The sequence below is a fragment of the Sorangium sp. So ce426 genome, from assembly GCF_051475585.1.
Classification (GTDB): domain Bacteria; phylum Myxococcota_A; class Polyangia; order Polyangiales; family Polyangiaceae; genus Sorangium; species Sorangium cellulosum_B.
The window spans coordinates 4,809,160-5,039,845 of the sequence record NZ_CP150341.1 but is presented as its reverse complement, the minus strand read 5'-3'; the positions used below and the strand labels follow the sequence as shown (position 1 = coordinate 5,039,845).

At 70.7% G+C, this 230,686-nt stretch carries 186 protein-coding genes and 4 pseudogenes (2 of these 190 running past the window's edge); 104 read left to right on the top strand and 86 right to left on the bottom strand.

What is annotated here, in order from left to right; genetic code table 11:
* Nucleotides 1–1,631, bottom strand: partial view of a DNA topoisomerase 3 gene (locus WMF44_RS18670; protein WP_437300472.1) — the 5' end (the start) only. It extends 2,722 nt beyond the left edge of the window; 1,631 of the gene's 4,353 nt are visible here — the first part of the coding sequence; its start codon is at nt 1,629–1,631; the stop codon falls past the left edge of the window.
* Between the two features lie 221 nt (nt 1,632–1,852).
* Here WMF44_RS18670 and WMF44_RS18665 point away from each other — a divergent pair, with 221 nt between their 5' ends.
* The gene (locus tag WMF44_RS18665) at nt 1,853–2,647 is read left to right on the top strand and encodes a hypothetical protein (protein ID WP_437300471.1); all 795 of its coding nucleotides are present in this window, start codon (nt 1,853–1,855) and stop codon (nt 2,645–2,647) included.
* 284 nt (nt 2,648–2,931) lie between these two features.
* Here WMF44_RS18665 and WMF44_RS18660 read toward each other — a convergent pair whose 3' ends face one another.
* Nucleotides 2,932–3,327 carry a hypothetical protein gene (locus WMF44_RS18660; protein ID WP_437300470.1) on the bottom strand — a complete coding sequence of 132 codons (396 nt, stop codon included), beginning with the start codon at nt 3,325–3,327 and terminating at the stop codon, nt 2,932–2,934.
* On the opposite strand from WMF44_RS18660, the gene WMF44_RS18655 reads away from it, so the two are divergent.
* A complete protein-coding gene (locus WMF44_RS18655; protein WP_437300469.1) occupies nt 3,308–4,051 on the top strand; it encodes a pectate lyase in 744 nt (247 codons plus the stop codon). The genes WMF44_RS18660 and WMF44_RS18655 overlap by 20 nt on opposite strands.
* 30 nt (nt 4,052–4,081) lie before the next feature.
* On the opposite strand, the gene WMF44_RS18650 is transcribed toward WMF44_RS18655, so the two are convergent.
* Complete coding sequence (locus tag WMF44_RS18650; protein WP_437300468.1) at nt 4,082–4,747, bottom strand: HD domain-containing protein; 666 nt, start codon at nt 4,745–4,747, stop codon at nt 4,082–4,084.
* Nucleotides 4,744–5,733 (bottom strand): diguanylate cyclase, encoded by a 990-nt coding sequence (locus tag WMF44_RS18645; RefSeq protein ID WP_437300467.1) that lies wholly within the window; start codon nt 5,731–5,733, stop codon nt 4,744–4,746. Before WMF44_RS18645 ends, WMF44_RS18650 begins: the two co-directional genes overlap by 4 nt.
* Before the next feature lie 107 nt (nt 5,734–5,840).
* On the opposite strand from WMF44_RS18645, the gene WMF44_RS18640 reads away from it, so the two are divergent.
* Nucleotides 5,841–7,166 (top strand): sigma 54-interacting transcriptional regulator, encoded by a 1,326-nt coding sequence (locus WMF44_RS18640; RefSeq protein ID WP_437300466.1) that lies wholly within the window; start codon nt 5,841–5,843, stop codon nt 7,164–7,166.
* 65 nt (nt 7,167–7,231) lie between these two features.
* Here the strand turns inward: WMF44_RS18640 and WMF44_RS18635 are convergent, their stop codons facing one another.
* The 6 genes from WMF44_RS18635 to WMF44_RS18610 form a co-directional block, all read right to left on the bottom strand.
* Entirely contained in the window at nt 7,232–8,113 is an 882-nt protein-coding gene (locus tag WMF44_RS18635; protein WP_437300465.1) for a hypothetical protein, read from the bottom strand.
* Complete coding sequence (locus WMF44_RS18630) at nt 8,103–8,855, bottom strand: hypothetical protein (protein WP_437300464.1); 753 nt, start codon at nt 8,853–8,855, stop codon at nt 8,103–8,105. Before WMF44_RS18630 ends, WMF44_RS18635 begins: the two co-directional genes overlap by 11 nt.
* Nucleotides 8,856–9,419: 564 nt before the next feature.
* Nucleotides 9,420–10,244 carry a hypothetical protein gene (locus WMF44_RS18625; RefSeq protein ID WP_437300463.1) on the bottom strand — a complete coding sequence of 275 codons (825 nt, stop codon included), beginning with the start codon at nt 10,242–10,244 and terminating at the stop codon, nt 9,420–9,422.
* A gap of 28 nt (nt 10,245–10,272) precedes the next feature.
* Nucleotides 10,273–11,895: a serine/threonine-protein kinase gene (locus WMF44_RS18620; RefSeq protein WP_437300462.1), complete on the bottom strand. Its 1,623-nt coding sequence runs from the start codon at nt 11,893–11,895 to the stop codon at nt 10,273–10,275.
* Between the two features lie 254 nt (nt 11,896–12,149).
* The gene (locus tag WMF44_RS18615; protein WP_437300461.1) at nt 12,150–13,340 is read right to left on the bottom strand and encodes a vWA domain-containing protein; all 1,191 of its coding nucleotides are present in this window, start codon (nt 13,338–13,340) and stop codon (nt 12,150–12,152) included.
* 270 nt (nt 13,341–13,610) lie between these two features.
* On the bottom strand, nt 13,611–14,273 hold the full coding sequence (locus tag WMF44_RS18610) for a hypothetical protein (RefSeq protein ID WP_437300460.1): 663 nt from the start codon (nt 14,271–14,273) through the stop codon (nt 13,611–13,613).
* A gap of 783 nt (nt 14,274–15,056) precedes the next feature.
* On the opposite strand from WMF44_RS18610, the gene pheS reads away from it, so the two are divergent.
* Both pheS and pheT read left to right on the top strand, forming a co-directional pair.
* The gene (gene pheS, locus WMF44_RS18605; RefSeq protein WP_012236022.1) at nt 15,057–16,106 is read left to right on the top strand and encodes a phenylalanine--tRNA ligase subunit alpha; all 1,050 of its coding nucleotides are present in this window, start codon (nt 15,057–15,059) and stop codon (nt 16,104–16,106) included.
* A 33-nt stretch (nt 16,107–16,139) separates the two neighbouring features.
* Entirely contained in the window at nt 16,140–18,602 is a 2,463-nt protein-coding gene (pheT, locus tag WMF44_RS18600; protein ID WP_437300459.1) for a phenylalanine--tRNA ligase subunit beta, read from the top strand.
* A gap of 1,242 nt (nt 18,603–19,844) precedes the next feature.
* Here the strand turns inward: pheT and WMF44_RS18595 are convergent.
* Nucleotides 19,845–21,062 carry an MFS transporter gene (locus tag WMF44_RS18595; protein WP_437300458.1) on the bottom strand — a complete coding sequence of 406 codons (1,218 nt, stop codon included), beginning with the start codon at nt 21,060–21,062 and terminating at the stop codon, nt 19,845–19,847.
* A 219-nt stretch (nt 21,063–21,281) separates the two neighbouring features.
* On the opposite strand from WMF44_RS18595, the gene WMF44_RS18590 reads away from it, so the two are divergent.
* Nucleotides 21,282–22,412 carry a pirin family protein gene (locus tag WMF44_RS18590; protein ID WP_437300457.1) on the top strand — a complete coding sequence of 377 codons (1,131 nt, stop codon included), beginning with the start codon at nt 21,282–21,284 and terminating at the stop codon, nt 22,410–22,412.
* A gap of 34 nt (nt 22,413–22,446) precedes the next feature.
* Here the strand turns inward: WMF44_RS18590 and WMF44_RS18585 are convergent, their stop codons facing one another.
* Both WMF44_RS18585 and WMF44_RS18580 read right to left on the bottom strand, forming a co-directional pair.
* Nucleotides 22,447–23,436 (bottom strand): helix-turn-helix transcriptional regulator, encoded by a 990-nt coding sequence (locus WMF44_RS18585; protein ID WP_437300456.1) that lies wholly within the window; start codon nt 23,434–23,436, stop codon nt 22,447–22,449.
* Between the two features lie 115 nt (nt 23,437–23,551).
* Nucleotides 23,552–24,469 carry an SMP-30/gluconolactonase/LRE family protein gene (locus WMF44_RS18580; RefSeq protein ID WP_437300455.1) on the bottom strand — a complete coding sequence of 306 codons (918 nt, stop codon included), beginning with the start codon at nt 24,467–24,469 and terminating at the stop codon, nt 23,552–23,554.
* Nucleotides 24,470–25,112: 643 nt separating this feature from the next.
* On the opposite strand from WMF44_RS18580, the gene WMF44_RS18575 reads away from it, so the two are divergent.
* The 8 genes from WMF44_RS18575 to WMF44_RS18540 all read left to right on the top strand — a co-directional run bounded on the left by WMF44_RS18575 (nt 25,113) and on the right by WMF44_RS18540 (nt 35,862).
* Entirely contained in the window at nt 25,113–26,087 is a 975-nt protein-coding gene (locus WMF44_RS18575; protein ID WP_437300454.1) for a PAS domain-containing protein, read from the top strand.
* Nucleotides 26,088–26,387: 300 nt separating this feature from the next.
* The gene (locus WMF44_RS18570) at nt 26,388–26,990 is read left to right on the top strand and encodes a cysteine hydrolase family protein (RefSeq protein ID WP_437300453.1); all 603 of its coding nucleotides are present in this window, start codon (nt 26,388–26,390) and stop codon (nt 26,988–26,990) included.
* 3 nt (nt 26,991–26,993) lie between these two features.
* A complete protein-coding gene (locus WMF44_RS18565; protein ID WP_437300452.1) occupies nt 26,994–27,839 on the top strand; it encodes an ABC transporter permease in 846 nt (281 codons plus the stop codon).
* On the top strand, nt 27,836–28,681 hold the full coding sequence (locus WMF44_RS18560; RefSeq protein WP_437300451.1) for an ABC transporter ATP-binding protein: 846 nt from the start codon (nt 27,836–27,838) through the stop codon (nt 28,679–28,681). Before WMF44_RS18565 ends, WMF44_RS18560 begins: the two co-directional genes overlap by 4 nt.
* Nucleotides 28,678–29,718 carry an aliphatic sulfonate ABC transporter substrate-binding protein gene (locus WMF44_RS18555; protein ID WP_437300450.1) on the top strand — a complete coding sequence of 347 codons (1,041 nt, stop codon included), beginning with the start codon at nt 28,678–28,680 and terminating at the stop codon, nt 29,716–29,718. The genes WMF44_RS18560 and WMF44_RS18555 overlap by 4 nt, the downstream gene beginning before the upstream one ends.
* Nucleotides 29,715–30,170 carry a nucleoside deaminase gene (locus WMF44_RS18550; protein WP_437300449.1) on the top strand — a complete coding sequence of 152 codons (456 nt, stop codon included), beginning with the start codon at nt 29,715–29,717 and terminating at the stop codon, nt 30,168–30,170. The genes WMF44_RS18555 and WMF44_RS18550 overlap by 4 nt, the downstream gene beginning before the upstream one ends.
* A gap of 476 nt (nt 30,171–30,646) precedes the next feature.
* Nucleotides 30,647–32,179, top strand: coding sequence for a protein kinase domain-containing protein (locus WMF44_RS18545; RefSeq protein WP_437300448.1), 1,533 nt, complete (start codon nt 30,647–30,649; stop codon nt 32,177–32,179).
* An 11-nt stretch (nt 32,180–32,190) separates the two neighbouring features.
* Nucleotides 32,191–35,862, top strand: coding sequence for a serine/threonine-protein kinase (locus WMF44_RS18540; protein WP_437300447.1), 3,672 nt, complete (start codon nt 32,191–32,193; stop codon nt 35,860–35,862).
* 18 nt (nt 35,863–35,880) lie between these two features.
* On the opposite strand, the gene WMF44_RS18535 is transcribed toward WMF44_RS18540, so the two are convergent.
* Genes WMF44_RS18535 through WMF44_RS18525 form a run of 3 tightly spaced genes read right to left on the bottom strand, consistent with a single transcriptional unit; the run spans nt 35,881 to nt 39,131 of the window.
* A complete protein-coding gene (locus tag WMF44_RS18535; RefSeq protein ID WP_437300446.1) occupies nt 35,881–36,906 on the bottom strand; it encodes a hypothetical protein in 1,026 nt (341 codons plus the stop codon).
* A 23-nt stretch (nt 36,907–36,929) separates the two neighbouring features.
* Nucleotides 36,930–37,475, bottom strand: a complete 546-nt coding sequence (locus WMF44_RS18530; RefSeq protein WP_437300445.1) for a hypothetical protein — start codon at nt 37,473–37,475, stop codon at nt 36,930–36,932.
* Nucleotides 37,476–37,505: 30 nt separating this feature from the next.
* Entirely contained in the window at nt 37,506–39,131 is a 1,626-nt protein-coding gene (locus WMF44_RS18525; RefSeq protein ID WP_437300444.1) for an FG-GAP repeat domain-containing protein, read from the bottom strand.
* Between the two features lie 816 nt (nt 39,132–39,947).
* Between WMF44_RS18525 and WMF44_RS18520 the strand changes: the two genes are divergently transcribed.
* Nucleotides 39,948–41,168 carry a hypothetical protein gene (locus tag WMF44_RS18520; protein WP_437300443.1) on the top strand — a complete coding sequence of 407 codons (1,221 nt, stop codon included), beginning with the start codon at nt 39,948–39,950 and terminating at the stop codon, nt 41,166–41,168.
* A gap of 279 nt (nt 41,169–41,447) precedes the next feature.
* The gene (locus tag WMF44_RS18515) at nt 41,448–43,055 is read left to right on the top strand and encodes an amidohydrolase family protein (RefSeq protein WP_437300442.1); all 1,608 of its coding nucleotides are present in this window, start codon (nt 41,448–41,450) and stop codon (nt 43,053–43,055) included.
* Here the strand turns inward: WMF44_RS18515 and WMF44_RS18510 are convergent.
* The 3 genes from WMF44_RS18510 to WMF44_RS18500 all read right to left on the bottom strand — a co-directional run bounded on the left by WMF44_RS18510 (nt 43,023) and on the right by WMF44_RS18500 (nt 46,744).
* A complete protein-coding gene (locus WMF44_RS18510; RefSeq protein WP_437300441.1) occupies nt 43,023–44,006 on the bottom strand; it encodes an asparaginase in 984 nt (327 codons plus the stop codon). The two genes, WMF44_RS18515 and WMF44_RS18510, sit on opposite strands and share 33 nt — an antisense overlap.
* A gap of 24 nt (nt 44,007–44,030) precedes the next feature.
* A complete protein-coding gene (locus tag WMF44_RS18505) occupies nt 44,031–44,993 on the bottom strand; it encodes an SMP-30/gluconolactonase/LRE family protein (protein WP_437300440.1) in 963 nt (320 codons plus the stop codon).
* A gap of 128 nt (nt 44,994–45,121) precedes the next feature.
* On the bottom strand, nt 45,122–46,744 hold the full coding sequence (locus tag WMF44_RS18500) for a DUF1552 domain-containing protein (RefSeq protein ID WP_437300439.1): 1,623 nt from the start codon (nt 46,742–46,744) through the stop codon (nt 45,122–45,124).
* A 714-nt stretch (nt 46,745–47,458) separates the two neighbouring features.
* On the opposite strand from WMF44_RS18500, the gene WMF44_RS18495 reads away from it, so the two are divergent.
* A complete protein-coding gene (locus tag WMF44_RS18495) occupies nt 47,459–50,494 on the top strand; it encodes an SNF2-related protein (protein WP_437300438.1) in 3,036 nt (1,011 codons plus the stop codon).
* Nucleotides 50,491–51,420 carry an SWIM zinc finger family protein gene (locus WMF44_RS18490; protein ID WP_437300437.1) on the top strand — a complete coding sequence of 310 codons (930 nt, stop codon included), beginning with the start codon at nt 50,491–50,493 and terminating at the stop codon, nt 51,418–51,420. The genes WMF44_RS18495 and WMF44_RS18490 overlap by 4 nt, the downstream gene beginning before the upstream one ends.
* An 8-nt stretch (nt 51,421–51,428) precedes the next feature.
* Here WMF44_RS18490 and minE read toward each other — a convergent pair whose 3' ends face one another.
* Both minE and minD read right to left on the bottom strand, forming a co-directional pair.
* Complete coding sequence (minE, locus tag WMF44_RS18485) at nt 51,429–51,743, bottom strand: cell division topological specificity factor MinE (protein ID WP_437300436.1); 315 nt, start codon at nt 51,741–51,743, stop codon at nt 51,429–51,431.
* Nucleotides 51,744–51,755: 12 nt separating this feature from the next.
* Complete coding sequence (minD, locus tag WMF44_RS18480; RefSeq protein WP_437300435.1) at nt 51,756–52,583, bottom strand: septum site-determining protein MinD; 828 nt, start codon at nt 52,581–52,583, stop codon at nt 51,756–51,758.
* Nucleotides 52,584–53,306: 723 nt separating this feature from the next.
* Here minD and WMF44_RS18475 point away from each other — a divergent pair.
* From WMF44_RS18475 to WMF44_RS18465, 3 genes are all read left to right on the top strand, one after another.
* Nucleotides 53,307–54,497: a sugar ABC transporter substrate-binding protein gene (locus tag WMF44_RS18475; protein ID WP_437300434.1), complete on the top strand. Its 1,191-nt coding sequence runs from the start codon at nt 53,307–53,309 to the stop codon at nt 54,495–54,497.
* Nucleotides 54,498–54,573: 76 nt separating this feature from the next.
* Nucleotides 54,574–55,011, top strand: a complete 438-nt coding sequence (locus tag WMF44_RS18470) for an NADAR family protein (protein ID WP_437300433.1) — start codon at nt 54,574–54,576, stop codon at nt 55,009–55,011.
* A 169-nt stretch (nt 55,012–55,180) separates the two neighbouring features.
* Nucleotides 55,181–56,860, top strand: coding sequence for a hypothetical protein (locus tag WMF44_RS18465; protein WP_437300432.1), 1,680 nt, complete (start codon nt 55,181–55,183; stop codon nt 56,858–56,860).
* An 84-nt stretch (nt 56,861–56,944) separates the two neighbouring features.
* On the opposite strand, the gene WMF44_RS18460 is transcribed toward WMF44_RS18465, so the two are convergent.
* On the bottom strand, nt 56,945–57,574 hold the full coding sequence (locus tag WMF44_RS18460; protein WP_437300431.1) for a hypothetical protein: 630 nt from the start codon (nt 57,572–57,574) through the stop codon (nt 56,945–56,947).
* 142 nt (nt 57,575–57,716) lie between these two features.
* Between WMF44_RS18460 and WMF44_RS18455 the strand changes: the two genes are divergently transcribed.
* Nucleotides 57,717–58,691: a DUF4423 domain-containing protein gene (locus WMF44_RS18455; RefSeq protein WP_437300430.1), complete on the top strand. Its 975-nt coding sequence runs from the start codon at nt 57,717–57,719 to the stop codon at nt 58,689–58,691.
* Nucleotides 58,692–58,761: 70 nt separating this feature from the next.
* Here WMF44_RS18455 and WMF44_RS18450 read toward each other — a convergent pair whose 3' ends face one another.
* Complete coding sequence (locus tag WMF44_RS18450; RefSeq protein ID WP_437300429.1) at nt 58,762–59,433, bottom strand: cyclase family protein; 672 nt, start codon at nt 59,431–59,433, stop codon at nt 58,762–58,764.
* A 321-nt stretch (nt 59,434–59,754) separates the two neighbouring features.
* Between WMF44_RS18450 and WMF44_RS18445 the strand changes: the two genes are divergently transcribed.
* A complete protein-coding gene (locus tag WMF44_RS18445) occupies nt 59,755–61,497 on the top strand; it encodes an ABC transporter substrate-binding protein (RefSeq protein WP_437301579.1) in 1,743 nt (580 codons plus the stop codon).
* A 47-nt stretch (nt 61,498–61,544) separates the two neighbouring features.
* On the opposite strand, the gene WMF44_RS18440 is transcribed toward WMF44_RS18445, so the two are convergent.
* Nucleotides 61,545–65,669, bottom strand: coding sequence for an SUMF1/EgtB/PvdO family nonheme iron enzyme (locus tag WMF44_RS18440; protein ID WP_437300428.1), 4,125 nt, complete (start codon nt 65,667–65,669; stop codon nt 61,545–61,547).
* Between the two features lie 128 nt (nt 65,670–65,797).
* Nucleotides 65,798–66,628: a septum site-determining protein MinC gene (gene minC / locus WMF44_RS18435; RefSeq protein WP_437300427.1), complete on the bottom strand. Its 831-nt coding sequence runs from the start codon at nt 66,626–66,628 to the stop codon at nt 65,798–65,800.
* Between the two features lie 179 nt (nt 66,629–66,807).
* On the opposite strand from minC, the gene WMF44_RS18430 reads away from it, so the two are divergent.
* Nucleotides 66,808–67,596 carry a hypothetical protein gene (locus WMF44_RS18430; RefSeq protein WP_437300426.1) on the top strand — a complete coding sequence of 263 codons (789 nt, stop codon included), beginning with the start codon at nt 66,808–66,810 and terminating at the stop codon, nt 67,594–67,596.
* Nucleotides 67,597–67,759: 163 nt separating this feature from the next.
* Here WMF44_RS18430 and WMF44_RS18425 read toward each other — a convergent pair whose 3' ends face one another.
* Both WMF44_RS18425 and WMF44_RS18420 read right to left on the bottom strand, forming a co-directional pair.
* Nucleotides 67,760–68,791 (bottom strand): SDR family NAD(P)-dependent oxidoreductase, encoded by a 1,032-nt coding sequence (locus tag WMF44_RS18425; protein ID WP_437300425.1) that lies wholly within the window; start codon nt 68,789–68,791, stop codon nt 67,760–67,762.
* Nucleotides 68,788–69,321, bottom strand: a complete 534-nt coding sequence (locus WMF44_RS18420) for a TetR/AcrR family transcriptional regulator (RefSeq protein ID WP_437300424.1) — start codon at nt 69,319–69,321, stop codon at nt 68,788–68,790. Before WMF44_RS18420 ends, WMF44_RS18425 begins: the two co-directional genes overlap by 4 nt.
* A 741-nt stretch (nt 69,322–70,062) precedes the next feature.
* Between WMF44_RS18420 and WMF44_RS18415 the strand changes: the two genes are divergently transcribed.
* The 4 genes from WMF44_RS18415 to WMF44_RS18400 all read left to right on the top strand — a co-directional run bounded on the left by WMF44_RS18415 (nt 70,063) and on the right by WMF44_RS18400 (nt 72,013).
* Nucleotides 70,063–70,323, top strand: coding sequence for a four-helix bundle copper-binding protein (locus tag WMF44_RS18415; RefSeq protein ID WP_437300423.1), 261 nt, complete (start codon nt 70,063–70,065; stop codon nt 70,321–70,323).
* A complete protein-coding gene (locus tag WMF44_RS18410) occupies nt 70,236–70,643 on the top strand; it encodes a prolipoprotein diacylglyceryl transferase family protein (RefSeq protein WP_437300422.1) in 408 nt (135 codons plus the stop codon). The genes WMF44_RS18415 and WMF44_RS18410 overlap by 88 nt, the downstream gene beginning before the upstream one ends.
* Nucleotides 70,595–70,909, top strand: coding sequence for a prolipoprotein diacylglyceryl transferase family protein (locus WMF44_RS18405; protein WP_437300421.1), 315 nt, complete (start codon nt 70,595–70,597; stop codon nt 70,907–70,909). The genes WMF44_RS18410 and WMF44_RS18405 overlap by 49 nt, the downstream gene beginning before the upstream one ends.
* Before the next feature lie 258 nt (nt 70,910–71,167).
* Nucleotides 71,168–72,013, top strand: coding sequence for a hypothetical protein (locus WMF44_RS18400; RefSeq protein WP_437300420.1), 846 nt, complete (start codon nt 71,168–71,170; stop codon nt 72,011–72,013).
* Between the two features lie 254 nt (nt 72,014–72,267).
* Here the strand turns inward: WMF44_RS18400 and WMF44_RS18395 are convergent, their stop codons facing one another.
* Nucleotides 72,268–72,420: a hypothetical protein gene (locus WMF44_RS18395; protein WP_437300419.1), complete on the bottom strand. Its 153-nt coding sequence runs from the start codon at nt 72,418–72,420 to the stop codon at nt 72,268–72,270.
* 7 nt (nt 72,421–72,427) lie between these two features.
* Nucleotides 72,428–72,805 carry a LysR family transcriptional regulator gene (locus tag WMF44_RS18390; protein ID WP_437300418.1) on the bottom strand — a complete coding sequence of 126 codons (378 nt, stop codon included), beginning with the start codon at nt 72,803–72,805 and terminating at the stop codon, nt 72,428–72,430.
* A gap of 188 nt (nt 72,806–72,993) precedes the next feature.
* Here WMF44_RS18390 and WMF44_RS18385 point away from each other — a divergent pair, with 188 nt between their 5' ends.
* Nucleotides 72,994–73,476: a hypothetical protein gene (locus tag WMF44_RS18385; protein WP_437300417.1), complete on the top strand. Its 483-nt coding sequence runs from the start codon at nt 72,994–72,996 to the stop codon at nt 73,474–73,476.
* Nucleotides 73,477–73,484: 8 nt separating this feature from the next.
* Here the strand turns inward: WMF44_RS18385 and WMF44_RS18380 are convergent, their stop codons facing one another.
* Together WMF44_RS18380 and WMF44_RS18375 are read right to left on the bottom strand one after the other, a co-directional pair.
* Nucleotides 73,485–73,805, bottom strand: a complete 321-nt coding sequence (locus WMF44_RS18380) for a multicopper oxidase domain-containing protein (RefSeq protein WP_437300416.1) — start codon at nt 73,803–73,805, stop codon at nt 73,485–73,487.
* A gap of 148 nt (nt 73,806–73,953) precedes the next feature.
* Nucleotides 73,954–74,634, bottom strand: coding sequence for a TetR/AcrR family transcriptional regulator (locus WMF44_RS18375; RefSeq protein ID WP_437300415.1), 681 nt, complete (start codon nt 74,632–74,634; stop codon nt 73,954–73,956).
* A gap of 30 nt (nt 74,635–74,664) precedes the next feature.
* On the opposite strand from WMF44_RS18375, the gene WMF44_RS18370 reads away from it, so the two are divergent.
* Nucleotides 74,665–75,567, top strand: a complete 903-nt coding sequence (locus WMF44_RS18370) for a sterol desaturase family protein (protein WP_437300414.1) — start codon at nt 74,665–74,667, stop codon at nt 75,565–75,567.
* A 17-nt stretch (nt 75,568–75,584) separates the two neighbouring features.
* On the opposite strand, the gene WMF44_RS18365 is transcribed toward WMF44_RS18370, so the two are convergent.
* The 3 genes from WMF44_RS18365 to WMF44_RS18355 all read right to left on the bottom strand — a co-directional run bounded on the left by WMF44_RS18365 (nt 75,585) and on the right by WMF44_RS18355 (nt 80,946).
* Nucleotides 75,585–77,834 carry a copper-transporting P-type ATPase gene (locus WMF44_RS18365; RefSeq protein WP_437300413.1) on the bottom strand — a complete coding sequence of 750 codons (2,250 nt, stop codon included), beginning with the start codon at nt 77,832–77,834 and terminating at the stop codon, nt 75,585–75,587.
* Nucleotides 77,835–78,037: 203 nt separating this feature from the next.
* On the bottom strand, nt 78,038–79,453 hold the full coding sequence (locus WMF44_RS18360) for a sigma-54-dependent transcriptional regulator (RefSeq protein WP_437300412.1): 1,416 nt from the start codon (nt 79,451–79,453) through the stop codon (nt 78,038–78,040).
* Nucleotides 79,450–80,946 carry a sensor histidine kinase gene (locus WMF44_RS18355; RefSeq protein ID WP_437300411.1) on the bottom strand — a complete coding sequence of 499 codons (1,497 nt, stop codon included), beginning with the start codon at nt 80,944–80,946 and terminating at the stop codon, nt 79,450–79,452. The genes WMF44_RS18360 and WMF44_RS18355 overlap by 4 nt, the downstream gene beginning before the upstream one ends.
* Nucleotides 80,947–81,227: 281 nt before the next feature.
* On the opposite strand from WMF44_RS18355, the gene WMF44_RS18350 reads away from it, so the two are divergent.
* The 5 genes from WMF44_RS18350 to WMF44_RS18330 are packed head-to-tail and all read left to right on the top strand — an operon-like array spanning nt 81,228 to nt 88,452.
* Entirely contained in the window at nt 81,228–82,133 is a 906-nt protein-coding gene (locus WMF44_RS18350; protein ID WP_437300410.1) for a hypothetical protein, read from the top strand.
* Nucleotides 82,134–82,170: 37 nt separating this feature from the next.
* Nucleotides 82,171–83,439: a TolC family protein gene (locus WMF44_RS18345; RefSeq protein WP_437300409.1), complete on the top strand. Its 1,269-nt coding sequence runs from the start codon at nt 82,171–82,173 to the stop codon at nt 83,437–83,439.
* Nucleotides 83,436–84,080: a hypothetical protein gene (locus WMF44_RS18340; protein WP_437300408.1), complete on the top strand. Its 645-nt coding sequence runs from the start codon at nt 83,436–83,438 to the stop codon at nt 84,078–84,080. The genes WMF44_RS18345 and WMF44_RS18340 overlap by 4 nt, the downstream gene beginning before the upstream one ends.
* Nucleotides 84,077–85,255, top strand: a complete 1,179-nt coding sequence (locus WMF44_RS18335) for an efflux RND transporter periplasmic adaptor subunit (protein WP_437300407.1) — start codon at nt 84,077–84,079, stop codon at nt 85,253–85,255. Before WMF44_RS18340 ends, WMF44_RS18335 begins: the two co-directional genes overlap by 4 nt.
* Before the next feature lie 8 nt (nt 85,256–85,263).
* A complete protein-coding gene (locus WMF44_RS18330) occupies nt 85,264–88,452 on the top strand; it encodes an efflux RND transporter permease subunit (protein WP_437300406.1) in 3,189 nt (1,062 codons plus the stop codon).
* A gap of 102 nt (nt 88,453–88,554) precedes the next feature.
* Here the strand turns inward: WMF44_RS18330 and WMF44_RS18325 are convergent, their stop codons facing one another.
* Nucleotides 88,555–89,676, bottom strand: a complete 1,122-nt coding sequence (locus WMF44_RS18325) for a hypothetical protein (RefSeq protein ID WP_437300405.1) — start codon at nt 89,674–89,676, stop codon at nt 88,555–88,557.
* A 564-nt stretch (nt 89,677–90,240) separates the two neighbouring features.
* Here WMF44_RS18325 and WMF44_RS18320 point away from each other — a divergent pair.
* Nucleotides 90,241–90,603 carry a hypothetical protein gene (locus WMF44_RS18320; RefSeq protein WP_437300404.1) on the top strand — a complete coding sequence of 121 codons (363 nt, stop codon included), beginning with the start codon at nt 90,241–90,243 and terminating at the stop codon, nt 90,601–90,603.
* A gap of 289 nt (nt 90,604–90,892) precedes the next feature.
* On the opposite strand, the gene WMF44_RS18315 is transcribed toward WMF44_RS18320, so the two are convergent.
* The gene (locus WMF44_RS18315; RefSeq protein WP_437300403.1) at nt 90,893–91,066 is read right to left on the bottom strand and encodes an encapsulin; all 174 of its coding nucleotides are present in this window, start codon (nt 91,064–91,066) and stop codon (nt 90,893–90,895) included.
* Nucleotides 91,067–91,358: 292 nt separating this feature from the next.
* On the opposite strand from WMF44_RS18315, the gene WMF44_RS18310 reads away from it, so the two are divergent.
* A complete protein-coding gene (locus WMF44_RS18310; RefSeq protein WP_437300402.1) occupies nt 91,359–93,035 on the top strand; it encodes a cytochrome P450 in 1,677 nt (558 codons plus the stop codon).
* Nucleotides 93,036–93,310: 275 nt separating this feature from the next.
* Here the strand turns inward: WMF44_RS18310 and WMF44_RS18305 are convergent, their stop codons facing one another.
* Nucleotides 93,311–93,523 carry a hypothetical protein gene (locus WMF44_RS18305; RefSeq protein ID WP_437300401.1) on the bottom strand — a complete coding sequence of 71 codons (213 nt, stop codon included), beginning with the start codon at nt 93,521–93,523 and terminating at the stop codon, nt 93,311–93,313.
* 165 nt (nt 93,524–93,688) lie between these two features.
* Between WMF44_RS18305 and WMF44_RS18300 the strand changes: the two genes are divergently transcribed.
* The gene (locus tag WMF44_RS18300; RefSeq protein WP_437300400.1) at nt 93,689–94,183 is read left to right on the top strand and encodes a DUF2267 domain-containing protein; all 495 of its coding nucleotides are present in this window, start codon (nt 93,689–93,691) and stop codon (nt 94,181–94,183) included.
* A 103-nt stretch (nt 94,184–94,286) separates the two neighbouring features.
* Here WMF44_RS18300 and WMF44_RS18295 read toward each other — a convergent pair whose 3' ends face one another.
* Nucleotides 94,287–94,553, bottom strand: coding sequence for a BON domain-containing protein (locus WMF44_RS18295; RefSeq protein ID WP_437300399.1), 267 nt, complete (start codon nt 94,551–94,553; stop codon nt 94,287–94,289).
* 230 nt (nt 94,554–94,783) lie between these two features.
* Entirely contained in the window at nt 94,784–95,584 is an 801-nt protein-coding gene (locus WMF44_RS18290) for a sodium:calcium antiporter (protein ID WP_437300398.1), read from the bottom strand.
* A 517-nt stretch (nt 95,585–96,101) separates the two neighbouring features.
* On the opposite strand from WMF44_RS18290, the gene WMF44_RS18285 reads away from it, so the two are divergent.
* On the top strand, nt 96,102–96,752 hold the full coding sequence (locus tag WMF44_RS18285) for a DUF6184 family natural product biosynthesis lipoprotein (protein WP_437300397.1): 651 nt from the start codon (nt 96,102–96,104) through the stop codon (nt 96,750–96,752).
* A 42-nt stretch (nt 96,753–96,794) separates the two neighbouring features.
* Here WMF44_RS18285 and WMF44_RS18280 read toward each other — a convergent pair whose 3' ends face one another.
* Together WMF44_RS18280 and WMF44_RS18275 are read right to left on the bottom strand one after the other, a co-directional pair.
* Nucleotides 96,795–97,130 carry a hypothetical protein gene (locus tag WMF44_RS18280; protein ID WP_437300396.1) on the bottom strand — a complete coding sequence of 112 codons (336 nt, stop codon included), beginning with the start codon at nt 97,128–97,130 and terminating at the stop codon, nt 96,795–96,797.
* Between the two features lie 21 nt (nt 97,131–97,151).
* Nucleotides 97,152–97,844: a hypothetical protein gene (locus tag WMF44_RS18275; RefSeq protein ID WP_437300395.1), complete on the bottom strand. Its 693-nt coding sequence runs from the start codon at nt 97,842–97,844 to the stop codon at nt 97,152–97,154.
* A gap of 106 nt (nt 97,845–97,950) precedes the next feature.
* On the opposite strand from WMF44_RS18275, the gene WMF44_RS18270 reads away from it, so the two are divergent.
* From WMF44_RS18270 to WMF44_RS18260, 3 genes are read left to right on the top strand one after another with little or no spacing between them, the layout of a single operon-like run.
* The gene (locus tag WMF44_RS18270; RefSeq protein ID WP_437300394.1) at nt 97,951–98,925 is read left to right on the top strand and encodes an NAD-dependent epimerase/dehydratase family protein; all 975 of its coding nucleotides are present in this window, start codon (nt 97,951–97,953) and stop codon (nt 98,923–98,925) included.
* Complete coding sequence (locus WMF44_RS18265) at nt 98,922–99,554, top strand: vitamin K epoxide reductase family protein (RefSeq protein WP_437300393.1); 633 nt, start codon at nt 98,922–98,924, stop codon at nt 99,552–99,554. The genes WMF44_RS18270 and WMF44_RS18265 overlap by 4 nt, the downstream gene beginning before the upstream one ends.
* Nucleotides 99,551–99,955, top strand: a complete 405-nt coding sequence (locus WMF44_RS18260; protein ID WP_437300392.1) for an SPW repeat domain-containing protein — start codon at nt 99,551–99,553, stop codon at nt 99,953–99,955. The genes WMF44_RS18265 and WMF44_RS18260 overlap by 4 nt, the downstream gene beginning before the upstream one ends.
* A gap of 183 nt (nt 99,956–100,138) precedes the next feature.
* On the opposite strand, the gene WMF44_RS18255 is transcribed toward WMF44_RS18260, so the two are convergent.
* On the bottom strand, nt 100,139–100,546 hold the full coding sequence (locus WMF44_RS18255) for a hypothetical protein (protein ID WP_437300391.1): 408 nt from the start codon (nt 100,544–100,546) through the stop codon (nt 100,139–100,141).
* A 137-nt stretch (nt 100,547–100,683) separates the two neighbouring features.
* Entirely contained in the window at nt 100,684–101,352 is a 669-nt protein-coding gene (locus tag WMF44_RS18250; RefSeq protein WP_437300390.1) for a phosphoribosyltransferase, read from the bottom strand.
* A 298-nt stretch (nt 101,353–101,650) separates the two neighbouring features.
* Between WMF44_RS18250 and WMF44_RS18245 the strand changes: the two genes are divergently transcribed.
* Complete coding sequence (locus WMF44_RS18245; RefSeq protein WP_437300389.1) at nt 101,651–102,922, top strand: hemolysin family protein; 1,272 nt, start codon at nt 101,651–101,653, stop codon at nt 102,920–102,922.
* Nucleotides 102,923–103,105: 183 nt separating this feature from the next.
* Nucleotides 103,106–103,954, top strand: a complete 849-nt coding sequence (locus tag WMF44_RS18240; RefSeq protein ID WP_437300388.1) for a DUF2267 domain-containing protein — start codon at nt 103,106–103,108, stop codon at nt 103,952–103,954.
* A 47-nt stretch (nt 103,955–104,001) separates the two neighbouring features.
* Here WMF44_RS18240 and WMF44_RS18235 read toward each other — a convergent pair whose 3' ends face one another.
* A complete protein-coding gene (locus WMF44_RS18235) occupies nt 104,002–105,279 on the bottom strand; it encodes a PAS domain-containing sensor histidine kinase (RefSeq protein WP_437300387.1) in 1,278 nt (425 codons plus the stop codon).
* 432 nt (nt 105,280–105,711) lie between these two features.
* Here WMF44_RS18235 and WMF44_RS18230 point away from each other — a divergent pair, with 432 nt between their 5' ends.
* Both WMF44_RS18230 and WMF44_RS18225 read left to right on the top strand, forming a co-directional pair.
* Nucleotides 105,712–105,912: a hypothetical protein gene (locus tag WMF44_RS18230; protein WP_437300386.1), complete on the top strand. Its 201-nt coding sequence runs from the start codon at nt 105,712–105,714 to the stop codon at nt 105,910–105,912.
* A gap of 254 nt (nt 105,913–106,166) precedes the next feature.
* The gene (locus WMF44_RS18225) at nt 106,167–106,517 is read left to right on the top strand and encodes a hypothetical protein (protein WP_437300385.1); all 351 of its coding nucleotides are present in this window, start codon (nt 106,167–106,169) and stop codon (nt 106,515–106,517) included.
* A gap of 64 nt (nt 106,518–106,581) precedes the next feature.
* Here the strand turns inward: WMF44_RS18225 and WMF44_RS18220 are convergent.
* Nucleotides 106,582–107,200, bottom strand: a pseudogene (locus WMF44_RS18220) (sulfatase-like hydrolase/transferase); the annotation flags it as partial.
* A gap of 326 nt (nt 107,201–107,526) precedes the next feature.
* The gene (locus WMF44_RS18215; RefSeq protein WP_437300384.1) at nt 107,527–107,994 is read right to left on the bottom strand and encodes a hypothetical protein; all 468 of its coding nucleotides are present in this window, start codon (nt 107,992–107,994) and stop codon (nt 107,527–107,529) included.
* A gap of 332 nt (nt 107,995–108,326) precedes the next feature.
* Here WMF44_RS18215 and WMF44_RS18210 point away from each other — a divergent pair, with 332 nt between their 5' ends.
* Nucleotides 108,327–108,602 carry a hypothetical protein gene (locus WMF44_RS18210; protein ID WP_437300383.1) on the top strand — a complete coding sequence of 92 codons (276 nt, stop codon included), beginning with the start codon at nt 108,327–108,329 and terminating at the stop codon, nt 108,600–108,602.
* Between the two features lie 458 nt (nt 108,603–109,060).
* On the opposite strand, the gene WMF44_RS18205 is transcribed toward WMF44_RS18210, so the two are convergent.
* The 3 genes and pseudogenes from WMF44_RS18205 to WMF44_RS18195 all read right to left on the bottom strand — a co-directional run bounded on the left by WMF44_RS18205 (nt 109,061) and on the right by WMF44_RS18195 (nt 118,244).
* Nucleotides 109,061–114,328 (bottom strand): AAA family ATPase, encoded by a 5,268-nt coding sequence (locus WMF44_RS18205; protein ID WP_437300382.1) that lies wholly within the window; start codon nt 114,326–114,328, stop codon nt 109,061–109,063.
* An 863-nt stretch (nt 114,329–115,191) separates the two neighbouring features.
* Complete coding sequence (locus WMF44_RS18200) at nt 115,192–115,599, bottom strand: hypothetical protein (protein WP_437300381.1); 408 nt, start codon at nt 115,597–115,599, stop codon at nt 115,192–115,194.
* A gap of 1,087 nt (nt 115,600–116,686) precedes the next feature.
* Nucleotides 116,687–118,244, bottom strand: a pseudogene (locus WMF44_RS18195) (IS3 family transposase).
* Nucleotides 118,245–118,829: 585 nt separating this feature from the next.
* Between WMF44_RS18195 and WMF44_RS18190 the strand changes: the two are divergent.
* The 6 genes from WMF44_RS18190 (at nt 118,830) to WMF44_RS18165 (ending at nt 125,402) form a co-directional block, all read left to right on the top strand.
* Nucleotides 118,830–119,180, top strand: coding sequence for a hypothetical protein (locus tag WMF44_RS18190; RefSeq protein WP_437300380.1), 351 nt, complete (start codon nt 118,830–118,832; stop codon nt 119,178–119,180).
* A complete protein-coding gene (locus WMF44_RS18185) occupies nt 119,167–120,354 on the top strand; it encodes an ATP-binding protein (RefSeq protein WP_437300379.1) in 1,188 nt (395 codons plus the stop codon). Before WMF44_RS18190 ends, WMF44_RS18185 begins: the two co-directional genes overlap by 14 nt.
* Nucleotides 120,355–120,731: 377 nt before the next feature.
* Nucleotides 120,732–121,133, top strand: coding sequence for a response regulator (locus tag WMF44_RS18180; protein ID WP_437300378.1), 402 nt, complete (start codon nt 120,732–120,734; stop codon nt 121,131–121,133).
* A 568-nt stretch (nt 121,134–121,701) separates the two neighbouring features.
* Nucleotides 121,702–123,033 (top strand): ATP-binding protein, encoded by a 1,332-nt coding sequence (locus WMF44_RS18175; RefSeq protein ID WP_437300377.1) that lies wholly within the window; start codon nt 121,702–121,704, stop codon nt 123,031–123,033.
* 537 nt (nt 123,034–123,570) lie between these two features.
* Nucleotides 123,571–124,785, top strand: a complete 1,215-nt coding sequence (locus WMF44_RS18170; RefSeq protein WP_437300376.1) for a TPM domain-containing protein — start codon at nt 123,571–123,573, stop codon at nt 124,783–124,785.
* A gap of 11 nt (nt 124,786–124,796) precedes the next feature.
* On the top strand, nt 124,797–125,402 hold the full coding sequence (locus WMF44_RS18165) for a hypothetical protein (protein WP_437300375.1): 606 nt from the start codon (nt 124,797–124,799) through the stop codon (nt 125,400–125,402).
* A 297-nt stretch (nt 125,403–125,699) separates the two neighbouring features.
* Here WMF44_RS18165 and WMF44_RS18160 read toward each other — a convergent pair whose 3' ends face one another.
* From WMF44_RS18160 to WMF44_RS18145, 4 genes are all read right to left on the bottom strand, one after another.
* Entirely contained in the window at nt 125,700–126,647 is a 948-nt protein-coding gene (locus WMF44_RS18160; RefSeq protein ID WP_437301578.1) for an STAS domain-containing protein, read from the bottom strand.
* 222 nt (nt 126,648–126,869) lie between these two features.
* A complete protein-coding gene (locus WMF44_RS18155) occupies nt 126,870–127,442 on the bottom strand; it encodes a hypothetical protein (RefSeq protein WP_437300374.1) in 573 nt (190 codons plus the stop codon).
* Nucleotides 127,443–127,444: 2 nt separating this feature from the next.
* Complete coding sequence (locus WMF44_RS18150; RefSeq protein ID WP_437301577.1) at nt 127,445–128,794, bottom strand: hypothetical protein; 1,350 nt, start codon at nt 128,792–128,794, stop codon at nt 127,445–127,447.
* A 5-nt stretch (nt 128,795–128,799) separates the two neighbouring features.
* Entirely contained in the window at nt 128,800–129,705 is a 906-nt protein-coding gene (locus tag WMF44_RS18145; RefSeq protein WP_437300373.1) for a hypothetical protein, read from the bottom strand.
* Between the two features lie 159 nt (nt 129,706–129,864).
* Between WMF44_RS18145 and WMF44_RS18140 the strand changes: the two genes are divergently transcribed.
* Both WMF44_RS18140 and WMF44_RS18135 read left to right on the top strand, forming a co-directional pair.
* The gene (locus WMF44_RS18140; protein WP_012235974.1) at nt 129,865–130,716 is read left to right on the top strand and encodes a DUF350 domain-containing protein; all 852 of its coding nucleotides are present in this window, start codon (nt 129,865–129,867) and stop codon (nt 130,714–130,716) included.
* Nucleotides 130,713–131,957: a glutathionylspermidine synthase family protein gene (locus tag WMF44_RS18135; RefSeq protein ID WP_437300372.1), complete on the top strand. Its 1,245-nt coding sequence runs from the start codon at nt 130,713–130,715 to the stop codon at nt 131,955–131,957. Before WMF44_RS18140 ends, WMF44_RS18135 begins: the two co-directional genes overlap by 4 nt.
* Nucleotides 131,958–131,990: 33 nt before the next feature.
* Here WMF44_RS18135 and WMF44_RS18130 read toward each other — a convergent pair whose 3' ends face one another.
* The gene (locus tag WMF44_RS18130; RefSeq protein WP_437300371.1) at nt 131,991–132,560 is read right to left on the bottom strand and encodes an SgcJ/EcaC family oxidoreductase; all 570 of its coding nucleotides are present in this window, start codon (nt 132,558–132,560) and stop codon (nt 131,991–131,993) included.
* A 326-nt stretch (nt 132,561–132,886) separates the two neighbouring features.
* Here WMF44_RS18130 and WMF44_RS18125 point away from each other — a divergent pair, with 326 nt between their 5' ends.
* Nucleotides 132,887–133,666: a hypothetical protein gene (locus WMF44_RS18125; RefSeq protein ID WP_437300370.1), complete on the top strand. Its 780-nt coding sequence runs from the start codon at nt 132,887–132,889 to the stop codon at nt 133,664–133,666.
* On the opposite strand, the gene WMF44_RS18120 is transcribed toward WMF44_RS18125, so the two are convergent.
* Nucleotides 133,667–135,331 carry an NTP transferase domain-containing protein gene (locus WMF44_RS18120; protein ID WP_437300369.1) on the bottom strand — a complete coding sequence of 555 codons (1,665 nt, stop codon included), beginning with the start codon at nt 135,329–135,331 and terminating at the stop codon, nt 133,667–133,669.
* Nucleotides 135,332–135,559: 228 nt separating this feature from the next.
* Here WMF44_RS18120 and WMF44_RS18115 point away from each other — a divergent pair, with 228 nt between their 5' ends.
* The 3 genes from WMF44_RS18115 to WMF44_RS18105 are packed head-to-tail and all read left to right on the top strand — an operon-like array spanning nt 135,560 to nt 138,756.
* Complete coding sequence (locus WMF44_RS18115) at nt 135,560–136,021, top strand: (2Fe-2S)-binding protein (RefSeq protein WP_437300368.1); 462 nt, start codon at nt 135,560–135,562, stop codon at nt 136,019–136,021.
* Nucleotides 136,018–138,153 (top strand): molybdopterin cofactor-binding domain-containing protein, encoded by a 2,136-nt coding sequence (locus WMF44_RS18110; RefSeq protein WP_437300367.1) that lies wholly within the window; start codon nt 136,018–136,020, stop codon nt 138,151–138,153. Before WMF44_RS18115 ends, WMF44_RS18110 begins: the two co-directional genes overlap by 4 nt.
* 9 nt (nt 138,154–138,162) lie before the next feature.
* Nucleotides 138,163–138,756, top strand: a complete 594-nt coding sequence (locus WMF44_RS18105) for a hypothetical protein (protein ID WP_437300366.1) — start codon at nt 138,163–138,165, stop codon at nt 138,754–138,756.
* Between the two features lie 149 nt (nt 138,757–138,905).
* Here the strand turns inward: WMF44_RS18105 and WMF44_RS18100 are convergent, their stop codons facing one another.
* The 3 genes from WMF44_RS18100 to WMF44_RS18090 all read right to left on the bottom strand — a co-directional run bounded on the left by WMF44_RS18100 (nt 138,906) and on the right by WMF44_RS18090 (nt 141,076).
* Nucleotides 138,906–139,646 carry a hypothetical protein gene (locus WMF44_RS18100; protein ID WP_437300365.1) on the bottom strand — a complete coding sequence of 247 codons (741 nt, stop codon included), beginning with the start codon at nt 139,644–139,646 and terminating at the stop codon, nt 138,906–138,908.
* A 76-nt stretch (nt 139,647–139,722) separates the two neighbouring features.
* Nucleotides 139,723–140,487, bottom strand: coding sequence for a zinc-dependent peptidase (locus WMF44_RS18095; RefSeq protein ID WP_437300364.1), 765 nt, complete (start codon nt 140,485–140,487; stop codon nt 139,723–139,725).
* Nucleotides 140,488–140,671: 184 nt separating this feature from the next.
* Nucleotides 140,672–141,076: a hypothetical protein gene (locus WMF44_RS18090; protein WP_437300363.1), complete on the bottom strand. Its 405-nt coding sequence runs from the start codon at nt 141,074–141,076 to the stop codon at nt 140,672–140,674.
* Between the two features lie 105 nt (nt 141,077–141,181).
* On the opposite strand from WMF44_RS18090, the gene WMF44_RS18085 reads away from it, so the two are divergent.
* From WMF44_RS18085 to WMF44_RS18070, 4 genes are all read left to right on the top strand, one after another.
* Nucleotides 141,182–142,222 carry an AraC family transcriptional regulator gene (locus WMF44_RS18085; RefSeq protein ID WP_437300362.1) on the top strand — a complete coding sequence of 347 codons (1,041 nt, stop codon included), beginning with the start codon at nt 141,182–141,184 and terminating at the stop codon, nt 142,220–142,222.
* Between the two features lie 244 nt (nt 142,223–142,466).
* The gene (locus tag WMF44_RS18080) at nt 142,467–143,117 is read left to right on the top strand and encodes a DUF47 domain-containing protein (RefSeq protein ID WP_437300361.1); all 651 of its coding nucleotides are present in this window, start codon (nt 142,467–142,469) and stop codon (nt 143,115–143,117) included.
* Nucleotides 143,118–143,127: 10 nt separating this feature from the next.
* Nucleotides 143,128–144,138, top strand: coding sequence for an anion permease (locus WMF44_RS18075; protein ID WP_437300360.1), 1,011 nt, complete (start codon nt 143,128–143,130; stop codon nt 144,136–144,138).
* A gap of 143 nt (nt 144,139–144,281) precedes the next feature.
* On the top strand, nt 144,282–144,866 hold the full coding sequence (locus WMF44_RS18070; protein WP_437300359.1) for a hypothetical protein: 585 nt from the start codon (nt 144,282–144,284) through the stop codon (nt 144,864–144,866).
* Between the two features lie 16 nt (nt 144,867–144,882).
* Here the strand turns inward: WMF44_RS18070 and WMF44_RS18065 are convergent, their stop codons facing one another.
* A complete protein-coding gene (locus WMF44_RS18065) occupies nt 144,883–145,836 on the bottom strand; it encodes a hypothetical protein (RefSeq protein WP_437300358.1) in 954 nt (317 codons plus the stop codon).
* Nucleotides 145,837–145,879: 43 nt separating this feature from the next.
* Nucleotides 145,880–146,869, bottom strand: a complete 990-nt coding sequence (locus WMF44_RS18060; protein ID WP_437300357.1) for a cupin domain-containing protein — start codon at nt 146,867–146,869, stop codon at nt 145,880–145,882.
* 133 nt (nt 146,870–147,002) lie between these two features.
* Between WMF44_RS18060 and WMF44_RS18055 the strand changes: the two genes are divergently transcribed.
* Nucleotides 147,003–147,539, top strand: coding sequence for a DUF4345 domain-containing protein (locus WMF44_RS18055; protein WP_437300356.1), 537 nt, complete (start codon nt 147,003–147,005; stop codon nt 147,537–147,539).
* A gap of 138 nt (nt 147,540–147,677) precedes the next feature.
* Here WMF44_RS18055 and WMF44_RS18050 read toward each other — a convergent pair whose 3' ends face one another.
* The 3 genes and pseudogenes from WMF44_RS18050 to WMF44_RS18040 all read right to left on the bottom strand — a co-directional run bounded on the left by WMF44_RS18050 (nt 147,678) and on the right by WMF44_RS18040 (nt 150,161).
* Complete coding sequence (locus tag WMF44_RS18050) at nt 147,678–148,301, bottom strand: tetratricopeptide repeat protein (RefSeq protein ID WP_437300355.1); 624 nt, start codon at nt 148,299–148,301, stop codon at nt 147,678–147,680.
* Between the two features lie 22 nt (nt 148,302–148,323).
* Nucleotides 148,324–148,749, bottom strand: a pseudogene (locus WMF44_RS18045) (TIR domain-containing protein); the annotation flags it as partial.
* 224 nt (nt 148,750–148,973) lie between these two features.
* Complete coding sequence (locus WMF44_RS18040; protein WP_437300354.1) at nt 148,974–150,161, bottom strand: hypothetical protein; 1,188 nt, start codon at nt 150,159–150,161, stop codon at nt 148,974–148,976.
* Between the two features lie 259 nt (nt 150,162–150,420).
* Between WMF44_RS18040 and WMF44_RS18035 the strand changes: the two genes are divergently transcribed.
* On the top strand, nt 150,421–150,873 hold the full coding sequence (locus WMF44_RS18035; RefSeq protein WP_437300353.1) for a hypothetical protein: 453 nt from the start codon (nt 150,421–150,423) through the stop codon (nt 150,871–150,873).
* A gap of 206 nt (nt 150,874–151,079) precedes the next feature.
* On the opposite strand, the gene WMF44_RS18030 is transcribed toward WMF44_RS18035, so the two are convergent.
* From WMF44_RS18030 to WMF44_RS18010, 5 genes are all read right to left on the bottom strand, one after another.
* The gene (locus tag WMF44_RS18030; protein WP_437300352.1) at nt 151,080–152,021 is read right to left on the bottom strand and encodes an ABC transporter permease; all 942 of its coding nucleotides are present in this window, start codon (nt 152,019–152,021) and stop codon (nt 151,080–151,082) included.
* A complete protein-coding gene (locus WMF44_RS18025; RefSeq protein WP_437300351.1) occupies nt 152,018–153,616 on the bottom strand; it encodes a sugar ABC transporter ATP-binding protein in 1,599 nt (532 codons plus the stop codon). The genes WMF44_RS18030 and WMF44_RS18025 overlap by 4 nt, the downstream gene beginning before the upstream one ends.
* Before the next feature lie 7 nt (nt 153,617–153,623).
* Complete coding sequence (locus WMF44_RS18020; protein ID WP_437300350.1) at nt 153,624–154,646, bottom strand: ABC transporter substrate-binding protein; 1,023 nt, start codon at nt 154,644–154,646, stop codon at nt 153,624–153,626.
* 237 nt (nt 154,647–154,883) lie between these two features.
* Nucleotides 154,884–155,435: an SRPBCC family protein gene (locus tag WMF44_RS18015; RefSeq protein ID WP_437300349.1), complete on the bottom strand. Its 552-nt coding sequence runs from the start codon at nt 155,433–155,435 to the stop codon at nt 154,884–154,886.
* Between the two features lie 51 nt (nt 155,436–155,486).
* Nucleotides 155,487–158,258 (bottom strand): DUF2961 domain-containing protein, encoded by a 2,772-nt coding sequence (locus WMF44_RS18010; RefSeq protein ID WP_437300348.1) that lies wholly within the window; start codon nt 158,256–158,258, stop codon nt 155,487–155,489.
* A 120-nt stretch (nt 158,259–158,378) separates the two neighbouring features.
* On the opposite strand from WMF44_RS18010, the gene WMF44_RS18005 reads away from it, so the two are divergent.
* Nucleotides 158,379–159,800 (top strand): ADP-ribosylglycohydrolase family protein, encoded by a 1,422-nt coding sequence (locus tag WMF44_RS18005; RefSeq protein ID WP_437300347.1) that lies wholly within the window; start codon nt 158,379–158,381, stop codon nt 159,798–159,800.
* Nucleotides 159,801–159,808: 8 nt separating this feature from the next.
* On the opposite strand, the gene WMF44_RS18000 is transcribed toward WMF44_RS18005, so the two are convergent.
* On the bottom strand, nt 159,809–160,030 hold the full coding sequence (locus WMF44_RS18000; protein WP_437300346.1) for a hypothetical protein: 222 nt from the start codon (nt 160,028–160,030) through the stop codon (nt 159,809–159,811).
* Nucleotides 160,031–160,197: 167 nt separating this feature from the next.
* Between WMF44_RS18000 and WMF44_RS17995 the strand changes: the two genes are divergently transcribed.
* On the top strand, nt 160,198–161,418 hold the full coding sequence (locus tag WMF44_RS17995) for a vWA domain-containing protein (RefSeq protein ID WP_437300345.1): 1,221 nt from the start codon (nt 160,198–160,200) through the stop codon (nt 161,416–161,418).
* A 102-nt stretch (nt 161,419–161,520) separates the two neighbouring features.
* Here the strand turns inward: WMF44_RS17995 and WMF44_RS17990 are convergent, their stop codons facing one another.
* The gene (locus WMF44_RS17990; protein WP_437300344.1) at nt 161,521–162,348 is read right to left on the bottom strand and encodes an endo-1,4-beta-xylanase; all 828 of its coding nucleotides are present in this window, start codon (nt 162,346–162,348) and stop codon (nt 161,521–161,523) included.
* Between WMF44_RS17990 and WMF44_RS17985 the strand changes: the two genes are divergently transcribed.
* Nucleotides 162,311–162,871 (top strand): hypothetical protein, encoded by a 561-nt coding sequence (locus WMF44_RS17985; RefSeq protein WP_437300343.1) that lies wholly within the window; start codon nt 162,311–162,313, stop codon nt 162,869–162,871. The two genes, WMF44_RS17990 and WMF44_RS17985, sit on opposite strands and share 38 nt — an antisense overlap.
* Nucleotides 162,872–163,066: 195 nt before the next feature.
* Here the strand turns inward: WMF44_RS17985 and WMF44_RS17980 are convergent, their stop codons facing one another.
* The gene (locus WMF44_RS17980) at nt 163,067–164,056 is read right to left on the bottom strand and encodes a LacI family DNA-binding transcriptional regulator (RefSeq protein ID WP_437301576.1); all 990 of its coding nucleotides are present in this window, start codon (nt 164,054–164,056) and stop codon (nt 163,067–163,069) included.
* 907 nt (nt 164,057–164,963) lie between these two features.
* Here WMF44_RS17980 and WMF44_RS17975 point away from each other — a divergent pair.
* From WMF44_RS17975 to WMF44_RS17900, 16 genes are all read left to right on the top strand, one after another.
* On the top strand, nt 164,964–166,655 hold the full coding sequence (locus tag WMF44_RS17975; protein ID WP_437300342.1) for a DUF1592 domain-containing protein: 1,692 nt from the start codon (nt 164,964–164,966) through the stop codon (nt 166,653–166,655).
* Nucleotides 166,652–168,088 (top strand): DUF1552 domain-containing protein, encoded by a 1,437-nt coding sequence (locus WMF44_RS17970; protein ID WP_437300341.1) that lies wholly within the window; start codon nt 166,652–166,654, stop codon nt 168,086–168,088. Before WMF44_RS17975 ends, WMF44_RS17970 begins: the two co-directional genes overlap by 4 nt.
* 242 nt (nt 168,089–168,330) lie before the next feature.
* Nucleotides 168,331–169,764, top strand: coding sequence for a M64 family metallopeptidase (locus WMF44_RS17965; protein ID WP_437300340.1), 1,434 nt, complete (start codon nt 168,331–168,333; stop codon nt 169,762–169,764).
* A complete protein-coding gene (locus tag WMF44_RS17960) occupies nt 169,761–170,327 on the top strand; it encodes a hypothetical protein (protein WP_437300339.1) in 567 nt (188 codons plus the stop codon). The genes WMF44_RS17965 and WMF44_RS17960 overlap by 4 nt, the downstream gene beginning before the upstream one ends.
* Nucleotides 170,328–170,614: 287 nt before the next feature.
* A complete protein-coding gene (locus tag WMF44_RS17955) occupies nt 170,615–172,309 on the top strand; it encodes a ribulokinase (RefSeq protein ID WP_437300338.1) in 1,695 nt (564 codons plus the stop codon).
* An 11-nt stretch (nt 172,310–172,320) separates the two neighbouring features.
* Entirely contained in the window at nt 172,321–173,826 is a 1,506-nt protein-coding gene (gene araA / locus WMF44_RS17950) for an L-arabinose isomerase (protein ID WP_012235941.1), read from the top strand.
* Nucleotides 173,827–173,836: 10 nt separating this feature from the next.
* A complete protein-coding gene (locus tag WMF44_RS17945; protein WP_437300337.1) occupies nt 173,837–174,535 on the top strand; it encodes an L-ribulose-5-phosphate 4-epimerase in 699 nt (232 codons plus the stop codon).
* A gap of 83 nt (nt 174,536–174,618) precedes the next feature.
* Complete coding sequence (locus WMF44_RS17940) at nt 174,619–175,590, top strand: ABC transporter substrate-binding protein (protein ID WP_437300336.1); 972 nt, start codon at nt 174,619–174,621, stop codon at nt 175,588–175,590.
* A 48-nt stretch (nt 175,591–175,638) separates the two neighbouring features.
* Nucleotides 175,639–177,162 (top strand): sugar ABC transporter ATP-binding protein, encoded by a 1,524-nt coding sequence (locus WMF44_RS17935; RefSeq protein ID WP_437300335.1) that lies wholly within the window; start codon nt 175,639–175,641, stop codon nt 177,160–177,162.
* Nucleotides 177,159–178,217, top strand: coding sequence for an ABC transporter permease (locus tag WMF44_RS17930; RefSeq protein WP_437300334.1), 1,059 nt, complete (start codon nt 177,159–177,161; stop codon nt 178,215–178,217). The genes WMF44_RS17935 and WMF44_RS17930 overlap by 4 nt, the downstream gene beginning before the upstream one ends.
* On the top strand, nt 178,214–179,263 hold the full coding sequence (yjfF, locus tag WMF44_RS17925; protein ID WP_437300333.1) for a galactofuranose ABC transporter, permease protein YjfF: 1,050 nt from the start codon (nt 178,214–178,216) through the stop codon (nt 179,261–179,263). The genes WMF44_RS17930 and yjfF overlap by 4 nt, the downstream gene beginning before the upstream one ends.
* A 177-nt stretch (nt 179,264–179,440) precedes the next feature.
* On the top strand, nt 179,441–181,819 hold the full coding sequence (locus WMF44_RS17920; RefSeq protein WP_437300332.1) for a family 43 glycosylhydrolase: 2,379 nt from the start codon (nt 179,441–179,443) through the stop codon (nt 181,817–181,819).
* A 57-nt stretch (nt 181,820–181,876) separates the two neighbouring features.
* Nucleotides 181,877–182,011, top strand: a complete 135-nt coding sequence (locus tag WMF44_RS17915; protein WP_437300331.1) for a hypothetical protein — start codon at nt 181,877–181,879, stop codon at nt 182,009–182,011.
* 270 nt (nt 182,012–182,281) lie between these two features.
* Nucleotides 182,282–183,478 carry a zinc-binding metallopeptidase family protein gene (locus tag WMF44_RS17910; RefSeq protein WP_437300330.1) on the top strand — a complete coding sequence of 399 codons (1,197 nt, stop codon included), beginning with the start codon at nt 182,282–182,284 and terminating at the stop codon, nt 183,476–183,478.
* 87 nt (nt 183,479–183,565) lie between these two features.
* The gene (locus WMF44_RS17905) at nt 183,566–183,808 is read left to right on the top strand and encodes an addiction module protein (RefSeq protein WP_437300329.1); all 243 of its coding nucleotides are present in this window, start codon (nt 183,566–183,568) and stop codon (nt 183,806–183,808) included.
* Nucleotides 183,805–184,128 carry a type II toxin-antitoxin system RelE/ParE family toxin gene (locus tag WMF44_RS17900; RefSeq protein ID WP_437300328.1) on the top strand — a complete coding sequence of 108 codons (324 nt, stop codon included), beginning with the start codon at nt 183,805–183,807 and terminating at the stop codon, nt 184,126–184,128. The genes WMF44_RS17905 and WMF44_RS17900 overlap by 4 nt, the downstream gene beginning before the upstream one ends.
* Before the next feature lie 102 nt (nt 184,129–184,230).
* On the opposite strand, the gene WMF44_RS17895 is transcribed toward WMF44_RS17900, so the two are convergent.
* Nucleotides 184,231–185,049, bottom strand: coding sequence for a hypothetical protein (locus tag WMF44_RS17895; protein ID WP_437300327.1), 819 nt, complete (start codon nt 185,047–185,049; stop codon nt 184,231–184,233).
* Nucleotides 185,050–185,575: 526 nt separating this feature from the next.
* Here WMF44_RS17895 and WMF44_RS17890 point away from each other — a divergent pair.
* Nucleotides 185,576–186,493 carry an SGNH/GDSL hydrolase family protein gene (locus WMF44_RS17890; protein ID WP_437300326.1) on the top strand — a complete coding sequence of 306 codons (918 nt, stop codon included), beginning with the start codon at nt 185,576–185,578 and terminating at the stop codon, nt 186,491–186,493.
* Nucleotides 186,494–186,535: 42 nt separating this feature from the next.
* On the opposite strand, the gene WMF44_RS17885 is transcribed toward WMF44_RS17890, so the two are convergent.
* A complete protein-coding gene (locus tag WMF44_RS17885) occupies nt 186,536–187,795 on the bottom strand; it encodes an aromatic ring-hydroxylating oxygenase subunit alpha (protein WP_437300325.1) in 1,260 nt (419 codons plus the stop codon).
* A gap of 3 nt (nt 187,796–187,798) precedes the next feature.
* Nucleotides 187,799–188,791: a latent transforming growth factor beta-binding protein gene (locus WMF44_RS17880; RefSeq protein WP_437300324.1), complete on the bottom strand. Its 993-nt coding sequence runs from the start codon at nt 188,789–188,791 to the stop codon at nt 187,799–187,801.
* A 789-nt stretch (nt 188,792–189,580) separates the two neighbouring features.
* Between WMF44_RS17880 and WMF44_RS17875 the strand changes: the two genes are divergently transcribed.
* Nucleotides 189,581–191,203, top strand: coding sequence for a hypothetical protein (locus WMF44_RS17875; RefSeq protein ID WP_437300323.1), 1,623 nt, complete (start codon nt 189,581–189,583; stop codon nt 191,201–191,203).
* A 209-nt stretch (nt 191,204–191,412) separates the two neighbouring features.
* Here WMF44_RS17875 and WMF44_RS17870 read toward each other — a convergent pair whose 3' ends face one another.
* Both WMF44_RS17870 and WMF44_RS17865 read right to left on the bottom strand, forming a co-directional pair.
* A complete protein-coding gene (locus WMF44_RS17870) occupies nt 191,413–192,774 on the bottom strand; it encodes a sialate O-acetylesterase (protein ID WP_437300322.1) in 1,362 nt (453 codons plus the stop codon).
* 228 nt (nt 192,775–193,002) lie between these two features.
* Nucleotides 193,003–193,677 (bottom strand): universal stress protein, encoded by a 675-nt coding sequence (locus WMF44_RS17865; RefSeq protein WP_437300321.1) that lies wholly within the window; start codon nt 193,675–193,677, stop codon nt 193,003–193,005.
* A gap of 424 nt (nt 193,678–194,101) precedes the next feature.
* Here WMF44_RS17865 and WMF44_RS17860 point away from each other — a divergent pair, with 424 nt between their 5' ends.
* The 7 genes from WMF44_RS17860 to WMF44_RS17830 all read left to right on the top strand — a co-directional run bounded on the left by WMF44_RS17860 (nt 194,102) and on the right by WMF44_RS17830 (nt 203,614).
* On the top strand, nt 194,102–194,893 hold the full coding sequence (locus tag WMF44_RS17860) for a CBS domain-containing protein (RefSeq protein WP_437300320.1): 792 nt from the start codon (nt 194,102–194,104) through the stop codon (nt 194,891–194,893).
* A 191-nt stretch (nt 194,894–195,084) separates the two neighbouring features.
* A complete protein-coding gene (locus WMF44_RS17855; RefSeq protein ID WP_437300319.1) occupies nt 195,085–195,495 on the top strand; it encodes a CBS domain-containing protein in 411 nt (136 codons plus the stop codon).
* Between the two features lie 99 nt (nt 195,496–195,594).
* Nucleotides 195,595–196,941, top strand: a complete 1,347-nt coding sequence (locus tag WMF44_RS17850) for an acetyl-CoA hydrolase/transferase family protein (protein ID WP_437300318.1) — start codon at nt 195,595–195,597, stop codon at nt 196,939–196,941.
* Between the two features lie 211 nt (nt 196,942–197,152).
* A complete protein-coding gene (locus tag WMF44_RS17845; protein WP_437300317.1) occupies nt 197,153–198,886 on the top strand; it encodes an acyl-CoA carboxylase subunit beta in 1,734 nt (577 codons plus the stop codon).
* Between the two features lie 2 nt (nt 198,887–198,888).
* Nucleotides 198,889–201,807, top strand: a complete 2,919-nt coding sequence (locus WMF44_RS17840) for a biotin carboxylase N-terminal domain-containing protein (RefSeq protein ID WP_437300316.1) — start codon at nt 198,889–198,891, stop codon at nt 201,805–201,807.
* Between the two features lie 203 nt (nt 201,808–202,010).
* On the top strand, nt 202,011–202,577 hold the full coding sequence (locus WMF44_RS17835) for a hypothetical protein (RefSeq protein WP_437300315.1): 567 nt from the start codon (nt 202,011–202,013) through the stop codon (nt 202,575–202,577).
* A gap of 113 nt (nt 202,578–202,690) precedes the next feature.
* Nucleotides 202,691–203,614 (top strand): fibro-slime domain-containing protein, encoded by a 924-nt coding sequence (locus tag WMF44_RS17830; protein WP_437300314.1) that lies wholly within the window; start codon nt 202,691–202,693, stop codon nt 203,612–203,614.
* A 29-nt stretch (nt 203,615–203,643) separates the two neighbouring features.
* On the opposite strand, the gene WMF44_RS17825 is transcribed toward WMF44_RS17830, so the two are convergent.
* Nucleotides 203,644–205,944, bottom strand: coding sequence for a nitric-oxide reductase large subunit (locus WMF44_RS17825; RefSeq protein ID WP_437300313.1), 2,301 nt, complete (start codon nt 205,942–205,944; stop codon nt 203,644–203,646).
* Nucleotides 205,945–206,225: 281 nt separating this feature from the next.
* Here WMF44_RS17825 and WMF44_RS17820 point away from each other — a divergent pair, with 281 nt between their 5' ends.
* Together WMF44_RS17820 and WMF44_RS17815 are read left to right on the top strand one after the other, a co-directional pair.
* Nucleotides 206,226–206,636, top strand: coding sequence for a VOC family protein (locus WMF44_RS17820; RefSeq protein WP_437300312.1), 411 nt, complete (start codon nt 206,226–206,228; stop codon nt 206,634–206,636).
* Between the two features lie 175 nt (nt 206,637–206,811).
* The gene (locus tag WMF44_RS17815) at nt 206,812–208,173 is read left to right on the top strand and encodes a PQQ-dependent sugar dehydrogenase (RefSeq protein ID WP_437300311.1); all 1,362 of its coding nucleotides are present in this window, start codon (nt 206,812–206,814) and stop codon (nt 208,171–208,173) included.
* A gap of 39 nt (nt 208,174–208,212) precedes the next feature.
* Here WMF44_RS17815 and WMF44_RS17810 read toward each other — a convergent pair whose 3' ends face one another.
* The 3 genes and pseudogenes from WMF44_RS17810 to WMF44_RS17800 all read right to left on the bottom strand — a co-directional run.
* Complete coding sequence (locus WMF44_RS17810; protein WP_437300310.1) at nt 208,213–209,604, bottom strand: extracellular catalytic domain type 1 short-chain-length polyhydroxyalkanoate depolymerase; 1,392 nt, start codon at nt 209,602–209,604, stop codon at nt 208,213–208,215.
* A gap of 228 nt (nt 209,605–209,832) precedes the next feature.
* Entirely contained in the window at nt 209,833–210,903 is a 1,071-nt protein-coding gene (locus WMF44_RS17805) for an alpha/beta hydrolase family esterase (RefSeq protein WP_437300309.1), read from the bottom strand.
* 443 nt (nt 210,904–211,346) lie between these two features.
* A pseudogene (locus WMF44_RS17800) lies at nt 211,347–212,114 on the bottom strand (glycoside hydrolase family protein); the annotation flags it as partial.
* A 16-nt stretch (nt 212,115–212,130) separates the two neighbouring features.
* Here WMF44_RS17800 and WMF44_RS17795 point away from each other — a divergent pair.
* Nucleotides 212,131–212,475 carry a hypothetical protein gene (locus tag WMF44_RS17795; protein ID WP_437301714.1) on the top strand — a complete coding sequence of 115 codons (345 nt, stop codon included), beginning with the start codon at nt 212,131–212,133 and terminating at the stop codon, nt 212,473–212,475.
* Between the two features lie 37 nt (nt 212,476–212,512).
* On the opposite strand, the gene WMF44_RS17790 is transcribed toward WMF44_RS17795, so the two are convergent.
* Nucleotides 212,513–213,841: a DUF2403 domain-containing lipoprotein gene (locus tag WMF44_RS17790; RefSeq protein WP_437300308.1), complete on the bottom strand. Its 1,329-nt coding sequence runs from the start codon at nt 213,839–213,841 to the stop codon at nt 212,513–212,515.
* Between the two features lie 626 nt (nt 213,842–214,467).
* Between WMF44_RS17790 and WMF44_RS17785 the strand changes: the two genes are divergently transcribed.
* On the top strand, nt 214,468–215,883 hold the full coding sequence (locus WMF44_RS17785) for a hypothetical protein (protein ID WP_437300307.1): 1,416 nt from the start codon (nt 214,468–214,470) through the stop codon (nt 215,881–215,883).
* Nucleotides 215,884–215,898: 15 nt separating this feature from the next.
* Here the strand turns inward: WMF44_RS17785 and WMF44_RS17780 are convergent, their stop codons facing one another.
* Complete coding sequence (locus WMF44_RS17780; protein ID WP_437300306.1) at nt 215,899–216,750, bottom strand: SDR family oxidoreductase; 852 nt, start codon at nt 216,748–216,750, stop codon at nt 215,899–215,901.
* A 152-nt stretch (nt 216,751–216,902) separates the two neighbouring features.
* Here WMF44_RS17780 and WMF44_RS17775 point away from each other — a divergent pair, with 152 nt between their 5' ends.
* Nucleotides 216,903–217,835: an AraC family transcriptional regulator gene (locus WMF44_RS17775; protein ID WP_437300305.1), complete on the top strand. Its 933-nt coding sequence runs from the start codon at nt 216,903–216,905 to the stop codon at nt 217,833–217,835.
* Between the two features lie 569 nt (nt 217,836–218,404).
* The gene (locus WMF44_RS17770) at nt 218,405–219,052 is read left to right on the top strand and encodes a histidine phosphatase family protein (protein ID WP_437300304.1); all 648 of its coding nucleotides are present in this window, start codon (nt 218,405–218,407) and stop codon (nt 219,050–219,052) included.
* Here WMF44_RS17770 and WMF44_RS17765 read toward each other — a convergent pair.
* Nucleotides 219,021–220,031: a phosphotransferase family protein gene (locus tag WMF44_RS17765; RefSeq protein WP_437300303.1), complete on the bottom strand. Its 1,011-nt coding sequence runs from the start codon at nt 220,029–220,031 to the stop codon at nt 219,021–219,023. The genes WMF44_RS17770 and WMF44_RS17765 overlap by 32 nt on opposite strands.
* A 275-nt stretch (nt 220,032–220,306) precedes the next feature.
* Here WMF44_RS17765 and nhaA point away from each other — a divergent pair, with 275 nt between their 5' ends.
* Entirely contained in the window at nt 220,307–221,716 is a 1,410-nt protein-coding gene (gene nhaA / locus WMF44_RS17760; protein WP_437300302.1) for a Na+/H+ antiporter NhaA, read from the top strand.
* A 31-nt stretch (nt 221,717–221,747) separates the two neighbouring features.
* On the opposite strand, the gene WMF44_RS17755 is transcribed toward nhaA, so the two are convergent.
* Both WMF44_RS17755 and WMF44_RS17750 read right to left on the bottom strand, forming a co-directional pair.
* Nucleotides 221,748–223,541, bottom strand: coding sequence for a DUF389 domain-containing protein (locus tag WMF44_RS17755; protein WP_437300301.1), 1,794 nt, complete (start codon nt 223,539–223,541; stop codon nt 221,748–221,750).
* Between the two features lie 137 nt (nt 223,542–223,678).
* Nucleotides 223,679–225,901 carry a bifunctional alpha,alpha-trehalose-phosphate synthase (UDP-forming)/trehalose-phosphatase gene (locus WMF44_RS17750; protein WP_437300300.1) on the bottom strand — a complete coding sequence of 741 codons (2,223 nt, stop codon included), beginning with the start codon at nt 225,899–225,901 and terminating at the stop codon, nt 223,679–223,681.
* Nucleotides 225,902–226,361: 460 nt separating this feature from the next.
* Between WMF44_RS17750 and WMF44_RS17745 the strand changes: the two genes are divergently transcribed.
* Genes WMF44_RS17745 through WMF44_RS17735 form a run of 3 tightly spaced genes read left to right on the top strand, consistent with a single transcriptional unit; the run spans nt 226,362 to nt 229,098 of the window.
* Complete coding sequence (locus WMF44_RS17745; RefSeq protein WP_437300299.1) at nt 226,362–227,747, top strand: NfeD family protein; 1,386 nt, start codon at nt 226,362–226,364, stop codon at nt 227,745–227,747.
* Nucleotides 227,747–228,739 (top strand): flotillin-like protein FloA, encoded by a 993-nt coding sequence (floA, locus tag WMF44_RS17740; protein WP_437301575.1) that lies wholly within the window; start codon nt 227,747–227,749, stop codon nt 228,737–228,739. The genes WMF44_RS17745 and floA overlap by 1 nt, the downstream gene beginning before the upstream one ends.
* Nucleotides 228,736–229,098, top strand: a complete 363-nt coding sequence (locus WMF44_RS17735; protein WP_437300298.1) for a hypothetical protein — start codon at nt 228,736–228,738, stop codon at nt 229,096–229,098. The genes floA and WMF44_RS17735 overlap by 4 nt, the downstream gene beginning before the upstream one ends.
* Before the next feature lie 3 nt (nt 229,099–229,101).
* Here WMF44_RS17735 and WMF44_RS17730 read toward each other — a convergent pair whose 3' ends face one another.
* On the bottom strand, nt 229,102–229,284 hold the full coding sequence (locus tag WMF44_RS17730) for a hypothetical protein (protein WP_437300297.1): 183 nt from the start codon (nt 229,282–229,284) through the stop codon (nt 229,102–229,104).
* A 159-nt stretch (nt 229,285–229,443) separates the two neighbouring features.
* Between WMF44_RS17730 and WMF44_RS17725 the strand changes: the two genes are divergently transcribed.
* A protein-coding gene (locus tag WMF44_RS17725) for an ATP-binding protein (RefSeq protein ID WP_437300296.1) crosses the window boundary here: on the top strand, nt 229,444–230,686 show its 5' portion. Its footprint extends 314 nt past the window's final position; 1,243 of the gene's 1,557 nt are visible here — the first part of the coding sequence; its start codon is at nt 229,444–229,446; its stop codon lies beyond the right edge, outside the window.

Below are 230,686 nucleotides of genomic sequence, written 5' to 3'. Positions count from 1 at the left end.
AGCACGAGCTGCACCTGCCCCCTCGCGAGGCCCGGCGGGAGCCGCTGATCCGCGGTCTCGCGCTCGCCCTCCCCGTCGCGCGCATCGCGCGCATCGGGCCCATCGCCGTCCGATTCGCCCTTCCTGCGCGGCCTCGCAGGCGGCTTGCCGAAGCCGATGTCGAGCACCTTCCACCCGACCTTCTCCACGACGCTGCCCGCGCTGTGGTAGCGGTCCACGATCGGCTCGCCGCCGCGCGCGCCCGCGCCGCCGCGCGTGGTGATCGCGGTGATGACGGTGGTGATCGAGGTGACGTGATCCTCGTGCCACGCCGAGAGGAGGCGCCGGCAGATGAGATCGAAGATCTTCTGCTCGTCGGCCGAGAGCTCCGCGCGCGAGGACCGAGCCCCCGTGGGGATGATGGCGTGGTGATCCCCGACCTTGCCGTCGTCGACGAAGCGCTTGCCGAGCGGCCGGGCCCCCGTCCCCGGCGCGAGCATCCCACGGTACGAGCCCTCGATCGCCTGCACCGCGGCGGCGAGCGTGGCCGCGACCTCCGTCGAGAGGTGCCGGCTGTCGGTGCGCGGATAGCTGATGAGCTTCCTGCGCTCGTACAGCGCCTGGGCCACCTCCAGCGTCTTCTGCGCAGAGAAGCCGTAAAGGCGGTTGGCGTGCCGCTGGAGCTCGGTCAGGTCGTAGAGCAGCGGCGGTGGGAGGCGGCGAGACTCCGACCGGACCGCCTCGATGCGCGCCTCGCCGCGCCGGGCCCGCTCGATGATGCGCCGCGCCTCCTCGCCGTCCGGCGGCAGGCGCCTCCGCGACGGCGCGGTCTCGGGCCGCTCGCCGGCGTTCGGCCGCTCGCCGGCGAGGGGCCGCTCGCCGGCATGCGGCCCCTCGCCGGCGCCCGGCGGCTGGCCCGGGAGCGGTTTGTCGTTGAAATACGTGCCCTTGTAGGACTCGTCGGCCGCGCCCGAGCCGTCCTCCCGGAGCGGGCAGAAGGTCGCGACGACCTCGAGGTACGGCTCGGGGACGAACCGCCGGATCGCGAGCTCGCGCTCGACGACCATGGAGAGCGTCGGCGTCTGCACGCGGCCGACCGAGAGATCCTGGTCGAAGACCAGGCTGTAGGCGCGCGAGAGGTTCATGCCGACGAGCCAGTCCGCCCGGCTGCGCCCGCGCGCCGCGTCGGCGAGGCCGTCGTAGCCGCGCGCGTCCCGCAGCCGGCGGAGCCCGTCACGGATGGCGTCGGGCGTGAGGGATGAGATCCAGAGCCGCTCGACCGGCTTCTTGCACCCGGCCGCCTCGTAGATGTACCGGAAGATGAGCTCGCCCTCGCGGCCGGCGTCCGTGGCGCAGACGACGCGCTCGACGTCGCGCCGGCCCAGGACCTTCCGGACGATCTCGAACTGGGCCCGCGTCCCGGGGAGGACGACGAGCGGAAACTGCCCGGGCAGCATCGGGAGGAGGTCGAGGCGCCAGCGCTTCCAGGCGGGGTCGATCTGGTGCGGCTCGGCGATGGCGACGAGGTGCCCGATCGCCCACGTGACGACGTAGCCGCCGCCCTCGAGAAAGCCCTCGGCGCGCTTCGAGGCCCCGAGCACCGCGGCGATGTCACGGGCGACGGCGGGCTTCTCTGCGACCACGGCGATCATGCGGCGACCATGCGAAAACGGCGGGAGGTGGGCGTCGCCCGCGCCTCACGCCGGTGCGTTGATAGCGCGAGCCGCGGGCGGGCGGTATGGGGAAGCGAGCGGGCAGCGAAGCCCGCGCCCGGCCGGCGTCTTGACACGCCGGCGCCGAGCGGGTTCACGTAGTGTCTGGACGCTCGCCGCCGCGCGAGGGCGCGCGACGGCTCAGGGAGAGGGGCATCGAGATGCGAGACCTGAAGGGGATCGTCGAGGTGGAGCTGCTCGTCGAGGAGGGCGGCGCGCTCACGCCGACGCGGGAGTACGTCCACCGAGAGTCGACCTATGTCGAGGGGCGGTCTGGCCAGCGTTATGCGCTGCGCGTGCGGAACCTGACGGGCGCGCGCGTCGAGGTGGTGCCCACGGTCGACGGCCTCGACGTGCAGAGCGGCGAGGACGCGTCGTTCGACGCCCGCGGCATGGTGATCAGGGCGCACGAGTCGTTCGATTTCACCGGGTTCCGCATCAGCCACACCGAGGTCGCGACGTTCCGGTTCGGGAGCATCGAGCAGTCGTACGCCGCGCAGATCGGCAAGCCCCGCAACGTGGGTGTCATCGGCCTGGCGGTGTTCGAGGAGCTCGCGCCGCCGCCGCCGCCGCCCCCGCCTCCCTTCGCGCCGCCCCCGCCGGCGTTCGGCGGGCCGCAGGGCGGCGGATTGCCCCCGCCGGCTCCGGGGTATGGACCGCCCGCGCCCGCGCCCGCTGTGCCGCCGCCAGCCCCCGCGCCGGGCGCCGCGCCGGCCCCCGCGGCGCCGAAGGGGCTGGGCACGACCTTCGGCGAGCGGCGCGAGTCCCGCATCACGTCGACGCAGTTCACCCGGGCGACCCCCAAGCCCGCCGCCGTGCTGGTGATCCGCTACGAGCAGCGCGACGGGCTGAGGGCGCTCGGCATCGACGTGGACGGGCTGCACCAGCGCGAGACCGCCAGCCCCTTCCCCGCCGAGACCGGCTTCGCCAAGCCGCCGCCCGGCTGGAAGGGCTGAGCGCCGGAGCCCCCGCGCCTCCCTGTGAATCTTCTCGAAAAATCGAGGGGAGATACTGCAGACGGGAGTCATCCTTGCCGTCAAGCATGTCAACCCGTGGTTGACATCGCGGCGCTACGGCGCGCCGCCATGAGGATGCCCACGCCACGAGCGCTGCGCGGGCTCCCGGGCACACCGTGAACCACCGGTAGGCGATTCCAGGCAAGTGGCATTGTCGTTGCCTAGCTCGCGGCGGAGGCGCAGCGCCGGCCCGGTTCGGCGGCCGCCCACCGCCGGGCCGCCCATCATGATTCCAGAACGAGAGGTAGCGACATGAGATTTGGAATGCAGTCAGCTTTCACTTTGCTGCTCGTGATCGGCGCCGCCGGAGCCATCCAGCTCGGCTGTTCAGACGACGCGGCGACCCCGGACGACGGCCAGGGAGGCAGCAGCTCGAGCAGCAGCACCGCCGCGACCGGCGGGAGCACCAGCACCACAGGCGGCGCCGGCGGCGGCAGCACCGCCGCGAGCACCACGAGCGGCGCGACCACGAGCAGCTCCAGCACCACGAGCAGCTCCAGCACCACGGCCGCGAGCACCACGAGCAGCTCCAGCACCACGGCCGCGAGCACCACGAGCAGCGGCACGGGCGGAGAGGAGCCGCTCGGCGACGAGATCCCGATGGCGATCCCGACGCCCACGAACGGCAACGGCGAGATCAGGACCCAGACGACGGTGCTCAAGAACGCCGCCCACGGCGGGCAGGACGTCTACGACTTCAACAACCAGAAGATCGGCGTGAACAACACGGCGGACTGCGACGACGGCGAGGGCCAGAAGACCGTGTTCGAGGTCGAGGACGGCGTCACCGTGAAGAACCTCATCATCGCCGGCGGCCTCCCCGGCGGCAACGGCATCGTGTGCAAGGGCGACTGCACGCTCGATCACGTCTACTGGGAGGACGTCTGCGAGGACGCGGCGACCAACAGCGCCGACGGGGCGACGATGCACATCAACAGCTCCATCGCCCTCCGCTCGGCCGACAAGATCTTCCAGCACAACGCCAAGGGCGGCTCCACGACGATCGTCACGAACTCGTACATCGCCGACTTCGGGAAGCTCTGGCGCTCGTGCGGCGACTGCACCGCGAACGGCGGCCCGCGGCACCTGATCATCGACAACGTCAGGGTGGACCGGGTGAAGACGACGGTCGCCGGCGCGAACCAGAACTACGGGGACACGGTCACGATCACGAACCTGTACGTCAAAGGGGGCTACGACGCGGGCGACGACAAGCCGAAGATCTGCCAGGAGTACAGGGCCGTCACCGATCACATGGGCGAGTCCGAGAAGCTTCACGGCGGCGCGAGCCAGTGGGACACCGCCACGTGCCGCGTGAGCAAGAGCGACGTGAAGAGCTGGTGATCGCGCGAGGGGCAGCGCGCGCCGGCGTCGCTACGCGCCCGCGTCGAGCTTCCGGCGCAGGTTGTCGCGCGCGCGCGCCTCGAGGCGCGCGTGGAAGTACGGCGAGAGGAAGATCCGCTCCGCCGCGAGCAGCTTCTCGAAGAAGCGCCGCCGGCCTGCGGCGTAGAGCTCGGGCGGCACGGCGCTGTACTCCGCGGCGATCGCCCGGTCGTACGCGTCGAACGCCGCCGCGTCGCTGCCCAGGATGGCCATGTCGCAATCGAGGAAGAGGGCCTCCTCCTCGCCGACGTCCGCCGGCTCGAGGGCCCCGTGGCGCGCCGTGAGCAGGATGAGCCGCTCGATGAGGCCCTCGTCGAGCCCCTCGCCGGGCAGCCAGCGCGCCACCGCCTCGCGCGCGAGCTCCGCGCTGCGCGCCTCGTTGTCGTGGCGGCCGGGCACGTACACGGCGTCGTGGAAGAGCGCGGCCAGGAACACCTCCCGCGGCCTCCGCCAGCCGACGTCGCGGGCGACCTCGCCCACCCGGCGGAGCACCTCGCCCACGTGCGCCAGGTCGTGGTACGCGCGCCCGGGCTCACCGTAGGCCGCGCGCAGCGCGCCCCACAGCGGCTCGGGCAGGACCAGGCCGTCCGGGGCCTCCGGCGGCGCGTCGCCGCCGGCGCGCGCCTCGCCCGCCGCGATCCCGCCGTCCGGCCTCACGCGAGCACCAGATCCTCGGGGCGGAACAGCTCCCCGTCGTACGTGGCGACGCGGCCCTTCTCCGTCGCCTTCGCGTGGTTCTTCGCGAGGTTGGCGCGCCCCTGGATCTCGCGATCGGTCAGGAAGCAATCGACGTCGGCGACGCACAGCCCGGCCGAGATCGTCGGCGACCGCTCGACGCGGCGGTAGCGGCGGCGGGCGAGCCGCTCCTGGAGCGCGCGCAGGAAGTCCACCGCCCACGCGCGCGTCGCGTTGGGCAGCGTGATCATGTACTCGTCGCCGCCGAACCGGTACGCGTGCCCGTGCGCGAAGACGTGCGCCTCGATGCTCTCCATGAGCGGCGGGAGCACGTGGAGATCGACCGCTGTCTCGGTGTGCTGGACGTTGAACGCCTTGAAGTCGTCGATGTCGATGAACGCCACGGCGATCGAGGCGCCGCGCAGCGCGCAGCGCGCCCGGTAGTGCGCCAGATCGGGCAGGAAGAGCCCGGGCGCCTCGAGGATGTGGAACTTCTCGTCGTACTCGCGCGGGCGCAGCGGCGGCGCCTCCGGCATCACGGCCTCGGCGTGCCGGATCGACATGTAGTCGGTGAGCTGCGGCACCTTGAGCGCGCGCGTGGCCGCGAACCAGGGCGCGGCCATCAGCTGCTCCAGCCCGTGGACCTCGCGCCGGAGGTGCCGGATCGTCTCGGCGTTCACGGCCTTCTGCAGCGGCTCCTCGATCGCCGTGGCGCTGTCGCGCCGGAGATCGATCAGGATGCGCTTGAGCAGCGGGCCCTGCGTGTCGTGGATCTGCGCGTGCGGCGGGCGCAGCTCGAGCTGCCGCCCGAGGAGGCTCAGCTGTCCGATCAGCTCCGTCACCTCCGGCGGCTCGTAGCCGCGGAACTCCTGCCGGATCACGTCCGCCACGTCGCGGCGGAACGCATCGGTGAATCGGGTGACGCACTGGGACAGGATCTTGGCCTCGGACTGCGTGAACTCGAGCACCTCGTGAGGATATCCTGGCGGCGTGCGCCCAGCGCCCCGGACGCACCGCGGGCTGGAAATCCACCGGAAATTCGGAGATGCTGCCCCGTCCCCCTCCCGCGCGATCGATGCACGACCCCACCCGGACGATCACGACCCTCCGAAGCGACGCGGTCGAGCTCCCGGACCTGCGCATCCTCGTCACCCCGCAGAAGAGCCCGCCGATCGAGGCCGCCCTCGGCGTCGCGCCGCTCGTGCTCGGGACGAGCGGCGAGTGCGACGTCATCATCCCCGACTCCCGCGTCTCACGCCGCCACTGCCAGCTCCGGTTCTCGCCGCGCGGGGTCGTCCTCACCGACCTCGGCAGCAAGAACGGCACGTTCATCAACGACGTCCTGATCGTCGAGGGCTTCCTCACCCCGGGCGCCATCGCGTCCCTGGGCGGCGTTCCCCTCACCGTGCGCGTCGGCGGCGCCCCTGTCGTGGTCCCGCTCTCCACCACGGCCAGCTTCGGCGAGGCCCTCGGCGGCAGCGTCCCCATGCGCGCGCTCTTCGCGCGCCTCGAGCGCGCAGCGGCCACCTCGGAGACGATCCTCCTGCTCGGCGAGTCCGGCACCGGCAAGGAGGTCCTCGCCCGGGCCATCCACGCGGCGAGCCCGCGCAGCGGCGGCCCCTTCGTCGTGTTCGACTGCAGCGCCGTCGCCCCGAACCTCATCGAGGCCGAGCTCTTCGGCTACACGAAGGGCGCGTTCACGGGCGCCCAGAGCGCGCGCGCCGGCCTGCTCGAGGAGGCGAGCGGCGGCACGCTCTTCCTCGACGAGATCGGCGAGCTCCCGCTCGATCTCCAGCCGAAGCTCCTGCGCGCGCTCGAGGCCCGCCAGGTGCGCCGCATCGGCGCCGCCGCGTACACGTCGTTCGACGCCCGCGTCGTCGCCGCCACGCACCGCGATCTCCAGGGCCGCGTCGCGTCGGGCGCGTTCCGCGAGGATCTCTACTACCGGCTCGCCGTCGTCGAGACCGTCGTGCCCCCGCTGCGCGAGCGCAAGGAGGACATCCCGCTGCTCGTCGAGCGCTTCCTCGCGGCGCAGGCGCCGCCGCGCTCGCTCGCCGATCTGCCGCCGAACGCGCTGGAGCTGCTCCGCGGGCACCACTGGCCGGGCAACGTGCGCGAGCTCCGCAACACCGTCGCGCGGCTCATGCTGTTCCCGCACCTCGCCGAGGAGGCGATCGTCAAGGTGGCGCCGCGGCCCGCCGACATGGGCGTCGGCCAGTTCGTCGCGCTGCCGCTCCGCGAGGCGCGCGACATGGTCGTCGAGCAGTTCGAGCGCACGTACATCGCGATGAAGCTCCGGGAGAGCGGCGGCAACGTGGCGCGGGCCGCCGCGTCGATGGGCGTCTCCCGGCAGCTCGTCCACCGGCTGATGGAGCGCTACGGCATCCGCAGCAAGGGCTGACGGGGCGCGCGGCGCTCAAGGCGCGTGGCGCGGCGTTCGCGGCATCGGGAACCGAGAGCGGAAGCCTACGACTTGGTTGATGCTCTGGGATTCACCACCAGAGCGAGCCCCTTCCGGTCGAGCAGCAAGCCGTCTCTCGTCGGAAAAGGCTTGCGCTTCCGCTCCCGCCACGTGCGGAGCGCCGCAGTGCGTTGGTGCTGCGCCCAGGTCACGGGAACGGACTCCATGCAGCGCAGAAAGCGGGCGCGCCCGTCGGGGCCCATGGCGTCACGCAACATGTAACGCCGGATGGGCTGGGAGATGAGCAGGTAAGGCCCGAGGTGATACAGCGCCAGGAGGAGCAGGCAGGCCTCGCCGAGTCGCCGGAGGGAGACATCGAGGTCCCGGGCACGCTCCGCATCGAGGTCGATCGAACGGATGTCCCGGTAGAGGCTCCGATAACGCGCGGTGGAGCCGTGTACGAAGCGGCTCGACCGCTGGTAGGCGTGCACGATCTCGGAGAACAGAAAGCACTTTTCGCCGGTGTCGCCGAGCGCAGGCTGGAAGTGTGGAAGGCGCTGGATCTCCTTGAGCAGGTCGGTCCAGACGTCTCTCACGTCCTCCTCGGGGAGGACGGTACGCGCGACGAACAGGGAGGGGCGCGAGTCGAAGTAGCAGTGCCGGACGAGGTTCTCCAGGAGGCTCCGGGCGTGGACATGGGCGGTGCGCTCCACCCCGAGCGCCCCTGCATGCAAGATGGCGACGATGTCCGCGCGCGCCGCGTTCAAGAACGCCGGGACCGTCGCAAAGGCGCTGCAGTGCCACGCGAGCCAGTTCATGTAGGCGAGCGTCTGCTGGGAGGCCGCGAGCTCCGATCCGGAGCCTCCGAGCCGGCGCTCGACCTGCCGGCCGACCTCCGCGAGCAGCCTCTCGCGGGGCGAGTCGCGGCGCTGTCGCCTACTCGCCATGGGCCTTCTTTGTGTTGATACGGCGTGTCTCCGCGATCGCACGGTCGGCAGGACTGCGCAGCCCTTCGGCCAGCAAGCGGGTCGTGATGTCCTCGATCGTGTCCGGCGTCAGGCGCTCTGCATCCTTGAAGAGTCTCTCTGCGAGGTGCCGGCGCGATTCTTGAGCCTTGTAGGGCAGCGGATTTGGCGACCACACGGTCCGGAGCTGCGCGATGGAGTGCAGCGTCGGCAGTACGATCACATTCTCGTCGATTGCCGAGATCGCGAGGTTGCGGAGAAGCGACTCGATCCTTGCTCGATGTGCCTGTCCCGCATGTTCGGACGCGAACCTGAGCATCTTCAGAAACCTCGATACTTTTTCGGCAGGAGCAACAAGTTGTTTATCTATCCGACGAGTGGCGCGCGCCATGGCATCTTCAAGCGTCGAGCTCGGCGACGCCGTTGTATATTGGTCGAACCGTTCACGGAGCGCCCGCTCGACATCGACATTGTCGCGGGCCAGCGCGACAAGCTCGTCCTTGACGATCTCACGCAGCCGCTCCATCGAAATGGGCTCCTGGTCCTCGGGGCTCTGCTGCCGCTTGAAATTCCGGAGTAGCTGGAGGACTTGCGCCAGCTCCTGCTGTCCACCGAGGATCGCTTCGGCGGCCTGAAAATCGTCCGCGGAGTGCTCTTCGACCAGGCTGAGCAGCGCTCGCGCTGCCCGTACTCCATCACTGCCCGAACGCTCGGGGCTCGTCACGGCGCACCTCCAAGAAGACCCACCTCGCGCGCGACGGCGTCGAGCTCGGCGACGAGCGGCTCGTGCTCGGGATTGTTGGAGAATGGCAACGGTTCGTTCGCCTCGAAGGAGTTTCGGTAAGCTTCATCCTCGGAGATGCTCGCGGAGAGGCAGCGAACCGCGGGCTTCTGCGCCGCGCGATCTCCGCCGCGATCTCCTGCACTCGAACATCCTGGCGTGAGAGCCGCCACTTGACGCACAGGATGGGGGAAAGTGTTGCAAAGCACACCAACATGGGCGCGCAGGAGGGCGCCTAGGCTGCTCAGGAGGGCCGCTGGCGCTGCACGGGAGGGCGCCGAGGCGGCTCAGGAGGACCGCTGGCGCTGCGCAGGACGGTCGCCGGCGCTGCGCAGGAGCCGCGCGATTGTAATTCAGGACACTCCACGGAGCGCTCAGGAGGGGGCCGAGGCTGCGCAGGAGGGTCGCCGGCGCTGCGCAGGAGGAGGCCGAGGTTGCGCAGGAGGGTCGCCGGCGCTGCGCAGGAGGAGACCGCAAGCAGCAGGGTGACAGGCTTCGTGCGTGCGCTCAGAACACGCCGCGGAGCGAGAGCCCGGGGCCGCCCGGCGAGAACGAGAAGCTCGCGACCGGCGCGGCGGGCGCGACGGGATCGAGCTGGAAATAGAGCACCGCGCCCAGGCCGGCCGCGAGGAACCCCACGCCCGCGGAGATCGCGCCTGCCTTCCACGTGAGATCGATCGCCTCGACGTCCTCCGCCGGGCAGCCGGGCGCGCACCGCCTGCGGAGCTCGCTCCGGTCGAGGTGCCCCTTGATGCCGAGGAACGCGCCCACACCGAGCCCCACCACGCCGGCGCCGGCGAGCACGAGCGGCCAGCGCTGCCGCACGGGCGGCGCGTCGGCGCCGCCCGCGGGGCGCGACGGCGCCGGCGCAGGGAAGCGCACCGCGATCGGCAGCGCCTTGTCGCCCGGCGGCACCGTGACCACCGTGACGACCCGCGTCCCCGCCGCGTCCTCGAACGTCAGCGTGTGGCGCCCGGGATCGAGCTCGATCGGATCCTTCGGGAGCGCGTCGACCAGCGGCGCGCCGTCGAGGAGCACCCTGACCCGGCCCGGCGCGCCGCCGTCCGCGGACGTGGCCGACAGCGCGACGCTGGGCACGTCGCGCTCGACCTGCTCACTCCAGCGTTGGCAATCGCGGGCGAGCGTCGCCGGGCATGAGCTCACGCAGACGTGGAGCTCGGCCCGCGCGCGCAGCAACGCCCGGTCACGGACGAGCTGCTGCGCTTGCTCGTACGAGGCCGCGCACGTCTCGCCCACGCCCTGAGCACGGGCGTGAGAGCTGGCGACGAGCGTGACGGCCGCGCCCAGGGCGGCGAGGAGGCCTCGTTTCATCGCGGCGTAGGCTACACGCTTCCACCGTTCACAGGCACTCGCGCTTGATCCGCCGGATGCCGCTGGCATCGACGTAGTACGGGGGCACGCAGCGGGATCGCGGCCGCGCGGTGCGCGCGGGGGGCACGGCGCGCTGCGCGGTGGCGGGCGCGACCGGCTCCGGCGCAGCCGCGGTGCTCACAGGCGCCACAGCGGCGCTCGCAGAGGCCGCAGGCGCGCTCGTGGCGGGCGCCACAGGCGCGGCCCCGGACGCCGCCGGAGCGGCCGCGCTCGAGGCGAGCGCCGCAACCCCCGGCGCCGGGGCGACGGCCAGCGGAGGCGGCTCGCCGGCTCCGGCGCGCTCGGCCTGCGGCGCGTCCGGCTCTGGACGCACGCTACAGCTCCTGCCGAGGGCCACGGCGAGCACCAGCGCGCTGGCCCCGAGCGCGAGCGTGGACGCGCGGACGAGCTGCGCGCTCGCCAGCCGCGGCGGCGCCGCCGCGGCGACCGGCGTCGCGAGCGCCGACGCCACGGGCCGCGCCATGTCCTCGACCGTCCTCGTCATCGTCGGGACCGTCACCGAGGTCCGCAGCGCGCGCCCGCGGCCGCCGGACGGCTGCGCGAGGCGCGCCTCGTCGTCCCGCGGCGGCGCGTCGTCCACGCCGGCGGGTCTCGGCGGCGGCGGCGCTGGGGCCGCGCTCCGCTGCGACGTCTCGATCGCGGCGAGGCTCTTCGCCCGCGCCTCGAGGAGCGTCCCCGCCGTCGCCTCGACCCACGCGCCGACCGCGCGCGGGCTCGCCGGCGGCAGCGCCTCCTCCAGCGCGGCCGCCATCTCCAGCGCGGTCGCGTAACGCCGGGAGGGATCCCTGTCGAGGCCGCGCAGCACCACGTCGTCGAGCGCCTTCGGCACGTCGCCGTACACGCTCGGCGGCTGGACGACGCCCTCGAGGATCCGCCCGAAGATCTCCGCGTCGCACTCCCCCGTGAACAGCCGCCGCCCGGCGAGCACCTCCCAGAGGACCACGGAAGCGGCGTAGATGTCGGCGCGGCGGGTCAGGGGGGCTCCGCGCAGCTGCTCCGGTGCCATGTAGCTGAGCTTGCCCTTGAGCTGCCCGACGCGGCTCACCTGGCTCCGCACCGCCGCCCGCGCGATGCCGAAATCGAGCACGCGCGCGATGCCGTCCTCGCCGACGAGGATGTTCTGCGGCGACACGTCGCGGTGGACGATCTGGAGCGCGGCGCCCTCCTCGTCGGTCGCCTCGTGCGCCGCGTGCAGGCCCGCGAGGGCGCCGGCGATGATGGCCGAGCCGACCGGCTGCGGCACCCGTGCCCCTCGCCGGCCGGCCTCGCGCAGCAGGCTCGAGAGCGATTCCCCCGCGATGTACTCCATGACCACGAAGAGCTCGTCGTCGGCCTGCACGCTGTCGAGCGTCGTGACGACGTTCGGGTGACGGATGCGCACCGCGAGCCGCGCCTCGTCGAGGAGCATCGACGAGAACTCGGGGTCCCTGGCGAACTGCGGGTGCAGGCGCTTGATCGCGACCGTGCGCGCAAAGCCATGGGCGCCCACGAGCCGCCCGAAATGGACGGAGGCCATCCCCCCGGAGGCGATCACGCCATGGAGCGTGTACCGATCGAGGGTCCGCCGCTCGCGCTCCTGAGCAGGTGCCATGGTGGCCCTGTTCTACAACATCTCGGCAGCGTTGCCGGACGGTACCTGCGCGCCGCGCTCGCGTCAGTCGGCCCATGGCGCCGGGCAGCGGCAAGGGCGCTCGACCCGGCGGATGGGTGACTGACCGCCCCTGCCGAGGTGGACCGGTGGAGAAGCAACTGGGTGTGTCCACAGCGTCAACTCACCGTTGACATGGGTCGGGCTGGCGGCGCGCGCCGTCGGATCGAGCGCCCCGCAGGCGCGGCGGCCTGCGGCTACAGGGGAACCTCGATCACGCTCTCGCAGGTGAAATCGACGCTCAGCTTCGCCACCATGTCCGCCTGGACCGTGGTGCACGCGTCGGCACACAGCACGATCTGCGTCGGACTCGCGGGCTCGTCGTAGCGCCAGGCGCCCTCGGTCGCGCAGCTCTGGTCGTACACGAGCTCCGTGGTCGCGCTCGATCCGCTCGTGTAGAGCACGCGGACCTTCTCCTTGTCGAACGCGCTCCCGTTCGGCGGGAGCGGGATCGCCATCGTGCACGAGACCGAGGCGCCGCGGATCCGGTCGACCGCCGCCTTGAAAGCGGCCGTGGTCTGCGACGGATCGCCGGTGTCGATGAGCACGGCGCCCTCGGTGCCGCCGGCTGCCGCGATCTCGTGCAGGTCGTCGAGGGTGTCCGGCGCGCCCTCGATCGGCGGGTTCTCGACCCCGATGACGTAGGTCGGGACGCCCTCCGCCAGCGCCGCCTGGGCGTCGGCCACGACGGCATCGATGGTGTCGGACGCCTCGTCGCAGCCCTGCGGGTAGCCGTCCGTCACGAGCACGATCGCGTATTTCCCGGGGTTCTGCCGCCGCTGCGCCTCGATGAACTTGCTCGTGCCCCGCATCACCCACGCGGTCGGCGTGCCGCCGCGCCAGTCGTCCGAGCGCGCCGGCTCGATCGCGTCGATCGCCTCGGTGAAGGCCGCCGAGGGGAGCGGCGTCAGCGGCACGTCCGGCGTCGCGTAGATCTCGACAGAACACTTGTCGTCGTCGGCGGGAAAGAACGAGAGCGAGGCCGTCAGCCCTTCGGACCCGGGATCCGAGAAGAACTGCTTGGTCGCGGCGACGACGGGATCCCACTTGAGCGACTTGTCGTGCCAGTCCTCGTCGCCCTTGCCCATGCTCCCCGACACGTCGAACGCGAACGCCAGGTACACGGGCTGGATGGACGCCGCCGCCGTCTGGGTGGCGCACGCTCCGCCTCCGCCCGTGGGGCTGGCGCCGCCCACGCCGCTCGATCCAGGCCCGATCCCGCCGCCGATGTCCAGCGAGCCCCCCTCGCCACCGAAGGTCCCACCGGAGCTCGCTCCTTCACCCTCTGCGCCGTCGCTCGCGCCGCTCGCGCTGCTCGCGCCGCTACCGCACCCGAGCCCGACCACCGCCGCGCTCAGAACCGAAAAGAAACTAGTAAGCAATTTCACAAATCGACTCCTTGCACGACCGCGTGCCGACGCCGTCCGCCCGGCATCGCGACCTCGGGATCGCGCGTGGTCCTGGGCTTCCAAGCACGCGGGGTGCCACAGCGCGCGCCCAGGACCCGCGCGTCCTCGCGGCGCGACGCGACGGCATCCTCGGTCGTGTCATAGGAACACAGGCCGCATCGCGGCGACGCTGCCGGCGCGCGGCGACGTCGAGCGCGTGCGATTTCAATCGTTGTCGCGGTTCGACGGGCTGTCAGCGGCCCGCGCCGGTTACTTCAGATAGGAGCCGCAGCGCCCGTCGCCGGCCTCGACGTCCTTCGCTGTCGCCTTTCCTGGAGGGAACGCCCCGCGATCGCAGAGGGCCGCCAGGATATCGAGGAGCTCCTGCGCCATCTCCTTGCCCGTGCTCCCGCGGACCTGACGGCCCATGGGCGAGCCCGGCTGCCCGTTCAGGATCTTGTGCCAGTCCTCGTACGCCTTCTGCCGCGCGTGGGAGCCGAGAGAGTAGGCGCCATCGTCGAAGAGCACCTTCGTCCCATCGTCCCCATGGCACGACGAACAGCGCTCCTTGATGTGCGCCTTCCCGCGGGCGGCGTCGCCGCCTGGGAGGAGCGCGTAATGTCCCTGAGCCGGCGGCTTGATCGTGAAGATCTGGTCAGGATGCGGGAGCGCGCCGTCACGGACGCCGATCACGAACGCGGCCACGGCCTCGATCTGAGGGGGCGTGAGCACGTCGCCGTACGCTGGGATCTCGCGATCCCCCTTCGTGAGCAGAAGGACGAGATCCTCTTGCGTCTCGCGTCCCCCGAGGAGGCTCCGCGAGACGGCGTACGCCTTCGCCATGGCGCCTGGTCCATAGATGCCCTCGCGCCCCTTGAGATCCCAGCCGAAGAAATTCTTGAGCCGATAATCATGGCCGGCGTCGTTGCTCATCGCCTCCCCGGATCCGAGCCTGAGCGTCCCATTGCCCGAGGGACCGCCTTGACCATCCAGGGCCCCTTTGGTCTTCGAGCTGTCGGGGACAAAGGCCGAGAACGGGGGCTCTTTCCCATAAAATTTGTCGAAGAGCCGGCCGCCGAGCGCTGTGTCGATAACGGGCGTTTCCGGCGCGGGCAGCGCAGGGGCAGAGGCGGGTGCGGGATTCGCGGGATTTGCGGATGGCGTGGGCGGCACCTCTGCCGGCGTGGCAGGGCCGCAGGCCGCCGCGACGGCGAGGAGCGCAGGGAACGCGGCCGAGAGGGGAGCGCGACCTACAGCGAGCGAGCGGGATCGGGCACGGTGGAGCAAGAAAGCCTCCTGGCGAAGGGGGTCACGCGGCCACTGTATTCAACTCTGACCCGGCTCCGCAACCATGACCGGCTCCGTCGATTTCGGGGCGAGCGGGCGGCTGGTACCGATCCTTCCCTGTGTCGGTCGCGATTCATGATCTAGGGAGTCCTGCGAGCTCCGGCTGGACGTCGACCGCGCCGAACACCCGATCTTCGCGCTCGCGGTGCGCGGCCATGAGCCAGACAAGGTTGAGCTGTCGCGCGCGCCGCGCGCAGGGCGGGGCCGCGCAGCGGGAGCGGCGAGGCACACCCGCCGCGGTCGCGGTCGCGGTCGCCGAGCCTCCGGATCACGCGTGCGGGCCGCGCGCTGGCTGGCGCGAACACCTGGGGGGCGGCGCGGGAGGCCAACGTCTTGCGTTGCCATGGCCTTCGCGGTAAGGGGGCGGCAATGAGTGGTCCCGAACTCGGCCGCCTCATCGACGAGGTCGATCGCACGGTGGACGTCCAGTTCGCCGCAGCCGGCGATCTCGATGAGCTGAACCGCCTGTATGCCAGCCTGCTCGGGCGCCGCGGGTCGCTCAATGCGCTGATGAAGCAGCTGCCCGGCGCGGCGCCCGAGGAGCGCAAGGCGCTCGGCCAGCGCCTCAACGCCGTCAAGGGCCGCGTGGAGCGCGCCCGCGAGGAGGCGACGGCGAGGATCAAGCGCGCTGCGCGCGATCGCGAGCTCTCCGCCCCGCCCCTCGATATCACCCTGCCCGGCCGCTGGCGCGCGCCCGGGCGGCCGCACCCGATCATGCGGACCCTCGACGAGATCGTCGATATCTTCGTCGGGCTCGGGTTCGACGTGGCCGAAGGGCCGCAGATCGAGCTCGCGCGCTACAACTTCGATCTCCTCGGGTTCCCGGCGGATCACCCGGCCATGGACATGCACGACACGTTCTACATGGCCGGCGATCCTGGCCAGAACGTGCTCCTCCGGACGCACACGAGCCCGGTCCAGGTGCGCGAGATGCTCTCCCACCCTCCGCCGGTGATGATCGTCGCGCCCGGGGTCGTATATCGGCGCGACGACGACGCGAGCCACAGCCCCATGTTCGTGCAGATCGAGGGGCTCGTCGTCGACCGCGACGTGTCGCTCGCCGATCTGAAGGGCCTGCTCGAGGTCTACAGCCGCCGGATGTTCGGCGAGGCCACGAGGACGCGCTTCCGGCCGAGCTACTTCCCCTTCACCGAGCCCAGCGCGGAGCTCGACGTGTCCTGCCTCGTCTGTTTCGGCGAGAACCGCGCCTGCCCGCAGTGCAAGGGGACGGGCTGGCTGGAGGTGCTCGGGTGCGGCATGGTCCACCCGACGGTGCTCCGGAACGTCGGGATCGACCCGGAGGAATACACGGGGCTGGCGTTCGGCATCGGCGTGGATCGCACGGCCAACATGAAGTTCGCCGTCGACGATATCCGCGCCTTCTACGAGAACGACGTCCGCTTCCTCGGAAGCCTCTAGGCCGCTGCCCCTCGCCCGCAGCCCCGATTCCCCATGTTGATATCCTACAAGTGGCTTCAAGAGATCCTCGGCGCCGATCCCGGCGTCGACGCGGTGACCTCGGCGCTCGGCCGCGGCGGGCTCGAGGTCGACCGCGTGACGCACGTCGGCGCCGCGCTGCGCTCCGTGGTCCTCGCGAGCGTGGTCGCGACGCGGCCGCACCCGGCGGGCAAGAAGGGCCTGACGGTGGTCCGCGTGGACGCGGGCGAGGCGGGCGGAGAAGGCGTCGAGGTCGCGTGCGGCGCGCCGGTCATCCCGGCGGCTCCGGCGCTCGTCTGTTATGCGCCCGTGGGGGCGCAGGTGCTCGACCGCACCGGCGCGCTCGTGACGTTGACCGAGAAGGCGGTCGCCGGCTTCACGTCGCCCGGCATGCTCTGCGCCGAGGACGAGCTCGGGCTCGGGTCGAGCCACGAGGGTCTCCTGACCGTGGAGGGCGGGCGCCCGGGGCAATCGCTGCTCGACTGGGAGCCCCGCCTCGAGGACTGGATCATCGAGCTGAGCGTCACCCCGAACCGGCCCGACGCGCTGGGGCACCTGGGCGTGGCGCGGGACGTGGCCGCTGTGCTCGGCCTGCCGTTCCGTCCGCCCGCCGTCGCCGCGCCGCGGGAGAACGGCGCCGGAGCGCCCGCGGCCGTGCAGCCACGCGCCGTCGTGGAGGTCCGCGACGGGGACCGCTGCCCCCGGTATGACGGGCAGGTGATCGAGGGCGTCGGCGTGGGCCCCTCGCCGCTCTGGGCGCGGGTGCGGCTCGGCCGCCTCGGCGTCCGGCCGATCAGCAACATCGTCGACGCGACCAACCTGGTGATGCTCGAGCGGGGGCAGCCGCTCCACGCCTTCGATCTCGACACGCTGCGGCTCCCGATCGAGATCCGGAGGGCGAAGCCGGGCGAGGCGTTCGTCGCGCTCGACGGGCAGAAGCTGTCCCTGGACGAGGACGACCTGGTCATCGCCGACGCGGACCGCGTCGTGGCCCTGGCGGGCGTCATCGGCGGCGCGGACAGCGGCGTCACCGCGACGACCCGGCGGGTGTTCCTCGAGTCGGCGTACTTCGAGCCGCGCGGGATCCGCAGGTCGGCGCGCCGGTACGGCTTCCACACGGAGGCGTCGCACCGCTTCGAGCGGGAGGTGGACCTCTCGGGGGTCCCCCTGTCGCGCGACCGCGGGAGCGCGCTCATCTGCGAGCTCGCGGGCGGCGAGGCGGCGGGCGAGCCGATCGACGCGTACGTGGCGCCGCGCGCGCCGCGCCGCCTGACGCTGCGGCTCCCGCGGTACCAGCGCATCATCGGAGCCGAGGCGCCGGCGCGGACGCGCGAGATCCTGGAGACGCTGGGGCTCTCGGTGCTGGAGCAGAAGGCGGACCGGCTCCTCGTCGAGGTGCCGGAGCACCGGCCCGACATCGTGGAGGAGATCGACCTCATCGAGGAGGTCGCGCGCATCGCCGGCTACGACCAGATCCCGAGCCGGCTGCCGCGCGTGGGAGCCGCGCCGGCGGGCGCCCGCGGCGATTACCGGCTGCGGCGCAGGGTGCGGCAGATCTGCACGGGGATCGGGCTGCACGAGGCGGTGACGTACTCGTTCCTCTCGCCCCAGGAGCTGAAGGCGGCGCGCTACGACGACGGGTCGCTCCTGCGGCTGCTCAACCCGCTCTCCGAGGAGAAGTCGGTGATGCGGCCGTCGCTGGTCCCCGGGCTGCTCACGGTGGTGCAGCGCTCGCAGCGGTACAACGTGCCGCGCGTGCGGCTGTTCGAGGTGAGCCAGGTGTTCCTGCCGTGGCAGGGCGAGGCGAGCGGCGCGGGCCAGCTGGCGCGGGTCGAGCGGCCGCCGGTGAACGAGCCGACGCGGCTCACGATCTTCCTCGCGGGGCCGCGGGACAGCTACCTGACGCGGCCCGAGGACGTCGATTTCTACGACGGCAAGGGCGCGGTCGAGGCGGTGATTGCGGAGCTCGCGGGCAGCGTGACGCCGGCGTTCGACCTCGCGGGCGAGGCGCCGCCGTGGGCGCACCCGAAGAAGGGCGCCCGCGTCCTGCTCGACGGCCGCGAGGTCGGGTACGTGGCGGAGCTGCACCCGGACGTGCGCGAGGCGCTGGAGATCACGAGCGGGGCCGTCGTGGCGGAGCTGGATCTCGCGGCGGTGGCTGCGGCGTACAAGGCGCCGGTGGCCGCGAAGCCGAGCCGGTTCCCGGCGATGCGGCACGACGTGGCGCTGCTCTTGCCGCTCGACGTGCCGGCGGGAGAGGTGCTCGAGGTGCTGCGGACCACCGCGGGGGAGCGCTGCGAGAAGGTCGAGATGTTCGATCGGTACCGCGGCGAAGAGCTCCCGGCGGGGACGCACTCGCTGGGATTCGCGCTGTGGTTCCGGTCGGCCGAGCGGACGTTGACGGACGACGAGGTCGACAAGTGGACGAAGGCCGCGGTGGACGCGGCGAAGGCGCGGTTCGGGGCGCAGCAGCGCTGAGGGCCGGCGGCGAGCCGCGGCGGATCGCGGCTCCGGGCTGACCGGCCCCCGGCGAGGGGAACGCTGACGGTTCAGGGAGCTCATCCTATGGGGAAGCAGGCCGGATAGCATCTTGCACGCTGAGCCGAGCCGTCGCCCTCGGGGACGTGGAGGCAGCGCGTGTCGTGCACGAGGCGATCGGTCAGCTGCTCGGGCCTGGCGGCGGTACCGGAGGGGCGAGTGCGCTCACGCCCGTAAGGCTCGGCTGGCTAGACCTGGGCCTTCACCTTCTCCATCGTGGCGATCTACCTCATCGCCGCGCGCGCTTGGGGCGAAACCTCTGGAGGCGCTGGGGGTGCCATGGCCAACTTCGGCACAAGTCGACACGAGCCTCGCGCGCCAGATGGAGAAACAACGGAGATCGCGGCATAACGTATCTGGCGCGGGCTTTGCTCGGGGCGAACGTATGCCACACCAATCATCGACGCGAAGATCATGGGCTGCTGTCACCGTCGCGCTGCTGACGGCCGGACTGCATGCGGCGTGCGACGCTGTCACCGTTGCGGATACCCCGAGCTCCACGTCGACCGCCGGCGCCAGCGGGAGCTCCGGTGCGGATACCTCGAGCTCCACGTCGACCGCCGGCGCCAGCGGGAGCTCCGGCTCGGAGGCAGCTGGCGAGGCGTGCGGGATGAATGGGCCTTGCGAGCCAGGGTCGCATTGCCTGTTCGGCGACCATGCGTGCGGGACGAGCCCGCCCGACGAACACTGCCCGACGGAATACTGTGCTGTGCCCGGTTCATGCAGCGGCCTGGGCGGTCCACCTGTCTGCGGGTGCGACGGCAAGATCTACGACAACGCGTGTCTCGCGGACTCCGCCGGCGTGGGCACTTCGAGCCTCGGAAACTGTGGGCCCGCGCCTCAAGGGCGCTTCGCGTGCGGCGAGCTGTTCTGCGAGAAGGCGACTCAAATATGTATTGTGAACCATCCCGACGGCTGCGGGTCCACCCAGCACGAGTGTCGCGACCTGCCCCAGGGCTGCGGTAGTGCCAGCTGCAATGGGTGCGTCGACGCGTCGAATGAGTGCCTCGATGTCCTCCATTGCAGCGCGGACGCCAACGGCGACATCACCGTCACGTGCACCACCTTCTGACCTCGACGACGAAAGATCCGGCAGCAGCTCCGTCGAACCAGGAAATCGTCCTGCGCGCATGGGCCACACGGCCAGGACGCGGAAGAAGATCGGGCGCTGCGGCGCGACGGCTACGGGCGCCCTGCAGCCGCGAGCGCGACGCGCCGCTCGATCCCGAGGAACATGAGCGGCAGCGCCACGGTGAACACGATCGACAGCCCCGCGACGACCGGCATGCCATCGAGACGGTGGTCCGGCAGCTCGTGGAGCATCCTGGCCGCGGCGAACGCCGCGATCGCGGACGACATGTGCTGCACGGCCGACTGCATCGAGGTGAAGCGCGCCCGCTCGGCGGGGCGCGGCACCTTCGACGTCAGCGTGTTGTGCGAGACGTTGCGGAACGTCATGCCCAGCATGAAGGCGATGAAGATCGCGAGCACCGGAAGCCCCGGTGTATACGAGACGAACCCGGCGTAAAGGACGCTCACGAGCACCACCGCCCCCACCGAGCCCGTCTGGAACGCGCCGAAGCGGTCCACCAACGGTCCCACGGCCCGCATCGCGGCGAAGCTCACCAGGCCTCCCACGAAGTAGAGCAGCCCGAGCCGCTCGCGCGGATACCCGAGGTTGTACTGCACGTAAGCCGAGATGTTGGGGATCACCAGGAACGACGCCACCGTCAGGATCGCCGTCGTCGCGTACGAGAGCAGGACGATGGGCCGGCCGAGGAGCGCGCCGAGCTCGCCGAGCGCGCTGCCCGACGGCCGCGCGCCGGTCAGGTGATCTCGCATCGACGGCAGGAGGAAGATCGCGAGCCCGGCGACGAGCAGCCCGAGCGCCGCGACCGCGAAGAACGGCAGCGGAAAGCCGCCGCGGCGGGCGAGCTCCAGCCCGGCGGGGACGCCGAGCACCGAGGCGACCGAGAACGAGCCCATCACGACGCCCATCGCCTTGCCGCGCCGCTCGGGCGGGATCACGTCGGCGACGATCGAGAACGCGACCGAGGTCGCGGGCCCGCCGAACGCCCCGGCGAGCACGCGCGCCGCCATGAGGCTCGGGAGCCCCGTGGCGAAGCCCCCGGCCGCCGTGCCGGCGACGAGGCCGAGCATCGCCACGGCGAGCGCGCTGCGGCGGTCGAAGCGGTCGAGGAAGAACGCGCCCGCGAGGCCCGAGACCGCGGCCGCCGCCGTGTAGCTGCCGCCGATGAGGCCGATGCTGGACATCGGGATCCCGAGCGCGACCGCGAAATCGGGCCCGAGCGGCATCACCATCACGAAGTCGAGGACGTTGATGAACTGGACCGCAGCGACAAGGAAGATGATGCTCGATTCGGAGCGCCGTCTGGACACGAGGGTCGACTCTAGTCCACTCCAGGCGCGCCCGCCCCGCCTCCGCACGAAAAAGCGCCGCGACGCGCCGCGCTCACGCCCGGACGCGCACCCGCACCTCTCCCCTGCTCTGCTCGGCCCGCGCGGCGGCGCGCACGTTGCGCGCGTTGCTGTCGGCGCAACGCCGCGTTGCGCGCTCGCACCGTTGTCCCCCCATGAGGTCCACCTTACGATGACAGGATGAGCCCCATGGATCGCCGCACAGCCCTCGGCGCCCTCGCCGCAACGCCCGTCGTCGCCGCGTGCGACCCCTCCGCGCCCCCGCCCGGTCGCGCCGACGAGGCCGCGCTCGCCGCGGAGGACGTCGTCCGCGACGTCGCGCCGCTCGGGTTCCCCTGGGAGACGCTCGATCCCTTCCTGTTCTGCGTCCACCACGACGACGCGTACCCGGCCGGCAACGAGCGGATGGGGCCGGCCGCCTCGCTCTCGGGCCGCGCCATCGGGCGCGACTTCGCCGGCAAGGACGGCTGGCGCATGTACCACGGCGACGTGGTCCCCGGCTTTCCGCAGCACCCGCACCGCGGCTTCGAGACCGTGACGGTCGTGCGGCGCGGGCTCGTCGATCACGCGGACTCGCTCGGCGCGGCCGCGCGCTACGGCCGCGGCGACGTCCAGTGGCTCACGGCGGGGGGCGGCATCGTCCACGCGGAGATGTTCCCGCTCGTCGAGAAGGACGGGCCCAACCCGCTCGAGCTCTTCCAGATCTGGCTCAACCTGCCGCGCGCCGACAAGCTCGCCGAGCCGCGCTTCGTGATGATGTGGGGCGACACGATCCCCAGGCAGATCGCGCGCGACGCCGCGGGCAGGGCGACCGAGATCACGATCGTCGCCGGCCGCCTCGGCGAGCTCCGCCCGCCGGCCCCGCCGCCGAGGTCGTGGGCGGCGCGCGCCGCGTCCGACGTGGCGATCTGGACGCTCAAGATGGCCCCGGGCGCGCGGTTCACGCTGCCGGCCGCCTCCCCCGGCACGAACCGCGCGCTCTACTTCTTCCGCGGCGCCGAGCTCCGAATCGGCCCCCGGCGCGTCCCCGCGGCCCACAGGATCACGCTCCGCGACGGCGCGGCCGCGCTGCTGGAGAACGGCCCCGACGAGGCCGAGATCCTGCTCCTCCAGGGCAAGCCCATCGGCGAGCCCGTCGCGCAGCAAGGCCCCTTCGTGATGACCTCGATGGCGGAGGTCCAGCAGGCCTTCCTCGACTACCGGCGGACGGGCTTCGGCGGATGGCCGTGGCCGAGCGACGGCCCGGTCCACGGGCGCGCGGAAGGCCGCTTCGCGCGCTACCCCGACGGCCGCATCGACAAGGCGGGCTGAGCCCCCCGCCACCGCGCCCCGGCGCGCCGATCCCTCACCTCGCGTCGAGCTCGGGCTCCTCGCTCCAGCAGTCGTTCGCGCTCGCCCGGTGCCGCGCGCGGTACTCCGAGGGGCTGACGCCCTCGGAGCGCCGGAACTGCTCGGCGAAGCGCGACGCCGAGTCGTAGCCGCAGGCCGTCGCGACCTCCAGCACGCCGTGGCGCCCCGAGCGCAGGAGCCCCTTGGCGAGATCGAGGCGCTCCTTCCACAGGAGGGCCCTGAACGAGACCCCCTTCGCGCCGAGCCGGCGGCGCAGCGTCGCGTCGCTCACCCCGAGCGCGCGCGCGACCTCCGGGGCCGCCCACGGGCGCGCCGGATCGCGGCGCACGAGCGCCCGCACCGCGAGCGTCGGATCGAGCGCCAGCGTCGAGGAGGCGGCGCGCGCCTCGTCGAGCTGCTCCCGGTGCTGCAGGAGCAGGGTCAGGATGAGATCCTCCAGCCGGTGCTCGATGAGCAGCGCGTGCGCGCCGGGCAGGAGGAGCGTGTTCACGAGGTGGATCAGCGCCTGGATCGACGGCATCGCGGAGCGCAGGAGGTGCGGCCGGTCCGCCTCGAAGCCGCCGAGCCCCCGCTGGACACAGAGCGTGGGATACCGGCGCTGGAGCCGCTCGTCGACCTCGCTCAAGAGCTCGATCGTGAAGGAGCGGTAGGCGCCGCGCTCGGGATCGGGCTCGTTCACGAGCTCGAGGGGGATGCCCTGCGGCACGAGCAGGATCTGCCCCTCCCGGGCGACGAGGCGCGTGTTGCCGTCCGGGCCGTCGAGGAAGATCCGCTTCGCGCCGTCGAGGATGAGCACGACGAGCGGCCGGGAGAGCCGCTGTATCGTGATCCGATCGCGCGTGCGGGTGAAGACGCCGACCCACCGGGCCAGGCCGGCGCCGCTCGCCGAGGACGTGCGCTCCAGGCGGGAGATGGCCTCTCTGAGCGCGCCCCAGGCCTGGGCTTGATCGGTGGGCTCGAGCAGTCGGGTGAGCTGGGTCTTCATCGTCGCTCCTGATGGAAAAGGGCGCTTCTCTCGCCGCGCGGACGCAGCGCGGGGCCGGCCGGGGCGGCGCAGCGTAACCGCGCCGCCCCTGGGCCCAAAGCGCTGTTCCGCGGGCTCACTCCACGTCGAGCAGGACGATCTCGCCGTCGTTGAAGAGCGGGACGAGCAGGCGATTTCTCGCGCGGTCCCAGCCGAGATCGGCGGGGCTCGGGAGATCCGCCGCGAGCGTGGAGACGCGCGGCGCCGCGTCCCCGGCGGGGTCGATCTCGAAGACGGCGCCCGCGTCCCAGCTCGACACGAGGAGCCGGCCGTCGTCGAGGCGCACGAGGCCGTCCAGCGTGCCAGCGGGCAGGGAGATCTCGCGCCGGAGCTGCGCCGAGGCATCGAGCGCGTCGACCCGCGCCGCGCCGAGGTAAGCCACCCAGATCTCGCCCTCCGCGCACGCCACGCCGTTCGGGTGCGGCAGCGCGGGATCCGCGATCAGCCGGGAGACCTCCCCGCCCGGATCGACCGCGACGAGCGCGTCGGTGCCGATCGAGGTGAGCCCGCCCTCCCCGATGGCCACGCCGGTGTCCGAGACAACGATCGACCCGTCGGGCATGGCCGCGACGTCGTTGAGCAGACCGGCGCCGGCGACCTCGATGTCCTCGATGAGCGCGCCGTCGCTCGCGTCGAAGACGCGGATCGCGTCGATATCGGCCACATAGAGCCTGCCGCCCGCGATGGCCATGCCCTTCGGGGCGCTCAGCGTCACGCCCTCCGACGCGCCGTCGATCCATGTCAGGTCGAGGATCTCGCCGTCCGGCGAGACGCGCGAGATGAACGCGCGGCCGTCCTTCTCGACGGGTGAGCCGACGATGTTCGAGACGAGGTAAACGTCGCGCTCCTCGTCGTGGAGCACCGACTCGGGCGTGCTGAAGCCGCCGACGCGGCGGAGCTCCGGCGCGGCCGGGGCCTCGCTCTCGGCGCACGCCGGGAGGACGGCGGCGAGGCAGGCGAGGACCGAGGCGAGGCGTTTCGGTTGCGTTGTCATGGTGCGCTCTCTCGTGTGAACGGGCCGGCGACGCGCCGGCTGGTGCGCCTACCCTGCGCCCGCTCGCCGCGCGGCGCGCGCCCGCGGCGCTCATTGGTACGCCCGAAACGCTCACGCACCGCGCCTTGCGACGATGCCGGCCAAGACACAAGGCCTCGCGCGGGCGCCGGGGCCACACCCGGCCATGGCGCGCCTCGACCAGGGAAGAGCCGAACGTTCAAGGCGCCTCCGTCGTTCCACCCGACAGAGAATCGACGGGAATCGACGGGGATCGACAGGGAATCGACAACCGCGAGACAACGAATCTCACGTCCACGCCGCTTCATCGGCCACGCGCAACGCACAACCATCGTCCGCGTTGTACGAGGTAGATTCCCGCCCTCCGCAGATCCTGTCCTGACAAATGAGCACAGGTCCAGCTTGAACGGCGCGTACCGCCGTGTGAACGGCGGGTAAACGCCGCGTAACGCCACGCGCTCGCCCTCCGCACGGGCGAGGAACGTCTTGGTCGACATCCACCGGACCTGCCGGCCCACACCGAGGGCACGCGGTGAGTCGACAACGGACATCGAGCGCTTGACAAGTGTTGCGCCCCCGACAATCATGCGGTCACCGTGGCCCGGCTGGCACGTGGTACCCTGTAATGCAGTGTCTTTCAGACCCAGATAGCGAGACGTCGCTGCACGAGCAGATCGCGGCGCTCCGCAGGCGCGTCGCGGACCTGGAGCAGGCCCTGGCCGAGGCGCAGCGGCCGAGCTCGACCGTACGCGACGCGCGGCCCGCCGCGCGGGAGCACGAGCTCCTGGCCAGCTTCTTCGCGGCGGAGGCCTCGGGGTACGCCGCGCTGCTCGACGCGATCCCGGCGATGGTGTTCTTCAAGGCTCGGGACCACCGGTACCTCGCCGTCAACAAGGCCTATGCGGAGCACTATCGCCTCTCGAGCGACAGGATCGTCGGGAAGCGCGACGAGGAGATCTTCGTCGACGAGGTCGCGCGCAGCTACCGCGAGAACGACGAGATCATCATGTCCGAGGGGATCCCGCGGATCAACGTGGAGCTCCGGTGGAAGCTCGAGGACGGGAGCGACGGCTGGACGCTGGAGAACAACGTCCCGTTCCGCGACGCGAGCGGGCGCGTGATCGGGATGGTCGGGGTCGTCGTCGACATGACCGCACGAAAGAGGACGGAAGAGGCGCTGCGGAGCACCGAGGCCGATCTCCTCGGCATCCAGTCGCGCCTCCTCGAGACGATAGCCGCGCTCTCGACGCCGGTCCTGCCCATCGACCACGGGGTCATCGTCGTGCCGCTCATCGGCCATCTCGACACGATGCGGGGCGCCCAGCTCATGGCGGCGCTCCTGCAAGGCGTGGAGCGCCACGACGCCGAGCTCGTGATCGTCGATCTCACCGGCGTCCCGATGATCGACAGCGCCGTCGCGCTCCACCTCCTGCGCGCGGTGCAGGCCGTGGGCCTGCTCGGCGCCGAGAGCGTCCTCGTGGGGATGTCGGCCAGCACCGCCGCGGCGCTCGCGAGCCTCGGCGAGACGCTGGAGGGGATCGTCCTCCTGAGAGATCTCCGGGCCGGCGTGCGTTACGCGATGGCGCGGCGAAGGAGATGACCGGCGTGCGGCAGATGGCGCCACTGTAGACGTCAGGAGACGTCAGCGACGCCGAGCGGCGCCGAGAGACCTCTCCCTCCCTCGCACCTTGTTCCACGCAGCAGGCGACCTCACGCCCTCTCGAAGTGCTCCCGCACCGAGGTCTCGCTTGACCCTCCGGCGAAGCGCCGGCTAAATTCCGTTCAGCCTTTTAGCGCTGCATTCCCGGCTGATGTAGAGACGGTCGGTTCACCACTTCACCACACCTCAGCGAGCTCGACGCGCCCGGTGTCCCCTGCGCGTCGAACGTCCAGGCCAGCGATGACGCCGCGTATCCGCCCGTTGCCCCTCGACCAGATCCGCCCCGCCACCACCGCCCTCCTCGTCATCGACATGCAGCGGGACTTCGTCGAGGAGGGCGCGCCCTGCGAGGCGCGCGGGGCGCTCGATATCGTACAGCGCGTCAACGCGCTCGCCGCGTGGGCGAGAGGGCACGGCCTGCCGGTCGTCTTCACCCAGGAGATGCACAGGGCCGATCGGTGCGACTTCGGCATCGAGCTGGAGTTCGAGCCGCCGCACTGCCTCGAGGGATCCCGCGGCGCCGAGATGGTCGATGGGCTGCGGATCGAGCCGCAGGATCATCGGATCTTCACCAAGCGGCGCTACGACTGTTTTCTGGGCACCGACCTCGACCTGCTGCTCCGGTGCAAGCGGGTGGAGAACCTCATCTGCTGCGGCGTGTGCACCAACATCTGCGTGCTCAGCACCGTGCTCACCGCGAGGAACCTGGATTACCGCGTGCTGCTCCCGGTCGACGCCGTGGCCGGGACCTCACGGGAGCTCCACGACGCCGCGATCCTCTGCATGAGCAACGCGTTCGCCTACGTCACCGAGAGCGCCGCGGTGATGCAGCTCTTCGGCTGACGGATGCCCGGCGACCGAGCGCCGCGGGCCCCGTCGCGACAGTGCGAGCGACCACCGCCGCGCTGGCTCGCGCTCGGCCGCCCCGTTTCCGCCCGGGTCCGTCTCGCGCTCGGCGCGGCGAGCTTCCTCGCCACCCTAGCGGCGTACGCCTGGCTCACGGGCCGCGACGGGGTGAACAACGCCCTCGCCCCCACGCTCGCGAGCATCGGGCGGGCGACGGCCGAGGCGCTCGGCTCGGCGGAGCTCTGGCTCGACGTCCGCTATAGCTTCCTCCGGGTCACGGCCGGGTTCGTGGCCGCCGCGCTCCTCGCGGTGCCGCTCGGCGTGCTCGCCGGCGCGTTCCGATCGATCGCCGCGCTGATCGAGCCGCCGACCGAGTTCCTCCGCTATGTCCCCGTGCCGGCGCTGATCCCGCTCGTCATGATCGCGGCGGGCATCGGCGAGGGCGCGAAGGTCCTCCTCGTCTTCCTGGGGACCTTCTTCCAGCTGTTGCTCATGACCGCGGACGAGGTGCGGCGGGTCCCGGCGCCGCTGCTCCAGGTCAGCCAGAGCCTCGGGGCCACCCGGCGGGAGATCGTCTGGCGCGTGCTGGCCCCGGCCGCCCTCCCCGGCATCTGGAGCGCGCTGCGCATGTGCAACGGGTGGGCGTGGAGCTACGTCGTCGTCGCGGAGCTCGTGGCCGCCACCGAGGGCCTCGGCTTCCGCGTCCTCAGGTTCTATCGCTTCATCCAGACGCCCAGCATCTACGCGTACCTGGCGGTGCTGGGCGCGATCGGCCTGGGGCTCGACTGGGCGTTCGGCGCAGCGCACCGCCGGCTCTTCCGCTGGGCCAGGGGGCGCGGCGCGTGACGCTCTCCGTGCGCGGCGTCAGCAAGGCGTTCGCCGGCCGCCGCGGCGAGACGAGCGCCCTCTGCCCGCTCGACCTCGACGTCGGCGAGGGCGAGTTCGTGAGCCTCGTGGGCCCCTCCGGGTGCGGGAAATCGACGCTGCTGCACATCGTCGCGGGGCTCGAGCCGGCGACCACCGGGACCGTCACGCTCGGCGGCGAACGCGTCCTCGGCCCCGGCGCCGAGCTCGGCGTCGTGTTCCAGCAACAGACGCTCTTCCCGTGGCTCAGCGTGCGGGAGAACGTCCGCTTCCCGCTGACGCTGGCCCGCCACCGCGGCCGGGCGCGGCAGGCCGGCGCCGAGCGAGAGGCGGACCGCGTCGAGCGCCTGCTGCGCCTCGTCGATCTGTGGGACTTCCGCGACAGCGCGCCCGCGGAGCTGAGCGGCGGCATGCAGCAGCGCGCCGCGCTGGCGCGGGCGCTCGCCGCGCGGCCGGAGGTGCTGCTGATGGATGAGCCGTTCGGCGCCCTCGACGCCCAGACACGTGAGGAGATGCAGGGGCTCCTGCTCCATGTGATCCGACATCACCGGATCACGACGCTCTTCGTCACCCACGACGTGGACGAGGCCCTGATCCTGTCCGATCGCGTGGTGGTCTTCTCCGAGCGCCCCGGCCGCGTCGTGGCCACGTTCGACGTGCCGGTACCCCGGGCGGATCGCTCGCCCGACCTCGATCTCGATGAGGCGTTGCTGCGCCTCAAACGGGATATTCTCTCGCTCCTGCGGGGGAAGGCCCGCCCCGAGGAGCAGCGCCGCCGCTTGCTCCTCGGGCTCACGCATACGCCGAGGGGAGAGGATCCATGAACCGAAGGACCGTCGTGCTAGAGCTCGGGGCAGCGCTCGCCTGCCTCCTCCTGTCGCCAGGCTGCTCGAAGAAGGACGAGCCAGCGCGCGAGGCGCTCGCCGCCGCCGCGCCGGGCGAGAAGCCCGGGGCCGCGGCGAACGCGCCGGTGAAGCTGACCGTGGGACACGACCTGTGGATCGGCTATGCGGGCGTGTTCATCGCGAACGAGCTCGGGCTGTTCAAGCAGGCTGGCCTCGACGTCGAGCTCAAGCCGTTCTCGAACCCCGGGGACACGCTGCCGGCGCTGGCCGCGGGGAAGCTCGATATCGGCCTGACGACCCTGCAGAACCTGGCCGTGCTGAGCGGCAACGGCGACACGGACGTCGTGGCCATCGCGCTCATCGACAGCTCGAACGGCGCGGACGCGGTGGTGGCGAAGGAGGGGGTCGCGTCCATGGCCGATCTCAAGGGCAAGACGGTCGCGCTCACCCTCGGCGAGGTCAATCACATGCTGTTCCTCGCCGGCCTGAAGAAGTCCGGGCTCTCCGCGGACGACGTGAAGGTCACGAGCATGAGCGCAGACGACGCCGGGGCCGCGTTCGTGGCGGGGAAGGTCGACGCCGCGGTCACCTGGGAGCCGTGGATCACCAAGGCGACCAAGGGCGGCGGTCGCGTGATCTTCTCGAGCGCCAGCGTCCCCGACACCATCATGGACGCGGTGGCCGTGCGGAGGTCGCGGCTCGCCGAGTCCGGTGACGCCTGCTCGAGGTTCATCGGCGCCATCGATCAGGGGGTGCGCGTCCTGCGCGGCGAGCCCGACAAGGCGATTCCCATCGTCGGCAAGTACTTGAACGCTCCGCCCGAGGACGTGAAGGGCATGCTGGCCGGCGACAAGATCTACGACCTGGCCGACAACAAGCAGCTCTTCGGCACGGCGGAGAAGGCCGGCCCCGTGTACGCCTCGATGAAGGCGGTTGTCGACTTCGCTGTCGAGTCCAAGCTCGTCAAGAAGGCGCCGGCGCCGGAGTCGCTGCTCGACCCGAGGCTCGTCCGATGAGCCGCGACGAGGCGCTCATGGCGCGCGCGCTGGAGCTCGCGCGCGGCGCGCAGCGCGCGGGTGAGCCGCCGTTCGGCGCCCTGGTGGCCGCCCCCGACGGCACGGTCGTGGCGGAGGCGACCGACGAGGTGAACGGCCAGCGCGACTTCACGTACCACGCCGAGGTCGGCGCCGTGCGCCGCGCCTGCGCGGCCGCCGGGCCGGACTTGCAGGGATACACGCTGTACACGACCGTGGAGCCCTGCCCGATGTGCTTCACCGCGGCCTGGCTCGCCCGGGTGAGCCGCGTCGTCTTCGGCTGCACGATGCAGGAGGTCACGGCGGCGACCGGGGGCGCACAGCGCGAGCTGGCCGTCCCGGCGAAGTGGATGAACGAGAGCTCTGGCGCGCCGCTCGATCTCGTCGGCGGCGTCCTCGACGCGCAGTGCCTCGCGCTGTTCGGCCCGGCGTGACGCGCTCGCCGGCGCTCCGCTGGGAGCGCTGGTTCGGTGTGTCATCATCGCGCCAGGATTTCTGCGACACCGAGGATGGGCCGGGTGAAAGCTCAGCAGCCTCAGTTGTTTCCGTCTGACTTCCCGTCGAGCGGGGCTTGGCCGTGGCCCAACGCGGGCCCAGCGAATGGGCGTTTGCGAGACTGCGCCTGCGATGGACCGCGGCGCGGTGGGGGTCCGCGGGGGACGACGACCGCCCGGGACGTCACCGGGTTCCCGCATGGGCTGCCCGATCCCGAGCGCCAGGGGACGTCTGGAGGAGCTCACCCGCGAACGTGTCTACAATGGACGATTTCAATGTGAATGCATTGCTCCGTGAGGTACGCCGCGAGCTCGGCGCGGGCCGCGCCCCTTGACAGCTCTCGGGTTTAACCGTCCAATGGGCTCGCTTCTGCGCTTTTATTGAGGCACGGCGTGCGGACGTCGCTGAGGTGCAGATGGAAATACGTCACGATATAGAGAACCTCGAGCCGGGCACAGTGCTCGAGGGGCGGTACGAGCTGCTCGAAGAGCTCGGAAAGGGCGGCTTCGGCATCGTCTACCGCGCCCGCCAGCTCGCGACCACGCAGACGGTCGCCATCAAGGTGCTGGACGTCCAGACCTGGGACGCGCATCCCGCTGAAAAGCGCCTTGCCCGCTTCCGTCGCGAGATGCAGCTCTGCGGCCAGCTCCATCACCCGAACATCGTGCGCCTCATCGATTTCGGGCAGACCGTGTCCGGGTTCCCCTACGCGGTCTTCGACTTCGCTCCTGGCAAGAATCTCAGCGAGGTGCTGGCCGAAGAGGGGGCGCTCGCCCCGCGGGAGACGCGGCACCTGATGCTCCAGGTCCTCGACGCGCTCGCGTGCGCCCACGCTCAAGGCGTCGTCCACCGTGACCTCAAGCCGAGCAACATCATGGTGATCCCGACAGGCGCGCGGCGAAACGCGCTGGTGCTGGACTTCGGGATCGGCGCGTTCATCGACGGTACCTACGCCAGGATCACCGCGACCAACGAGGTGCTCGGGACGCCGAGCTACGCCGCGCCCGAGCAGCTCCGAGCCTTTCCGCCGACGCCTCGGTCGGATCTCTTCGCGTGGGGGCTGGTGTTCATCGAGTGTCTCACAGGCCGTCAGGTGCTGTCGGGTGATTCGTTGCTGGCGGCGATCGCCCAGCAGCTGGGCCCCGAGCCGATCCCGATCCCCGCGCCGATCCGAGCAGAACCGATAGGCGCGATCCTCAGGCGCGTACTTGAAAAAGACGTGCACGCGCGCGACGTCGCGGCGTCGGCGCTGTTCCGGGAGATAGAGGAGTGCGTCCTCGAGCCCAGCGCGCCGTGGCGGAGCCGGGTCGAGCCCATCCGCATAGGGGCGGACCAGCCCACGGTTTCCATGGCGGGGTTGTCCCAGGACTGCCTGCCTTCCACCACGGCCCTGTGCTACGCGCTCTCGGCGAAGAGCGCAACGCGCGATCTCGGCGAGCTCGATGCGCTCCTGCGCCGGGGGCTGCAGCGCTGCGCAGAGCTCTCGAGCGTCCACGGCGGACACCTCTCCGCCGTGATCGGCGACATGGCGCTGTTCCTCTTCGGCCATCCGGCGAGCGCGGCGCGCGCCGCGCTCGCCGTCGCCACTGCGGCGTCGAGACAGGGAGACGAGCCGCTCGCCGCGCTCACGGCCCGTATGGGCATCGAATCAGGGCCGGTCACGATGGACCCGCTGGCCGCCGAGCGGAGCGGCACGAGGCCGGTCACCGGGACGACGCCCTGGCTCGCAGCGCGCCTGGCCACTGCAGCGCTCTCCGGTCACATCGCCGTCGGGCCGAGCGCGCAGAAGCTCCTCCGGGATACCTTCACGCTGAAGGCGGCGGGGCTCCTTCAGCTCCAGGGCCTCACCGATACCGTGGAGGCTTTCGAGCTCGACGCCCCTGACAGCACGGCAGGACCACAGGAGCAATCCTCGGCGGCGAGAATGGCAGACAGCGCGCTTCTGTGAAAGGACCGGATATGGAGAACGCTGGTGCTGCTCGGCCATCGGAGGACGCTGGCGATCGACTCGGCCCCTACCGCCTGCTGCGGCGGCTGGGCGCAGGCGGCATGGGTGTGGTCTACGAGGCGGTCGACGCGGCGAGAGGCCGCCGTTTCGCCCTCAAGACGCTCCGGCGGCTGGACCCAAAGACCCTCTACCGCTTCAAGAACGAGTTCCGCAGGGCCGCCGATCTGTCCCATCCAAACCTCATTCAGCTGTACGAGCTCACCGCCGAGAAGGACAGATGGTTCTTCACGATGGAGCTCATCGACGGATCCGACTTCCGGACCTACTTCGAGCAGATCAGAGCCAGCCGCTCGGCGGACGGCGCTCCGCTCTGGAACAGCGACGGGATTTACGCGATCTTGCGGCAGCTCGCCGGGGGCATCGCAGCCCTGCACGCGTCCGGCTTGCTCCACCTCGATCTCAAGCCCGAGAACGTGCTCATCGAGCGCGGCGGGCGCGTCGTGATCCTCGACTTCGGGCTCTCCCTTCCTTCGTCGCCGTCGCCTGACGCCGCCCCGGGGGAGGGACGCGAGCTCGCCGCTACGCCGCTCTACCTCTCGCCCGAGCAAGTCGGCGGCCGGGAGCCGAGCCGGGCCAGCGATTGGTACGCGGTGGGGCTGATGCTGTTCGAGGCCCTGACCGGGGAGCTCCCCTTCCCCGGCTCCATGTGGGAGAGCCTCCTCGCGCGGACGCAGCTCGCCGCGCCGCTCCCCTCGTCGCGCCGCGCCGACGTTCCGGCCGATCTCGACGAGCTCTGCGTTCGGCTCCTCGCCACCGCCCCGGGCGATCGTCCCTCCGGCGCCGAGGTGCTCGAGCGGCTCGGCGTCGCGCCGCCGCGCGAGGCGCCGAGGCAGCCGCTGATCGGCCGGAAGCAAGAGCTCGAGGTCGTACAGGAGATTTACCGGCGCAGCGGGGCGAACGCGCCCGCCTACGTCCATCTGAAAGGCCCCTCGGGGATCGGGAAATCGGCTCTCGCGCGGCGCTTTCTCGAGTTGCTGCGCGATCTCGATCAGCCGCTGGTCTTCTCGGGGCGGTGTTATGAGTGGGAGTCGGTCCCGTACAAGGGCTTCGATCCCATCGTCGACGCGCTCGCGAAGTACATCGCCGGCCTGCCCGAGATCGTGGAGCGGGCGCTGCTCGCCGGCGACGTGCACCTCGCCGCACGGATCTTCCCGGTGCTGCGCACCTGCCCGTCGCTCCGACAGCTGCCCGCGGCGCCGGCCGACGCGCGTGATCCGCTGGAGCTGCGGCGCCGGGCGTTCATCGGTCTCAAGCAGATCTTCGTCCGGCTGTGTGCGAGGCAGCGCGTCGTCTTGTTCCTCGACGATCTCCAGTGGGCGGACCCGGACGGCGCGGCGCTCCTCGTGGAGCTGCTCTCGCCGAGCGACCCGGCGCCGCTCTTCGTGCTCGCCGCCTACCGCAGCGATGACGCCGCCCAGAGCCCCTTCTTCAGGGAGATCCAGGCGCTCCGCGACGCCCAGATCCCGGTGATCGAGCCCACCGTCGTCGAGCTCGCCCCGCTCCCGCCGGACGAGGCGGTCGAGCTCGCAGGGCAGATACGCGGCGGCGAGCTCTCCGCGGAGGAGGGGCAGCGGATCGCACGGGAGTCGGGCGGCAACCCGTTGTTCGTCGAGGAGCTGGCCCGGGAGGCCGCGACCGCACCTGCGCCCGGCGACGATCGCCGCCTCTCGCTGGAGCGCGTCGTGCAGGCGCGCGTCGCGCAGCTCCCCGACGACGCGCGCAAGGTGCTCCGCGCGGTCGCCGTCGCCGCGCGGCCGCTCACGCAGGAGGCGGTCGCCGCCGCCGCGCGGATTCCGGGCGAAGATCCGCTGAGCGCCCTCGCCCATCTCCGGGCGGCGCGCCTCGTCCGGACGCGCGGGCCGAAGGGCACGGATCTCGTCGAGCCCTACCACGATCGGATCCGAGAGAGCGTCGTGGCCGAGCTGCCGAGCGACGAGCTCCGCGCCCTTCATGGCGCGCTGGCGCAGGCTATCCTCGCGACGCCCGACGCGGAGCCCGAGCTCCTGGCCCACCACTTCCACGGGGCCGGGGACATGGCGCGCGCCGCGGAGTACACGGTGCTGGCCGCGGAGCAGGCCGACGCCGCCCTGGCCTTCGATCGCGCCGCCGAGCTCTACGGCCAGGCGATCGCCTGGGGTCCTCTGGAGCCACAGCAGCTCCGTGTCCTCGGGGTCCGGAGGGGCCGCGCGCTCATCAACGCGGGGCGCTGCGTCGAGGCCGCGCCGGTCCTGCTCGACGCCGCACGGGGCGCGCCGCGGGACGAGCGGCGGGATCTCGTGCGGCAGGCCGTCGAGGCATACCTCGTCGCCGGGCACGTGGACCAGAGCCTCTCGGTGGCCAGGCCGCTCCTCGAGGAGCTCGGCGTCGCCTACCCGGCGTCGGCGGGGCGAGCGACGCTGGTCATCCTGGACAAGCTGATCCGGCTACAGCTCCGAGGAATCGCCTTCGCTTCCAGGGCCGAAGCCTCGATTGCCGCCGAAGCCCTGGCCCGCATCGACCTGTGCTGGGCGCTCGGCAAGGGGCTCACTCCCATCCTGCCCACCCACGGGCTCGCGTTCAGCTTCCACACGCTCTTGCTCGCCCTCGACGCCGGGGAGCCGACGCGGGTCGGCCGCAGCCTGGCGCAGGTCGGCGGCACGATGCGCTTCATGGGGGCCTGGCTCTCGCGGCGTGGAGAGGCCTACCTCACCCGCGCCAGCGAGCTCGCGCGGCAGAGCGGCTCGCCCTACCTCGAAGGCGTCATCTTGATCTGGGGAGCCTTCGAGCACATGTACGTCGGCCGCTGGCGAGCGCTCGAGCAGGCCGATCGCGGCGCCCGGCTCCTGCGCGACCGGTGCAGCGGCGTGCACTGGGAGTGCGCGGTGGGCGACGGCCTCGTGCACGTCGGGCTGGATGCGCGCGGAGAGATCGAGGAGCTCGAGCGGCGCGCGACCGAGGCCCAGCTCGAGGCGAGCGAGCGGGGCGATCTCTACGGGCAGGTGCGCTTCGCGCAGGACGCAGCGTACTGCCGCATCGCGCGGGGCGACACCGACGGAGCGCGAAGGCTCGCGCGGTGGGTGCTCGAGCGCTGGACGCAGGAGGGGTACACAGTCCAGCACTTTTACTCGACGCGGGTGGAGACCTACTGCGACCTCTACGAGGGCCGGCCCGACGCCGCGCGGGCGCGCCTCGAGCGGGACTGGCCGCGCATCCAGCGCGCCCAGATGCTCCGCCTGCCGATGTCGCGCATCGACGCGTGGCTCATGAAGGCGCGCGTCCAGCTCTCGCTCGCGAGGACGAGCGGCGAGGCCCTCCGTTCGTGCGAGGCGATCGCGAGGACCCTCGACGAGGAGCCGATTCGCAAGGACGGCAAGGCGCACGCCGCGCTGATCCGCGCGGCCTCGACCTCTTTCAAGGGGGATCGCCGCCGCGCGCGCGAGCTCCTGGGGTCGGCGATCGAACAGTACACCGCGCTCGACATGGGCCTCTCCGCCGCCTGCGCGAAGCGCCTCCTCGGCCAGCTCACCTCCCGGGCCGACCAGGTGCGTGAGGCCGAAGACTGGATGCGCGCGCGCGGCATCGCCGACCCGGAGCGCTGGACGCGGGTCTTCGCGCCGTTCGACGCCCGCCTGCTCGAGGTGTGACGCGCCCGCGCGGCCCGCTCAGAGCAGGGTGAAGGAGGGGTGAAACCCGAGGTATGCCTTGGCCTCGGGCGGGGCGTCGGGGCGCGGGATCAGCTTGAGGTAAAACTGCCGGTCGACGCGGACGAGCCATCCAGCGCCGGGCAGGTCGACCTTCGTGGCGCCCGACCAGCGCGCGATCGCCTCGCCCTTCTCGGGAGCGCACGCGCCGCTCCGGACGAGCCGCTCGAGCAGGCGAAGGCCTTCGGCCGTGGCCGCGGGGGTAGGTCCCGCATACCGCTCTACGGCGAAGTACGGTCCCACGGTCTCCGCGACGTCGATGTGGACGCCGAACAGCTCTTCGCCCGGGCCAAGGAGCTCGAGGCCGCTGTCGATGAGCCGTTCGGAGCCTGACCAGCCGATGGCCCGGAGCCAGGCCGGGATCTCTGCGAGGCGCAAGGCGACATAAACCCGCACGTCACGAAGGCCGCGCCGCGGCATCGCCGCGATGCTCAGGACACGCCTGTTCGCGGGTAGAAGCGCGGCGCAGCGCTCGAGCATGTCGAGGACCTCTTCATGCGCCGGGCGGCCGAGCGCGAGGCCGAGGACGCTCGCGCAGACCGCCCGCAGCTCAGGGATCGCGAGCGGCAGCACGGGGTCCGGGGACAAATAGCTCGGGTCCACGCAGGGAAACACGATCGGCGCCGCGCTGCGATCGGGCAGGATATCGTATTCGAGCCAGATGAGCGGGACGCTGCGGTGAATCGGCGAGCCCTCCCGGCTCCATTCTTCCGCGAATCGCCCCGCCGCGCCCAGCGTCCCTTCTGCCGCGTGGCCCGGCGGCAGCGACGCGAGCCGCTCGCGGCCACCGTCGCGGGCCGACGCACACACGATGAAATCGACGCGCGGGTCGCCCTGTCCGAGGCGACACTCGAGGAGCCCCCAGTCAAAGGCGGGGGGAAGCTGCTCGGCGAGGTCCCGGATCCGGGCGCGCCATGGCTCGGCGAGCAGCGACGTTGGGAGCCATGGGGCCACGACGTCGAGGAGCCCGCCCATCGGGTGGAGCATCGCGGCCTCGTTCCGCAGGAGGATCAGCTGCTGGTCACGGTGAAGCCCATCGACAAGGTGCCGCTGAGGCCGCCCGTATTGGTCACGACGACATTGTAACTCCCCTGCGTTCCCAGGGCGAACGTGACATCGGCGATGAGGCTCGATGAGGGGCCCGGGGTCACGCTGACCGTCGTGGCATTCACGGTGCGAGACGGGTGCTGGAAGCTGAGATTCGCCCGAGCTTCGAAGCCAGTGCCGGTGACCTTGACCCTGACGGACTTCGGCAGCGCGCCGGGGGGGGTGCTCGCCGGAGTGATCTCCGTCACCGTGATCGATGACGGCGGCCAGGGGATGCAGATGTGTGCCTCCCCGAGCGTCTTCAGGAGATCGAGCAGGCGTTCGAACACCTCGGCGGGGAGATGCTTCGCCAGCGCGCCGAGATCTCTCTGCCGCAGGAGCGCGATGTCCGGGTCGGAGAGCCCGTACTCCTTGAAGACGGACTCCGGATCGCTGCGGATGCGCGTTCTGACCTCGTGGTCTCGGGCAGCTTCGGTGATCAGACGAGAGAGCTTTGTTGTGTCGTGCATGTTCGGCGTGTGCCGCAGGTCCGGGCGGCGTCAAGGGGGGCAGGTTGGGGGCTCGAGGAAGCTAAAAAAGACGTAATTGCCTATGCTAGGGCTGTAGTTCTGGAAGTTGGCGACGGCCATGTCCTGGACAGGGGAGTACTCGTACTCCACCTCGATCCGGTCGCCGGCGTCGAGCGGCTTGCGGAGCGAGATCCAGTTGCCCGCCGGCGTCCAGGTGTACTGCGACCGCCGGAGCTCGGCGCCGTTCCGGAGGACCTTGCGGTACGCCGCGATCCGGCGATCGGGCAGCGTGATCACGGCGCGCTTCGATGTGGACGAGAGCTCGTATCGCCTGGTGCGCAGACACCGCCGCTTGACGTCGGCCGAGGCGAGCCCCTCGAGCACCGAGCTGGTCTCGGTCACGAAATCCGGCGATGCGGCGAACGGCGGGCTCTTCGCCGATCCATCGAATCCCCACAGCGCGCCGCCCTGCTTGTTGGGCCCCCACTGGCCGGCCATGAGATCGAGGTTGCCGTCCCCGGTGAGATCGGCGAGGTAGACCTTCGAGGCATACTGCACCGGAGCCGAGCGCCAGACGGACTCGTTCCCCGACGCGGGCGTGAACATGACGAACCGGCTGTCGCAATCGCTGAACAGGCAGCTGTCGGACACGACCAGCGACAGGGCGGGGTCCTGGCCGAAGCGCCCGACATCCACCGAGTAGGAAAACGGGAACGTGTCCTTCGACTCCCAGCTCGGGCGGACGGCGAGGGGCACCTTTTCGCCGGGCTTCGGCGCGTGCCCATAGAAGACCTGCGCGTGCTCGCCGGAGACCACCAGGTCCATCCAGCCGTCCTGGTTCACGTCGGCGAAGGTGACGTCGCCGGCGATCATCTCCACCTCGGATCGCCACGCCGGCTTGCTCGCGATCGAGCCGCCTTCGTTGAGGTAAATCCGCGCGCGGCCCGGCGTCGGAGGCGGCGTGCCGGGGGTCGGTGGGATGGTCCCGGTGCCCTCGAGCATCACCGCCACCGCGAGGTCGAGATCCCCGTCGGCGTCGATATCGCCGAGCGCGCAGCCAGCGGTCAGGTAGTGATCGGAGGTCCTGTACGACGGCGCCTGCTCGAGCTTGCCTCCGAGGTTCCGGTAGATGCGGACGCCTCCGCCCGAGATGTCGCGATCGCGGCCGAAAGCCACGGCGACAGCGACATCGAGCCAGCCGTCGTTGTCGACATCGCCGACCGCGAGGCCGCCGTGATATTCGTTGACGTCGGCGAGCCAGGTAGGCCAGGAAGCGAATCGGTTGCCGTTGCGGGGATCGTTGGTGAAGACCACCAGCGGCTGCGGGCTCATGTCGTTCCCGTTCGACACGATCATGTCTGGCAGATGGTCGCCGTTGATGTCCGCGAGGGCGAGGCCCGTGGCGAAGTGGCCCATCGTGGCCGTCGTATAAGGGGCCGTGCGGACGTAGACGTCACGGAGGCTGACGCCGCTCGGCGTCGTGTCGGCGGCCGCGGCGCTCGCGCTTGGCTCCGCGGACGGCGCGCCAGCATCGGGAGCGCCGCCGCCCGCGGGCGGGCCGTGGCAAGCCGAAAGACCGATGCTCGCGAGCGCCGCCGCGAATCGCCGCCGCGACGCCGGTACGACCTGCTTGTGGAGGAACTCGAGGCTATGCATGCGGAGCAGATGGGTCGAGCAATGCGACCGGGCGTAGCTGGTCCGAAGAGGGCGAGATGTGCGATGCTTTCATGAAAACTTGTCATCGTCTAGGCGATTGTGATCCCCGTCCGGCCCACGATACGTCCGCCCGGGCCGGTAGCGAGCCTTCGACGGTCGCGTGATCATTGAGGTATCAGCCGCCAATCCGGCGCGGAATGATCGTCATGCGCGCTGAACGGCCGTGCAGATTGGCGCGCACGTGCCGTTACAGCGCCTTGTCCTCCTGCCGCACGGAGACACGTTCAGGCGGCCACCGCGGATCGAGGTCGTCCGGGGGCCTTTCGGCTCCGCGTCCTGGAAACGGCTGATTCGAGCGTTTCAGAACACGGTGGGTCGACGTTCGGCCCAAGCTTGCTCACCCCTCCGGTGCCACCGGCAGCCCGATCGGCCCCGCCAGAAAGAATCGTCGATGGCCGGAGCGGCCCGACCTTCCGGTGGCGGTCGGGGCGCCAGCAAGGTTTGCTTACCTGAGCAAGCCCTGCGTTCTCCACTCGCCCCTTCCACGCAGCCGTTGCGTACCCGAGGTCGAGGCGCCGCTCGCGCGGCCCGAGGGGCGCTGCGGATGTCTGGCATGCGGGGTGCTCATGGCACGTGACGGGACGCGGACCGCGCAGCGGGGCTTGAAGGAAGACGGCCCTTCCCCGCTCCGGGGCGAAGCTGCCCCCGGCGAGACGCTCGGCGCCTTCCCTGGCCGCACGTGGCGGCTCGTCGGGTGAGCTCTGCGCACCGAGCGCGGTCCTCTCTGCGCTGCATTCCGAGAAGGAGACGCTTGCAATGAAACGATTCTTTTATCCGTTGGTCCTCGTGGCGATCCCGGCAGCTCTCTCCGCCTGTGGCGCCGGCCATTCGTCGGAGTCGGACGAGCGCGCCGAGCCAGACGAGCTCACCGGGACGGCCGAGGGCGCCCTCGCGTGCGGCGGGCTCGCCCCGGGGGAGTCTCTCGATCGAAGCCAGTCGATCCGGTCGTGCAACGGCCGGGTGAGGCTCGTGCATCAGACGGACGGCAACGTCGTCGCCTACGACGAGACCGATGCGTCCTGGGCCACGCACACGGCGCCCCGGTCAGACACGACGAGGTTCATCATGCAGACCGACGGGAACCTGGTCCTCTACGCCGGCACCCGCGCGCTCTGGAGCTCCAGGACCGCGGGAAACCCCGGCGCACGTTTCGCCCTCCAGGACGACTGCAACCTCGTCATCTACAACACCGCCGGCAGGCCCATCTGGACGACCTCGACGTCGTGCCGGACCTCCAGCGTCGTCGACCTCTTCGACTACATGACGCCGGGATGCAGCGCGAGCGGCCCCCAGTACACAACGCAGGTGACCGGAGCTCGATGGTACGTCCCGCAGGGCAAGGACGACTCGGGGCGCAGGCAGTTCGTCTACGTGAAGGGCAGGAACGGCGCCGACTACGAGTCCTACACGGCTGACGAGCAGTGGATCCGGCTGTGGAAGGACACCTCGTGGGCGTACTTCGACACCGGCATCCAGACGTACTGCGATGAGCAGTGCGGCGCGCTGAACTGCCCGACCGACTGCAGGCACCAGTGGCGCGGAGACCCTGTTTCGGGCGGCTACGCCTACCAGGCCCCGAAGGACACCACCGACTGGGGAGGTGCGAAGGTGCTGCCGCGCTATTTCGACAAGTCACGCGGCGTCCAGACCTACACGTTCGACATCTACGTCGACGCGCAGAGCGAGACCACCTGCGGCGCCTGCGACTCGTGGCACGAGGGCTGGACGTGGCAGCGGTACACGGTCGAGCACCTGTCCTCCGTCACCGCTCCGAACGGTCAAGTCTACACGGACGTGATCAAGAAGGTCATCATCGACGGCGCCGGGAAAGACGAGGTGTACTACTTCGCCAAGGGGAGCGGCTGGATCGGCTACGAGGTGCAGCACTCGACCTACAAGGACTGGATCAACGGGACCACCACCGGCGTCAGCCTCCCGACCATCTGCCCCGGCGGCGGCCCGGCGAGCAGCTGCTAGCTGCGCTTCACGGCCGCCGAGAGGACCGCTGCGCGACCGGGGCCGCGCGCGACGAGGCGTCCGGGTGTTGCTGAGGAAGCAGCCGCGCTGAACCGCTGCTCGGATCCGAGCAGCGCGCGCGGCGAGCGCGCCGGAGGGGCGCCGAGATCCGCGGTCGAGAGCGCGAGACCCCCCGGCACCGGCGCCGGGGCACGCGTGTTGCAGCGAGCGGCGCGCCAGCACGGCCATCGACCATCCACCGGCGGCCTCGGTGCGCCCCTACCCTTCTCCGGAGTCTTCATGACCGACCGTATCGCTCGTCTCAAGGCCTCGCCCTCCGTGGCGGTCAAGGAAAAGCTCGATTACCCCGTCATCGACACGGACATCCACACCAACGATTACTCGCCGGCGCTCGAGGATTTCGTCGCCACGTACGGCGGCGCCAAGCTCGTCGACGATCTGCGCAAGGCGCTGAGCTCCCGCCGCCGCAACGCCGAGAACAGCAGCGGCAAGGACTGGTACAGCCAGACGCCCGAGGAGCGGCAGCACTACCGCACCGTCAGGTCGCCGTGGTGGGCGCGGGTGACGCGCAACACGCTGGACGTGGCCACGTACCACCTGCCGGAGCTGCTCGCCGAGCGCCTGGAGGAGCAAGGGTCCGACTACTCGGTCCTGTTCCCGAACAACACCCTCGCGCCGCTCGCCGTGAAGGACCCGGGCGCGCGGCAGGCGCTCCAGCGCGCGATCAACCACTACCACGCGGAGCTGTTTCGCAAGTACAGCGACCGCCTCACCCCGGTCGCCGGCATCCCGCTGAACACGCCCGAGGAGGGCATCGAAGAGCTGGAGTTCGCCGTCAAGAAGCTCGGGCTCAAGGCGATCAACATCGCGGGCGGCGTGCGCCGCCCCATCAAGGCCATCGCGGAGAAGTACCCTCCGGCGCACCACCCGGAGATCGCGAAGTACGCGACGTACATCGACTTCTACGGCATCGACAGCGAGTACGACTACGATCCTTTCTGGGCGAAGGTGGTCGAGCTTGGCGTGCCTGTCCTCACCCATTATGGGAGCCAGGGCTGGACGGGGCGCTCGTCGATCAGCAACTACATGAACAACCACGTCGGCCACTTCGCCGACGGCTCGGAGGCGTTCGCCAAGGCGCTGTTCTTCGGCGGCGTCACCCGCCGCTTCCCCGGGCTCCGCATCGGCATGCTCGAGGGCGGGGCGGACTGGGGCGCGCGGGTCTACATCCACCTGGTCGACCGGTTCCAGAAGCGCGGCCCGGAGGGCCTCAAGCACTACGACCCCGCGGCGACCGATCGCGCGCTCTTCACCGAGCTCTTCCGGCGGTACGGCGCGGATCTCGCAAAGCTTTCAAACGGGCGCTCCATCGAGGGTGAGCAGCTGATCGCCGACACGCTGGGCGCCGGGTACACGAGCGACGCCCGCCAGCCGGCGCCGGAGTACCGCAACGACTTCGAGGCCGCGGGCATCGAGAAGATCGAGGACATCCGCGATCGCTGGGTGAACAACTTCTTCTTCGGATCCGAGTCGGACGACCGCACCATCGCGGCCGCGTTCAACAACAAGGCGAACCCGCTCGGCGTGAAGATCAACGCCATCTACTCCTCCGACGTCGGCCACTGGGACGTCCCCGACCTGACCGAGGCGCTCGCGGAGAGCTGGAGTCTCGTGGAGGAGGGCGTCATCAGCGCCGAGGACTTCAAGGCGTACGTGTTCGAGAACCCGTACAAGCTCTACACCGAGGCCAACGCGAGCTTCTTCAAGGGCACGCGGGTCGAGGAGAAGCTGAAGCGCAAGGCATCGAGCAGCGCCGGCGACGAGCGGCGCGGCCCGGGCGCAAGGGGCGAGGGTCTACCCGGCAAGCCGGTCGAAATACGCGCGTAGCGCCGCCCCGTCGAGCCCCGCCCCGAGCGCGAACATCAGCGCGAGCCTCGCCTTGGGCCCCGAGAGCGCGCCCGCGGCGATCACCCCGAGGTCCCGGAGCCGCCGCCCGCCGCCGGGCGCGCCGTACGTCGGCGTGACCCGCCCGCCGGGGCAGCGCGAGCTCAGCACCACCGGCGTGCCGGCCTGCACCAGCGCGCCGATCGCCCCCTCCCAGCTCCCGCAGACGTTCCCCGCGCCCGAGCCCTCGATCACCACCCCGCGCGCCCCGGCATCCAGGATCGCGCGCAGCAGGAGATCGTCCATCCCGGACGCCATCTTGACGAGGTAGACCCGCGGCTCGGGCGGCGCGAGCGGCAGGGTCGGCGTCCTCGCGGGGCGCGCGTGGACGCGGACGCCCTCGCCGTCGACCCAGCCGAGCGGCCCCACGCCCGGCGAGGCGAACGTGCCGAGCGCGGTCGTGTGGGTCTTCATCACGCACCGGGCCGCGTGGAGCTCGTCGTTCAGCGCGACGAGCACGCCGAGCCCCCGCGCTGACGGCTCGACGGCGATCCGCGCGGCCGAGACGAGGTTGCGCGGGCCGTCGGTCCCCGCGGTGCTCGCGTCCCGCATCGCGCCGGTGAGCACCACCGGGGTGTCCCCGTCGAGCAGCAGATCCAGCGCGAACGCCGTCTCCTCGAGCGTGTCCGTGCCGTGGGTGACGACGGCGCCGGTCACCTCGGGATCGACCTGGAGATCGCGCACGGCGCGCGCGAGCGCCGCGATCCTGTCCGGGCCGAAGTTCCAGCTGCTCTCGAGGCAGAGCTCGGTGACCGCGATCTCGGCGATACGGCCGAGCGCGGGCACGTCGGCGACGAGCTCCTCCGCGCGGACGGCGGGCACGGCGGCGCCCGTCTTCGGATCGACGCGGCTCGCGATGGTGCCGCCGGTGGTGACGAGGTGAACGCGAGGCATGGATGGTTGTCTGCGTGAAGCCGATCACCGCATGTGCGAGAGCGGGAGCCCCGCGACGGGCGCGCGGAACGTGAGGAGGTGGGGCATCGCCAGCGACCCCATGTAACACGTGCGGAGATCGGGGCCGCCGAACGCGATGCTCGTGGGCAGCTGCAGCGTGTTTCCCGCGCAGGCGCCGAGGTCGGCCGGCTCGATGGTGCCGTTCCTCTGCTTCACGGTCATCGCCTCGAGGACGGCAGGGCGCGGATCCTCGAAGACGGTCTGGTAGCTGCCGTCGGGGAAGATGACCGCGAGGCCGTTGCGACAGACGGCCACCACCCAGATGTTGCCCTCGGCGTCGAAGGCGAAGCCATCCATGTACCCGCCGATGCCGAGGCTGTCGGGCCCGAACGGCTCGGGATCGCCGAGGCTGCCGTCGTCGCGCACCGGGAACCGGAGGAGGCGGCCGGGGACGGTCTCGACGGCGTACAGGAACCGCTCGTCGGCGTCGAGGCGCACCTCGTTCGTCAAGCTGAGGCCGTCGGCCACGATGCGGGCGCCCTTCTCGTCGACGAGCGCGATGTACCCGTCGCGGACGCCGCCCACGACCGCGGGCCACCACGGGAGATGCCGTGTCGTGACCGAGATCCAGAGGCGATCCCGCGAGTCGATGAAGCAGAAGTTCACCGCGCCGAGCGGCTTGCCGTCGATGGAGTCGAGGAGGACCTCGGACCGGCCGTCGCGGTGGAGCTTGTGGATCTTGCCGCCGGACATGCTGGCGACGATGAGGTTGCCCTGCCGATCCATCGCCATCCCGTTCGGCTCGGGCACCTCCGGGCCGAGGGTCGCCTGCCTGCCATCGGGCTCGATGCGCGTCGCGATGCCGCGAGCGTCCGAGGTCCAGAGCGTGCCGCCGGGCTCGACGATCACGCACTCCGGCCGGACAAGGCCTTGCCCGACGTACTCGATCCGAGACAGCTCGAGGGTGAAACCCCTGACAGATGACATCCAACGACCTCCCGGCACGGCGCCGCGCCGCGCCCGCTCGACGCGCGCGAGCATAACACCCCCTCGCCGACGGGGGCATCTCGTTCAGGCGCGCCGCCCCGGGCCGACAGGCTCGGGAACGCGACAGCTCAGGAGTTCGCCTTGAGCGCGGTGAACTCGCCTGGATCGTGGATGGTGGGGGGATTGACCCCGCCGCCGATGAAGTCCTCCGTCCGGTCGTACATGCCGTAGTGGGTCACCGGCGCCGAACCGCCCCGCGCCGGGAAGCCATCCGGGCCTGCCTTGACCCCGAGGGCGTTCATCAAGCTGCAGAAGTACTTGTTGATCGGCGCGTTGGCGAGCGACGGATCGGTCCCCGTCTCCTGGGACATCGCGTCGACCTTGTTCGACGTGCCCTCGGTACACGTGCCCTCGCTGTTGCCGGTCGTGAGATCGGGCGAGCCGTCATCGACGTTCACGGCCCAGCCGGTCTTGAAATAGCCGCCGGCGCTGCCGGCCTGGACGATCGGCAGGTTGTTGAGGTTGCGGGCGCAGCCGTCCGACACGTCCTGGAACCAGACGGCCGCGCAGCTGTCGAGCAGCGTCCCGTCGCCCTCCTCGATCCGGTCCAGCTGCTCGACGAGGTGGGCGAATTTCCTCGCATAGTAGTCGTCGATCGCGAGGAGCATGTCGATCGCACCGGGGACACAGGTGCCCGTCATGCCCGCATTGTCCAGGCGACGCGAGAGGCTGGCGCTCTCGTACGTCACGCCGAGCCCCTTGAAGACGTAGTTCCCGGGGTATTTCAGGAAGATGACGGGGTTCGCGTTGCACGCCGCCGCCAGCACGGCGAGGTTCGAACAGAGGTCCGCTCCGTCCAGCGTGTCCGAGATTCGCCGCGTCAGCTTGTCGTCGGCGCTCGGGGCCGTGCCCCACAGGCTGATGTTCTCTTGCGTCGCGCCGAGCGCCGTGGCGAGGGCCGTGTCGCACTGCGCAGAACCCACCACGTTTCCTGTCGCGTGGATGAGCTCCTTCCAGGCCGAGAGCTTCTGCTTGTCGGCACGGCTCATGTCGAACCGCTCGAGCCTCTGCAGATCATCCTTCACGATGTCGAGCACGCTCTTGCCGCGCATCGCCGCGTAGGTGTCCGGAGACGGCGGCTTCCCCGGCTCGAAGAGGCCCGTGAGGCTGCTGAAGAGCTGCGACGGGTTGAGGCCCCTGAAGAGGGTCTCGGCGGCGGAGTAGGAGATCGCCATCTGAGGGCTTTCATTCTGACCAGCCGTGGTCAAGAGCAACGGAGTGCCTTGCGGGCTGAGCTGTCGTGCGATGACGTGGTCCAGCGAGGGACCGGTCGGCATCGCGTTGAACTTCGTCGCGGCGTCGAAGCTGAACGGGTCGTCGCTGTTGGGAGTGACCGGGTGGCAAGTGAAGTACGACCCGACCACCTGCGTGTGCGGATCGTTCCCCTGCCCCCGCTCCATCGTCGCCGTCCACTCGTTCATCGCGCGGATGCCTCGAGGCATGAGGAGCTTGTCGACGTGAGGCGCCAGGTGCTTGAGCGTCGTCGACTGGAGGTCCGCGGCGGTGAGCGGGCCGTGCGACTTCTTCGGGAACCACCGCGTCGTGATGCAGCCATAGGGCGTGAACATCACGATCAGCCGCTTCGGCGGCGTGGCCGGCTGCGCCATCACGGAGCGGTCGAGGATCGAGCCGAGGAACGGCGCCGCGACGCAAGCTCCGCCCAGCCCCCGGAGGAAAATTCTTCGGTTCATGCGCTTTGACATGGTCGTATTTTTCCCGCCTCAATGAAGGCAAAACGCCCGGCTGCCACTCGGAACGCCCTCGGATGCCCGAGTTTGGCACGGATCCATCCCCCATAATCCCCGCGGGCCCGTGAACGTATTTGGAATTCGCTCGGCGGGGCGCGTTGGGCGAGCGGAAAGATGCCCCGCCGCTCGCCGCGCGACGCGGCAGCCCGACACGTCGCGGCAGTCCTCAGAGAGCGATCTTGGATCAGGGCGTCGGGGTGCCCTCGCAGTACTGCGCGGGTAAACAATTGCGCTTACCGCAGATGTCGGCATCTCGGTCACGCTCAGGGCACGAAGCCCGCCCCCTCCACCCCACCGGGCACGGCGAGCGGGCCGCCGAAGCGGACAACGTGACGGCCCGCCTCTCGCGCGGCGCGCGGGCGGCCCAGGCGCCCCTGCGCGCGCTCGGCGTCAACCGGCCGCTCGAGCTCGCCATGCTCCCGGCGCAGCACGCCGCAAGGGCCATTCCCTCGAGTCCCGATCTTTTTCCATGAGATGTTCTCCAACCCTCCCGATCAGAGGTTTCAAACAAATTCTGGCAATTCTCAGCCATGACACGCAATGGGCTAAACCCGTGATTCAGCGGGAGCGCTCCCGTCCGGCCCATCGCTTTTTTGGCTCACGACGCGTGAAGCCCCCTTTTCGCCGTCGCCGGCTGTGCAATGGATCTGCGCGTCGATGCCGCTCGTCTTTCTGCCAGGCGATCTCCGCTTCTTCCTCTGGGACGACACGGCCGTGGATCAGCTCGCGGCCCGGTCGCTCGGCGCGACGGCCCCGGCGGAGGCGGTCGTGGTCTCCGAGGCGGGCCGCGCCGGGAGGAGGGCTGGGCAGGCCGCGCCGCTCCTCGACGGCTTGGCCGCGCTCGCCAGCATGGCCCAGGACGACCTCGAGCGAGCGCCGCCGTCCGTCGCCACATGGAGCCTTGCGAGCAAGCTCGCGCTCGATCTCGTGGTGCGGGAGCGGGTCGTGCCCCGCGTGGTGCCGGCCGGCGCCACGCAGGGGCGCACGGAGGCCCGCTGGGCGGTGTCGCTCGCCGCCCCGGAGGACGCCGCGCGCGTCGCGGCGCTCGCCCGCGCCATGCCGCCGGCCGCGCACGCGGTGCCGGCGGGCGCGCACACCGCGCACGAGGGCCGCGGGCGCTCCCGGGCGCCCGCCGCCGCGGAGGTCTGGTCCGCCGAGGCCCTGCTGCGCGCCTTCCTGGACGCCGCGGCCGACGCGCTCGCGCGCGGCGCCGCCGCGGATCGTCCGGCGCGCGCGCCGCGTCCCGCGCGCGCCCCGTGGGAGCGCCGGCTGGTGCTCGCCCTGACGGGCCCGCGGCCCGCCTTCGCCGCGGAAGGGCTCGCCGAGCGCGCGCTCGTGGCCGATCTCGACGCGTGGGTCCGGCCCGCGCTCGGCGCGTGCGACGCGCTGCGCGCCTGCTTCCGGCTGGAGCTGCCCCAGGGCGACCGCGGCTTCGTGCTCCGCTTCCTGCTGCAGGCGACCGACGATCCCAGCCTGCTCGTGCCCGCCGCCGACGTGTGGAAGACCCAGGGGCGCACGCTGAAGGCGCTCGGGCGCGCGTTCTCCGGCGCCGAGGAGGTCCTCCTCGGCGCGCTCGGCGCCGCCGCGCGGCGCTTCGCGCCGATCGCCCGGGCCCTCGGCGAGGCGCGGCCGGAGCACGTGGACCTCGATCCCGCGGAGGCGTGGGACTTCCTCGCGCAGGCCGCGCCGGCGCTGGGCGAGGCCGGGTTCGGCGTGGTCGTGCCGGGCGAGCTCCTCGCCTCGGGGCAGCGCCGCCTGCGCCTCCGCATGCGCGTCGGCGCGGCGCGCCGCACCGCGGGCGTCGTCGCGGGCAGCGCCGGGCTCGGCCTCGACGAGGCGCTCGATTTCGCGTGGGAAGCGGCGCTCGGCGACGAGGCGCTCTCCGCGCGCGAGCTCGCCGCCCTCGCGCGGCAGAAATCGCCGCTCGTCCGGCACCGCGGGGCCTGGGTGGTCGTGGTCCCCGAGGAGCTCGCCGAGATAGCGCGGCGCCTCGAGGCCGGCGGCGGCCGCATTCCGGCGCGCGAGGCGCTGGAGGGCGCGCTCGCGGGCGAGACCCGCGTCGACGGCCTTGTCGTCCCCGTGGTCGCCGAGGGCGCGCTCGCGCGCGCGATGGAGCGGCTCCGCTCGGGCGCCGAGCGCGCCGCCGCGCCGCCCGCGGGGTTCGCGGGGACGCTGCGCCCGTACCAGGCGCGCGGCGTCGCCTGGCTGCAGACGATGGCGAGCCTCGGCCTGGGCGCCTGCCTGGCCGACGACATGGGCCTCGGCAAGACCGTCCAGCTGCTGGCGTTCCTCGTCGGCCGGCGCGCGGCGGCGCCCGAGGACGCGCGCCCGACGCTGCTCGTCGCCCCGACGTCGGTCTTCGGCAACTGGGAGCGGGAAGCGGCGCGCTTCGCCCCTGCCCTGCCCCTCGTGCGGCACTACGGCGAGGGGCGCGCCCGCTCGGCCGAGGAGCTCGCGTCGCGGGCGTCCGGCGCGAGCGAGCGGCCCGCCGAGGGCGGCGACGGCGGCGCGCGCCGCGCGGGAGGCGGGCTCGTCCTGACCACGTACGGCCTGCTCCGCCGCGACGCCGCGGCGCTCGCCGGCGTGGACTGGGCCGCTGTCGTGCTGGACGAGGCGCAGAACATCAAGAACACCTCGTCGCGCACCGCCCGCGCCGCGCGCGCGCTCCGCGCCCCGCACCGCGTCGCGCTGACCGGAACGCCCGTCGAGAACCGCCTCGCCGAGCTCTGGTCGATCCTCGAGTTCGCGAACCCCGGTCTGCTCGGCCCGCTCGAGGCGTTCCGGCGCGCCTACGCGGTGCCCATCGAGCGCTACGGCGACCGCAAGGCCGCAGAGCGGCTCCGGCGCGTCGCCGGGTCGTTCTTGCTGCGACGCGTCAAGAGCGATCCCGCCGTGCTCCAGGACCTTCCGCCGAAGGACGAGGCCAGGGTCTTCTGCACGCTCACGCGCGAGCAGGTGACGCTCTACCAGGCGGCGCTCGACGAGGCGATGCGCCGCATCGAGGAGGCCGAGGGCATCGAGCGGCGCGGGCTCGTGCTCTCGCTGCTGACGGTGCTCAAGCAGATCTGCAACCATCCGGCGCAGTGCCTCGGGGAGGCGGGGCCGCTCGCGGGCCGGTCCGGCAAGCTCGCGCGGCTCACCGAGATGCTCGAGGAGGCGCTCGCGGCGGGCGATCGCGCGCTCGTGTTCACGCAGTTCCGCGAGATGGGCGACCGGCTGGTCCGGCACCTCGCGCCGTCGCTCGACGCGGAGGTCCTCTTCCTGCACGGCGGCACGCCGAGGCTCGCGCGCGACGAGATGGTGGGGCGGTTCCAGGACGATCCGCGGGGGCCGCGCGTGTTCGTGCTCTCGCTGAAGGCCGGCGGCGCGGGGCTCAACCTGACGGCGGCGAGCCACGTGTTCCACTTCGATCGCTGGTGGAACCCCGCGGTCGAGGACCAGGCGACGGACCGCGCGCACCGGATCGGGCAGCGGCGCGCGGTGCAGGTCCACAAGCTCGTCTGCGCGGGCACCGTGGAGGAGAAGATCGACCGGATGCTGGAGCAGAAGCGCGATCTGGCGGCGCAGGTGGTGGGCCAGGGCGAGGCGTGGATCACCGAGCTCGACGACGCGGCGCTGCGCGAGCTGTTCGCGCTGTCGAGGGACGCCGTGACCGGCGCGGGCGAGCTGGACGACCGCGAGGAGCCGGAATGAGCCCGCCGGCGCGATGGGCGCCGTTCCCCCGGGAGGCCGGGCCGAAGCCGCCGCCGCCGGCGCGAGGCATCCGGATGAAGCGGGCCGGCGCGACCTGGTGGGGCAAGCGCTGGGTGGAGGCGCTGGAGCGGATGGCGCCCGACGACGCGGGCCGCCTCGCGCGCGGGCGCACGTACGCGCGCACGGGGAGGACGCACGATCTCACGGTGAAGCCCGGCCTCGTGACCGCGCGCGTGACCGGCTCGCAGCCGAGGCCGTACAAGGTGATCCTCACGATCGCGCGGCTCGACGACGCCACCTGGGCGAAGGTGATCGCCGCCATGGCGCAGCGGGCGAGCTTCGCGGCGGAGCTCCTCGCGGGCCAGATGCCGGAGGACATCGAGTCCGCGTTCCAGAGCGCCGGGACGAGCCTGTTCCCGGAGCGGCCGGAGGACCTCACCACGGCCTGCTCGTGCCCCGACATGGCGAACCCCTGCAAGCACGTCGCGGCGACGCACTACGTGCTCGGGGAGGCGTTCGACAAGGACCCCTTCCTGCTGTTCGAGCTGCGCGGGCGCACGCGCGAGCAGGTGATCGAGGCGATCCGCGCCGCGCGGGGCGCCCCCCCGCGCGCGCGGGCCAAGCGGGCGGGCGCCGGCAAAGGCGCCCCCTGCGCCGGAGGCGCGCCGGCGATCGCGACGGTGACGCCCGGCAAGATGGCGGCGAAGGACTACGACGCCTGGCGCGAGGCGCCGCCGGCGCTCGACGTGACGCTGGAGCCGCCCGCGGCGCACGCGGCGCTCCTGTCCCAGCTCGGCGCGCCGCCGGGCTGGACCGAGGAGCGCTCTCCGGCGGATCTCTTCGGACCGCTCCTCCGGGCGGCGTCGGAGCGGGCGCGGGAGATCGCGATGGCGGAGGGCGCGCCGCGGGGGCGAGGGCGCGGCTGAGCCGCGCGTCAGCAGTTCCGCGCGGCGGCGGCCCCCGCCCGGGACGCGGCGGCGCGCACGGCCGCCCGCTCCGACTCGGAGAGCACGACGTTCAGCTCGAGCACGTCGCAATCGCCGCTCCGCTCCACGTTCACGCTCACCTGGTCCAGGTCGATCCGCTCGTACTTCGAGATGACCTGGAGCAGCTCCTGCTTGAGCCGCGGAAGATAGTCCGGCTCGCCCGTCTGGCGCACGCGCTCGCGCGCCACGATGATCTGCAGGCGCTCCTTCGCCACGGTCGCCGACTTCGGCTGCGACCTACGGAAATAGTCCATGATCGACATGGCAGAACTCCCTCAGACGGTCGCCGCCTGGCCGCCAAAAATCCGGCTGAAGAACCCCTTCTTGGCCGGCTCCAGGAAGCGGTGGGGGCGGTCCGCGCCAAGGAAGCGCTGGACCACGTCGAGGTAGGCCTGCGCCGCGTCGCTCGTCGGATCGAGCACCACGGGCGTCCCGGCGTTCGACGCCTGGAGCACCGCCTGCGACTCCGGGATCACGCCGAGCAGCGGGATGCCGAGGAGCTCGAGCACGTCCTGGTGCGCCAGCATCTCGCCCTTGGCGACGCGCGCGGGCGCGTACCGCGTGAGCAAGAGGTGCGTCTTCACCGGCGCCTCGCCGAGCTCCGCCCTGCGGGTCTTCGCGTCCAGGAGGCCGAGCACGCGATCCGAGTCCCGCACCGAGGAGACCTCGGGGTTCGTCACCACGATCGCCTCGTCGGCGAAATACATCGCCATCTGCGCGCCCCACTCGATGCCCGCCGGCGAGTCGCAGAAGATGTACTCGAAGCCCGCGCCCCGCAGCTCGTCGAGGATGCGCCCGACGCCGTCGAGCGTGAGGGCGTCCTTGTCCCGCGTCTGCGACGCGGGGAGCACGTAGAGCGAATCGAGCCTCTTGTCGCGGATCACCGCCTGACGGAGCGTCGCCTCTCCGCGAATCACGTTGACGAGATCGTAGACCACGCGCCGCTCGCACCCCATCACGAGATCGAGGTTGCGGAGCCCCACGTCGAAGTCGATGGCGATCGTCTTGCAACCGACGGCCGCGATGCCGGACGCGAGGTTTGCGGTCGTGGTGGTCTTGCCGACTCCGCCTTTGCCCGAGGTGACGACGACTACCTTTGACACCAGAAACCTCCTTACGATGGTTCGAGAGACGTGGCCTGTCCTACGGCCGAGCCCACGCGGATGCCCGCCTCCCGGCGTTGAGGGGGCGGCGTCGACGTGATGGGAGCTCGGCGCCCACCCGATTCCATTGAGGCCGGGGACGCGCTCGACTGGGTACGTCATCGCGAACCGAACGAACAACTTTTTCGCGACGAAACTTGCAGCGTAACCCGGCCGTCGGTCTGGATCCAAGTTACCTACATGTAGGTGCTCCCTGCCGGCGGGCCGTCGTGCGTCGTGCCGCCGCTGCCCGACGCGTCGAAGCTCCCGTCGGTGAAGCAGTCGGCAACAACGGTCGCCCCGGCGCTGGCAAGCATTCTCCACCTCCTTCCGCGACGGACGGCGACCTGGCAGACACGCGCCGTCGGCGCGAGGCGAGGTGTGTAATCATGCTTCCAAGGCGCCCCTGCGCGTGGCGCCTTCAGCCGAGAGCTCCCACCTAGCCCTCACGCCACTCCTCATCGCCGCTTCTCCGCGCCTATTGACAGTCACTTCGTCGACGTCGTATCTCAAAATTGCAAACATGGGTTTCAGGACGCCCACGACGTTGCAATGCGCCCGTCGAACCGACATGGTGTTCGTTCATCGCAGATGTCGGCTCCACTGTATGGAGACCAGGATGCTGGTGGGACTCGCGTCCCAGATCTCGGCATCGTGCTCGCCGGCCGCCGAGGAGGGAATGTCATGAAGATGACAGGACGATGCTGGATGACGGCCCTCGGGCTCACGCTGATGACGGCGGCGTGCGCGGCAGAGGACGCCGCCCAGTCGGACAAGCCGACCGCGGAGATCACACAGATCAGGCGAGACCGGACTCCGGTCACCGAGTTCACGCCAACGGAGCTCGAGGCGAGGATCGACGACCTCGTGAAGGCGATCAACCAGAGTGGGCTCAAGCCGATCGAGATGGTGGTCCTGCTGAAGCACCTCTCCACCTTCTTCGAGCCGATCGCCACCGGCGCGAACCGAGCCATGGGGGAGCTCGAGGCCGTGGGGAACGTGCTCGGCCCCAGCACGCAGATGACCACGGACGACGGTACGGCGTCGCAGAACCTCCAGAATCAACAGATCGCGAACGCGATAGAGGATGGCGTCCAGGGCCTCGGCATATCGCCCTACGACGTCCTCAACGAGCCCTCCGTCAAGGAAGCCGTGAAGCAGAAGCTGCACGTGGTGACGTTCGACACCGATCTGAAGGACTCGGGGCGCACGCTCTACGTCGGGGCCATCCAGAAGGAAGCCGGCGCCAAGGCGGCGCAGGCCCTCCTCGATTCCAAGATCAAAGATGACGAAATCCCAGCCTTGCCCCCCCCGCCAGGGACAATCTTGGTCCACGGCGACGCGTCAACGCAGTGGTACGACGGGTCCCAGCGAACGTTCGGCGTCCTGGATGTGCTCGGGCAGACCGGTTACACGGCGCAGGTGGTCCAGGCCGTCTTCATCAACGGTCAGGAAGGCTATGACGTCGATCAGCTGAAGACCCAGATCCTGAACGCGAACCCGCCCGTCGTGGGCATGATCGGCGTGTTCAACATCTCGTATCGGTGCGTGATGGCCGCAGAAGACACCGGCAGGCTGGACATCCCCATCGTCACGTTCGACTTCGATCCGAAGACCGTCGAGTACATGCAGAAGAAGCGCATCAAGGCGACGGTCGTCCAGCGGCAGTACTACGAGGGGTACCTCGTGCCCTACATTCTCTATGGCATCCAGCACATCGGCCTCGAAGCGACGAAGCAGATCCTCGGTCCGCTCATGGTCGACGAGAAAGGGATGCCCGACGAGCACCGGGTGAACATCGGCGTCGACGTGGTTCCCGCGAACAAGTTCCAGGCCTACAACGACTTCCTCGACCAGATCGGCTCGATCCAGTAGCGGCGCCGTGGATGGCGGCGGGCTCGCGTCGAGGTTCCACCCCGGCGCCGCGGGGGCCGTGAGGTAGACTGAGCTCATGACCGTCATCCGCTTCTATCGCTCCGGCGACGCTCACGGGTTCTTCTCCAACTTCTCGCGCCACCCGGTCACGCTCAAAGGCAAGGTGTGGCCCACGAGCGAGCACTACTTCCAGGCCCAGAAGTTCCCCGGCACCGAGCACGAGGAGGTGATCCGCAACGCCTCCGGCCCCGGCGAGGCGGCCCGCATGGGCCGGCAGCGGAGCCGCCCGCTGCGCCCCGACTGGGAGCAGGTCAAAGACGATGTCATGCGCGAGGTGGTGCTGGCGAAGTTCACCCAGCACGAGGATCTCCGGCGCGCCCTGCTCGACACGGGGGACGCGGAGCTGGTCGAGCACACAGCGAACGACGCCTACTGGGCCGACGGCGGCGACGGGAGCGGGCGGAACATGCTGGGCATCATCCTGATGGAGGTCCGCGCGCAGCTGCGCCGCTGACGCGTGAGGGCGGCCCTCTCTCCCCGGACGGCCCTGGATCGCTGGCGATGAGCAGGGCGCGCGGGACGACCGGGGCACGCGCTTGCCGGCCGCTCAGGCGCTTTGGCGGAGACGCCTGCGCCGGTCGGGTGTACCACAGCGCACGTCCACGAGGAGAACCCCCCTGTCCATGCGCCTGGCGTTTCCCCGACTTGTCACCGTGGCCGGGCTGGTCGCGCTCGCGTCGTGCGGAGGGCCCCCCGCGGCGACGCCGCCGCGCTCGGCCGCGGCCCCGGCGCTCGCGGGGACCGCGCCGCCAGCGGGCCCCGAGATGCCGCGAAGCGTGGAGTCGCTCGTCGACGTCATCCCCGGCGACGCGGTGCTGGTCGCGAGCGTCCCGCAGGCCGGCGCGCTCCTCGCCGGCGCTGCGCCGGTCCTCCGGGAGGATCTCCTCGCGGAGGTCACGGCGGTCCTGGCGCGCCAGCCCGGCCTGAGCCCTGACCTCGCCCGAGATCTGATGGCATCGTTCGACGGCGCCACGGTGTTCGTCGGGGGCGAGGCGGCTCCGCGCGACTCCCTGGGGGCGCTCGTCGAGCGTGGCTGCGTGGCGGCGCGGTTCCGCGACGGCGCCCCGGTCGAGCGGCTGCTGAAGGAGCTGCCGCGCGAGGCCGGCGAGGGCCGGTTCGCGCTCCGAGGCGACGAGGACGACGTGATCGCCCACGGCGCGTGGCTCGCCGAGGCGCGGGTCGCCCTCGTCTGCGCCCGGCCGGAGCCGCTGTCGAGGGCCCTGCGCGTCGCGGGCCAGCGCGAGCCGTCGTTCAAGACGTCCGCGCTCTTCCAGGCCGAGCGCGCGAAGGATCCCTGGCTCGCGATCGACCTCCACCGGGTACAAGGCGGCGGCGCGGCCGGCCCCGAGCCCGGCTCGCGGCTCTTCATCGCCCTTCCCATCAGCCAGGACGCGCCCGGGCTCCGCGTGGAGCTCGAGCTTTACGGGCCGGAAGTTCCCGCGCTCGGCACGGTGCTCGCGGCGACGGACCATGCCGCCGTGGCGAAGCTGCCCCAGGGAGCGCTCGTGACGTTCGGGCTGTCCCTTCAGCGGTCGCCGGGAAAGACGGTGAGCGACGTCCTCGGCGCCTTCGACCGGTTCGCCGGCGAGCCTGCCGCGGCGTCGGCTGCGGCCGCGCTCGCCGAGGTGGGGCTCGAGCTCGGCGATGTGGACAGGGCGCTCGGCGGCGAGGCCGCTGTCGGGATCTACCGCGATCCGAAGCACAAGCTCGGCCTCGCAGGCGCCGGGCGCGCCGAGGTGCTCAGGCACGGCGCCGTGCTGATCGCGCTGGCGACAGCGGATGAGGCAGCGCAAAAGAAGGTGTTCGGCGCGGTCGCCGCGCACATGAAGCGGACATCGAAGAAGCTCAAGGCCAAGCCCGGGTCGCTCGCGCAAGATCTCGATGACGGCAACGAGCTGAGGGCCGAGACCCGGCCTGGGTTCGTCCTGATCGGCGCGGGCGACCGCAGGTACCTCGCCCAGGTCGCCGCGCGCTTCGGGAAGGACAAGGAATCGCTGGCCGCGACCCCGTCGTTCGCCGAGGCCCGGGCGCTCGCGAAGGGCGCCTCGCATCTGCAGGTGTACATCGACCGTCAGGCGTTCGCGGGCCTGCTCGAGGGCCCTGTGGCGGCGAGCTTCGGCGCGCTCGGCGCATCACCGACGCTGGTCTCGCTCGCGCTCGCGCCGAGCGACCGCGGGCTGGATCTCACGCTGAGCGGCCATGGCGGGGTCGAGATCCTCGGCGCGAGCGCCGCGCTCGCCGTCGCCGGCGTCAGGCGTTACATCAACGCCGCGAAGGCAGCGGCGGCGGACCAGCCGGAGTAACGCGCCGGCGCCGCGCCTGATGCTCATCCTCAGGGACAGCCATGCTCCACCGCAGATGGCTGTCGTGCGACCGAGGCTTCGCGCTCAGAACTCCGCCACGTGGAACGATTGCACGCCGACCGCCCCGAGCGGTCCGCTCCCTCTGACGAACTCGCCGAGCCCCTCGATCTGGCCTTCGGCGGCGCTGCTGCTCAGCGTGCCGCTCAGGTAGAGGAAGACCTCCCTGAACTCCGCGGTATCGACCTCGGTGACCTCGTAGGAGCCTTGCAGCGCGGAAGAGGAGAGCTCGATCGCGTGCTCGAACCAGGCGGCGTCGGCCTGCGTGGCCCGGAGCGTGACCTCGAACGACTCGTCGAACGCGCCGTCTTCCGTCGAGAAGGCCATCGGGACATCGATCTGCAGGTGCTCGACGCAGCCGATGTCCGGCCCCACTCCGCTCCCGTCCATTGATCCCACGAAGCGCGCGGCGACGATCTCGCCCACGGAGAGCGTCGCTGTTGTGCTGCCGCCCTTCGCCCAGGTGAGCGGGGCGGAGCGCTCTCCGGAGGCGACGGAGAGCACCTCTCGCGCAGAGAAGCCCAGCGGGGAGACGTCGTCGGCGCCGATGTCCTCCCCACCCTTCCCCTCACACCCTTCGTCGTAGACTCCGCCGATCTGGCCGCTCTTCGGGCTGCCGCCGACGCCATCGACGCACCCGAAGAGCCCAACGCTCATCACTGCCCCACCAAACCAAGAAAGCCAGCGCCGCTCGCTCATGTTCAAGACCTCCTGCGGCCTACCTTGCGTTCGTCGCCGGCGCGACGCCAGGTCAGTTTCGCACATTCCATAGGGCAAAAAGGCCTCCCCATGTGCGAATATGCGATACGTGGACCATGAATCCCTTGCAAAAGAGCTGATCCGCGCCCTCCGCGGCCGGCGCTCGCAGCTGGCCTTCAGCCGCCGGCTCGGCTTCCGCACCAACGTCGTCTACACGTGGGAGTCCGGAAGGCGCTGGCCGACCGCGGCCACGTTCCTCGTCGCCGCGCGGCGCGCGGGGGTCGACGTCGTGGCGGCGGTGAGGCGCTTTTTTCCGTCGCTGCCCGCGTGGCTCGCGCGCGCCGATCCAGCGTCGGCCGAGGGCGTAGCGGCGCTCCTCTCGGAGATGCGCTCCATGTCGCCCATCGTCGACGTGGCGCGGCGCGCGGGCAGGAGCCGCTACGCTGTCGCGCGCTGGCTCTCGGGCGAGGCCGAGCCACGGCTGCCCGACTTCCTGCGGATGGTCGAGGCCTGCTCGCTGCGCCTGCTCGATTTCGTGGCGCTCTTCGCCGACCCGGCCGTGCTCCCGGCGGCGAGCGCGGCGTGGCGCACGCTCGAGGCCCAGCGCCGCGCCGTCTACGAGGAGCCGCTGCTACCCGCCGTCCTGCTCGCGCTGGAGCTGCCCGCTTACCGGGCGCTAGCGCGCCACGAGCCGGGGTGGATCGCGCGGCGGCTCGGGTTCCCCGTCGAGGACGAGGCGCGCTGCCTGGATCGGCTCGCGGAGGCCGGCCAGATCCGGAGGAGCCGCGGGCGGTGGAGCGTCGCGCCGATCCGGACGGTGGACACGCGCCCGGATCCGGACGCGGAGCACCGGCTCAAGTGCTTCTGGGCCGGCGTCGGGCTGGCGCGGCTCACGCGCAAGGCCGAGGGGCGCTTCTCGTTCAACGTCTTCACGGTCTCCGCGGCCGATCTCGAGAAGCTCTCCGAGCTCCACGTGAGCTATTTCCAGAACATGCGCGCGGTGATCGCAGAATCGCGGCCGCCCGAGCGCGTCGTCGCCGTGAACCTGCAGCTCTTCCCGCTCGACGGAGGCTGAGCCGGCTGCGGACACCGCGGCGCCGCGACGCCGCGCGCTCACCGAGCTTCCACCGAGCCGCCCGCGCGGCTCATACGATGGCGAACGCCCGGACCGGGAACGTGCCGAAGGCGCGGACCTTCACCGGGACGGCGAAGAGGCGGGCTCCGGCGGCGGGGAGCTTGTCGAGCCCGGTCATGTGCTCGCAGATCGGGATGTCCGCTCCGAGCAGGAGGGAGTGGACTGGCCGCGCGGGATCGTCCGTGTCGTCGATATTGTAGGTGTCGACGCCCACGAACACGGCGCCTGCGCCGGCCAGGAGCCGCGCCGCGTCCCGCGTGAGGTACGGGTGTCCTTCGAAATAGCGGTCTGTGCGCCAGTGTTCGCTCCAGCCCGTGCGCACGAGGACGGCCTTCCCGGCGAGATCGAGCCCGTCGAAGGCGTCGGCGTCAATCGCTCTGCCGGACCGGCCCCGCGCCTCGACCACCACGCTCTCCAGATCGGCCAGCGATTCGAGCGGCAAGCCGGCGAGATCCTTGCCGTTCGCATAGCGATGAAACGGGCTGTCCACGTAGGTGCCCGTGTTGGCGACCATGTCGATTCGGCCGATGTGGAATTCGACGCCTTCCGCGTAAACGCCGCGGGACTGCTCGCGCGAGAGGAAATCGCAGACGACGGGCGCCGGCACGCCCTTGTACGTCGTCATGCCGTGCTCGACGGTGTGGCTCAGGTCGACGAAGGTGCGTGAGACGGGGGTGGTCACGGTCGGCTCCTCGGAAGGGGCTCCGCGCGGCGGAGCGTCCTGTGCGCCCGGTCGGGGCCCCGAGCCGCCGCCAGTTTCGCGAGAGGGCGCGAGGAGATCCAGAAATCGGGCGCGAGCCGGTCGAGTTGACATGTGCTCACATGCGCCGATAGAGTGCGAGCGCGGCGATACCTGGCCCGATGCTTCACGGGGACGAGCGTCGAGCATGCGTGCCTCGGCGGGGGGCCGGGCGTCGTCGCTGGAGTGGTCACGGGAACGGAGCGTCGCGGGGGGGTCGAGATCGCCCGCGTGGAGAGGTGGATGTCTGCGATGAGTCGAACCATGCCGCGCCGCGCGTTCGTCCTGTCGGCGCTGCTGCTGTCCACCTGCGCCGCGGCGGGCTGTCGTTCGAAGAATGGCAGCGAGAACCCGTCCGCCGCTCCGGAGCGGGCGGCGGCGCCGGGGGGGTCGGCGCAGCAGGCGGCGGCCGCCTCCGCGCAGCAGCCTCCGCCGAAGCGGGCCGCGGTGGTCACGATCGCGAGGGAGCAGCAGGCCACCTGGGTGCGCAACTTCAACCCCCTGCTCCCCGAGGGGAGCGCGCGCTTCCCGACGGTCGCCGGCATCTACGAGCCGATGCTCGTCTACAACACGATGCGGAGCGATTACACGCCGTGGCTCGCGACGAGCTACGCGTGGAGCGACGCGAACAAGAAGCTCACCTTCACGACCCGCTCCGGCGTCACGTGGTCGGACGGACAGGCGTTCACGGCGAGGGACGTCGCGTTCACGTTCGCGCTCATCAAGAAGCACACGGCGCTCGATCTCGCCGGGGTGTGGCGGTTCCTCGGCGCCGTGACGGCGATCGACGACGCCACCGTCGAGTTCACGCTGCGGCGGCCCTATGTCCCCGGGCTCAGCTACATCGGCCACCAGCCGATCGTGCCGGAGCACGTGTGGAAGGGCATCGTCGATCCGGTCACGTTCGCGAACGAGAACCCCGTGGCGACAGGGCCCTTCACCGAGGTGAGGGTCTTCCAGAACCAGGTGTACGAGCTCGGCAAGAACCCGCGCTACTGGCAGGAGGGCAAGCCGGCGGTCGACGGGCTGCGCTTCCCGGCGTATCCGAGCAACGACCAGGTCACCCTGGCGCTCGTCAACGGCGAGATCGACTGGGCGGGCGCGTTCGTGCCGGACATCGAGCGGGTCTTCGTCGCCAAGGATCCGGCCCATCATCATTACTGGTTCCCGCTCGTCGGGGGCACCGCCACGCTGTACCCGAACGCCACGAAGAAGCCGTTCGACGACGTGCGCGTGCGCAAGGCCATCAGCATGGCGATCGACCGCGAGCAGATCGTCAAGCTCGCCGCGGACAACTACACCCATGGCGCGGACGCGACGGGGCTGGACGACTCCTACGAGCGGTTTCGCAACGAGAAGGCGGTGGAGGCGGGGGACTGGGTGAAGTTCGATCCGCAGCGGGCGAACCAGATCCTCGACGAGGCGGGCTATCCGAGGGGCGCGGACGGGATCCGGACGAGGCTCGGCAAGCCGATGCACTTCGAGATCAACGTCGTCAGCGGCTGGTCCGACTGGGTCCGCGCGGTCCAGATCATCACGCAGAACCTGGAGAGCGTGGGTATCGCCGCGTCGATGAAGACCTACGACTTCAGCGCGTTCTACGCGGCGCTGCAGAAGGGCCTGTTCGATCTGTCGATGGGCTGGACGAGCGTCGAGCCCACGCCGTACAATTTCTACCGCGATCTGATGAGCGCGGATCTCGTGAAGCCGCTCGGCGAGATGGCGCCGCGCAACTGGCACCGTTTCGGCGCCAGGGAGGCCGACGTGCTGTTCCATGCGTTCGAGTCCGCGACGGCCCCTGCCGATCAGAAGCGCATCCTGGACGGGCTGCAGATGATCTTCGTGCAGGCCGCGCCGGTGATCCCGCTCTTCAACAACCCGTCGTGGGGCGAATACAGCACGAAGCGGTTCACCGGCTTCCCGACGATGGAGAACCCGTACGCGAAGCTGACGCCGAACAACCCGCCGGAGTACCTGCTCGTCCTGACCGAGCTCCGCCCCAGGTGAGAGCGGATTGCCCGGGGGGCGCCACGGGGGTTCCTTCCGGGTAAGCGTCAGGGCGGGGGATCGAGCACCAGGCGGAAGCCGCTCGCAAATGGCGACTCTTCGGCGCTCGCGCCTGTCCGGAATGCACATTGAAGGGCCATGCTCGCCGGGACGTGCCCAATGCCACCTCGCAAGACCGCCCTCCAGCTCGGCGGAATCACGCCTCCATGGTTCTTCGCCTTGTCGGTCAGACGCTCACCGTATGGATCCGAGAAGAGCGAGTCGCACCACTGTGCCGCGCTTCCCACCAGATCGACCACCCCTGCGATGGGTGGGAAAAGTCCGATGCAGTCGTGGAGTATCGGCTTTTCGATACCGGACCAACCACGACCCGTCCTGTCATGACTCGCTGCCGGCATCAATGCGCCCCAGGGATAGAGGTTGCCGCCATCTGCCCGGACCACGTACTCCCACTCGGACTCCGTCGGCAGGCGAACGACGCGACCGTCCGTCCGATGTGCAGTGCGCCAGGCGCAATAAGCAAGCGCTTCATAGATCGAGACCCCGAAGATCGGCCCCTTCCAGGTGTTCCCAGCGCTCCGCAAGAGCTTTGTAAGATTCTGAGAAGACTGACCACGGATCTTGCGCGGGGCGTGGGGCCAGAAGCGCTTATCGACAAATTCTTTGGAGTCCAGGAACTCGAGGTACTCGCGGCTGCTCACCGGCGCCCAGGCCATGGCGAACGGCGCGACCGTCGTCTTTCGCAGCGGGCTCCCGATCTTCTTCGCGATGAGATCCCCCAACCCGTCGCCGAGAATCACCTCTCCACCCGGGAAGCTGATCCACCGCTCCGCCCGCAACCTGGGGTCACCGTGACGCAGATCGAGCCGAGCGAGGCCCGACAGGACCAACCGTCGGTCTCGCAACGACCACGTCGTGCTGTCTCGCTCGTAGGTCTGAGCAGTCTGCGCGACCAGGTGCTCAAAGTCGATGCCAGGGAACATCTCCCGGCTCTCGATCATTCCTGCGGCGACCAGGCCGAGCAGGCGTCCGCGCGCCTCGGCGTGCTCCTGCGCAAGCTCAGCCATTCGACCCGCGAGTAACTGAGCCTTCTCCGGCGTGCCCAGCGCCCTGGGCAGGAGGCGGATCACATCTTCCCAAAAGGGATCGCTCAGCCGTTGCCTCGCCCAGAGTTCGTCGACCATGTCGCGCACCGTGCGATCCCGCTGGGCCAGCTCGCTCGCGGACAGGTACTCGCGGAAGAGACGATGCCAGAAGCGGATCTGCTCTTCATCTCCGCTGGGCTCGAACCGGAGGAGACCCGTGTGCTCAGCGATCCACTGGAGGTGGCGGCTCGCTCGCAGATCCGGCTGGGCCTCCCCCACGGGCAACGTCTGACGCAGCTCGACGAGCGCTCGAGCCTCCGGCCAGCTCTGCGCGCCTTCCTCCTGCATCGCGAGCGCGATCCGTTGGAGCAGCCGCTTCTTCGCAGCTTCGTCCAGTTGCCAGCCGTGGTCCGGATCCTCCGAGCGACGCGAACGGCAGAGATCGTCTACCAGGAGCTGGCAGAGCCGGCCGCGATCGTCGGGCAGGGTTCGGTGCTTCTCGTAGATCAGACATACCGCCGTGAGCATGAGCGGGTTGGACGTGAGCGACGGCTCGTCGAGGCGCTCGCCGCTCAGGCTTTCCACGGCGGTCTGAAGCCCGGTCGTGAACAAGTCATTCTTGCGGCGGTGGCGGCTCCAGCGGACACAGAAGCTCCCCATCTGTTCGCGGCTGAGAGGGGCAACGTGGACGACCCCGAAGCCGCCGAAGCGGAGATCGCCCGTATATGCCGCGGACCGCGTCGTGAGGAGGAGCCTCGTGCCCGGGAAGCACTCTGGCTTGCCCACACATCGGAGCAGGTCGAGCACGCGCCGCCGCTGCTCGGCGTTGGCAATCTCGTCGAGCGCGTCGATCAGCAAATAATAGCGCCCCTGCTCCAGTCCCTCGCGAATGGCGGCTGCGCTCGGGTGCTCGTGCCCGCCCTTGGTGAGCTCCTCACCGATCGCGGTGAGGAGCGCGTCGAGCCCGCGGTTGAGATCTTGCTTTGCCAGCCTCGTTGCCTCCACGATGATGGGAACGGGCAGTCGTCCGGACGGGATCCGCAGGGCATCGAGATCGATATTCTTCTCCAGATCGCCTGCGCGGCCCAGGCAGGCGGCGCCGAGCGACGCGGCGATCCGTGTGATGAAGACGGTCTTGCCCGCGCCAGGGGCGCCAACGACGGCGAGCCGAGGAAAGTCGGCGCACGAAGCCCAGCGGGCGAGCGGAACTCGCGCCTCTGTCGCATCCTCGAGCAACGGCTTGTTACGCTCGCCCTCCTCGCCCCGCCGGGGCTTCCCGTCGGCACCGCACACCCAGCCCTCGGCCACGCCGTCGAGCGCCGTGTAGAGCTCCGGAGCGTACGGCTCGTCGCGCGGAACGGAATCGAGCAGGTAGGAGCGGCTCGCGGCGGTACGGCCGCCGCGCCACACCTCGACCGAGTACCCAAGGTAGGCCCGCTCCCACGATTTCAGGCCGCGATCGGGCCCCGTCCCGCGCCTGGCGATGGCCGAGTTCACAAAAGCGCCCACCTTCTCGGGCAGCTCGGAGGGGTCGGCGAACTTCTGTGCTGCGCCGAGCGATGCGCGGAAAGCCTCGACCTTGTCGAGCGCCAGCCGCTCCGTCAGCCGGTAGGGCGGCCAGTCGCCCTCGGGATCGGACAGGAATGCCACGCGCCGATCCGCCGGGGCGCGCGCCCAGACGGACGCGATCTTCCCGTCCTCCCAGCATTGAGCTTGAAAGAGGATGATCTGATCGAAGCACGAGGGATCGACCGCTGGGTCGGCCGGCCCTTCGGAGACCTCCACGCCAAGCGCGCGCTCCAGGTAGGCCATGACATTCGCACACGCGGGCGTGAGGTCGGCATCGGTGGCCAGCAGGAGCACGCGAAAGCGTCGCGAGTCACGCGATGAGGCTACCTTGGACTCCGGGGTGGCGAGCGGCTCATCGGACGCGGGCAGCGAGGCGGGCGCTGTCACGGCGGGCACGACGACCTTCGTGACGAGCTCTCGGTGGAGCTTGATCGTCTCCGGGCAGGTTGCGTTGTGGCTGTTTTCGTCGAGCTGACAGTGGTCGTGATCGGGTACAAATTGCCATCGCCCGCCCTCCGGCCGCGGAGCCCTGCGCGGCCACAGCCGGAGCTCGCCCTCATTGCCCTTCAACGCGACCTTTCCTATGGCATAGCCGAAACGGCGGTCGGCCTCGCCACCTTCCCACGTTTCCTCGCCGAAGAGCGACAGCCCCTGCCAGTACCGCGCGGGTGCCCCGCCACCGATCGAGAGCATCCTGTAGCCCGTCTCGTGCATGTGGCCGTAAAGGTGCATTGCAAACTGGCCATGAAGGATACGATCGAGCTCCCCCTGCGCCTCTGCGCACAGCCAGTCTGCGGGGTGGTGCGTAAGCAGCAGGCATAGGTGGTGCTCTCGCACCCACTCCGGCCCAGATTTCCCGCATGCCTCGTCGAACTGACGATGATCCAGGGCGAGGCGCCCCTTGTAGTCGCCGCCGGCGAGCTGAAGGAACGCGCTGTTCAAGCCGACAATCCCGACCTTTGCGCCGTCCTTCTCGACCGTCGCAGCGAAGTCGCCCGGCAGGGGCCCCGCGTGAATCGTGAGCGAGGCTGGCATGGTTGCTCGACGAGTGTTCCACCATATCTGATAGTCGCCGAAGGCGCGATTGACGATCGTCCGCAGGCGACCTGCCGGCTCGTTCCAGAATCGATGGCGATACTTGGCGCGCTCCGGCTTTGCCCACTCTGCGAGCAGATCCAGCTCTAATTCGAGTTCCTTGTCGGCCGGGTTCTTCTCGGGATTCGGTCGCTGAAGATCATGATTCCCCGGGACGGCGAGCAGGGCGATTGGGTGCCTTGGTTGTAGCTGTTCAAACAGGCGCCAGAGCTTGGCCAAAAAGCCATCGAGCTGGTCAAACTGCTCCTTCGTCCCCCGATCGGTGAGATCGCCAGTAAAGAGCACGGCGTCCCAAGGGCCTGCGTACGGATGCCGGCTGCGAAGATCCTCGAAAATTTTGTGCTCCCAGTCGCTCCACCAGCGCTTCTGAGACTCCATCCCTCGGTGCAGATCCGTAAAGTGCAGCCAGCCAAACGTCGTCATCGATACCTCTACCGAGCAACGGGATGGTACGAGGCACGAGGCTACTGTGGCGAGCTTTTTGGCTACTCGCTAGCGTTGCCTGCTAGTTATATAAGTCGTTCAGCGCGACCTACGGCGACCCCGGCGGGTTACAGCCGCGTGACCACGAGCCCGTCGTTCTGCACCGAGATGCGGGCGGGCTTGCCGCGGTGCTCGTCGGGGATCTCGTCGGCCATGAGGTAGCGGCCGGCGATGGAGACGAACTCCGCCTCGAGGCTCATGCAGAAGATGCTCGCGTCCGCGTTGTTGTGGGCGCCGGCCATGGCGCGGCCGCGGAGCGGCGCATAGACATGGATGTTGTCGTTCGCGATGAGCTCCGCGCCGGAGCTGACCGGCGAGAGGACCACGAGGTCGCCGTGCGGCACGTAGATGACCTGCCCGCTGCGCACCGGCTGCCGCACGGTGAGCCCCGCCGGCGGCGGCTCCCCGGCCGCGTCCGGCGGCGGCGCGGCGTCCCTCGAGCGCCGGGCGGGCCCCGCCGCGGCGGCCCCTGGCGCGCCGCGGTCCGGCGCGGGCCCTACCGCCACGGGCCCCGGCGTGGGGGTGCTCCCCTCGGCCGGCCCAGCCTGGCGTGACGAGCGCGTGAGCGGCGTCCGCAGCACGCCGAGGCCGGCGGCGACGGCCCGCTCGCGCTGGGCGTCCGTCGGGTTGCGCACGGCGATGGGCACGAGGTTGTGCTTCCTCAGCAGCCCGGCGAGGGCGGCGAGATCGACGGGCTCGTCGCCGAGCTCCGCGAGGTCGAGCAGGATCGGCAGGTGCAGGAAGAAGTGTGGCATCTGCGAGATGTGGTCGGCGAGCTGACGCTCGACGGCCGAGACATTCGCCGTCTTGAGACAGAGCATCGTGATGGCAGGCATCGTGCCCTTGAGCGCAAACGCCTGCTGCTCCTGCCGCTTCTCCCCTCGCCTGCCCGACACCATCGCTGTCCTCGCTCGCAAAAAGGTGCTCCCGCGGCGGCACTGTAACCCGGATCCAGGGGCTCGCGCGGGAAAAACCGCTGGGGTTCCGGGCCTCGCCGCGCGGCCGGCGCGTCGCTGCCTGCGGGCGGCGCGCCGCTGCTTGGCTGGCCGCCTCGCGCGGTGCTAACGGTGGTTTGGCCATGCCGACCGCGCGCCGCGCCTCCGTACTGCGGCTCGATCCCCCTCCCGGCTCGCCCTCCGCCTCCCCCTCTCCCGCGTCCCCGCGCGCGACGCCCCGGCCGGTCGACGCGCTCGAGCGCCACTTCGCGCTGGAGGTCCCGCGCGTGTTCTCCGAGGCGGAGCGCGCTGCGCTCGTCGCGGGTGTCCGCGCGGCCCGCGCCGAGTGGACTGCCGACTTCGGAGGCGAGCAGTTCTCGCTCGGGCGCGCCTTCTACACGCACCTGGAGCAGGGGCGCTCCCGGGTCTATTTCGCCGACGCGGCGGCCTCCGACGCCCGCGTCGAGCGCCACCTCCCCGGGCTCCAGCGCCGGATGCGCGAGCTCGTCGCGGCGCTCACCGGCGGGCTCGCGCAGCCCCGGCGCGGCTTCTGCGGGCCAGGCGTCCACATCTTCCCCGCGGGGGAGAAGGTCGCGCGCGAGGGAGGCGTCGTCCACTTCGACACGGAGGGGCTCTCCGACTACCACCTTGCCCGCCGGCTCCGCGCGATCACCGTCGTCGTGATGCTGGAGCTCCCCGACGCGGACGGGGGACTCAAGCTGTGGGACGTCCTCTACGACGGGCGAGACGACCCGGGCGACACGGCGCTGTCCGCGCGGAGCCTCGTCGCCGGCTACAGCCCTGGCGGAGCGCTGGTGATCGACAGCTACCGCCTGCACCAGATACAGCCGTTCCCGGGCGACCGCGACCGCATCTCCGCGACGGTGCACGCGGCCGAGATCGACAGCGGGCGCTGGGAGACGTGGTTTTAGAGCAACAAGCGGGTTGAAACCGGCTGAAACGAGCAGAATTTCGAGCCGCCAAGCGCGCTGAGGGCGCCAAGAAGAGGACAGACTCTTGGCGTCCTTGGCGCGCGTGGCGGTGTATTTCTCGGTGGAGAGGCTGGAGGGCGCCGAAGCGCCGGTGGCGCGGCGCTCAGTCGATCGCTCGCCCCGACGCCCCGAACGCGTGCCTCAAGTGCGGCCCGATGCGCCGGGCGATGACGAGATCGACCAGGGGCGGGGCGAACGCCTGCAGCAGCAGCAAGATCCGCGTGGACGCGCCCATCACCGCCCTCGTCCTCCTCGCGAGCAGGGCGGCCAGCACGAAGTCAGCGACCTTCTCCGGCGGCGCGAGCGTGCTCCCCGCGCGGCGCCTGAGATCTGCAAAGGGGCGCTCGGCGGCTGTGTCCGCCGGCGCCGGGCCGACATAACAGAGGCGCTCGGCCCGCCCCTCGACGGCAAGCTCGCGGTTCACCGCGCTGCAGAAGCCCGCCAGCCCGGCCCGCGCGGCCACGTCGACCGAGTAGTACGGCAGCGCGAGGGTCCCGTCGCCGAAGCCGCCGAAGAGGGCGATCACGCCCCCTGGGCGCAAGCGCGGCAGGAAGGCGCGCGCCACATGGATCGGCCCCGCGAGATCGACGGCCAGCTCCGCTTCGATCTCCTGGTCGGTGTGCGTGCCGAGCCCCTTGCGCACGTCGACGCCGGTCGCGCACACCACATGGTCGACCGGCCCCACGCGCGCCGCCACGTCGCGCAGCTGAGGCGCCGCGAGCTCGGCCGTGTGGTGGGCCGCGCCGTACGTCTCCGCGAGCCGAGCGAGGCGCACGCCGTCGCGCGCGACGAGGACGACCTCCGCGCCCTCCCTCACCAGGGCGCGCACGACGGCCTCGCCCAGCCCGCCCGTGGCCCCGACCACCGCGACCCGCTTGTCGCGGAAGCTCCGGCCGGTAGTGACCTTCGGAGGCCGAAAGCGCGCGAGCGCCTCGGCGCCGAGGACCAGCCCCGCCCCCCAGAACATGACCTCGCCGGCCCCGATGAGCCCGGCGGCGAGGGCGGCGCGCCCCCCGACCGAGAGCGGGAGGAAGGGCACGACCAGGAACGCCGAGAACCAGACCGGAAACGAGCCGATCACCGAGCCCCAGGCGAGCGCGCGCAGGACAGCCTTGCAGCGAGACGACGGCGTCACGGAGCGCTCCCCTCGGTCAGCTGCTGCAGGCGGCGGATGACCTCGATCCGTCGCTCGGGTGGCAGCGGGTCCAGCCCGAGCAGCTCCGCCATCCAGAGGCCGTCGACGGCGAGCCGGACGACCAGCGCGTCGATGGGACAGATGCCGTCGCGCGCGAGCCGCTCCGCCCACGCACGGTAGCGCTCGCGCAGCGGCTCCAGCAGGTGGGGCGCGAGCGCGACGGCCGCGAGCAGCGCGGCGCTCGTCCGGTCGGACACGTCGCCCTCGACGGTGGCGTGCAGGTAGGCGCGCGCGAAAGAGCCCGGCTTGCCGTCGTCGAGCTGCGCGAGCCGGCGGTCGAAGCCGGCGACGAGCGCCTCCACGAGGCCCCCGACGAGCGCCTCCTTCGAAGCGAAGTGATAGAGCAGCCCGCCCTTGCTCACCCCGGCCTCGGCCGCGACGGCATCGAGGGTCATGGCGTCGCTGCCGTCACGGCGAACGACGACGGCGGCGGCGGCAAGGATGCGGTCGCGCTGGCTGATCCGCGGCATGTCGTTACTGTACCGTCCAGACGGTTCAGTTTCAAGGGGCAGCGCGGCACGCGACCGCGCGAGCGCGGGATCGATGGGTTTCCAGCGAGCCACGCCGTTGGCTCCCCTGCCCGCGCGGGCATCGCGCGGCCGTGCCTGGGCGGCGCGCCGCGACACACGGCGCCTCGTCGGAACCGGTCAGCCTGACGAGCCCCTGCGCGCGAAAGGCCTCAGACGATCTTCCGCAGGTAATGGAACACTGGTGCGAGCCGCGTGCTCGCGCCAGCGCACCGGCCGCAGATGGCGACAGCCTGGTCGTTCGGATAGATGAAAGTGACCGTACAGGTCACATCGATCCCATCGCCCCCTCGAATCCCATCGGCCCAGATCTGTTCCAAGCATCGCCCTGTGAGCAGCCCAGACGCATGGGCGAGCAGGATGGCACGACGCATGCGCGGCGCCGGCGCTCGTTCAGCCTCCATCCGAGCCGCGAATGCGGAGCGCTCCGACATGACGAACCTGGTGAGTTCGACAAGTCTCTCGCCCTGCCAGTCGGACTCATCCCGTGCGCGCGCGAGACGAGCTCACGAGGCATCGAGAAACATCATCGGAACAAGGGAGGGACACATGGCCCACACGGGGTTCACTCTGAGCACGGCTTTCGTGAGCACGGCCAGCCACGCCCAGAGCTGCGAGTCGATCTGCGTCCGGTCAATCCAGCACTGCCTCCATATGGGAGGCTCGCACGTCGAGCCTTCCCACATGCAGCTCCTGCAGGATTGCGCCAAGATCTGCGAGACGACCGCGACGTTCCTGATGCGCGGCTCGCCGCAACACAACCAGGTCACGGCCGCGTGCGCGAGCATCTGCGAGCTCTGCGCCCGGAGCTGTGACAAGTTCACGGGTGACGCGCAGATGAAGGCCTGCGCCGACGAATGCCGCCGCTGCGCCGCCGCGTGTCAGCAGGTCGCGCAGCTGCGGCCGGGCGGGGCGGCCGGCGCGGGGCACCAGAGCGTGCCCTGAGACCGGCCAGGGCGCCGCGCGGGGCGGCGCTGGTCGGCGAGCTCGGCCCGCTGCACATCGAGTCATTCGGCGTGCTGGTCGCATTCGGGATCTTCGTAGGAGTACAGGTCCTCAAGAGACGCTCGGTCCGCGAGGGGCTCGATGTGGACACCTCCGGCCGGCTGCTCGCTTGGGTGCTCGTCGGTGGCTTCCTCGGCGCCCACCTGGCCGACCTCCTCGTCTACTTCCCTTCCCGGCCGACACGCTGTCCGAACCCTGGAGCCTGCTCCGCATGTGGGAGGGGCTGTCGTCGTTCGGCGGCTTCCTCGGCGCGGTCGTGAGCGCGGCGCTCTTCCTCCGTGGTCACCGCGCCCGGTTCGGGGGCCGTGCGTGGCGCTATGTGGACGCCATCGCCTTGGCCCTCCCGTTCGGCCAGACCGCGGGTCGCCTCGGCGGTTTCCTGGCCTTCGATCATCCCGGCGAGGTCACGACCTTCTTCCTCGGCCAGCAGTACACGGACGGGCTCATCCGGCGCGACCTCGGCCTCGAGGAGGCGCTGTACAAGATCCCCTTCACGGCGGTGATCGTCGCGCTGGGGCAGAGGTGACCCCCCAGGTCGCCGCGCCGTGACCACGCCGGCCACAACTCAGGAGCACCGAGCCGCGCTTCGATGGACGAGAACTGATGCCGCACGAGGATCGTCTGTGGCCCTGGAACGCACAACGAGGCGGCCGCTTCGCTCCTTCACCGGGGCGATCGAACCTGGCACGGGAACTTCCCTCCTCCTGGGAGCCTTGAAGCCTTGGCATGGCGCTTGCGCAGTCATGGGGTGTTGGCCCGGATCGGCCCGAGCAAGGAGCCCACCATGTTCATCCCTCCATCCATTCACGGTTCTCTCCTCCTTTTGTTCGCCTCCTCCGTCCTCGCGGCGGGCTGCGTCGTCGACCCGTCGTCCGATGCGGGCGAGCCCGTCGGTGATACTTACCAGAGCTTCGATGAATGGAAGGCCAGCCTCCCGCGCGATCCGAACGACGGCGCTTATCTCGTCGACGGTGACATCGGCGTTCACGACGACGCGACCCTGAAGGAGCTCTCCGCCGAGCGCCAGCAACCGGGGGCGCTCATCGTCAACAAGCGCGGCGACGGGAGCGATGACCGCTGGAGCGACGAGCAGAAGATGAACCTGACGTATTGCGTCTCTCCGCGCTTCGGCGACGATCATGACGCGGTGGTCGCCGCGACGCGGTCGGCCGGGTCCGCCTGGGCGAGCGCCGCCGCCGTCCGCTTCGTCCACGAGCCCGACCACGACGAGGCCTGCGAGTACTACGAGGAGCATCCCGTGCTGTTCGAGGTGGTCCCCGCCAGCGGCACCACGTACAACGGGCGAGCTTTCCTTCCGAGCATGGTCGCGCGGGGGTATCACCAGGTTTTCATCGATCTAGAGAACATCGCTCGGGCCGCCTCGAAGACCCTGACCGGGGTCCTCCGGCACGAGCTCGGGCACGTCCTCGGCTTCCGGCACGAGCACGCCCGGCCGGAGGGCAACGGCGCCTGCACCGAGCGTCCCGGTTGGCGGGCGCTCACGCCGTACGATCCGGGATCGGTGATGCACTACAACGCGGAGAGCCGGTGCGAGGGCACCAACGGGGGAGACTACGTGCTGACCTGGCTCGACAAGGCAGGGGCGGCGGCGCTGTATGGCGAGCCTTGATGAGCTCCTCCGCGAGGGGTGACCGCTGGCGGCCGGTCTCCAGCCAGCGAATGGACAAGACGAGCATGCATTCGCGCTGGCCTCGGGGCGGGTGGTGGGGATGCGGCCCGGCTTCTGATCAGTCGCTCGCGGAGCGCGTCGCACCGGGTCAAGGTGGCCTCAGGTGTGGCGGAGATGTTCGTCAAGGCAACGTTGTGGCCGCCCGGGTCACATGCATCTTGCCCGGAAGACACCGCCCGCCAAAGCTTCGACGCTCACGCGAGCTGGGTTGCTCGCGTCGGGCTGCGCCAGGCGTCCCACGAACGTGGTGATCCGAGCAGCGTGGAGGCGAAGTCCAGGAAGACCCGCACCCGTCGGATGACGTGCCGCGGGCTCTCGTAGAGCGCGTGGATCGGACGCTCGTCCAAGGCGAACTCATCGAGCACGGTGACTGCGTGGATGCTGTGCCAGAAAGCCTGGCAGCGCGGGCACGAGCACGAGCCTCCCGAGGACCGCGGGCGCCTCGACGCAGAGGCGCCCCTCGGGGATCCCGCGGGCGTGCGCGATCGACTGCTTCGCGGCCTCCAGCTCCTCGAGGCTGCGCTGGCACCGCTCGAGGAAGGCGCGGCCCTCGTCGCTCAGCCGGAGCGCGCGCGTGGTCCGGTGGAACAGAAGGACGCAGAGCTCGCCCTCGAGCTGCGCGGTGCGCCGGCTCGCCGCCGACGCCGTGATGTGCAGCGACCGCGCCGCACGGGTGATGCTCCCGAGCTCCGCGACCCGCACGAAGGCCTCGATGTTCGCCAGGGAATCCACGGCGGCCACGCTACCACGCCGTCGAGGGGCGCCCTGGATTCGTGCGCGCCGCGCACGAGTCATGTTCGCGGGACGAGATCGACCCGTCGCCGCGCGCCGGGTATCCCTGCTCATGCGGCGGGCGCCTTCTGGCCAGGTGAGGCGAGGCGCCAGCACGACCCCCACTCCTCAATCGCAGAGCTTCATTCATGCAGACATCCCAGGACAGCACAGCGGCACTCACGCGGAAGGCAGCGCTCGGCGGCATCGCCGTGATGGTGCTCACCACCGTGCATCACGCGATCGGCGCCGTGGTCTACAGGACGCCCTGGCGCCTGCACATCGCTTTGCTCAGCGTCCCGACGATCGCGGTGATCCTCGGCGCCCTCGCCATCCACCGCCGCCGCGCGGGCGCGCCAGCCGGGCGAGCTTCGTTCTTCGTGCTCGTCGCCGTGCTGGCGCTCGTTCCGATCGCCTGGATCGGGGTGTACGAGGGCCTCTACAACCACGTGCTGAAGGACGCGCTGTACTTCCTCGCACCTCGGTCGCCGGCGCTCCTGCGCCTCTTTCCGCCGCCCACCTACGTGATGCCGGACAATGCGATCTTCGAGATCACGGGGGTCCTTCAGGTCATCCCGGCATGGGTCGCCGCCGCGGCGCTCGCGCGACGCCTGCTCGGCCTCCGGAGGTGAGCGGGTTTTCAGGGCTCGACGTGGATCTCGGCCATCATGCCGCGCTCGGTGTGCTCGAGGATGTGACAGTGAACCATCCACATGCCCGGCTCATCGAAGCGCGTCACGATGCGCACGGTGGACCGCTGCGGCAGGATCACGGTGTCCTTGTTGGAGCGAAGACGGTACGTGTACTCCATGTCCTCCGTCGCATCGGAGTCCATGTAGGCCTTCTTCGATCCTGCGACGGTGAAGGCGACGGCGTCGTCGTGCATCGGGTCCTTGCGCTCGGCCTCGATGTGATCGCACGCCGGCTGCCGCACCCACTCGACGTGTAGCACGTCCAGCATCGGCATCACGAACGACAGCACCGGCGCGTCGGGCGCCGTCGCCAGAGGCCCGCCGCCGCTCCGCCTCCCTCTCGCCAGAGGCGGATGCCCGCTACGTTCCTCGATCCGTCCGCTGACCGGCAAGGCGACGTGCTGGCGCGGTCGCGCCTCACTCCCTCCGCGTCCGTCCGCTCGCCGCGGCCCGCTCGTCCGCGAGGACCCGCTGCAGCAGCGCCGTGCTCTCCTCCGCCATCCGCTCCGGTGAGCACGGCATGGCCTTGCGGACCCAGCTCGTCATCAGCCGCACCAGCGCCGCCGCCGCCGCCTCGCAGCGGAGCATGAACAGGGCCCCCTCCTCCGGCGCCAGCCGCGGAGCGTACAGGCGGCAGATGCTGCCATGCAGGATATCCTCCAGGGAGCGCGTCAACACCCGCTCGCTCTTCTCCGCGGACAGGAGCTTGCGCACCAGCTCGTGCATCTCGGCGAGGTGGCGGTAAAACGAGAGGAAGTCGAACGGACGTCCCGCATCCCGCAGGGACAGCGCCCGCAGGTGCTCGTGTCCGAACAGCAGCAGCTGCTCCTTGTTCTCGTAGTGCGAGTAAAACGTGGACCGCCCGACGTTGGCGCGATCGATGATGTCCTGGATGGACACCTCGTCATAACCCTTCTCCAGGATCAGCGAGACCAGGGCGTCCGAGAGCAGCTTCCGGGTCTTCTGCACGCGCCGATCCTGCACGCGCCGATCCTGCACGCGCCGATCCTGCACGCGCCGATCCGCGATCTTGCCGGCGGCCCGCGTCCTGTCGCCGCCCCTGTCCCCGTTTCCGGACTTTTTCGCGCTCTTGTTCATTAACGTTCAATCCGCGGTCCGTGTCGCTGGGTGGAAGAGGCGCTCGAGCTCAGCATCCATGCCATGCGAGGAACGCTGATCTGGATGACGAGCCGCCTGCTGTACCCGCTGCTGCTGGCGATTACCTTGTACATCATCTACGCCGCCGTGACGCAGGGCTGGGACCTGAGCCGCGCCCTGTGGGGCTACCTCCTGGGCCTCATCGTCTTTCTCATCACCGTCGAGCGCCTGCTGCCGCTGTCGCCGGACTGGGGCATGACCCGCCAGAGCTTCTGGCGCGACCTCAAGTACCTGCTGGCCTCGGGCGTCACCATCGCGGCGGTGCGGACCGGCTTCGGCACCCTGGCCCTGTGGCTCAGCGAGCGGCATCAGGGCCCGCTCGCCAGCGCCTCCGTGCCCCTCAGTGTGGGGGTCTTCCTTGTGGTCTTCGAGCTGCTGCAGTACGGGTTCCATCGCCTCAGCCACGAAGGCAACGGAGCCCTGGGGCGCTTCTTGTGGAAGGTCCACCTGGCGCATCACCTTCCGGATCGCGTCTACGTGGTGATGCACGGCGTGTTTCACCCCCTCAACGCGCTCATCTCGGCGGTGCTGATCCAGTCGACCCTGCTGATCTTGGGGCTGTCGCCGCAGGCCGTCTTCGCGGCGATCTTGCTCATCGATCTGCAGACGATGATTTCGCACTTCAACGTGGACATCCGCGCCGGATTCCTGAATTACGTGTTCATCGGCACCGAGCTGCACCGCTATCATCACAGCGCCGACATCGACGAGGGCCGGAACTTCGGGACCGTGCTTCCGCTGTGGGATCTGGTCTTCGGGACGTTCGTGTACCGGCCTGACGCGGCCCCGCGCCGCCTGGGCGTCGACCGCTCCGCGGGCTACCCGCCGTCGCAGCAGTTCTGGAAGGTGCTGGCCCTGCCGTTCCGACGCTGACCTCTTCGCGCCTTCGATCAGAGCTCGACCCGGCGCAGCCGGAGGGCGTTGCCGATCACAGATACCGAGCTCAGGCTCATCGCTGCGCTGGCGAGCATCGGGCTGAGCAGCACCCCGAGGACCGGGTAAAGAACGCCCGCCGCGACCGGCACGCCGAGCGCGTTGTAGACGAACGCAAAGAACAGGTTCTGTCGGATGTTGCGCATCGTCGCCCGGCTGAGCTTCCGCGCGCGCAGCAGCCCGCGGAGGTCGCCGCGCACGAGCGTGATCCCGGCGCTCTCGATGGCGACGTCGGTCCCGGTGCCCATGGCGACGCCGACGTGCGCCTGCGCGAGCGCGGGCGCGTCGTTGATACCGTCGCCCGTCATCGCCACGATGCGGCCTTCGGCCTGGAGGCGCTTCACGACAGCCGCCTTCTGATCGGGCAACACCTCGGCCTCGACGTGCTCGATGCCGAGCTTCCGGGCGACCGCCTCCGCCGTCGTGCGGCTGTCGCCGGTGAGCATGATCAGGTGGATGCCCTCCTCGCGGAGGAGACGGACGGCCTCGCCGGTCGAGGCGCGCACCGGGTCGGCCACGCCGACGATGCCGGCCGCCTTGCCGTCCACCGCCACGAGCATCGCCGTCTGGCCTTCTTGCCGGCGCTCCTCGGCTCGGCGCGGGAGATCGTCCGGCGGGATACCGAGCTCCTCGAAGAGCTTGAGGTTGCCGAGCGCGACCGAGCGCCCGGCAACCGCGCCCACCACGCCCTTGCCCGTGAGCGACCGGAACCCTTCTGCCGGCAGGAGCTCGAGCTCCTGCTCGAGGGCCCCGGCGACGATCGCGCTCGCGAGCGGGTGCTCGCTCCCGCGCTCCAGGCTCGCCGCGAGCCGGAGGATCTCATTCGTCGGGAGGTCGCCCAGCGTCGCCACGGAGGCGAGCTTCGGCTTGCCCTCGGTGAGGGTGCCGGTCTTGTCGACGACGAGGGTGTCGACCTTCTCGAAGGTCTCGAGCGCCTCGGCGTTCTTGATCAGGATACCGGCCGTCGCGCCGCGCCCCGTCCCGACCATGATCGAGATGGGCGTGGCGAGGCCGAGCGCGCACGGGCACGCGATGATCAGCACAGCCACCGCGTTGACGAGCGCGTGGGAGAGCCTGGGCTCCGGCCCGACGAGCAGCCAGACCACGAAGGTCAGCGCCGCGATCGCGATCACGGCGGGCACGAAGTACGCGGCGACGCCGTCCGCGAGGCGCTGGATGGGGGCGCGGCTGCGCTGGGCCTCGCCCACCATCTGGACGATCCGGGCGAGCAGGGTGTCGCGCCCGACGCGATCGGCCCGCATCACGAAGCCGCCCGTGCCGTTGACGGTGCCGCCGACCACGCGGGCGCCGGGCGTCTTCTCGACCGGGATGGGCTCGCCCGTGACCATCGACTCGTCGACCGCGCTGCTCCCCTCGAGGACCTCGCCGTCGACCGGCACCTTCTCCCCCGGCCGCACGCGCAGCCGGTCGCCTGGCTGCACGAGCTCGAGAGAGACGTCCTGTTCGCGGCCGTCCGCGCCGATGCGCCTGGCGGTCTTGGGGGCGAGGCCGAGGAGCGCCTTGAGCGCGCTGCTCGTCCGGCTGCGTGCGCGGAGCTCGAGGACCTGGCCGAGCAGCACGAGCGAGACGATGACGCTGGCCGCCTCGAAGTAGACCGGGACCGCGCCGCCGTGGCGGACCGAGTGGGGGAAGACGCCGGGCGCCAGCGTGGCCACGACGCTGTACGCGTAGGCGGCCCCTGTGCCGATGGCGATCAGGGTGAACATGTTGAGGTGCCGAGTCCTGATCGAGGCCCAGCCGCGCTCGAAGAACGGAGCGCCGCACCAGAGCACCACGGGCGTGGTGAGGGCGAGCTCGATCCAGACGAGCCATCGGCCGAGGAGCTGCTGCACCGGCTGGCCCGGGAGCATCTCGGACATCCCCAGCACGAGGACAACGAGGCTCGGCGGGACGCTGATCCAGAAGCGCCGGGACATGTCCTCGAGCTCCGGGCTCGGCGCGTCCTCGAGCGTCACCGCGCGCGGCTCGAGGGCCATCCCGCAGATCGGGCAGGAGCCCGGCTCCGTGCGGACGACCTCGGGGTGCATCGGGCAGACGTACTCGACGCGCGTCGCCTGGGCCGGATCGAGCGGCTGCAAGGCCATCCCGCGGACCGGATCCTTCGTCTGCTCTCGGTGCAGGTGGGCAGGAGCAGGGCGGCCGTGCTCGTGAGGGTGGCCATGGTCGTGGTGATGCCCGTGGTTCATGTCGTCTCCCTCCCCCGCCGACGATCGCGGTTCGGACTTCTTACATCCCAGGCACACCGCGGGCGCCGCTTGGAGCTTCGAGGGGCCACCCGGCGCTTCCACAGGGGGCGGTGCTCAATGACGCCCGCGATGGCGGGCGAGCAGGTCAATGGTTGCCGGCGTTCGAGGCGCCAGCTCGACCATGTTTCGCCGTGAATGCCCGCTCAGTTCTTCGAACCGTCCGTACCCCGGCGCTCCTCGCGGAAGTCGTCTGCGGAGAGGCCGCAGCGGCGGAGGAGCCGGTAGAAGCTCTCCCGCTCGACGCCCGCGTGGGCGGCGGCCTTCAGCACGTCGCCGCGAAAGCGGCGCATCACGGCCTCCAGGTAGCGCCGGTTCATCTCCTCGCGCGACGCGTCGACCGCCTCGCGATACGAGAGCTGAGCGAGGTCCACGTCGCTCGAGCTCGTGAGCCGGAGCGGGCTCGCCCCCTGCACCTCGGACGGCAGCGACTCGAGGCGGATCTCGCTCGTCGTCTCGATGACCAGCGCCCGCTCGACGGCGCTCTTGAGCTCACGCACGTTGCCAGGCCACTGGTACGTCTGGAGCGCGCTCATCGCCGCCGCCGAGAACCCGGTCGCAGACGAGCGCGACTGCGGCGCTCGCTCGGCGAGAAACCGCTGCGCCAGGGACGGGATGTCCTCGGCGCGCTCGCGCAGCGGGGGCAGCTCGACGACGCAGACGTTGAGCCGGAACCACAGGTCCTCGCGGAGGGCGCCCGCCTTGACCATGGCCCGGAGGTCGCGGTGCGTTGCGCTGATGAGCCGCACGTCCACCTTGCGCTCGCGCGACTCGCCGATGCGCCGCACCGCCCGCTCCTCGAGCACGCGCGTGAGCTTCGCCTGGACAGTCGGCCTGAGCTCGCCGATCTCGTCGAGGAACAGCGTGCTCCCGTGCGCCTCCTCGAAGAGCCCCGCCCGGTCCGTGGCCGCGCCCGTGAACGAGCCGCGCGCGTGGCCGAAGAGCTCGCTCTCGATGAGCGAACGGGGGATGGCCGCGCAGTTGACGGCGATGGGGCGGTGCGACGCGCGGGACGAGTGCTCGTGGATGGCGCGGGCCACGAGCTCCTTCCCGGTGCCTGTCTCGCCCAGGATGAGCACGGTCGCGTCCGTCGGCGCCACGCGCTCGATGAGCTGGTAGAGCGCCCGCATCGCGGGCGAACGCCCCGTCATGCCCGCAAAGCCCTGTGCGTCCGGCGCGTCCTGCTCGCCCTTCAGCACCGCGGCCTGCGCCATGGCCCGCTCGACCAGCGCGCGCAGCTCGTCCGGGTCGAACGGCTTCGTCACGTAATCATAGGCGCCCTCGCGCATGGCCTGGACCGCGGTCGGGACCGACGCATACGCGGTCATCAGGATGAAGGGCACTCCAGGCCAGCGCGCGCGCACTGCCCGGAGCACCTCCAGCCCGTCCCCGTCGTTCATGCGCAGATCGCAGACGACGGTTGTGACCGGCTCGGTTTCAAGGATCTGGAGCGCCGTTCGCACGCCCCGCGCCGTCAGGACCTTGGCGCTCTTGCCGAGCACCTTGGAGAGCAGCGCCAGCATGTTCGCCTTGTCGTCGACGACGAGCACTGTCGGCTTCATGCGCGCTCCTGGCTCTCCCTTGCTTCCTCGATGAGGACGCCCGGCAAGTCGATCACGAACTGGGACCCGCCTCCCGGCCTGGGCTCCGCCCGGATGGTCCCGCCGTGCGCGGTCACCAGACCATAGCAGACCGCGAGGCCGAGGCCGGTGCCGTCGCGGCGGGTCGTGAAGAACGGCTCGAAGAGCCGCTCGCGCGCCTCCTCGGGAATACCGGCTCCCCGGTCCAGGACCTCGATCCGGTAGCCATCGTCCTGCCGCCTTCCGCGCACGAGGATCTCATCACGTTCCGAGGGTCCAGAGGTCGCCTCGCGCGCGTTGGTGACGAGGTTGACGATGACCTGCCGGATGCGGAGCGGATCCACGTTGATGAAGGCTGGCTCGGCGTCCACGAGCGGGCCCTGGTCGCGCCGCCCCGGCCCGCCGTCGCAGTGCGAGGCAGCGTCCCTGAGGAGCTCCTCGGCCTGCACGGGGCGCGGCGAGAGGATCGGAGAGCGCGCGTACATGAGCAGCTCCTCCGCGATCCGCTGGCAGGCCGCCGCTTCCTCGTCGAGGATCGAGAGCTCCTCGCGGAGCTCGGGCTTCTCCGCCTCCTTCGCCATCGTCTTCACATAGCCGCGGATCACGGCGATGGGGTTGTTGATCTCGTGCGCGACGCCCGCGGCGACGCGGCCGACCGCCGCCAGCCGCTCTGAGGCGACCAGCTCGGCTTCGGTGCGCGACAGCGCGTCCAGCATGCGGTTGAACGCGTCGGCGACCGCCACGAGCTCCACGGCCGCCACCGGCTCGACGCGGGCGCTGCGATCTCCAGCGGTGACGCGCCCGGCGACGCGCTCGAGCGAGGAGAGCGGGGTGGAGAAAGAGCGCCAGAGCCTGCGCCCGGCGATCAAGGCGAGCGCCGCGGCGAGCGCGCAGACGGCCGTCGCGAGGATCAAAGCGAACCGGATGAACTGCTCAGCCCGGCGCTCCGCGGCCATGGCGCGCTCGTCGAAGTGACGCGCCAGGCTGTCCGCATGTTGCGTCATCCGGTCGACGAGCGCGTTCGCACGGTCGTGCGCGTGGTGGACCTCGTGCGAGTCCTGCCGATCGATGGCGGGGAGGATGACCGTGGAGAAGAGCTGGCTGAGCTCGCGGCTCGTCTTCTCGATGTCGTCGAGCTTCGTGGCCGCCTCGGCGTCGAGGCCGGGCCGCAGCTCGGCGAGCTTCGCGCCGAGCTCGCTCACCCAGGCGTCGTGGTGTGCGACGTGGGAGCGGTCGCGGAGGATGATCGTGTGGGCCTCGTGGATGTACTGCTCGCGCGCGGTGACGCTGAGGAGCGCAGCCCGGCGGGAGGCCACCTCGAGGTCGTGGGCCTCCAGGATCGCGCGGCGGGACGCGACGCCCGTGAGCACGGTGGCGACGCCGCTCACGACGACCAGGGCGACGAGGAGGCTGATGACCAGGAGCAGCCGGCGGCGGAGTCGATACGGGCGCTGCGAAGCGGGAGGCGGAGCCATGGAGGGGCGCATCCTCGCAAACGGCGTACCGGGGCCACAATCGAGCACTGGCGGGGCGCTGACCGGCGCGCTGAGCCGCCGATCAGGCCCGGCCAACGCGGTCCCCGCCCCGGCGGGGGAACGCTTTGTGACCGATGCGGTCACAGGATCGTGACCGTCGAGGTCACCGCGAGGACCGGACGCCGCGCAGAAGCGCGGGATCCCGGCGCGCGACCGATTGGCGCGCTCGTTGCTCAGGCCTGTGCTCGCCAGGGCAACAACCTCGGCTCCAGGAAAGCACGATGCGCCAAATCCTTCTCTCTCTGCTCGTCTCGATCCCGCTTGTGGCCTGCTCCACGAAGGAGACACCTGGCCACCACCACGAAAGCGCCGCCTCGACACAGGCTCCCGCCGCGGCGCCGCCCCCCACGGATGCGCCCCAGGACCGCGCCGCGAGCACGCGCCCCCACGCGGATCACAACGCTCGTCACGGAGGCCTGGTCACCATGGAGGGCGACAACCACGTCGAGGTCGTGGTCGGGGCCGACGGCGCCATCGACCTCTACGTCAGCGACGCGATCCGGACGCCGATCCCGCCGAAGGACGTCTCGGGCACCATCACGATCGAGCCCAAGGGAAAGGGCGAGAAGCAGACCCTGACGCTCGCGCCGAACGAGGCGAAGGGCTCGCTCTCGGCCAAGGGCCCGGCGCCGGACAACGCGGATTACACCTGGGATCTGAAGGTCCGCGGCGCGCCGATGAAGATGACGCTCACGGTGCCAGCCAACGGGACGGCGGCCTTCGCCGACGCGGCCGCCGACCACCACCCGGCGGGCGACCACGCCCACGGCTCGCCCCACGGCGGCGTCGTCCAGTCGCTCGCAGGCGGCCATGTCGAGGTGAAGCTCGAGAAGACCGGCGACATCACGGTCTGGATGCTGGATTCGGCCGAGAAGCCCCGCTCCGCGAAGGGCGTCACGGCGAGCCTCCGCCCCGTCGTCGCGGGGGCGAAGGAGACCCAGCTCGCCTACGACGAGAAGGCCGATGTGCTGCGGGGCAAGATCGATCCGGTCAAGCAGGACCACGTGGACGGGGTGCTCAGCATCACGCCGGCCGGAGGGACCGCGACCTCGCTCCGGTTCGCCTTCCATCTCGAAGGCCGCGCGGGGCACGACCACGCGGGGCACGACCACCACGCGGGGCACTGAGATGGCGACCCGGCGGCCGCACCGGAGCCGATACGCGATGTTCGCGGCCCTCGCTGCAACGCTGACGCTCGTGCCTGCGTCGGGCGCCCGCGGCGAGACGCTGACGTGGGCCCAGGTGAAGGCGCGCGCCGCCGCGCGGTCCCCCGCGACCGTGGAGGCGAACCAGGGCGCGCGCGCTGCACGCGCGGAAGTGGCCGGCGCGGGGCGCTGGCCCCGCACGAACCCCGTGCTCACGGGGGGCGTCGATCTCGGCGCCCCGTTCGGACACCCGGAAGACCGGACCTTCTCGGTCGGCATCGAGCAAGGGCTCGACGTCGTCGGGGCCGCGGCCACAGCCGCGCGCGCCGGCCAGCAGAAGGTCGCCGTCGCGGAGCTGGAGGGGGCGGTGCTGAAGCTCGACGGGCTCGCCGAGGCGGCCGAGGCGTTCATCGAGCTCGATCGAGCGCAGCGCGTGCTCGCCGTCTGGACCGAGCTCGACCGGGTCTTCGAGCGCATCGCCGCTGGCACCGCGGCGGCCTCCCGCGCCGGTGAGCGGTCGGATCTCGACGCGATCCTGGCCAGCGCCGAGAGCGCCGGCGCGACGACCGAGCTCGCCCGCGCGAAGGCCGAGCTCGCGCGTGCGCAGGCCGAGCTCGGGGTGCTCATCGCCGCTGCGGAGCCCTCGTCCCTCCGCGTCGCGGAGGCGCCGGTCCGACCGCCAGACGCCCGTGGCCGCGACGTGCTCGTGGCCGCCGCGCTCCGCCGCCGGCCCGAGGTTGGGCTCTGGCGGGCCCGGATGGGAGAGGCCGAGGCACGGCGCGCGTTCGCCGCACGCGCCGCGCTCCCGGAGCCCACGCTGGGCCTCGGGGTCGAGGTGGGGCGGGAAGAGCGCGATGCCGCCCTGGCCAGCCCGGACGGGGCGACCGGCGTCCGGCAACAGCGCACGCAGCTTCAGATCACGCTGTCCGTGCCGCTGCCGTTCTTCGACCGGAACCAGGCCGAGCGAGCCCGCGCGCTCGCCGACGCGAGCTCCGCCAGCGAGCAGGGCGCGATCGCCGCCCGGCAGATCAGCGCAGCGGTCACACGCGCGAGGTCCGCGGTCGACGCGAGCTGGGCGGCCCTCGCGCGGTGGCAGGCCATCGCTCCCCGGCTCGACGAGGCGCAGGCGATGGTCGAGAAGGGCTACGCAGCAGGGCAGATCGATCTGTTCGACACCCTCACCCGCGCCGAGCGCGTCGCCCGCGCGCGCGTCCAGATCCTCGAGGCGCGCGCCGCCTACCTGAAAGCCCGCGCGGAGCTGTCCAGCGCGCTCGGAGAAGAACCATGATGCACAAGAAGCACCTCGCGTGTGCCGTGGCGCTCGCCATCCACGCGTCGGCCCCGCGCGCCTCCGCGCACGGCGGCGAGGATCACGCGGCGCCCGCCGCGCCGACCGCCGCGAGCACCGGGACAGAGCACGTCGTGTCCGGGGAAACGGCGGTGTTCTCGGTCGTCATCAAGTACCCGGCCAAGAAGGCAGGAGGACCGTTGCCCGCACGCCTCTACGTCGCTCGGGCCGACTCCAGCGCGCCGGTCGAAGGCGCGCGTGTCCGCCTCGAGCTGAAGGGAGGGCTGACGTTCGCCGCGGACGCGGGGAAAACGGCAGCCGCCGGCGTTTATGAGGTCGCGCTCCCCGCTGCCCCGGAAGGAGCAACGGCCAACGGGGTCGTGTCGGTCGAGGCCGGGGACGCCTTCGACCTCGTGCTCGTCGGGGACCTGCGCTTCGGCGCCATCGCGCCCGCCGCCGCGCCGACCGGGATGACGCCGGGCCGGGAGGTGCCCCTCGGCGGTCTGGCGGCGGCCGCGGGAGCGCTGGCCGTGCTCAGCGGCGGGATCGGGTATGCGCTCGGGCGTCGCTCGAGGCGGAAGCCGCCTGCCGCTACCCGTCGCCCCGAGGATCCCTCCGCGCTCCCGCAGGGGGCCTCGTGAGCCGCGCCCGATCCCTGTCCATCACCGCCGCGCTCGCGATCGCCTCGACCATCGTGGTCACGGGCCTTGGGGAGCGCGCCGACGCACACGGCGGCGAGGACCACAGCGTGCCGGCAAAGCCCAGAGCCAGCGCCGCGGAAGACCCGAACGTGGCCCGGGTGCCGATCGAGACCCAGTTCCTGCTCGGGCTGCGCACCGAGCGCGCGAAGCGCGGCGCGCTGGCCACGAGCCTCGGGCAGATCGGCACCGTGGTCGCGCGCCCCGCGGGCGAGCTCGCCGTCGTGGCCCCGACGTCCGGCCGCCTCTTCCCACCCGAGGGCGGGTTCCTGCGGCTCGGCGACGACGTGAAGAAGGGGCAGCTCCTTGCGACGCTCCGGCCGAGCCTGGGCGGCGCGGAGAGCGCGCAGCTCGGGCTGTCGCGCAGCGACGCCGCGTCTCGGGTCGCCGCAGCCGAGGCGCGACTCGGCCTGGCCGAACGCGAGCTCGCGCGACGCCGCGAGCTCAAGGGGATCGTCGCCGAGAAGGACATCCAGGCCGCCGAGGCCGAGGTGGAAGTCGCCCGGGCCGAGGTCGCGCGCGCCCGGGCGGACGTCGGGGTGCTCTCGAGCGGGGCGGGCGCGCAGCGGCTCAGCGCGACGATCGACGGCACGGTGGTCTCCGGCCGCGTGAGCCAGGGCGCCCAGGTCGCGGAGGGGACCGAGCTCTGGCGCGTCGTCGATCTCGCGACGCTCTGGGTCGACGTGCGCATCCCGGAGGCGGACGCGGCGCGCCTCGCGGGCGATCGCGCGGAGGTGACGCTCGTCACGGATCCCGCCGCGCGCTTCGAGGCCAGACGCCTCGCCGTCGCGTCGCTGGTCGACCCGGCGACCCGCACCGTCCAGGCGCTCTTCGAGTTCGACAACAAGGACCGGCGCGCGCGCGTCGGCGCGCTCGTCAACATCGGCTTGGCGGGGAGCGCGCCCGTCGAGAGCGTCGTGGTCCCGGGTTCGGCGCTGCTCGATCGCAGCGGCACGCCCACGGTCGTCGTGAAGACCGGCCCCGAGACGTTCGAGCTGCGCGCGGTCGCGATCGGGCCGAAGTCCGCCGGCGCGATCGGGATCACGGCGGGCGTGACGGCGGGAGAGCGCGTGGTCATCGACGGCGCCATGGCCGTCCTCCTCGCCGCCGGGGGCTAGCAGGCGCCATGTTCGACTACCTGATCCGCTTCTCCCTCAGGAACCGCCTCTTCGTCATCGCCGCGGCGGCGCTGGTGCTCGTCTACGGGACGTACTCGCTCCTGAAGCTCCCGATCGACGTCTTTCCCGATCTGAATCGGCCGACGGTCACCCTCATGACCGAGGCCCCTGGGCTGGCGCCCGAGGAGGTGGAGACGCTGGTCACGGTGCCCCTCGAGCGGGTGATGAACGGCGCGCCCGGGGTCGAGCGCGTGCGCTCTACCTCGGGCGTCGGCCTGAGCGTCGTGTACGTCGAGTTCGACTGGTCCACGGACATCTACCGCGACCGACAGCTCGTCGCCGAGCGCCTCGCCACGGTGACGGAGCAGCTCCCGGAGGGCGTCACGCCGCAGATGGGGCCCGTCGCCTCGATCATGGGGGAGATCCTGCTGATCGGGGTGCAGGGCGATGGGGTCTCGCCCATGACCCTCCGGACCCAGGCCGACTGGGTGATCCGGCCTCGGCTGCTCACGATCCCGGGGGTCGCGCAGGTGATCCCCATCGGCGGCGAGGTCCGCCAGATCCAGGTCACCGTCGACCCGGCCAAGCTCGCGGCCGCGGCGGTGTCGCTCGACGAGATCTCGCGCGCCCTGACCGGCGCGAACGCCAACACCACCGGCGGTTACGTCGACCGGCGGGGGCTGGAGTTCCTCGTGCGGACGCTCGGCCGCGCCCGGACCGAAGCGGACATCGCCGCGACCGTCATCGCCCTGCGGAACGGGACGCCGGTGACCCTGGCGCAGGTCGCGACGGTGCAAGAGGCCGCGCGCATCAAGCGCGGCGACGGATCGATCGACGGCAAGCCCGCCGTGATCCTCTCGGTGCAGAAGCAGCCGGGCGCCGACACCGTCGCGCTCACCGGCAGCATCGACAAGGCCGTGGCCGAGCTGCAGAGGTCGATGCCCGCGGGCGTCACCATCAACCCGCGCCTCTTCCGGCAGGCGACCTTCATCCAGAGCGCGGTCCACAACGTGGTCGAGGCGCTGCGCGACGGCGCGATCCTGGTCACGATCGTCCTCTTCCTGTTCCTGCTCAACTTCCGGACGACCGCGATCACGCTGACCGCCATCCCGCTCTCGTTCATCGTGAGCGCGCTCGTGTTCCGGGCGTTCGACCTGTCGGTCAACACGATGACGCTGGGCGGCCTCGCGGTGGCGATCGGCGAGCTCGTCGACGACGCCATCGTGGACGTGGAGAACGTGTTCCGGCGCCTGCGCGAGAACAGGGCGCTCGCCTCGCCGCGGCCGGCGATGGACGTCATCCGCGACGCGTCGAGCGAGGTCCGGAGCTCCATCGTCTTCGCGACCATCCTGGTCGTCCTGGTCTTCGTCCCCCTGTTTGCCATGAGCGGCATCGAGGGGCGGCTCTTCGCTCCGCTCGGGGTCGCCTACATCGTGTCGATCCTTGCATCGCTGGTTGTATCCCTGACGGTCACTCCCGCGCTCTGCTCGTATCTCTTGCCGTCCATGAAGCGCATGAGCCACGAGGACGGCTGGCTGGTGCGCAAGCTCAAGGCCGCGGACCGGCGCGTGCTCGCGGTGTCGCTGCGGCACCCCGGGGCCGTGATGGCGGCCGCTAGCGCGCTGGTCCTCGCCGCCGCGGCGACGGTGCCGTTCCTGGGCGGCGAGTTCCTCCCGCCGTTCAACGAGGGGACGCTCACCGTGAACGTCATCGCCAGGCCGGGCACGTCGCTCGCCGAGTCGAGTCGCCTCGGCACGCTGGCCGAGCAGCTGATCCACGAGGTCCCCGAGGTCGTGTCGTCCGGGCGGCGGACGGGTCGGGCGGAGCTCGACGAACATGCGGAGGGCGTCCATTACTCGGAAATCGACGTCGATCTCCGGGCCTCCGAGCGCGAGCGCGAGGTGATCCTCGGCGACATCCGCGGCCAGCTCGACAAGATCCCCGGCGTGGCGGTCAACGTGGGGCAGCCGATCTCGCACCGGCTCGACCACCTGCTCTCGGGCGTCCGCGCGCAGGTCGCGGTGAAGATCTTCGGCGAGGATCTCGGCGAGCTGCGGCGCCTCGGCAAGGCGGCGCGCGACGCGATGCAGGGCGTCGCCGGGGTGAAGGACCTGCAGATCGAGCAGCAGGTGCTCATCCCGCAGATCGCCATCAAGGTGAACCGGGAGCGCGCGGCGCAGCTCGGGGTCAACGCGGGTCAGCTCTCGGAGATGCTCGAGCTCGCCCTCGCGGGCGGCACCGTCACACAGCTCCTGGAGGGGCAGCGGACCATCGATGTGGTGCTGCGGTACCCGCCGGAGCTCCGCGAGGACACGGGCGCCTTGCGGCGCACGCTCGTCGATACGCCCGGCGGCGCGAAGGTGCCGCTGTCCGACCTCGCCGACGTGACGGAGAGCATGGGGCCGAACCAGATCAGCCGCGACGACACGCAGCGGCGCATCGTGGTCTCGGCCAACGTGGCGGGGCGCGACCTGGAGCAAGTCGTGAGCAATATCCAGCGCGCCGTGGACGCGATCCCGAAGCCGCCGGGCTACTACGCGACGTACGGCGGGCAGTTCGAGAGCCAGCGATCGGCGTCGCGGCTGATCGGATGGCTCTCGATCGCGAGCCTCGCCGGGATGCTGGTGGTCCTCTACTCCCAGTTCCGCTCGTGGAGCGTGGCCCTCCAGATCCTCTTGAACATCCCGCTCGCTCTGGTCGGCTCGGTGCTCGCCGTCGTGCTCACCGGCGGGGTCCTTTCGGTCGCGACCCTCGTCGGGTTCATCACGCTCTGCGGCATCGCCTCGCGCAACGGCATCATGATGATCTCGCACTACATCCACCTCATGAAGGAAGAGGGCGAGTCGTTCGGTGAGGCGATGATCGTCCGCGGCTCGCTGGAACGCCTCGTTCCGGTGCTGATGACCGCGCTCACCGCCGCCCTGGCGCTCGTGCCCATCGCGCTGTCCAAGGGTCAGCCGGGCAAGGAGATCCTGCAGCCCGTCGCGGTCGTGATCCTCGGCGGCCTGCTCTCGTCGACGCTGCTCGACATCGTCGTCACGCCGGCGGTGTTCCTGAAGTTCGGCCGCAGCTCCGCTGAGCGCCTCGCGCGCGCCCGGGACAGCGCGGGCGGCGACCAGGCCGACCTCGCCGGTGCGGCCTCGCATGAATGCGGGAGCGTCGCCGTGGAGCGTGGTGCCTGCGCCGGAGCGCCTTGAAATGCTCGCGTGGTGCGGGACCTGCGCCGACCACGGGAGTCTCGACGGCTCGTGCAATGCGCCGCAGGCGAAAGGCGAGCCTGTTGGAATCACCCTCCACGCCTACGCCGGTGGCCAACCATCCCCAGCAACCGTCGGGGCAATGGCGGCGGCCCCGAGCCACTCCCGCGCGAGCTCCAAGGTCTGCGCATTCTCGGAGACGTTCTGGAGGAAACCGTCGCGACGGCGGAGATCGTCGATCCGCGCCGCGGTCGCGAGGAGGCGGTCGCGCGCGTCCGCGATGGCGGCGCGCGCCGCCGGGTGATCGCCTGTCGCCTCGAGCGCCCGAGCGTACACGAGGCGGGCGAGCTCTGCGCCCTCCTCGACCTTTCCGAGCGAGGCGAGCAGCGCCATCGCTTCACGCGCCTCGGCGAGCGCCTCGGACGGCCTCCCGCGCGCGAGCATCACCTCGGCCCGCGTCGCCAGGGCCACGACCTGGAACGGCTTCGTCGTCTCGAGCAGCGCCACCGCACGCTGTGCCTCCTTTTCGGCCGCTTCGAGCTCGCCCGCGCTCCGCAAGAGCCACGCGAGGTAGGCGCGCGAGACCCCCTCGATGCTCCGCCAGTCGCCTTTCACGGCGGCGGTGACAGCCTCCGACTCGACAGCGAACCCCTCATCGATCGCGCCGAGGCGGCCGAGGGCGAAGCCGAGGTTGTGCCGGCCCGTGATGACCGCGCGCTCGAGCCCCATGCGCTCGGCGTCGGCGACCGCGCCGCGGAGGAGCGCCACCGCTTCGGCGTAGGCGCCGAGCCTGATCTCGGCCTCCGCGAGGTTGCCGCGGGCGACGCAGGCGTTGCGGACGTCGCCCGTCTGCTCGAAGCAGCGCAGCGAGGCCTCCGTCAGCGCTCGGCAGCGATCGAGGTGGCCGGCGAACTGCGCGCGCACGCTGAGCGCCCGGAAGATCGGCCCGCTCACGGCCGGGTCGCCCGAGAACCGCCCGGCGACGGCCTCGATCCGCGCGTGGAGCAGCTCGGCCCGATCGTAGACGCCCGCGAAGAACAGCCGCACCACCACCCGCGTGGCGGCCATCACCGCCGGGCCGGTCGTCCCGTCGTCGGACCAGGCGCCCGCGAGCTCATCGGCGAGCGCCACCAGCCGCTCATGATGTCCAAGCCTCCCCGCGGTCTGGCCCACGTCGCCCACGGCCACGTACCAGCGAGCGCTGCCCCTCGGCAGCGACTCCATCGCCACCTGCGCCCAGCGGAGCGCCTCGGCGATGTCCCCGCGCCAGTGATGCGCCTCGGTCCGAACGAGCGCCAGCTCCCCGCGGTTCGCCGACGCCGACCGTCTCCAGCTCGACCCGGCGGGCCGCGGCGCCGTCCAGCGGCGGCGTGGGCGCGCCGAGGAGAGTTCGGGCGGCTCGGCTGCCCAGCGGAGCCACTGACGCCTGAGAATGCCGCATTCTCGAATATCACACGCATTGTGTGTGCTCCGGGGGAGGACCAGGCGACCGGGCCGGCTTGCGAGCTCAGGCCGTCCGGCCCGTGCAGGGCCGACGCCGGCGCGCTCGGCCCTCGTCCGCGCGGCGTACATCGGGTTCTGGCCCCCGCCGTGCAAAAACCCTGCGGCTGCGCCGCGGAAGCGACCCGCACGTCGCTGCGCCTCCGCGCCCCAGTGTGCGGGCGCTTGTGGCAAAATGTCCCAGTGCTAAGCGCGGCGCTGCACGCCGCGCTCGGGTAACGGAAGACCTCGTCCCGAAGGCGAGCGGGCGGAAAGACCGGCACAAGCTATGCCTGGGGCTGCCTCACGATGATGGCCCTGGAAGAAATCGAAGACGGGAGCATGTCAGGTGATGTTGAGCTCGCTCAACCGCTGTTTCGCGTCGTTGTGCTCCATGCACGGCGCCTGTCTCTCGCGAGGTATGGCGGGGGAATCGTTCCCATTTTGGCGCTCCGCCACGCGCTCCTACCGAGCTACGCGGCGTCCGCCGTCGATGCGGCCCTGATCGATGCCGAGTCTCGCGGGCTCTTCCGGTTGAGGTACTTATCCAACCGGTGTGCTGACCATGACGACGATGGCCTCTGGATCGAGGACCGCGGGTTGGCCTACTGGATCGATCTGACCACCACGGAGGACGACGCCCCGAACGCGTCCTTGGCGCCGAGGCTGTAGCACCCGCGAGCTCGAGGAGCTCTGACGAGCTCCGCCGCGGGCCCCCGATCGCTCCCCGTACATTTCTGCACGGCGGGGCCCGGGATCCCAGACAGACCGCAAGCTCGCGAGCCCGGCCGCTGCGTCGATGCGCGCGTCGGCCAGCGCGGCGCCGGTTATTCTCCACCGAGCCGAGCACCGGGGCGTCGCCCACGCCCAGCCGCTCGAGGGCGAGCGCGGCGCAGGCGCGGAGGTCGAGGCGCGCGTCGTGTCAAGCGACAGTTATTTTTACTGACGCTCTACACGCCCCTCAGCCACGCAGCAGCGCGACAGCCGCGGCGGGCTCGAGCACGCGGGAGGTGAAGCTCTCCGTGAGGAAGAGCTCGATGATCTCCTTAGGGTGCCGATCGTATCCGATGGACAAGGCCTCCCCGACGGTCAACTCGAAATCGCTACCAGCGGCACGGACCAGCAAGCACCCCATGCGCTCGTAGAGCGGCTCCGCAGTCGCGAGGTGTCCGCGCTGCGCCGCCGAGACGAGCAGGCGGGCGCGAGGTGGCTATGTCGTCGATGGCGCCTGCTTCTCGATTTTGGCCGCGCTCGGCCGCGCGGTCGGCGAGTTCGGCGATTTCGACCTCGTGGTCATGGAGGAGGCGGCCAGGCCGCGCTGGATCCGCCGAGACGGTCCCAGTCTCCTCCTGGAGCGAGGATCTCTCGTTGCATCCGCGGGAACGCCGTTCGCTTCAGCCGCCTTGCCCAACGACCGGAGCATGCAGATGAGTTACAAAAACGCCTCCGTCTCCGCCGCCCCTACTTCATTCGACCGGTTCTGGGAGCATTACCTTCGGGAACACCGCAGCGGCCTCAACCGCGCTCTGCACCTGACGGGCACGGCGGCCGCCCTCCTGATTGCCGGGACGGCCCTGGTCCGCCGCAAGCCCCGCCTGCTGGCGCTGGTGCCGCTCGCCGGGTACGCCCCTGCCTGGCTCGGGCATTTCCTGGTCGACCGCAACCTACCCGCCACCTTCCACAACCCGCTCTGGTCCCTCCGTGCCGACCTGCGGATGGTCCGCCTCGCCGCGTCCGGCCGCCTGGGCGACGAGGTGCAGCGGTGCGACGCGCTGCCCCCGCCGGCCGTCCACGCCACCCATCAGATCCCACGTGACCCCCTCCCCGACAGCACGCTGGCCATGCTGATGGACCCCTACCGCTTCATCATGCGGCGGTGCCGCCTCTTCGGCTCCGATCTCTTCGAGACCAGGTTCCTGCTCCAAAGGACGATCTGCATGACCGGGCCCGAAGCCGCGCGCCTCCTGTACGACCCGTCCCGCTTCATGCGACAGGGGGCCTCCCCCCGCCGCATCCAGGCAACCCTCTTCGGCCGGGGCGGCGTGCAGGGGCTCGACGGTGAAGCGCACCACCACCGCAAGCGGATGTTCATGTCGATGATGACGCCCGCGGCCATCCAGCGGCTCGTCGACATCGCCGCGGACCTCTGGCGGGCCCGTCTCCGCCGCGCGGCGACCTCGGAAGAGGTCGTTCTTTACGAACAGGCGCAGGAGATCCTCACCCGCGCCGTCTGCGCCTGGGCCGGCGTGCCGCTGGAGGAGGACGAGGTCCACCGGCGGACGCGCCAGCTCACCGCGCTCTTCGACGGCGCAGGCGCCGTGGGCCCGCGGCACTGGCGGTCGCGCCTCGCCCGCAAGGCGACCGACGCGTGGATCGCCCGGATCGTCGAACGGATCCGCGCCGGCCGCCTGCGCGTGCCCGAAGGCAGCCCGGTCCATCTCGTGGCCACCTACCGCGACCTCGACGGCAACCTGCTGAGCCCGAAGGTCGCCGCCGTCGAGATCCTCAATGTCCTGCGCCCGACGGTGGCCGTGTCGGTCTACATCACCTGCGTTGCGCACGCCCTGCACCACCACCCCGAGTCGCGCCAGCACATCGCCGCCGGCGACGAAGCCTATGTCGACCGCTTCGTCCAGGAGGTCCGCCGCCTCTACCCGTTCTTTCCCCCCGTCGCGGCGCGCACGCGCCACGCCTTCGAATGGCAGGGCTACCACTTCCCCGCCGGCGCGCGGGTGTTCCTCGACCTTTACGGCACCAATCACGACCCCAGGACCTGGGACTCCCCCGACCGCTTCCTCCCTGACCGCTTCATCAGCGAGCAACCCGATCCGTGGAACTTCATCCCCCAGGGAGGCGGCGACCATCACGTCAACCACCGCTGCCCCGGCGAGTGGATCGCCCTTGAGCTCATGAAGTCCACCGCCCGCCTCCTCACGCGCGAGCTCAGGTACGACGTCCCTCCGCAGGACCTCGAGATCGACTACGCCCGGCTCCCCGCTCTCCCCAAGAGCCATTTCGTGATGCGGAATATCCGCCGGCTGACCGAAGCCCCGGGCCGGGTCGCTTCACCCGAAACGGGCAACGGCGCTTCGAAGCGCGGGTGAGACGGACCGCTGGTCGCGGCTCGGCAGGAGACGGCCTCGGTTGCAGCCGCGCGCCGGCCGCGTCGGCCGGGTGGCTCCGATGCGGCAACGTCTTCGGCCGACCGGGGACGTCCCGGCGCCGTGGCCTCTCCGAAGGCCGCCCCGACCTCGGCGGCGTCCCGGTAAACGCGGCCAGGCAGGGTCGCGAGAGCCCCCACGCGCGACCGGTAGAAGAAGATGTCGCCCTGCTCCAGGATGTGTGCGCCTGCGCTGGAAGCGCATGGCTGCCGAATCGATCATGAGGCGGCGCGCTCGATGCGCTCCTGCGCCAAGCGTTGCCCGAACCAATCGCGCGCGAGCATGGCCACCCGATCGAGCGCGCCCGGCTCCTCGAAGAGGTGGGTGGCACCAGGGACTGGAGGGACGCTCCAGCTCCCGGCGAGTGTCGCCCCGTCGGCCAGGATGACGACCTCCCTCTCGAACGCATCGCCGCCTGAGCCCGTGTGCATGGTTCCCTCCGTCCCCCGCGCTACCTGGAACCGTACCCCCGGAACGCAAGCCCGCTCGCAAAGGTTCGCTGCGGCCGCCGCCGCCCGATTCTCGAAATCGGCGCGGCCCGGGATGACGCCTCCTCGGGAGAGCTTCATGTGATCCGTATCGAGAGGAGGTTTGTCGTGTCCAGCCGAGAACCCACTGCCGCTCCCCCCATCGACGCGAAGGGCAACGCACCCCTGGACAGCGCGGAGCAACGCCTGTTGCGAGAGATCGTCGACGTGACCGAGCTCGCGCCGGAGATCGACGTGTCGGACGCGCTCCAGGCCGTCTTCGAGCCGCTGCTCGCCCGGCTGAGCCGTGGCCAAGCTCGGGCCCTGCTCGCCACGTTCCCCGAGTCCGTCCGCCGTCGGTTCGAGCCGGCAATGTCGAGCCGGGGCGAGGAGGGTGAGGCGTTCGGCGCGGACGAGCTCTTCCGGCGCATCGGCGACCGCCTCCGCGTAACCCCTGACGAGGCCCGGCAGGTCGCCGGCGGCGTGATCGCCGCCGTGCACCGCACGTTGTCCAACGAGGAGGTCGCGCAGGTCGAGTCGCAGCTGCCGCACGACCTGAAGAACATCTGGAGAGCGGGGCCGGCGCGACGCAAGCGCAACCCGGCCGGGAACCGCGCGGCCTGAAGTCCGATGCCGGTGCCCTGCGACGCGAAGGCGTGGAAGACAGCAGAGGTCGGGCACGGCGGTATGGGGGGCCTCCCACGGGATCCATGGAGTCTCGGATGGTCTACGGCACGAGGGCGGAGGGCGGGACGACTTGAATCTGGTTTTCGACGTCCTCCACGCCCAGCATGCACCAGGCGTCGCGCTCCGCCGCAGACATCTGCCCCTCACTCGCCGCCGTGCCGTACAGCGTCACGAGCGAGCTCTGCGTCTTGACGCCGATCGCGACGGCATCAACGAGAGGATCCCGCTCGTGCGCGAGCCGGATCGCCTCGGTGATCTGATCGTCGTTGTCCTCCTCCGGCGGAACGACCTCGAGGGCATTGACCACGCCACGGCGGGCCGGACGCGGAGCTGGGCCCATCCGTGCGATCGACCGCTTCGATCGCTGGAGGAGCCCAACCATGTATATCGACGTCACGACGATCGCCAGCAAAGTGGCAACGAGCGAGAATCGTGGCGCCTCATTGAGAACGGGCCCGCCGGGATAGATCGCGTCGGCGACAAAATGAGCGTCGTCGAGAAGAGGTTCGTTCCGAACGCGTCGGAGAACGCCATCTCTTACTGTCCCAGGCGGGCGGCGGAAATGGTTGAGCTGATTTCAGGCAGCGATGTTGCGAGACCACCGAGAAGCAGGCCGGCGAAGCTGGCGCCAACGCCCGTTTGTGAGCCGAGGGCATCGGCGGTCCGCGTCAGCATGAATCCAGCGACCAGGATCGCCGCCCTGGAGCCGATCGTGGAGAGAGCGATCGCGCGGGTCGACTTGTGCTCTGCGCGACGGCCATCGCGGGGGTCCGGGGGGATTTCGCGACGCACGGAGTCTGAAGCTCGAACACGCGGGAGCTCGGGATGCCGCGGCGCCTTGTATTGAGAGCGCTTGATGAGCACGACTGAATACGAGTAGAGCGCGAGGCGCGCCGTCGTCCAGGCGCCGACGCCGCACACGGCGATATCGCCGACGGGCAACCCCAGAGCGGTGACTGTGAGCACGAGGGCGACCAGCGCGCCCTGTACGAGGACGACCGGTTTTCGGACGTCCATCGACAGCGGCTCGGAGCCGACAGCGGCATCGGTCACGGCGAGCGAAGCCATCGTGAAGGTGATCCCACCGAGCAGGGTGGAGATCGCCAGCGGCGCGCTCTTCATCGAAGTCGCCGTGACCGTCGTCGTGAGCTCGGGCAGGGAGACGGTGCCGCCGAGGAGGACGACCCCAACCAGCGCCAGTCCCGCGCCGGTTCGTTCGGCGATGATCTTGCCGCAGCGCGCCAGGCGCGTGCCGGCGAGCCACACGACCGCCGCGCTCGGAGCGAACAGCGCGAAGTTGAACCCCACGGGGTTGTGCTGGAGGTTTCGCAGATCCATCGCGCCTCTGCGTCGCGAGACGACCCGTCCGATGGTGCTTCAGCCGGGCCCTCCCGCCTCGCTCGCCCGTGAGCCGTGCGGCCACCGCCACGCGCATCAACCTCGGACGCCCAGGGCCGAGGCGCGAGCTCGTCACGCCATCGCGCTCACCGCGCCGAGCCTCGAACAGCGCCGTGCTCGCCTCTCCGCAATGGGGGGTACCCGGCGCGGCGCGTCCGTTGCTTCACTCAACCGCGGTGCTCCATGGGAAACGAAGCGCAAGAAACGGTCGTCCTCATCACGGGTAGCAGCGGGCTCATCGGATCCAAGCTCGTCGAGGCATTGGCCTCCGACTACGTCGTCATCGGGGGAGCATCTCCCGCTTGCAGCATCGCTCCGTCGCTCGTCACGCACGGCTTGCATGGCGGCAACGGAGGCACATACCTCATCGCAGTTCGAGGCTGTGGCGGCGTCCGCGGTCCGGCGCCCCCTGCCGGTCGATCTCTGCCCCGGAGATCGCACCGCGGTGTCCGGCGCGATGACAGCCGAGCACGGCGCCGGCAGAGGCACGTTAATGGCAAGGGTGTTGGGGCAACTTGCGAGAAAACAGCACGCGGACGTTCCGATCCGCGTGCCGGGCCGGTCGGTGTTCGACGCAGCCGACGGCGAGACGGTCGAGGGCGACGCCCATCGCGCGACCCAGGCGCGTTGGATGGCGCCCGATCTGCACGATCGGGCTGATCGGGAGGAAGAGATGATGCGAACGAACCATGGGAGATCGATGATGGGCCTCCTCCTCGCGGCGGGGGTGCCCCTGCTCGTGGCGGCGTGCACGCGAGAAGAGAGGGCGCTCGGGACCACGCCCCCGCCGGGCGCCCCTCAGGTCGAGCCGCGGGCGACGACCGTCAGCGCGGTTGACAGCATCGTGGCGGCGCGGTGCGACCGCGAGGCACGGTGCAACAATATCGGCGCCGACCGGGAATATGCGAGCCAGGAGGCCTGCGCCACCAGGATTCGAGCCGAATGGCGTGACGACCTCAACTTCGCCGAGTGCCCCGGCGGCATCGATTCCAAGGAGCTGACCGAGTGCCTGCAGGAAATCCGAAATGACGACTGCAACAATCCGTTCGACACCCTCGGCCGGATCGTCGCTTGCCGCTCGAGCGACCTCTGCCAACCCACTCAATAGCTGCGCTTTCGCGCGCGGAGGCGAGCGGGGCACGCAGAGCGGTCATGGGATGTGAGCCTGCCAGTGCGACGGGGCGGACGCGTTGAGGTCCACGTCGCAGACGCCGAGCAGCCGTTCCCATTCCGGCCGGCGGGCGGGCGCCAGCTCATCGAGGATCGCGGTCGACAGGTGCTGCCGGCGGCGCGCGTTCCAGCCACGGTCGGGGAGCGGCAGGGGCGACACCACGACCACCTCCGACCGAAATGCGCCCCCCAGCAGCGGTATCAGCCTGGCGATCGCCCCCGGCTCGACCGAACCCAACGGTGCGACCGCGATGACCGCCGAGGGCGGCGGATCCGTCGCCCCGTCCTCGGTTGCGCGCAGAACGCCGAAGATCAAGATGACCCGTCCGGTGATGCTTCAGCCGGGCCCTCCCACCGCTCTCGCCCTCAGGAGAACATCCTTGTTGAACTGCCACATGATCTCGGCGTGCCCATCGAACGCGATCCGCCCCACACGGTTCAGGTCCTCGATCAGCTCGAGCAGTCGCCCCTTTGCCTCGCTCACGAAGAGCGCGTCTTCAGGCAGATCGCCCAATTGTGCCTGCTCGCGGGCGCTGGCGGCGTCGAGCTCGCGCTGCACGGCATCGAGCTCTTCTGCGGCGCTTCGGCTCTTGAAGTACTTTCGGAGCGCCCCGTCCAGAGCGATAACGCCTGGGCGGAGCTGGCTCAAGTGGGCCGACAGCCCCGCGGCAGATCGACCGAGCGGTCCCGTGTGCAGCGGCACAGAGGACGGCCAGGCGGCCGCTGTCTCGCGCAGCGCCATTGGCACCGCGTTTCGCAATCGCCGCAGGAAGGCCTTCGCCCGGCCGATGGCGCTCCACTCCGCGGCGTCGGCGTCGCGCGCCTCTCCTTGCGAAATGGCTGGCCCGGGCGACGCGGATAGCTCCGCGACCATCTGCTCGAGCGCGAGCGTCTTGTCTCGCGTCCAACCATTGTCCGCCAGCTCTGCCGAGAACCGCCGCGCGAGCTCCATGTGTACGCGCCCCTGTTCGACAAGGCCGTGCCGTGGCTCTTTGCGACCCTTCTCTACCAGCCGAACGCCTACCGCCATGCGCATAAACCTGGGACGCCGAGGACCGAGGCGCAAGTTCGTCGCGCCGTCGCACGCGGACGTACTGTGGCGTACGCGCTGCACCGAGCATTGAAAGAACAGCGCTGTGCTCGTTCCTCCGCAATGGAGGGTACCCGGCGCGGCGCGCTCTTTGCTTCACTCAACCGCGGTGATCCATGGGAAACGAAGCGCAAAAACCGGTCGTCCTCAGCGAGAAGGGAGCGAGCTCGCCAGCGTCCTCCATCTCGCGGCGTACTACGACTTCGCTGGCGAGCCGAGCCCGCTGTACCACGACCTCACGCTCGGGGGAACCGAGCACCTTCTCGATGCACTCCGAGGCTTTCGCGTCGAGCAGATCGTCTTCTCGAGCAGCCTCCTCGTGATGAAGCCGGCGGAAGAGGGAGAGCGAATCGAAGAATCATCGGCTACAGAAGCGTCGTGGGACTATCCCCGCTCGAAGCTCGAGGCGGAAGAGCTCATTCGTGAACAGCATCGAGACATTCCCGCGGTGCTGCTGCGCATCGCCGGCGTCTACACGGAAGACTGCGAGTCGGTTCCGATCGCCCAGCAGATCCGACGCATCTACGAGAAGAGCTTCGAGAGCTACTTCTTCCCGGGGGATCCGGACCACGGCCAGGCCTTCGTCCACATGGATGATCTCGTGGCGTGCTTCCGCAGAGTGGTCGAGCTTCGCGACCAGCTCGCTCGCGACGAGGTGTACCTGATCGCCGAGCCGGACGTCATGAGCTACGCCGAGCTGCAGGACGTGTTGGGAGCGCTGATCCACGGCGAGGAGTGGCCCACCATCGTCGTCCCGAAGCCGATCGCCAAGGCCGGCGCATGGGTTCAGGTCAAGCTCAAGGGCGGCAAGGGAGCGTTCATCAAGCCGTGGATGATCGATCTCGCGGACGCTCAGTACGCCGTTGATATCAAGCATGCTCAGGGCCGGCTCGGCTGGAATCCCGTGCGGAGATTGCGCGACACGCTGGGCGAGATGGTTCGCAGGCTGAAGGACGACCCGAGGGGCTGGTACGCGAAAAACAAGCTCCCGTTACCCGAGGGAAAGGCGAGCGCCGCATGACGGCTCGCACCTACCCCGATCCCGATCCGACGAGCCTGAACGTCCACGCGCCGCCGTGGCATTACAACCCGTCCTCCTGGCGGCAGCGCGTGCCGATTTGTCTCCTCGCGGCCGTGGGCTTCGTCCTCTCGTCGTACATGGCGCTCTACCAATGGCGCCTCATCTCGTCCGTGTGGGATCCGTTCTTCGGTGAGCAGACCCTGCGCGTGCTCGATTCAGGCGTGTCGCACCAGATGCGTCGCTGGTTCGGTGTTCCCGACGCCGCGCTCGGCGCGATCGCCTATCTGGGCGACGCGATATTCGGTCTGGCGGGCTGCACGCGCCGGTGGCAATACCGGCCGTGGCTGGTCGTGCTCTTCGGGCTCGACGTCATCCCGCTCGGCGCGGTCAGCGTCGTCCTCGTCGTGCTCCAAGGCACGGTCGTTGGAGCGTGGTGCTCGCTCTGTATCGCCACCGCCGTCGTCTCGCTGGTGCTCATCCTCCTCGCGTACGACGAGGTCTGGTCCAGTCTCTCCTATCTCGTGAGGGTTTGGCGTCACACGCACCAGCGTCGCGCCGTCTCCCGCACGTTCTGGGGGCGTCCGTCGCCTGGGGGGGACGACGCGGCGCTGCTCGGCGGGAGGGCATGATGTGGGCGCGCGTCGTCGAGGTGATGCTCGCGTGCTGGCTGGCGGTGAGCCCCTTCATCTTCCGTCACGGAAGCCGAACGGAGCTGTGGGTCAGCGATCTCGGATGCGCCGCGATCGTGATGACCCTCGCGCTCGCCTCGTTCTGGCATCCGACGCGCTACGCGCATGGTGGAATCGCCGTGGTCGCCATCTGGCTCGTGGCGTTCGGCTACTTCCGGTGCGGCTCTCCGCCGCCCGCCGCCGCTCAGAATGACATCCTGACGGGGCTGCTGCTCCTCATGTTCGCGATCGTCCCGAACGACGCGTCTCAACCGCCGACCCCGTGGAGGCGTGCGAGGGAAAGGGCCATCGCTGGAGATCTCGGCGCGGCGTCGATTCAGCGGCCTCCTTCCGATTCGTGAGTCCCTCGATCCGGTCCCCCAACCGTCAAGCCGCGTGGTGCTTGCGCCGGGGCTGGCTCGGCCACGTCCAGCTACGGCGGCTCGGCAGGCGAACCCGCGCCGGCCGGCGTGCTCGACGGCGCAGCGGACGACTCGCTCGAGAAGCGCTCCTCGAGCTCCAGCACGGCGAGCACCGAGTTGTGCCTACGCGCCGCTCCGCTTCTCTGGGATGTGGTCCTCGCCGCCCGGCGTCCGCTCTATTCGTGCCTGCGGCTCCTCCTGCTCAGGCCGCTGGTGCTCGGGGCCTTCGCGGGGCACGGCCTCGCCACCGTGCGTGCCGCCCGAGTGGGCGCCGCCGGCATAGCGCGCCGCGCTCTCGGCCGAGCTCGTTCCGCCGGCGTCCCGCTCGGCCGTCCTGCGCATCGTGCGCTCGTCGGCGTGCTCTGGGGGCCTGCGGTGCGGGGGTGCGATCTCGGGTCGAACACGATCGCGCAGGCTCCGGACACCGCGGAGCAGGCGGGAAGGTCGGATCCACCGCGACCCGACGAGGCGCCGGACAATGCGATCGACCCGCTGCTTGGCCCACGTCAGGGTCTTCTTTGTCGTCTCCATGAGCTCAGCTTGCGTCAGGCGACCCGGCACCGGGAGCGTGTGGCGCTGCGTGCCCACACGGGGCCCCACCGGCGCGGGTCCGATGTCGGCCCTGGTTGCCTGAGAGAAGTGATCCGGAGCGCCATCGCACCGGCATGTCAAGCGGCCTCATGCGCGTTACGCGACGTCAGTCTCGTCGCGCGCTCCAAAAAGATCCGGACCTCCTCATCCGTGGTCTGCGAGAAGTCCTGGTACCAGCGCCCGACGGCCACGAAGGGCTCCGGGGTGACGGCGCAGACGACCTCGTCCGCCTCGCCCTGAAGGGCCTCGCATGTCGAGGGGGCCGCGACGGGGACGGCCACGACGATTCGAGCGGGCGACAGGCGCCGCAGAGCGGCCACCGCCGCCCGCATGGTCGCGCCCGTCGCCAGGCCGTCGTCCACGAGGATGACCACGCGACCGCGGATGTCGAGCGGAGGCCGGCCGCCGCGATATTCGCGCTCGCGGCGTTCCAGCTCCTCCCGCTCCAGCAGCTCGGCGTCGGCGATCTCCCTTTCCGCGAGCCCGAGCGCGCCGACGACATCCTCGTTGAGCACGCGCACGCCGCCCGAAGCGATCGCCCCCATCGCAAGCTCTTCCTGCCCGGGAACGCCGAGCTTGCGCACGACGAAGACGTCGCACGGCGCCCCCAACCGGCGGGCAACCTCGAACGCCACCGGGACGCCTCCCCGCGGTAGCCCCAGCACCGCAACGTCCGCTCGACGCGCGTAGTGGTCGAGTTGCACTCCAAGGCGCTCGCCTGCATCCGAACGGTCATGGAACAACATGAGCCCTCCTGCCAGGCTACGGGGATGGACCTCTTGTCCGCTCGAAATGTACGGGAGCGTTCTCGAAAGCGTCAGTCCCCTATCAGTAGATAGTAGAATTTTAGTGGATAATAGCAGCGTTCGCGTCCCGTGCGGCTCGGGGACCAGCCGATCCACGATGCAGGGCGCCACACGCGGCCGCACGTTCCCTCTGCGCCGAGTCCGGTCCATCGCGCTCGAGTTGCGAACAGCCCGCACCATCGTCAAGAAGGTCGGGGGGTGAGGCGTGATGTCACGATCTGGCTGGAGCGAGTTGCCCATGACGAGCGCGGAATGGCTGGGCCTCGGGGCGGTGGTGGTCCTGATCTCCCTGGCGGCTCTGATGGCGGCGGCCGAGGTCGTGATCACGCGCACGAGCCGTATCCACGCCTATCGGCTGCGGGAGGACGGGCGCCCAGGGGCGGCGTCGCTCGCGAGGGTGGCCGAGAGCCCGGCGCCCTACCTCAACGTCGTCCTGCTGCTGACCCTGCTCTTTCACCTGACGGGCACGACGATCGCCGTCGCAGTCGCGGTACGGGTCCTCGGCGGGCTCGGCGAGGTGATCGCCACGCTGGTCATGACGGTGCTTTTGTTCGTGCTCGCCGAGGCGAGCCCCAAGACGTTCGCCGTGCAGCACACGGACCGGACCGCGCTGCTTCTCGCGCCTCTGGTTCTCGCTCTGGGCAGGATCCTCGGGCCGATCGCGCGTCTGCTCATCGGCGTCACCAATGTCATCCTGCCCGGCAGGGGGCTCAAGGAAGGGCCCTTCGTCACGGAGGCGGAGATCCGGGCGATGGCCGACGTGGCATCGAAGGAGGCGGCCATCGGAGAAGAGGAGAAGAGGCTCATCCACTCCATCTTCGAGTTCGGCGATACCGTCGTCCGCGAAGTGATGACGCCCCGGCCCGACATCGTGGCCGTCCCGGTGATGACGCCCCTCCCCGAGGCGATGAGCGTCTTCATCAAGCACGGCCACTCGCGCATCCCGGTATACGACGCCACGCTCGACGACGTCGCCGGCGTGCTGTACGCGAAGGACGTCATGCGCGAGCTCCACGCCGGCCACACCAAGCGACCCCTCTCCGAGATCGGCCAGAAACCTCACCTCGTGCCCGAATCGAAGAGGGTCGCCGAGCTGCTCAAGGACATGCAGAAGGGTAAGTTCCATATGGCGATCGTCGTGGACGAGCACGGGACGGTGAGCGGTCTCGTGACGCTGGAGGACGTGATCGAGGAGATCGTCGGCGAGATCGCCGACGAGTACGACCGCGAGGAGCCGGACGTGAAGCCCGCCGGCGCGAAGGCCTACCGAGTGAAGGGACGCACGCCCGTCGACCGGCTGAGCGAGGTGCTCGACGTGAAGCTGCCGAGCGCCGAGTGGGACACCGTGGGCGGCCTCGTGCTCGGGGTCCTCGGCCACCTGCCGGCGCAGGGCGAGCAGGTGGAGATCGAGAGCCTGAGGTTCACCGCCGAGCGCGTCCACGGCCGGCGGATCTCCGAGGTCCTGGTCGAGCGGCTCGAGCCAGCCGAGCCGGTGCGCGCCGGGGCGTGATCGCGCGTGGTTCGCCGGTCCCGCGCCGCGGACCGCGGGCCCCGTATCGAGAGCCCAAGAACGACGGCATGCGGATGAGCAGCCGAACGGAGGCCGGTGGACTCTCGATGCGCCGCCCATTGCCATGGGGAAATTCGACCCAACGTAAAGAAACGGAGGCGTGACATGCTCTGTAGCGAGCTGATGAAGAGTAAGCCCGTTTGCGTGCTGCCCGATGCCGCCGTGCAGACGGCGGCGCAGCGCATGAGCGACGAGAACATCGGATTTCTCCCCGTCTGCGACGTCTCGGGCAAGGCGCTCGGTGCGCTGACGGACCGGGACATTGCCATCCGCGTCGTGGCGAAGGCTCTCCCCGCCACGACCCGGGTCGCCGACGTGATGACGTGCGAGGTGGTCGCTTGCCGGGCGGACGAGGACATCCAGCAGGCGGAGGAACGGATGCGGCAGGCCCAGAAGTCGCGCATCATGTGCACCGACGCGCAGGGACGCCTGGTCGGCGTGATCAGCCTCTCCGACATCGCCCGGAGCGAGCCCGACGACAGGGTCGCGGGGACGCTGCGCGCGACGGCCATGCGCGAAGCCCCGGCGGCGCCCGGGGCCGAACCGGCGCCCGAAGCGAGGCCGATCGACGCGAAGTCCGAGCGCGTCTTCCGGCGGATCGAGGAGAGCGGGGCGCTGCCGAAGGATCTGCGCGCCCCGGAGGCGGTCGGCGCCGTGCTGTGCGTGCTGTCGCTGCGGGTGAGCGGTGGCGAGGCGCGGGACATGGCGGGCGCCCTGCCGCCGACGCTCAGGGAGATCGTCGAGCCGTGCGCGCTGCACCGGGCCGAGCAGCCGGACACCTTCAGCCGCGGCGAGTTCGTGCAGGTATTGGCGCAGCACCTCCAGACGTCGAGCGAGCAGGCCGAAGCGCTGGCGCGCGCCGTCTTCTCCGCCGTCGAGACGGAGATGCCGATGGACGAGGTGACGGCAGTCGAAGTGCAGCTCCCGGGCGATCTGAAGGATCTCTGGGGTCGCAACCGCCGGGCAGCCTGACGCTCGCTCGAACCGGCGCTTCGAGCAGCGGGGCAGCGGATCCACGCTCATTGCACCTGAAACTCAGGCCGCTCCTCGCCGGGCGCATGCGCGCGGCGCGGCAGCTCGACGGTGAACGTCGAGCCCCGGTCCGGCGCGCTCTCGACCCGGATGGTGCCGCCGAACGCGTCGAGGATCTGCTTCACGATCCACAGCCCGAGCCCGAACCCCCCGTAATGGCGCTCGGACACGGCGCGCTCGAAGCGCCCGAAGATGCGGGCCTGCTGTTCGGGCGCGATGCCGATCCCCTGGTCGCGCACCAGGATCCGCGCCGCGTCGGCGCCTTCCTCCACGACCAGATCGATGGGCTTGCCGGCTCCATACTTGATGGCGTTCGAGAGCAGGTTGCTGAGGATCTGATCGACGCGGGTCCGGTCCCACCATCCGGCGACCGGCTGGCCGGCCTTGACGCGCAGCTCGCAGCCGGCGCGGGTGAGCTGCTCGCGGAACCGGAGCGCCGTGTCCCGCGCCGCGGCCGCGACATCCACCTGCTCGTGGCGAAGCTGGACCTTGCCCGCGGTGATGCGCGAGACATCGAGCAGATCGTCCACGAGCCGCTTCAGCCGCTCCACCTGCCGTGCGACCACGTCCATCTTGTCCAGCAGCCGCTCGGGCGGTAGGGGCGCCGCGTCGCCGCGCAGCGCCCGCTGCACGCTGCCAACCTGCAGCTCGAGCGGGGTGAGCGGCGTGCTGAGCTCGTGGGAGGCGATGGAGAGGAACTCGTCGCGCAGCCGCACCGCGTCGAGCGCCTCGTGGTACAGCCGCGTCCTGTCAGCCTCGGCCTCGCGGGTCTCGGTCACGTCGATGCCCGTGCCGATGATGAACTCCACCTCCCCGTCCTCGTCGTACAGGAACGCATGCGACCAGACGACGCGGCGCTTGCGGCCGTCCTTCGCGATCCAGTCGTTCTCGTGGTACGGCAGCGGCTCGCCCCTCTTGCTCTTCGCGAACGTCGCCAGCAGGCTCGCCTTCTGCTCCGTCGTGAGATACAGGTCCCAGAACACGTGGCCGCGCACCTCGTCGAAGCAGAGGCCGGTGAGCTTTTCGCAGGCCCGGTTGAAGCGCACCACCCGGCCCTCCCAGTCGAGGACGACGATCAACGCGGCCACCGTATTGAGCACCGCGGCGCTGAAGTCCCGCTCGTGCCGGAGCGCCTCCTCCACCTGGCGCAGCCGGAGCAGCGCCCGATCGGCCTCGGCGCGCGCCGCCTGCGCGCGGGCGTACCACGCGCGGAACTCCAAGGCTGCGAGCACGGCGACGGTGATCCGCAGCGCTTGTAGAACCATGCTCCCCCCGGGCTGGCCGCGCGGCCGCGCCGCCCCTGAGGATCTCGGGCCCTCCCGCAGGGTAGGCTAGCATAGGTCGATCCGACGGACGCGCGGTGCGCCGGACCCATCGAGCGCCCAGCACGTCCCCCCGTCGCGGCAGTTCGAGATCTCCCAGCTATTCCGAACGGCGGATTCGGGCGGCCGGGCACGAGAAGCCCGATATCGTCTGCGAAGCCGCTCCCTTAACGCGGCGGTCGGCGTAGGATCGCCTCGCGCTCCGCCCCAGCGCCGCGGGCGACGCGCCGCTGTCCCGTGACACTCCCCGGATGTCCGGCGACGTCACGGGACCAGACCGGTCCCATGGCTCCTGCGTGGCCTGCTCCGCAGCCGGCCTGAGGCGCGGATCCTCGAGGGCACGCCCCTTGCGAACCGCACGCTTGGAGGCTGTGTATGCGTGCCCTTGTCCTTGGCTCCGCGCACTTGCGTGTGATCCTGCTCGCCGGCGCCCGGCCTGCGCTCGCCCAGCCGCATCTCTGGGACAGCCTCACGGGCGGTGAGATCGTCGATCAGGAACAGCCGATCTTCAACAACGACGCGGACATGGTGAATGGCCATGTCGTCGGACAGGTCTTCATCCCGCAGACCGATTAGTATTCTGCCTCTCCCGGAACCTGACGGCCTGCCCGCCGTGCTACGCACGGGGGAAGGAGCCCGTCGATGCCGAAGCGAACCCGTCGGAACCACAGCAGCGAGCAGAAGGCGGCGTTGCTCAAACGCCACCACGCCGAGGAGATCCCCGTCTCGAACGCGGATCGCGCCGAGGACGAGAGCGCGCTTGCGACGGCCGAGGCGGCTGGGACGCGCGCTGGCGGGAGGCCCCGCCATGGGACAGCGACCCGGCCCAGGTGCACTGGCGCGCGGAGGTCCGCGGCGGGCTCGCGGCCGAACACGCCTGCCACGGCCTCGAGCTCATCGCCGACAAGCTCGCCAGCGAGCAGAAGGGGCTGCACGCCGCGGCAAGGAGGGCCCCGGAGAGCCCACAGAACGCCCGCGCGTCTCGCATCCTCTTCCTCGCGAGCGACGGCAGTACCCCGACTGCAATGCGCTCCCGGCGCCCCCTGGCCTGCCGGCTCGAGATCCCGGGCGAGGCGCTGGGCGAGAAGCTCACGGGGAGCGCGAAGATGATCCGGAGCGTGCTTGTCCTCGACAAGAAGGTTGCCGCCAGAGCGCTGCTCGCCCTGCTCCCGCCCGGCTGACGCCCGGCGGCGGGAAGTGGTCAGATCGCTCCCCTCTGTGCCAACGTCGGGTGAGACAGAGGGCGAGGAACTCGAGGCACCGGTCCGTGATCTCGTCGTCGATGGTCTCCATCCGCTTGCGCGTGAGCGGTGTCCTCGATGCGGCCGTCGGCGAAGCAGTGGAGCACTCCCCGCGGCCCGAACCGCTTGCGGAACGCTGGATCCTTGGGGTAGTCGGGGAGCTCCGGCTCCTCTTCGGCGTTCAGGTGGTAGAGGTTGCCGTAGAACTCGTCGAAGCCGTGATTCGTGGGCAGGTGCTCGTCCCGGTCGCCGAGGTGGTTCTTGCCGAACTGCCCGGTCACGTAGCCGAGCGGCTTCAAGAACTCGGCGATCGTGGGGTCCTCGGGCTGGAGGCCGACCTCGGCGCCGGGCATCCCCACCTTGGTGAGCCCGGTGCGGATCGGGTTCTGGCCGGTGATGAACGCGGCTCGGCCAGCGGTGCAGCTCTGCTGACCGTAGTAATCGGTGAAGGCGAGCCCCTCCTCAGCGATCCGATCGATGTTCGGGGTGCGATACCCCATCATCCCGCGGCTATGGAAGCTGACGTTCCAGACGCCGATGTCGTCTCCCCAGAGGATGAGCACGTTGGGCTTGCCGTTGGGCTTCTTCGTCTTCTTCGGAGTCGCCGTACCAGGTGTCGACATGGCGATGGAATGGCACACGAACGGTGCCCGACAAGTCGGGAGAACCCGCAACGGGCGCACCGAACACGGGCTCCGCTCTCGGCAGTTCCTTGATCCCGTGGTGGACGGTGGCCTTCGCGCCGTCCTCACTGCAGCCGAGCGCGCGATGATCTCCTCGAAGGACTGCTCGTAAAAAAACCTGATCTCCACGTCGCGCTGCCGCTGCCGTCGAAAGCCATCGTGACGATTACGTCCGACCGGCCGCCGATGGGCTCGAAGAGCGCATGGCGACGCGCTCGGACTCTTCGAATCGTTTCGTCTTACCTTCCCCTCGGCGGCCGCATCGCTCAATCGGTGCAGCACGGCGCCCCGACGGGGGCGTCGCAGATCGCCGGATCGTCGCTGCATGGCAGCCCCCACGCCACGGTGGCGCCGAGGACGACCTCCACCTGCGCTGCGTGCTTCCTCGAGCCGTCGTCGTTGCGCGCCTCCGCCGCGAGGATCACGTGGGTCCCCTCCTTGAGCACGGCGGCCGGCTCCCACTGCCTTCCGGGGCGGAACGCAATGAGCCCGAACGCGTGCGGGAACTCCCCGGGGAGGAGCTCGATCATCCCCTCCTGCGGCACGCCCGGCGGGAACAGGTCCCCGGTCGCAGGGTCCTTGACGCTGTACCGCACGCGGCCCCTCGCCCCGCAATCGCTGCAGCCGACGGCGAACCAGAGGTGATATCCCCCCTGGGGCCCGGCCATCACCGGGCGCGTGGCGCCATCCTCGATGCGCTCGAAGCAGGTCTCGCCGGTGCCGATCTCGAACACCGCGGACGCTGACGGATGGCAGGCAAGGGGTTTCTCGCTACCATCGCCTAGGCCCGTTCAGATTACCGCACAAGGCATCAAGCACACCGACAAGGGATTTCGCGTTCTTCTCATGAATTCCGCCCAGCTTGAGAACTTCAAGGCAAAAAAAGGAGTTTCGACACATTCCGAGCTTTGAAGGACTGAAGATTCGTTCGTACTCTCACACTGGCGAGCTCCCAGCGGGAAGCTGGGTTGCCGTTGTGGCGAATTCAGAGAACATCATAAACAGCATGGTCGCAAAGCTCAAGATCGTTGTTGACTCCAAGTAGCCCGGCGCAGGATCCGTTCATATGCTCCTACGCTATCGATGGTCGGCGGTCGGCACGTCGTCGCTGCTGGCGATGCTTAGCCTTGCGATGAGCGGGGCACTTCTCGACAATCCGGGCGTGGATCTCGTCATAGGGATTCTGGGAGTCACTATGGTGCTCGTCAGCCTGGTCCAGCTTGGCGCGTCGTTTATGATGCCAGACGACGTGCGATGCCCGAAGTGCGGCGAAGGATGCCGCCTAAAAGTGCGGATGTCCGGCGTGCCAGAACTCCGGTCAATTGTCGACGGTGAGCGTTGAAACGCTGCCGGATCCGGCACGCCTTCACCTCCGAGCAGGAGATCATCAAGTAAGCACAGGCACGCCGCCGATGGCGGCGCGCTGACGGCCGCGCGCGAGGAGCTGCGCGAGCGCGCCGTGCGCCACGCGCCCGAGCGCGGCCCGTCGCCTCGCCGTGCGGCAGGCCGCCGCCGATGACGGCGCCGTGACGGCGCCCGAGCTCCACGACGTGGTATCCGAGCTCCGCCGCCGCGCGCGTTGCTTCGTCGCGCTACCGACGCGCCCGTCCCGGCGGGCTGGCCGACGGTGGCGCCGATCTCGCCGGCGTGTGCCCCCTCATTCTTGACGCCGCGTTCCTGCTGGGGGCGCCGCGCGGCGCGTCTGGGGCCGCTCGGGGGAAGAGTTGCCCAACACGATGACATTGAAGCGCTGCATCATCTGACGCTGGTTCCTCCCGTGGAGACGGGCGGCGGGAGACATCACCCCGTCTCCCCTCCGGCGCGGCTGTGAGGCGCGTCCGACGGGGCCTGTCGGTTCGTCCGCGCGTTCGGGCCCGGCCGGCTGCCATCCCGCATGGGCTCGCGCGGCAGCTCCACGATGAACGTGGCGCCCGCGCCGGGCTCGCTCTCGATCCGGATGCTCCCGCCCAGCGCGTCGACGACGCGCCGCACGATCCACAGCCCGAGGCCGAGCCCGCCGAAGTGGCGCTCCGACACGCCGCGCTCGAACCGCCCGAAGAGCCGCGCCTGCGTCGCGCGGGGGATGCCGGCGCCGCGGTCGCGCACGACGAGCCGGGCCCAATCGCCGTCGCCCTCGGCCCGGACAACGATGGGCTTCCCCTCCCCGAACTTGACGGCGTTCGACAGCAGCTTGTCCACCACCTGCCGGAGACGCGCGCGGTCCCAGACGCCCACGACCCCCGGCTCCGCCGCGAGGGACAGCGTCGAGCCTGCGTGCTCGAGCGCCACCGCGTGGCTCGCGGCGACGTCGCGGACGACCTGTGACAGATCCACCGGCTCCATCTGCATCTCCGGCTGGCCCGCGGAGAGGCGCGCGACGTCGAGGAGATCGTTCGCGAGCCGCTCGAGGCGCGCGATCTGGCGCACGGCGCGCTCCAGCTTCGTGGCCGCGCGCTCCGGCCCCCCGGCCTTCGTCCCGCCGGCGCGCGCGTCCCGGAGCAGGACCTGGACTTCCATCAGGAGCGGCGTGAGCGGCGTCCTCAGCTCGTGCGCGGCGAGCGTGAGGAACGTGTCGCGCGCCCGGACCCCCTCCTCGGCCAGCGCGAGCAGGCGCGTCCGCTCCTCCAGCAGGCGCGCGAGGTCGTCGTAGAGGAACGCGTTCTCCAGCGCGACGGCGGCCTGGGCCGACAGGATCCCGACCACCTCCACGCGCTCGGCCGTGAACGCGCCCGTCGCGAGGTCGTTCTCGATGTACAGCACGCCGCGCAGCGCGCCCCCCGAGAGGACCGGGGCGCACAGCATGGATCGGGTCTGTCGCGACACCACGTAGGGATCGTCGCGCGTCGCCGGAGACGTGCGCGCGTCCTCGAGGACCATCGGGGCCCGGGTCCGCGCCACCGTGCGCACGACGGACAGGCACGCGCGATCGCCGGCGCGCTCGACGGGTACGCCCCCCGCGCGGACGGCCCCGCGGGACGGGTCGCCGGCCGCCTCGAGGACGAGCGCGCCCTCCCGCTCGACGAAGAGCGCCCCCCGCTGCGCGCCGGCGTTCTCCATGACCGTGGAGAGGAGGCGCGTCGGGAGCTCGTGGAGCGTCAGGCTGCTCGTGATGGCGTGCAACGCCTTGAAGAGCGACGCCGCGTCGAGCAGGACGGCCGGCGCCTGCGAGGTCGTGATCAGCGCGCCCATGGGGGCGTGCATCGGCAGGAGGCTCGCGTACTGCTGCTCGAGCTGCGCGACCTTGGCCACGGCGCCCCACCGGGCGTAGAGCCGCCGCGCGCGCTCCAGGTAGGCGCGCGCCAGGAAGGCCTTGCCCGTCGCCAGCCAGAAGCGGCCGGCGAGCTCGCACGCGAACGCGGCGTCCTGCACGTAGCCCTGCGCCTCCGCCCCGGTGACGGCTTCATCGTAGAGCCTGGCCGTGGTCCAGGGGTGCTCGCCCCGGATCCCGGACCGCATCGCCTCGATGAGCGCGACGTGGTGTCCGAAGTTCATCGGGGCGTGCCGTGCCGCCTGCCGCAGCTCGGCGAGGATGCCGTCGGCGCGCTCGACGAGCGCAGCGCGCCGCTCCCCCGCCTCTTCCGCGGCGAGCATCAGGCAAGCGAGCGCCTCCGGGATCTGAACCCGGGTGTACATGGGGAGCGTGCGCACGGCCGAGAGATGAGGTCCGACCCGATCGAGCTCGTCGAGGACGCCCTGGAAATCGCCGAAGAGGGCGAGCAGCAAGGTGCGATGGAAGGCGACATTGAACAGGGTGGACGAGTCGCCGGCGGCCTCCAGAGCGGGGCGCACCGCCTCCGCGTCGAACGCCTCGCCCTTCAGGACCGTCGGCTGCCCGCCCGCCCCGAGGAGGTTCAACATGGCCTGCTGGGACGCCTTGATGAGGCGCATCATGGGCTCCTGGTGGAGCAGCGTGAAGGAGCGGCGCAGCTCCCCGATCTCCTGCGAGAGCCCGCGGAGCGGCGCGCCGCTGATGTAGGCGTACATGCCGTACAGCACGCCACAGTAGGTCGCCGACTCGAAATCGCCGTGCGCCAGTCCCTCCTGGTACCCGAGGCGCAGCGGCGCGAGCGCGTCACGGAAGTGCGCCGTGCGCGGGTGGAGCAGACCCTCGACGAGCGGGATGACGATGGCGACGAGCTCGCGGGCTCGCAGCCGCGTCATCACCTCCATCGCGAGCCGGCCGAAGGCCGCACCGCCCTCGGCGTCGCCCGCCATGACATAGAGAAGATGGCCGAAATTCCCGTACGCCTGCGCGGACGATGGGGCGTTGCCGCGCTCGATGGAGAGCCGCACGCCCTCGGTGACGAGCAGCGGGTAGTGCGCCGGCGCCACCAGGAAGGCCACGGCCATGAGCTGGCGGATGATCCCCATGGCGGCGAGGGCGCCTGGATCGCGCATCGGCGGCAGCGCCGCGAGCTCCTCCACCGCCTTTCCCGAGAGCCGCTCGAGGATGGCCGCGATGGCACGCTGCACCTCCTCGGCCGCGGGCTCCTCGGGGAACGTGACCCCGAGCCGCCCGAGCGCGCGGAAGCCCACGCGCACGGCCTCGGCGCGGCGGTCCTGCGCCTGCGCGCTCCGGATGCGGAGCCCGTCGGCCTGGACCTCGTCGAGGACCGAGTCCGCATGGGCGGAGAGCGCGGAGACGAGCTGCTCGACGCCGTCGAAATCGCCGACGAGGCAGGCCGCGAGCGCCGCTGCCCGGTACAGCGAGGCAGCGAGCTCGCGCGCCCGCGCGAAGCCCTGCTCGCCCAGCACTCGGGTGCCCGCGCCGAGCAGGGTCTCGGCCACCTCGAACGACGCCGCGCCGAGCGCCCGCTGGCCGCCGCGCAGGAACAGCCGGGCCACCTCGATCCGCTCCCCCTCCTCCGCGAGCAGCGCCTCCCCCGCCTTGAGCTGGTCCAGGATCACGAACAGGCGCTCGTCCAGGCGCTCGGCCGGCGTCATCGCGAGGAGCCGCCGTCCGAGATCGAGGTGCACAGCGGGCCGATCCCGCTCCTCGATGAGCGCATAGGCCGCCTCCCGGATCCGATCGTGCGCGAACGCGAACGTCGCGCCCGAGGAGTGGCCAGCGGGCGCCCGGAGGCGGAGCGGGATCAGCATCCCGGCCTCCACCGGCTCCCGCAGATCCGAGAGCGTCTCCTCCGCGGCGGCGCGGCGGAGGGCCGCGAGCGTGCCGAGGTCGAACGTATCGCCGAGGCACGCGCCCACACGCAGCGCCTCCCTCGCGGCCGGCGAGAGCTCGCCGAGCCGCGCGCGGAGCAGCTCGGCGGCGTTCTCCGCCATCGGCGCGGCCTCGGCGCGGGCCTCGTCCCACGTGAAGCAGGCGCCGGCCGGGTCGAACGTGATGACGCCGTCGCGGTGCAGCCGCTGCAGGAGCTGGCCGATGACGAACGGGTTGCCCCCTGTCTTCCGCTCCACGATGCGCGCGAGGCTCGCCGCGCGCGAGGCCGGCGCCCGCAGCGCGCCGGCGACGATCTCCACGACGTCGCGCTCGCGCAGCGGCGAGAGCGCGAGCGAGGTGACCCTCGCAGCGCCGTCGCGCATGCGATCCATCGCCGCGCGCAGGGGGTGCCCCTCGGAGAGGTCGTTGTCGCGGTACGCGAGGATCATGCAGCAGAAGCGCAGGTCCGGATCGGCGGCGAGTTCGCAGAGCAGGCCGAGCATCGCGGCGTCTGCCCACTGGAGATCGTCGAGGAACAGGACCAGCGGCTGGTCGTCTCGGCACAGCGCGCGCACGAACCTGCGGAGCACCAGCGTCGAGCGGTTGTGCGCCTCCACGGGCTCGAGCTCCCGCAGCGGAGGCTGCGGCCCGACCAGCAGCGAGAGCTCCGGCACGAGCGCGGTGACCAGGGCGCCGTTCTCGCCCAGCGTGGAGAGGAGCGCCTGCCGCCATGACGCGACGGCGTCGGGCTCGGCCCCGAGCAGGTGCCGTACGACGTCCTGCAGCGCCCTGGCGAGGACGGCGTACGGCGTCGCGCGCTGGAACCTGTCGCATTTGCCCGCGGCGAACAGCCCGCGCTTGCCCGTGATGGGGCGCAGCAGCTCGTGGGCAAGCGCCGATTTGCCGATCCCTGGCGGTCCGCCGACGAGCACGAGCTCCGCGCGCCCCTCGGCGGAGGAGCGCTCCAGGGCGAGCGCGACGGCCTGGATCTCCTCATCGCGACCGTACAGCCGGCGGGGGATCGCCAGCCGATCCGGGACATCGCGCCGACCGAGCGGGAAGGGCTCGATCCGGCGCGCGCGGCGCCATGATTCGACGCACGAGCAGAGGTCCGCCTCGACGCCCCAGGCCGTCTGGTAGCGATCTGGCGGCTCCTTGGCCATCAGGCGGAGCACGATGTCGGACACGACATCGGGAACACGGGGGTCGACCTCGCGCGGCGGGGCGGCGACGCGCGCGAGGTGGCAATACACAAGATCAAGCGGGTCGCTCGTCTCGAAGGGCCGGCGGCCCGTGAGCATCTCGTACAGCGTCACGCCCAGCGCATAGAGATCGGCCCGGGCGTCGAGCGGCCTGTTCATGCGGCCCGTCTGCTCGGGCGCCATGTAGGCGAGCGTCCCCTCGATCTGGGACGGCTGCGCGAGCTCGGCCTGCTCCAGCGGCAGCTCGCTCGCGACACCGAAATCGATCAGCTGAACAGCGCCCGTGCGCTCGTTCCACACGACGTTCGAAGGATTGACATCCTTGTGGATGACGTGGGAGCGGTGCACCTTGGACAGCTCGCCTGCGAGCCTGGCGCCGATCACGAGCGCCTCGTCGATCGCGAGTCGCCGCCGGGCGCAGACACTGGCGACGGAGACGCCGCCGATATCTGGCGTCTCCAGGTACCGCGTGCCGCCGAGGGTGAGGAGCTGAAAGGTGCGCCCAAGGCGACGGAGCACCGCGGCCTCTCGGTCGGGCCCCTCGCTCTCGTCGGTGTGGATCTTGAGAATCACGGAGTGGACGGCGCGCCCGTCCGGCGGCGCGACCGCCCGGAACACCGCACCCGACCTGGTGCGGGCGACCGCCTCGATCTGCCCATAGCCGGCAGACTTCAAGGCTTTGACGATCTGAGCCGCGACGTCCATGGGCCTCGTGCTGGCCGCCCGCTTGGCGCGCGAGCGGCGGGATGCGCGGTTTGTGCTCGGTGCGAGGGAGAGAGCATAGCGACATCTCGGCGCCTGGGCACCCGCCGCGCGCGAGGAGCTGCGCGAGCGCGCCGTGCGCCACCGCCCCGCGAGGAACTGCGCGAGCGCGCCGTGTGCCACCGCCCCGCGAGGAACTGCGCGAGCGGGCCCGTGCGCAACTTCCGCCCGAGCGCGGCCCGTCGCGGCGCCGCAGGGCAGGTCGCCGATGACGGCGCGCCGACGGCCGCGCGCGAGGAACTGCGCGAGCGGGCCCGTGCGCCACCATCGCGCCCGAGCGCGACCCGTCGCCTCCGCCGTGAGGCAGGCCGCCGCTGATGATGGCGCGTTATCGGCCACGCTGGAGGAGCTGCGCTTGCGGGCCCGTGCCACCGTCGCGCCCGAGCGCGGCCCGTCGCGGCGCCGTGAGGCAGGCCGCCGCCGATGATGGCGCGCTGACGGTCGCATGCCAGGACACGCACGACCGCGGCCATGCTCCAGCGTACCCAGAGAGGGGTGCATGGGTCTACGGCGAGCCTGACGCGACTGCGCCAAGGGGGCGACGGCGGCTTTGGCGGCCCCTTGCGTGGCGGTGACTCGATCGGAATCGCGTATCTCGACGAGGACCAGCTCACGCGGGAAGGCGTCATGAACGAGCTGGGACCGCAGCGCAAGGGCGGCACTCGCAGGGATTGGTCGGGCGAGATGGTAACGGGGCAGGACGGGATCCAGGTCGAGACGCTCCGTTTCCCTGAATGGGATCGGCGAGGGGGCGCGATAGGCACGCACGGGAGATGTACGCAGCGAAGGTCCAACGCGACGCCGCTTCATGTGCTCGACTGGCGCGCTTCCCGCCGGGCAGCGCTGCACCGCAGACCAGCATGCCGATCGCCCGGACGTGGGCTTGGGACCGCGGCCGTCCCGCGCTCCGCCGCCTCCCACGCGGCTCGCAGGCTGCTTGCGAGCTTTCCTTCCCCTTCCATCGGCGGTCCCATTCGCTTCAGCGCCTCCAGGCGCGCAGCCTCCAGCCTCGACCGGCGCGGCGCCGTCGCCCGGCGCTTCTCCACGTGCTCACCGAGCACCTGCGCCGCGCGCTCCCACTGCGCCGCCGCCCCCGGCGCGTGCGCGATCCTTCGCACGGCGTTCCAGGGCGCTTCAAGCTGATCACACAGGTTGCCGATCTCGGGGTGCAGCCGTGCGATCGCGCGCAGGTGGCACCGGGTCTGCTTGTTCATCTGGAAACACTCTTCCAGGACGTGGCTCGGCGCGCGGACAACTCCGCACGCGAGCTCGTACCAGCGCCGCGAGCTCATGCGTCAACAAAAGCACCGAACCGCAAACCCGCCAGAGCGAAGCCTTCATTTTCCGTTCAATTTTAAAGAGCGTTAAAGCACAGTACCAGAGTCGGCGCCTGACGAGGGCGACGGCATTAAAGTCTGATGTAGCGTGCGACCAAGGGGACGCCGGTCCTCACGTGACACCGTGCCTTGACTGGCGTTCGCTGGGACCCGATCACGTGAGCTCGGTGTGCTGGGTGACCCCTCCGGCGATCCCACGGCCCGACCGTCGAGCGGGGCGAGCTCGCGCGGCCGCTCCGGAGCGAGGAACGCGGCCTTGCTATCTGCTCCGGGGTTATACACCCCTACGGGGCCGCTGCGCACAAGCGCGCGTAATTGCGTCGCAATCTCCCTGCGTGGCTCCACGCGCCGAGCGCCCTTGGCCGTGGCGTGGCCGTGATGGCGGCACACTCAGCGCGCGCGCCGGCGTCGCGGCCCGCCAGGACGAGCGCGGCGCGGCCTGGTCGATGTCCGCCAAGCCGAGCGCAGCGCGGCCGGCGTCGAGGTGGACGTGGGCGAGTTCGGGACCGTTGTCCACCTGGCCGAGGGCGGCGCGGCCGCAGCGTCGAGATGGACGCTAGCGACGAGCTCGGGATCGCGCCGGTGTCGTGCCACATGGCAGCGGAGCAGACACCGCGGCCGCGCGGTCGAGGTTCTGAGCTCGGCACCATCACCGGCCTCACGCTCCGTGGCGGCGGAGCAGACAGCGCGGCCGCGCCATCGAGGTCCACGAGCGTGGAGCGGCTGCGGCGTGGACGCCGGCCAGCTCGGGGCCGGTGATCTTCACCTGATCGAGCGCGGCGCGGCGGCCTCACACCGGCGAGTTCGGAACCGTCGAGGTCCTCACCTCGTCGAGAGACGCACGCGTCGGCGGAGGCGCGCCTAAGAAATGTCTGCCGCCTTGGTCGCAAACGTCTCAACGCGTGTGGGCGGCATCGCTGCAACGCGGTGCGGGGGGTGTCAAGATAGTTGTCCGGCAACTCGGTCAGGTCGTCATGAGTGCTTTGGCCTCGTGGGTGTGAGGGTTGAGCGTGACGGGGCCGCTGGGCGTCCAGTTGCGAGTCTGGCCGGTCCAGCGCCGGGGTGTCCTGCGGCGGGCCCGCTGGTAGAGGGCGTGGCGGGCGGCGAGCAGCGCGCCGTCGTGCCCTTGGTGGCGGTCGTTGGGGGTGACGAAGCGGATGCCGCTGTGCAGGTGCTCGCCGTTGTACCAGGCGACGAAGCGCTCGACCCAGTGGCGCGCCTGCTCGACCGTGGCGAACGGGCGGCGTGGGTACTCGGGCCGGTACTTGAGCGTGCGGAAAAGGGCCTCGGCGTAGGGGTTGTCGTCGCTGACGCGAGGGCGGCTGAAGGAGGGCACGACGCCCAGGCGCTGGAGGGTGGCGAGCATGGTCGAGCCTTTCATCGGGCCGCCGTTGTCCGCGTGCAGCACCAGGCAGCCAGAGCCCACGTTCTCGCGGCCGAAGGTCTGCTCGACGAGGCGAGCGGCAGCCAGCATCGACTCCTCGGTCTCGACCGACCAGCCGACAGTCTTGCGGCTATAGACGTCCACCACCAGGTACAGGAAGTAGAACTCTCCGCGCACCGCGCTCTTCAGGTAGGTGATGTCCCAGCACCAAACCTGATTGGGCTGTTTGGCGACGAATTCGCGAGGACGATGGGCACTCGCCGGTCGAGCCGGATGGCGGTGCGCGAGCAGCCCTTGCTCCCGCAGGACGCGGTAGAAGCTCGACTCCGAAGCGATGTAGACGCCACGATCGGCCAGGTGCGGCACAATCTGCTTGGGCGAGAGGTTACGGAACTCGGGGCTGTTGGCCGTCTCGACGATGCGCCGGCGCTCGGCGTCGGTCAGCTTGTGCGCCGGCGCGTGGCGCGGTCCGGCTCGGCTCGGCCGTCCTCGCCGCCGGCCTCCTCTCGCCAGCGGGCAACGGTCCGCGCGCTGAGCCCGAGCGCACGGCAGGCCGGCTCGAGCGTGGCGCCGCCCTGCACGGCCTCGTCGATGAGCGCGAGCGTCACCTGTCGGTCTCCGGGTCCGTGTCGTCGTCCCCGTCCCCCCAGAGGGCCTGGACTTTTTTTTGGAGCACCAGCAGCGCCGCCGCCTCGGCCAGCGCCTTGTCCTTGCGCCTCAGCTGCCTCTCCAGCTCCCGAACGCGCCGTGACGGGGCCGGGCTGGGTCCTGGCTTGGCCGGCCCTCCCAGCGCCTCCAACGCGGCCTTGCGCCACTCGGCGAGCTGCGCCTCGTGCAGCCCCTCGCGGCGAAGAAACTCGCCGAGCTCCCGCTCCGAGAGCGCAGCCGCCTCCGTCACCGCGCGCAGCTTCTGCTCCGGGCTCCAGTCCTCGGGGCGGCGAGCGGCAGAGGGGGGCACAGGCGCGGAGCGGCGAGCGTCGTCGGACATGGGCGCGAGGCTACGAGCATCGCGAAGCCAGCGCGAGAGCGTCGTCTGATGCACCCCCGTCTCGGCCGACAGCGCCACCGCCGTCGGTCCTCCTGGGGCGAGGAGCCGTTGGACGATTTTTCTTTTGAAGGATTCTGAGTACTCTCTCACCTCAAAGCCTGTCTCCGCTCCCCGAACGTGGTGACCTGACTCTTCGTAAGCGGATCAGATCGGGCGACAACTTCTCTGACACGGGGGGCTTGTCTGCACATTCGCCGGAACGCGCTGATCTTGCAAGGGAACCACGCAGGGCCACCGCGTGCGAGCAGACGCGACTGATCGCGGGTGCGCGGGAGATTACCGCCGTCGAGGCGCACGTCGGAGAGCGCAAGATCGCGCCGGCGTCGATGTCCGCTTGGCCGAGCTCGAGGCGGCTGCGGCGTCGAGGGGGATGCCGGCGATCTCGGGACCGTCGCCGGCGTCAACGTCCACGAAGTCGGCGCGGCCGGTGGTGTCGAGCGGAGTGCCGGACGAGCTCGTGCCAGGTCGCCCGCGTCGCGTTTACGGCGCCCAAGCAGGCAGGCCGCAGGTCTGCGGACGTGGCGGCCATGTCGAGGCGCACGTCGGCGAACTCGACCCGGTTCGTGTCACTCGCTGAGCTCGGGAGCGATGCCAAGTACGAGGAGATCGAGCGCGAGCTTGGCGCGGCCCCCTGCTGGTCAGAGAGCTTCGGGGCCCGGCGCCCGGTTGGGCAATGTGACGTCGCCGAAGCAGGTGCCCCGCACGGCCGCGTCGGCGCGTGAGGTCGAGCCGGTGGCGCTCGCCGGCGCCGAGCTCATCGGCAGCAAGCTCGTGCGCTCGCCGTCGAATGGTCGAGCGCTGCACGGCGGGCGAGATGAGGCGCACACCGGCGAATTCTGCGCTGTCGCTCACGACGAGATCCGCGTGCGACGGCATGGCAGAGCTCGGCATCAACGAGCTCTGCCATGCCGTAGTGACGAGCTCAGCGCGAGCGGTGATGTTGCGGGAATCGAGCTCGCGAGGGTGCCGGAGCGCTCCACGTATGCGAGCTGGCACGGCTATCATACCCAACATGAAAACGGATGACCCCGGCCGATCGCTGCAGCTCGCGTCGCTTCTCCATGACCGCAAGCAAGCGCTAATCCAACGGTGGGCTCGCCGCGTGCTCGACGACCCGGGGGTACCCGAAGCGAGCCGGCTGAGCGTGCCCGAATTGCTCGACCACGTCCCGATCCTGCTGGATCAGATCATTGACGCGCTCATGCAACCCGATGTCGTGCGAACAGGAGGAGAGGCGTGTGGCCGAGCCCTGGGCAGCGGCTCGGCCGCGAAGGAACACGCGCGCTCGCGTGCCGTGCGTCGGTACGGCCTAGATCACGCGCTTCGTGAGCTCTCGCTTTTCCGCTCCGCGCTCCTCGAGGAGTGCCGCTCCGCGTCAATCGCGCTCGAAGGTGGCTCGGCGCAGCTCATTCACTCCGCCATCGACATGGTCATGAGCACCGTCGCCGTGACGATGGAGCGGGAGACGAGCAGCGAGCTACGCAAGGAGGCCGAGTTTCGCGACCGCGTCATGGCCATCCTCGGACACGACTTGCGCGATCCGCTCTCGTCGATCCACATGGCCGCGTCGCTCTTGCAGAAGCGCGAGGACATGCCGGAGGGGGGCAGCAAGATGCTCGCGCGGGTCACCCGTTGCGCTGACCGCATGGCGCGGATGATCAACGACCTGCTCGACCTGACGCGCAGCCGCGCCCGAGGCATCCCCATCGAGCCGAAGCCGACCAACCTGCACGACATGTGCCGCCACCTGCTCAATGATCTCGAGTTGCTCCACCCCGAGCGTGCCATCCTCTACAGCCACCACGGCGATGGACGCGGCGTTTGGGACTCCGATCGGCTCGCCCAGATGGTGTGCAACCTGCTCAGAAACGCCATCCACTACAGCCCACCATCGACACCCGTTCACGTCACCATCGACGGACAGGGGGAGCGTATGGTGCTCTCGGTGAACAACCAGGGCACGCCGATCTCGCCGGAGCTGTTGCCCAGGCTCTTCGAGCCGTTCCGGCGCGGTGCGCGCGAAGCCGAAGCGCAGAGCGCCTCCGGCGGGCTCGGGCTCGGACTCTTCATCGCCCGGCAGATCGTCATAGCCCACGGCGGCACCATCGGCGCCATGAGCGATCAGGAGCACGGCACCACCTTCACCGTTTCGCTTCCGCGGCTCTCGCACACGTCCACGACCGCGCCGCCGGAACCTTGACCCGGGCATCTGCAACCAGGCCGCAGACCAGAGAGCGCAGCTGCGACATCGAGGCGGGCGTCGACGAGCTCGGGGCGTCGCGGCGTCGCGTCCTAGCGTCCGAGCAGACGGGCCGAGGCTTGCCCGAGAGCCGAGGAGCGCAGGCGGTTGCACCTTATCTTGACCCTACGTGTATTGCTCGCGGGTCGCCCGGGGTTGCGGCCACAGCGGCTCGCAGCGCCACGGTTCCGCCTGTCACGGCCGCAGCAGCTTCCCGCCTTCGGACAGGTCATCCTCAGCAACGCCGTGGCGGGTGTGGCCACGGCGTCGGCTCGGTCCCGCAGCAAACCCGGGCCTGAATTTCATGCTGTCGGCGAAGGCCGGAGCGAGGAGGAAACGTGTACGCACACCCGAGCGGGCATCCGGTTGACAGGCGGCGGGTCCTGGTGATTGACGATGAGCCAGACATTCGAGAGGCGCTGGAGATGTTCCTCTCCGGCGAGGGGTACGATGTCGCTACCGCCGAGAGCGGCGAAAGTGCGGTCGAGCAGGCACAGGGGCGGCCGTTCGATCTGGCGATCACCGACCTGCGGATGCCGGGCATGGGTGGCTATGAGACCCTGGTCGCCCTGAAACGGATCCATCCGAACCTGCCGGTCATCGTGGTGACGGGCTACGCTTCCGACGAAGCCACCATGCGCTGCTCGAAAGAGGGAGCGTTCCGGATCGTCCACAAGCCCATCCACCTCGAGGATCTGCTGCAGATCATCAAGGCCGCGCTCAACGAAGCGCGCGCGTAGGTCGCTCGTCCGCACGCGCAACCCGTCGCGCGTGGGCGCGCAGAGCGAGTCGCGCATCGCACCGACGGCCGAGTCAGCAGCAACCGGCGCCGTCAGCGCGCTCCGCGACGTCCACCCGATCGAGGTCGGCGCGGCCGCGTCGATGTCCACTCCGTCGAGGTCGGAGCGGCCGCGGGTCGAGGCGGATGCCGGCGAGCTCGGGGCCGGCGTCGGCATCGCGTGCATGGCGCCCCGAGCAGACAGCGCGCCGCGGCGTCGAGGTCCTCGAGCACGGAGCGGCCGCGGGGTCGCGATGGATGCCGGCGAGCTCGGACCGTCGATGTCCACCCGGGCAAGCGCGGAGCGGCTGACTGTTCGCTAGCCAGGAGCCGACGCACCCGAGGAACTCGCGCTCCAGGAGCTCGGCACCGGCGTGCCCGACGAGCTCGCGCGCGCTGAGGAGCAGCGCTCCCAAGCTCGCTACACACCCACCACGGCCACGCCACATTGACGGGCGATCGGGTCGGCCTGGCAGAGCTCGGCATCGTCGAGCCGGCGAGCCGCCACGGCAACGAGTCCAGCGCCAGCGGTGACGCCGAGGTCCACGCCCACCAACTCCGCGCCACAACGTCGGAGCTATTTCGAGCGTCTGTGCAAAGCTTCGATGTTGAGCTCGCGAGGGCGCCGGAGCGCCTCACGTTCGCGAGCTCGCCTGCCTGCCATGCCCAACATGAAAGCTGATGACTCCGTTCGATCGTTGCAGCTCGCGTCGTTTCTCCGCGACCATAAACAAGCGCTGATTCAACGATGGGCTCGCCGCGTGCTCGATGACCCAGAGGTGCCCGAAGCGAGCCGGCTGAGCGAGCCGGAGTTGCTCGACCACGTCCCGGCCCTGCTCGACCAGATCATTGACGCTCTCATGCGACCCGATGTCGATCAAGCCGGGGGAGAGGCGCACGGCCGATCCCTGGGCAGCGGCTCGGCCGCGAAGGAACACGCGCGCTCGCGTTCCGTCCGTCGTTACCGTTTGGAACACGCGCTGCGTGAGCTCTCGCTCTTTCGAGCCGGGCTCCTCGAGGAGTGCCGCTCCGCGCCGATCGCGCTCGAAGGTGGCCCGGCGCAGCTCATCCACACCGCGATCGACACGGCCATGAGTACCGTCGCCGTGACGATGGAGCAGGAGGCGAGCAGCGAGCTACGCAAGGACGCCGAGTTTCGCGACCGCGTCGTGGCCATCCTCGGACATGACCTGCGCGATCCGCTCTCGTCGATCCACATGGCCGCGTCGCTCTTGCAGAAGCGCGAGGACATGCCGGAGGGGAGCAGCAAGATGCTCGCGCGGGTCACCCGTTGCGCTGACCGCATGGCGCGGATGATCAACGACCTGCTCGACCTGACGCGCAGCCGCACCGGCCGGGGCATCCCCATCGACCCGAAGCCGACCGACCTGCACGACATCTGTCGTCAGGTGCTCAACGAGCTCGAGTTGCTCCACCCCGAGCGTGTCATCGTCTACAGACGGCACAGCGACGGGCGCGGCGTCTGGGACTCCGATCGGCTCACCCAGGTCTTGTCCAACCTGCTCAGCAACGCCATCCACTACAGCGCGCCATCTACGCCCGTTCACGTCTCCATCGAGGGACAGGAGGAGCACGTGGTGTTCGCGGTGAACAACCAGGGCACACCGATCTCGCCGGAGCTGTTGCCCAGTCTCTTCGAGCCGTTTCGGCGCGGCGCGCGCGAGGCCGAAGCGCAGGGGGTATCCGGTGGGCTCGGGCTCGGGCTCTTCATCGCCCGGCAGATCGTCGTAGCCCACGGCGGCACCATCGACGTCATGAGCGATCGGGAGCACGGCACCACCTTCACTGTTTCGCTTCCGCGGCTCTCGCACCCGTCCACGACCGTGCCGCCGGAACCTTGACCCAAGCGCCTGAGCAGACAGGCCTCGGGCCAGAGAGCGCGGCTGCGGCGTCGAGGCGGGCATGGGCGCGCTCGGGCCGCCGCAGCGTGGCATCCTGCCCGCATCCGCAGGTCGGTGATCGCCAGATCGAACGGCTGCCCCTGTGCCTGCTCGACCGCAGCTTCGCCGCTCCCGGCGGTCGCGGCCTCGTACCCTCGCGGTCGAGATAGAGCTCAGCCGCGCCCTTGACGACCCGCGACCGCCAGGACCACACAGGCGCGTCCCGACGGCTCGCGCGCAGCCTCCACGGCGTCCGCCCGCTGACCGCCACCCATGCAGGACACAGTCGCTAATTATTCGAAACTACTCAGCATTGTTTTTGCGTGTGGAAATTGTTTTCCCCTTGCAGATGGGCGGCGTCACGACGCAATGCCGTGGCGCCCGATCCGGGCTTCGGTGTTGCTTCTCCCCTCGACCCGGGCTCTCCATGGCCGGATGAGCTCGATTCGACTGGGAGGGTGGCCGGGGGTGGGAACGGTGGTGGGGAGTGGCCGCGGTGTGCGGCACCTCCTCGCCGCAGCGCTCGGCGTGCTTGTGATCCTGTTCACGGCATCATACGCGCTCGCGGCGCCGGCCGTGACGATCCAGGCCCCGGTGAACGACCACGCGGGCGTGCTCACGCCGAAGGAGCGAGACGACCTCGCGCGCAAGCTCCTCGCGCACCGCGAGAGGACCGGCGTGCAGATCGCCGTCCTGCTCGTGAGGACCACGGGCGGCGTGCCCATCGAGGATTACTCGCTGGAGATCGCCGAGGCCTGGGGCGGGGGCACGGAGAAGCAGGACAACGGGGTGCTGTACACGCTGGCCATCGACGACCGGCGGATGCGCATCGAGGTGGGTTACGGCCTGGAGGACATCCTGACCGACGGCGTGTGCCGCGCGATCCTCGACGCGTCCCGCGACGACCTCCGGCGCTCGCAGTACGGCAGCGCCGCGGGCTTCGTGATGGGCAGGCTGGTCGCCCTCACGGCGGACCAGAAGATGGGGCCGGGGGGGACGCTGGCGCTGCTCGGGTCACCGTCGACGCACATCGAGGCGCGCTACATCGCGCATTACGCGCTCGGTGCGCTGTTCGGCGTCCTGCTCGGCTTCGTGGTCCGGCGCGCGCCGCGCTCCCCTGCGGCGCTGGGCGATCTCGAAGGGCACATGGCGGGCCGGCGAGGGAAACTGCTTATCGCCGCCACGGCCGTCCTCGCCTTCCTGGTCGTCCCGGGGCTCGCGGCGTTCGTGTCGGTATCGGCTTACGGGGCGCTCTCCCAGGCCGCCGCATCGACCTACCTGACGAAGCAGGCAGGCCCGCTCCTCGGCGTGATGCTCATCGCGACGCTGATGGGCCTGGTCGCCGGACGGAGCCTGTTTCTGAAGAGAGCGCGGGAGGAACCCTTCCTGCGGCGCGTGAGGTTGTCTGCCATCGCCATCGCCGTCGTCGTCCCGTTCGGCGCCGGTCTGTTCGGGCTCGTCAGCTCCGTCGACGTGTCGCTCTACCTGGCGCTCTTCATGTGCTTCCTGTTCGGCCTGTTCCCGGCCATAACGCTCCTGCCCGCCAGCGGCCCGGCCGCGTCGTCGGGCTCGTCTTCCGCCTCGAGCTCGACCTCGTCGTACTCCTCGTCCTCGTCCTCCTCGTCCTCCTCCTCGTCGTCGTCGTCATCGAGCAGCGGTTACAGCGGCGGTGGCGGATCATTCGGGGGCGGCGGCGCGAGCTCGAGCTGGTAGGAGGAACGTCGATGAACGAGCGTGCGACAGAGCTCGACGCGGAGCAGGCGAGGAAGGTCGATTACGAGGACGTCGACGAGGTGATCGCGCTCGCCGCGCGCCTCGCCGAGGCGGACAAGGATCGGCTCCGCATCGAGGATCTCGAGCGCGTCGGCGCCGAGCTCGAGATACCACCCCGCCACGTACGCCGGGCGGTGGAGGAACTCGCGGCGCGGCGGCAGCGCGAGGCGGCGCGGAGGGCCGCGGCCCGGCGGCGGCTCCGCTGGGCGGGCGCCGCCCTCTCGGCGATCGCCCTGGTGCTCGGCGGCCTGCTCCTCTCGGCGCGCGCCTCGCTGGAGCAGGGGCGCGCCGAGGTGGAACGCAGGAGGGCGCAGGTCGAGAACGTCGTCGAGCGCCGGGAGCGCACCCGCGCGCGCCACGAGGGCGCGGCGCCCTCGCCCGAGCGCGACGCGGAGCTCGCCGGCGCGGACAACCGGGTGAGCATCGAGCGCCGGCGCTATGACGAGGACGCCAGCGCGTACAACGCGCTCGCCGCGGGGCTCTCCGCGCAGCTCGCCGCGCGCCTCTTCGGCCTGCCGGCGCGCGTGCCGCTCTCGAACGAGATCGACGCCTGGTAAGGCAGCGGCCGACTGCTGCTCTCACCTCTGCCGGCCAATCCCACGCGCCGGCGGCATCACGCAGCGTCAATGAAAATTTACAGAAACATACCCCGTAGAACGCCGATTTCCTTGAGCGAGCGAGAAATGAACCGCCAAGGCGCCAAGGACGCCAAGAAGAAGACGAGATCTTGGCGCCCTTGGTGCCTTGAGGGTTCGAAATTCTGCTCGGTTCAGGCCCAAGGCGGTCCTTGGAGCACCCCTTCTCGATGGCGTGCAGATTGGACAGCAGCGCCATCTGCGCCCGAGGGCGGCCCCTCAGCGCCCGGTCGCCCGGCGTGCCCGCAGCGCGTGGTCGATGCCGCTCTCGAGGGTGCTGCGGACGACGACGTCGTGGAGGCTCTCCTCGATGGCGGCGATGACCCGGGCCATCTGCGGCTGAACGCCGGTGAGCACCACCTCGGCGCCGAGCAGGCGCACGGCCTTGGCGATCTGGACCAGCCCCTGGGCGACCTCTTGCCCGGCGCCGGTGACGCCGGTGACGTCGAGGATCGCCGTGCGGGCCCCGCGCTGGACCACGCCGTCGAGGAGGGTCTCGAGCACCTGGCGGGCGCGATCCCTGTCAAAATCGCCGACGAGGGGCATGGCCAGCACGCCTTCGGCGATGGGGATGAGCGGCGTGGAGAGGGCGCGCAGCGCGGCCTCCCGCGTGCGCTGTATCTCCTCTTGCAGCCGCCGGTTCTCCTCCTCGGCCGCCTGGCGCTCGAGGAGCTCGAGCTGCTGCCGGGTCACGTCGCGGTGCGTCTCGATGACGTATTTCGCGCCGGCCTCGTCGGTGACGGGGAAGAAGAGCGTGTCAATCCATAGCTTGATGTCGTAGGCGCCCGGCAAGCCCACGCGGGACACGTCGACGAGCTTCGGCTCCAGCTCGACGATCTCGCCCTGCGCCGCGCGCAGGAACCCCGCCGCGAATCCCCCCTCGACGGCCTGCTCGTCGTGGAGGATGTTGTGCAGCTTGGTCTCCGGCGTCGGCGGCTCGACCCCCGTGGCCGCATAATGTAGCCGGTTGGCGCCGATGGACGCGCCATCCGCGCGACGGACGACGATGCCGATGGGGAAGTGCTCGAATATCTCGCGATACGGGAGGCGAAACCAGAGATCCGGGTCGTCGCTCCCGCGCTCCCTTTCGAGCTCGGCGACGCGCTGCCGGAGGCGGTCGTTCTCGCTCCGGAGCGCCGCGATCGTGTCCAGCTCGGTTTCCTCCATCACGCATTGACCTCGCTCAACCCACCAGACAACGACGGGCGACGCGCTGGCTTGGTGCGCGCCAGGGCAGAGATCCCCCTGCGATCACGTCACCACACCACGCACGTTTCGACAAGCCCCCGCGTGAGCCCCGCCGCCTCGACGTGCCGGCCCTGCACAAGGCGTTTGCTGGCGCACGATCCGTGATTCCAGCTCGCCATTTTAAGGCAGTGCTACACGGTGTTACACGATCTTACGCAGGTAGTGGAACTTGGGATCCGTCAGGTCCTCGGCCGTCAGCGCCCAGCCCTCGTCCCGCGGGATCAGGTAGATGACATCCGACTTCACGCTGGCGAAGCTCACGTGACCGAGGTTCTGGAGGATGTGGCCGAACACGTCGCGGCGCCACAGGCGGTCCTTGGGGATGTCGCAGACCGTGCGGAGCATTCGATCCGTGGGTGAGCCCTGGATCAGCAGGAACGCCATCGTGAAGGTCAGGTAGCGGGGCTGGCCGCGGTACGGGTCCGGCGTCCCCGACGGCCCCTTGCGCGCGCCCTCCTCCGTGATCATGCCGCGGGACCACATGCCGTAATCGTTGAGCGCCCGGGAGTCGTCGTCGAAGTAGTCCCAGCACCCCTTCTCGATGGCGTGCAGGTTGGACAGCAGCGCCATCTGCGCGCGGCGGTACTGGTACCACTTGTATTGCAGGCTCATCTTCTCGAACTGGACCTGGACGGCATCGTGCAGCGCGCGCTGCAGCGTGCTCCCGGGGTCCATGCGCGCGCACACCTCCATCGCGAAGATCGAGTGCTCCACGGTCAACCTCCGTATCCGCCCGAAGCCCGGTTCCACGATCCGCTCCGGCTGAGGGCCGCGCCGAGGATCACGCCGGTGCCGAGCGCCACGACGACTGGCACCGTCCCGAAGCCGTCCGGGCTCGGCGACCCCCCGCTCGACGCGGCGCCGCTCGAGAACGCCGTCGCGCGCTGCGCGGGCACGTACGATTTGGCCGGCCTCGGCGCGCCCGGCTCGACCGGCGCCGGGCGCGGGGGCGGCCCCCACGGATAGTCGATCCAGAACCAGCCGTGCGACGCGGCGCGGCCGCCATAGTAGTAAGGAGGCCAGTCCTCCGTCTCGTTCGCGGGCTTCGGCTCCGCCGGGTCGGCGGCAAAGACGTTCGCGGCCATCAACCCGACATCGAGCCGGCGCGACCGGAACGCAACGAGGTCGTCGTTGAGGTCGTCGGACTCGGTCGTGTCCCTCTCCGTGGGCACCACATAGAGCACATGGCGAACCCCTCGGTCCCAGAGCGCATCGGCGGACGGCAGCCTCGCGACATGCCGGTTGTCGAACTGCGTCGCGTCGTCCGAATAAGGCGAGAGCCGCTGTCGATCGAGGACGAACATCGTCGCGCGGGGGCCGGGGACGGAGCGGGCGAAGAGCGGCTGGTAGTACGCCGCCGCGGCGAGCGTCAGGTGCGCCTTGACGACGCCCCGCGGGTGCGGCCAGTTGTCGAACGTGAACACCGGGTCGAACGCCTCCGCCGCGCCCGCGGCAAAGGCCACCGACTCGGGGCCGTCGAGATCCACGATGACCGCGATGTCGCGGCGAAGGCCGCTGTCCGTCCGGGCGGCGAGGAGGAGCGATGCGAGCGCCTTGCCGCTCCGGTAAGCGCGGTCCATCGCCGGCGTGAAGATCGGCCGGAGCACGGTACTGAGCGGCGTGATGGGCGCCGGATCCCCCTCGGCGACGAGCGTGGGCACGGCCGACGGCGACTCGAACAGCGCGGGCACGTAGTAAGCGCGCGCGCCCTCGTCCGCCGGCCTGAGGTCGGTGGACATCCTCGCGAGCGCGGCCCGATCGAACGGCTTCTTCGACTCGCCGTCGAACGTCACGCTCTCCTGCGCGGCGCCGAAGCTCCAGCCGAACGTCCGCTGCATGTCGAGCGCCCGCTTCCGCTGCACCGCGGTCTCATCGTCCGAGCACCCGTCCGCGGCCACGGCGATCGCGGCCGCCACGCCGACGAGCCCGACCGCGCCGAGCGCGGCCAGGATCGCGTTCCGCCGCGACGCGTCCTTCGGCGCGTCGGCCAGGCCCTTGTGCCACCAGCGCGCCCCGACGATCCCGGGCTTGTCGAGCACCTCGGCGCGCTCGAACGGCTCGTCCATCCGGCTCACGCGGCGGCCTCCCCGGCGCCCTGCGGCGCGCGCTCGGCCGGCGCGGGCGGCGCGACGCCGGCCGCCCTGGCGTGGTCGCGCCGGAGCGCCTCGATGAACTCCGGCGTGAAGGTGCCGTCGACGCGCACCGAGTACCTGAAGTACGGGTCCGCCTCGACGCCGTGGTAATCGTGATCGTTGAACCAGTAGGCCCGACCGGCGACCGCCGTCTTCCGCCGCGCCCGCTCGTCCCACAGGAACAGGCGCTTGTTGCCCGCGGGGCAGAGCGTGATGAAGTGGTCGGGCTCTCTGTCCGGCGCTCTCCCCTCCCCGTCGCGGTGCACCGTGCCGTGATCGTTGGCCTCGAGACCCATGATGTTGCAGCGCCCTATCGACGCGAAAGGCAGGCGCTTCACGTAGGCGATCGTCCTCGGGAAGAACGACTTCGCCAGGCGGGTGAAGTCCTTGCCTTCACTCCGGCTCTTGTCGCTCCAGTAGCGGTTCGGGATGAGCTCGACATAAACCTTCCAGGGGAAATACACCCCATGGCGGAACTTGAGCCACAGCATCTGCCGCCGGGAGAGCGGGATCTCGCGCTCCTCGCCGAACTCGAGCGCGGCGCGCGCGGAGCTCTCGATCGACGAAGGGTCGTCCGAGAGGCGCTGGAACGTCGCGAACTCCTCGTCGTCGAGGCCGCGGATCACCTCGCCGTAGTCGGCGAACGCCTCGCCGCTGCGCGAAGGCGGCATGATGCCCATCGCGCGGTGGCTGCCGCCGGTGTAATCGATCGGCACCTGCGTGAGCCCGAGGCAGATCTCGTCGTGGATCTCGCCGAGCGGGGCGAGGTCGAGGTACGGCTCGAGATCGATAGAGGGTCGCCCGAAGATGCCCTGGATACCGGAGTCACAAGGAGGTTCGACCATGGGTCCGCCGCCGGAGCCGGGGCGTCACGGCCCGGCAGGCCTACCCATATCACAAAGCCCGGGGCGCCCCGCAAACCCCGAACCCCGCCTGCGCCTCGCGGCGGCGTGACGCGAGGCTTGGGCTTGTGAGGGCGCGGCGCGTTCTGTAGCGTGCGTCCCATGGATCTGTCCTACGTCATGGGGTTCGGGCTGGGCACCACGCTCGCTCTGCTCGCCCTGCTGCGCATCGGGCAGAGGGTCTTCTCACCGGCGCATACGGCCGCCCGCGATCTCACGGAGAGCAACGCCGCCCGCCGGCTGCTCACGGTCGGCCAGGTCCTCGCGGTGTTCCTCGTCGCCGCGAACGCCGTGAAGAACTGCCTCGAGGGCGAGGGCTTCGCGCGCGATCTGCTCTGGGTGAGCGCGTTCGCCGTCGTGGGCCTGCTCCTCGTGCTCGCGACCGGCCAGCTCGGGATCCGCCTTCTGCTCAGGGCGCGGCTCCCGGCCGAGATCGAGCGCGGCAACGCGGCCGCGGGGCTCGCGGCGGGCGCGCACTACGTGGCGACCGGGCTCATCACCTCGCGCGCGATCGCGGGCAAGGATCTCGGCGATCTCGCGATCTCCCTCGGCTTCTTCGTCCTCGCGCAGATCACGCTGCACGTGTTCATCTCGCTCTTCCGGGCGCTCACCACGTACGATGACGCCGAGCAGATCCAGGGAGAGAACCTCGCCGCCGCGCTGAGCTACGCCGGCGCCTCGATCGCCGTGGCGATCATCATCGCGCGGGCGCTGGAGGGCGACTTCGAGGGTCTCTTCATCTCGCTGAAGGGCTATGGCGGGGTGCTGCTCTATCTGTTCGCCCTCTACCCCGTGCGGCAGCTCCTCGTGCAGAGCGTGCTGCTCGGCGCGCCGCTCGCGCTGCGCGGCGGCCGCCTGGACGCGGGCATCGCGGCCGACCGCAACGAGGGGCTCGGCGCGCTCGAGGCGACGACCTACCTCGCGACCTCGATCGCCATCGCGCGCCTCCTATGACCTCCGCTGACCGCGCCTACGACGCCTTCGCCGCGAAGATCGTCGACACGGGCCTCATCACCGACCCCTGGTTCGACGGGGCCCCGCGCTTCCGCGAGGAGCCGGTGTTCGTCACGGCCGCCGAGCAGCGCGCCCTGTACCGCGCCGCCGAGGAGGTCGCGGCGGTCTACAACGAGCTTTGCCTGATCGTCGCGGACGAGCCGTCGCTGCTCGACGACTTCTTCTGTCTGACGCCGTGTCAGAAGGCGATGTGGCTCTCGTCACAGCCGCTGTGGCACGGCATCGCGCGCGCCGACGTCTTCCTGACGGACGAGGGCCCGGCGATCGCCGAGCTGAACTGCGACACGCCGACGGGCGAGGCGGAGGCGGTCGTGCTGAGCGCGCTCGCGGCGCCGGATCACCCGGGCGCGCGCGACCCCAACGGCGAGCTCGGCGCCCGGTTCTGCGCGATGGTGGACGAGGTCGCCCGCGCGCTCCTCGGCGAGGCCGCGACGCGGCGCCTCGGCTTCGTTTATCCGACGGAGTTCACCGAGGACCTCTCGGTCATCCGCCTCTACCAGCGCTGGCTCACGGAGCGCGGGTATTCCGTGCTCCTCGGCTCGCCGTACAACCTCGGCCACGACGATCGCGGCCTGTCGCTCTTCGACGTCCCGTTCTCGGTCCTCTTGCGCCACTACAAGACGGACTGGTGGGGAGAGCGCTCGAGCGTGTGGACCGACGAGCAGATCCCCGACGCCGAGCCGCTCGCCGGCCCGCTCGGCGCCGTGCTGTCCGCCGCGGCCGACGGGCGCGCCGCGATCCTGAACCCGCTCGGCGCCGTGCTGCCGCAGAACAAGCGCTCGATGGCGTTCATGTGGGAGCACCTCCACCGCTTCTCGCCGCACGCGCAGTCGGTGATCCAGCGTCACGTCCCGGTGACGTCGCGGCTGGAGACGGTGCACCCCGAGCTGCTCCTCGCGCAGCGCGAGGAGTGGGTCCTGAAGAGCGATTACGGCGCCGAGGGAGAAGAGGTGATCCTCGGGCGCCACACCCCCGACGAGGTCTGGCGCGCGTCCCTGGCCAAGGCCCGGGAGGGGCGGTGGATCGCGCAGCGGTACTTCTCCGCCCTGGAGAACGCGCGGCGCGAGTCGGTCAACTACGGCATCTACCTGATCGCCGGCGAGGCGTGCGGCATCTACGCGCGCGTCCAGGCCGGGATGACGGACGCGGCCGCGCTGAGCGCGCCGGCGCTCGTGCGGTAGGCGCGTTCGCAGGGCGGACGCGCCCGCGGGCGGCTACTGGGCGGGTCGGGCCGGGGCATCCATGGCGCGCACCGCGCGGAACGCGTCGGCCGTGGCCTGCGTGTTCTGCGTCGTCACGATCTGGAGCCGGTCCCCCTCCCGCCGCGCCACGTGCACAAGGATGCCCTGCATGTCGGGCACGGGCTGGCCATCCGGGGTGACGACGCCCGTCAGCTCCCATGCCCAGCGGACGACCGCGAGATCCGGCGCGACGAAGCGTGTCTCGACACGCACGCTGGCGAGGCGGCTCTTCGCAAAGACGGTCTTGTGAATGCCGACGTGATTCGTCCGGATCTCCTCCCGCCCATGCCACCACATCCCGAAGATGTTCACGAAATCGGCGTCCTCCGCTTGAAGCGCGGCGAACGCATCCATGTCGTGCCGGTTCCAGGCGTCGTTGAAGGCGGCGACGAGCTGCTCCCCCAGCGCACGCTGCTCGCTGGCGTCGGGCGCCGCCGCCGCGATGGCCGGCGCTGGCGCCGCCGGCGCAACGGGCGGGGGCGTCGCGGGGGCGCACGCGAGGACAAGGAGCGGCAGCGCAACCAGGGCGAGGGCTCTATGCATGGAACGCCCCTTACTGCGAACCGGCGCGGGACGTCAACCGGCGGCGCGCTCGATCCCGACTGCGGGTCAGGCTGCTGTCCTCGCAGGCGGTAGAGCTGCCTCGATCACGTGGAACAGGCGTTGACCCGCTCGCGCCGTCATCGAGGATCAGCGCTCGGCCGGATCGCCCCGGTTGCCAGCGGAGCCGCGGATAGGTACGTTTGGTTGCCCGCTGGGTCCGCTCCGCGCACTGCCGAGGATGCCTGAGGAACCCGCGCCAGGTCGGCATTCCCACGACCGGAGCGCGACGACCCGGCGACCCGACCAGTTGACGGAGGAGGAGAGAGATGCATCGATTTGTCTTCAAAACGTGCGGATACCTGGCCACGATGTGCCTGCTCACGCTCGTGGCTTGCGGTGACGACGAGGGCTCCGGCGAGACGTCGACGTCGACGTCGGGGAGCGGGGGCGCCGGCGCTTCAGGCTCGGCGGCCTCGACAGGCTCGGGCGGCACGGGAGGATCAGGTGAGGGAGGCGGAGGCGGCGGCGCGACGGGGTGTCCCGAGCTCGTTGGCCGCGTCCCCATGCCGGAGCTCGGTCCGTGGATGTATGGGCCGCACCCCGGACCGTGCGCCCAGACGGACACGGAGACGGACACGGGACAGGAGATATCGTTCGTTTACGAATACGATGGCCAGCGTCTCGTCGGAGCGGTCGAGACGCTGGGCAGCGAGACCCACACACACACCTTCGACTACGAGGGCGAGCGCATGGTCCGCATGACCCGGACCGGCGCGGCCGACACCCGTGTCCTCGAGATTGACTACAACGACGAGGCGCGGGCGATCACCTATGGGAACGACGACTACTTCGTCCGGTACGATCGCGATGACCAGGGGCGCCTCACGCAGCTGACGTTCGACCGCTTCACGGATGCTCTGCCGACCATCACGACGGAGATCGTCTACGAGGGTTGTCGTCTCCTCCGCCGGGAGCAGGGGGTGAACCCGCTCGACGGCATGCCGACCTCATCGATCCCGGCCTTCACCTACGTCTTCGACGGCGATCTGCTGGTCGAGCGCCTCGGGGAGACGTCGCGCACGGTTTACGACTACAGCTGCTGGTGATCAGCTCGGCGGGCTCGCCGGCGCGTGGCCGCCGAGCGCGCGCACGTCGTCGGCCGTATCGACGTCGATCGCCCCGCCCGCCCAGTCGATCGCCGCGACGTCCTCGACGCGCAGCAGGCGGCCGGCGCCCTGGTCGCCCTGGAGGCGCGAGAGCGCGTCCCAGCGGGATCGGTCGAACACCGCCGGCGCGCCCACGACGCCGCTGAACCGCGACGCGGCGATCGGCGCGCCCGCGAGCCAGGCGTCCCGCAGCGCGATGACGTGCTCGACCGTGAGCAGGGGCTGGTCCGCGAGCGCGATCAGGAGCGCGTCGGCCTTCGAGGCCTCCGCCCACCGGACCGCGGCGCGGACCGAGGAGGCGATGCCCTCTTCCCAGCCATCGTTCGCGATGTGCGCGACCTCCAGATCGCCGAGCGCGCGCGCGACCGCGCCGGCATTGGCGCCGAGCACGACGCCGACCGGCCCGGAACGCGCCTCGACGCACGTGGCCGCCACGCGCCGGACGAGCGGCGCTCCGTCGAGCTCGACGAGCTGCTTGGGGCGACCGAGGCGACGTGAGCCGCCGGCGGCGAGCACGACCAGCGCCACGCGCGCGTGCAGAGGCCGGGCGCGGGCGCGGAGCTTCCCCCCCTGCGCCCTGCGCGCGACGGCCTGGAGCTCGCCCACGATCGAGAGCGCGATCTGCTCGGGCGTCTCGGCGCCGAGATCGAGCCCGATCGGCGCGTGGATCCGCGGATCGTCGCCGGGGTGGCCGATCTCGGCGAGGAGATCGCGCGTGCGGCGCGCGGGCCCGAGCACGCCGATGTAGCGGGCGCGCGACGCGAGGGCGACGGCGAGCGCGTCGCGATCCGGCGTGACCTGATGGTGCATGATCACGACGTACGGCTCGGCCGCGGCGTCGATGAGCGCGCGGAGGCGATCCGCCGCGCCGCCGGTCGAAATGACGCGATCCGCTGCGCGGAACCGGGCCCCCTGGCGGATCGTGGGACAAGCGACCGTGACCCGGAACCCGACCGACGTCGCGAGCGTGACGATGGACACCGCGTCGTGCCCACCCCCGAGCACGAAGAGCTGCGGCGACGGCGCGATCTTCTCGACGAGCACGGAGATCCCCAGCCCGTCGAGCTCCACGACGCCGGCCGGCCCCCGCGCCGCGGCCTCGATCGCGGAGCGCGCGGCCGGATCGGTCACCGGGTGCGCGAGCGCGCACGGCGGACCGAACGCGAGGCGCGCGCCGACCCGGACCGCGCCGGCCGTCGAGCGGATCACCGTGACCAGCGTGCCGGTGGTCTCCTCGGCGAAGCAGGCGGCGGCGAACGCGAGCGCGTCGTGGGTCGCGCCGGCGGCGACGTGCTCGAGCAGGACATCGACGACGCCGTTGCAGCCGAGCCCCACCGCCCACGTCTCTCCGTCTTCGGTGGTCGAGTCGTAAGTGACCACCACGGCGCCATCGCGGCACCGGTGCTCTCCGCGGAGCATCACGTCGCCCTCGAGGCAGCCGCCGCTCACACACCCGGACACCCAGCGATCGCCGGCGACAAGCATCCGCGCGCCCGGACGCCGGTACGACGACCCCGACACCCGCACGACCGTCGCAAGGAGAAACGGTGACCGCTCTGCCACCAATGTCGCCGCTTCGCGCACGATCCGCTCAAGCTCGTTCATGCGCTCGGCATCATTCACCCTTCGTGACGCGCCCGCCAGGGCGTTCATCGTCGCTGGTGACGCTGGTGACGCTCGATCGCCCTCCTCGCCGCTCGGTCGGTCGCGGTCGGGGTGCGAGCGTGACAGAGCGCCGGCGAGCGCCGGGTCGATGACCGATGGTGAAGAAATGATAAGAACATGTGCAGTAGCTTGACGGCGAGCCAGCCCAAACGTATGGCCTCAGCGGCCATGAAGCTCGATGTGAACGGCGTTGTTCGTGATGTGGATGCCAGTCCAGAGATGCCTCTGCTCTGGGTGCTCCGTGATCTGCTGGGATTGACCGGCACAAAATACGGCTGTGGCATGGCCCAGTGCGGCGCCTGCACGGTCCACATCGACGGCAAACCCGCGCGTTCGTGCGTCCTGCCGGTGTCGAGCGTCGGGGCGCGCAAGGTGACGACGATCGAGGGCCTGTCGCCCGACGGGTCGCACGTGGTGCAGCAGGCGTGGGCGCAGGCCGACGTCGTCCAGTGCGGGTACTGCCAGTCCGGGCAGATCATGACCGCGGTCGCCTTGCTCGACCAGAAGCCCGATCCGAGCGACGCCGACATCGACGCTGCGCTGTCCGGCAACGTGTGTCGCTGCGGGACGTACGTTCGTGTACGCGAAGCGGTGATCCTCGCGTCGAGGCTCAAGCGAGGTGGCAAGTGACCGTCTCCCGGCGTGACTTCTTGCAAGCGGCCGCGGGCTCGGCGGCCGGGCTCCTGATCAGCTTCTACGTCCCGCAGGGGGTCCGCGCCGCGCCGAAGGCGGCGCAGCCGCCGCCGCTCTCGCCGAACGCGTTCGTCCGCGTCGGCACCGACGAGTCCGTGACCGTGGTGCTCGCGCACTCCGAGATGGGACAGGGCATCTGGACCGGGCTCGCGATGCTGATCGCCGAGGAGCTCGAGTGCGACTGGTCGAAGGTGCGGTCGGAGCACGCGCCGGCCGCGCCGGTCTACGGCCATCCGGTGTTGCAGTTCCAGATGACCGGGGGGTCGACGACGACGAACAGCGAGTTCGAGCGCTATCGCACCGTCGGCGCGATGGCGAAGGACATGCTGCTGCGCGCGGCGGCCGCCCGGTGGAAGGTCTCGCCCGCGGCGTGCACGGCCGCGAACGGCGTCGTCACCCACGGCAAGGACAAGCTGACCTTTGGCCAGCTCGCCGAGGAGGCGATGAAGCTCGCCCCGCCGGCGAAGGTGAAGCTGAAGGACCCCAAGGACTGGAAGCTGATCGGCACCCTCGTGCGCCGCATCGACACGCCGGAGAAGATCACGGGCAAGGCGCAGTTCGGGCTCGACGTGCACTTCCCCGGGCTCCGCACCGCCGTGGTGCTCCGCCCGCCGGCGTTCGGCGCCAAGCTCGTCAAGTTCGACGCCGCCGACGCCCTCAAGGTGCCCGGCGTCGAGAAGGTCGTCCCCACCGCGAACGGCGTCGCCGTCGTCGCCGCGCATTTCTGGGCCGCCAAGCTCGGGCGCGACGCGCTCCGCGCCGAGTGGGCGCAGCCCGAGGGCGGCGGGGCCGACAGCGCCAAGCTGCTCGCCGAGTTCCACGCGAAGGCGCGGGCGCCCGGCGCCGTCGCCGCCAGCGTCGGCAAGGTGGAAGACGCGCTCGCCGCGGCCAAATCCCGGCTCGAGGCGGAGTACGACGTGCCCTACCTCGCGCACGCGCCGATGGAGCCGCTCAACTGTACGGTCAAGATCGACGGCGATCGCTGCGAGATCTGGACCGGTACGCAGTTCCAGACCGGCGACCAGATGGCCGCGGCGAAGATCCTCGGCACGACGCCCGACAAGGTCCAGATCCACACGACCTTCCTCGGCGGCGGCTTCGGGCGGCGCGCCAGCCCCATGGCCGATTTCGTCGCGGAGGCCGTGATCGTCGCGAAGGCCGCCGGCGTGCCGGTGAAGGTCGTGTGGACGCGGGAGGACGACATGCGCGGCGGCTTTTACCGCCCCGCCTTCGTCCACCGGATCCAGGTCGGCGTCGACGCGCGCGGCATGCCGGCGGCGTGGGATCAGGTGGTCGTGGGCCAGTCGATCGTCGCCGGCACACCGCTCGAGTCGTTCGTCACGAGGAACGGCGTCGACTTGACCTCGGTGGAAGGGATCGCCGAGTCGCCCTATGTCGAGCGGACGCCCGCGCTCCGTGTGTCGCTGCACTCGCCGAGGACGCCGGTCACCGTGCTGTGGTGGCGCTCGGTCGGCAACACCCACACGGCCTTCGCGGTGGAGAGCATGGTGGACGAGCTGGCCCACGCCGCAGGGCAGGATCCGCTCGCGTACCGCCTCGAGCTGCTCAAGGACAAGCCGCGGCACGCGAACGCGCTGAAGGTCGCCGCCGAGAAGGCCGGCTGGGGCACCGCGCCCGCCCCGGGACGGGCGCGGGGGCTCGCGATGCACGAGTCGTTCGGCTCCATCATCGCCGAGGTGGCCGAGGTCTCGATCGAGAAGGGGCGCATCCGCGTCCACTCGGTCACCTGCAGCGTCGACTGCGGCACGGCGGTGAACCCGCTCGGCATCGAGGCGCAGATCCAGGGCAGCGTCGCGTTCGGCCTCACGGCCGCGCTCTACGGCAAGATCAACATCGCCGAGGGGAAGGTCCAGGAGAGCAACTTCCACGACTATCCCATGCTCCGGATGTTCGACATGCCGCGCATCGCCGTCCATCTCATCCCGAGCAAGGCCAAGATGGGCGGCATCGGGGAGCCCGCCACCGCGCCGATCGCGCCGGCCGTGGCGAACGCAGTGTTCGCGCTGACCAAGCAGCGGCTGCGCTCCCTTCCGTTTCGCCTCGCGTAGGAACTGACCATGATCCGATCCTCTCTTGTCCTCGCCTCTCTCCTCGCCGCGTGCGGGGGACAGACGCCCGGGGCCTCGCCCGCGCCCTCACCGTCGCCGGTCAGCCGCGAGACCGCCCTCGCCGCGTTCGAGACCGTGCGCGGCGTCCTCCAGCACCCTCGCTGCCAGAACTGTCACCCCGCCGGCGACGTGCCGCTCCAGGGCGACGAGGGCCGCCTGCACACGCAGCTCGTGCTCCGCGGACCCACGGGCCACGGCATGCCGGGCGCGGAGTGCACGACGTGCCACGGGCCGACCAACCCGCCGAACAGCTTTGGCATGCACGTGCCGCCGGGCGTCGCGAAGGGCTGGCACATGCCGCCGCCCGAGATGCCAATGGTGTTCGTCGGTGTCGCCGCGGGCGCCTTGTGCGAGCAGATCAAGGATCCGAAGCGCAATGGCGGCAAGGACATGGCGGCGTTGCGCGTCCACCTCGAGGATCCCCTCGTGACCTGGGGCTGGAACCCTGGCGCTGGCCGCACGCCCATCCCGACGCCGTACGCCGAGTTCGTCGCTGCATGGGAGACGTGGGCCCGCGCCGGCGCGCCCTGCCCTGGTGGATGATCGACGCTCACGCGCTTCGCCGTCGGGCAGCGCCTGCTCGATGATGCGGCGCATGGGGTCGTGTCCCGCCTCGACATCGGGTCCGTGTCGGAGCGCCGGCGGCACGCGATGCGCCTTGGCCCTGACGCCTCTGCCGACGAGGGCGGGCGTCAGTCGACGCTGACGCTGGTCACGGCGGTCCAGTCGTTGCGGCCGTCGGCCGAGACGAAGTGGAAGCGGAGCGTGTCCTCGTGGCGAGCGGTCGAGACGACGGCCGCGCAGGCGCCGATGAAGTCGTCCTCGCGGCAGGTGTCGCGGAGATCGCCGCCATCGTCGAGCACGCCGACGCGGACCGGGGCCGCGTTCTCCCGCAGGTACGGCGCGGCGATGAGCTCGGCCGGGGCCAGCGGTGTGGGGACGGGCGCGTCGAGGTCCCAGAGGCGAAGGTGCTTTGCGTCGGTGAGGTGGGCGTAGAGCCGCTCGACCTCCTTGCCAGCGTCCTCCTCGACCGCGAGGGCGAGAAGCAGGACGCGGTCGTCCTCGCGGGCCCGAGCGCGGGCCTTGAACGAGAGCGGCGCGCGCAGCGTGACGACGGCGGGGAAGCGGCCCTCCGGCGGGCGGAAGCGGACCAGGGTGCGGCCCAGCGGACGAGGAGGCGTGAGCCCCGCCGGGCCGCTCGGGTCATGGGGAACGAGGAGGTACGCGGCGAGGAGGAGGACAGGCTCTGGCGCGCCGCGGAGGAGGCCGTCGTGGCCGGAAGCGAGCTCGAGGGCGGTGATGTCGAGGCGAAGGCGGAAGGAGCGCACGCGCCTCGCGGGCGGCGCGGCGGCCGCAGGCGACGCGGGCGACGCCGGGCGAGGAGCGGAGGACGCGCCGCCCTTGCGGGACCTGCCTTTGCGCTTTCGGGCCATCGGGGAGCCGGGAGATACCACGACCGGCGGCGCTCGGGCGATCGGCCGCGCGCGGCGCCGACGCCGGGCGGCGCCGCTACCGGCCGGCCGGGTCCTGGCAGTAGAACGCCTTCAGCTGCTCGTAGAGCTCCGGGTGCTTCGCCCTGAGCTTCCGCGGCTTCTCGAAGAAGGCCTCGGTGACGACGGCGAAGAACTCGGCCGGGTTCGTCGCGCCGTACGGGTCGATCACCGTGCGCTTGAGGCTCGCCTCGTCGCGGAGGAGGCGCTCGTACTCGCGGCCGAGGATGCGCGCCCACGCCGCGTACATCGAGCGCTCGGGCAGCTCGGGCGCGCCGTCGGCGGGGCCTTCCTCCTGGTCGAGCTGGTGCGCGAACTCGTGGAGCACGAGGTTGTGACCGTCGCTCATGTCCGCCGCGCCCGCGAGCACGCCGTCCCACGCGAGCACGACCGACCCCCGCGACCACGACTCTCCGAGCCGCGCGTGATCGCCCTCGACGACGACGCCCCCCTCCCGCACCTCCCGGCCGCGGGCCACGTAGGTGCTCGGGTAAACGAGGACGACCTCGAGCTCGGGGTAGTAGTCGGTCTCGCGGTGCAAGAGGAGGAGGCACGCCTGCGCCGCCACCGTGACCCGGATCTCGTCGGTGATCTCCTGGCCGCCGCACCCCTCGAACGGCTTCTCGTCCAGAAAGACCTGGACATGCCCGAGGAGCTCCTGCTGGTCCTCGGCCGGAAGGCGGCCGAAGCAGGGCACGTTCCGGTCGAGGATCTCGCGCCACGCGGGCGGAAAGGGCTCGCGTCGGACGGCGTCGCGCCGCCGCTTCCTGAAAAAGGCCAGCATCGACGACCACCTTACCCGCTCGCGTGGCGCTGTCGGAAGAGCGGCGAGCGGCCCTCGCGGAGTGCCCGTGCCGCAGCAGCGGATCAGCAGCGGAGCACCACCGGCTGCTGCCATGGCAGCAACGAGCGACCACGGCGCCGCCGTGAGCAGGCGTGCCGCCTGCGGCGGTTCGTCAGCGCCGGCTCTACGCCTGCGCCGTCGCCTGCGCCGCGCCGCCCGCGCGTACGCTCGACGCGGGCACGGCCTCCGGCGTCGATCCCGCCTGGCTCAGGCGCCGCTTCGCCTCGGCGACGACCTCGCTCGGCAGGGGGCCCTTCCTCGCGAACTCCCGGTTGTCGCGCAGGTGCTTCGGGTTCCGGGTCCCGACGATCGTGGTGCTGAGCCCCGGGTGCGACAGCGTGAAGCGCAGGGTGAACTCGATCCGGCTCAGGCCATCGAGCAGCTCGTCGAGCCTGGCTCGCTCCCACCGGTCCTGCATCGTGGTGCCCGGCAGCATGGTATTCGTGCGCTGCCAATCGGTGGGCGCGCCGCGCGCCACGCCGCCGCGGATGATGGTCCCGGCGCCGGCCTGGGCCGCCTTGCTGATCACCTCTTCGTGCTCGCGCTGCAGCGCGGAAACCGTGAGCCAAGGATGGGCCAGGCGGAACGCCGCTTGACGCCGCCGCCCCTCGCAGAAACCCTGGGCGCCTCCTCCGTGACCCCGCGCCCCGCGACCCAGCCGGCCACGGTCTTCGCGCAGGCGCTCGGCATCGCGGTCGTGACCGCCTCGCAGCGCGACGGCATCGCGCCGCCCGAGGTGTGCGCGCGGTTCGGCGTCGACCCCGCGGTGCTCGGCCGCCCCGACGCGCGGGTGACGCACGACGAGCTCTGCCGCGCGTGGGCCGCGTTCTCGGCTGCGGACGAGTCGTTCGGCCTGCGCGCCGCGGTGCTCGTCGACGCCGCGCCGCAGTCGCTCGTCGAGTACACGTTCGCGAGCGCTGGCGACGTGCGCGGCGCGGTGCGGGCGTTCCTGCGCTTCCAGCGGCTCATCCACGACGCCGCCGCGCACACGTTCGAGGAGGGGCCGGCCTACGTGACGTTCCGCTTCGCGCTCGCGCCCGGCCACACGGCCCCGAGCGCGGTGTGGGACTACCTCGCGGCGACCACCGTCCTGCGCTTCCGGCGCGCCGCGACGCCCCCCCGCGAGCCCACGGTCGTCCGCCTCGTGCGCCCGCCGCCCGCGGACGGCGCGCTCGCGCGCGCTGTCTTCCGCGCGCCCATCCGCTACGGCGAGCCGCGCGCCGAGATCGAGTACCCGAGGGCGCTCCTCGACGCGCGGATGAGCACCACCGATCCGATGCTCTACGCGCTCCTCGCCCAGCAGCTCGAGCGCGCGCTCGGCCTGCCCGCGGGCGAGCACCGCGTGCTGCCGCGCGCCGAGGAGGACGTGCTCGCGCGCGTGCGGCGCGAGCTGCGCACGGCGATCCCGCAGGGCGAGGCCACGCTCGACCACGTCGCGCGCGCCGTCGGCCAGAGCGCGCGCAGCCTCCAGCGCCGCCTGTCCGAGCGCGGGACGAGCTTCCAGGCGATCGTCGACGACGCGCGGCGCGCGATGGCCGAGGAGCTCCTCGCGGCGCACCGCGCGACCGTGACCGAGGCGGCGTTCGCGGTCGGGTTCACCGACGTCGCCGCGTTCACCCGCGCGTTCAAGCGCTGGAACGGCGTGCCGCCCGGCGCGTGGTCCCGCCGCCGCTGAGCTGCCCCGGCGTGGGCGCGGCGTCGAGCGACCCCCGGCGGCGCAGGGCCCGAACCACCGCGACGGCCGACATTCCCCCTCGAGACGCCCGTGACCACGGACAGGAGGGTAAATTTTTCTTACCCCCCTACACAACGCTTCGATAAGACCTTACACAGCCGCGGCGGCAGCTGCCCGACGCGAAGCGCCCGCATCGAGCGTCACGCGCTCGTGCTAGGATGCGCCCGCCCGCCAAGAAAGGTACATGATGTGGCTCGATCGGGTCATCAAATCGCTCTTACCTCGTGAAGAGCACTTCTTCGACTTGCTCGAGCGGGGCGCCGACTGCGCGCTGCAGAGCGCCAACGTCCTCTCGGAGTGCTGCAGCGCCCGGAGCGCCAGCGAGAGGCAAGCCCTGGTCTCGCGGATCACCGACATCGAGCACGCCGCCGACGCGGTGATCCGCGACGTCTACGACGCTCTCAACAAGACGTTTGTCACGCCGCTCGATCGCTCCGACATCTACGCCCTGGCGACGGATCTGGAGAACGTCTCCGATCGTGTCCACTCCACGATGATGCGGGTCGTGGTCCACGCCATGGAGGATCTCCCGCCGGCGAGCCAGGAGCTCGCCGCCAAGATCCTGGAAGGATGCTCCGAGATTCACAGCGCCGTCAAGCTGCTCCGGGGGATGAAGCGGGTGGCGGACATCAACCGGCATTGCAAGGCCATCGCCAAGCTCGAGCACGACGGCGATCAGATATTCCGCTCGGCGATCGTCGACCTCTTCAACACCGAGAAGGACGCCATCCATCTCATCAAGCACAAGGAGTTCCTCGAGGGGCTCGAGAACACGCTCGACGCCTGCGATGACGTCGCCAACGCGCTGGAAGCGCTGGTGATCAAGAACGCCTGAGGGGCGCGCCATGAACACTCTCCTCGTCACGCTGACCCTCGTGGTCGTGGTCGCGCTCATCTTCGACTACATCAACGGCTTCCACGACACGGCCAACGCCATCGCCACGGTGGTGAGCACCGGAGTCCTCCCCATCCGCACCGCCGTGCTGCTCGCGGCGCTGTTCAATTTCGGGGGCGCGCTCACCGGCACGGCGGTGGCGAGCACCATCGGGAAAGGGCTCATCGTCCCTTCGGCGGTGACCCAGGTGGTGGTGCTCAGCGCCCTCGTCGGCGCGATCTTCTGGAATCTCTTCACCTGGTATTTCGGCATCCCGTCGTCGTCGTCTCACGCGCTCGTGGGCGGGCTCGTGGGCGCTGGCGCCGGGCGGGCGGGCGCCGCGGCCGTGCAGGGGGCGGGGCTCTTGAAGGTGGTCAAGAGCCTGATCATCAGCCCCGTCGTGGGCTTCGTGATCTCCTTCCTCGGGATGATCGCCATCTTCTGGATCGTCCGGCGCACCCGGCCGGCGCTGGTCAACCGGCGCTTCCGGATCCTGCAGATGGTCTCCGCGGGCTTCATGGCGCTCTCGCACGGGAGCAACGACGCCCAGAAGACCATGGGCATCATCACCATGGCGCTGCTCGCGTACGGCGCGATCCCTGCGGGCCCCGGCGAGTTCCCGGTGCCGCTCTGGGTGGTCTTCGCCTGCGCGACGGCCATGGCCCTCGGCACGGCGGCGGGCGGGGTGCGGATCATCAAGACCATGGGGACCAAGATCATCGACCTCAAGCCAATTCATGGCTTCGCCGCCGAGACCAGCGCGGCGGCGACGATCTTGACCTCGTCGTTCCTGGGGATGCCTGTGTCGACGACACACGTGATCACCGGCTGCATCATGGGCGCTGGCGCGAGCCAGCGGGTGAGCGCCGTGCGCTGGGGCGTGACCACGCGCATCCTCTGGGCGTGGGTGCTCACCATCCCGGTGAGCGCCGTCGTGGCCTGGGTCTGCTATCTCGGGCTCTCGTCGATCCTCGGCGGTTGAGCGTCGCCGCGCCGCGCCGCGCCGCGCCGCGCCGCCACTGCTGACCGCTGACCGCTGACCGCTGACCGCTGACCGCTGACCGCTGACCGCTGACCGCTGACCGCTGACCGCTGACCGCTGACAGCTTGCCAAGGAGGCCCTCCGTGCACCGTCGCCATGCGCTCTGGATCTTCATGCTCTGCCTGGCTCCGGTGCTCGCCGGGTGCGGGCACCCCTGGAAGACCATGCGTGAAGCCGTGCCGAACCCGTTTTACGGCCAGGGGCGCTTCGGGGTCGTCCCCATCGCTTTCTACGGCCTCCAGGTCGGCGACGGCTCCGAGGCCGACTGGATGGCGGACAAGGACGCCGAGCAGCAGCAGAGCTGGCAGGAGGACAAGGCGGCGATGAACGAGGAGTTCACGGAGGCGCTGATCGCGACGGCGGCGTCGGAGGGCGTCGCCATCGTCAGGGCGAGGAGCGCAGCCGACGCGCCGTTCTTCCTCCGCGCGAACGTGACGTTCTACGAGCCCGGCATCTTCGCGGTCGTGCTCAACAAGAACACGCGCCTCAAGGCGATGGTGCAGCTCACCGATCCGGCCGGGGGCGTGTTCGACGAGTTCTTGATCGACACCGCGGTGCCGGCCTCGTTGACCAACCCGTCGAGCGGAGGGCGCGCGCGGACCGCGGCGAGCCAGCTCGGGAAGCTCGCCGCGAGGTACATCATCCATCGCGTCCAGGGCGAGGACTGAGCGCCGCGGGGCGCGGTCAGCGCGCGATCTGCGCGAGCGTCGCCTCGGCCGACGGCGCGGCGAGCCCCAGCTCCGTCGCTCCGTAGCGCGCGAGCGCCCGGCGGTCTGCCGGCGAGATCGTCCGTGCGCGGAGCGCCTTCGCCGCCGCGGCGGCGCCCTCACCGCAGGACGCCGGCACGCTCGATCCGTAGCGCAGCGCCCGGTGCGTCCGGATCATCGCGAGCACGTCGAGCGACGCGCCCGCGTAGTGCGCCACCTGATCGAGCAGGAACGTCGCCAGGGGCCGCGGCACGGGCACGCTGTCGAGCGCGTCGGTCGGGCGGAGCTCGTAGACGACGCGCTGCTTCGACGGCAGGAACGTGGTCCGGTCGAACGTCGCGTCGCACGAGAGGAAGATCTGCGACGTCGGGACCAGCACGCGGACGGATGGGGCCACGTCCCACGCGGCGATCGTGTGGTTCCACGTCGGCCAGAAGAGGCCGACCCCGCGGACGTCGAGCCGGCGCGCCAGCCCGGCGAAGAGCGCCGAGAGCTCGTCGCACTCCGCCGTCGCCGAGGGGCCGGCCGACGACGCGAGCGGCGGGCTCTGCCTCCACGCGGCCCAGATGTGCCAGGCGGTCGGGTTGCGATCGGTGATGCTCCAGCGCAGCCGGAACGGACCGCCGTCGCGCGTCATCTCGAAGAGCGTCCGGACGCGCACGTAGTCGCGGACCCGCCCGGCGCCGCACTCGAGCCCGTGCTCCGCGCAGAAGCGCTCGGCGTCGGGGCGCCGCGCGTCGGCGGCGCACGCGTCGATGCGCTCGCCGAGGCGGGCGGCGAAGTCGCGCATCGGCAGCGCGTCCGGGAGCGCCTGGCCCTCGGTGGCGGCGCAGGTATCGGCGCGCGCGGTAGCGGCGGGCGCGGTCAGCGCCGCGGCCAGCGCGAGCGCGAGCAGGTGATGCGGTCCGGGGGGCGAGCGGCGGTTCGGCATCCCCCTCCATCGCGCGGCGGCGGCAGCGTGTGACCGGATGCGGTCACGGCCGGGCGCCCGCCCTCGGCGCGTGCTCCGCCGTCGCGACGCCGCGGCGCACGCTGCCTGGCGGCACGCCGAGCGCCCGTTTGAACGCCCTGCAGAACGCCGCCTCGGACCCGTAGCCGACGCGCCGCGCGATGTCCGAGAGGGGCTCCGACGTCTGCTGGAGGTGCGCGCGGGCGAGCTGCATCCGCGACTCGGCCAGGTAATGCATCGCGGGCTCGCCGACCAGCTCGGTGAACCGCGCCGCGAACGCCGAGCGGGACATGCGCGCCTCGCGGGCGAGCGACACGAGGCTCCACGGGCGCTCCGGCGAGCGGTGCATCGCGGACAGCGCGCGCCCCACGTGCTCGTCCCGCATGGCGGCGAGCCAGCCGCGGCCCGCTTCGGGCGACGAGCCGAGCCACGACCGGATCGCCTGGACGACGAGGACGTCGGCGAGCCGGGTCATGATCGTCTCCCCGCCCGGGCGGAGGGTGAGGGCCTCACGGGAGATGAGGCGCAGGGTGCTGTGGATCCAGCCGGTGTCCTCGTCGTCCCACGTGTCGATGTGCAAGACCCGGGGGAGCTGCGCGACGAGGCGCCGGGCGACGACGTGATCGAAGCGCATCGCGGCGTACGTGACGTGCGTGACCTCGCCGCCTCCGCCGTGGCGCATGATCTCGTATCGTTCGCTGATCTGCTCGACGGGGATCTCGAACAGCGGCGCCGTGCGCGCGCGGGCGCTGCTGCGAAAGCGGTGCGGCGTACCGTGCGGGATCAGCGTGAGGCTTCCCTGCTGGAGGCGCATCGGCGGCGCCCCGTCGACCTCGAGCCAGCAGTGCCCCGCGGTGATCACCTGGAGCGTCATCAACCCTTCCAGCGAGGGCACGTCGATGCCCCACGGCGCGGAGAGCTCGGCGCGACAGTAGAGGGTGCCCGTCAGCCGCAACAGGTGCAGCGACTCTCCGAGCGGGTCCGGGGCAGGAACGACGCTGCGAGGGCTCGACACGCGCCACAGCGTGCCCCAGCCTCGACCAGACGTCCATCGATCATGGACGAACTGCAAAGATTTGCGGACTTTCGATGATTGCTCGTCCCTCCAGGGCGCCGCACGTTGGATGCACTACCCAGCAAGGAACATCATGTCCAATCGTCCAGGCCCCCTCCTCGTCATCGGCTCGACAGGTACGACCGGTCGGCGGACCGCGCCCGGCGTCGCGACGATCCCCGTCGCGAGGCGAACAGCGAACCTGCAGGCCCCGCGGCTCGTGACGGCGACGCTGTTCGTCGCCGGCCTGGTGCTCCTCGGGATCGGCGGCGCGTCGCTCGTCGCGCCCGTCGCCTTCCACGCGAGCAGCGGGATCTCGCTCGGCGAGAGCCGTAGCCTGCTCAGCGAAGCACGGGCCGCAGGTGGCTCGCTCCTGGGCGCCGGCGCGGTGATCCTGCTCGGCGCCTTCGTCTCACGGCTGGCGTTCACCGCGAGCGTGCTCGGCGCGGTGATGTACGTCTCCTACGGCCTCTCCCGCCTCCTCGGCATGGCAGTGGACGGGATTCCGGCGCAGGAGCTCGTGCTGGCGACCGCCGTGGAGCTGATTCTCGGCCTCCTGTGTGTCGCGGCGCTCGTCACGCATCACCGACGCGCAGGCGCCGCCACCCGGGTCGAGGCGACCCGGGGTTGAGGCGACCCGCAAGGCCAACCCGGGTCAGGCCGCGGCAGCGACGGTAGCTTTCTTCATCGAGCTGCACAGAGGTGGCAACGGCCGACCGGATCGCCCCCGAGGCGCAGCTGCTCACGCGCAGGCGCGCGCGGGAGCTCATCAGAGCTCACCAGGCAAGGTCAGGTCTGCGTCCACGTCGAAGTCGAGCGGTTCGAGGCTGCTCCACCCGCTGCGCGCAGCATCGATATCCCCATGATGGCCGGCGCTGTCGGACGCCGCGATGAGGGCAAGGCGACGGCGGAGCCACCCGATCGAGTAGGGATCCGGGATACGCTGGTACAGGGCGAGCGACTGCTCGTAATGAGCGCGGGCAGCGTTGGCATCGTTGCGAGTCAAGGCGATGTCTCCAAGACGCGTGATGCAATTGGCCTCACCGAGCACATCGCCGATCTGCCGGTAGAGCGGCAGCGCCTGGTCGTAGCGCGCCCTCCCCTCCTCGTGCTGCGAGCGCGCCAGCGCGACGGCGCCTAGGCTCATGATGCAGTTGGCCTCGCCACGCACGTTTCCCACCTGCTGATAGAGCGGCAGCGCCTGGTCGTAGCGCGCCCTCGCCTCCTCGCGTTGCGAGCGCGCCCGCGCGATGTCCCCGAGGCTCTCGATGCATGTCGCCTCTCGCCGCCTGTCGCCGGCGCGCTGCGCCGCCTCGAGCGCCCGCCCGAGGGACAACGGCGCCGCGTTCCCGGAGAAACGCGCGAAGCGGGTCAATGCTACTGCCGCATCCATCTTCGGTCCATTCCCAGGTGCAGTGCTGGACGAGCACCGGCACGACATCGACCTCGCCCGCAGCGCGCCGGGCCAGCGCTCGCGCGGCCTCTTCGTGGACGTGGCGATCCGAGGCCAGGAACGCAGGGCTCACCAGCAGCACCACGACCTCCGCCGCCTCGAGCCTCGCCAGCGCCTCGGTCGCCGGCTCTCCGCCGGCGTGGACCCGGCCATCGTGCCAGACCTCGACGACCCTCTGCCGTTCCAGGGGCTTCAGGTGGGCCACGAGCTCCGCACAGAGTGCGGCGTCCGCGGCGGCAGAGGAGAGGAACAGACGAACCGGTGCCGACGTTGCGCGCAGGGCTGCGGCCTGCGCTGGCGAGCTTACGGAGCTCGCGGTGAGCTGAATAGGTGCGGCGGCGCCCGCCCGGGTCGCCCGGGCCGCTCGCTGGCCGAGGGCAGGCGCCACGTCCCGACCCAGGTTGGGGTGGTACCGCGAGAAATGCCCGGCCGCACGGCGGCTCCAGCGCTTCGAGACCGCCGACGGCAGCGGCCACCCGCCGAGGCCGCTCTCCCCGCGCGGGGGAGGCGGGAGATGAGCTCGGACTTGTCACCGCATCAGCGCCGACCGCGCAGGGGATCGTCGGGCGACCCCCTGTGAGCGGCGCCAGGGCCACGCGCGACCGGCCGCCCTCACTCGATGGTCGACGCCGTGACCATGATCGGCGTGTCGTCGTGGTTCGAGATCTGCGGATAGGTCGGGTACCACGACCCGCCGATGTTGTTGGTGATCACCGACCGGTCGATGACGATGTTTCCCGTGTGATCGTTGCTCACGAAGAAGATCGCGCTCCCGTGGGCGTTCACCTCGTTTCGCTCGATGCGGGTCCCGCAGAGCGTGAGCGTCATCGTGGTGCCGTCGTTGTAGATGGCCCCGCCGCTGCCGCCGCCCGGCGTCCCGGCCATCGGGGGGTTGCCGCCGTTGCCGAGCGCGCGGTTGTGGGAGAACAGGCTGTTGATGACCGTCCAGGAGACGCCGATGCTGCTGATCCCGCCGCCGTTCGCGCACTCGTTCCCGTAGCCTTCGGCGCCGCCGAAGGTGCTGTTCACCACGTGGAGCGGAAGGCCGTTGTACTGCATGAACGCCCGGATCCCGGCGCCGCCGATGTCGGGGCCCGTCGGATCACACGTGTTGTTGAAGAAGCGTGAGTTGACGACCTTCAGGCGCCCGCCTTGCGCGAAGATGGCTCCGCCGCCCTCGTCGTCATCGTTCGTCGAGTTGCCCCCGAGGAGGGTGAGGTTCTGGACCGTCAGGCGCGGGTGGTCCTGGTTGTCGCAGTTCGGCGTCGTCCAGACCTGCGCCTCGTCACAGGTGTTCATGTAGAGGATCCGCCGCTGCCCGCCGCCGCTCAGGGTCACGAGCCCGCCGCCGTCGATCACGATCTCGGGGCCAGTATCGTTGAAGATCTTCGCCGTCTCCTCGAGCGTGATGGTGATCGGCTCCGGGCCGCAGTCGAATGTGATGATGCCGCCGGCCGCGACGGCGCTGACGACGGCCTCCGATGTGCAGCTCTCCGGCGTCCCGTCGCCGATCACCGTCGTCGGTGACGACGTGTCGGCGGCCTGGGCCTCGGCGGGAACAGCGCAGCTCCCCTCCGGGTTGCCTGCCGCGGGGCCATCACCCTCATGCACCGGAGGCTCCGGCGTCGAGCCGCCCGAGCCCGCGCCCGCTCCCGAGAAGCTCACGCCGGCCCCCGAGGAGCTCGTCGCTCCGGCGCCGCCCGTGCCTGTCCCCCCGTCACCCCCATGCGGGTCGTCCCCGCAAGCCGCAACCCCGGTCGCCATCGACAAGCACAAGATCAGCCCCAGCGATCGCCGCATCACGCCCTCCTCGATCCGAAAGGTTTTGCTCAGCGGCGTGGACACATCTCGGGCCGCTCGCTCCTCGCGTGGCCAGTCGCCAGCATCATCGCAGCGTACCTCCGTCATGCGGCGGTCCGCTCATCGATCCCACGGCGACCGAAGAGCCCATGGCACACCCGCGACACGGATGTCCCCCGAGATCCGCCGCTGCGCCCTGTGAGGTTGGGTGCACACACCAGGCACACACGTTGCAATGAGAGCGCACCGGAGGGATGAGATGCACAACACAGCGTGGCTGATCGCGGCGCTCCTGGTGGTCGGCTGTGGCAGCGCGGACCTGCCCGAGGGCTGGGAGGATGCGGAGGCGATCGAGGGCCTCACCCAGAGCGAGTGCAAGGCGGGCGCGTACGACGACACGGTGCAGGAGGCGCTCGTGGCGACGCCCGAGCGCGGCGCTGTCCACCTCGAGTACCGCGCCGCGCAGTTCCGATGCGATCAGGAGGTGGAAGGGTTCGTCCGGATCGCCGGCAGCAGGGTGGATGTGCTCGTGCAACCCGTGGACATGGACCCCGGGTCCGTGGCCGGGTGCGACTGCCGCTATGACATCGACATGTCCATCAAGGGCATGAGCAAGGGGGCCTTTGCCGTCGAGCTGTACCGCCGCTGGGACAACATCAACGATCCGAACGATCCGAAGAAGATCGGCTCCACCGAGGTGCAGATCCCCTGAGGACGGCCGCAAACCGAGGCGGAAGCCGTTGCGCTCCGCCGCACGGCAAGCGATGTACAGCCCGAGCCCCCGCCCTTGATCCAGGCGCCGAGGCCGCCTGTGCGCGGCCCACGACGCCAGGCGAGCCCGACCTGGCCCGCTTGCTCCCTCGGATCTGCGAGCATCGGACACGCCTCGACACACCGGCCGCGCGCGTCGAATCACCGTCAGCCCGCGGCGGCGCGCGCCCCCCGCGCGCGCCGCACCCGGTCGACCGCGACGGCGATCACGATGATCGCGCCCGTCGCGATCTCCTGCACCCAGCTCGGCAACCCGAGGTGGACGCCGCCGGTCCGGATGACCGTGATGAGCAGCGCCCCGATCACGCTCCCCGCGACGCTCCCCTCGCCGCCCGAGAGCGGCGCGCCGCCGATGACCACCGCCGCGATGACCTCGAGCTCCAGGCCGATCGAGTCGGTCGGGTCGCCCACCGTCAGCGTCGAGAACTCCATCACCCCCGCGACGCCGGCGAGGAGGCTCGACAGCGTGTACACCGCGATCTTCACGCGCCCCGTGTCGATGCCGCACAGGCGCGCCGCGGCCTCGTTGCTGCCGACCGCGAACACGTGCCGCCCGAAGCGCGTGAACATGAGCACGGCGAAGACCAGGATCGCCAGCGCCGCCGCGATCCACAGCCCGGGCGCGGTGAGGTCGGACGACAGCAGCGCGTCGAGCCCGCGCGGATCCGCGTCGATCTTCTGCTCGGACGCGAGCCCCTTCGCCGCGCCGCGCAGCGCGCTCATCGTGCCCAGCGTCACGACGAAGGGCACCATCCGCGCCCGCCCCACGAGCGTCCCGACGAGGGCGCCCACGACGCCCGCCGCCGCCGCGGCGACGAGCGCCGCCGGGAGCGCCGGCACCCCCGCGCGCAGGAGCTTCGCGAGGACGACCGTCGTGAACGCGACGAGCGAGCCCGTGGAGAGGTCGATCCCGCCGGTCGCGATGACGAGCGTCATGCCGACGGCGCAGATGCCGACCACCACCGTCTGCCGCGCCATCGTGAGCAGGTTCTGGCTGCGCAGGAACGTGTCGGGCGTCAGCGCCGCGAAGAGCGCATAGACGAGCAGCAGCGCCACGAGCGGCCCTACCCACGGCGGACGCTTCTTCACGAGGATGCCTCCAGGAGGAGCGACGCCTCGGTCCACGACGACGCGGGCCGCGGCGGATCCAGGGTCCCCCGGCGGAGGACCGCGATGCGATCGCAGGTCGTGACGAGCTCGTCGAGCTGGCTCGACACGAGCACGATCGCCTTGCCGGCGCGCGCCAGATCGCGGAGCAGCGTCAGCACCTGCGCCTTGCTCGCCACGTCGATGCCGCGCGTCGGCTCGTCGACGAGGAGCACGTCGAAGTCCTCGCGGAGCAGCCGCGCGATCTGGACCTTCTGCTGGTTGCCGCCCGAGAGCTCGCCGACGCGCTGCTCCGGCCCCCCTGCGCGGATCGCGAGCTCCTCGATCCAGCGCGCCCCCTCCGAGAGGAGCGACCTCGGCATGGCGAAGCGCGGGGCGCGCGGCGAGAGCCAGACGTTCTCGGCGAGCGAGCGGCCGAGCATCAACCCTTCCCCGCCGCGATCCTCGCTCAGCAGGCCGATCCCGCGAGGGGCGCGCAGCGCGACCGTCCCGCCGCGCCTCGGATCGAGCCCCGCGAGGATGCGGAGGAGCTCCGTCCGCCCCGAGCCCACGAGGCCGGCGATGCCCAGGATCTCCCCCCGGCGCAGCGTCAGCGACGCGCGCTTCGGCCGCTTCACGCCGGAGACGCCCTCGGCCTCGAGCACCACCTCGCCCCCGTCCGGGCGCGCCGCCTCGGGTACGGCGCTTGCGCGCGTGTCGGCGCTTGCGCGCGTGTCGGCGCTTGCGCGCGTGTCGGCGCTTGCGCGCGTGTCGGCGCTTGCGCGCGTGTCGGCGCTCGCGCGCGTGTCGTCAAGCGCGCGGCCCAGCATCTCGCGAACGATCTGCGCCGGCTCGATCTCGCGCGGATCGCCCTCCCCCGCGACGCGGCCGTCGCGGAGCACCGTGTAGCGATCGGCGTGCGCGCGCACGTCCGAGAGGAAGTGGGTCACGAGCAGCACCGCGAGGCCGGCGTCTCGCAGGGCGCCGACGCGCTCGAACAGGCGCGCGGCGTCCGACTGGCCCAGGCTCGACGTCGGCTCGTCGAGGACGAGGAGCCGCGCCGCGAGCCGCCCGTCCTCGCGGAGGCCGCCCTGCGCGAGCGCCCGCGCGATCTCGACGAGCTGCTGATCGGCGACGCCGAGCTCCCCGGCCCGCGCGTCGAGCGGCACGCGGCCCGGATCGGCGGTCACGAGCGCGATCGCCGCACGCGCCACGGCGCGCGCGCGCGAGCGGTCCCGGATCTCTAGCCCTAGCCGCGCGCGCGCGAGCGGCTCGATCCCGAGCACCACGTTGTCGACGACCGTGAGGTGCGCGCAGAGCGTCCGCTCCTGCGGCACAAGGACGACGCCCGCGCGGCGCGCCTCCTCGGCCGACGCCGGCGCGTACCGCGCCCCTCCGAGCAGGACCGCGCCCGCGTCCGCGCGCTCCATGCCCAGCAGGACGCGCGCCAGCGTGCTCTTGCCCGCGCCGTTCTCGCCGAGGAGCGCGTGGATGCTCGCGGGCGCCACCCGCAGCGAGACGTCGCGCAGCACCGGATTCGGGCCGAACGCCTTCGCGAGGCCGGTCACCTCGAGGAGGGGCGCGCGCTCTCCGCCCACGGGCCGCTCACTCCCCGAGCCACCTGGCGAGGTCGGGTCTCACGATCTCCTGCACCGCCGGGTCGTCGAGGTCCTGCCTCGTGACGACGCGCGAGCCCGTGTCGATGCGCGCCTCGACCTTCTCTCCGTGGAGGTGCGCCACCATCGTCTTGACCGCGACGTACCCCATGTTGAACGGGTTCTGCACGACGAGCGCCTCGATGTCGCCGTCGCGCAGCGCGCCGAGGAGCTTCTCCGACGCGTCGAAGCCGACGAACTTCACCTTCCTCGCGACGTTCGTCTTGCGGAGCGCCTGAAGCATCCCGAACGTCGTCGACTCGTTCGGCGTGAAGACCCCGGCGATGGCCCCCTCCGCCGCCCTCTGCGCGAGCAGCAAGCTCTCGCTCTTGTGGAACGCCGACTCCGTGGTCGCGCCGCCATACTGGTTCTCGCTCGCGACCGTGACGCCGGGCATCGCGCGGACCGCGTCGAGGAACCCCTTCTCGCGGTGCTGCGTGCTCGCCGAGCCCTCCTGGTAACGGAGCACGACGACCTTGCCTTCCTCGCCGATCGCCTTGCCGAGGTGCTCACCGGCCAGCCTCCCGGCCGCCTCGTTGTCGGTCGCGACGAAGCTCACGTGATCGTCGCTGGCGAGATCGGAGTCGAACACGACCACCGGGATCTTCGCCTGCCTCGCCGCCCGCACCGGCGCCCTCAGCGCCGTGGCGTCGAGCGGCGCGAGCACGATGCCGGACACGCCCTGCGCGACGAAGCTCGAGACGACATCGACCTGCGCCTTGAGGTCGTCCTCCCGGAGCGGCCCTTTCCACACGACGTCGACGTCGAGCTCGCGCGAGGCCTTCACCGCGCCTGCGTGCACGCTCTTCCAGAACTCGTGTGTCGTCCCCTTCGGCACGACGGCGATGCGGAGGCGCGCGCCGCCGGTCGCGCCCGCGCCCGCATCCGTCGACGTCGTCGCCGATGACGACGTCTTGGAGCACGCGGCGAGGAGGGCAATCGCGAACGCGCACACGACGACATGGACGCTCATGGGCGCGAGAGGATAGTCGACGGATCGCGGCCACGCTCGCGCGGGCGAGCATGTCGCCTGCGGAGTTCCGTCCGACAAGCACCATGGGAGTCCTCGCCTGCACCCGGCGCAGGCAAGCTCATCCTGGCGCGACGCTCGCCTGCGGCTCGTCATTCATCCGGGATTCACCCGGGATTCACCCGGGTCGAACCGGCGAGCGCGCGCGCTGGTCGACCCGGGTCGGACGGCGCAGCTCGGTCAGCTCGGCGGCGCCGCCTTCGACTCGACGATCTGCTTCATCGCCCCGAGCCCCTTCTCGAAGTCGGCGCCGACCATCTTGTCCATATCCATGAACATCCCGAACGCCTTGCCCATGAAGCCGTTCTCCCCCTCCATCACCCACGTCACCTTCGTGCCGGAAGGCGCCGGAACGAGCGTGAACGTCGTCGTGTTCGTCGCCTCGATCGGCTTGATGAACTCGACCCGGACCGTGACGTTCGACGGCTGCTCTGCGCCCGTGATCGTCATCTTCCCCTCGCCCACGTCGTCGTTGCCCGACCACGCGTACGACGCGCCGGGGCCGGACGCGGGCCCGTCGTAGGTCCTCTTCAGGGCCGGATCGAGCCCCTCCCACGGCGACCACCGCGCCCAGGCGTGGAAGTCGACGATCTGGGCGTACACGGCCTCTGGAGGCGCCGCCACCGTCGCTGAACGCTCGATGCGGAACGTGGAAGGCCGCGTCATCACCACGATCACGAACAGGAGGACGACCGCCACGAGCCCGAGCCCAACGCGCTTGAGTACCTTCATGCGCGAATCCTACACCCGGCGCGCAGGGCTTGAAACCCCTCGCGGCGCGCCTCACAGGCCGAGGAGCTCCTGGAGGAACACGCCGCCCTTCCCGGCCCCTGCGTGCGTGAAGAACAGGCGCCCCGACGTGAAGTCGCCGCCCTCCGCGACCCACTCGGCCGCGTGAGCGCGCAGCCGGGCGACCGCGCGCGGCGGGAACGCGAACGGCGAGCGCGAGCGGTAGACGAACGTGGCGTCGTAGTCGACAGGATAGCTGGTGAGCGTCAGGTAAAACCACCCTTTCCGCTCGAACACGAACGGCGACTCGGTATGACCGCTGTTGCGCATCGCCGTCTCCGGCCCGAGCGTGAGCGCCATGGCCGGCGGGCTCCAGTGGAAGAGATCCAGCGACGTGCGGTAGGCGACGCCGCTCAGGGGCGACGCGATCGACGCGCAGCGCGTATAGTACACGACCCACAGATCGCCGAGCCGGGCGAGCATCGGATCGCGGGCGACGCAGATGTCCTCGAACAGCGTCCCTCCCTCGCGGCTCCAGGTAAAACCGTCGCGCGAACGCGCGATCCGGAAGCCGGATCGGTCGGGGTCGTGCGTGCCCACGTGAAAGATCATGACCAGGCTGCCGTCCCGGTCCCGGACCACGTGCGGGGCCCAGATCCAGCGCTCGTCGGAGAGGGCGTGAATCGAGGAGCGCTCCGGCGCCAGCGTGAGGCTCGGTGAGACGGACCCCATCCAGCTCACCGGCCCGGGGCCAGGCGCGGTGGCGAGGACGAACTCGCGCTCGTCGTCCGGTCGATAAGGCTCGCGGTGAAAGATCCCGGTGAGGATCCAGCGGCCATCGGCGAGCTGGATCATCGAGTGATCGTTCACATAGAACGGCCCCCCGGGGAGGTTCTCCGAGTCGAAGATCTCCACCGCGGGCCCCTGCGTGAGCTGAGGCGTGGGAGGTCCGGAGAAGAACCGCAGCGTGTAACCCCGCTCGCTCCACGGCGCCGGAGAGTGTGTCGCGTCGATCTCGAGGACCGGGCGCCTGCCTGCGCCGCACTGTTCGGGGAGGAGGTCGATCCACAGCGCGTCCTCGGCGAGCGACCGGACAGGGTTCGCCTGCATCTCGTGGAGCACGCCGACCTCCCGCCCGCCGAGCCTCACGCGCGCCGTCTGGGGGGCGTTCGCCGCGGAGTACGCGCGGAGCAGCAACAGGCCGCGCGCATCGGACGGGCACGCGACCTCGATCCGGGTGATCCCGCGGCCCTCGCTGGACCACGAGCGCCGCCGGAGCTCCAGCCGCTCGGCGTCGACGGCCGAATGCACGAGCCGCCGCCGCCCGGTCGCGCGGACCTTCTGCTCACCGATCACCTGATATTCCGAGAATGCGTAAGAGAGGCCCAGCGAGCGCACCCGCAGCGGCGTGTAGGCGCCGGTCGGCCCGGCCTCGATACCGAAGCGCAGACCGGAGCGGCTCACGATGGGATCGGCCACGTGCAGGCGGTACAGCGAATGGACGAACGTGGCGTTCTTCCATCCATCCTCGGGATCGACGACGAGGAAGCGGAGCTGCCCGCTGAACGGGTTATGGTGCGCGCCCAGGAAATAGAAGCCTCCATTGAAGTAGTCCTCGGTGCCGGTCCCTATCTGCAGCGGGTGCGACATCCCGTCGGTCCGGATCATCTCGTCGCCCTCGAGGTACGTCCGATCGTTCGGCCGGCCGCCGCTGATCTCCTCGAGAAGCGCGACGAGCTGGAGCGGCTCATCGCTCTCGAAGAGGGGCATCGTCGTCTCGCGTCCGGGGGCCATCTGATCGCGGTATTGCGCGATCAGCCGCACGCCTCGGCGGGCGGGCGCGAGGCCGACGGCCGCCTCGACACCCGCGATCTCCTGCCCGGGCGCGGCCTCGAGCGAGAGCACCTCGCCTTCGGCCAGCGGGATCGGCAGGCGCGTCGCGAGCCTGCCCGCCCCTGCGGCGTCGGGCGTCCAGGCGGCGTGCAGCGCGCTCCTGAAGGTGGTCCATCCGCCGTCGGCGTCGGTGCCCGAGCTGGCGAGGCCGAAGAAGAACGACGCTGGGATGGGCGGCTGTCCGCCGATCCTCACCGACAGGTCGTTCAAGCTCCTCGCCGGGATGTGAACGTCGACCCCGGATACGGTCGCGGGGCCGGTCGCCAGGACGAGCGGCGCGCTGGCGCTCAGGCTCTCCCGGCGCGGCGGGGCGGGCAGGGTGGCTGTCCAGTCCTCCGTCATGAACCGCGACAGCTCCTCGGGCGTCGGTCCCGACGCGGCCCCGGGGCCCTCGCGGTACGTGATCTGGTAATAGATGGGAACGCCCCGGAAGAGGACCTTGGCCTCGCTCGACCAGGCGAAGGGGACGTAGCTGGTATACGCGCCCGAGCTCGCGTCCACGTCGAGCACGAGAGGCGATCTCCAGGGGCCCCTACCCCCGAAGAAATCGCCGGGCGACCCGCGGAACGCTGTGTGTCCGTCGATCTCGATCCAGATCTCCTGGTCCGGCCTCTCGAGCTCCGCGCGGGGGGCGGTCATCCAGATCCGCGCGATTCTCCCCTCCCCGCGGGCGTGAAACAGGACCCGGTGCTCCCCCTCGATCGCGACCCCCGGGCGATATCCATCATCGTTGCCCCCTGCGGGGTCATGCGTGGTCACGCTCCGTGTCATCCACCCGGGATGAAAGGAGAGGAGATCCTCCAGCACCGGCGTGATGGACGCGGCGCCCGGCGCAATGGCGAGGGACGCGCCGAGGAGATGGCGGGCCGCGCTCGAGACAAGGTGGTCCAGGAGCGCGCGCGCGCCGCGCCCATCGAGACTTCCGGCGTTCATGATCGAAACCTAATGGCGCGAACGACGCCAGGGGAGCGGGCTCGGCGAGGCACCTCGCTTGCACCGCCGCGAAGCGAGGACATGCGCGACGCACCGATCGCGCACTCGAAGGGGTAATTCATGCGCACCCGCCGCGATCGACGCCCTGTCGAAGGCTCGCCCCGCGTCGGCCCTCGCGCGTGGGCGCGCGGCCTCCTGCTCGCGCTCCTCTCTCTCTCGCCGCTCGCGGGCGCCGGCGACGCGCCGCGCCGCGCGCTCGCCGCTCCCATGGAGCAACGGGACGCCCCGGGAATGTCCCCGAGGCCGCGGCTCCAGCTCGATCGCGCAGCCTACGCCGAGCGGCTCCGCGCGATGTGGATTGGCGCGTGCATCGCCAACTGGACAGGGCTTCGCACGGAGGGCGTCCGCATCGAGCGCCCCTTCTTCACCGACGCTGACTGGGGAAAGCCCCTGGGGCGCGGCGGGGCGCCGATCGACTTCGTCCTCCTCGACCCCTGCCCGGCCGACGATGACACCGACATCGAGTATGTCTACCTCCACCTCATGACCGAGGCGGGGACGCTCTTCCTCTCCCCCGAGCGGATCCGGGACGGGTGGCGCGCGCACATCAACGACTTCATCTGGGTCTCCAACCGGAGGGCGCGCGATCTCCTCGAGCGCGGCGTGCTGCCCCCCGCGACGAGCGATCCGGCCCTCAACCCGGACGCGCTCCAGATCGACGCCCAGCTCACCACGGAGATCTTCGGCGCCCTCGCGCCCGGCATGCCGGAGCTGGCGCGGCGGATCGCCGACCTCCCCATCCGGACCACCGCGCGCGATCACGCCGCGCACGCCGCAGAGTTCCATGTTCTCCTCTTCTCGCTCGCGGCGACCGTCGATCTGGAGAAGCCGCGGCGACAGGAGATCGTGCGCATCGTCCGTGAGGCCAGGAGCTACCTGCCGGCGGAGTCCAAGGCCGCCGACGTCATCGACTTCGTGCTGTCCGCCTATCTATCGACCGGGGATCGCGACGCCTGGGAGCGCGCCCGCGATGCCATTGCGGATCGCTACCAGGAGCGGGCCTCGGCGCATGGCTTCGTCTATCGGGGGTTCACGGAATCCGCGATCAACCTGGCGACAGCGACGCTGGCCCTCCTGTTCGGTGAGGGGAGCTTCCGGCGCACCGTACAGATCGGCACCCTGTCCGGCTGGGACTCCGACAACGGCACGGCGACCATGGGCTCGCTCGTCGCGCTCATCGGCGGGATGGAGGAGCTGCGCCGCGCCTTCCCCGGCGCGCGCCTGTCCGACCGTTATCGTATCCACCGCACGCGCCCCACCCTGCCGGACCGGCTTCCGCAGGATCGCGAGGCCGAGGACACCTTCACGGACGTGGCGAGGAGGATGGCCGCGCTTGTCGACCTCGCCGTGCGGGAGGGAGGCGGCCAGGTCGAGCCGACCCGATGGGTCGTCCCGCCTCGCCCCCGCGACGGCACAGGACCCAGCGCGCGCACCACCCCCGGGTCGGAGCCGCGGCCCCGCGCTCCTCGCCCGGCGAGATGAGCTGGTGCTCAAGGCGCCTCGGGCCACCCCGTCGTCGTGAAGCTGCTGTTCACGGTCATGCTGTGGACGTTGCGAATCGTGCCGTCAATCAGCCGGAAGACGACGCCCGGATGTGAGATTTCACTCCGACGACCATGCCGGTTGCGTGAACGGCGGCGCATTGCGCGATGACGACCGCGACTCGACGCCGCGTCTTTTCGGACCGTATCCCGCGCAAAGATCAGCGTCATCGACTATACTCGTCATCGATCCCGGGGCTCCGGCGAGGCATGCACTGGAAAATTCCGCCTCTGGAGACCTCTCGTTGCTATCTAACTTCGTGCCCGCGGACCGCGCTGGCACGCGTTCCAGTAGGAGTCGGCTCATGAGATTGCCCAGGATAGCCATTGCATTGCCAATGGTGGCTTTGATCGGCGCGGCGTGCGGCGGGGCCAACGATGGCAGCGAGGACAGCGCTGGCTCGCAGAGCAGCTCCGGCTCCGGCTCCGGCTCCGGCGCCGGCGCCGGCTCGGGCACCAGCAGCAGCACCAGCACCGGCTACGACGACACCTTCGGCAACGGAAGCGGCACGGGATCGAGCGGGAGCTCCGGTACGACCGGCAGCGGCAGCGGCAGCTCGACGGGCGCGGGGGACGCGTGCGCCACCCAGTCGTCCCAGGCCGGGTTTCAACAGGTGTACCTCGTGTTCGCGTTCGACGTATCGGCCAGCATGACAGCGAGCGACGTCGAGTGGCGCAGGAAGGATCTCAAGTGGGATCCCGTCGTGGCCGCGACGAAGCAGTTCTTCGCGGATCCCGCGTCCACCGGGTTCCAGGCGTCGCTCACGTTCTTCCCGGGCTCGGCTCAGACGACTCAGGCGTGCCAGGCCGCCGACTACTCGACCCCGGATGTCACGATGACGCCGCTGCCCTCCCCGGCGTTCGGCGAGGCGATCGACGTCATCGAGCCGGTGGTGAGCACCATGGACACGTGGCGCACCAGCACGCCGACGGCATTCGCGGTTGAAGGCCTCGCCGCTTACATCGAAGCGCAGCGCCAGCAGCACCCCGGGAAATATGCGATCGTGCTCGTGACCGACGGCTATCCGGAGGGGTGCCGGCAAGGCGGCAACGCGCTCCAGGACGTCGTGAGTAACGTCGAGGCCGCGCTCTCCAGCAACATCTCGACCTTCGTGATCGGGGTCGACAGTCCGCCGGGGCCGGGCGCGCCGCCCAGCCTCACCAACCTGCACGAGATCGCCGCTGCGGGCGGCACGGGAGAAGCGTCGATGCTGAACACCGGCGACCCCGCGCAGACGGCGGCCGCGTTCAAGACCGCGATCGAGAAGATCCGCGGCGCCGCTGTCTCATGCACGATCCCCATCCCGCCGCCGCCCGACGGGAGGAGCTTCGACAAGCAAAAGGTCAACGTGACCTACACGAGCGCCACGAGCAACATGCCGACGACGCTCTCGTATGATCAGGCCTGCTCGGTCGCAGGCACGTGGCGCTACGACGAGCCTGCGAACCCGACGGCGATCATCCTCTGCGACGATACGTGCGCCGTGGTCCAGGCCGACGTCGAGGTCTCCCTGGGCGTCGACTTCACCTGCGAGGACGTGATCCAAGTGCCCCTGTGATCGCAGACCTGGAGAGAGCGCGCCGGCCTCCGTACGAGATGCGGGCGCGCCCGAGCTCCTTCGATCGAGGGAGCTCGTCCAGATCAGCGCGCCGGCGCCGCGTCAACCACCGCGGTCCAGGAAGTCCATCAGCCACTGCATCGCCGGCCGCATGGTGCCGTTCTCCTGCTGGAGGCCGGTGCCGTTCCTCCAGGTCTTGCCGACGATGTAGCCCCACAGGGTGATCCCCGGGATCTTGGGGTGATTCCAGAACATGGTGAACTGCTCCTCCATGATCTGCTTCTGCCTGTTGTCGTTCGCTTCGCCGATGTCGTACTCGGTGATGTACACGGGCTTGCCCAGCTCGGCGAGCGAGTCGATGTACCCCTTGACCGTGTTGGTGTTGATCTTGAAGGCGTCGTGCGCCTGCGCGCCGAGGGCGTCGACAGGGGCGCCCGCCTCGATCACCTTCTTCGCGATGTCCTTGAAGTGCCTGTGCTCGTTCTCGTACTCGATGTTGTTGTAGTCGTTGAGGATCAGAATTGCGTTCGGGCAGAACTCGCGAGCCCACTTGAAGGAGTTGACGATCCAGTCCCAGCCGCTCGCGCCGTTGCCGCCGAGGCCGGCCGTGTACGAGGGCGTGGTGTGGGGCGGCGGCTCGTTGACGACGTCGATGTACTTCGTGTCCGGGTAGCGCTTGCAGAACTCCTCCATCCAGCTCCGAACGGCCTTCTTCTGCTCATCCGGCGAGAGGCTCCCGACCCAGGAGGGTTGCTGGCTGCCCCACACGAAGACGTGGTGCTTGAAGATGATCTTGTTGTCCTGCGCGTACTTGTAGGTCCTGTCGAGCGAGCTCCAGTTCTTGTTCCCGCGGGAGCTCTCGACGGAGCCCCACTTGCCCTCGTTCTCGGGCGTGATCTGGTTCCAGTACTTCGCGAAGCCGTCGCGCACCGCGCCGCTCGTCGTGATGTTGCCGACGAACTTCTCCTCGGGCTCGGTTCCGCCGGTTCCGGTCGACGCGCTCGTCGACGCGCTGGTCGACGCGTCCCCGCCGCCGACCCCCGTGGTCGCGCCGCCGGAGCTGGAGGTGGTCGTCCCGGGATCGCCCGAGCTGCTGCTGGTGGCAGGGCCGACGCCGGTCGTCGTGTTGGCGCTGGAGCTGCTGTTCGCGCTGTTGCTGGAGCTCGTGCTGGCGCTGGTGCTCCCCGCCCCGCCCGAGCCGCCCACGCCGTCGTCAACCCCGTCGCCCCCGTCCCCGCATCCAATGAGGGTCGCCATTCCGAGCGCGAGCCAGGCCGTGCTGCACAGCAATCGAGAAGAACGCTTCTTGTTCATGTTGGACTTCCGCAAGCCGGACGAATTGTCGTGGGTGAAGCTGGGAGCGAGAACGCCGAGGGGCGGCGGCACGAACGGACTCAGCGATACGCACCCCGTGCAACTCGCGACGGATGATTCCCGCCGCACCTGGAAGTGATCACGACACGCGCGCGAAGCTCCCTACATTTCAAGTTCCTGGCTGATAGGAAACGTGCATTGACAGCACGTGCTGCAATCATGAAGCAACTTTGCACTTCGAGCGGTAGCCCAGCTCGGTACCGCTGGCTTGCCCGCTCAAGGCCCGGTCCGTGGAGACATCACGGATGTCGGTTACGGTAGAGCGCGCACGGTCTCACCGGCGCCGGGGGACGGCCGTGCTCTTGCGCACGACGAGCTCGGTCTCGACAACGACCCGCGACCACGAGCGCTGGCCGCTCTCGATCTGCCCGAGCAGGACGTGGAGACAGCGGCGCCCGAGCTCGGAGAAGTCCTGGCGCACCGTGGTGAGCGGCGGCGTGAAGTAGGCCGCCTCCGGGATGTCGTCGAAGCCGACGACGCTGATGTCGCGCGGCGTCTCGCGCCCGTTCTCGTGGAGGAAGCGGAGGAGGCCGAGCGCCATCTGGTCGTTGGCCACGAACACGGCGGTGACGCCCGGCGTGCGCGTCAGCTGCGGGGCGAGCTCGTAGCCGGAGCGCGCGCTCCAGTCCCCCCGCAGGAGCGGCGGGATCTCCGCGCCGGCCGCCTGCAGCGCCGAGCGCCAGCCGTCGATGCGCTGGTCGGCCTCGAGCCAGTCGGTCGGGCCGGCGATGTGCCACACGGTCTTGTGGCCCAGATCGAGCAGGTGGCGGGTCGCGGAAACGGCGCCCCCGAGCTGGTCGACCGCGACCACCGGCACCGAGTCGTCCGGACCGCCCTCGACCGCGACCACCGGCACATCGGAGGTGACGTGGCGCAGCGCGTCCACCGCCGACCGCTGCGGGGCGATCACGACGATGCCGTCGGCCCCCTGGTCGCGTAGCCGCTGCACGGCCTCCAGCACCGGCGCGCGGCTGAACGACTTCAAGCTGGCGATGCTCACGCCGTACCCCGCGTCGTGCGCCGCCTCCTCGAGCCCCAGGAGCGTCGACGCCGGACCGTAGAGCGTCGTGTCGAAGCTGACCACGCCGAGCGTCCGCGACCGCCCGGTGACGAGCGCCTGCGCCACCGAGCTGGGCCGGTAGTCGAGCTGGCGGATCGCATCCAGCACCCGCTCCCTCGTGTCGCGGCGCACGTGGGGGCTGTCGTGCAGGACCCGCGAGACCGTCTGATACGAGACGCCAGCGAGCTTGGCCACGTCGACCATGACCGCGGCCCGCCGCCCGACGCCCTTCTTGACGCGGCGCACCGGAAGAGATTTCTCAGCCATCGGCGCGGGAGGATAGTCGCGGGCCGGTCGATTGGAACGGAGTTCTTCAATGTGAGCGTTCACAAACTGGTCGGGGTTCTTCATTTCACTCGGCTTTCGCGTCACTGGGCGGGTGCGCGCTGGGGATCGTCGCCATCGGGATCGAGCGCGGCACCGACGCTGATCGTTCGTCGTCGCAGATGCCATTCCCGGTGGAGCCGCGATCGATCCCGCAGATTTCACGCCGGCTGTCATATCTGGCCTATGCGAACGGCATGCCGACGGCCAACGGCGGGCATGGCCACGTCGACCAGGTCCGCAGCCCGACCTCTCCTCCCCTTGAGGGCGGCGCTTCGGAGGAGCGCGGCTGGCCCTCCTACTCAACCGGTTCAGAAATCGTTGGGCGCCGGTCGATTCCCGTTGACATGGCGAATGTGAACGCTCACAATCGGGGGGACATCCTTAGGGCATTGCGCCGGCAGGGTCATCGGCGTACGCATTTGGGCGTTCGTCATCGATGGCAGCGCGATGAGAGACGGCGGGCCTGGGCTGCTGCGCGGTGCGCTCGCCTCCCGCGCCACTGCCCGTTGGGGTCGGCCGCGCGGCAGCGGCGGTTCGTGGAGGTGTTACGCGGCGCGGCGCCGGCTCATCTACCGCGGCCTCAGACGTCAGGAAGGCACCTTTTCACACAGCAGGGCGGACTCACAGGAGGGATCGTGTGAAACTATCTTCGTTATTGGCCGCCGCCTTGAGGCGAGCGCGCCGCAAAGCGCCGAGGTGGCTCGACGGCCGAGATCGCGCAGCGGGAGCCATGAAATCTTCCACTCACAACACCGGTCCGAACGCAGCATGGGATCGATGGGAGGTGGAAACATTCACTCACAGCGGGGTGACCTCCCGGCTGCTGGGAGCGGCCGCATGCGCGTCGCTCCTCGTTGCAGGGTGCGTGGGTGATATCGGCGGCAACCCGGGCTCCTCCTCCTCCTCCTCCGGCGCCGGTGCGAACCCGACGGGCGGCGGCACGAGCTCCTCGGGCGGCGGAGACGCCGTGTGCAACCCGCGGCTCGAACGGCGGGTCGTGCTGCTCGCCGACCTGCAGTTCATGAACGCCATCCGGGATCTCCTGGGGGACGAGGCCATCGAGGCGGAGCAGGCGCCGGACGCGCGGACGAAGCCGTTTGCCAAGAAGGGCCTTGTCGTGGGGACCTCCCTTGTGCATACGCGGCTCGCGAGGGCTGCCTACGCGGCCGAGAGCATCTCTGGGCGCTTCGAGCAGGTGACGGGGTGCGCCCCCGACGGAGACGACGCCTGCGCCAAGACGTTCCTGACGAAGTTCGCGCAGCGGGCGTTCCGCCGGCCCGTGGACCAGACGGAGCTTGACAACCTGTGGTCCGTCTATGCGCTCGGGAAAGAGACGAGCTACGAGCGCGGCGTCTCGCTCGCGCTCGAGGCGCTCATCGCGTCCCCCTCGTTCTCCTACCGCACCGAGCTCGGTGGCGAGGCGGACGGTGACGTGGTGAAGCTCGCCGCGCACGAGGTCGCGAGCGAGATCTCGTTCTTCTTGACGGACAGCCTACCGGACGCGGAGCTCGCCGCCGCCGCCGACTCCGGCGCCCTGAACGATCCGGAGGAGCTGACGCGCCAGGCCGAGCGGCTGCTCCAGAAGCCCGAGACGCGCAGCACCCTGAACACCACGCTGATCGCGGCGTGGGGGCTCAGCAACCTGTTCGGCACGGTGAAGGATCCAGGGCTCTTCCCGGAGTACACCCCCGCGCTCCAGGCGAGCATGTTCCACGAGACCGAGCTGCTCCTGGACGACCTGCTGTGGAGCCGCGGAGCCGACGTGTCGGCCCTGCTCACCACGAGGGAGACGTTCGTGAACCGCGTGCTCGCGGAGGTCTACGGCGTGGAGCACACGGGCGCGAGCCCGGAGGAGTTCACGAAGGTCGAGCTGCCGGCCGAGGAGCGCGCCGGGATCCTCACGCAGCCCGGCCTGCTGTCGGCGCTGTCCCGGACCGACAACACGAGCGTCGTGGCGCGAGGGCTCTTCGTGCGCGGCGCGATGCTCTGCCTCGGGAAGATCCCGTCGCCCCCGGAGGCGCTCTCGGACGCGATCAAGGAGCTGCTCGAGGCCGACATGACCGAGCGCGAGCGCGCCGACGCGCGCGCTGCGAACGGCACCTGCGCCGGGTGCCACGCCCAGTTCGACGCGTTCGGCCTGCTGCTCGAGAACTACGATCCGGTCGGCCGGTACCGCGACACCCTCGATGGGGAGCCCATCGACGCGCGCGTCAATCTGGGCAACATCGCCGAGGTCGCGGGGAGCTACGCGAGCGCCGTCGAGTTCGCCGAGGCCGTCGCGCAGAACGACGGGTTCGCCGCGTGCATCACGCGGCACCTGCTGACCTACGGCACGGACGACGAGGAGCTCTCGACCCGCGATTGTCAGGTCGAGCGCGTGATCGAGGCGCTGCCAGAGGGCCAGCGGACGCTGTCCAACGTCGTGAAAGCCATCGTGACGTCGCCCGCGCTGACCGAGCGCGCCAGGGAGGAATGACCGTGGGCTACAACCTTTCTTACGGATGGTCTCGCCGCCGCTTCCTGCAAGGCATCGGCGCCGCCGCGGGTCTCATGACCGTGCTCAAGGGCCTCGAGTCGGCCGCCGAGGGCGCGGCGCCCCCGAGGCGCCTGCTGATCGTGCAGCGCCCCGTGGGCACCGTGTACGAGAACTACTGGCCGCAAGGGAACGGGACCAACTTCACGCTCTCCCGCATCCTGACCCCGTTCGAGGCCATGAAGTCTCGGATGGTCGTGATGCGCGACCTGAAGCTGCCGCACGAGGGGTCCGTCGGCGGCGGCCACGAGCGCGGGACGGTGCTGATGTGCACGGGGACGCGGACCAAGCAGCTGTATCCGGGCAACGGCGGCGACGATCCGATGGCCGAGGCGCCGAGCATCGACCAGCTGCTCGTGAAGCAGTCGGCCGAGCTCCAGGGCACGCCCATCGCGTCGCTCCAGGTCTCCTGCGACAACCGCGCCGACACGCCCGAGGTGTCGACCCGCCACATGTCCTATTCGGGCGCGCGCGCGCCGATGAAGCCCTACTACCAGCCGCTCGAGGTGTACAGGCGCGTGTTCGGCACGCTCATGCCGGGCGGCCCGACGGACGAGAACCTGGACGCCCTGAATCGGGCGCGCCTCCAAAAGAAGAGCGTGCTCGACTTTGCGCTGAAGGACCTCCAGCGCCTTCAGAGCCTCGCGCCGAGCTCGCAGCGAGAGGCGCTGGAGGGGCACGCCGCCGCCATCCGCGAGGTGGAGAAGGAGTTCGACGCCGACCCGAGGGATCCCGCGTCCTGCGGTGTGCCGCAGGAGCCCGAGACGATCGAGGTGAGCGGGCACATCGATCCCTACGGCAGCTCGCACGTCGTGAGCGAGCGCGACGACGTGAAGCACGCGCGCATCGGCGCCCTGCACTTCGCCGTGATCAAGGCCGCGTTCCGCTGCGACCTGACGCGCGTGGTCACGTTCCAGTGGGCCCCTGGCACGAACCACGTGAGCTTCGGCGAGCTGTGGCCGCCCAACTCCGCCATCTTCAAGGTGCACCACACCACGAGCCACGATCCCGATACGCCCGACACCCTCGAGTTCCTCACGCGGGTGGAAGAGTTCTACGCCGGTCACGTCGCCGGCTTCCTGAAGGAGCTCGCGGAGACGAAGGACGTGGCCGGCGGGACGCTGCTCGACACCACGCTGGTCCCGTACATCACGGAGGTCGGCACGCGGCATCACAACTGGGACAAGATGGCGTGGGTGCTGTTCGGCGGCGAGGGCACCACGCTGCGCGGCGGGCAGGTGTGGACCAACGGCAACCGCGGCGGCCGCTCCACCAACGACCTGTGGATGGCGATCGCGGGCTCCTTCGGGGTCCCGGATCTCGTGATGGGGGACCGCGACCTGCACACCACAGCGATCGAGGGGCTGTTCGGCTGACCGTGATCCGGCCGTAGCCGTCAACCAAGCCTCCCGCCGAGTCCTCCCGCATCCGAACGTCCACGTAAACGTTTACATAAACGTTTGCGTGGACGTTTACGTTGGTAAACGATGGTGGGTGAAGGGGGTAGGTTTCGTGCCCTGCGTGGCCGAACGAGCTTGGCTGACGCCTATGGATCCTCGGGGATGGGATACGGTGGAGCTCGGCGTGGACGCCGCCTGCGAAAGGTCGTGAGGTGAACATGATGAAGTCGAGGTTCCACCTGCACCTCTTGAGCCTCGTGGCGCTCTGCGCCTGCGGCGAGGCGCCGGACAGCCCCGCGGCGACGGCCGACGGCGGCGGCACGCCGGAGGGCAGCACCTCCGCGTCTGGCGGCGCTGCCAGCAGCGGAGCAACAGGCAGCGGAGCTCCGGGCTCCGGCGGCTCCGGCGGCGCGGGAGGCGCGGTCCAGAGCGGCTCGACCGGCACGGGCGCCGGGGGGAGCTTCGTGCCCGGCGGCACCGGAGGAGGCGACTCCGCCTACGTCCTCGATTGCGGCGCGAACGGCGTGGCCATCGAGAGCGCGGGCCCACCTGAAAACCGCATCAACTACGTCATCGTGGGCGACGGCTACGACGCCACGACCGTGAACACCACGTACCTCGATCACATCGAGGAGGCGATGGCCAAGCGCTTCAGCAGCCCGATCGGCGAGCCGTACGGCAGGTATCGCAAGTTCGTCAACATCTGCGCCGTCAAGCTGGTCAGCCGCTCGAACGGCATCCCTGGAGCGCTCGGCTGCACGGGCGACGACGAGAGCCGCCTCGCAGAGTGCGACACCCGCGCGGCGGATCAGGCGCTCAAGGCGAACCTCCCCGAGGACTTCGAGGTCGACTGGCACGCCATCGTGTTGAACAACGATCGCTGGTGGAACACGGGCTCGGCCTGGATGCTCTGGTCCGGCGGGCACGGGGACGCCGCCGGAGCGGCGCTGCACGAAGGCGGCCACGGCTTCCATCAGCTCGCCGACGAGTATTGCGCCAAGGCGACGGGCTCCGCCTGCGGCGCGAACACGTGCAGCGGCAGCGGCACGGAGTACGTCGAGGTGAACACAACGGGCAACTGCACGACGACCGCGGGCAAATGGGACAAGTGGCTGGCGTACGACGCCACCGACGCCACGGGCGTCCAGGGCACGTTCGTCGGCAGCCGCTACGTGGATAGCGGACAGTACCGCCCGTCCTCGAACTCGATGATGAACAGCCTGTTCGGAGACAACAAGAACACGAGCTTCAACCCGGTCTCGCGCGAGAAGATGATCATGGACATCTGGATGCGCATCAAGCCGATCGACTCGGCCGATCCACCCGCGGGCGCCGTCACGGATCCGGCGACGCTCGCGGTCAAGGTGATCGATCCCGACGTCATCAGCGTGGACTGGACGCTCGACGGCGAGGTGATCGCGACGGACGGCGGCCCCGTCTACAACGTCGCCGCGGCGGGCCTCGCCTCGGGCACCCACACCATCGTCGCCAAGGCCTACGACAACGCCGGCGAAGAGCTGGTGCGCTACCGCAGCGGCGAGTGCCTCGACCCTCCTCCCTCGACCAACCCCCGGTACATCGATCCCTGCTGGGGTCGCGACAACTGGCCCCGCTCGCAAGAGACGGTGACGTGGACGGTGACGATTCCATGAGGTCGGCGCGCAGGCGCTGGTCCGTCGCCGCGCTGCTGCTCCTCGGCGCGGCGCTTTACCTCGTGCATCGCTCTCGAGAGCCCGACGCGCGACCGCTGCCTTCCTCTCGGCAGGAGACGTCGCGAGAGGAGGCGCCGCGCGAGACAGCGTCGCGCCGCGGGTCGAGCGAGCCACCGGCCTCGGCCGGCAGCACTGTGCTCGCCGCGGCGATCGACGACCTGCCCGTCATCGGGCCGAGCCCCGACGACCGCCACGACGGCCCCGCCCACCCCCACCCCATCACGCAGCGCCACGTCGAGATCCAGCATGAGAACGGCCTGATCGGGCTGCTCAACGACGCGATGAGCGCGCGGAACGGCGCGCGCATGCGGGAGCTCGTGCACGAATATCGTCGCACGCATCCCGGCGACCCGAACCATCTCCAGGACGGCTACGAGATCATCGCAAACTGCCTCGACGCGCCGGGCGAGGCGTCGAGAGCGGCGGCCGAGGGCTACTATGCGGAGCATCGCGCATCGACCGTGAGGCGCTTCGTGCGCAGGATCTGCCTCGAAGGCGGCTGAGCCGCGTCCCCACAGGCGCTCGCCAAGCTCGTTCGGTCACGCTCAGGGCACGAAGCCCCCCTCCACCACCATCGGTCACAAACGTGAACGCTCACGTGGTCGCGTGAGCCGGCGGACCATCGCCCCCTCCCGGCCGGACCGCACGAGAGTAGAGTTGCAGCCTGGCTCATCCTTCGGGACGCGAGAACCGTCGCGATCCGGCAGATTGTGATTGACAGTCACAATGTGAACGTTCACATTGAACTCGGGTCACATCCTTACTGGCTTAGTCCGGCCAACGGGTCGTCATGCGCAAGGGAACATTCGTCATCGGGATCGATTTCGGCACCGACTCCGTTCGGGCGGTCGTCGCGGACGCGCGGAGCGGCGAGCTCGCGGGGGCCTCGGTCGCGCCCTACCCGCGCTGGGCGCAGGGCCTCTATTGCGACGCCCGCGCACACCGGTTCCGACAGCACCCGCTCGACTACCTGCATGCCATGGAGGCGTCCATCCGCGCGGCCCTGGACCAGGCGGGCAGCGACGTCGCCGCACACGTGCGCGGGATCGCGGTCGACACGACCGGATCCACGCCGGTCCTGGCGGACGCGAAGGGCAGGCCTCTCTCGCTCAGCCCACGCTTCGAGGAGGACCCGGACGCGATGTTCATCCTCTGGAAGGACCACACCGCGGTGGCCGAGGCGGCGCGGATCAACAGCGTCGCTCGGACCTGGGGGGGCGTGGACTACACGAAGTACGAGGGCGGGGTGTACTCGTCCGAGTGGTTCTGGGCCAAGGTGCTCCACGTCCTCGAGACCAATCCGGCGGTCGCGCGCGCGGCGGTCACCGTCCTGGAGCACTGCGACTGGATCCCCGCCGTCCTGACCGGCACCGAAGACCTCCGGCAGATCAAGCGGAGCCGCTGCGCCGCCGGGCACAAGGCGATGTGGCACCCGGAGTTCGACGGTTATCCCTCGAACGAGTTCCTTGCGAGGCTCCATCCGCGCCTGCCCGCGCTCAAGGCCACCCTCGGCTCGCAGACCTGGACCGCCGACGTGCCCTTCGGGACGATCTCGCCCGGGTGGGCCGCGGCGCTCGGCGTCCCGGACGACGTCGTCGTCGCGGTCGGCGCCTTCGACGCGCACATGGGCGCGGTCGGCGGCAACATCCAGCCGAACCGCCTGCTCAAGGTCATGGGCACGAGCACGTGCGACATGCTCGTCGTCCCGAAGACCGGCGCGCCGGAGGTCCTCGTCGCCGGGATCTGCGGCCAGGTCGACGGCTCGATCCTCCCGGGCGCGATCGGCTACGAGGCGGGGCAGTCCGCCTTCGGCGACGTCTTTGCCTGGTTCAAGCAGCTCCTGAGCTGGCCGCTGCTCGCCATCCTCCCTGCCCTGCCCGGCGACGGCCACTCGCTCCGGACGACGGTCGCCGACGTGACGCTCGCCGATGCGGCGATCGAGCGGATCATCCCCGAGCTGGAGCGGGCGGCCGCGGAGATCCCGCCGGCGCGGAGCTCCGTGCTGGCGCTCGACTGGCTGAACGGGCGCAGGACCCCGGACGCGGACCAGCGGCTCCGGGGCGCCATCGTCGGCCTCGATCTGGGCACGGACGCGCCGCGGATCTACCGCGCGCTCGTGGAGGGGATCGCCTTCGGATCGCGCGCCATCGTCGAGCGCTTCCGAACCGAGGGGCTCCGCATCGACGGCATCATCGGCGTCGGCGGCGTCGCGCGCAAGAGCCCCCTCACGATGCAGGTCCTCTCGGACGTGCTCGACATGACGGTCGAGGTCCGCGCCGGTGAGCAGCCGGTCGCGCTGGGCGCGGCGATGTTCGCCGCGACCGCCGCCGGCCTTCACGCCACGGTCGAGGACGCGCAGCGCGCGATGTCGCCTGGGACCGAGGCCCGGTATCTGCCGGATCCCACGCGCGCCAGGCTCTATGACGCGCTGTACCGGGATTATGTCGCGCTGGGATCGTTTGTGGAGAGGGAGTTGACGCAATGAGCGGGATCGCCATGCAGGATCTTCGAGAAGGCTTCGAGGTTTGGTTCTTGACCGGCAGTCAGGACCTCTACGGTGAGGAGGCGCTGAAGCAGGTCGCCGAACACGCGCGCGAGATCGCCGCGTCCCTCGACGCCTCGGGCAAGCTCCCCGTCAGGGTCGTCTGGAAGCCGACGCTCAAGAGCTCCGAGGCGATCCTCGCCGTCTGTCGCGAGGCCAACGCGTCGCCGCGGTGTGCCGGCGTGATCACGTGGATGCACACGTTCTCGCCCGCGAAGATGTGGATCGCGGGGCTCAAGCGCCTGGAGAAGCCGATCGCGCACCTGCACACGCAGTACGGCCGCGAGCTGCCCTGGGACAGCATCGATATGGACTTCATGAACCTGAACCAGTCGGCCCACGGGGACCGCGAGTTCGGGTACATCGGCGCTCGCCTGCGCATCGACCGGAGGGTCATCGTCGGCCACTGGACGGACGGCGACGTCCTCGCCAAGCTCGACGTCTGGGCGCGCGCCGCCTGCGCCATCCTCGACGGGCGGCGGCTCAAGATCGCGCGCTTCGGCGGCATGAACATGAGAGAGGTGGCCGTCACCGGCGGCGACCGCGTCGAGGCGCAGGTCAAGTTCGGCTGGTCGGTGAACGGCTACGGCGTGGGCGATCTCGTGGGGCGCATCGCCGACGTCGACGAGCGCGAGGTCGATCGCCTGGTGGCCGAGTACGACGAGGCGTACACCATCGCTCCCGCCCTGAGGAGGGGCGGCGATCGCCACGGCGATCTGCGGTACGCGGCGAGGCAGGAGGCGGCGATGCGCTCCTTCCTGAAGGAGGGCGGCTTCGGCGGCTTCACCACGACCTTCGAGGATCTGCATGGGCTCAAGCAGCTCCCCGGCCTCGCGGTGCAGCGGCTCATGGAGGACGGCTACGGCTTCGGGGCGGAGGGCGACTGGAAGTCCTGCGGCCTGGTGCGCGCCCTGAAGGTCATGGCGACGGGCCTGCGCGGGGGCGTGTCCTTCATGGAGGACTACACGTATCACCTGGTCCCGGGGCGAGAGCGCGTGCTCGGCGCCCACATGCTGGAGATCTGTCCGTCGATCGCCGCCGGGAGGCCGTCGCTCGAGATCCACCCGCTCTCGATCGGCGGCAAGGGGGACCCGTGCCGGCTCGTCTTCGACGCCGGGGTCGGGCCCGCTGTGAACGTTGCCATGATCGACATGGGCGGCCGCATGCGGATCGTCGCCAACGAGCTCGAGTCGGTGGCGCCCGACAGGGCGATGCCGAAGCTGCCCGTGGCGCGCGCGGTGTGGGTCCCGAAGCCCGATTTCAGGCTCGCCTGCGAGGCGTGGATCCTGGCCGGGGGCGCCCATCACTGCGCCCACAGCCGCGCCGTGACCATGGCGCACGTGGAGGACTTCGCCTCCATCGCCGGCGTGGAGCTGGTCCGCATCGGCGAAGGGACCGACATCCGCTCGCTCAAGAACGAGCTCCGCTGGAACGATCTCGCCTACCGGCTGGCGCACTGAGGGCCACGACGTGAGCGCGACCTATCGAGAGCTGCGCGAGCGCGCCTTCACGGCGAACATGGAGATCCCGCGCCGAGGGCTCGCGATCTACACGTTCGGCAACGTCTCGGCGTTCGATCGCGACCGAGGCGTCCTGGCGATCAAGCCGAGCGGCGTCCCTTACGATCGGCTGTCGGCCGACGACATGGTCGTGGTCGATCTGGAGGGGAAGGTGGTGGAGGGACGCCTCCGCCCCTCCTCGGACACCAAGACGCATATCGTTCTCTACGCGAGCTTCCGCGGGTTGGGTGGCGTGGTGCACACGCACTCGACCTACGCGACCGGCTGGGCGCAGACAGGCACGCCGATCCCGATCTACGGTACGACGCACGCGGATCACCTGGCCGAGGACGTGCCCTGCACCGAGGTGATGCGGCCGGACGCCGTGGAAGGCGACTACGAGACGGAGACGGGGAAGCAGATCATCGAGTGCTTCAGGGATCGTAACCCGCTTCACACACCCATGGTGCTGGTGGCGGGACACGGCCCGTTCGCGTGGGGAGAGGACGCCGAGAAGGCCGTGTACAATGCGGCGGTGCTCGAGGAGATCGCGAGGATGGCGTTCATCACCCGCACGATCCACCCGGGCGCCGCGCGCCTGCCGGACGCGCTCGTGCGCAAGCACTTCGACCGGAAGCACGGCAAGAGGGCGTATTACGGGCAGAAGTGACGCCGGACGTCGGGGGACGACGGCGAGGATGAGTCAGGTGCCTCATGGAACGAGGCGATGGACGAGAGGAGACGAGCTGCGCCATGAAGAGGAGAAACTTTGTCACCACAGGGATGGTGGCGCTGGCAGGGCTGGCGATGATCCTGGTCGGGCCGGGCTGTCAAAAGGAAAATAAACAGATCACGCTCGGGTTCTCCCAGATCGGCGCGGAGAGCGAGTGGCGGACCGCGAACACCAAGTCGATCGAGGAGTCCGCCAAGGCGGCCGGGATCGACCTCAAGCTCTCCGACGCGCAGCAGAAGCAGGAGAACCAGATCAAGGCCATCCGGTCGTTCATCGCACAGAAGGTCGACGTCATCGCGTTCTCGCCCGTGGTCGAGACCGGCTGGGAGCCCGTCCTGCGCGAGGCCAAGGAGGCCAAGATCCCCGTCATCCTGACCGATCGCGCGGTGGACACGAAGGACGACAGCCTCTGGGTCAGCTTCATGGGGTCGGACTTCGTCGAGGAGGGCCGCCGCGCCGCGAAGTGGCTGGTCGAGAAGACGAAGGACCAGAAGGACCCGGTCAACATCGTCGAGCTGCAGGGCACCGTCGGCTCGGCCCCCGCGATCGATCGCAAGAAGGGGTTCGAGGAGATCATCAAGGACAAGCCCCAGTTCAAGATCATCCGATCGCAGACGGGCGACTTCACGCGCGCCAAGGGCAAGGAGGTCATGGAGGCGTTCCTCAAGGCGGAGGGCAAGAACATCAACGTCCTCTACGCCCACAACGACGACATGGCGATCGGCGCGATCCAGGCCATCGAGGAGGCGGGGCTCAAACCCGGCAAGGACATCCTCATCATCTCGATCGACGCGGTGAAGGGCGCGTTCGAGGCGATGATGGCGGGCAAGCTCAACGTGACGGTCGAGTGCAGCCCCCTCCTCGGGCCGCAGCTGATGAGCGCCGTGAAGGACCTGATGGCGGGCAAGCAGCTGCCGAAGCGCATCGTCACCGAGGAGGGCGTCTTCCCGATGGAGACGGCCGCCCAGGAGTTCCCGAAGCGCAAGTACTGAGCGCGCGTGACGGCGGCGCCGCGGAGGCCGCCGGGGAGGACGTGAGCGATGCAGAGCGGAGCCGTGCCCGTGCTCGAGATGAAGCGGATCTCCAAGGGATTCCCTGGCGTACAGGCGCTCTCTTCCGTCGATTTTCGCATGCTGCCCGGGGAGGTGCACACGCTCATGGGGCAGAACGGCGCGGGCAAATCGACGCTGGTCAAGGTCCTGACCGGCGTCCACCCCCCGGATGACGGGCAGATCCTGCTCGAGGGCCGGGAGATCAGGCCCTCGAGCCCGCAGGGCGCGCAGGCGCTCGGCATCAGCGCCGTGTTCCAGGAGGTGAACCTCTGCCCCAACCTCTCCGTGGCCGAGAACATCTTCCTCGGGCGCGAGGACGCCGGCGTCTTCGCGATCCGGTGGGGGGAGATGCGCCGGAAGGCGAGCGCCCTGCTCTCGGACCTCAACATCCACGTCGACGTCACCGCGCCGCTCTCGACCTTCTCGATCGCCGTGCAGCAGCTCGTCGCGATCGCCCGCGCGCTCTGCGCCCAGGCGAAGATCCTCGTCCTCGACGAGCCGACCTCGAGCCTGGCCGAGGACGAGGTGAAGACGCTCTTCTCGGTCATCCAGCGGCTCAAGGCGCAGGGGATGGCGATCCTGTTCATCTCGCACTTCCTCGACCAGGTGTTCGAGATCTCCGACCGGATCACGGTGCTGAGGAACGGTCAGCTCGTCAGCGAGACGCCGGCCGCCGAGCTGTCGCGCATGGAGCTCGTCACGCGGATGGTCGGGCGCGAGGTCGCCGAGGACGGCCCGGCCCGGGCCGAGCGCGCGCGGGCCACCTTGCCGGCGGGCGGGCAAGCGCCCCTGTTGCGGGCGCGAGGGCTCGGCAAGAAGGGCTCGGTCAGCGACGTCGATCTCGACGTGCAGCGCGGCGAAGCGCTCGGCCTCGCCGGCCTCCTGGGCGCCGGGAAGACGGAGACGGTGCGGCTCTTGTTCGGGCTCGACGGGGCGGACCAGGGATCCATCGAGATCGACGGGGAGCCGGCGCGCATCGACTCGCCGCTCGACGCGATCGCGCGCGGGCTCGGCTTCTGCCCAGAGGACCGGAAGGTCGAGGGGATCCTCGGCGACCTGTCGCTGCGCGAGAACATCGTCGTCGCCCTCCAGGCCAAGCGCGGCATCTTCCGCAACCTGTCCCGGGACGAGCAGGACGACATCGCCCGCCGCTACATCCAGCGGCTCGGCATCGTGGCCGCCGACGCGGAGGTGCCCATCTCCAAGCTGAGCGGGGGCAACCAGCAGAAGGCGCTCCTGGCTCGCTGGCTGGTGACCGATCCGCGCATGCTCATCCTCGACGAGCCGACCCGCGGCATCGACGTGGCGGCCAAGGGCGAGATCATGGGCCAGGTCATGGATCTCTGCGATCGGGGCATGGCGGTGGTGCTCGTCTCCTCGGAGATGGCCGAGGCGCTGCGCTACTCGGACCAGGTCGTCGTCCTGCGCGACCGGCGCAAGGTGGCGGAGCTCGCCACGGCCAAGACCGACGAGCAGGCGGTCTACCAGATCATCGCGGGAGGTCAGCCGTGAGCGCGGCCGCCGCCTCCCTGCGCCGGCTCGCCAGCGGGAACGCGTTCTGGCCGCTGGCGATGCTCGGCTCCCTCCTGCTGTTCAACCTCGTCAGCAATCCGCAGTTCTTCGCGATCACGGTCAAGGACGGCCACCTCTACGGCAGCGTCATCGACATCCTGAACCGCGCATCGCCGCTCATGATCATCGCCATGGGGCTCACCCTGGTGATCGCCACCCGCGGCATCGACATCTCCGTCGGCGCGGTCGTGGCCATCTCGGGCGCGGTCGCGGCGGTGCTGATCGGCGGCGAGCTCTCGCCGAGCGGCGGGACCGGCATGGCGGACGCGACGCGTGTTCCGCTGCCGATCGTCGTCTGGAGCGCGCTGGGCGTGGCGCTGGCGCTCGGCATGTGGAACGGAGCGCTGGTGTCGCTCTTCGGCATGCAGCCGATCATCGCGACCCTGATCCTCCTCGTCACGGGGCGAGGCATCGCCCAGCTCATCACGGGCGGTCAGATCATCACCATCTACTACAGCCCGTATCACGTCATCGGGAACGGCTTCCTCCTCGGGATCCCGGTCTCGCTGTTCATCGTGGCGGGCGTGAGCGCCGTCGTCTGGCTGCTGACGCGCAAGACCGCGCTCGGCATGTTCATCGAGGCGATCGGCGTGAACCCGGTCGCCTCGCGGCTGGCCGGGATCCGCGCGCGCACGATCACCTTCGCCTGTTACGCCGTGTGCGGCCTGTGCGCCGGCATCGCCGGGCTCATCGTGAGCTCGAACGTCAAGAGCGCCGACGGGAACAACGCGGGCCTCCTGTTCGAGCTGGACGCCATCCTCGCCGTGGTTCTGGGCGGGACGTCGCTCTCCGGGGGCAAGTTCACGCTGGCGGGGAGCGTCATCGGCGCCCTGATCATCCAGACGCTCACCACCACCATCTACTCCGCCGGCGTGCCGCCGGAGGTCAACCTGGTGGTGAAGGCGCTCGTCGTCTTCCTGATCACCATCGTGCAATCGCAGAAGGTCAGGGATCTCATCGCAAAGCAACGGACGAGGAGGGTGGTCACACCATGATCGACACCGCCGCCGTGACCGGACGGAGCGGCACCATCGCCGCGCCCGGACGGAGCGGCACCACCGCCGCGACCGGGCGCTCCGTCCGGATCGACCCGAGGCACCTTCCGCTCGCGGTCACCAGCAGCCTGTTCGTGCTCATGTTCGCGGCCGGGTCGTACCTGTTCAACGGGTTCTTCTCGCTGCAGGTGTTCCTCAACTTCTTCATCGACAATGCGTTCCTCTTGATCACCGCCATCGGGATGACCTTCGTCATCCTCTCCGGCGGGATCGACCTCTCGGTCGGCTCGGTCATCGCGCTGACCACGATGGTCTCGGCGTCGCTCGTCGAGAAGCACGGTGTGAGCCCTGCCGTGGTCATCCCGCTCGTGCTGGCCATGGGCTCGGCCATCGGCCTCGTGATGGGGGTCGTCATCCAGTACTTCAAGGTGCAGCCCTTCATCGTCACGCTGGCGGGCATGTTCCTGGCGCGCGGGCTCTGTTACCTCATCAGCATCGACTCCATCACGATCCGCAACGGCTTCTACGTCGACGTCTCGTCGCACCGCATCCCGTTCCTGTTCGACACCTCGATCACCTGGAACGTGATCATCGCGCTCGCGCTGTTCGCCGCGGCCATCTACATCGCCCACTACACGAGCTTCGGCCGCACGGTCTATGCGATCGGCGGCAGCGAACAATCCGCCCTGCTCATGGGCCTGCCAGTGCCGCGGACCAAGGTGCTCATTTATACCTTGAGCGGGTTCTGCTCGGCGCTGGCGGGCGTCGCCTTCACGTTCTACATGGTGTCCGGCTACGCGCTGCATGCCGGCGGAATGGAGATGGACGCAATCGCCGCCGTCGTCATCGGCGGCACCCTGCTGACCGGCGGCCATGGTACGGTCGTCGGCACCCTGTTCGGTGTGCTCATCTACGGCACCATCCAGACCCTCATCATGTTCGAGGGCACGCTCAGCTCCTGGTGGACCAAGATCGTCATCGGCCTGCTCCTCCTGGTCGCCTGCCTGCTCCAACGGATCTTCGAGCGGCGCGCCCGTACGGCGTGACAAGAGGGGGATGAAGGGCGTTCCGCCAGGGTCCGTGTGGCTCCGATAGGCACTTTCGTGCCCGTTCATTGATCATTTCGGAAGCCCTCGGGAATTCAAGGGTCCACAACAAGGAACTGAGAGGTCATCGTGCGCTCTTATGCAGCAGGGATTGTCACTTTCGTTGGATTGATCGCGATGGGGTGCGGCTCGGACGAGCCCAATCCCAGCACGGCGGGATCGACTAGCACCTCAACCTCGGCAAGCTCCGCGGGTGGGGGCGGCGACGGCGGTGGAACGGGCGGCGACGGCGGTGGAACGGGCGGAGACGGCGGCGGCGGCGGCGACGGCGGCACGGGTGGCTCTCCGAACGCCGGCGGCGGTGGGGCGGGCGGCGACGGCGACGCGGCCTTCGAGGTGACGACCTACCAGAACCCCGTTCTGCCCGGTGATCACCCGGACATGAACATCTACCGGGAAGGCGACCACTTCTACCTGGTCGGGTCGAATTTCCACATGATGCCCGCCTTCGAGATCCTGCGCTCGACGGATCTCCTCCACTGGGAGCGCATGAACCGGGTGGTCCACTCGACCGCTCCCGCGCTGGAGGCGCAGCTCGGCCCGGGCCAGGGCACCTGGGGCGGCTTCATCGTCAAGGCCGGCGACGTGTACCGGGTCTATTACTCCATCGGGGCCACCCAGCATTTCTCCTCGGCGCCGAGCCTCGAGGGCCCGTGGTCAGAGCCCACCAAGGTCGACATCTTCCCCTACACGCCGCCCGGCAGCGAGACCTCGTACGAACGAGGGACCGGCTCCGACAACTCGGTGTTCGTCGATCCCGACAGCGGCAAGACGTACATGATCATCAAGAACGGTCTGTGCAAATGGGACGCGGATCACCCCAACGACTTCGGCATCAACCTGGTCACGGAGATCGATCCCAAGACCGGGATGCTGCTGCCCGAGTCGAGCATCGACATGAGCTTCATCAACTGGGATCAGGAGACCGGCGGCTGCGGCGACTTCACGAATCCTGACTGGAGCAAGTGGGCCGAGGGGCCGACGATGGCCAAGCGCGGCGAATGGTATTACTACTTCGTCTCGACGCACACGGCCTGCGGCGGCCAGCTGCACGCCTGGGCTTCGAAGAAGCTGGTCGGCAGCACCGCCGAGGACTGGACGTGGCTCGGCTATGTCCTTACCGGCGAGGAGCCGTACGCCGGCGTCCAGCACACCACGGCGCCGATCGCGCTCGAGGACGGCTCGTGGTGGGCCTTTGCCCACTCGTACGACTGCAGCAACGTGGGCACCGACGACACCAAGACCTCGAAGAACGGCGACTGGCAGGGGCTTGGCCGCGAGGGGCTGCTGCTGGAGGTGACCTGGGTCGACCAAGAGGTGAACGGGAAGACGATCCCGGTCCCGCGGTACCCGACCAAGAAGGGCGGTCTGTCCGCGCCCAAGCTGCCGCAGAGCGGCGTGCCCTTCCTGCTGCCCGTGAACGACGATTTCTCGTCGGCCACGATCGACTCCGCGTGGACCACCTACGGCCCGTCGGAGGACAAGTACTCGGTTGTGGATCGCCCGGGGTGGCTGCGGATCACGCCGGGTACCGGAGGGACCACGTGGGTCGTTCAGAAGGACACGCTGCACTCGAGCAGCATGGTCGCGAAGGTCGAGTTCACGCCCACGGCCGACGGGGACGCGGCCGGCATCCGCGTGGGCAACGGCTACTGGCAGGACGAGCAGGTGCTCTCCTGCCCGACGTGGATGACCGACAGCGAGCAGTTCAGGCTCCCCGCCATCATGGACGTCTCGGTGGCGCGGGTCATGGAGGGCGAGGAAGACAGGATTCGCTTCTCCTTCCGGTCGCGCTCGGTGCAGGCCCCGGCCGAGGCGGGGGCCGCGTACACCGAGCTTGCCGAGCCGGTCGTCGTGGGCGCGTCGGTCCCCGCACCCGCCGGGAAGGCGGTCTGGCTGAAGCTGGTCCGCTCCGAGCACAAGGCCACGGGCTGGTTCAGCACGGATGGAGTCGAATGGACCCAGGTGGGCACCGAGATCGACGTCTCCACGCTCGACGGGTTCTATGCCATGGCCCACACCTGGATTGGCAACCAGGCCGGCATGTTCGCGACCAACAGCCGTGCCTACTTCGACCTGTTCACCTACCGTGACGGATTCACCCCGATCCCGGCCGCGGAGGCGGACCAGCAGTCCGGCGCCGAGGTCGTGTCGAGCACGTCGGCGGGACCGGTGCTCGGTGATCTGGAGAACGGCGATTGGGCCATGTTCGGGAGCGTCGACCTCGGCAGCGGGGGTGTACAGTCGAAGGCGATCGCGCTGGAGGCCTCGAGCGCCGGGGGCGGCGGCACCGTGGAGGTCTGGATCGATCCGTTCGCAGGCGGCTCGATGATCGGCACCTGCGCGCTCCCCGGTACCGACGGCTGGGAGAAGTGGACGACGACGACGTGCAACGTGGCGCCCACGTCGGGCACGCACGAGGTCTACCTGAAGGTGAAGGGCGGCCAGGGCGAGCTCGTGCGCCTCGCATCGCTGCGTTTCGTGCCCGCCAACTGACCTGCCCGCCACGGGTGGCAAAGCCGCCGGCGGCGTCGCCGGCGGCGGCCCCCTTCTGTGGCCGGCCGTGTGGGGCAGGTCGCTCTTCGACGACGATCCCGAGGACCGGTGGTGCAGAGGCTCGTGGTGGACGCGGGCGGGCTCAGGCCGAGCTACCTGGGACCGCCGGAGAGCTACCGCGCGACGAAGTAGCGAGGCGCGCGCAGCGAGCAGCGCAAGCGTCGGGGGCGGCGGGGGTCGATTCCCAACCTGGGTCGGCTGAAGCGCTCAACCTGGGTCGGGTCGCCGCAACCTGGGTCGGGTCGCCGGCATTCTTGCCACACCGAGACACGTCGCGACGTCCGTCCACGGCGCGTCGAGTCCTACCCGTGTCGCGAGCGTCGAGCCGCAGGCTTGGCATACGGCTTGCGTTCCGTGCGACAGTGAGCCGAGACCGACACGATCGAGGCGGCTCAACCCACCATGACCAATCGCTTCGACAGTCTGATCGCGCGCCTGCGCAGCGCATGGAAGCGGACCAAGCAGCCCACCGCACCGCGCGCCTACCGCTGCCAGTGCGAGAGGCCGGTGTTCTTCCGCAACAGCGAATGCCTGGCCTGCAAAACGCCGCTCGGCTACGAGCCCGAGCGCGCCCAGGTCCTGCCGCTCAAGGCTGGCCCGACCGAGGGCGCATGGCAGATCTGGCACGACACGGCGGAAGCGCCGCAGCCCTACAGGCGCTGCGGCAACTTCGACCTGGCGTCGGGCTGCAACTGGCTGATCCCGGCGGCGGCTGAGGCGCCCGCGCTCTGCGCCGCGTGCCGGCTCAACCGCACCATTCCAGACCTCTCCGTCGCCGAGCACCAGGCGCTATGGCGGCTGCTCGAGACGGCCAAACGACGGCTCGTGTCGCAGCTCCTGGCGCTGAACCTGCCGGTGAAGTCCAAGATCGGCGAGGATCCGGAGCGCGGCCTCTGCTTCGACTTCCTCGCCTCTCCGCCCGACGGGCCCAGGGTGATGACGGGCCACGCCGACGGCGTGATCACGCTGAACATCGAGGAGGCGGACGACGCCACGCGCGAGCGCACCCGCGCCGCGATGCGCGAGCCCTACCGCACGCTGCTCGGGCACTTCCGGCACGAGGTCGGCCATTATTACTGGGACCGCCTTGTGCGCGACACCGGGTGGCTGGCGCCGTTCCGGGAGCTGTTCGGCGACGAGCAGCAGGACTACGCCGCCGCGCTGAAGGCCAACTACGAGCAGGGGCCGCCGGCCGACTGGCCCGAGCGCTTCGTCAGCGCCTACGCCAGCATGCACCCTTGGGAAGACTGGGCCGAGACCTGGGCCCACTATCTCCACATGGTCGACACCGTGGATACGGCGCTCAGCTTCGGCATCGACGCCGACGAGGTGGAGCTCGACGTCGAGCCATGGGGCGCGGACGCGCTGTGGCGGCCGGACGACCGAGGGGCCGAGACCTTCCTGGGCTTCTTGAACGCCTGGGTGGAGCTGACGGCCGTGCTCAACGAGATGTCGCGCAGCATGGGCCAGCATGACTTCTACCCGTTCGTGCTGCCGCGCCCCGCCGTGGCGAAGCTGCAGTTCATCCACCTCGTGGTGAACGGGGCCGCTCCCCCCGCATCTGCCGCTAGGCCGCTCGGAGCTCCCGCGGCGCCATAGAAGATCCAATCCCGGCACCGCCCCCGCAGCCGAGTGACCACTGTGAGGCGCGCGCGGTGCCACGATCGTGCTAGGCTCCAGGGCACCATGTCGCAGCATGAGAGCGATCTCCTGGCCAAGATCCTGCGGCTCCCGCCATCCGTCCGCGCACAGTTCGCGCACGAGATCCTCGCCAGCCTGGACGACCCGGCAGAGACGGAGGTCGAGGGGCGATGGACGGCTGAGATCGAGCGTCGGGCGGACGAGGTCCTTTCCGGACTGGCCGAGCTGGAAGACGCGGATCTCGTCCATGAACAACTCGCCGCGCGGCTCGGCGCCACTCGCCGGTGAAGGCGCGCTACCACCGCGAAGCGCGCGAGGAGCTCGCGGCCGCGGCGGAGTGGTACGAGGCCCGGCAGCCGGGATTGGGGCTGGACTTCGTCGCCGAGGTCGCCCGAGCGGTAGCATCGATCCGCGAGTCTCCCGAGGCGTGGCCCCGCTGGCAGGGGCTCACGACCTCCGTCCCGATTTGTAAGTTCGTCCTGCAACGATTCCCCTTTTCTCTTCCGTACCTGGTGCATGACAAGGCCATTGTCGTGCTCGCCGTCGCGCACGGACAGCGAAGGCCGGGATACTGGCGCGCGAGGCTGCACAGCCTGGACGCGCCCTGAGGCCGCCCTCCAGGAAGCGGTTGGCAGTGCGCCGCGCTTCGCGGCGGTATGTTCCGGTCGCCTCCGCCACAGGCCCGCGGTGGTACGCGGCCGCGCCCGCGCCTACCGCCCGTACAGGCGCTGGAGCCGCTTCACGAACTCCGGCTTGAACACGCCGTCCACGCGGATCGAGTACCGGAAGAACGGGTCCGGCTCGACGCCGTGGTAATCCATGTCGTTGAACCAGTAGATGGGCGCGCGGACGACCGTGCGCTCCTCCCCTGCCCTGTCGCAGACATAGAATCGCTTGTCGCCGCGCGGGTCGAACGAGATGGACTGCGCCGCGCCGATCGCGCTCCCCGGCTCGGTGTCCCGGTGCGCGGGCGCGTGATCATTCGCCTCGAGGCCGAAGATCACGCACCGCCCGATCTCGACGAACGGCAGGCCCCGGATGAACTCGACCGTCCGGGGGAACGTCGCCCTGGCCTCCGCCGAAAAGTCCTTGCCTGCGCCCGAGTGCTTGTCTTCCCAGCGATCGTTCTCGAGCAGATGATAGCAGACCTTCCAGGGGAAATAGACGCCGTAACGGTACTTCAGGTACAGCATCTGCGCCCGCGTGAGCGGGTGATCCGTCTCGTCTCCAAACGTGTACTCGCGCCGCCGGTCGGGATCGAAGGCGGACGGGTCGTCGCCGAGCGCGATGAAGTCGCAGAACTCGTCGCGCGAGAAGCCCCCGATGACCTCCCCGTAATCCACGTACGGGTCGTCGTGCACCCAGGGCGCGACCACGCCCATCCATTTCAGGCTGCCGCCGGTGTACGAGGGCTCGACGCGGCAGAGGCCGCGCACGATCTCGCGATCGAGCTCGGGGAAGCACGCCGCGTCGATCAGCGGCGACAGGTCGATGTACGGGCGGCCCCACAGGCCGCAGAGCTTGCTCATGCCGTCCTCGCTCCGAGCGGTACCCGCGCGCGACCAGGCCGTCAAACGTGTGGGCGCCGTCCTCCACCAGGGCGCAGGTCGAGGGGGCGTGGCCCGGCGCGCGGCTCCCGCGGTGCCGGCGCGCGCAGATGGCGCGATCCTCCCGGTTCACGGCGTCCCAGGAGGCGCCCACGTGGCCCGGATCGCAGCCTGGCGCGAGCCAGCACAGGCGGGAAGCCGCGCTCGGGCGTGGAGCGCTCGGGACCGAACGCCTCGGGGGCCTCCCAGGAGGAGGGGCCGTGGCGCAGACACCGAATTCGACTCTCGCCCGAAATGTTCAATCCACCAACATGAACGCGACGTCTCGCATCAAGGCATAGGCGAGTATGCCTATACATCGATTCATCTGGCTTGGGTACGACGTCGTGGCAGTCACCTGCATCGGGCGAACGCGGCCCTTCGATGCATGGATGAATCGTCGATACAAGGCAATGAATGGCTTTCGCCGCTTGAAACCTCGGCGCCAAGCGGACACTGGAGAAATAAAATGAGGTCGATACGTCCCTACGTTGCTACGAAACTGAGCGTTCTCGGTCTCCTGAGCATCGGCATCTGGGCCTGCGGTGAGGCCAATGACGATGGTACGTCCTCGACCGGCGGAGGCGGCCCCGACGGGACCACCACCACCAGCAGCGCGGAGACCACGGCCACGGTCGGCTCGGGCGGTGCGGCCACGAGCGGCGCCGGAGGCGCGACAGCCGGCAGCACCTCGAGCAGCAGCAGCAGCAGCAGCAGCAGTGCAAGCACCGCGGAGGCCAGCAGCTCGGCCAGCGGCGGAGAGACGGCCGGCACGGGCGGGGAACCGGGCGAGTGCGTCAAGGGCCAGACCAAGGGAAATCAAGTCGCGGTCATCGGAGAGTCGTTCATCGCCGCGACGCACGGCATCACGCAGCAGATCGAGAAGCAGGCCAAGGCCGCGGGCTCCCTCCCCCAGAACGACCGCTACATCGACAACTCGGTCAGCGGCACGACGCTGGCCAACGATCAGATCCCCAGCCAATACCGCAAAGCCGCGGAGAACGGCATGATCAAGTACGTGCTGATGGACGGGGGCGGGAACGACTGCTTGCTGAGAGGGGACGGCGACGGGGCCCTCGAGGCGGCGGAGGCGCTGTTCGAGACCATGGAGAAGGACAACGTCGAGAAGGTGGTCTATTTCTTCTATCCAGACCCCATCGGAAACCAGTTCGCGTCGCTCAAGACCTGCCTCGATACGCTCCGGCCGAAGATGAAGGCGCTGTGCGACGGGCTCACGTCGCCGAAGTGCTACTGGCTGGACCTTCGTCCGACCTGGAACGGACACAACGACTATACGCAAGACGGAATCCATCCCACCTCTGCCGGTAGCATCGCCACCGGAGATGCAGTCTGGGAAGTGATGAAGGAGAACTGCGTCGCGCAGTAACGAGAGAGCGGTCCACGGGCGACCCCACCGGCCGCGGCTCGCTCATGCCGTCCGCGCGCGGAGCGCCGAGAGGTACCTGCGCGCGACCATGCCGTCGAAGGCGTGGACGCCGTCTTCCACCATGGCGTAGGTCGACGGCGTGTAGCCGGGCGCGCGGATCCCGCGCTGCTGCCGCTCGCAGATGGCGCGGTCTTCCCGGTTCACCGCGTCCCAGAAGGTGAACACGTCGCCCGGATCGAAGCCTTTCGTGAACGCCGCGGGGTGGAAGTACGTGTCGGCGATCACGAGCGTCCGGTCGGGCGCGCGCGGGGCGAGCCGGTATGTGAGCAGGTAGTCGGGCTGGAGGCTCGTGAGCAGGCCCGGAAAGAGCAAGGCGTCGCGCACGCGCCGCCGCTCCGCCTCGGGGACGATGAGCGGCCGCGCGCCGGGCGCCGCGCTCGTCGAGACGGTGTCGGCGCCCGGCGCGAGGTCCATGACGCCGCCGAGCCACGGGCCCCCCCGGCCCCAGGACACGGCGTCGTCGCACGGGGTCAGCTGCTCCAGCGCGGGGTGCACGCGCGGGAAATGGTGAGACTCCTGGAAGTTCTCGACGCAGAGCTTCCAGTTCGCGGCGACCTCGTACTCCACCCGCCTGCCCCGACGGAGCGAGCGCAGCCCGGGGCGCGAGAGCCAGGGCGGCGCCTCGCCGATCGCGCTCTCGAGCGGCGGCGCGCCGGGATCGAGCGTCACGAAGAGGAAGCCGAAGAGGGCGCCGGCGCGCGCCGGGAGGAGCCCGTGCGCGCCGCGGTCGAAGCCGGGCGGCGCGTGGGGCGCGGCGCGCAGCGCGCCCGAGAGCTCGTAGGTCCAGCCGTGGTACGGGCACTCGAGGTGCGCGAGGCGGCCGCACGGGCCGTCGAGCAGCGTCGCCGCCCGGTGGCGGCAGACGTTGTGGAACGCGCGGATCTCCAGATCGGCGCCGCGGAGGACGACGACGCCCGCGGGCGTGAGGGGGGCGAGCAGCCACTCTCCTGGGCGGGCGATCTCGTCCTCGCGGCCGACGCAGAGCCAGGAGCGCCCGAAGATCTCGGCCTGCTCGAAGGCAAAGACGTCCTCGTCCCAGTACGCGCGCGCGGGCAGCGGCCGGGCGCTGGGGAGCGGCGCCAGCACCGCGTCGAGATCGGCGGGGGTGAGAGGGAGCTCCGGCACGGCGGGCGATCCTACCAGAACGAGGGCGCGGATCGCGCCGCCCGGGAGCGGCTCAGGGGGCCGGCCGGGCTCCTTCTCGGGCGCCTTCATCTCCTCCGCGGCGCCGGGACAAGCCACGGATCAGCACCCGAGGATGCTGGCGTTGCCGCACGAGTAATAACACTCATCGCAGTTCACGCATGTGTCGTAGTCGAGATAGAGCTGCGCTCCATCCGGATGTCCGTCCATGCACGCGGTGAAGCAGGCGTCGTCCCCGTCCTTGCAGGTCACGGCGCACTTGGCGAACAGGATGCAGTCGTCGTCGAGGATGCACGCATCGAGCTCATCGGCGCAGCTCCCCTGGACCGCGCATCCGACGCACCCGCTCGTGTCGCTGCCGCACTCGTCGAGGTCGTCGCAGGTCAGGGTGGCGTTGCAATCGGCGAGGTCCGTGCCCTCCTCGCAGAGACCGGTGCCTTCGGGCTCGTCGCACTCGCCGTTGTTCGTGGAGGCGCACGGCGCGCCTGCCGCGCAGTCCGCGACGTCCGTGCCCTCCTCGCAGAGCCCGGTACCCTCGGGCTCGTCGCAGACGCCGTCCCGCACGCGGTCGCACGGCGCGAGCTTGCAGTCGTCGACGTCCGTGCCCTCCTCGCAGAGCCCGGTGCCCTCGGGCTCGTCGCAGGTGCCGTTGCCGATCAAGGGACAGTGAGAGAGGCAGTCGGCGGCGTCGGTCCCGGCCGGGCACTCGCCGGTGCCCTGGGGCTCGTCGCAGATGCCATCACCCGCGCTGGGACAGCGGCCCGTGGGCTCGAGGCAGCCCTGGAGGGCCGCCTCCTGGATGTTGCAGACCTCCGTCAGGTGATGACCGTCCACACACTGGCCCTCCAGCCGGACACAGTCGACGTACGCCGCGTGCTCGTCCTGGCAGCGCTCCTCGGCTCGCTTGGCGATGGTCTCCTCCTCGGCCTCGCACAGGCCCTCTTTATCGCCAGAGCAGTCCTCGCAGGCGCAGCGGGCCTCACAGACCGTCCCGTAGACCGGCCGCTCGGTCTTGCCACCATCACCCTCCGAGCCGGCGCAGGCCGCGAACAGACCGGCGATCGCTGCTGTGATCATCACGTGTCGGACACGCATGGGGTCTCCTCATCCTCTGGCTGAAATGAGAGGTCGTCCGCCGAGGCGCAGGGCGCCGACGCGACGCAGCAAGGGCAAGACGACATGGCTGGCACTGGAAGCACCAGGGCACCCTTCACCTGCGCACACGGTGCTCGACCGCCTTTCGTTTCGGCTGCGACTGAAAAATTCAACTCAAAGAAAACGGCTACCTATACCAGCTCCGACGGCGGCCGGTCAATCATCGCGAGGCGACGCGCGGGCGAGAGCGGGCGGGGCAGCGGACGCAGCTCCGCTCATGGCGACAGGGGCGGAATGGCCAAAGCTTCACGGAACTCAGGAGGTGCGCTCGATGCGGTCCGGCTTGCCAACGAGCTGAGGAGCGGACGCCCGAAACCTCACGGACATCGGGAGGTGCGCTCCGGCTCGGGAAGGTGCTGAGGAGAAGAGAAACGCGCAGGTCGGCAAGGACGGCTCGCCGGACGGGTGGAACGGGTGAGAACGAGTGGAGAAGAGAGCGTCGCGACCTCCAAAACGCGCTCCACGAACGTGGAGCGGACGCGACAATCGCGCGCTCGGCCGTCGAAAAGCTGCTTCGTTCGTCGTTGGCCCGGGGCGAGGAGGAGCGTGGACGAGGTAGGAAGCAGACGGCGCGGGCGCCCTCCGCCCGAAAGCGCCGTGAAGGAGTAAAGAGGCGTTGGCATCCGCGCCGTTTCGACAGAAGATGCGTTCGCGCGTATCGCGCTGCGGCTCGTCGCCTCCGGCGGCCGGCGCCGCGTCACTGGACCCCTACCGGCTGGAGAGCAGCGGATGAAGATGCGATCTTTGGTGTGTCTCTTCGTTCTTGGACTGATGACGACGACGGCGTGCGGCGACGACGACGCGACGGTCATCGGGACTGGGGGCGGCGGGGGTGCGGGCGGCGGCACCGGCGGCGAAGGCGCCACCTCGGCCAGCAGCACGACAGGAAACGGCGGCAGCGATACCGGCGGCGGCGGCACCGGCGGCACCGGCGGCACCGGCGGCGGCACCGGCGGTAGCGACACGGGCGGCGGCGGTGCGGGCGGTACCGGCGGCGGCACCGGCGGTAGCGACACGGGCGGCGGCGGTGCGGGCGGCACCGGCGGCGGCGACACGGGCGGCGGCGGTGCGGGCGGCAGCACCACCTCGAGCTCGGCCTCCTCGAGCAGCGCCTCCTCGACCTCGGCCGCGGCCACCACCGGCGCTGGCGGCGACGGCGGCGGCAGCGCCTCCTCGACCTCGGCCGCGGCCACCACCGGCGCTGGCGGCGACGGCGGCGGCAGCGTCTCCTCGACCTCGGCCGTGGCCACCACAGGCGCTGGCGGCGACGGCGGCGGCAGCGTCTCCTCGACCTCGGCCGTGGCCACCACAGGCGCTGGCGGCGACGGCGGCGGCAGCGTCTCCTCCACGACCTCGGTCACCACAGGCGCTGGCGGCGACGGCGGCGGCAGCGTCTCCTCCACGACCTCGGTCACCACGACCGCGGCCACCACCTCGACGACCTCCGTCACCACCGGGGGCGGCGGCGAGCCACGCGCCGACGGCGCTGCCTGCGCCACCGACGCCGAGTGCGCCAGCGGGTTCTGCCTCGGTGAGACGGAGTTTGGGTTCCCTTCCGGGCACTGTACCGCCGAGTGCGTGACGGACAGCGACTGTGCCGGCGGCGGCGTCTGCATCCGCATCAACGCATCCCTCAACCTCTGCGTCGCCGAGTGTGAGACAGCGGCCAACTGCCGCGACGGCTACATGTGCGACGTTGACTCCACCTGCTGGCCGAACTGCACCAGCGACGCGCACTGCCCGGAGGTGGGCACGTGCGACACGGAGTCGGGCGGCTGCTACCCCCCGATCGAGACGAGCCCGGACGGCAGCGCTTGCGCGCTCGACAGCGAGTGCACTGGCGACTTCTGCATCACCGAGGCCGCGACCGGCTGGCCGGGCGGCGCCTGCTCGGGCGTCTGCAACACGGACAGCGACTGCAACGGCGGTGCCTGCATCGAGAACGCCAGCGGCTTCCGTTTCTGCATCGCCGAGTGCGCCACGTCCGGAGACTGCCGAAGCAGCTATTCGTGCCGGAATGGCCTCTGCTTTCCGGAATGCACCAGCGACGCTGATTGCACGGAGCCGGGCTCCACCTGCAGGGTGGACGTGGGCACCTGCGCGCCGCCGCCCGGCGAGGGCGCCGACGGCGCCCCCTGCACCACCGACGGCGACTGCGCCGGCGGCTACTGCTCTCCCGACGAGTCCGGCTGGCCTGGCGGCTACTGCTGGGGCGTCTGTGACGACACGACCCCCTGCGCCGGCGGCGGGATCTGCACCGTGGACGGCTACTGCAACAGCGATTGCGCGACGTCGGCCGACTGCCGCGACGGCTATGAGTGCACGACGGAGGGCTGCTACCCGGCGCTGTGACTCGGCGACGGGGGGCTCGCAGGCGGGTCCGTACGACCTGACGACGGCCCCCTGCGGCTCCCCTGAAGCGATGAACCTCCGCGTCGCCATGAGGCGACGACGAGGCCTCTCCCACGAAGCGCGGCGCGGCTGCTCACCACTCCTGGCGCAGCCGGCGCGCGCGCCTCCTTCCCCGCTCCACCAGCTCTCCACGAGGCGCCGCTCGGCGCTCAGCCCTGCCCGCGCGAGCGGCGGCGGCGCAGGCCCGCGAGCGCGACGAGCGCGAGCGCTGCCGTTGCCCCGGGGCCCTGGCCGGCGGCGGTCCGGCAGCCGCAGCCGCCAGCGCTGCCGGGCGCGACCCCACCCGAGCTGGCCGCGGCCTCGGCGCTGCCCGTCGCCGCAGCGCTCCCGCTCGATACGGTCGTGGCGCCCCTTCCCCCCTCGCCTGCGCTCCCGGCGCCGCCCGTCGCCGCCGCGCTCCCGCTCGATACGGCCGTGGCGCCCCTTCCCCCCTCGCCTGCGCTCCCGGCGCCGCCCGCCGCCGCCGCGCTCCCGCTCGATACGGCCGTGGCGCCACCCCCGGCGGCGCCGCCTCCCGCGGCGCCCCCTCCCCCTGCAGCCGCGCTCCCGGCGCTGCTCGCCGACGACGCGGTCGACGAGCCCTCCTCGCGGACCAGCGCGAGGTACGCCTCGGCGAAGCGCTCGCCGAGGAGCTGGTACGCGGCGGAGTCGAAGTGATACGTGTCGTCGGGCGATCGCACGGTGAAGTCGTCCGTGTCGACCCATGCGACCCGCGGGTCCTCCTCGGCCACGGTCACCTGCGCCGCGCGCACGGCGTCGATGTTCGCCGCCTTTCCGGGGGCGATGGGCCCGCCGTTCGCGGGGTAGAGGTTGTCGCTGACCCTGCCGAGCACGACCGGGAGCCCGGGGACGCCGAGGTCCGCGCGGATCGCCGCGATGAAGCCGCGCAGCGTGTTGCCGTAGGAGAACGCGGCCGACCACCCCGCCTCGTTCTCGCCCTGCATCCAGACGAGCGCGGCGATCTCGTACGGGTGCCCCTCCGACTCGAGCCTCGCCAGGGCGCCGTCGAGCCGCGTCACCTCGTCGGGATAACGGAGGGCGCGGTCGCCCTCGTACGTCGCGGAGTCCAGCTCGCCGAGGAGCGCGTGGTAGAGCTGCGATTTGTAGAGCACCTCGGGATCCGGCGCGAGGCCGCGCCCCCAGTGTTCGACGAGGTTGGTGCCCCCCTGCGCCATCTTCACGATCGCGATCCGGTGCCCCGGGTACGCCGCGACGATCGCGCGGCCGAACGTGATCTCGGGCCCGTAGCGGCGGGCTTCGCCCTTCGGCTCGAGCGGCCCCCAGTCGGCGCTCGTCGCCGCGGCGTACGGCCCTCCCTCGCGCGCGTCGGGGTTGTAGTGGTCGTACCAGACGTCCGGCTGGCTCTGGAGCTCGACCGGGAGCTGGCGGCCCACGCCGTAGCCGACCATGTTCGACTGACCCGCGAGGACGAACACCTTCACCGGCTGCGCGATCGCGGGAGCGGAGAGGGACAGCGCGAAAGCCGCCAGGGCGATGCACGACCGCTTCATGCCGCTGTGTATCCCCCGCGCGCGGTGGAACGTCAACGCGGCGGGATCGCGCTCTCCGCGAGCGGCTCGGCGCCTCGGCGCCGAGCCGCTCGCGGAGAGCGCGCGGACAGAACACGACGCACGAGGATGGGAGCCTCGTTCGTCACGCGCTCGCCTCGCGTCCTCAGGGCGCGTATCGAGCGCTCGTGTGCCTGACAGGCGCGCGGTCCCGTCGAGCTCGCCTCGCGATCACGTCGCTTCGGGCGTCGACTGGTAGGCCGCGCTCGACGCCGCGTAGACCCCGTTGGTCGCATACGAGTAGCGGTGCGGCCGGACGTGGTGCTCCGCGTGGCGCGCGCACCAGAGCGCTGCGCCGCCCGTCTCTTGCCGGTGCTTCACGCACTCCGGGCAGGGCGGCTCGATCTCGGGGACCCGGCCGGCGGTCGCGTGATCCTTCGGCCGGACGATCCACACCGGGCAGCGCGCGAGCCGGGAGACGCGCTCGGCGACCGAGCCGAGGAGCAGCCGTTCGAGCCCGCGGTAGCCGTGCGAGCCGACGACCACGAGGTCGGCGTCCAGGTCGGCGGCGAGCTGGGCGATGTTCTCGGCCGCATCGCCGCGGCGGAAGTGGACGACGACGCGCTTCAGCCGCCCCCCGTCGAGCTTGTCGCCCATGGCGCTCACGCGCTCGCTCGCGCGCTGCTGGAGCTGCTGGAGCGCCACGTCGGGCTTGGTGGCCACCATGGGCGCCCGCGAGAGCCCGATGCCGACCCAGCTCTCGGGCTCGACGTAGACGGCGTGCACCTCGGCGTTCTCGCGACAGCAAGCGGACTCGAGCGCCTGATCAAGCGCGCGATTGCTCGGCTCCGAGAAGTCGATCCCGACGACGACGATGAACCGATTCGTTGCGTTTGCGCTCGACATGACAGCCTCCTCAGCCTCCATGCGAGGCCCCGACCTGCGGTCGCCTCGCTCAACCCATCTGCCTATCTGCCCGTTTGCCCGTCTGCTCAACACTCAGCACGCCGCATGCCAGGCGTTCCGGGGGCCGGAGAGGAGGGGTTCGCGCGCGCTGGCTCCCTCGCGCGAGCAGGGCTCTTCCCGCGACCTGGACGCTCCGCGCGAGCCGAGAGCGAGCTCCTCTCGCCGCGAGCGCTGGGGGCGGGCGCCTCGCGAGGCAGCCCGCGGCCGTTTGCGCCGCGGCGCAAACGGCGCGCGGAGGCGCAGGCGTGACCGCGGCGTACCAGGGCCGCCGCCGCCCGCCGGGGATCTCGCGTGCGTGGCACGAACGGTGCTCATCCCACGGCGCACCTCGAGCGAAGGACGCAGAGGCGAACGGGAGACGACGATGACAACCCTTGGACCTACCGGCGGAGAGCACCAGCTCCGGCACCACACGATCCGCAGCGCGCACATCGTTGGAGACGACGGCGAGGAATCGGTCGTGGCGACCGTCTACTGTCCGTTGCGGGAGCGCTCGATGACGGCGCGAGAGTGCGAGTCGTGCCGTCGCTTCCATGCGCTGCACTTCGACAAGAGCTCGCGCACGACGTCGGTCGTCTGCCATGCCAGCCACGCGGCGCCGGGCACGGAGGACGCGGATCCGCTGCGCAGCGCGGGCGTCGACGTGGCCGTGAACCCGGAGGCGCCGCTCGCCGACATCATGACCAAGGACGTCATCTGCATCCGATCGGAGGTCTCCCTCGACGACATCACGGCCCTGCTCGTCCGCCACGAGATCAGCGGGATGCCGGTCGTGGACGCGGCGGGCAAGCCGGTCGGCATGGTGTCGCGGGCCGACGTGCTCCGTGCAGCAGAGGAGCGCGGCGACACCGAGGAGTCGCGGCGGGTGGCCTCGCGGTCGGGCGAGGTCGCGCCGCTCGACATGAGCCAGGGCTTTCATGTCTACGAGCCCGTCAGGGTCACCGCGCGCGACGTGATGACGCCCGTCGTGGTGCAGCTGCACGAGAGCGCCAGCATCCGGCAGGCCGCGTCGCTCATGGCCTACGAGGGCGTGCACCGGCTGCCGGTCGTCTCGGACGACGGCAAGGTCGTCGGCATCCTGTCGTCGCTCGACGTGCTGCGGTGGTTCGGGCGGTGCTGCGGGTACCTGATCCCGTCGGCGCGCAAGCGGGCCTGAGGAGATGGCTCGCCGATGAAGCGTACGCGCCGCACGCCCGCTGCGTGTCGTAGCGCGAACGCCGATCCAGGCGGTCCGCATCTTGCAAACCCGCCTCGTGGCCCATCGTGGCAAACCGAGCTCGATCGAAGGGCGCCGGTCCGATCAGCTCGAATCGATCATCGCGGACGTCCAGCGCCAGGGGAGGCCTTATGAGCTCTTCGACCATTCGCATCCAGGACTGCATGACCCGGAGCCCCCACTCGATCGGCGCGGATCAGAAGGTCGGCCTCGCCCGCGCGCTCATGCGCGGACATCGCATCCGGCATTTGCCGGTGCTGAGCGGCGGCCGGCTGGTCGGCATCCTCTCCGAGCGGGACATCTACTGGATAGAGACGCTCAAGGAGCAAGAGGGGGATGAGCTCGTCGTCAGCGAGGCCATGTCGCCGTGCCCCTACGCCGTCGCGCCGAGCGCGCCGCTCTCCGAGGTGGTCCGCGAGATGGCCGAGCACAAGTATGGATCGGCGGTGGTGCTGGACAGCGCGCAGGTCGTCGGCGTCTTCACGACGACCGACGCGCTCGCCGTGCTGGCCGCGCTGCTCACCGAGAAAGAGATCTCCTGACCCGAGGCTCGACCCGCATGACGGCGCGGCCGGCCATCGCCCGCCCCGACGGCGAACGCGCTCCGTTCATCCCCCGAGAACACCGGAAGAAGGCACACGATGCAGCAGACGATCACGGACTGGCGATCGCGCTTCGGCGACAAGATCAAGACGGCCGAGGAGGCCATCCGCGCGATCCCCCCGGGGCGGCGCATCCTCGTCGGCTCGGGCGCCGCGGAGCCGACCGATCTCGTGAACGCGATGGTTCAGTCCGGCGACCACCTCGCCGGCAACGAGATCGTCCACCTGATGACCGAGGGCCCCGCGCCGTATGTCCGCCCCGGCCTCGAGCGGCGGTTCCGCCACACGGCGTTCTTCATCGGCCAGAACGTCCGCGAGGCGATCCACGAGGGGCGCGCCGACTTCATGCCGGTCTTCCTCTCCGAGATCCCGAGCCTGATCCTCTCGGGCCGGGTGGGCATCGATGTGGCCCTCATCCAGGTGAGCCCCCCGGACGCCCACGGCTTCGTCAGCCTCGGCGTCTCCGTCGATATCGTCCGCGCCGCCGTCGACTCGGCGGATCTGGTCCTCGCCGAGGTCAACCCGCGGATGCCCCGCACCCACGGAGACTCGTTCTTGCACGTGGATCGGATAACCCACCTCGTCCCGGTGGACCGCGAGCTCCCCGAGCGCGCGATCGAGCCGCTCGACGATGTCGACCGCGCCATCGGCCGCAACGTGGCGACGCTCGTGCCCGACGGCGCGACGCTCCAGACCGGCATCGGCAAGATCCCGAACGCCGTGCTCGCCGCCCTGGGAGGCAGGAGCGACCTCGGCGTGCACACCGAGATGCTCTCCGATGGCGTGATGGATCTCGTCCAGCGCGGCGTCATCACGAACCGCAGGAAGACCCTCCTGCCGGGGAAGCTCGTGACCTCGTTCCTCCTCGGCAGCCGCGCCCTCTACGCCTGGGCCCACGAAAACCCCGTCATCGAGATGCGCGGGTCCGCCTTCACCAACGATCCGCTGACGATCGCGAGGAACGACAGGATGATCGCGATCAACGCGGCCCTCGCCGTCGATCTGACGGGCCAGGTCGCCGCCGACACGCTGATGGGCCGCTTCTTCTCCGGGATCGGGGGGCAGGTCGACTTCATCCGGGGCGCGGCGCGGAGCGCGGGCGGCAAGCCGATCATCGCGCTCCGGTCCACCGCGAAGGACGGCACGATCAGCCGGATCCAGCCGGCGTTCGAGCAGGGCGCCGGCATCGTGACGAGCCGCGGGGACGTGCACTACGTGGTGACGGAGCACGGCGTCGCGGATCTCTGGGGCCGGAACATCCGGCAGCGCGCGCTGGCGCTCATCGAGATCGCCCACCCCGATCACCGCGCCGACCTCCTCGCGGCGGCCAAGCAGCGCCGCTATGTGTTCGGCGATCCTGCCGTCTCGCGCGCGGATTCCCCCTGACGAGCGCCGGGCTCAGCCACGCATGACTCGCCGCGTCCAGGCGGGAGAGCGCCGCGCGAGCCGGTCGAGGTGGCCGCGGCGACCCGGCATCGCCGCGGGGAGCCCCGTGCCGCGCCCCACACGCCGGCGCCGGGGCGCGGCACGACGCTCGGCCCGGGCGCGCGAGGTGCGTCCCCGGATCCTGCCGTGATATAGAGCGCCTCGCCCGTCCATGAGCCCTCTTGATCACAACGATGTCGCCGTGAAGCCCTCCGCCCTCGTCCCCTCGCTCGACGATCCGCTCGACGAGGGATCCGGGGCGCCGGCCGCGCCTGCCTCGGCGTACGACGCGGCGCTCCGGGAGGCCGAGGAGCTGCGCAGGCGCCCCTATGTCGCCGCGGGCCCGGAGAACATCATCCGGCAGCACAGCAAAGGCCGGATGACGATCTGGGAGCGCATCCGGGTGCTCACGCCCGAGCCGCCGCGCGTCGTCTTCGAGAACTGGGGGCCCAACCTGGACGGCGCCTCGCTGGTCACCGCGATCCTGCGCGTCGGCAGCCGCGACGTGGCGCTGTACGGCCACGATTTCACGATCCGCGCCGGGTCGATGGACGCGACGAACGGCCGCAAGCTCGCGCGGCTGTTCCAGCTCGCGGGAGAGCGGGGCATCCCGCTCATCGGCCTCAACGACAGCGCCGGCGCCTACGTCCCCGCGGGCGTCGGCGGGCTCGACGGCTACGCCGAGGCGTTCGCGGCGCTGCGCAAGATCAGCGGCGTGGTCCCGAGCATCATGTGCATGTTCGGGTTCAACGCGGGCGGCGGCTCCTACCTGCCCCGGCAGGGCAGCTTCGTCATCCAGCCGGGCGGCACGTTCTTCGGCCTGACCGGGGCGGCGGTCGTCAAATCGGTCCTCGGCGAGGTGGTCTCGCCCGACGACCTCGGCGGCCCGCGCGTCCACGGCGCCTCGGGGGTGGCCGATCTCACGGTGCCAGACGAGGTGGGCGCGCTGCGCACCACCGTCCGGCTGCTCGGTTACCTGCCGAGCAACAACCGCGAGAGCGCGCCTTTCCAGCGGACGAGCGATCCGGTGGGCCGGGAGACGACCGAGATCGACACGCTCCTCCGCAGGACGATCTCGTCGCCGACGGGCTACAACACGCCGCTCGACATCAACATCATCATCCAGCGCATCTGCGATCACGGCGACTACTTCGAGGTGCAGCCGCAGCGCGCGCGCAACACGATCACCGCGTTCGGGCGGATCGGCGGGCGCGTCGTCGGCTTCGTGGCGAACAACAGCGCTGTCGCGTCGGGCCAGATCGACGTGGCGGCCGCTTACAAGAACGCTCGATTCATTCGCTTCTGCAACCTCTACAACATCCCGCTCCTCTTCATGGAGGACACCACAGGGTTCCTCCCGGGCAGGGAGCAAGAGGCGATGGGCATCGTGCAGGCCGGCCGGGCCATGCTCGACGCGATCATCGACGTGCGCACCCCGCGCATCCTGCTGCTCGTGCGCAACGCGTTCGGCGGCGCCTATGCCTCGTTCAACAACTACGCGACCGGCGCGGACGTCGTGCTCGCGCTCCCCACGACCCGCGTCGCGGTGATGGGCCCCGCCGGCAAGGAGTTCGTCTACAAGGACGAGCTCCGCAAGGTGCGCGCGCAGGCGAGCGCCAGGGAGAAGGCCGGCGTCAAGGAGCGGCTCGCCCGCGGCCTCGACGAGGCGAAGGCGAAGGCGGAGGCCCGCGACGAGGCGGCGGCGTGGCTGAAGGCGAGAGAGGCCGAGTTCGGCGCGCGGTACGAGCGGGAGCTCATGAACCCGCGCGAGGGGCTCAGCCTGGGCTCCATCTCGCGGCTCGTGATGCCGCGCGAGCTCCGCGCGGTGATCGCAGAGAACCTCGAGTTCCTGCTGCGGCACTACCAGCCAGGGCCGTTCACCGGTGTTCAGCGGGAGTTCCATTGATCATGGATGGATTCGAGACCAGGCGAGGTTACGACCGCAACCCGAGGGTGGTGCGCGACCGCAGGCTCGGCCGCTCGAGCTCGGCGTGGGCGCGCTCGTTCGCGGCCGACGACGTGCGGCCGCTGATCGTCTGCCGGGGCCCGATCCGGAAAGAGGCGATGGATGTCTTCGCCCAGATGGGGATCGAGCATTACGGCATCCTCCTGTCGGAGAAGGACTCGATCGTCTACACGCACGCCCTGGCGCCGGAGCTGCGCTGCATCCACCCGGCGCACGTGCACCGCGTGAAGGACTATACCGGCGCCACCAAGGACGAGCGCGTCAAGCTGATGCAGGAGATCGTCGCGATCGCCCGGGCCGGCGGCTACACGCACGTGTTCGCGGGCTACGGCTTCATGGCCGAAGACGAGGAGTTCGTGCGCACGCTCGAGGAGGCGGGGCTCGTCTTCATCGGCCCGCGCTCGTCGGTGCAGCGCGCCGCCGGGCTCAAGGACGAGGCGAAGCGGACGGCGCTCGCGGCCGCGGTCAGCGTGACGCCCGGCATCGACGACGCGACCCGGCGGATCGTGCTCCGCAAGTGGCCCGATCACGCGGCGCTGCGCGCGGCCGCGGCGGACCGCGGGCTGCTCGGCCCGGGCGCCGCGGGCGCGCGGCTCGCCGACGGGATCCCGCTCGCCGAGGCGGCGGACGCCCTGCTCGCGGCGGCGTACGCGCGGCGCGTGGATCTCTACACGACCGACGAGCTCTGCGAGGAGCTCGAGCGGGGCGCGGCCGAGCTGCTCGCTCGCCACCCGGGGCGGCGGATCCGGCTCAAGGCCATCGGCGGCGGCGGCGGCAAGGGGCAGCGGCTCCTCGCGGGCGTCGCGCCCGACGCGGCGCCCCTCGAGGCCGCGGCGCGGGCGCGCGCGGCCGAGGTCCCCGCGCTGGCGCGGGAGATCCTCGCGGAGGTGAAGGCCGCGGGCGTCGGCGACAACAAGAACATCCTGCTCGAGCTCAACGTCGAGGAGACGCGGCACAACGAGATCCAGCTCGTCGGCAACGGCGCGTGGTGCGTCGCGCTGGGCGGGCGCGACTGCTCGCTGCAGATGCACGAGCAGAAGCTGCTCGAGGTGGCGATGACGCAGGAGGGGCTGCTCGAGGCGATCGAGCGGGCGCGCGCGGCCGGCGAGGCGCCGCGCGCGGCGTCGCTCGAGCGCGAGCGCGCGTCGCTCGCCCGGATGGAGGCCGAGGCGGAGCGGTTCGGGCAGGCGGTCGGGCTGAACTCGGCCTCGACGTTCGAGTGCATCGTCGAGGGGGATCATCACTACTTCATGGAGGTCAACACCCGTATCCAGGTCGAGCACCGGGTGTCGGAGCTCTGTTATGCCCTCCGCTTCGAGAACCCGGCCGATCCGGCCGACGCGTTCGAGGTGACCTCGCTCGTCGAGTGCATGGTCCTCCTCGCGCGCCACGGGGAGCGGCTGCCCCGGCCGATCCGCGTCCGGCGGGAAGGGTCCGCGGTGGAGGCGCGCCTCAACGCCACGAACGGCGCGCTGGAGCCCCACGCGGCCGGCATCATCGTGTCCTGGAGCGATCCGCACCCGCACGAGATCCGCGACGATCAGGGCATCTGCGTGAAGAACCCCGACACGGGGGTGTTCATGCATTACCGGGTCGCCGGCGCCTACGACAGCAACATCGCGCTCCTCGTGACCTACGGCGCCTCGCGCGAGGAGGCCTACCAGCGGATCTGCGAGATCCTGCGCACGACCACGCTGCGCGGCAGCGATCTCCACACGAACCTCCTGTTTCATTACGGGCTCGTGCACTGGTTCCTCGCGCGGAGCGTGTGGGCGAAGCCGACGACGGGCTTCGTTGTCCCGTACCTCACGCAGGTCGGCCTGCTCGCGGTGGAGCTCGGGGGGCTCGATTTCGACGCGATGTGGGCCGAGCTCGGCGCCCGTCACGAGCGCCGCCTCGCGGCGCGGGCCGGGGCCGCGGAGGCGACCGGCGGAGGAGCGTTGAAGAAGGTCTTCGCGCTGAAGGACACGCTGGTGCGCCGTCCCGTGGAGAAGATCTGCGCGGAGCCGCACCTCCTGTCGGCGTGGCTCAGCCGGAACATGGGGTCGTTCGAGATCCGGTCGGGGCGGGTGCGCTGGCTCAAGAACCCGATCGAGGTGCTCGCGGACACGTACTGGCTGCTCAACATGACGCCTCAGCCGCAGGCGCCCGCGGCCCACGTGATCTGGGATCACGACCAGGAGGTGCTCTCGCGGGCGCTCGGCTTCTACCGGCGCGTCGGCGAGCGGATGGGCCAGGCGGGCGGCGCGCCTCCGTGGCCCGAGCTGCGAGCGCACCTGTCCCGGGACACCGCGCCTCACGGCGACGACGCCGAGCTCTGGCGGCGGGTCCGCGGCGCGCACCTCGGCTTCCAGGCGGGCCTGGAGCTGCTCGACGCGCTGGTCCTCGCGGGGGACGCCGCGCGCTTCTTCGAGCTCCGCGCGCGGGAGGACGGCACGGTCGCCATCCCCGAGCGCCTGCTCGATCGCGAGCTCTCGGCCCGCATGCGCAAGGTGCTCGCGCCGCCGCCCGCCATGCGGGCCAACGAGATCGTCGCGGTCACCGGCGGCATGTTCTACGCGCAGGAGGCGCCGGACCGGCCCCCGCTCGTGACGAAGGGCAGCCATTTCGCCGCCGGTGACCCGCTCTACGTGATCGAGGTCATGAAGATGTTCAACAAGGTGCTCGCGCCGTGCTCCGGCACCGTCGAGGAGGTGCTCATCGACGGCGGCGAGGGGACGATCGTGCAGAAGGGCCAGCCGCTCTTCCGCGTGAAGCCCGACGAGGTGCTCGTGGAGGAGGACTCGGCCGAGCGCGCGCGCCGCCGGCGCGAGACGACGCTGCGGTACGTCGACGCGATCTTCGACGCCGAGGGCCCCTGAGGCCGCCGCGGGCAGGACGACCTGCTCACGCCGTCAGAGGCAGGGCCACCGGCCCTGCGCTGGGGAGCTCGACGAACTCGCGCGGTTCGGGCGGCGCCATGTAGGAGGCGATTGCACGCTTCAATACCGGTGCGGAGGGCAACCATGTGGCCTACCCCCGCGGGTTGATGTACCCTCACTGCCGAGCGCGCTCGCGCGATGGGATGACCGACGAACCGAAGGTCAAGGGGGTGGCGTTTCGCTCCGTGGTGGCGAGCTTTGGCAAGCTGCGCGGCGAGCCTGCCCAGAAGCTCAGCCTGGATGAGATGTGTGAACCGCTGCGCGACGGCATCCGCTACGGCAGCCTCGTCTCCACCGGCTGGTACCCGATCGCCTGGTACAAGGACCTGTTCCAGGCCATCCGGCGCACCAGCGGAGAAGGCAAAGAGCTCATCCACCAGATTGGCCGCCAGTGCACGCACGACGACATGAGCGGCATCTACAAGGTCATCGCCGGGCTCATCTCCCCTTCCACCCTCTTCTCCCTCAGCCAGCGCGTCTTCTCCAACTACTATTCCGCCGGCCACGTCCGTGTCCTCGAATCCCGCCGCGGCTTCACCCGCGCGCTCTGGATCGGCTGCGAAGGCTTCGACGAGAACATGTGGACCGAGGTCATCGGCTCCTGCGAGCAGCTCCTCGTGATCGGCGGCGCCGACCACGTCCGCCAGCGCATCATCTCCGGCGGCGGCGACAACGACGATCACCTCGAGTTGACCGCGCACTGGAGCTGAGGCCCCGTGCAGCGCGTCCGTGAGGCGATCGCGGCCACGCGAGCGCGACGCCCCCCTCGAAACGGCGTGTTCACATGAGCTTGCCTGGAGGACCGGCGAGCTCGGAGGCATCCATGCGACAGGAGACGATCTCGATGAAGCCAGCCCAGCCCACGGCGGCCGCCCGCGCGGACACCCCGCGATGCCTGGCCGTCCTCCTCTCGACGGGCACGGCGCTCGCGGGGTGCACCACCGAGATCGCCGTCATCGGTCGCGACCTCGGCGCCACGACGTCATCGTCGCCCGCCTCGTCCTCGTCCTCGTCCGGCGCCGGCGGTGATGATCCCGGGATGCTCGATCCCGGCGCTGGCGGCGGCCCTCCCCGAGGCGCCACCGGCGCCGGCGGGGACGGGCGTTGCGAGCCGAAGCTCACGGGGGTGGTGCGCGACTTCAAGGCATGGAGCTCGGACGGCGGGCACCCCGACTTCGAGTGGTTCGCGGGCGACGGCCTGAAAGGCATCGTCGAGCCCGAGCTCGGCCCCGACGACAAGCCGGTCTATGCCCATGAGGGCGGCACGGCGCACACGACCGGGCCCGAGGCATTTTATCAGTGGTATCACGACGACCCCACGGTCAACGTATCGTTCCGGTACGACGTCCCGCTCCAGGTGAGCGAAAGCGGCCTCGGGGTCTTCGCGGGAGACCAGTTCTTCCCCATCGACGATCGGGGGTGGGGCAACGAGGGGAACATCCACAACTTCGGCTTCACGTACGAGCTCCACATGACGTTCGACTACCAGCGCGGCGGCGTCTTCTTCTTCAACGGCGACGACGACCTCTGGGTGTTCATCAACAGGCGCCTCGCGATCGACATGGGCGGGCTCCACGCCCCGACCTCGGCGCTCCTCGAGCTCGACGCGAAGGCCGAGGAGCTCGGCATCGAGGTCGGCAAGGAGTATCCGCTCGACTTCTTCTACGCGGAGCGCCGCAGCGGCAGCGCGGTGTTCACGATGATGACGTCGTTCAAGTTCACGAACTGCGACCCGATCCTGAAGTAGCGCCGAGATCGCGCCGCGCGCCGCCGTGCTCAGGCCGCCGGCGCGGCCATCCCTGCCGCCTCACCTTCGGGGGCGGGCTTCGCCGAGGCGGCGCCCGCCGGCCGGCGGGTGAAGAGCCCCGCGACGAACCCCACGAAGGCCAGGACACCGACGATGAACAGGGTGTCTCCGACGAGCCGCATCCAGCGCAGCGCCTCGAGGACGGGCTGCTGCAGGAACTCCGCGCTCCGCGCGTACCACAGCCCGCGCTCGACGCTGGCCCACGCCTGCGCCAGCCCGATCGGCAGGAGGCTCAGGAGGATCATGAGGCCGAGACCGCCGTTCATCCCCCAGAACGCCACCCGGAGCCGCGCCTCGTTCCACACCGCGTCGGGGCGCAGGCGGCGGAGCATCACCAGCACGAGGCCGAGGGACAACAGCCCGTAGACGCCGAACAGGGCGGCGTGCGCGTGCACCGGGGTCGTGTTGAGGCCCTGCATGTAATAGAGGGCGATCGGCGGGTTGATGAGGAAGCCGAACACCCCGGCGCCCACGAAGTTCCAGAACGCGACGGCGACGAAGAACTGGATGGGCCAGCGATAGGCCTGCATCCACGCGCTCCGGTGCTGCATCTGCCAGGTCTCGTGCGCCTCCATCCCCACGAGGACGAGCGGCACGACCTCCAGGGCGCTGAAGCTCGCGCCGACGGCCATCACCGAGACCGGCGTGCCGCTGAAGTAGAGGTGGTGGAACGTGCCGGGGATGCCCGAGACGAGGAAGATGCAGGTGGACAGGAGCGCGGCCCGCGCCGCGCTGTCGGGCCGCACGAGCCCGAACCGGGTGAACAGGAACGCGATCGCCGCGGTGGCGAACACCTCCATGAACCCCTCGACCCACAGGTGGACGACCCACCAGCGCCAGTACTCCATGACCGACAGGTGCGTCTTCGCGCCGTAGAACAGCCCCACGCCGTAGAACATCCCGATCGCCACCGTCGCGCCGGTGAAGAGCAGCACGATGTGCCGGCTCATGTCGCGCCGCGAGAGCGCGGGCCAGAGCGCGCGCAGCATCAGGAAGAGCCAGAGCGCGAGGCCGCCGAAGAGCGCTATCTGGAAGGCGCGGCCGAGGTCGACGTACTCGTACCCCTGGTGCCCGAACCAGAACGAGTGCTCGAGCGCGAAGCGCTGCTTCACCGACAGCCACTCTCCGGCGAGCGAGCCGAAGACAACGAGGACGAGCGCCCCGAAGAGGACGTTCACGCCGAGCCGCTGCCCCCTCGGCTCTCGCCCGCCCACCGCCGGCGCGAGGAACAGCCCCGCCGCGAGGAACGCGGTCGCGATCCAGAAGACACCGAGCTGGACGTGCCAGGTGCGCGTCACCGCGTACGGCAGGTAGTCCGCGACCGGCAGGCCGAAGACCTCGTGTCCTTCCACCGTGTAGTGCGCGGTCAGGGCGCCGAGCGCGACCTGGAGCACGAGCAGCGCGACGACGACGAGGCAGTACTTCCCGACGGCCCGCATCGACGGGGTGAGCACCCACCCCGAGAGCGGGTCGCGCGCCGGCGCGGCGACGGCCGGCTCCTCGCTGCGGCGGAACGCGTGGTACCAGACGAGCGCGCCGATCCCGGCGAGCAGGAGCACGACGCTCACGATCGACCAGATCACGTTGGCGGCCGTGGGGACGTTTCCGACGAGCGGCTCATGAGGCCAGTTGTTGGTGTAGCTGGCGCCGGTGCCAGGGCGCTCCGCGGCCGTGGCCCACGAGGTCCAGAAGAAGAACGCCGTCAGCTTGTCGCGCCGCCCGGCGTCGGGGACCGCGCCCGTGTGCAGCGCGTAGCTCTCGCGCAGGCCGGTGAGGCTCGGCTCGTCGCCGAAGAGCGCGCGGTAGTGCGCGGCGGTCTGCTCGATCGCCAGCGCGCGATCCTCGGAGACGGTGAGCGCGCCGGTCGCGGCGTCGTAGCCGTTGTGGCGCATCGTCCGCTGGAGCCGCGCCTTGAGCGCGGCCTGCGCCTCGTCCGGGAGCGCCGCGAACGCCGCGCCGTGCTCTCGCTCGCTCCAGAGCGCGAGCTGCGCCTCGGCCTCGCGATGGAGCCAGTCGGCCGACCAGTCCGGCGCCTGGTAAGCGCCGTGCCCCCAGACGCTGCCGACCTGCTGTCCGCCGATGCTCTGATAGACGAGCTGCCCGTCCAGGATGTCGTCCTTCGTGAGCAGCACCCGGCCGGACGGCGTCTCGACCCGCTCCGGGATCGGCGGGGCCTTGCGGTACACCTCCCGACCCATGAAGCCGAGTATCAAGAAGCCAGCGGTGATGACGGCGGCGAGCGCCAGCCAGAGTCGTCGTAGGTTATGCATAGCGACCTCGTTGTTCGCGTGAGCCCCGGCGCGCCCGCGCCTCCGCGGCGCGACCTCGAGGGCTCCGGTCGTGACGCCCGGCCATGAAGCAGCCGGCGTGCCTGACGCGTGCACCCCTCGTTTTCACGGCGCGCGGGCACGCGCCGGAGGCGGGGGGCGCACCGTTTGCACGAAGGCGCACCCGCGGCCTGGGCCTACCGTCGCGCCGGGGCCTCCGGGTGGGGTATCCTGGGCCGCGCGCGCCGCTCCCCTACCCCGGCGCCGTCGCGGAGGCCCTCCCCATGTTCAAACGCATCGCGCACGTCTGTCTCAACGTGAGAGATCTGCAGCGCTCGGTCGACTTCTACGGCAAGCTCGGGTTCGCCACAAAATTCAGCTTCACCCGCGAAGGCGCGCCGTTCGGCGCTTACCTCGAGATCGCCGACGGCAACTATGTGGAGATGTTCGAGGACCGGAACCTCGGCGAGGTGGTCAATACCGGGATCGCGCACTTCTGCCTGGAGACCGACGACATGGACGCCGTGATGGCGACGCTGAAGAGCCGCGGCGTCCCGTTCACCGAGAAGAAGCTCGGCTGCGACAACACGTACCAGATCTGGCTGGCGGACCCCGACGGCAACAAGTTCGAGGTGCACCAGTACACGCCGACCAGCACGCAGTACACCGGAGGGGTGATCGAGGCGGACTGGTAGGTAGCCGACCGCCGGGGCGGCCGCCGGGGTTGGATGCCGGGGCTGGATGCCGGGGCTGGATGGAGGGGCGCTCCCCGTCGGCTCGTGGCGAGCGGCGAGGAGATCGGCGGGCTCATCGGTCCAGCGGAGCGGTGGAGCGGTGGACAGAGGAGCAGCCGAATGGCAACCCGAGTCCATGCACAACCGAATCTCAGGTCGCCCGTGGGCCCGGCGCGGGGTGGCTCAGGTGCTCTTGGTCGGCGCCGGCGCGGGCGCGCTGGCCTCCTGCTCGCCCAAGCGCGCCGAGGTCACACCGCAGCCAGCGCCCACCGACAGGATCCTCACCGGCGCGGACGCGCTGGGCGACTGGACGACGGACGCGCCGGGCGTGAAGCGCAAGATCACCGTCGCCGACCTCCCCGCGCCCAACGAGGGCGAGTCGGTGAGCAACCGCCCGAGCAAGGCAGATCGTCCAGCCGGTGTGTTCCCCAAAGTCCCGTCGGGGTTCACCGTCACCGAGCTCGCCACGGGCCTGGAGAAGCCGCGCGTCGTGCAGGTGGCGCCGAACGGCGACGTGTTCGTGGCCGAGAGCGCGGCGGACCGGGTGCAGGTGCTCCGGGACACGGACGGCGACGGCAAGGCCGACCTCCGCAGCGTCTACGCCGGGGACCTGAACCGCCCCTTCGGCATCGCCTTCTATCCGAGCGGGACCGAGGCGCCGACGCACGTCTACATCGCGAACACCGACAGCGTGGTGCGGTTCCCTTACAAGGCGGGCGACACCAGGGCCAGCGGCCCGGCCGAGGCGCTGGTCACCAACATCCCCTCGGGCAGGGAGGCGGTGGGCGGCGGCGGCCACTGGACCCGCGATATCGTCTTCAGCAAGGACAACCAGCGAATGTTCGTGTCCGTGGGCTCCCGCTCCAACGTCGATGACGACGACGACGAGATCCGCCGCGCGTGCATCCTGGCCTTCACGCCCGACGGCAAGAACGAGGCGCTCCATGCGTCAGGCATCCGCAACCCGGTCGGCCTGGCCATCGAGCCGGCGACGGGCGCGCTCTGGACCAGCGTGAACGAGCGCGACGAGCTGGGCGACAACCTGGTCCCCGATTACGTGACGCGCGTGCACGAGGGCGGCTTCTACGGCTGGCCCTGGTACTACCTCGGTGGGCATCAGGATCCGCGGCACGAGGGCAAGCACCCCGAGCTCCGGGACAAGGTCGTCGTGCCCGACGTGCTGATCCAGTCGCACTCGGCCTCCCTCGACCTCTGCTTCTACACGGGCCAGCAGTTCCCGGCCGACTACCAGGGACACATCTTCGCGGCGGAGCACGGCTCGTGGAACCGCTCGCGGCGCACCGGATACAAGGTGATCCGCATCCCGGTCAAGGACGGCAAGGCGGCGGGTCATTACGAAGACTTCATGACCGGCTTCGTCACGAGCACCGGCGACGTGTGGGGTCGTCCGGTCGGCGTCGCCGTGGCCAGGGACGGCGCGCTGCTGGTGACCGACGACCAGAGCAACACCGTGTGGCGGGTGGCCTACGGCAAGTGAGACCACGATGCGATGCGGCCGGCGGGTCTTCCTGTGCGCTCAGCGCGGGCGGCGCTTCGGGCGACCGAGCAGCAACCCCAGCGCCGCGAGGAGCAAACCCGCCTGGGCGCCAGAGTCGCTCGCGTCGTTGCCCACCGCGCAGCTGCAGCCGGAGCTGGAGCTGTCTCCTGCTGTCGAGTCGCCGGTTCCCGAGCTGGCGTCCTGTCCGTTCGCCCCCCCGGACGCGGTGTCCATCGCGCCGCCGCTGCCTGCGCTGCCGCCTGAGCCACTTACCATGACCCCGCCCGCGCCTCCGGTTCCGGGCTCGCCCCCCGCGCCTCCGGCGCCGTCCGCGCCACCCGCGCCTCCGGCTCCGGGCTCGCCCCCCGCGCCTCCGGCTCCGGGCTCGCCCCCCGCGCCTCCGGTTCCGGCCGCGCCGCCCGCGCCTCCGGTGTCGCTGCCGCCGGGAACAGCGCCGGGACAAGCCGCCGTCTCTGGATCCTGACCACCGGCCGTGTCGAGGCCGAAATAGGCGGCGACGGCGGGTCCGTCGAACGGCACAGAGTGCCCGACGCCGTCCATCGAGAAGGCCTCATAGACCGTGTAGCCGCAGGAGCTCTTCCAGAACTGGCGCGTGGTTCCGCGCTTCGGCGTGTCGGTCCCGCTCGGGGTTTCGCTCAACCCCAGGACGTTCGTCCACTCTTTGACGTCTTCAGCCATGTTCTTGTAGCTGAGGATCGTGTCGGCGGTGCCATGCCAGTGCTGCAGGCGCGGGCGATGGCCGGTGTAGCCGGGATAGTACGAACGAACGAGGTCTCCCCACTGCTGCCCGGTCTTCGTGACGTTGCCGCCCCCGCAGGGCCCGCTCCACTGGGCCGAGCTCCCCGTCCCGGTGACATCGTTGTAGCCCTCGGCCCAGCAGCCGCACGGAACGCCCATGAGCGAGACGCCGGCCATGAACACGTCAGGATACACGCCGAGCAGCGCCTCGGTCATGATGCCGCCCGATGACCCGCCGACCGAGTACACGCGGCCCGCGTCGCCCCCGTACTTCGCGAGCGTGTATTTCACCATCTGGACGATGGCCCCCGTGTCGCCGCCGCCGCCGTGGTTGAGCGATCGCGTCGATCCCGCGTCCCAGCAGTTCTGCCCGGTGGCCTCCGGGAAGATCATGATGAAGCCGCTGGTGTTCGCGATGGAAACCAGGCTCGACATCTCGCTGAACGTCCCCTGGCCACTTCCCTGGCAATGATGGGGAGCGACGACGATGGGCGGTCTGGTCGCCAGCTTGTCAGGCACGTAGATGTACATGTTGACGTAGCTGGGCAGGCCGTCCGCGCCCCATTCGCTCTGGTTGACTTTTTGCAGCGATGCCCCGCGCGCAGGCAGCGCAACGAGCAGCGCCAGCGAGAGCGACGCGAGCCCGAGGACGTGACTTTTGAACTGGTCCATCGTACAGAGACTCCCTATCAACGACAGCCTGGCACGCGAGCGAGCACCGCTTTGTTTCGCGCACTCCAGAGCGACAAACGGGTTGAAACCCTGAGACCAAGCAGAGAATTCACAGGGAGGCGAGGAGGCGGGGAGCGAGAGACGGCGAGAAGGAGAGATTCTTTTTTCTTCCTCCCCGCCTCCTCGCCTCCCTGTGAATTCTCTCCGGGCTTCAACACGATCGATATTCTAGAACTGACTCAGGAACGCCCACACTTCCTCGGGCATCCACGACATCTGCTTCCCGGCGTCGTTCGGCGACGGGGTATGACCACCGTCGTAATCACACCAGCGGGTGGGGTGCCCCGCGGAGCAGCCCTTGTAGTCCGAGCAGGCGTGGCCACCTCTGGGCGCCTTGGCCAGGGCCTCCACCATGCATCCATTTTGCTTGGCAAAGAAATCGCTGTTGGAGGTTTGTCCGGCTCCGCCGCTCTCCTGCTGACCGAGCGAGGACATGAAGGCGACCGGCTGACAGCTCGCCGGCCTGGGGAGACCGCCGCCGGAGTGGACCACCGCGGCGCGGTAAACGTCCGGACGCGCGCAGGCCAGCGTCCACGCCATGGCACCCCCCTGGCTGAAGCCTTCGAGCTCGATGCGCGAGGTGTCGATGCAGAGATCGCCCTTGACCTGCTCGAGGATGTCGTCGACGAAGGTCACATCGTCAGCTGACCAGAACCCGTCGACAGCGTCGGGCGCGATGAAGATGGTGCTCCCTTCGGAGAGCGACCAGAGCCCGAAATACGAGGGCGCAACCTGGCCGCTGTTGCCCGTGGCGCCGTGGAAAGAGAGAATGAGCCGGTACGGGTGGCCGCTGTCGTAATCGTCGGGGACGCGCAGGGCGTACTTGCGGCTCTTCCCGCCGCTCTGCACGGTGCCAGCGCCGTTCTGGAGCGTGCGCGTCTTGCCGCAGCCTGCGGACTTCACCGCGTCGCCTCCACCTCCGCCCCCGCCGGCGCCGCCTGTCCCGGCGCCGCCCGCGCCGCCCGTTCCACCCGAGCCCGCTCCACCCGAGCCCGCTCCACCGGCGCCGGCGGTCGCTCCGCCGCTGCTGGATGCTTCGCCGCTGCTCGTGCCGCCGGAAGCGCTGCTTGACCCAGCGGTGGCGCCGGTCGACGCCCCGCTGGCGGCTGACACGCTCGAGCTGCCCGCGCCCGCAGCTTGTGCCGCGTCGCCGCTCTCGTCGCCGCACGCCAGCATCGCGACGCTCGAGAGCCAACAGAAGACATGGAAGCGACTGACGGCCTTCTTTTCGTGGTGCACGATGCCCCTCTGGTTGCGTTACGTCTGCGCGAAGCGCTCACTCGAGGCCCACGACGGAGAACGGCGAGATCGGCGGACAGGTGGTTGCCAGATGCTCCGCGCTTGGAGTGCGCCCTGATGTCATCCCAGCCGAGCCCAGCTGCTGCTCCTCCTTTCCCCCGGCATGCGCCTCGTCCGGAGCCACGGCGCGACCGTCAAGGTGAACGCGCAGAAGGACACAAGGCCCGGTGCGCGTGGCGGCCCATCCAGGGGAAGGCAAAAGAAGTTTCGGAGCGCCGAATGTGAACGCTCACATTGTCGGCGTCAATCACAAACTGCGTTGCGGCGCGGGCCTGCCGCGCCGACGCCGCCCGGGGGGCGAGCGGCGGCGGGTCCAGGGCGCCGCGGGGCGGTGGCCACGGCGGGAGAGCGCGCAGGCGACCGGCCTGCCCGCCGCGTCTCGCTCACTCCGTCGAGGCTGCGCACGCGTGGTGCGGCGCGCTGACGTAGGCCTGACCGAGCTCGTTGAGCTCGCCGTCGTCGCCGAGCAAGCTGGCGTGCCGGACGTTGTCGGCGCGGCCCGAGAACCACGCGTACCTCGCGATCCGGGGCTCGTTCTCGAGGTACGCCAGCGCGTCGACGAGGAACTCCTTCTGCTCGGCGAGGGATCCCGCGCTGTCGCAGGCGAACTCCGTGAGCCAGAGGGGCTTGTCGAACCGTGACTTGTACGTCTCGACGTGGTTGATGAGCCACCGGGCCTGGTTGTCGCCTTCTCCCTTGCAGCCGGTGTAGATGTGGATGCCGATGTAATCGACCCGGCACCCGCTGCACGCGGCGAAGAAGTCGTCCAGGTACTTGAAGGGATCGGTCTCCTGGCAATCGCCGCCGCAGAAGTTCACGGCCGGCGACACGAGCGCGAGGCCGCGCGCGTCGGCCACCGCCTCGACGTGCGGCCACAGCGCCGCGGCCTCGGCCGCGGAGAGGTCGGCCTGCGCCCCGAAGTTCGGCTCGTTGAACCCGAGCAGGAACCTCGCCCCCTCGGGGATCTCGGAGGCGATGCGACCGGCGGCGGCGCTGTCGAGGTTGCCCCCGCCCCACACCATCGGTACGTACTCGACGCCGAGCGTCTTGTAATAATCGGGCCGGACCCCCTCGTCCGGCACATGAGTCCAGTTGTACCACCAGGACACCGCCGGGGAGAGGACATCCATGTCCGCCTTCGAGTGATAGCCATACGCGAGGCCGCGCTTGCAGCCCGCCGGCGCAGGGCCGCCGCTGCCGCTCGAGCTTGCCGCGCCGCTGCCGCTCGAGCTTGCCGCGCCGCTGCCGCTCGAGCTTGCCGCGCCGCTGCCGCTCGAGCTTGCCGCGCCGCTGCCGCTCGAGCTTGCCGCGCCGCTGCTTGCTGCGCTGCCGCTGCTCGCGCTGCCCGCGCCGGCGCCGCCGGAGCTCGCTGCGCCGCTGCTGCTCGCGCTGCCCGCGCCGGCGCCGCTCGACCCCGACGACGCCTGTGCCTCGTCGTCGCTGCCAGAGCACGCCGGCACGCCGGCGAAGGACGCGATCGCGGCGATGGCGAACCACCGCACCGGAAGCTGACGGAGATTGTGCATCGTGTTCCTCGGTTTCATGGAGCTCATTCGGGCAGGCGCATCGAGAGCATGGCGTCGATCGAGCCGCGCGAGAGCCCGCCCGGCAGATCGGGGAGCATCTCGGCCGCGGCGGAGGGGATCCTCTCGGGGTGGATGACCGCGACCTGGATCGTGCGCTGCGCCTCATCGAGCAGGATCATGAAGTAGCGATCGCCGCTGGGCCGGCGCCACGTCGGGCAGCCGTCCGAGGGCCCGCCGGCCTCGATGACAGGCCCCTTGTCGTAGGCCTTTTGCGCGCACGCATCCACCACCTCGACATCCTCGGCGAACGCGTCGCGATCACAGCCGGTCCCGCAGACGCTGCCGCCGATGTGCCCCTCCTGGTACGAGCGGACACCGGTGCTCATGAACTCGCGGTTGCTGTACTCGTTGTTGTCCATCACGACCTCGAAGACGTTGATCTCGCCGCAGCCGTCGCCGACGGTGCCCGTCTTCGAGTAGCAGTTGCAGAGCCCGTTCCACTTGCGGCCGCCGTCGCGAAAGAGCTCGGACGCGACGAACGCGACCCACGGGCCGGGATGGCCCTGCCCACCACCGTCGCATTTCTCGACGCCCGCGTCGTCGAACGTCATCGACGCCAGGAAGACCACGAGCTTCGAGCCCGCCCAGCCGAGGTGCATGATGCCCGGATCGTCGGGACAGTAATAGTCCTTGCCGTCACCGCACGCAAAGGGCTTGTCCTGGGTGAAGTACGTGACGCAGTCCTTCTTCGTGAGGTCGCCCGTGAAGTCGGCGGACGTGTTCTGCCCTTCCGTGACGAGCAGGTTGGAGCCCACGCCGTTCTTCGCGTCCCACGACGAGACCATCTGCCATGCGGCCGGGTCGCTGCCGGGCTGGTAGACGGCGAGCTGCTTCACGCGGATCGCCTTCATGATGAGGGTCATCTCTTCATCGAACGGGGCGAGCGTGTCGCTCGTCGTGTGATGCTCCGTCATGCAGCAGTGCCCGCCCCAGGTGTCGTCGCCGTCCTTGTAGTCGCACGCCGGGTCGCCCGGCGCGCGGTCGATGCGGCGGGGCCACCAGCCGGGCGCGCCGATGTTCGTGAACGTCATCGTCCCGCCGCGCGTCGGCGTGCTCGGCTCAGGGACGTGGGGGCCGAGGCCGCCGCCAGCGCCCGTGGTGCTGGCGGACGGGCCTGCGCCGGAGCCCGGCGTGCTGGCGGACGAGCCTGCTCCGGCGCCTGTCGTGCCGGTGGACGGACCTCCGCTCGCCTGGCCCCCCTGCCCGCCCTGGCCGCCGACATCACCTCCGTCACCGCAGGCGCACGCGAGGAGGACGAGGGCAGCCTGCACGATCGACGAGGAGCGCTTCATGCCCGTGACTGTCTCCGGAGCGCGCGCGTTCCGTGATGGAAAACAGAGGGGTCGGAGCCGATTGGTCATCGAGAGTCCCACATGGGCGCCGCACGGGCCCGACCCGAGCAGATCGAGCGCGGTCGAGCCACGACCCACCCCGGAGCGAGGTCGCTCGAGCGGACATCCGCAGGGGCTTCGAGCTCGCGTCCGTGCTCCCCGAGAGCCCGCCTGACGCTGCGTAGCGCCCTGGCGCGCCTCGACGCCGACTCGCACGCTCGCACACAGGGTTCAAATCGCCTCTCGCAAATCGGACCGACGGGCGGCGGAGACAGCGGAGTCGACTCCGGACATCTCCCGCGAGAGGGGCCATCCGGCGGTGGGGTACTTTGGCCGAAGGCAAGGTCTTTTGAACCGCGAGGACGCCATAAGACGCCAAGAGACGCCATAAGACGCCATGAATAACACAAAAATTTTGGCGTCTCTTGGCGCCTCTTGGCGTCTTATGGCGTCCTCGCGGTTCCATCATTCGGGCCGGGTGGGGCAAGCACCCCGCCACCGGCTATCCGTTCCACCCTGCCCGGTCAATGCGGCCTGGGCGGCGAGGCCCGTCGCGCCGGGCTCATCGGTAGCGCTGATTCGAGGACGTGCGATCGTCGGACTGGGACCTTGGCGATAGCCCTCTGCTGGTCGGCGGCACGATACCGGGCACGCCCCGCTCGGGGAGCGTGCGCGCCTTCAACAAGGGGAGGATGCTCAGCCCCGGCGCCATCCTCGGCGGGCCTTACGAGGGCTCCGGTACGGTCGAGGTGGTCGGGTACGGATCGCGGTGGACCAACAATGGCTCTCTCGCGATCGGCGCAGGACACTTCGCCTGGGGCTCGCTCATCGTACGGACCGGCGCCAGGGTCATCACCGACGATCTGCTGGTCAGCGGGCCCTACTTCCACGCCTACGGCGACGTGCTCGTCGACGGGTACGACGCGACCCTGACGAGCCGAACCAACGCCTATATCGGCGACCTGTGGGGCGGCAAGATCGAGCTCCGAAAAGGAGCGAGCTTCTTCTCGCACAACGTCTATTTCGGCGCCAACACCTCGCCGGACCCTTTCCGCCCGATCGAGGCGATCATCACAGGCTCCGCGACGAGGTGGGTGAGCACGGGGGAGTTCGTCGTCGGCGCGGGCAGGGCCGCGCAGCTGTCCATCTACCGGGGCGAGCTCTCCACCGTGGGCGCGCAGGTCCTCGGCAACGAGCTCGAGAACAGCGTTGTCAGCGTGAGCGGCTGGGGCGGCACCTGGACGAACGCGGGGCTGCTGTCGGTGGGGGGAGACGATGGAATCGGCGGGATCGCCCTCGGAGCGCTGGGGACCCTGGCTACGGAGGAGGCCGAGATCCGCTCGCGACGCGGCGCGGCGTACATCCACGTGACCGACGTCCATGCGTCGTGGATCAACGGCGGTGACGTCACGATCCTCGCGTCCACCGACTCGCCGGTCTATCCGGCGCTGCACATCGACGGGGGTGGATCCGTCCGCATCGGCGGCCTCCTCCGGCTCGCGCCGCTGCCCGGCGCTCCAGGCGGCCCGAGGTGGGCGGTGCGGCTCGCGGACGGCGAGCTCATCGCGGGAGAGATCGAGGTCCAGGCCGGCGACAACATCGATTTCTACAGGGGGCGCCTCGAGACAAGCAGCTTCACGGGCGATCTCGCGAACCCCGCGCTCGGCACGCTGGTCGTGGGCGAGGTGTACCCCTCGACGAGCGTCGCCGGGAGCTACAGCCAGGGCCTGTTCGCGACGCTGAGCGTGACCGTCGCCGGGCCGAGCGCCGCGCCGCTCCTGTTCGTGGACGGGGACGTGACCGTCGACGGAGCGCTGGAGATCCACGTGGATGACGGGGCCATGCCTTTCCAGGCCGGCGCCACCGTCGCCGTGCTCGGCTGGAGCGGCGCCCTCCTGGGGACGTTCTCCGACGTGAGCATCGATGTGCCGCTCGCCCCCGGGCTCGCCTGGGACACCTCGGCGCTGTACACGACCGGCGAGATCGTCGTCGTGCCTGGTTGATCGCGGCCCGAGCCGTCAGACGATGCCGCCGTTCACGAAGATCGTCTGTCCGTTGATCCAGCCGCAATCATCGCCGCACAGGGCAGAGATGACGTTCGCGATGTCCGACGGCTCGCCGAGGCGCTTGTGCGGCGTTCGCTGCGCAAAGCTCGCGATCTGCTCGGCGGTCTTGCCGTCCGTGAACAGGGTTGTGTTCACCACGCCCGGCGCGATCGCGTTCACGGAGATCTGGCGTCCTTCGAGCTCTCTCGCGAGGACGTTCGCGAATATCTCTTGTGCGCTCTTGGTCGCAGCGTAGGCGCCGTACGTGCCCGTGCGCAGCTGCGTGATGCTCGACGACAGCGCGATGATCCTGCCGCCGCTCCGTACCCTCCTCGCTCCTTCGCGCAAGACGAAGAAGCTGCCCTTCTGGTTGACGTCGAGCATCCTCGCGAAGTCCGAGTCGCTCATCGCGTGAAACGGGGCGAGGCGCATGACGCCGGCGTTGCTGACGACGACGTCGATGCCGCCAAAGGCGCGCTCGGCCTCGTCGAACAGCCGCCCTACCGCGTCCGCCTCGCTGACGTCGGCCTGTACCCAGATGGCGCGTCCGCCGGCAGCCTCGATCTCGTCGACCACCGCGGCTGCCAGCTCGCGATTCTTTTCGCAGTTCACCGTCACGGCGAATCCATCGCGAGCGAGCCGCTTCGCCGTGGCCGCTCCGATCCCCCGGGACGAGCCGGTCACGAGCGCCACCTTTCCGTTTGCCCGCGGCGCCTGGGTCTGCGCACACGCCACCGCGGCGACGCCAGCGACCGCCATCACCGGTGCAAGCGCCGCAGCCCCAGCCAAGAACCTGCGCCGCGAATCGCTCTCAGAGTCCGACATGTTCCACGCCCTTTCTGCGTTGGTTGCGGGCTTCAGCATGCTCGCGCGCTCGGTCCCCGTCCTGCCTGGTCCCACCAAAACCTTGCCTAATCCTTCAAGACGGGCTACCGTCTCCGCCGGCGCTCGGGGTCCGACGGCGAGAGGGCGAGGCGATGGACAATCTTCGGCGCGCGGTGCGAGACTACGCGAGCAAGCACGCGAATGGAGACGGGCTGGCGCTCACCAAGGTTCCGGGCCTGCGCATGATGTGCGTGCACGCGCCGAGCGGCCCGCTCCACTCGATCTATCGGCCGCTCGTGTGTCTCGTCCTCCAGGGTGCGAAGCGCATGCTCGTCGGCTCCGAGGAGCGGATCGTCTCTCGCGGCGAGTCGGTGATAGTCACCGCAGACATGCCGGTCACGGGGCGAATCGTTCAGGCGAGTCAGTCAGAGCCCTATCTGGCCCTGGCGGTCGAGCTGGATGTCGCGCTCATCAGGGAAATCGCCTCCGCGTCGAGCTCGACGGCCGAGGACGCATCGAAGGCGCCGCCTCTCCTCGTCGCGAACATCGATGAGGTGGTGCTGGACTGCGCGTTGCGTCTGATGCGATTGCTCGGTCGACCCGAGGCGATTCCGCTGCTCCATCCGGGGATCGCGCGAGAGCTGCACTACTGGCTCCTGTCAGGGCCCCACGGAGCGGCGCTGCGGGCCCTTTCGCTGCCCACGAGCAGCGCCAGCCGGCTCGCGGCCGCGATCGCGATGCTGCGCGCCGAGTATCGGACGCGTATCCCGGTCCGTCGCCTGGCGAAGAGCGCGGGGATGAGCTCGACGGCGTTTCACGTGCAGTTCAAGCAGCTCACGTCGCTGGCGCCGGTCCAGTTTCAGAAGCGGTTGCGGCTCATGGAGGCGCGTCGGCTCATGGTGCATGAAGGCGTATCGGCGACAGCCGCCGCCTTCGAGGTGGGCTACGAGAGCGCGTCGCAGTTCTCTCGCGAGTACGCGCGGTTGTTTGGCGCGCCTCCGAAGCGGGACGCCCTTCGGGCACGCTCCGCGCCGCTGCCCAGGACGTCGGCCCGGCAGCAGGCGGCCATCAGCGCTTCGAAGTGATCGCATCGCCACGAGCGGCGCCGAGCGCCGAGCGCGACGACGCGGCCGTCGCCGCCGCCGGCCTGTGCCACGTCCCCTTCGCCCGCACCTCCGGGTGCGACCAGGCCCCCCGAGTTGTGCCACCTCGGTGTGACTATGTGCCAGATCAGGGGGGTCCGACACCGGCACAACCGCAATGCATTGCGACACACCGGGTCCTTGACCCCCTCGAGACGCTCCGCGGAGCGCCTCAGCAAGGTCAATCTGTGTCAAATACCGCTTTCCTCCGCGTTCTTTTGTGCCATCGACCCCCTGGAAGCGCCGTTGGTTGTGCCAGAAGGGGGGTCCGGGACCCTCCGGACCGCAATGCAGAGCGCCCACCAGGGTGTCGGACCCCCTCCGGACCGCAACGCAGAGCGCCCGCCGGGGGGCCGGACCCCTCCGGACCGCAACGCAGAGCGCCCGCGCCGGCCCGGCTCGCTCGCGCCGCCGGGCGACCACGGCGCCAGGGTGAGCCCGTCGCGCGGCGCTCGATCTGGCCGCGGCTCACGCTAGCTTCCGGGCCGAGCCCCCCTGCTCCGGTCCGACCCATGCGCCCCTCTCTCCTGGTCCTCGTGCGCCACGGCCACACCGCCGGTAACCGCGCCGGCCCCGCGACGCCGATGAGCGGGTGGACCGACACGCCGCTCGACGCGCGAGGGCGTGAAGAGGCCGAGGCGCTGCGCCGCCGCCTCGCCGGAGGCCCGGCCTTCGACGCCGTGTACTCCAGCCCGCTGAGCCGCGCGCTCGAGACGGCGCGGATCGCGGCCGGCGCGTGGGGCCCGGCCCGCCCCCACGACGGGCTGCGCGAGATCGGCTGCGGCGACGTGGACGGCCTCCCGATCGAGGAGGTCAAGGCGCGCCACGCCCCGCTCTGGGAGGCGCACCTGCGCCAGGCCGACGACGATTTCCGCTGGCCAGGCGGGGAGAGCTACCGGGAGCTCCGCGCGCGCTGCCTCGCGACGATCGCGGCGATCGCCGCGGCGCACCCGGGGCAGCGCGTGCTCGTGGTCACGCACGCGGGCGTCATCGGCCAGATCCTCGGGGCGCTGCACGGCGTCCCGCCGGCGCGCTGGGAGCCGTTCCGGCCGGGCAACGCCAGCCTCACGTCGCTCTCGTGGCAGGGCGAGCGCGGCGTCCTCCTGCGCTTCGACGACCGCGAGCACCTCAGCTCCAGCACGCGTCGGCCCGGCGGATGACGCGCAGCCAGTCCGCCGCGTTCCGTGCCGCGGCCGCGAGCACGCCGGGCGCGCTCGCGCCGCAGGCCATCGCGAGGTGGTGCCCGAGCGCGCCCGCGAGCGCGTTGGACGCGGCCGCGAACCAGTAGGCGTCGCGCAGCGGCCGGGTCAGCGCGGGGGCGAGCCCGCGCGCCGAGAGGTAGCCGGCGAGCAACGTATCGTGGCGGCGCCGCGCCTCCGGCTCCCAGTACCCGAGGGCCTGGAGCCACGAGCTCACGTCCTCCAGCGGCGAGCCCATCCGCGCGCGCGCCCAGTCGAGCAGCACCGGCTCCACGACGCCGTCGCGCCGGCGGACCATGACGTTGCCTGGGTGCACGTCGCCGTGGATCACGGCGCGGCCGAGCGGCTGGAACGCGAGGAGCTGGCGGCGCATCGCGGGCAGCGCCGAGACGACCCGCCGCAGGGCGGGCAGCGCCCGGGCGAGCGCCGGGACCTCGCCGCGGGGAAGGCGCTCGGCCAGCGAGAGCGTGTCCCGCGCCATGGCCAGGTTCTCGGCCTCGTAGTCCCAGGCCGGCAGCGCGGCGCCCTGCGCCGTCTCCTCGTGGAGGCGCGCCAGCCGCTCGAGCACCCGGGCCGTGTGCCCGCTGTCGGCCCAGGGCCAGGCGTGCGCCGGCTCGATCCGCTCGAGGTAGAGAAGCCAGCGCCCGCGCCCGAGCCGCTCCGCGCCGAGCAGCTCGGGCGAGAAGCGCCGGCCGACGGACCTCGAGAGCCGCCGGTAGACGGCCGCCTCGCGCGCGGCCGTGCCGTGCACGAGCTTGGCCACGAGCGTGACCCGGCGAGCCCCCGCGGCGCCGCGCAGCCGCGCGGTGACGAGCGCGACCTCCGAGCAGAGCCCGCCGGGGAGCGGGCGCATCTCGATGGCCGAGTCGCAGACGGCATCGCCGTGGCGGGCGACCAGAAAGGCCGTCACCGCGGCGCGATCCAGGGCATCTCGCGTCATCCGTCGCCTCCCGGCCCCACGATGCGCCGAGGCCAGCTCACGATCCACCCTGCGCCGCGAGGCCGATCCATGCGCCTGGCCGCGCCGGAGCGGCGGCGCCCGACCGCGCCGGAGCGACGCACCCGGCCGGGCGCGCCCGTTCGCGCTGGATCCGGTTGCCTGAACGAGTATTCTCCCGCGCGGGTGTCGCGGCCGTGGAGCGCCGCGACAGGTCTTCATGGGACGGTCGGGCCGCCTTCCCCCTCGCGCGACGTCGCTCGCGCCTCGGTGGTCCATTGAGCCGATCCCCCTCTCAGGAGCTTGCCCCCGGAACGTGGGCCCCCGCGCGCCGCATCGCCGAGCGCGTCCTCGGCCCGATCGAGCGCTTCCTGCACGTCGAGGCCGCCAGCGGGATCGTCCTGCTGATCGCGTCCGCCGTCGCCCTCGCGTGGGCGAACTCGCCGTGGGGCGACGCCTACGAGCACCTCTGGCACGTCCCGATCTCGCTCGGCGCGGGCTCGCTGGCGTTCACGCAGCCCCTCCACTTCTGGATCAACGAAGGGCTGATGACGATCTTCTTCTTCGTCGCCGGCCTGGAGATCCGGCGGGAGATCCACGAGGGGGAGCTCTCGGATCTCAAGCGCGCGGCGCTGCCGATCGCCGCCGCGGTGGGCGGCATGATCGCGCCCGCGCTCCTCTACCTGTCGCTCAACGCCTCGCCGGCCTCGCGGCACGGCTGGGGCGTCCCCATGGCGACCGACATCGCGTTCGCGGTGGGCGTCCTGGCGTTGCTCGGCAAGCGCGTGCCCCCTGCCCTGCGCGTGCTGCTGCTCGCGCTCGCCATCATCGACGACATCGGCGCCATCATCGTCATCGCGCTGTTCTACTCGTCGGGCGTCGCGTGGAGCGGCCTGCTCGTCGCGGCCGGCGGGGCGCTCGCGGTGGGGGTGCTCCAGCGCTTCGGCGTCCGCTCGCCCGCCGCCTACGTGGCCCCAGGCGCCGTCGTCTGGTGGGGCATGCTCCGCGCCGGCGTCCACCCCACGATCGCCGGCGTCGCCATCGGGCTCCTGACGCCGGTGCGCTCGTGGTTCGGCACCCAGGGGTTCGTCGCCGCGGCGCGCGACGCGGTGGACAGGGTCGCCGCGCTCACCAGCCGCGACGGCCACCGCGCGGACGAGCTGCTCAAGCCCCTCGGGCGGATCCGGCAGGCCCAGCGCGAGGCGCTGCCGCCCGTGGTCCGGCTCCAGGCGGCGCTCCACCCGTGGGTCGCGTACGGCATCATGCCGCTGTTCGCGTTCGCCAACGCCGGCGTCCGCATCGATGCTTCCTCGCTGGGCCACGCGGCCTCGGGGACGATCCTGCTCGGGGTCACGCTCGGCCTGGTCGCCGGCAAGCCGCTCGGCGTCTTCCTCGCGAGCTTCGCGATGGTCCGGCTCGGCGTCTGCGCCCTGCCGCGCGGCGTCGGCTGGCGCGGGATCGCGGTCGTCGGCTGCGTCGCGGGCATCGGCTTCACGATGGCGATCTTCATCGCGGGCCTCGCGTTCGGCGACGCCGCGCTGCTCGCCGCTGCCAAGCTCGGCGTCCTGCTCGCCTCGGCCGTGGCGGCCGTGGCGGGGCTCCTCGTAGGCAGGCTCGCGCTGTCCGAGGCCCCGGCGCCCGGCGCGGCGCTGACGCTCGAGGAGGCCGAGACGTCGACGGAGCAGTAGCCGCCGCGGGCGACCGCCCGCGCGGCGGGCCTCAGCGGATGCCGGAGCCCGCGCCGGCGTCCGCCGGAGCGCCGGCGTCCGCAGCGGCGTCGGCCGGCGCCGCTGCGAACGCCGGCGCGCACGGCGAGGTCGAGACCAGCGCCCGCCACCGCGCGCCCTGATGGACGTGCACCCGATCCGAGCGGAGGGCCGGCAGCGACCGGAGCGCCGCGAGGACCGCGTCGAGCTCCCCGCTCGGCTTCTCCCCGCTCGGCTTCTCCCCGCTCGGCTTCTCCCCGCTCGGCTTCTCCCCGGGGTTCGGGGGCACCTCGACGCACCCGTGGAGCGCTTCCACGTCGTCCACCCAGGCGAGCGCGGGCCCGGCTGCCTGGAGCCAGGACCACCCGCCCGGCGGCTCGGCGACGATCGGGTCGGGCGAGATGGCGCGGTCCTGCACCGCGACCTCCGCGCCGAGCTCGCGCGAGAGCGCGCGCCCGAGCAGGTCGCCCGCCGGAGCGCCGAGCTCCGGACCGACGTGCACCACCTCCACGACAGCCGGCTCGTTCTCCGGGAACCGGAGCCGCCACGCGACGAGCGGCCCCGCCGCGTGCGGCCACGCGCCGGCGAGCGACTTCGCGAGCTCCTGGCGGACGAGCACGAGATCGGGCTCCTTGGGCACCACGTCGATGGGCGTCGATCTCGCCTTGACCGACGCCGCCACCTCCTCCAGCGCGCTCGCGTCGAGGACGGCGATCACGTCGACCTTCGGGGTGATGCCCGCGACGGCGGCGATCTGATCGCGCAGGTCGTGCTCGATCCGCTCCGCCTCGTCGGCTCGGCCGAGCATGACGAGGCGCACGACGACGCTGCCGTGATCGACCGAGACGTTCGACCGCACCGCGCTCTGCGGCAGCGCGTCCAGCATGCGCACGATCGCCGTTCGGACGCGCACCTGCCACGACACGCGCGCGAGCGCCTCCCGGAGCGGGAAATACACGGCCCCGAGGAGCGCGAGCGGCATGAGCACGCGGAAGATCCACCCGTGGCGGAGCTCGAAGAAGACCTGCAGCGCGCGCGCCACGCGGCGGATCGCGCCCGGCTTCTGCTTCGCGAGCTCCGCGTGCTCGAGCTCCGCGGTGCTGACGGCGCTGTAGCCGAGGAGCAGGAAGGAGAGGATGGCGAACAGGAGGATCGCGCAGAGGTTCGCCGTGAAGAGCAGCGCGGCGCCGCTCGCGACGCTCTTCATCCGCGTGCCGATCCCGAAGCCGATCACGCAGAGCGGGGGCACGAGCGCGATGCCGATCGCCGTGCCCGCGGCCGTCGAGGTCGTGTCCGAGCCGGGCCGCGCGGTGGTGTAGGCGGCCGCGATCGCGCAGAAGATCGCGATGAGCAGATCGAGCGCCGTCGGCGACGTGCGCGCGGCGATCTCCGAGGTCACCTCGTAGAACGGCAGCATCAGCGTGAGGACCGTGGCGCTCGTCACGACCATGACGACGCTGAAGGCGACGCGCGTGAAGGAGCGCAGCGCCAGGAACGGCGAGCCGATCGCGAGGCCCATCCCGAGCTCGACGATGGGCCCCATGAGCGGCGAGATCAGCATCGCGCCGATGACGACCGCCCCGCTGCCGAGGACGAGCCCGAGCGAGGCGATGCCCATGGCGAGGAAGAGCTGGAGCCAATAGCCCGCCGCCCCTCGGGCGCTCCGCTCCAGCATGCTCCGGACGATGGCCTCGCGGGCCTCGGGCTCGATGCCGAGCGCGGCGGCGATGCGGTCCTGCAGGGCCGCCCCCGCGGGCCGCCCGGACGGCCTCTCTTCGGGCGGTTCACGGCCGGGATCTTGATGCATGGCGCGCCTTATAACGCGCCTCTCCGCCGCGCTCGCGCCGGGAAACGCGGGCCGGTCGTGGACACCGCCGCGCCGCGAGCGGCGGCGGCTTCGGGCCAGGAAGAAAGGCATGGATCGCGCGTGGACCCCGGCGCGGGTCAGGCGTGGAGCCCCGCGTGGCCGGCGTCGAGCCCCGCGTGGCCGGCGTGGATCGAGCGAAGGAGGCGCCGCACCGCGCCGGCGTCGGGCAGCCGGTAGGCGGCGCGGCTGCTCTCGTTGCCGACGTGGATGGTGTACGCGGACGGCGGCAGCGCCGCGAAGATGTCTTCGTCCGTGCGGTCGTCGCCGATCGCGATCACCGCCGCCCTCCCCGGGACGTCGTCCAGGATGAGCGGCACCACCCTGCCCTTGTGGACGCCGCGCGGCCGGACCTCGACCACCTTCGCGCCGGCGAGGAGCTCCAGGGTATCCATGGGGAGGCGCCCCTCGAGGTGCGCGCGCAGCTCGCGCACGTGCTGGCTCGCCAGCTCGGGCTCGGCCGTGCGGTAGTGCCAGGCCAGGGTCACCGTCTTCTCCTCGATGAAGCTGCCCGGGGTGCGCCGGGTGAAGCCCTCGAGGACCGCCCGCACCTCGCCCTTCCAGGCGGCGGCGTCCGGCTCGAGCGCGACCCAGTCGTCGCTCGCCTTGCGCCGCGACCAGAAGCCGTGCTCGGCGTGGAGGTGGAGCGGCAGCGCGCCGAGCCATCGCTGGATGTCGGCGCGGCGGCGGCCGCTCACGATGTGCACGCGGTCGCGCTCGGACAGCGCCCTGAGCAGCGCGAGCAGCTCCTCGTCCGGCGCGGCGAGGTCCGGCACCGGCGCGAACGGGACCAGCGTACCGTCGTAGTCGAGGATCCACACGCGCTGCGGCGCGACGCGCACGCGCTCGACGACGCCCTCGGGCATCCCTCGGCGCGACGGCGCTGCGGCCCCCTCGGGCTCCGGCGCCGCGGCGCGGTCGAGCTCGTCGAGGAACGCCTGCGCCCAGGCGTGGACGTCGTGCGTGGCCACGCGGCCGCGCAGCGCCGCCATCCGGCGCCGCTGCTCGGCCGGCGGCATGGCGATCGCCTGCTTCACGGCGGCGGCGACCGAGCCGATGTCGTACGGGTTGACGGAGATCGCCTCCGCGAGCTCGGAGGACGCGCCCGCGAACTCGCTCAGGATCAGGGCGCCGTCGTCGTCGACCCGCGCGGCGACGTACTCCTTCGCGACGAGGTTCATGCCGTCGCGCAGCGGGGTCACGAGCATCACGTCGGCGGCGAGGTAGAGGGCGACCACCTGCTCGAGCGGCAGCGAGCGGTGCATGTAGTGGATCGGCGTCGCATACGTCGTGCCGTACTGCCCGTTGATGCGGCCGACCATCTCGTGCACGACCCGCCGGAAGTCGGCGTACGCGCCGGCCATCTCGCGCGTGGGCACGGCCAGCTGGAGGAAGCGGACCTGATCGCGCAGCTCCGGCTCGCGCTCGAGGAACCGCTGGATCGCGAGCAGCCGGCGCGGGATCCCCTTCGTGTAATCGAGCCGGTCGATCCCGAGCACGATCTTGCGGCCGCGCGCCTCGGCGCGGATGCGCGCCGCCTCCTCCCGCACACCGGGGTGGCCCGCGAGCCGCTCGATCTCGGCGGCGTCGATGCTGATCGGGTGGACCCCCAGCGCGATCCTGCGCCCGTCGTGCTCGAGCTCCGCCTCGCCCGGCTCGACGCCGAGCACGTGCGCCGCCGACGCCGCGAAGTTCCTGCGGTAGGCCGCCGTGTGGAAGCCGATCAGGTCCGCGCCGAGCAGGCCCCGGACGATCTGCTCCCGCCACGGGAGGATGCGGAAGACCTCGGCGGCGGGAAACGGGACGTGGAGGAAGAAGCCGATCCGGGCCCCGGGGAGGCGCCGCCGGAGGAGCGCCGGGAGGAGCAGGAGCTGGTAGTCGTGCACCCAGATCGTGTCGCCCGGCGTGTACTGCGCGGCGACGACGTCGGCGAAGCGCTCGTTGACGCGCTGGTAGGCCTCCCAGTCGAGCTCCGCGTCGAGGTTCACCTTGTCGAGCAGGTAGTGGAGCAGGGGCCAGAGGACGCCGTTCGAGAAGCCGTCGTAGAAGCGGTGCTGCTCCGCGGCGCCGAGGTGCACGGGCACGGCGCGCATCCCGGCGAGCGCCACGTCGGCGTCCCTTCGCTGCTCCGGGGAGAGGCTCGTGACGCTGCCCGGCCAGCCTATCCAGACCGCGCAGCGCCGCTCGTGGGGGCCGCGCATGGCGGCGGCGAGGCCGCCCGAGGAGCGCGTGAGGTTGAGCGCGCCGCGGTCGACGCGCACGCTGATCGGGAGACGGTTGGAGACGATGAGCAGTCGGGCCATGGAACTCCCCTCCTTGGCGGCGACGAGGCGCCGCTCTCCGGGCGCGAGGCGCGGCACCTCCCTCATCCGCCGGGCGCGAGGCGCGAGCCGTCGGAAACGAACAGGGCGCGACGCCCTCCGGGATCGCCGCGGGCGAGCGGCGGAACGAATACTTTGAACTCAAAACATATCGCGCGGCGTAGCGCAAGCTGATCCGGCACGCCGGACGGCGTCGCGCGTCGATCGGCCTCCGACGTCGCGGCGCCCGTCGCGGCCTATCCAGTGCGCGCAGGCGTCATGATCGGCCAGGCGAGAGGTTGCTCACCAGATCGCCTCCACGCTCGACGGATGGGCGCGAACGCTGCGGGGCTGAAAAATCGGCGCACGGTGGAGCTGCCCGAAAGGCTGCGGATCTCGCCGCGCACGCCGGCGGCTTTGACCACGGCGATCACCGCTCTAGGTGTCCGCCCGGGGGTGACGCGTGTCGCTGACAGGAAGGCGCCCGCGCGCGCGGCTGCCGCGCTGGATTCCGTACGTGCTCGCGCTCGTCTCCGCGCTCGTCGCCTCGACGGCGCGTGCCGGGGCCGCACCGATCGTTCATGTCGCGCCGATCCAGGGCGAGATCGACGCCGGGCTGTCCGCCTTCGTCCAGCGGGCCATCGACACGGCCGAGACGGCAGGAGCGAGCGCGCTGATCCTGCCCACGAACACGCTCGGCGGCCGCGTCGACGCGGCCATCGCCATCCGCGACGCGCTGCTCGCGACCCCGCTCCGCACCGTCGTCTTCGTCGATCAACGGGCGATCTCGGCGGGCGCCCTCGTCGCCCTCGCGGCAGAGCAGATCGTGATGGCGGAGGGCGCGACCCTGGGCGCCGCGGCGCCGGTGCACGCGGGGCCGGAGGGGGCGGAGCCCGCCGGGGAGAAGGCGACCTCGTACGTCAGGAAGGAGTTCCGCTCGACCGCCGAGCGCCGCGGCCGGCCGCCGGAGCTCGCCGAGGCGATGGTGGACGAGGACGTCGCCGTCGAGGGGGTCGTGGGGCCGGGGAAGCTGCTCACGCTCACGACCGCCGAGGCGCTGGCGCTCGGCGTCGCAGACGCCCAGGCGGACGGCATGGATGCCGTGCTCGCCCGGCTCGGCCTCGCGGGGGCCGAAATCCGCCGCCTGTCGCCGAGCTGGGCAGAGCGCGTGCTCAGGTTCCTGACGACGCCTGTCGTGAGCTCGCTCCTCCTGAGCCTCGGGATGATGGGCCTGCTGATCGAGCTGCGCACGCCGGGGTTCGGCGTCCCGGGCCTGGTGGGCGGCGCCTGCCTGGTGCTGTTCTTCTGGGCGCACTGGCTGCTGGCCCTCGTCGGCTGGGAGGAGATCGCGCTCGCCGTGGCCGGCGTGCTGCTCCTCGCCCTGGAGGTGTTCGTGATCCCCGGCTTCGGCGTCGCCGGCGTCCTCGGCGCGGTCGCGCTGCTCGCCGGCCTGAGCATGAGCCTGGTCGGCGCGGGCGTGACGCCCGGGCGCGCCCTCGAGGCCGTCGCCCAGGTCGCGCTGTCCATCGCGCTGGCGCTGGCCGGCATGCTCATCGCGCTGCGCTTCCTGCCGCGGCTCCCCTTCGGGCGGCGCCTGGTCCTGGCGACGAGCCTCGGCGCGGACGTCGCCGGCGGCCCGCCAGCCCAGGCCAGCGGACCGCTGGTGGGCGAGCGCGGCGTCGCCTCGTCGCCGCTGCGGCCGGCCGGGATCGCCCGCATCGGGGGAGCGCGGATCGATGTGGTGTCGGAGGCCGAGTACATCGCGGCCGGAGAGTCGGTCGAGGTGATCCGCGTCGAGGGCAACCGCGTCGTCGTGCGCCGGACAGAGGCGCAGGAGATGGGGGGATGATGGGTATCGATCTGGGCCTGTTCGGGCTGGTCCTGCTGCTGCTCGCGGCGCTGTTCATCGGGCTCTACATGATCCCGATACCCCTCTGGATCGCGGCCTGGGCCTCGGGCGCGTATGTCGGGCTGTTCACGCTCGTCGGGATGCGGTTCCGGCGCGTCCCGCCGGGCACGGTGGTCACCGCGCGCATCAGCGCCGTCAAGGCAGGGCTCGACATCTCCGTCAACGACCTCGAGGCGCACTACCTCGCCGGCGGCAACGTGGTGCGCGTGGTCAATGCCCTCATCTCGGCGGACAAGGCGAACATCCCGATGCCGTTCAAACGCGCCGCGGCCATCGACCTGGCCGGCCGCGACGTGCTCGAGGCGGTGAAGATGTCCGTGATCCCGAAGGTCATCGAGACCGCCCGCATCGCGGCGGTCGCGAAGGACGGGATCCAGCTCATCGCGATCTCCCGCGTGACCGTCAGGACCAACATCGATCGGCTCGTGGGCGGGGCGGGCGAACAGACGATCATCGCCCGCGTCGGAGAGGGCATGGTGAGCACCATCGGCTCGGCGGCCACGCACAAGGAAGTGCTCGAGAACCCCGATCATATCTCGAAGAACATCCTCTCGCGGGGGCTCGACGCGGGGACGGCGTACGAGATCCTCTCCATCGACATCGCGGACGTCGACGTGGGCGCGAACATCGGCGCCAAGCTGCAGATCGACCAGGCCAACGCGGACAAGCAGATCGCCCAGGCCAAGGCGGAGGAGCGGCGCGCGATGGCGGTCGCGCTGGAGCAGGAGATGCGGGCGCGGGTCGTCGAGGCCGAGGCCGAGGTGCCGCGCGCCATGGCCGACGCGTTCCGCCGGGGGAACCTTGGCATCATGGATTATCATCGGCTGAAGAACGTCCAGGCGGACACCGACATGCGCGGCGCCATCGCCTCGGACATGACCGGCGCCGACGGGACCACGGAGGCGCTCCGCGAGCGGAGAGGGCACCCGTGACGCTGGCAGACCTGCTGCTGCTCGCGCTCTTCCTGCTCTTCGCGCTGATCTCCTGGCTCGGCGCGGCGCTCGGCGGGACGCGCGAGCGGCGTGAGGACGGCGGGGCGCCCCCGCGCGCGCCGTATGGCGGGAGGCTGCGCGCGCCGTATGACGAGATAGCGACCGGCCGGCCCGCGCGCGCGGCGCCGCCGCCAGCGGCGCAGAACGAGGCGCCGTCGCCGACGGGCGTCTCCGACGCGGGCGCCGGGGCGCGCGTGTCGCGGCGCGCGAAACTGCGAAGCGCGCTGCGCCATCGGGTCAGCTTGCGCCAGGCCTTTGCGCTGGCGGAGATCCTGGATCGACACCGCGCGGGGCCGTGATCATCATGCGCCGCGCTCGTCGGGCGCGAGGTGATCCTCGAGGCGCGCCGGCTCGTCCCCGACGCGCAGCGACAGCGCAGCGGGCCAGAGATGATGGACGGCCAGGCACAGGGCGACCACGCCGCCGGCGACCGCGAGCACGCTGGTGCGCGCCGACGGCGCGCTTCCGACCTGGGAGCTCCGCATCCTCCTACCGCCACCGCGGGCTTGCGAGCGGCGTTCCTACGACGTCGGGGCACGTGACGAGCGGCGCCTGCGCCGTGGCCTGGAAGGGCGCGCGGGCGCCGGGCCGGCCGGCGTTCGAAGCCGCCGACGCGATGCGGGGCCGCTGTCATAGTGCCTCCCATGTCCGCGAATCACCGGCGCCCACCCCACGATGGACAGGCGAGGTCGTGTGAGGAGGCGGGCGGGACGAGCCTCCGATCCATCGTCCGGGGAATGATCGCGCTCATGGCCGTGCTCCTGATGCTCTCAGCAGCGGGAATGGGCCTGCTCACCACGTTCCTGCACCGGACGGCGCTCCTCATCGACGACAGCGTCGATGGCGTGCGGCTGGCGATGGAGCTGCAGCAGCAGATGACGCAGTACAACCGCCTCAGCAACCTCGCGCTGGCGTCGGCGGAGGGCTCGCTGACGTCCGCCGAGGACACCGGCCCTGCGCTGGAGGCGATCGTCGCCCGCGCGGACCGGCGCCTCGTCGAGGTCCGCAAATACGTCGGCAGCCCGGAGGAGGAATCGCTGCTGCGCGAGGTGGAGCAGCGCATGCACGACTACTTCGCCTCCCGGAGAGCCCTCCTCGAGCACCGCGCGACGCCGGGCGAGGCCATCCGGACCTCCTCGCCGCTGCTCGACGCCGCGATGACGAGCCTCCAGGACTTCGTCGACAAGAACAGCCAGCAGGCCCGGGCCGCGACACGCCAGGCCGCCGCCTGGGACTCGGCGGCCAACGTGCTGAGCATCGGAGTCGCCCTGCTCGCCGTGATCGCGATCTCGGGGTCGCTCGTCGCCCTGGCGCGCTGCGTCCACTCCCCGCTTGCGGCGCTCGAGCGGGCCATCGAGCGCTTCGCGCGCGGGGACAAAACCGCGCGCGCCCCGGCCACGGGGCCCGCGGAGCTGCGCTCGATCGCGGGCGTGTTCAACGGCATGGCGGACAGGCTGGTCTGCCAGGAGGAGAATCAGCTCACCTTCATCGCCGGCGTCGCCCACGACCTCCGCAACCCGCTGACGGCGCTCCAGATGAAGGTCGGCAGGTTCGACCCGACCGGCCCGGCGCCGACCGCGGAGCATGCCCGGCGGGCGAACGATCTCGTCGCACGGCAGGTCGCTCGGATGGATCGGCTCGTCGGCGACCTCCTGGACGCCACCCGGATCCACGCCGGCCGGATCGAGCTCAAGCTGGAGGCCTGCGATCTGCGCGAGCTCACGCGCGAGGCGGCGGAGCTCTTCCAACCTTTGTCATCGGCTCATGAGATCATCGTCTCGATCGCGGCGGGACCGGTGGTCGCCCGCTGTGATCCGTCGCGCATCGCGCAGGTGCTCAACAACCTCATCAGCAATGCCATCAAGTATTCTCCTCAGCGAAGAGAGA

Coding starts and splice junctions, on each gene's coding strand:
- WMF44_RS18490 (WP_437300437.1), top strand. CDS start 50,491: ATGAGCCCGCCGGCGCGATGGGCGCCGTTCCCCCGGGAGGCCGGGCCG.
- WMF44_RS17910 (WP_437300330.1), top strand. CDS start 182,282: ATGACCAATCGCTTCGACAGTCTGATCGCGCGCCTGCGCAGCGCATGG.
- WMF44_RS17875 (WP_437300323.1), top strand. CDS start 189,581: ATGAAGATGCGATCTTTGGTGTGTCTCTTCGTTCTTGGACTGATGACG.
- WMF44_RS18470 (WP_437300433.1), top strand. CDS start 54,574: ATGACCGTCATCCGCTTCTATCGCTCCGGCGACGCTCACGGGTTCTTC.
- WMF44_RS17880 (WP_437300324.1), bottom strand. CDS start 188,791: ATGCGTGTCCGACACGTGATGATCACAGCAGCGATCGCCGGTCTGTTC.
- WMF44_RS18020 (WP_437300350.1), bottom strand. CDS start 154,646: ATGAGCGTCCATGTCGTCGTGTGCGCGTTCGCGATTGCCCTCCTCGCC.
- WMF44_RS18495 (WP_437300438.1), top strand. CDS start 47,459: ATGCCGCTCGTCTTTCTGCCAGGCGATCTCCGCTTCTTCCTCTGGGAC.
- pheT (WP_437300459.1), top strand. CDS start 16,140: ATGTTGATATCCTACAAGTGGCTTCAAGAGATCCTCGGCGCCGATCCC.
- WMF44_RS18365 (WP_437300413.1), bottom strand. CDS start 77,834: ATGAACCACGGGCATCACCACGACCATGGCCACCCTCACGAGCACGGC.
- WMF44_RS17955 (WP_437300338.1), top strand. CDS start 170,615: ATGCGCAAGGGAACATTCGTCATCGGGATCGATTTCGGCACCGACTCC.
- WMF44_RS17790 (WP_437300308.1), bottom strand. CDS start 213,841: ATGAAGCGCTCCTCGTCGATCGTGCAGGCTGCCCTCGTCCTCCTCGCG.
- WMF44_RS18385 (WP_437300417.1), top strand. CDS start 72,994: ATGCAGACATCCCAGGACAGCACAGCGGCACTCACGCGGAAGGCAGCG.
- WMF44_RS17920 (WP_437300332.1), top strand. CDS start 179,441: ATGGGGTGCGGCTCGGACGAGCCCAATCCCAGCACGGCGGGATCGACT.
- minE (WP_437300436.1), bottom strand. CDS start 51,743: ATGTCGATCATGGACTATTTCCGTAGGTCGCAGCCGAAGTCGGCGACC.
- WMF44_RS17845 (WP_437300317.1), top strand. CDS start 197,153: ATGAGCCCTCTTGATCACAACGATGTCGCCGTGAAGCCCTCCGCCCTC.
- WMF44_RS18575 (WP_437300454.1), top strand. CDS start 25,113: ATGCAGTGTCTTTCAGACCCAGATAGCGAGACGTCGCTGCACGAGCAG.
- WMF44_RS18140 (WP_012235974.1), top strand. CDS start 129,865: ATGGATCTGTCCTACGTCATGGGGTTCGGGCTGGGCACCACGCTCGCT.
- WMF44_RS18055 (WP_437300356.1), top strand. CDS start 147,003: ATGTCCAATCGTCCAGGCCCCCTCCTCGTCATCGGCTCGACAGGTACG.
- WMF44_RS18405 (WP_437300421.1), top strand. CDS start 70,595: ATGTGGGAGGGGCTGTCGTCGTTCGGCGGCTTCCTCGGCGCGGTCGTG.
- WMF44_RS18510 (WP_437300441.1), bottom strand. CDS start 44,006: ATGCCTCGCGTTCACCTCGTCACCACCGGCGGCACCATCGCGAGCCGC.
- WMF44_RS17865 (WP_437300321.1), bottom strand. CDS start 193,677: ATGTCGAGCGCAAACGCAACGAATCGGTTCATCGTCGTCGTCGGGATC.
- WMF44_RS17780 (WP_437300306.1), bottom strand. CDS start 216,750: ATGTCGGACTCTGAGAGCGATTCGCGGCGCAGGTTCTTGGCTGGGGCT.
- WMF44_RS17995 (WP_437300345.1), top strand. CDS start 160,198: ATGGTGGCTTTGATCGGCGCGGCGTGCGGCGGGGCCAACGATGGCAGC.
- WMF44_RS18265 (WP_437300393.1), top strand. CDS start 98,922: ATGACGGCTCGCACCTACCCCGATCCCGATCCGACGAGCCTGAACGTC.
- WMF44_RS18275 (WP_437300395.1), bottom strand. CDS start 97,844: ATGGCGGTAGGCGTTCGGCTGGTAGAGAAGGGTCGCAAAGAGCCACGG.
- WMF44_RS18360 (WP_437300412.1), bottom strand. CDS start 79,453: ATGAAGCCGACAGTGCTCGTCGTCGACGACAAGGCGAACATGCTGGCG.
- WMF44_RS17870 (WP_437300322.1), bottom strand. CDS start 192,774: ATGAAGCGGTCGTGCATCGCCCTGGCGGCTTTCGCGCTGTCCCTCTCC.
- WMF44_RS18515 (WP_437300442.1), top strand. CDS start 41,448: ATGACCGACCGTATCGCTCGTCTCAAGGCCTCGCCCTCCGTGGCGGTC.
- WMF44_RS18420 (WP_437300424.1), bottom strand. CDS start 69,321: ATGCCGCGGATCAGCCAGCGCGACCGCATCCTTGCCGCCGCCGCCGTC.
- WMF44_RS18455 (WP_437300430.1), top strand. CDS start 57,717: ATGCGATACGTGGACCATGAATCCCTTGCAAAAGAGCTGATCCGCGCC.
- WMF44_RS18235 (WP_437300387.1), bottom strand. CDS start 105,279: ATGGTTCTACAAGCGCTGCGGATCACCGTCGCCGTGCTCGCAGCCTTG.
- WMF44_RS18075 (WP_437300360.1), top strand. CDS start 143,128: ATGAACACTCTCCTCGTCACGCTGACCCTCGTGGTCGTGGTCGCGCTC.
- WMF44_RS18475 (WP_437300434.1), top strand. CDS start 53,307: ATGAAGATGACAGGACGATGCTGGATGACGGCCCTCGGGCTCACGCTG.
- WMF44_RS17855 (WP_437300319.1), top strand. CDS start 195,085: ATGAGCTCTTCGACCATTCGCATCCAGGACTGCATGACCCGGAGCCCC.
- WMF44_RS18545 (WP_437300448.1), top strand. CDS start 30,647: ATGGAAATACGTCACGATATAGAGAACCTCGAGCCGGGCACAGTGCTC.
- WMF44_RS18530 (WP_437300445.1), bottom strand. CDS start 37,475: ATGCACGACACAACAAAGCTCTCTCGTCTGATCACCGAAGCTGCCCGA.
- WMF44_RS18000 (WP_437300346.1), bottom strand. CDS start 160,030: ATGACGCTGATCTTTGCGCGGGATACGGTCCGAAAAGACGCGGCGTCG.
- yjfF (WP_437300333.1), top strand. CDS start 178,214: ATGATCGACACCGCCGCCGTGACCGGACGGAGCGGCACCATCGCCGCG.
- WMF44_RS18375 (WP_437300415.1), bottom strand. CDS start 74,634: ATGAACAAGAGCGCGAAAAAGTCCGGAAACGGGGACAGGGGCGGCGAC.
- WMF44_RS18100 (WP_437300365.1), bottom strand. CDS start 139,646: ATGGCCCGAAAGCGCAAAGGCAGGTCCCGCAAGGGCGGCGCGTCCTCC.
- WMF44_RS18080 (WP_437300361.1), top strand. CDS start 142,467: ATGATGTGGCTCGATCGGGTCATCAAATCGCTCTTACCTCGTGAAGAG.
- WMF44_RS17810 (WP_437300310.1), bottom strand. CDS start 209,604: ATGGACCAGTTCAAAAGTCACGTCCTCGGGCTCGCGTCGCTCTCGCTG.
- WMF44_RS18240 (WP_437300388.1), top strand. CDS start 103,106: ATGAAGAGTAAGCCCGTTTGCGTGCTGCCCGATGCCGCCGTGCAGACG.
- WMF44_RS18655 (WP_437300469.1), top strand. CDS start 3,308: ATGGCGATCCCGACGCCCACGAACGGCAACGGCGAGATCAGGACCCAG.
- WMF44_RS18330 (WP_437300406.1), top strand. CDS start 85,264: ATGTTCGACTACCTGATCCGCTTCTCCCTCAGGAACCGCCTCTTCGTC.
- WMF44_RS18040 (WP_437300354.1), bottom strand. CDS start 150,161: ATGCGGCGATCGCTGGGGCTGATCTTGTGCTTGTCGATGGCGACCGGG.
- WMF44_RS18350 (WP_437300410.1), top strand. CDS start 81,228: ATGCGCCAAATCCTTCTCTCTCTGCTCGTCTCGATCCCGCTTGTGGCC.
- WMF44_RS17815 (WP_437300311.1), top strand. CDS start 206,812: ATGCACAACCGAATCTCAGGTCGCCCGTGGGCCCGGCGCGGGGTGGCT.
- WMF44_RS18525 (WP_437300444.1), bottom strand. CDS start 39,131: ATGCATAGCCTCGAGTTCCTCCACAAGCAGGTCGTACCGGCGTCGCGG.
- WMF44_RS17775 (WP_437300305.1), top strand. CDS start 216,903: ATGGACAATCTTCGGCGCGCGGTGCGAGACTACGCGAGCAAGCACGCG.
- WMF44_RS18325 (WP_437300405.1), bottom strand. CDS start 89,676: ATGGAGTCGCTGCCGAGGGGCAGCGCTCGCTGGTACGTGGCCGTGGGC.
- WMF44_RS18150 (WP_437301577.1), bottom strand. CDS start 128,794: ATGGACGAGCCGTTCGAGCGCGCCGAGGTGCTCGACAAGCCCGGGATC.
- WMF44_RS17905 (WP_437300329.1), top strand. CDS start 183,566: ATGTCGCAGCATGAGAGCGATCTCCTGGCCAAGATCCTGCGGCTCCCG.
- WMF44_RS18250 (WP_437300390.1), bottom strand. CDS start 101,352: ATGTTGTTCCATGACCGTTCGGATGCAGGCGAGCGCCTTGGAGTGCAA.
- WMF44_RS18635 (WP_437300465.1), bottom strand. CDS start 8,113: ATGGCGAGTAGGCGACAGCGCCGCGACTCGCCCCGCGAGAGGCTGCTC.
- WMF44_RS18610 (WP_437300460.1), bottom strand. CDS start 14,273: ATGAGCAACGACGCCGGCCATGATTATCGGCTCAAGAATTTCTTCGGC.
- WMF44_RS18120 (WP_437300369.1), bottom strand. CDS start 135,331: ATGAACGAGCTTGAGCGGATCGTGCGCGAAGCGGCGACATTGGTGGCA.
- WMF44_RS18305 (WP_437300401.1), bottom strand. CDS start 93,523: ATGCACACGGGCTCAGGCGGCGATGCGTTCGAGAGGGAGGTCGTCATC.
- WMF44_RS18465 (WP_437300432.1), top strand. CDS start 55,181: ATGCGCCTGGCGTTTCCCCGACTTGTCACCGTGGCCGGGCTGGTCGCG.
- WMF44_RS18005 (WP_437300347.1), top strand. CDS start 158,379: ATGCGCACCCGCCGCGATCGACGCCCTGTCGAAGGCTCGCCCCGCGTC.
- WMF44_RS18410 (WP_437300422.1), top strand. CDS start 70,236: ATGCCGCCGCTGCGCCGCCGCGTGTCAGCAGGTCGCGCAGCTGCGGCC.
- WMF44_RS18415 (WP_437300423.1), top strand. CDS start 70,063: ATGCAGCTCCTGCAGGATTGCGCCAAGATCTGCGAGACGACCGCGACG.
- WMF44_RS17835 (WP_437300315.1), top strand. CDS start 202,011: ATGACCGACGAACCGAAGGTCAAGGGGGTGGCGTTTCGCTCCGTGGTG.
- WMF44_RS18200 (WP_437300381.1), bottom strand. CDS start 115,599: ATGAACAAGCAGACCCGGTGCCACCTGCGCGCGATCGCACGGCTGCAC.
- minC (WP_437300427.1), bottom strand. CDS start 66,628: ATGGTGTCGGGCAGGCGAGGGGAGAAGCGGCAGGAGCAGCAGGCGTTT.
- WMF44_RS18550 (WP_437300449.1), top strand. CDS start 29,715: ATGAGCCGCGACGAGGCGCTCATGGCGCGCGCGCTGGAGCTCGCGCGC.
- WMF44_RS18380 (WP_437300416.1), bottom strand. CDS start 73,805: ATGCTGGACGTGCTACACGTCGAGTGGGTGCGGCAGCCGGCGTGCGAT.
- WMF44_RS18340 (WP_437300408.1), top strand. CDS start 83,436: ATGATGCACAAGAAGCACCTCGCGTGTGCCGTGGCGCTCGCCATCCAC.
- WMF44_RS17765 (WP_437300303.1), bottom strand. CDS start 220,031: ATGACGCGAGATGCCCTGGATCGCGCCGCGGTGACGGCCTTTCTGGTC.
- WMF44_RS18460 (WP_437300431.1), bottom strand. CDS start 57,574: ATGAGCGTTGGGCTCTTCGGGTGCGTCGATGGCGTCGGCGGCAGCCCG.
- WMF44_RS18310 (WP_437300402.1), top strand. CDS start 91,359: ATGAGTTACAAAAACGCCTCCGTCTCCGCCGCCCCTACTTCATTCGAC.
- WMF44_RS18210 (WP_437300383.1), top strand. CDS start 108,327: ATGCTCCTACGCTATCGATGGTCGGCGGTCGGCACGTCGTCGCTGCTG.
- WMF44_RS17970 (WP_437300341.1), top strand. CDS start 166,652: ATGACCGTGGGCTACAACCTTTCTTACGGATGGTCTCGCCGCCGCTTC.
- WMF44_RS18135 (WP_437300372.1), top strand. CDS start 130,713: ATGACCTCCGCTGACCGCGCCTACGACGCCTTCGCCGCGAAGATCGTC.
- WMF44_RS18105 (WP_437300366.1), top strand. CDS start 138,163: ATGATCCGATCCTCTCTTGTCCTCGCCTCTCTCCTCGCCGCGTGCGGG.
- WMF44_RS18400 (WP_437300420.1), top strand. CDS start 71,168: ATGTTCATCCCTCCATCCATTCACGGTTCTCTCCTCCTTTTGTTCGCC.
- WMF44_RS18625 (WP_437300463.1), bottom strand. CDS start 10,244: ATGAAACGAGGCCTCCTCGCCGCCCTGGGCGCGGCCGTCACGCTCGTC.
- WMF44_RS18580 (WP_437300455.1), bottom strand. CDS start 24,469: ATGACAACGCAACCGAAACGCCTCGCCTCGGTCCTCGCCTGCCTCGCC.
- WMF44_RS18640 (WP_437300466.1), top strand. CDS start 5,841: ATGCACGACCCCACCCGGACGATCACGACCCTCCGAAGCGACGCGGTC.
- WMF44_RS18445 (WP_437301579.1), top strand. CDS start 59,755: ATGCCGCGCCGCGCGTTCGTCCTGTCGGCGCTGCTGCTGTCCACCTGC.
- WMF44_RS18345 (WP_437300409.1), top strand. CDS start 82,171: ATGTTCGCGGCCCTCGCTGCAACGCTGACGCTCGTGCCTGCGTCGGGC.
- WMF44_RS18505 (WP_437300440.1), bottom strand. CDS start 44,993: ATGTCATCTGTCAGGGGTTTCACCCTCGAGCTGTCTCGGATCGAGTAC.
- WMF44_RS18565 (WP_437300452.1), top strand. CDS start 26,994: ATGCCCGGCGACCGAGCGCCGCGGGCCCCGTCGCGACAGTGCGAGCGA.
- WMF44_RS18540 (WP_437300447.1), top strand. CDS start 32,191: ATGGAGAACGCTGGTGCTGCTCGGCCATCGGAGGACGCTGGCGATCGA.
- WMF44_RS18160 (WP_437301578.1), bottom strand. CDS start 126,647: ATGGAGGAAACCGAGCTGGACACGATCGCGGCGCTCCGGAGCGAGAAC.
- WMF44_RS18035 (WP_437300353.1), top strand. CDS start 150,421: ATGCACAACACAGCGTGGCTGATCGCGGCGCTCCTGGTGGTCGGCTGT.
- WMF44_RS18245 (WP_437300389.1), top strand. CDS start 101,651: ATGACGAGCGCGGAATGGCTGGGCCTCGGGGCGGTGGTGGTCCTGATC.
- WMF44_RS18205 (WP_437300382.1), bottom strand. CDS start 114,328: ATGGACGTCGCGGCTCAGATCGTCAAAGCCTTGAAGTCTGCCGGCTAT.
- WMF44_RS18125 (WP_437300370.1), top strand. CDS start 132,887: ATGCATCGATTTGTCTTCAAAACGTGCGGATACCTGGCCACGATGTGC.
- WMF44_RS18185 (WP_437300379.1), top strand. CDS start 119,167: ATGAAAACGGATGACCCCGGCCGATCGCTGCAGCTCGCGTCGCTTCTC.
- WMF44_RS18260 (WP_437300392.1), top strand. CDS start 99,551: ATGATGTGGGCGCGCGTCGTCGAGGTGATGCTCGCGTGCTGGCTGGCG.
- WMF44_RS17895 (WP_437300327.1), bottom strand. CDS start 185,049: ATGAGCAAGCTCTGCGGCCTGTGGGGCCGCCCGTACATCGACCTGTCG.
- WMF44_RS18500 (WP_437300439.1), bottom strand. CDS start 46,744: ATGAACCGAAGAATTTTCCTCCGGGGGCTGGGCGGAGCTTGCGTCGCG.
- WMF44_RS18050 (WP_437300355.1), bottom strand. CDS start 148,301: ATGGATGCGGCAGTAGCATTGACCCGCTTCGCGCGTTTCTCCGGGAAC.
- WMF44_RS18145 (WP_437300373.1), bottom strand. CDS start 129,705: ATGGTCGAACCTCCTTGTGACTCCGGTATCCAGGGCATCTTCGGGCGA.
- WMF44_RS18440 (WP_437300428.1), bottom strand. CDS start 65,669: ATGACGACGTTTGGCTGGCTGCACTTTACGGATCTGCACCGAGGGATG.
- WMF44_RS18095 (WP_437300364.1), bottom strand. CDS start 140,487: ATGCTGGCCTTTTTCAGGAAGCGGCGGCGCGACGCCGTCCGACGCGAG.
- WMF44_RS17965 (WP_437300340.1), top strand. CDS start 168,331: ATGATGAAGTCGAGGTTCCACCTGCACCTCTTGAGCCTCGTGGCGCTC.
- WMF44_RS18315 (WP_437300403.1), bottom strand. CDS start 91,066: ATGGGGTGCTTGCTGGTCCGTGCCGCTGGTAGCGATTTCGAGTTGACC.
- WMF44_RS17935 (WP_437300335.1), top strand. CDS start 175,639: ATGCAGAGCGGAGCCGTGCCCGTGCTCGAGATGAAGCGGATCTCCAAG.
- WMF44_RS17940 (WP_437300336.1), top strand. CDS start 174,619: ATGAAGAGGAGAAACTTTGTCACCACAGGGATGGTGGCGCTGGCAGGG.
- WMF44_RS17750 (WP_437300300.1), bottom strand. CDS start 225,901: ATGGCCCGACTGCTCATCGTCTCCAACCGTCTCCCGATCAGCGTGCGC.
- WMF44_RS17825 (WP_437300313.1), bottom strand. CDS start 205,944: ATGCATAACCTACGACGACTCTGGCTGGCGCTCGCCGCCGTCATCACC.
- WMF44_RS18165 (WP_437300375.1), top strand. CDS start 124,797: ATGAACGAGCGTGCGACAGAGCTCGACGCGGAGCAGGCGAGGAAGGTC.
- WMF44_RS17960 (WP_437300339.1), top strand. CDS start 169,761: ATGAGGTCGGCGCGCAGGCGCTGGTCCGTCGCCGCGCTGCTGCTCCTC.
- WMF44_RS17850 (WP_437300318.1), top strand. CDS start 195,595: ATGCAGCAGACGATCACGGACTGGCGATCGCGCTTCGGCGACAAGATC.
- WMF44_RS18255 (WP_437300391.1), bottom strand. CDS start 100,546: ATGGAGACGACAAAGAAGACCCTGACGTGGGCCAAGCAGCGGGTCGAT.
- WMF44_RS18585 (WP_437300456.1), bottom strand. CDS start 23,436: ATGAAGACCCAGCTCACCCGACTGCTCGAGCCCACCGATCAAGCCCAG.
- WMF44_RS18065 (WP_437300358.1), bottom strand. CDS start 145,836: ATGCCGAACCGCCGCTCGCCCCCCGGACCGCATCACCTGCTCGCGCTC.
- WMF44_RS18230 (WP_437300386.1), top strand. CDS start 105,712: ATGCGTGCCCTTGTCCTTGGCTCCGCGCACTTGCGTGTGATCCTGCTC.
- WMF44_RS18520 (WP_437300443.1), top strand. CDS start 39,948: ATGAAACGATTCTTTTATCCGTTGGTCCTCGTGGCGATCCCGGCAGCT.
- WMF44_RS18115 (WP_437300368.1), top strand. CDS start 135,560: ATGAAGCTCGATGTGAACGGCGTTGTTCGTGATGTGGATGCCAGTCCA.
- WMF44_RS17755 (WP_437300301.1), bottom strand. CDS start 223,541: ATGCATCAAGATCCCGGCCGTGAACCGCCCGAAGAGAGGCCGTCCGGG.
- WMF44_RS18285 (WP_437300397.1), top strand. CDS start 96,102: ATGACAGCCGAGCACGGCGCCGGCAGAGGCACGTTAATGGCAAGGGTG.
- WMF44_RS17820 (WP_437300312.1), top strand. CDS start 206,226: ATGTTCAAACGCATCGCGCACGTCTGTCTCAACGTGAGAGATCTGCAG.
- WMF44_RS18590 (WP_437300457.1), top strand. CDS start 21,282: ATGAGCCCCATGGATCGCCGCACAGCCCTCGGCGCCCTCGCCGCAACG.
- araA (WP_012235941.1), top strand. CDS start 172,321: ATGCAGGATCTTCGAGAAGGCTTCGAGGTTTGGTTCTTGACCGGCAGT.
- WMF44_RS18290 (WP_437300398.1), bottom strand. CDS start 95,584: ATGGATCTGCGAAACCTCCAGCACAACCCCGTGGGGTTCAACTTCGCG.
- WMF44_RS17980 (WP_437301576.1), bottom strand. CDS start 164,056: ATGGTCGACGTGGCCAAGCTCGCTGGCGTCTCGTATCAGACGGTCTCG.
- WMF44_RS17830 (WP_437300314.1), top strand. CDS start 202,691: ATGCGACAGGAGACGATCTCGATGAAGCCAGCCCAGCCCACGGCGGCC.
- WMF44_RS18620 (WP_437300462.1), bottom strand. CDS start 11,895: ATGGCACCTGCTCAGGAGCGCGAGCGGCGGACCCTCGATCGGTACACG.
- WMF44_RS18430 (WP_437300426.1), top strand. CDS start 66,808: ATGCCGACCGCGCGCCGCGCCTCCGTACTGCGGCTCGATCCCCCTCCC.
- WMF44_RS18355 (WP_437300411.1), bottom strand. CDS start 80,946: ATGGCTCCGCCTCCCGCTTCGCAGCGCCCGTATCGACTCCGCCGCCGG.
- floA (WP_437301575.1), top strand. CDS start 227,747: ATGGGTATCGATCTGGGCCTGTTCGGGCTGGTCCTGCTGCTGCTCGCG.
- WMF44_RS17840 (WP_437300316.1), top strand. CDS start 198,889: ATGGATGGATTCGAGACCAGGCGAGGTTACGACCGCAACCCGAGGGTG.
- WMF44_RS18555 (WP_437300450.1), top strand. CDS start 28,678: ATGAACCGAAGGACCGTCGTGCTAGAGCTCGGGGCAGCGCTCGCCTGC.
- WMF44_RS18320 (WP_437300404.1), top strand. CDS start 90,241: ATGATGGCCCTGGAAGAAATCGAAGACGGGAGCATGTCAGGTGATGTT.
- pheS (WP_012236022.1), top strand. CDS start 15,057: ATGAGTGGTCCCGAACTCGGCCGCCTCATCGACGAGGTCGATCGCACG.
- WMF44_RS17730 (WP_437300297.1), bottom strand. CDS start 229,284: ATGCGGAGCTCCCAGGTCGGAAGCGCGCCGTCGGCGCGCACCAGCGTG.
- WMF44_RS17860 (WP_437300320.1), top strand. CDS start 194,102: ATGACAACCCTTGGACCTACCGGCGGAGAGCACCAGCTCCGGCACCAC.
- WMF44_RS17770 (WP_437300304.1), top strand. CDS start 218,405: ATGCGCCCCTCTCTCCTGGTCCTCGTGCGCCACGGCCACACCGCCGGT.
- WMF44_RS18010 (WP_437300348.1), bottom strand. CDS start 158,258: ATGAACGCCGGAAGTCTCGATGGGCGCGGCGCGCGCGCGCTCCTGGAC.
- WMF44_RS17890 (WP_437300326.1), top strand. CDS start 185,576: ATGAGGTCGATACGTCCCTACGTTGCTACGAAACTGAGCGTTCTCGGT.
- WMF44_RS18130 (WP_437300371.1), bottom strand. CDS start 132,560: ATGCATAGAGCCCTCGCCCTGGTTGCGCTGCCGCTCCTTGTCCTCGCG.
- WMF44_RS18570 (WP_437300453.1), top strand. CDS start 26,388: ATGACGCCGCGTATCCGCCCGTTGCCCCTCGACCAGATCCGCCCCGCC.
- WMF44_RS18535 (WP_437300446.1), bottom strand. CDS start 36,906: ATGCTCCACCCGATGGGCGGGCTCCTCGACGTCGTGGCCCCATGGCTC.
- WMF44_RS18015 (WP_437300349.1), bottom strand. CDS start 155,435: ATGAAGGTACTCAAGCGCGTTGGGCTCGGGCTCGTGGCGGTCGTCCTC.
- WMF44_RS18665 (WP_437300471.1), top strand. CDS start 1,853: ATGCGAGACCTGAAGGGGATCGTCGAGGTGGAGCTGCTCGTCGAGGAG.